Source organism: Sphingomonas sp. Y38-1Y, assembly GCF_032391395.1.
In the GTDB taxonomy this organism is placed as follows: domain Bacteria; phylum Pseudomonadota; class Alphaproteobacteria; order Sphingomonadales; family Sphingomonadaceae; genus Sphingomonas.
The window spans coordinates 3,234,921-3,460,302 of sequence record NZ_CP135916.1; the positions used below are offsets into that span (position 1 = coordinate 3,234,921).

Genomic DNA, 225,382 nt, shown 5'->3' on the forward strand with positions numbered 1-225,382 from the left:
AGAGCATCGCGATGAACATCAGCACCGAGCCGAGCAGCGTATAGAGGAAGAACTTGTACGACGCGTAGATGCGGTTCGCGCCGCCCCAGATGCCGATGATGAGGTACATCGGGATCAGGCCGGCTTCGAAGAACATGTAGAACAGGAACAGGTCCTGCGCCGCGAAGGTGCCGATCATCAGCACCTCGACCAGCAGGAACAGCGCCATGTATTCCGGCACGCGCTTCTCGATCGCTTCCCAGCTCGCGCCGATGCAGATCGGCATCAGGAAGACGCTGAGCATGATGAGCATCAGCGCGAAGCCGTCGATACCGAGCGCCCAGGCGAAGCGGCCGAACACCGGCGCATATTCGGTGAACTGCCACTGCGGCGCCGAGGCGCCCTGGTCGAAATTGGCCCAGAGCAGGCAGCCGAGCACGAAGTCGACCAATGTCGCGCCGAGCGCGATCAAGCGGGCGGTGCGCGCATCGACGAACAGGCACGCCACCGCCGCGACGAGCGGCACGGCGAGCATGAGCGAGAGAATGGGGAAGCCGTCCATGATCTCAGCGCCCCGCAATGGCCCAGGTGACCGCGGCGGTGAGCCCGATCAGCATGACGAAGGCATAGCTGTACACATATCCCGATTGGACGCGGCCCGCGACCCGGCTGCCCAGCGCCACCACCGCCGCCGACCCGTTGGGGCCGAAGCGGTCGATCGTGCCCTCGTCACCGGCCTTCCAGAACAGGCGGCCGAACGCGAAGGCGGGCTTGACGAAGAGGAGGTCGTAGAGCTCGTCGAAATACCATTTGTGGAGCAGGAACCGGTGCAGCACGCGGAACTGCTCCGCGAACCGCGCCGGGAAGCCCGGACGAATGAGGTAGGCGTAGATCGCCGTCAGCAGGCCCAGGATCATCACGATCGTCGCGGCGTACTTCACCAGCGTCGGCACCTCGTGCATCGCGTGCATCAGGTGCTGGTTGTAGAAGATCGCACCCTTCCAAAACCCGGCTTCCTCAAGGAAGGCATGGTGGAAGGCGAAGCCGGCGCCGACCGCGCCCAGCGTCAGGATCAAGAGCGGCGCGAGCATGACGAGCGGGCTCTCGTGCGGGTGATAGCCCGCGGTGCCGTCGTTCTCCGCATGGCCGTGCGCATCGTGCGCGTGCGCGGCATGAGCGGCAGGCGCGTGGCCCGCATCCTCGTCGGCCGGCGCGTCATGGTGATGGTCGCCATGCGCGGCGTGCTGGATATGCTCCGACCCCGACCAGCGCGGCTTGCCCCAGAAGGTCAGGAACATCAGCCGCCACGAATAGAAGCTCGTCAGCAGCGCGGCAAAGGTACCGACCCAGAACGCGCCCTGCCCGCTGCCCGAAGCCCATGCCGCCTCGAGGATCGCGTCCTTCGAGTGATAGCCCGCGAAGCCGACACCCGCAAAACCGACACCGGTGATCGCGAGCGTACCCGCCAGCATCGTCCAGAAGGTGATCGGGATGTGCCGGCGCAGGCCGCCATAGAAGCGCATGTCTTGCTCATGGTGCATCGCATGGATGACCGAGCCGGCGCCCAGGAACAGCAGCGCCTTGAAGAAGGCGTGGGTGAACAGGTGGAACATCGCCGCGCCGTACGCGCCGACGCCGGCGGCAAAGAACATGTAGCCGAGCTGCGAGCAGGTCGAATAGGCGATGACGCGCTTGATGTCGGTCTGCACCGTGCCGATCGTCGCGGCGAAGATGCAGGTTGCGGCGCCGATGCCGGTGACGACGGTGAGCGCGGTCGGCGACACCTCGAACATCGGCGACAGGCGGCACACCATGAACACGCCCGCGGTGACCATCGTCGCGGCGTGGATCAGCGCCGACACCGGGGTCGGGCCTTCCATCGCGTCAGGCAACCAGGTGTGGAGGCCGAGCTGCGCCGACTTGCCCATCGCGCCGACGAACAGCAGCAGGCAGAGCACCGTCATCGTGTCGAAGCGATAGCCGAGGAAGCCGATCGTCGAACCCGCGACCGACGGTGCCGCCTCCAGGATCGCCGGAATCGAGATCGTGCCGAACACGAGATAGGTGCCGAAGATGCCGAGCATGAAGCCCAGGTCGCCGACGCGATTGACGACGAACGCCTTGATCGCGGCAGCCTGTGCCGAGGGCTTCTTGTACCAGAAGCCGATCAGCAGATAGCTCGCGAGGCCGACGCCCTCCCAACCGAAGAACATCTGGATGAGGTTGTCGGCGGTCACCAGCATCAGCATCGCGAAGGTGAACAGCGACAGATAGGCGAAGAAGCGCGGCTGATCCGGGTCCTCCGCCATATAGCCCCAGCTATACAGGTGGACGAGCGCCGAGACGGTGGTGATGACCACCAGCATGATCGCGGTCAGCGTGTCGACGCGCAGCGCCCAGTCGGCGCGCATGCCGCCGGACTGGAGCCACAGCATCACCGGTTCGACATGCGCCTCGGCCGTGCCGCCCAAGAACCCGAGGAAGATCGGCCACGACAGGAGGCACGCGATGAGGAGCGCGCCGGTCGTCACCGACTTGGCGGCGACATTGCCGATGGCGCGGTTGCCGAGCCCAGCGACGATCGCCGCGAGCAGCGGCAGGAAGACGATTGCCTGGATCACCAGATGTTACCCCTTCATCCGGTTGGCATCATCGACCGCAATGCTGCCGCGGCCACGAAAATAGATGACGATGATGGCAAGGCCGATCGCCGACTCGCCGGCCGCGACGGTCAGCACGAACATCGCGAACACCTGTCCCACCAGGTCGCCCAGGAAGGCGGAGAAGGCCACGAGGTTGACGTTCACCGCGAGCAGGATGAGCTCGATCGACATCAGGATGACGATCAGGTTCTTGCGGTTGAGGAAGATCCCCATGACGCCGAGCGCGAACAGGACCGCGCCGACGGTGAGATAATGCTGAAGCCCGATCACAGCTCGACCCCCTGGCCCACCGGCTGATTGACCTTGCGGATCGCGTCCTTGGAACGGCGCGCGACCTGGCGGGCGATGTTCTGCTTGATAACGCCGGTGCGCTCCCGATGCGTCAGCACGATCGCGCCGATCATCGCGACGAGGAGGACGAGGCCCGCCCCTTCGAACACCAGCAGGTAGCGCGTGTAGAGGAGCCGCCCGACCGCCTCGATGTTGGGCACCGCCGCGTCGATCGGCGCGATGCGGGTCGAGAGCTCGATGCCGCCCGCGCTCCACGCGCCGACGCCGATCAGGATCTCCGACGCAAGCGCGACCGCGAGCACGATGCCGATCGGCAGGTACCGGACGAAGCCTGCGCGAAGCTCGGCGAAGTCGATGTCGAGCATCATGACGACGAACAGGAACAGCACCGCGACCGCGCCGACATAGACGATGACGAGCAGCATCGCGATGAACTCGGCACCGACGAGCACCATCAGGCCGGCGGCGTTGAAGAACGCCAGGATCAGCCACAGCACCGAATGGACGGGGTTGCGCGCGGTGATGACCATCGCCGCCGACAGGACGACGACGGCCGCGAAGAGGTAGAAGGCGACGGCCTGGATCAACGCGAGCACTCCCGCGCAGCAAACGTCACCCCAGCCGGAACTGGAGCGCTGCGATGATGAAGCGTGCCCTTGCGGCACGAGATCCCAGCCTTCGCTGGGATGACGGCGAGCGCGAATTGCATGGCTGACCCCTTATGCCCGCGCCGCTTAACGATACGGGGCGTCGGCGGCAAGGTTCGCGGCGATCGCGCGTTCCCAGCGGTCGCCGTTCGCGAGCAGCTTGTCCTTATGGTAGATCAGCTCCTCGCGCGTTTCGGTCGAGAACTCGAAGTTCGGCCCCTCGACCACGGCATCGACGGGGCACGCCTCCTGGCACAGCCCGCAATAGATGCACTTGGTCATGTCGATGTCGTAGCGCGTGGTGCGCCGCGACCCGTCCTCGCGCGGCTCCGCCTCGATCGTGATCGCCAGCGCCGGGCAAACCGCCTCGCACAGCTTGCACGCGATGCAGCGCTCTTCGCCATTGGGGTAGCGACGCAGCGCATGCTCGCCGCGGAAGCGGGGCGAGATCGGGTTCTTTTCGTACGGGTAGTTGATCGTCGCCTTGGGCTTGAAGAAATACTTCAGCGTCAGGAGGTGAGCCGAGACGAACTCGGCCAGCGCGAACGACCGGAGGGTCTGGGCGAAACTCATGCCGGAACTCCATATCGCGTCAGCATCAGGAAGCCCGACACGAGGAACACGAAGGTGAGGCTGAGCGGCAGGAACACCTTCCAGCCCAGCCGCATCAGCTGGTCATAGCGATAGCGCGGCACCGTCGCCTTTACCCAGCTGAACAGGAAGAAGAAGGCGAACGCCTTGACGAACAGCCAGATGATGCCGGGCACCAAGTACAGCGGTGCCCAGTCGAACGGCGGCAGATAGCCACCCCAGAACAGCAGCGCATTCAGCATGCACATCAGGATGACGTTGGCATATTCGCCGAGCCAGTAGAGCGCGAACGCCATCGACGAATATTCGGTCTGATATCCGGCGACGAGCTCCGACTCCGCCTCGGTCAGGTCGAACGGCGCGCGTGCCGTTTCGGCGAGGGCCGAGATGAAGAACACCACCGACATCGGGAACAGCAGCGGATGGAAGCCGAAACCGTTGATCGGGAAGAAGGCCAAGCCCCAGACATTCTTCTGCGCCTCGACGATCGTCGTCAGGTTGAAGCTGCCGGCCCAGAGCACGACGGAGACGAGCACGAAGCCGATCGCGACTTCATAGCTCACCATCTGCGCCGCCGCGCGGATCGCAGAATAGAAGGGGTATTTGGAGTTCGACGCCCAGCCGGCGAGGATCACGCCGTAGACGCCCAGCGACGAGGCCGCGAGGACATAGAGCAGGCCGACGTTGATGTCGGCCAGCACCACGCCGACGTCGAACGGCACCACCGCCCACACGATCAGCGCGACGGTGAAGGTGATGATCGGCGCGAGCAGGAACAGGCCCTTGTTCGCGCTGGTCGGGATGATCGTTTCCTGAAGGAAGACCTTCAGGCCGTCGGCGAACGACTGGAGCAGGCCGAACGGCCCGACGACGTTGGGGCCGCGGCGCAGCGCCATCGCCGCCCAGATCTTGCGGTCGGCATAGATGATCATCGCCACCGCCAGCATGACGGGCAGCGCGATCAAGAGGATGCCCGCGATCGTCGAGACGGTCCACGCCGCCTCGAACGGCATGCCCCAGGACTGGAAGAAGCTGGTCACTCCGCGGCCTCCGCAAATTCCTCGCCGTGGACCAGTTCGGCCGAGCAGCGCTGCATCGTCGGGCTGGCGCGGCAGATGGCGTTGGTGAGATAGAAGTCGGCGACCGGATAGGTCACCGATCCCTCGCCCTTGGCATCGATCGCCGGCGGATTCCAGTCATAGCCGGCCAGGCCTTCGCGCCCGAGCGCCGGCACTTCGGCCGCCATCGCGCGGCGAAGCTGGGCGAAGTCGTCGAACGGCAGCGGCCGGCCGAGCACGTCGGACAGCGCGCGCAGGATCGACCAGTCGTCGCGCGCGTCGCCGGGCGCGAACACCGCCCGCTCGCTGAACTGCACGCGGCCTTCCAGATTGACATAGGTGCCCGGCTTCTCGGCATAGCTTGCCGCCGGCAGGATCACGTCGGCGTGGTGCGCGCCCTTGTCGCCGTGATGACCGACGAACACCTTGAAGCTGTTCGCGAAGGCGGAGAAATCGACCTCGTCGGCGCCCAGGAAGAAGACGAGCTTCGGATCGGCGGCAACGATGTCGGCGATCCCGCCCGGCTGCGCATAGCCGAGCATCAGCGCGCCCATGCGCGCGGCGGCGGTGTGGACGACGTTGAAGCCGTTCCAGCCGTCGCGAACGACATTCAGCGACTTGGCGAGCGCTAGCGCCGCGCCGTGTCCGTTCTTGAGCGCGCCCGGTCCGACGACGATCATCGGTTTGGTGGCTGCCGCAAACGCGTCCGCCGCCGCATCGGGCAGCTTGGCGAGCAGCGACAGGTCGTCACCGAGCCAGGTCGCGCGGTAGGTCAGGTCCGTCTCCGGCCCGATCGCGAAGACCTTCGCGCCCTTCTTGATCGCCTTGCGCACGCGCGTGTTGATGAGCGGCGCTTCCCAGCGCAGGTTCGAGCCGACGAGCAGGATCGCGTCGGCCTCTTCGACCCCGGCGATCGTCGTGTTGAACGCGACCGCACCCAGGCTGGTCACGTCATAGGCCATGCCCGTCTGCCGCCCCTCGAGCAGCGACGAGCCGAAGCACTCGACCAGCTTCTTGGCAGCGAACATCGTCTCGCAGTCGACCAGGTCGCCCGCGATCGCGGCGACCGACGATCCGGCGGTGCGCGCGACGTCGGCGATCGCGGCGAAGGCCTCGCCCCAGCTCGCCGGCTGGAGCTTGCCGTCCTTGCGGATGTACGGCTTGTCGAGGCGCCGGCGGACGAGGCCATCGACATGGTGGCGCGTCTTGTCGTGCGCCCATTCCTCGTTCACGTCCTCGTTGACGCGTGGCAGCACGCGCAGCACCTGCCGCCCGCGCCCGTCGATGCGGATGTTGGTGCCGACCGCATCCATCACGTCGATGCCGAGCGTCTTCTTGAGCTCCCAAGGCCGCGCATTGAACGCATAGGGCTTCGACGTCAGCGCGCCCACCGGGCAAAGGTCGACGACGTTGCCGCTGAGTTCGCTCGTCACCGCCTTCTCAAGATAGGAGGTGATCTGCATGTTCTCGCCGCGATAGATCGCGCCGATCTCCTCGACGCCAGCCACTTCCTCGGCGAAGCGCACGCAGCGGGTGCACTGGATGCAGCGGGTCATGATCGTCTTGACGATCGGACCCATATATTTCTCGGTCACCGCGCGCTTGTTCTCGGTATAGCGCGTGGCGCCGCGACCATAGGCCATGGTCTGGTCCTGAAGGTCGCACTCGCCGCCCTGGTCGCAGATCGGGCAGTCGAGCGGGTGGTTGATGAGGAGGAACTCCATCACCCCCTCACGCGCGGCCTTTACCATCGCGCTGTCGGTGCGCACTTCCTGATTGTCGGCGGCGGGCAGCGCGCACGACGCCTGCGGCTTGGGCGGCCCGGGCTTCACCTCGACCAGGCACATGCGGCAATTGCCGGCGATCGACAGCCGCTCGTGATAGCAGAAGCGGGGAATCTCCTTCCCCGCCGCTTCGCACGCCTGGAGCACCGTGGCCCCCTGCGGCACCTCGACCTCGATCCCGTCGACTTTCAGTTTAGGCATTCTTGGCTTCCGTTCGGCTGCGCGCCACTCGATAGAGCGCGGCGGCGACGTGGTTGCGTATATCGGTGACGTTGGCGCGGTACGACGCGCGCTCGGGCATGCAGCGCTTCAGCGCTTCGCCATAGCCGAGAAAGGCCGAACGCTCGGTCGCGCTGCCGATCTCCGTCGAAACAAGGTCGGCCGAACGCGCGGGATCGCTGGCCACCAGGCAGTCGGCATAGGCGATGACAAACGCCCGTCCATCAATGTTCATCGGCGGACGCGCGGGACTGGCCGCGGACACACGGCGGACCACCGCCAGCATTGCTGGATCGCGCGCGAACAACGCTTCGGCAATCGCACCTCGCACGGCGCCGGTCTGAAGCGAAAGGCCGCGACGCCCCTTGAGGCACGGGAAGCCGCCGACTGACACGTCACGCGCAACCCGTGCTTCTTCGGCGCTGCCGGGCAACGTTTCCATCAGCCGCAGCGAGGACCGCTCCGAGTTGCGGACCAGGCACGCGGCATAATCAGCCACGACGCGCTGCTTGGGCACGAGCTGTCCCTGCGGCAGCCCGGCCGCAGCCAGCAAGATCGTGGCGGTAAGCAGCATTATTCCGCCGCTTCCTGATACGGCGCGCCCGCGTGCCCCTGCTTCTCGAGGATGCGGCGCTCCATCTCAGGGCGGAAATGCTTGATAAGACCCTGGATCGGCCACGCCGCCGCGTCGCCGAGCGCGCAGATGGTGTGGCCCTCGATCTGCTTGGTCACCTGGTGCAGCGTGTCGATCTCGCTGATGTCGGCGTCGCCGGTGCGCAGCCGCTCCATCACGCGCCACATCCAGCCGGTGCCCTCGCGGCACGGCGTGCACTGGCCGCAGCTCTCATGCTTGTAGAAATAGCTGATGCGGCTGATCGCGCGGACGATGTCGGTCGACTTGTCCATGACGATGATCGCCGCGGTGCCGAGGCCCGAGCCCAGTTCCTTGAGCCCGTCGAAATCCATCGGCGCGTCCATGATCTGCGCCGCCGGCACCAGCGGCACCGACGATCCGCCGGGGATCACCGCGAGGAGGTTGTCCCAGCCGCCGCGGATGCCGCCGCAATGCTTCTCGATCAGCTCGCGGAACGGGATCGACATCGATTCCTCGACCACGCACGGCTTTTCGACATGGCCCGAGATCTGGAAAAGCTTGGTGCCCCTGTTGTTCTCGCGCCCGAAGCTCGAGAACCACTCCGGACCGCGGCGAAGGATCGTCGGGGCGACCGCGATCGATTCGACGTTGTTGACCGTCGTCGGGCAGCCATAGAGGCCCGCGCCAGCCGGGAACGGCGGCTTCAGACGCGGCTGGCCCTTCTTGCCCTCCAGGCTTTCGAGCATCGCGGTTTCTTCGCCGCAGATGTACGCGCCCGCACCGCGATGACAGAACACGTCGAAGTCGTAGCCCGACCCGCACGCATTCTTGCCGATGAAGCCGCGATCATAGGCCTCGGCGATCGCCGCGAACATCGTCTCGGCCTCGCGGATATATTCGCCGCGGATGTAGATGTACGCCGCCCGTGCGCGCATCGCGAAGCCAGCGACCAGCGCGCCCTCGATCAGCTTGTGCGGATCGTGGCGGATGATCTCCCGGTCCTTGCACGACCCCGGCTCGGATTCGTCGGCGTTGATGACGAGGAAGCTTGGGCGCTCGGGCGTCGGTGCCTTGGGCATGAAGCTCCACTTCATGCCGGTCGGGAAGCCCGCGCCGCCGCGGCCGCGCAGGCCCGACGCCTTGATGCGATCGATGATCGTATCCTGGCCGAGCTCCAGCAGCGCCTTGGTGTTGTCCCAGTCGCCGCGGCCGATCGCGGCGTCGACGTTCCACGGCTGGAAACCGTAGACGTTGGTGAAGATGCGGTCCTTGTCAGCGAGCACGGCTCAGCGTCCCTGTCCAATAAGCTTTTCGGCGAGGAAATAGGCGGCGACCGCCAGGCCGACCCCGATCGCGACGACGATCAGGTTGAACGCCACCTTGAGCAGCGCAACCAGCACGACAATCGCGACGACGAAGACGGCGATGGCGATCAGCAGGTTCACGCCCACTCACCCCGGTAATCGTGATTGCCCTCGACCATCGCGGTCAGCGTCGTCGGGCCGCCTTCCGGCTCCGACGTATGCCGGCCGTTCTGCGACCCCGGCTTCGGCGTCTCGCCGGCTGCCAGCGCCGACAGGATCGCGACGGTCTTGTCGTAGTCGAGATCCTCGAAATTATCGTCGTTGATCTGGACCATCGGCGCATTGGCGCAATTGCCCATGCACTCGACCTCGGTCAGCGTGAACAGGCCGTCGGGCGTGGTGCGCCCCTTGACCAACCCCTGGTTCTTGCACGCCGCCAACACGTCGTCCGACCCGCGCAGCATGCACGGCGTCGTGCCGCAAACCTGGACGTGATAGCGGCCGACCGGCGCCAGATTGTACATGGTGTAGAAGGTCGCGACCTCAAACACGCGGATGTACGGCATGTCGAGGAAGCGCGCGACGAACTCGATCACCGGCACGGGCAGCCAGCCTTGCGTCTGCGTCTCCGCGCCCACCTGCCGCTGGGCAAGGTCGAGGAGCGGCAGCGCCGCCGACATCTGCCGGCCCGCGGGATAGCGGCCGACGATCTCGTTCGCCTTGGCGATGTTCGCTTCGTTCCAGGCGAAATTGCCCCAACGGGCGCGGGTCTCGCCCTCGTCGGGGATGGGTGCTGCGTCAGCCATTAGCGGTCACACTCCCCGAACACGATGTCCATCGCGCCCAGAATGGCGGTGGTGTCGGCGAGCATGTGCCCGCGGCTCATGAAGTCCATCGCCTGGAGGTGGCTGAACGCCGTCGGCCGGATCTTCACGCGATAGGGCTTGTTCGACCCGTCGGAGACGATGAACACGCCGAACTCGCCCTTGGGGCTCTCGGTCGCGACATAGACTTCGCCCGCGGGCACGTGGAAGCCCTCGGTATGAAGCTTGAAGTGGTGGATCAGCGCCTCCATCGAGCGCTTCATCTCCGCCCGGTGCGGCACCGCCACCTTGCGATCGAGCGACAGGACGGGGCCGTCCGGCATCTCGTTCAGGCACTGCTTCATGATGCGCGCCGACTGCCAGACTTCCTCGACGCGGACCATGAACCGGTCATAGCAGTCGCCGCGCGTGCCAACTGGCACGTCGAACTCCATGCGGTCATAGACGTCATAGGGCTGCGACTTGCGCAGGTCCCAGGGCAGCCCCGCCGCGCGGATCATCGGGCCGGAGAAGCCCCACTTCAGCGCGTCCTCTCGGCTGACGATCGCGATGTCGACGTTGCGCTGCTTGAAGATGCGGTTCTCGGCGACCAAGCTGATCGCATCGCCGAACAGCCGCGGCAGGCGCGTGTCGAGCCAGTCGGCGATATCGGTGAGCAGCTTGAGCGGCACGTCCTGACGCACGCCGCCGACGCGAAAATAGTTGGCGTGCATGCGAGCGCCCGACGCGCGCTCGTAGAAGTTCATCAGGTCTTCGCGAAGCTCGAACATCCACAGGTTGGGCGTCATCGCGCCCACGTCCATCACGTGGCTGCCGAGATTCAGCATGTGGTTCATGATGCGCGTCAGTTCGGCGAAGAACACGCGCAGATACTGGCCGCGAACCGGCACTTCCAGGTCGAGCAGCTTCTCGATGCCGAGCACGAAGCTGTGCTCCATGCACATCGGCGAGCAGTAGTCGAGCCGGTCGAAATAGGGGATCGCCTGCTGGTACGTCTTGTACTCGCACAGCTTCTCGGTGCCGCGGTGAAGCAGGCCGACATGCGGATCGATCCGCTCGATCACCTCGCCGTCCATCTCCATGACGAGGCGCAACACGCCGTGCGCCGCGGGATGCTGCGGACCGAAGTTGATCGTGTAGTTCTGGATCGCGACGTCGCCGGGGCTCTCGGGGCCCTGGCCGGCGGCGTGCATCAGTTCGGTGGTGGTGTCGGTCATTACTGGTTCTGCCCTTCCCCCTTTGAGGGAACGACGTCCGGATCGGCGGGCTTCTCGCCCGGCTGATTGCCCGGATGCGGTTGGCCGGCGCCGGTGTCAGCCGGCTTCTCGGTGACCTTGGTCTCGGTCGCCTGCGGGCCCGGAGCCTTCTCGGCATCGGCGCGGACGATCTGGTCGGCGGTGACGGGGCTCGGCGCGCCCTTGGCCTCGGGCAGCGCAGCCGGCGGCGCGGCGGGCGTGGGCGCAGCCGCCGCCTTCTCGTCGCCCGGCAGCACGTATTGCGCGCCCTCCCACGGGCTCATGAACTCGAAATTGCGGAAGTCCTGAGCCAGCTTCACCGGCTCGTACACCACGCGCTTGGCCTCTTCCGAATAACGCAGCTCGACGAAGCCGGTCAGCGGGAAGTCCTTGCGAAAGGGATGCCCGCGAAAGCCATAGTCGGTCAGGATGCGGCGCAGGTCCGGATGCCCGTCGAACAGCACGCCGTACATGTCATAAACTTCGCGCTCGAGCCAGTTGGCGACCGGCCACAGCCCCGTGACGCTGGGCACCGGCGTGTCCTCGCTCGCGGTCACGCGGACGCGCAGACGATGGTTCCGCGTGACGCTGAGCAGGTGATAGCAGACGTCGAAGCGCTCCTCGCGCTCCGGATAGTCAACGCCGGCGATCTCCATCAGCTGCTGATATTCGAGGCCGGGCGTGTCGCGCAGCGCGATCATCGCGCCGATCAGCCCGTCTCGGTCGATCGTCAGCGTGACCTCGCCGACCTTGTCCTGCGCGTCGAGCACCGCGCCGCCCAGCGTGGCGGTCGCGGTCTCGATCACGCCGTCATTCGCGGCATAGCGGGGAGCGGCCGACCTCACCGTTCCACCGTCCCGATGCGGCGAATCTTCCGCTGGAGCTGCATCACGCCATAGAGCAGCGCCTCGGCGGTCGGGGGACAGCCGGGGACATAGATGTCGACGGGCACGATCCGGTCACAGCCGCGAACGACGCTGTAGCTGTAATGGTAATAGCCGCCGCCATTGGCGCACGAGCCCATCGAGATGACGTATTTCGGCTCCGACATCTGATCGTACACGCGGCGGAGCGCCGGGGCCATCTTGTTGCAGAGCGTGCCCGCGACGATCATCACGTCCGACTGGCGCGGAGACGCGCGCGGCGCGGCGCCGAACCGCTCCATGTCGTAGCGGGGCATGTTGACGTGGATCATCTCGACCGCGCAGCAGGCGAGGCCGAACGTCATCCACCACAGCGAGCCGGTGCGCGCCCAGGTGAAGAGGTCCTCCGTCGAGGTGACGAGGAAACCCTTGTCCTGAAGCTCACCGTTCAGGTCGTTGTAAAAGCCGACGTCCGGCGCAGTGCCGGGGGCGGGCTGTACGAGGTTCACTCCCAATCGAGTGCTCCCTTCTTCCAGGCATAGACAAGGCCGAGCGCGAGTTCGGCGATGAAGATCATCATCGAGGTCCAGGCGACCCAACCGAGATCGAAAACGCTGACTGCCCAAGGATATAGGAACGCCGCCTCCAGATCGAAGACGATGAACAGGATCGCGACGAGATAAAAGCGCACGTCGAACTGGCTGCGCGAATCCTCGAACGCGGGGAAGCCGCATTCATATTCGGTCAGCTTCTCGGGCGTGGGCTTGTGCGCGCCGGTGAAGCGCGCGGCGATCATCGGCAGGAACACGAACGCCGAGGAAAGCACGAGCGCCACCCCCAGGAACATCAGGATCGGCAGATATTGCGACAGGTCGACCAAGGGCCATCTCGCGGTTGCAGCAGGGTTTGTGGGGCTTCTAGGCCGATGAACCGAGGGGGGCAAGGCGGCGTTCCGGTGAGAATGAATCGCAACTGACCGCCGGCACGCGGCGGCGTATTCGCCGCGCGACCCCTCGCGCCGGGAACCTGTTTTCAGATGGTTGTCGCCGCCGGCTCGCCTTAGCGAAGCGCGTTGGCGGCCAGCTTGTGCAGCTTGGAATGGAGGACGTCGTTCGCCGCCAGCACCTGGCGCCGTTCCAGCGCCTGGTCGGCGCCGCGATAGTCGGTGACGTAGCCGCCGGCTTCCTTGACGATCAGATAGCCCGCCGCGACGTCCCAGATGTTGAGCCCGCTTTCCCAGAATCCGTCGAACCGCCCCGCCGCGACCCAGGCGAGGTCGAGCGCCGCCGACCCCAGCCGGCGGATGCCCGCGACTTCGGGTGCGATCGCGCCGAAGATCCGCGTCCATTCGGGAAAATCGCCATGCCCCAGGAACGGGATGCCGGTGGCGATGATCGCATCATTGAGGTCACGCCGCGCCGACACGCGCAGCCGCTGCCCCGTCAGCCAGGCACCCCGCCCCTTTTCGGCCCAGAAGCTCTCGTCCGTCAGCGGCTGATAGATGAGGCCGTGGGTGATGCCCGAGCGCGAATCCTCGACCGCGATCGAGATCGCGAAGTGCGGGATGCCGTGGAGGAAGTTAGTCGTCCCATCGAGCGGATCGATGATCCAGCGCGGCTTGTCGGGATCACCCTCGATCATCCCGCCCTCTTCCATGACGAAGCCCCAGTCGGGCCGCGCCTTCAGAAGCTCGTCATAAAGCGTGCGCTCGGCGCGCTGGTCGGCCATCGACACGAAGTCGGCCGGACCCTTCTTCGACACCTGAAGGTGCTGGACCTCGTTGAAGTCGCGGCGAAGGCGCGGCGCCGCCTTGCGCGCGGCGCGCTCCATGACGGTAATGAGGCCGGATTGGGCGGTCATATCGATACCTTAAGCCCTCTCCCCTTCAGGGGAGAGGGTTGGGAGAGGGGAAGAGAGCGGGCCGACTGCCCCTCTCCCCGGCCCTCTCCCCTGAAGGGGAGAGGGTGAGATGCTCAGTCCGCGCGCTTCACATATTCGCGCTCGTACACGTCGACGACGATGCGCGTGCCGCTGGTGATGTGCGGCGGCACCATCACGCGGACGCCGTTGTCGAGGATCGCGGGCTTGTAGCTGGAAGAGGCGGTCTGCCCCTTCACCACCGCATCGGCCTCGACGATCGTCGCCTCGATCGTGTCGGGAAGCTGGACGCTGATCGGCCGCTCGTCATGAAGCTCCATGACGACGTCCATGCCGTCCTGAAGGAACTCGGCCGCGTCGCCCAGCACGCCCTTGTCGAGCGTGATCTGCTCGTAATTGTCCTTGTCCATGAAGGTGAGCGTATCACCCTCGGCGAACAGGAACTGGAAGTCCTTGGTATCCAGCCGCACGCGCTCAACCGTCTCGGCCGAACGGAAGCGGACGTTGGTCTTGCGCCCGTCGATCAGGTTCTTCATCTCGACCTGCATATAGGCGCCGCCCTTGCCGGGCTGGGTGTGCTGGATCTTGACCGCACGCCAGATGCCGCCTTCATACTCGATGATGTTGCCGGGACGGATGTCCACGCCGCTGATCTTCATGCGATTGACCTGTTGGAAAGAGCTGGTGGGCGGGCTTTAGCCGCGCCGCCGCCGCCGGGCAAGCCACGCGCTTGGGCACCGCCGCCCGCCGCGCTATGATGCGGTGGGGACTAAAGGGGCAAGGCATGGCGTTCGAGGTGTGGCTGCCGTTCGCGGCGGCGGCGTTGTTGCTGGCGGTGTTGCCTGGGCCGGGGGTGGCGAGCATCGTCGGCTTCGCCTTTTCTTCCGGGCGGCGCGCGGCGCTGGCGTCGGTCGCGGGGATGGCGACGGGCAATCTGCTGGCGGTCACCGCCTCGCTCGCGGGCGCGGGCGCGATCCTCGCGGCCTCGGCGCTCGCCTTTTCGATCTTCAAATGGGTGGGCGCGGGCTATCTGATCGTCATCGGCATCCTCGCGATCCTGCGCAGCGGCCGGGCCGGCACCGCCGAGCTCGAGCGGCGCCCCGTCAGTCCGCGCGCGGCGTTCATGACCAACGTCGCGGTGGGCGGCCTTCATCCCAAGACGATCCTGTTCTTCGTCGCCTTTGCCAGCCAGTTCGTCCGCCCCGACCGCCCCTATCTGCCTCAGGCGCTGGTGCTCGGCGCGACCTTCGTCCTGACGGCGGCGGTCACCGACACGCTCTACGCGCTCGCCGCCAGCCGCGCGGCGGGCATTGTCCGCCATCCGGCGACGCGGCGCTGGACCGAGCGGATCGGCGGCGGGGTGATCCTGTCGGCGGGGGTGGCGTTGGCGGCGACGTCGCGATAGCGCCCCCGTCCGTTCGTGCTGAGCTTGTCGAAGCCTGTCCTGAGCTTCGTCGAAGGGCACGTGCCTGGAACACGCCCTTCGACAAGCTCAGGGCGAACGGTAGGAGTTTTGCAGAACCTACCGCTTACCCGTCAGCAGCGGCGTGGGGTCCACCGCCCGGCCCTCCCACCAGCGCTGGCCCGGCGCCATCGCGCTCAGTCCGAAATGGAGGTGGGTGTTGCCGGGCCCCGCATTGCCGGTATCGCCCACCGCCGCGATCGGCTGGCCGGCGCGGACGCGCGTGCCCTCCTCGATCCCAGGCGCATAGGCGGCGAGATGCGCGTAATAATAGGTCCAACGCCCATCCGGCGAGCGGACGTAGAGCGTGTTGCCCCCGCCCCCCGCGCTCCAGAAGACTTTCTCGACCACGCCGTCCGCCGCCGCGAGCACGGGCGTGCCGCCGGGCGCCATGATGTCGTTGCCCCGGTGCAGCCGCGCGCCGCCGCCGCGCGGATCGCCCCAGCTCGACGCGATCGCCGATCGCTCGATCCCGGCGACGGGGACGGTCAGCAGCCCGCCTTCCCAGCGGATGCGCTCGCCCGCAGGCGGCGGCGCGAGCGCTTCGGGAACGGCCGCAACCGCGTGAACTGGTTCGGGCCGCGCGGCAGGTGGGCCGCCAAAGCGCAGCATCGACGCGAACACTCCGATCGCGACGACGATCAGCGCGAGGATGCGCCAACCCAACCGCGTCATCGCGCTATTTCCGGAAGATCGCCTTGGTCCCCGGCTTGACCATCAGCGCCAGCCGCGCCGCATCCCAGTTGGTCAGGCGGATGCAGCCATTGCTTTCGGTCTTGCCGATATTCTGCGGTTCGGGCGTGCCGTGAATGCCGTAATGCGGCTTGGACAGGTCCATCCACACGACGCCGACCGGGTTGTTGGGACCGGGCGGCACCACCGCTTCCTTGGCGCCGGGCTTCGATCCGGCGATCAGCTCGGGCTGGAACTTCCAGTCGGGATTGAACGCGGTGCCCTTGATCGTCCATTCGCCGATCGGCAGCGGAAACTCGGCCGATCCCATCGTCGCAGGGAATTGCGCGATCACGCGGTCCTCGGCGTTCATCACCTTGAGCACGCCCTCGCTCTCGTCGACGACGACGTGATCGGCGGTCGGCTGGCGCGCATCGACGTTGAGATAGGCGACGGTCCGCTTCCAGGTCGCATCATCGATGTCATAGTCGCGCGACGAGGGCAGTGCGTTCGGCACGACGATCTGCTGCCCGGCCTTGAGCGGCGTTTCCCGACTGTTGAGCGCCACCAGCACCTCGGGCGAGGTATGGAACATCTCGGCCAGCTTCTCGAGCGGCGAGCGATAGGCGAGGCCCGGGAGCTTGGCCTGCTCGCTGTAGTCCTTGGGGATCGGGTTGACGAACGGCCCGGCGATCATCTGCGGCGCGAGGGTGATCGTTTTGACCGGCTCGACCGCCTCGAACCGCGAGAGCGCCTGCACCGTCGGCGCGTCGAGCCGGCCTGTCAGGCCAAGGCCGCGGCTCTCCTGGAACCCGCGGATCGCGCCCTTGAACCCGACGCTGTTCTTGCCGTCGAGCAGGCCCGACGAGAAGCCGAGCTTGGACAGGATGACCTGCGCCTTCAGCGTGTTGAGGTCGACCGGCGATTTGGCCGGTGCCGCCGCCTGACCCCTGGTTTCGGGCGCCTGCGCCTCCGCGATCGGCGTGCCGGCAAAGCCCAGCGCTGCGGCGAAGACGGTCGCGAGCCCGACGGCGCCCATCAGCGCGCGATCGAAATGTCCAATGTGCCCCATGCTCGATGCCTCCTTGGCCGAAACGAACGAGCGGGACTCACCTTTGTTGCATGAACCTACGCCAACAGCGACGCGAACGCCTTGACCGCCGCTGCCTCGTCACCGCTCCAGACCGAGCCTGAAACCGCCAGGAAATCGGCGCCTGCCTCGACCAGCGGGCGGGCATTATCGGGAGTGATGCCGCCGATCGCGACGCAGGGCACCTCGAACAGCGCCGACCACCAGGACAGGATGACCGGCTCGGGCCGATGGCTCACCGCCTTGGTGCTGGTCTCGTAGAAGCTGCCGAACGCGACATAGTCGGCGCCCGCCTCCCCCGCCTCCATCGCCAGGTGGCGGCTGTCGTGACAGGTCACGCCGACCTGTGCCGCCGGGCCGAGCGCCGCGCGCGCCTCGCGGACGTCGCCATCGCCCTGCCCCAAATGGACGCCGTCGGCACCGAGCCGCTTGGCGAGGCCGATCGAGTCGTTGACGATGAACGCGACCTCGCGCGTCTCGCAAAGCCGCTGGAGCGGTTCGGCAAGCGCCGCGGCCTTGTGCTGGTCGATGCCCTTCACCCGGAACTGGAACGCCGCGACCGGCCCGGCATCGAGCGCGCGGGCCAGCCGATCGGGGAACTCGCCGCCGACGTCCAGCGGAGAGACGAGGTAGAGCTGGCATGGCGGCCGGCGATCGTCGCGTTTGAAGCGCGCGGCGAAATCGGGGTCAAGCGGGCCGAGGGGATCGTCTTCGAGATCGGTCATCGCCGCGGGTTAGTGCGATGGGGGCGGTTATGGAAGCACTCCCGTCATCCCGGCCCCGAGCCGGGATCCCGCTTCTTCTCTGACGCCCGAAGAAGCGGGACCCCGGATCAAGTCCGGGGTGGCGAAGAATGGACCCGTGCTCCCGTCTCAGCGGGAGCACGAGGCATCACGCCGCCAGCGCGACCTTCTTCGTCGACGCCGCGTGGATCTCGTCGATCGCGCCGCCCAGCGCGGCGTCGAACTCCGCCTCGCTCATCTGCGCGCGCAGATCCTCGAGCAGCGCGCGGCTGAAGCTGGCGATCATGCCGCGGTTCTTGGCAAGCTCGGCGCAGGCCTGCGGCCGGGCGAACCCGCCCGACAGCGCGACGACGCGCAGGACGCGCGGATGGTCGACCAGCGCGTCGAACAGACCCGCCTCGGCCGGAATCGACAGCTTCAGCATCACCTTGTCGTCGCCCGGCATCGCGTCCAGCGCCTTGAGGAGCTCGTCCTTCAGGATGCGGTCGGCCTGCGCGCGCTCGGGGCTCTTGATGTTGACCTCGGGCTCGATGATCGGGACGAGGCCGGCGGCGAGCACCTGGCGCGCCACCTCGAACTGCTGCGCGACCACCGCGGCGATGCCGGCGGGGTTGGCCAGGTTAATGACCGAGCGCTCCTTGGTCCCGAACACGCCAAGGTCGGCGGCGCGCGACAGCAGTCCGTCGAGGCCGTCGATCGGCTTCATCAGCTGGACGCCGTCGGCTTCCGCCTCCAGCCCTTTGTCGATCTTGATGAAGGGAACGACGCCGCGCTCGATCAGCGCCGTCGGAGTCGGCTTGCCGGCGACCTGGCCGTCCATCGTCCGCTCGAACAGGATCGCGCCCAGCACCTTGTCGCCGTTGAACGACGGCGCGGTGATGATCCGCGCGCGCATCCCGTGGATCAGCGCGAACATCGCGTCGTCGCCGTCCCAGGCGCCCTCCTCGATGCCATAGCCCTTGAGCGCCTTGGGCGTCGAACCACCCGACTGGTCGAGCGCGGCGATGAAGCCCTCGCCGCCTTCGATCCGCGCCGTCATCTGGGCCTTGTCCATCATCTCATCCCCGCTTTGCATACGTATGCCGCGCCGCTTAGCGGGTGCAGCAACGACGGGCAATGGCTCGTCCGGAGCGGACTATTGCCGCTGGCTGCGCCAGCGCTTGATCGTGCGCTGGAGCGAGGCTTCCTCGCCGCCGGACTGGCGCCAGAGCTGCGTGAAGGAGGGGTCGGCAGAGGCGGGGCGCAGCGCTTCCTCCAGGTCGTCGAACTGGACGCGGATCGGCGTCGCCACACCCTCGCCGCAGATGATACATTCGCGGTTGCGAAGCGCCGGAATCGAATCGAGGAAGCCGCGCGCGCCCTCGGGCATCGCCGCGCGGACGAACGCCTGGTCGCGATCGTTGTTGAGGCGCATCGTGATGATCGTACCGCACTGCGACAGCACGCCTTCGGCCAGGTCCGATGGCCGCTGGGTGATGAGGCCGAGGGACACGCCGTACTTTCGCCCTTCCTTGGCGATCCGGCTGAGGATGCGGCCGACCGACGATCCATCGGCGTTGCGCTCGTTGGGGACGTAGCGGTGCGCTTCCTCGCAGACGAGCAGGATCGGCCGCATCGCCTCGCCGCGCGACCAGATCGCATAGTCGAACACCATTCGACTCAGCACCGCGACGACCACCGAGGTGATCTCGCTCGGCACGCCCGACACGTCGATGATCGAGATCGGCTTGCCCTCGGCCGGCAGGCGGAACATCCGCGCCAGAAACGTCGCCATCGTGTCGGCGACGAGCATGCCGGAGAACATGAAGGTATAGCGCGGGTCGCCCTTCACCTCCTCGATCTTGGTCTTGAGCCGCAGATAGGGCGTGGTGTCGCCCGCGCGGTCCATCTTGCCCATTTCCTGCGTGATCTGGGTCGTCAGGTCGCTGAGCAGATAGGGGATGGGCGAATCGACCGTCAGCTTGACGTCGGCGGCCAGCCGGTTCTTGCCGCGCGCGGCGAGCAGGCACTTGGCGAGGATGTCGGCATCGAGCTGCCGTTGCGCGCCCTCGTTGGTCAGGAACACCTCGCAATGTTCCTCGAAGTTCATCAGCCAGTACGGCATCGCCAGATTGCCGACGTCGAAGATCGCCCCGCGCGACGCGAACGCCGCGGCATATTCGCCGTGCGGATCGATCATCACGATATGACCCTGTGGCGCCGCCTCGCAGATGCGGTGGAGGATCAGCGCGGCGCTGGTCGACTTGCCGGTACCGGTCGAGCCCAGGAGCGCGAAATGCTTGCCCAGCATCGCGTCGACATAGAGCGCCGCCTTGATGTCGCGCGTCGGATAGACGGTGCCGATCTTCACGTTGGGCCGGTCGTCGGTCTGATAGACCTGGCGAAGGTCGCTGGTCGACACCGGCAGCACCTCTGCCCCCGGCGTCGGATAGCGGGTGACGCCGCGGCGGAAGCGATAGAGCTTGCCGGTCAGCTTCTCTTCGTCGCCCTCGCCCAAAAAGTCGATCTGCGCGGCGACGTCGGCATGGCCGTCCTCGGTCAGGCGGAGCGTGCGGACGCTGGCGATCAGCCAGGTGGCGCCGCAACGGATCTTGACCAGGCTGCCGACCTGTCCCGCCGTCGCCAGCGTCTCGTCCTCATGGTCGCGCATCCCCTCGATCGCGGCGCGGTCGAAGGTGACGCGGCTGCCCGCGCCTGAAATCTCGGTGACGATGCCGATCGGCGGGGCTTGGACCGTGACGGCCACGGATCCGGCACCCGCACCGGCGGGCTCGGCCTGCTCGAAAGCATGGCGATGCTGCATGTCCGCCATGCGTAAAAGGCCCTCGCCGTCCATCTCACGCAAGGCCATACCAAAGCGGAGGTAAATTTTGCGTTGGTGAGGTTTCGGCGAACGCGATTCGTTCAGAACCGCCGCCAGAGCGCCCCCGCGCCCCAGCCGAAGCCGACCGACAGCAGCACCGCGACCAACCCATAGACGATCGCATGGTTCTGCGCCGCCGCCGCGACAAACCGCTCGAACCCCGACTTGCGGATGTCGATCTCACGCACCGCGGCGGCCAGCACGCGGCCGTCGCGGATCAGGAAGGTCTCGGCCGTGAACCGCCCGACCGGCACGCGCGCGGGGATTGCGATGCGCGCGCGATAGAGGACGCCGTCGGTGATCTCGACCGCGCCCGGCGCCTCCACGTACAGCCCGTTGCGCCGCCGCTGTTCGACCAGCCCGCGAACGAAGCGGTCCTGCACCAGTTGAGGCTCGCTGCCGATCGGCGAGAGCTGGAGGCTGTCGAGCCCCAATTCGTAGATCGCGCGCGTCCGCGTATCGACGATCGACTTGACCGGCCGGGACGAGGCGATCGCATAATAGGACGGCGCCGACCGATAGCGCATCGCCTCTGCATTGACCCAGATGCCGGCGACCTTCTGCTTTTCGCGCATCAGGATCGACTGGCTCGGCCCCTTCACCACTACGACGATGTCGGCGGGCCGCTCCGCCGCCGCGCGGTCGGGATAGAGGATCGCCCCGAACAGCAGCAGGTCGGCGCCGGTGAAGCTGTAGACGATCTCGATCTCGCGCTGCGACGCGTCGGGAACGAGCAGGGGCGCGTCCGCCTGACCCAGCAGCAGCGGCGCGAGCGCGAGCGCGGCCAGTCGCTTGAGGCGTCTCACGCGAGCTCGACCGAATAGAGCTCGCCCGGCCGCCAGCCGAGCCCCAGCGCCATCCGCAGCGCGACCGCGAGCACGATCAGCGCGAGCGCCAGGCGAAGCTGCTCGGGCTTCAGCCGCGACGCAAAGCGCGTACCGAGCTGCGCGCCCGCGACCGAACCGATCAGCAGCAGCACGGCGAGCACGATGTCGACCGCCCGCGTCGTCGTCGCATGCACCATCGTCGCCGCGGCGGTGGTGAACAGGATCTGGAACAGGCTCGTCCCCACCACCACCTGCGCGCCCATGCCCAGCAGATAGATCATCGCGGGGACGAGGAAGAAGCCGCCGCCGACGCCCAGCAGCATCGTCAGCACACCCGTCAAGAGACCCAGCAACAAGGGCGCGAGCGGCGAGATGTAGAGCCCCGAGCGATAGAAGCGCCAGCGCAGCGGCAGCGAGGCGATCAGCGGATGGTGCCGCCGCCGCGCCGCGCGCACCGACTCGCCGCGCCGCCCCGCCCGGATCGTGCCGAGCGACTCGCGCAGCATCAGCCCGCCGACCGATCCCAGCAGAATGACGTAGAGCAGGGAGATGATCGTATCGATCAACCCGGTCGCGCGCAGCAGTTCGAACAGCCAGGCGCCGATCAGCGAGCCGACCACGCCGCCCGCGACCATCACCCCGCCCATCTGGTAATCGACGCCCTTGCGCCGCGCATGTGCGAACACGCCGGAGACGCTGGCGCCGGTCACCTGGCTCGCGGCGGAAGCGGCCGCGACGGTGGGGGGGATGCCATAGAAGATCAGCAGCGGCGTCGTCAGGAAGCCGCCGCCGACGCCGAACATCCCCGACAGCCAGCCGACACCGAAGCCCAGTGCCACGATGACCAGCGCGTTGACCGACAGGTTCGCGATCGGGAGATAAAGGTCCATCGGCACCCACAAGGCTGGTGAGGCGGTGCTAGGCCAGCCATCGGCCAAAGGGAACCCGGCTTTCCCATCGTCCGCTTCGGTCCGATCGGCGTCTTGTTCGTGAAGAACGTCCCATAAGCAACTGATCCTTGCGTTTAATCCGGATCGGATAAATGCTGCGCAAGTCCGAATCGGTTTGGGGGCAGACCGCATGGAAGGCGATTGGCTGGTGTCGCTGCTAACGGCAGCGGTGCATGAAGCGATGTTGTTTGCCGCGATCGGGTTCGCGATCGGCGGCTTCGACGATCTTCTTGTCGACGCGCTCTATCTTCTTCGCCTTGCCGTCCGCCGTGTTCGCGGCGCCAAGTCGCTGGTCCTCGCCGACCTGCCGCCGACGCCGGTCGAGGGCGGACGCCTCGCGATCTTCGTGGCGGCGTGGGACGAGAGCGCGGTGATCGGCGCGATGCTGCGCACCGCCGCCGCCCGCTTCGACCATCCCGACTGGCGGCTCTATGTCGGTACCTATCCCAACGACCGCGCGACGATCGACGCGGTGGCGGAGGTCGCCGGGGTCGAGCCGCGCATCCGCCTGGTCGTCGGTGAGCGCGCCGGGCCCACGACCAAGGCCGACTGCCTCAACACGATCTGGCGCGCGATGCTCGCCGACGAGGCGGCCGAGGGCGCGGCGGTCCGCGCGATCGTGCTCCACGATGCCGAGGACGTCGTCCATCGCGGCGAGCTGGCGGTCTATGCCCATCACCTCGCGATGGGCGCAGAGGTGGTGCAGGTGCCCGTGCTGCCGCTGATCGACCAGCAATCGCGCTTTGTCGCCGGCCACTATGCCAACGAATTCGCCGAGAGCCACGCCAAGGGCATGCTCGTCCGCCAAGCGCTCGGGGCGGCGATGCCGCTCGCCGGCGTCGGCTGTGCGATCGACCGGGCGATGCTTGCACGCGTCGCGGCGATGCGCGGTGGTCTGCCGTTCGATCCCGCCTCGCTTACCGAGGATTACGAACTCGGCCTCGCGATCGGGCGGCTGGGCGGCCGGGCGGCGTTCGCGCGCGTGCTCGAGATGCCGGGCGGACAACCCGTCGCGGTGCGCGCCTTCTTCCCCGCGGGCCTCAACGCGTCGATCCGGCAGAAGGCGCGGTGGATGACGGGGATCGCGCTGGCAGGCTGGGACCGCACCGGGTGGGGGCGGACGCTGGCGCTTGGCGACCACTGGATGCGGATGCGCGACCGGCGCGCGATCCTGTCGGTGCTGGTGCTCGCCGCGGCCTATCTGGCGCTGGTCGGCTGGGGTGTCCTCGCGCTTGTCCACTGGTGGCGCGGCACCGATCCGGCGCCGGTCGATTCCGCGCTCGCCTGGCTGCTCGGCGTCAACGCGCTGCTGCTCGGCTGGCGCGCGGCGATGCGCATCGGCTTCGTCGGCGCGAGCTATGGGTGGCAGGAGGCCTTGTGGTCGATCCCGCGGCTGGTCGTCGCCAACTACATCGCCATCCTCGCCGCGCGAAAGGCGATGTGGCGCTATGTCGGGCTGCTGCGCGGGCAGACGCTGCAATGGGACAAGACCGCGCACCACTTTCCCGACCTGTCGCGCGAACCGGCATGACCCCCGCCGCCGGCCGCCCGCTCCGCTTCCTCATGCTGGTGCTGGGCGGCTGGACCGCGATGCGCGCGGCGGTGCTGCTGCCCGAAGCCGCCGAGCTGACCGGCCTGGTCGTCGCCGACGCCGCGCCCTCGCCCGCCGTGGTGATGCCGGCCGCGGCGATCAGGCTGAGGGCGGTGGCAGCCAGACCGCCCGAGCGTCCACGGGTGCCGGCGCGCCCTATCGAAGGCCCAGCCCCTGTTCCGCTCGCCTTCGAACAGGGTCCGCGCATCGAGCCAGCCGTGCCGCAGTCCGATCCGCCAGCGCTTAGCCTGGTCGCCCCCTATCTTCCCGCGCCGCGGCCGACGGCGCCCGCTAACCCGTTCCGCGCGCTGGCGGCTTCCCGGCTGTCGGGCAGCGGCTGGCTCGCCCTGCGGCCCGGTGGCGGCGAAAGCCTTGGCCCCGGTGGACAGCTCGGCGGATCGCAGGGCGGCGTGCGGCTCCGCTATGCACTCGGCGCCGGCCGCCGCTTCGCGCTCTCGGCACGCCTGTCCGCACCTGTCGAGGGTCTGGGCCGAGAGGCCGCGCTCGGACTCGAATGGCGGCCCCGCGGCGCGCCCGTCGCCCTCATCGCCGAGCATCGACTGGGGCTGGACGGCACGCCGAGCGGGCCGGCGCTACTCGCGGTCGGCGGACTCGCGCCGCGCCCGATCGCGGCCGGTTTCAGCCTCGAAGGCTATGCACAGGCGGGCGGCGTCCTTCGCGCGGGCCGGTCCGAGCCGTTCGCCGACGGCGCGCTCCGCCTCGCCGCCCCGGTCGCCAATGCCGGGCGGGCGGGCGAGGTGACGCTGGGGCTCGGTGCTTGGGGCGGCGCACAGCGTGATGCGCAGCGACTCGATCTCGGACCGTCCGCGGCGATCGCGCTGCCGGTCGGCGGGCGCAGCCTGCGCCTGACGCTCGACTATCGCCAGCGGATCGCCGGCGGCGCGCGGCCGAACTCGGGGCTGGCGCTCACCCTCGGCAGCGATTTCTGAAGGCCGCGAGAACCATTTCGGCATCGGCGCGTTTCGCGATCGGTCCCATCCCCTTTCGGGACCGGTGCCTGTCGCGCACCGGCCGCGTCGGCGCGTACTCGCCGACGCGGCCGATCGCGGTTCTCACACAAAATCAGTTCGGCTTCCGCACGTGAGCAAGCGCGTCGCACACGCAAACCCGGCCGGCGTCGCCGCCGACCGGGCCGCCCACCTGTTGGGGCGGGCGAGGCGCGGACCGGACGCCCGCGCCTCGAAGCGTTTAGAAGTAGAAGCCGCGGATCACGTCGACCACCACGCCGCGGCGATAGTCGATCAGCACCACGTCGTCGTAATGCCGGATCCAGCGCTGGTTGCGGCCGACCGCGGGCAGGCGATAGCGGTACGGGTCATTGATCCAATAGCGCTGGCCATAATAGGTCGGTGCGATGCGGACGCCCGGGCGCCACTGATTGTAACGGAACGGCGCGCGCCAGTTGCCGCGGGCATAGAGCGCGCGGTTGCGGCCGCGATAGTCGCGCCAGTCGTTGCGACCCCAGCGCTGGTCGCGGCGGAAGTCACGTCGATCCTCGCGAAGCTCGCGCTGCGCGTCGCGCAGGTCGCGGCGGGCCTCCCGCACATCGCGGCGGTCGCCGTTGCGATACGCGTCGCGAAGATCGCGGCGCTCCTCGCGCACGTCGCGGCGGCTGTCCTGGACCTCGCGCCACGACTGAGCACTGGCGACACCCGGCACCGCGAGCGACGGGATCGCGACCGCGGCCATCAGGGCGGTGGTGATGAGCTTACGCATCTTGTCGTCCTCCATGTTCTGCCCCCGGACGAGGCCGCTCGGGAAAGAGCGATTCGTCCGTGCTGAAGCGGATATGGAGCCCGGCCACTGAACCGGCCGGGAACGCACCTGTCAGCGAAACGACAGGATCAAAGGATCAGCGAGGGCCGCCGCCACCGCCGCCCGTGCCCGCCGCGCCGACGGTACCGATGTTGCCGAACAGCTCCTGGAAGAAGCTCTTCTCGCGGCCCAGCGTCGGCGTCTTCTTCGACGTGGGGCTGACCGACGCGATCTGCTCCAGGCCCATGCGGTCGATGCTGCGGACTGTGCCGTTGGGGTCGAAGCGGATGCGAATTGTCGTCTGCGCCTTGGCATCCGGGTTGTTGAAGGCGAGGTTGCGGCTGTCGCGCGACACGTAATACCACTCGCCCTGGTTGAACTGCGCGGTCAGCGTCGGCTGGCCGAGCGTGCGCAGCACCGATTCGCGATTGTCGACGCCCGGCTGAACCGAATTGACCAGGTCGGCGTCGATCACATAGCCCTGATGGCTCCGAAGCGGCGCACACGCGGCCACCGCGGCCGAAAGGGCCAGCAGCGACGCGATCGCACGGGGACCGGACAGCGCCATCGAAATCTCCTGAACTCAAAGCACGGGCAACGCCGCGTCCGGGCGATTGCATCGGACGCGATGCGCCTCAATATGCGGCACCGGCGCGCCGAACAAGGGCGCGCGCAACCAGGGATTGCGATGGGACTGCTGCAACGCCTTTTGGGCAAGCCGCGCGAGCGCGTGGGCGACCCTCTCTACAACGCCGTCGTCGCGCGGGCGCGCCAGCCGCACTGGTATGTCGAGGGGGGCGTCCCCGATACGATCGACGGTCGCTTCGACATGGTCGCCGCGGTGCTGGCGATGGTGCTGCTGCGGCTGGAGACGGAGGGGGAGCGCCAGGCGGTGCTGTCCGCGTCGCTCGCCGAATGCTTCATCGAGGACATGGACGTCCAGCTTCGCCAGCAGGGCGTCGGCGACATCATGGTCGGCAAGCATATCGGCAAGATGATGGGGATGCTGGGCGGACGGCTGGGCGTCTATCGCGAGGGGTTGGCGACCGGCGACCTCGAAGGCGCGCTGGTGCGCAATGTCTGGCGAGGGCAGGCACCGGCGCCCGCGGCGCTGGCGCATGTGCGCGAGAGCCTGACCGCGTTCCGCGCCGATCTCGACGGGATGGGCGGCGACCGATTGCGCGAAGGCGTGCTGCCGTGACTCCGGAATTTGCACGCCCGCTTCGCCTCGATCAGATCGGCGCCGGCGATCACCGGCTGCATATCGAGGCGGACGAGAGCGAGCGCGCGGCGCTCGCCAGGCGCTTCGACCTCCTGTCGCTGGATCGGCTGGAGGCGGACTATGCCGTGCGCCGCGACGCGGTGGGCGTGCTCGCGACCGGCCGGCTGACCGGCGCGGTGATGCAGGCGTGCGTCGTGACCGGCGTGCCCGTTCCCGCATCGGTCGACGAACCCTTCACGCTCCGCTTCCTCCCCGAACCGGGCGAGGACGCGCCCGAAGAGGTCGAGCTGGGCGAGTCGGACTGCGACACCATGTTCTACACCGGCAGCGCCATCGATCTCGGCGAAGCCGCGGCGGAGACGCTGGCGCTGGCGCTCGACCCCTTCCCGCGCGCGCCCGAGGCAGCGGCGGCGCTCCGCGAGGCAGGGGTGCTCGGTGAAGGCGAAGCGGGGCCGTTTGCGGGTCTGGCGGCGCTGAAGGACAAGCTGGGCAAGTGAGGCGTGCTCTCGCGGGGGCGTAGCGCACGAGTCACTTCACCAGCCTTCTTCGTTCCCCGGCGGAGGCCGGGGTCCAGTTGGGGGACGCGCGCTGAAGCCGAAACGCGCCCAATTAGAGCCTTCCCAGCTGGGCCCCGGCCTCCGCCGGGGCACGAGCGCTATCGCTCGCCCATCGACTCCGAGAGCGTGCGGGTGATCGGCTTGGTGAGGTAGCGGAACACCGTGTGCTCGCCCGTCTTGATCTCGGCGGTCGCGGTCATGCCGGGCTGAATCTCGATCCGCTCGCCGGCATTGGGCGCGCGCATCCGCCGCGTGTCGACCTTGAGGTGGACGCGGTAGAAGGTGAGGTCGCCGCCCTGCGCGCGCTGCTCGGTCAGGGTGTCGGGGCTGACGAACGTCACCGTCCCCTCCCCCGCGCCATAGATCGCGCTGTCATAGGCGTCGAACTTCACCGACGCGCCCTGCCCCACGCGGATGAAGGCGATGTCGGCGGGCGGCACCTTGGCCTCGACGATCAGCTCGTCGCCGGTGGGAACGATCTGCATCGCCTCGTCGCCGGGGCGCAGCACCCCGCCGACCGTCGTCAGCCGGACGTTCTTGACGATGCCGTCGACGGGGGAGCGCAGCTCGGTATCGCCGCGCACCGCCGTTCGCTGCGTGAACTGCTGCTGCGCGGTCACCAGCTCTTCCTTGGCCCGGGTATATTCGGCCTGGAGATCCTGGATGTACTTGTTGCGGATGTTGGTGATCTGCCCCTCGGTATCGCTGATCGCGCGCTCCATCCGGAGCACCTCCGACCGGGCGACGTCACCTGTCTTGACCAAAGGCAGGTTGAGCGCGAGCTCCTGGCGACCCAGGCTGGCGGTCTGGCCGAGCGCCGCGATCTGATCGGCGAGCGCGGCGCGGCGGCGCTGGAACAGCAACCGCTCGTTGGCGACGTAATCGGGGTAGCGCGCGGCCAGCGGCGGGAAGCGGAGCGGACGGCTGAACAGCTCCGCCTCGATCCGGGCGATCTGGGCCTGAAGGCTGGCGACGCGGGAGCTTGCTTCCTCCACCCCGGCATCGACGCGCGCGGTGGCAAGCTTCATCAGCATCTGGCCGCGCTTGACGTGGTCGCCCTCGCGCACCGCGATCTGCGCGATCTGGCCGCCGTCGGTGGACTGGATGACCTGGACGCGGCCCGCCGGAATGACCTGACCAGGCGCGCGCGTGATCTGGTCGAGGCGCGCCCAGAACGACCAGGCGACGAAGCCGATGATCGTCACCGTCGCCAGCGCGACGACCCACACCGCCGTGCGATTGCGCCCGCGCCGCGCCATCATGCCGCTCCCTTGAAGCCGGTGCCGCCCTGCGTGACGCCGCCGGGCTGGCTCACGCGGATCGCGCCGGGGCCGCCGGCGGGCTGCACCTGTGCGACGCCGCTCGCCTGAAGCCGCTTGAGCACCTCGTCACGTGGACCGTCCAGGCGCACCTGCCCATTCTCCATCACGATGACGCGCTCGGTCATGGAGAGGAGCGCGAGCTTGTGCGTGACCAGCACCAACGTCGTCTCGGCGGTCAGCTTCTCGGTGATCGCATTCATCACCGCACTTTCGGTGCCCTGGTCCAGATTGGCGGTCGGTTCGTCGAGCAGCACCAGCGACGGCTCTGCCAGCAACAGACGGGTGAGACCCGTCAGCGTCTTCTGTCCGCCCGACAGCCCGCGCCCACCCTCTGCGATCATGAGGTCGAGACCGAGCGGATGCGCGGCGATCAGCCCGGCCAGCCCCGTCCGCCGCGCCGCCGCCAGGATCGCCTGATCGCCCGGATCGGCGAGACCGAGCAGGAGGTTGTCGCGCAGCGTCCCGTTCACCAGCCGCACGTCCTGCGGAAGATAGCCGACCGCGCCGCGCAGCACGTCCTCGGCAACCTGCGCCATGTCGAGGCCACCGAGCTGCACCAACCCGCGCTGCGGGGCATAGAGGCCCGCCATCATCCGCAGCAGCGTCGTCTTGCCCGATCCGATCCCGCCAATCAGGCCGACGCGCTCACCCGGCTCGATGCGAAGCGCACCGATGTTGAGCGTCTCCTTCGTCCCGGCATAGGCGAACTCGACCCGGTCGAAGCGCAGCGACGGGATCAGCACGTCGGGGCGCAGGCCGCCCGCCCCCGCCGGATGGTCCTGCGGCGCGGCGAGGATGGCGTCGAGCTGCTTCAGCGAGGACCGCGCATAGCCCCACTGCACGATCATCGAGGGAAGCTGCGCGATCAGCGGGCCGTTCACCCGCCCCGCGATGATCGCGACCGCAACGAGGCCGCCGGTGGTCAGATCGCCCTCAGTCACGCGGACCGCGCCGAACGCGATCACGCCGACATAGGCCATCTGCTGGAGCATCGCGAAGACCGACATCGAGATCGCCTGCCAGCGGCGGACGGGCTCGTCGGCGGCGAGCACCGATTCGATCAGCTGGTTCCAGCGCGCCAGCATGTACCAGCCGCCGCGATTGGCCTTCACCGTCTCGGCCGCGTCGAAGCTTTCGACGAGCAGGCCGTTCTTGCGGTTGGAGCTCACCTGCGCGCGCTCGGTCGCATCGCGGATGCCCTTTGCCAACGCCCAGGCGATCGCGATCGAGACGGGGAACACCGCCAGCGGCACGAGCACGACGATGCCACCCAGCGCCCAGATGACGATGAGGAAGAGGATCGTGAACGGCAGGTCGGCGAGCAGGAACAAGGTTGCCGAGGAGTAGAGCGAGCGCACCTGCTCCAGCCCGCGAAGCTGCGCGGCCATGGTGCCGATGCCGCCGCCGCGCGCATCCAGCCGGATCGCCTGCGCGCGTGCGAAGAAATACTCGCCGACCTCCATGTCGATATCGGCAGCCTCGCGCTCCATCATCAGCGAACGCGTGGTGCGAAGGAGGAAGTCGAGCGCCAGCGCGACCAGCACCCCGACCGTCAGCACCCAGAGCGTCGAATAGCCCGCACGCGGGATGACGCGGTCATAGACCTGCATCGAGAAGAGCGACGTGGCGAGCGCGATCAGGTTGACCATCGCCGTCGCCAGCATCGCAGTGCCAATCGCGCCGCGCCGCTGGAGGATGGCGTTGCGGAAGACGCGGGCGGCGCTCGTCTCCGCACCCCCGCGCATCGCGTCGGGGAAGCGCAGGCGGAAGAAGCGCAGATCGTCGGACCAGGGCCGCGTCTCGACCGCATGGCCGGCGCGGACGCGGAGCAAGTCGGGACCTTCCCACGCCTCGGCGATCGCCCAGCCGCCATCCTCGCTGAACAGGACGGCGGGCAGCGCATGCGCGCGGGGGCGCCGGTCGAGCACCACCGGCGGCTGCCAGCCCAGCTCTCCGCAGAGGCGGGCGAGCGCCTCGCGGTCGTCGCCGATGCTGCCGCCCAGCCGGTCGCGCCATTGCGGGGCAAGCTGCACGCCCATCAGGCGCGCGAATTCGGCGACGATGTCGGTCAGTCGCTCGGCCATGCCGGTTCCCCTAGTAACCTGCCTTGCGGCTGCCAGGTGCAGGTTCGCAGCAGCAGGCGCGCGGACGAGGCCATCGCGGTGATCTCCGCGTCCGATTCGCCCAGCCGCGCCTGCGCCGCCTCGCGCACCGCGTTCATCACGTCGAGCCAGGTGCGCCGCCCGGCGACGAACTGGCGATAGAAGCTGGCCGTCACCTGGTCGGCGGTGTCGGCGGCGTCCTTGCTCGCATCGATGCGATCGCGCGCGGCGGCGTTCTCGACCAGGTCCGCGCTCACCTGCTCGATCGTCTCGCGCTCGGCGGTCTGGACGTCGATGCCGGCCGCGCTCGCCCGTTCGCGTGCGGCATCGGCGCGGCGAAGGTCGGAGAGCCCGCCTTGCGTCTGCGCCGTCACCGCCAGGCCGACGCGCGCGCCGACGATGTCGTTGTAGCTTGCCTGTGCCGACAATTGCGGCAGCAGCGATTTCCGCGCGATCCGCGCATCGGCCTGCGCGACCATCGCCTGCGCCGCGAGCCGGCCACGGGCGGGGCTGCACCGCCGCGCCGCCTCTATCGCGTCGGCGATCTGCGGATGGTGGATCGCGGGATCATAGGTCGGCACCGCCCCCGGATCGTAGCTGGCGTCGCCCAGGAACTGGCGGATGCGCGCCACCGCCGCCTGCTGCTGCGCGCGGGTCAGCGCCAGCTCCTGCTGCGTCTGCGATGCCCGCGACCGCGCGAGCGCCAGGTCGGTGGCCGGGCTCACCTCCGCATCGACACGGTTGCGGATCGAGCCGACCAGCGTGTCGAGGTTCTTGAGATTCGCCTCCAGGATCGACGCCCGCCGCGCCAGCCGGGCGATCGTGAAATAGGCGTCGGTGACGTCGAGCGCGAGGCGCAGCACGGTCTCGTCCACCTGCCCCGCCCGCGCCATCCGCTCGGCGCGCGCGCGGTCGACCTGCGCGCCGATCCGGCCAAAGGTATAGACGGGCTGGTCGGCGACGAGCTGGCTGCCCAGACCGTCGCCCGTTCCCAGCGCAACGCCCTGCACGCCGAATCGCGGAAGGGCGAGCTGCTTGGCGGCGCGGATCTCCTGGTCGGCGGCGCGGACCGATCCGCGCTGCGACTGAACCGCCGGATAGCTGTCGGTTGCGCGCTGCACGGCCTCGTACAGCGCCGGGCCGACCGCGGGCGGGCGGGGCGTCGCCTGCTCGGTCGCGGGCGCGCTGCGCGGATCGGGCGGGCCGAGCGTCTGCGCCGCCGCACCCGCATGCCCGACCAGCGCCGCCAGGAGGAGGCGGCGAGCCAGCCTCATTCGCGGAACGCGCGCTCGCTGAGGCGCGTGATCGGCGTGAAGACGTAGCTGAGCACCGAGCGCTTGTCGCCGAGCAGGCTGGCCTCGACGGTCATGCCCGGCCCCAGCGGCAGGTTCTCGCCGCGCGGACCCTTCATCGTCGCGCCATCGGCCTGCACCTTGACGATGTAATAGCTCTGACCCGTCCGCTCCTCGACCACCGCGTCGGGGGAGATCGTCACGACCTTGCCGTCCATCGAACCGTAGATCGCCGAGTCATAGGCGGAGATGTTGATGCGTGCGGGCTGGTTGAGGCGAACGAAGCCGATGTCCTTCGGATTGACCTGAACCTCGACCATCAACAGGTCCTCGCTCGGCACCAGCTCGACCAGCGGCGCGCCCGATCCGACGCTGCCGCCCACGGTCGAGACAAGCACGCGGTTGATGCGGCCGTCGAGCGGCGCGGTGACGGTGGCGCGGCGGACTGCGTCGGCAAGCGCGGGGGTCACGCGGCGCTTGGCGGTCATTTCCGCCTGCGCCGCCGCCAATTCGCTGGCCGCGGTGGCGCGCCAATCCTGGCGGACCTGGTTAAGCGACGAGCGCGCCTCCGCGACGCTCGCCTGTGCACGGGCGATCGCCGCCTGCGCCGCAGCCATGTCGCTGCGCGCGACCGCAGCGTTGTTCTCCAGCGTGACGAGCTGGAGCCGCGGCTCGATCCCGCGATCGACCAGCGGGCGGATCAGGCCGAGCTGCTGTTCCAGGCTGCGTAGCGCGCCGGCACGCGCCTCATAGGTCGCCTGCGCCTCCGCGACCGCGCGTTGCCACTGATTGACCCGCGCCTCGCCCGCGGCGGTGGCGGCGCCCAGATCGGCCATGCGGCTGGCGTGAAGCGAGCGCTCGATGCCGATTTGCTCGTTGACGGTGGGATCGGTCGAGGCGGCATAGCGCGGCTCGCGGCCCATCACCTCGGCCGACAGCCGCGCGATCTTGGCTTGGAGCGCGCCCACCGTCACTTCGTTGGTGCCGAGCTCCGCGCCGGTGCGCGTGGGATCCAGGCGGATCAGCGCCTGTCCCTTCTTCACCACGTCGCCCGCCTTGACCAGGATTGCCTCGACGATCCCGCCCTCCAGATTGGAGACGACCTGGAGCCGCGATCCGGGGACGATCCGCCCCGATCCGCGCACCGTCCGGTCGATCTGCGTCAGCGCCGCCCAAGCGACGAACAGCACGAAGAACGCCGCGATCGTCCAGAGGAGGATGTTCGACGCCGACTTCGGCCGGATCGCACCGACGCGGTCCTCCAGATGCACCACACCGCGATTCTCGACGGGGACGGGCAGCGAGCGTTCCATGTTCATGATGCCGGGTCCGGGTTCAGGCCGCCGCGCGCGGGCGGTTGAGCTGTTGCAGGATCGCGTCGCGCGGGCCGTCGGCGATCACCTTGCCCCCCTCGACGATGGCGATGCGGTCGGCGAGCTTGAGGAGCGCGGAACGGTGGGTAATCATCACCAGCGTCCGGCCCTTCATCTCTTCGCTCAGGCGGTCGATCAGCGCCGCTTCGGTCTGCGAATCCATCGCGCTGGTCGGCTCGTCGAAGATCAGGATCGGCGGCTTGCCGGCGAGCGCACGCGCCAGCGTGATCGACTGGCGCTGCCCACCCGACAGCCCCTCGCCGCGGTCGGCGAGGAGGAGGTCGTAGCCGTTGGTGATCTGGCCCATGAAGCTGTGCGCGCCCGACAGCTGCGACGCGCGCAGCATCTCGCCATCGTCGATATGCGGGCGGTCGAGCGAGATGTTCTCGCGCACCGTGCCCGACAGCAGCACCGTTTCCTGAAGCGCGGTGCCGATATTGGCGCGCAGGCCATCGGTATCGAACTGGCGGATATCGGTGCCGTCGATCAGCACCAGCCCTTCCTGCGGCTGATAGAGGCCGAGCATCAGCCGCGCGACCGTCGACTTGCCCGACCCGACCCGGCCGATCAGCGCGACGCGCTGCCCCGGCTCGACGGTGAAGGTGAAATTGTCGAGCGTCTTTTCCGAGGCGCCGGGATATTTGAAGCTGATGTTCTTGAGCTCGATCTTGCCCTCGAACCGGCCGGGATAGAGCGGCTGGCCGATCGGCCCCTCCGACGGGACAGACATCAACCCGTTGAGCTGGCGATAGGCGGTGCGCGTCGCGGAGATGCGGCTCATCAACTGCGCGATCTGCGCCAGCGGCTGCACCGCGCGGCCCGCCAGGATCGAGCAGGCGACGAGGCCGCCGGTGGTCAGCTCGCGCTCGGCGATCAGGAACACGCCCATCACGACCACGCCCATATAAGCGGCGCTGTTGGCGCTGGTCGCGATCGTCACCGCGATCGTCGAGATCAGCCGCTGCCGCATCGAGCTGTCGGCGTGATCGTCGATCGCCTTCATCCAGCGCTTCTCGAGCAGCTTCTGCGCGCCCGAGGTCTTGACCATCTCCAGCGAGCCGATTGATTCGACCAGCACCGACTGCTTGGAGAGGCCACCCGCCATCGACTTCGCCGAAAGACGGTCCAGTGCCGGATGCGTCAGGTATCCCGCGCCGATCACGATCGGCACCAGGATCAGCGGGATGAACACGATGGGTCCGCCGATGAAGCCGATGAAGATCAACGTCAGGATGATGAAGGGCACGTCGACGATTGCGGTCAGCGTGGCCGAGGCGAAGAAGTCGCGCAGCGTCTCCAGCTCGCGCATCAGTCCCGATAGCTGCCCGACCGATCCGCGCTTCATGTCCAGGCGGATGCGCATCATTCGGTCGAACACGTTGCCGCCGATTTCCCGGTCGATGTCGGCGCCAGCGATATCGACGAAATAGGCCCGCAGGATGCGCAGGATGAAGTCGAAGACGAGCACAATCGCAACGCCGATCGACAGCGCGGTCAGCGAGTCGAAGGCAAGGTTCGGGACGACACGGTCATAGACCGTCATCGTGAACAGCGAGATCACCAGCCCAAAGATGTTGAGCAGCACCGCCGCCAGCGCCACCTTCATGAACATGCCGCGGTTGCGAAGCATCGGCTCGGCAAGCCAGGCGGCGAACCGCGGGGGGCGAGCCTCGATCAGATTGGGGTCGCTCATTTCCTGTCCGTCGTGGCCGGCGCGATGCCGAAGGTGTCCAGCAGTCGCCCGGTGCGGGCGAGCAGCGTGTAGCGGGCGATATCGAGCTCCGTCACGGTCTCGATATAACGGGTGGCGACGTTGAAATAGTTGGTCTCGGCGGCGAGCACGTCGAACAGCGTGCCGCGCGCCACGCGGAACCGCTCGACCAGCACGTCGCGCGACTGGCGCGTCGCGAGATAATTGGCTTCGATCGCGCTAGATGATTCGCTGAGCGCGCCGACATCGGACCAGGCGATGGCGGCATCACGCGCCGCCTCCAGCTTGACTCGCTCGAACGACGCCTCGGCGCCGCGGGCACGCGCCGCATATTGATCGACGCGCTGGTCGGCGCCGCCGAGGATGCGGTGGCTGACCGTCACGCTGCCGCGCACGTCATAGTCGCCGGCATTCTCGAACAGGCCATAGCGCCCGGTGTCCAGGCCGAGCGCGACGCCGGGCAATGCATCCGCCTTGGCCGCGCGCAGGTCGTATCGTGCCGCCTCCGCCTGTCGCCGCGCGGCGATGACGGGCGGGGTGTTGGCCGAGTCCGCCTCGGCCCGGTCGCGGGTGACGTTGACGCCCTCCGCCGCCGGCGCGCGGCCGAGCGCCACTGGCGCGGGTGCTCCCGTCACCTGCTGGAACTGCGCCTCTGCCTGCGCCAGGTTGCGGCGAAAACCGGCAAGCTGCGTCTGGGCGGCGGCGATGTAGCTTTCGACCTGCGCCTTGTCGCCAGGCGCCGACACGCCCTGCTTGATGCGGTCGTCGATCGCGCCGCGCAGGTCGGTCTGGTTGGCGAGGAACGCCTCCGACAGACGCACCAGCGCGCGATAGCCGTAGACCTGGTACCAGGCCTGCACGCCCTGAAGCGCCAGCCGCGTCGACACGTCGTCGATCCCCGCGGTCGCGGCGCGCAGCCGCTGGTTGCCCGCGCCGATCCGCGCCTTGGCGGTGCCGAAGTCGAAGATCGGCCATTGCACGCGCAGGATCTGGTCGGTGCGCTCGCGCGGGCGCGACCGCTCCAGCACGTTCTGCGGATCGTCGGAGAATTGCCGGGTGAGCACGTTGAAATAGCTCATCGACATGTCGACGACGGGCAGTTCGAGCGTGCGTGCCTCGTTGCGGGCGGCGCGCGCCTCGTCCTGACGCGCGACTGCCTCGTCCACCGATGGATGCCGCTCGACCGCCGACTGGATCGCTCGGTCGAAGGCGGCGCGGTTGCCCGCCTCGCGCGCGATCGCCAGGATCGGGTCGTTGCGGGTGTCCATGCGCAGCGGGTCGCCGCTGGGCGCCGGCAGCACGTCGCCGCGGTTGCGGGCACCCTCCTGAAAGCGCGGCGGCTGGTCGGGGGTCTGGCCGCGTACCGGCTGAAGCGTGATCGGCGGCGTGGCCGACGTGGACGGCACCGACGCCGCGGTTACGGGCATCGTCGTGGCGGGCGGCGGTGGCAGTGTCTGCGGTGCAGGTAGCGGCGGCGTCGCGCCCGACTGCGGGTTGACGACGAGCGGCGATCCACCGATCGGCGGCGGCGCCACCTGACCCTCGCATGGCGCGGCGGAAAGGCAGCTTCCGGCAATCAAGAACGCGGCCAGCCGCCGTGGCTCAACACGCAAAACACCCGCTCCCACACGGGAAACCACCACGCGATCCTGGCCGCGTCGCCGCGTACCGGACCCTTGGGCGATATCCCCGCCGCATCGCTGCGGCCCCCACTTACGACTTGGCCGAGTCTCGCCCCCCGATCCCGTCCGTCGTCGCGCGGAATTAACGGTCCGCTAATTGGGTGTAAAGCACGTAGAATCGGCAGCGCGCCGAGCCGAAGTGGGCCGCACTTCTACTTGGTCGGTCAAGCAGTCGCTTCGCTGCGGGGAAACCGGTCCAGTTGCCGTGACTTTGGGCCGGCGCCAATGACTTGGCGTCCAAGTTGCGGTGCAACATTGGCGCCGATCCCGTGCAGGACACGGCGCCGATGCGCGCGCATGCTTACTCGAACTCTAGGATGGCGGTGTCGACGGCCAGGCTGTCGCCGGGCTGGTGATTGACGCGCGCGACGGTGCCGGCGCGTTCGGCGCGCAGGATGTTCTCCATCTTCATCGCCTCGACCACCGCCAGCGGCTGTCCCGCCTCGACCCGGTCGCCCTCGCCCACCTCCAGGCGGGTGAGCAGGCCGGGCATCGGGCAGAGCAGGAACTTGGAGGTGTCGGGCGGCAGCTTCTCGATCATGTGCCGCGCGAACGGCGCGACATGCGCGGGCAGCACGCGCACGACATGGCTGGCGCCGCGCGTCGTCAGCCGCCAGCCGGCGCGGACGGGCTGGACCTGTACCGACAGCGGCTCGCCATCGATCGTGGCGGTGACGAGGCGGGTGCCGGGACGGTAATCATGGTCGAGGTCGACGCGCTCGCCATCGATGGTCAAATGTTCGCCGAGCTCGACGTCGAAATCATCGCCGCCGATCCGCACCTGCCACGCGCTGGGCGCCGCCAGCGTATCGCCCAGCTGCCCGCCGATCGACCGCGCCCGCGCCGCGGTCCGCTCGGCAATCGCAGCGGCCAGCGCGGCAAGCTTGCGCTTGAGGCCGCCGCCGGTCTCGGCACCGGTGAAGCCCTCGGGATATTCCTCGGCGATGAATCCCGTCGTCAATGCGCCCGATCGGAAGCGCGGATGCTGCATCAGCGCCGACAGGAAATCGACATTGTTGCCCACGCCCTCGACCACGAACCGGTCGAGCGCCGCAACCTGAAGGTCGGCGGCTTCATCGCGCGTCGGCGCCCAGGTGACGAGCTTGGCGATCATGGGGTCATAGAACATGCTGACCTCGCCCCCCTCGGCGACGCCATCGTCGATGCGGATATAGCCGTCCTTCGATACGCGGCCTTCGCCTTCGCTCAGTCCGCTACTCAGGACGAACGGGGTCTCTTCCATCCGTTCGCCCTGAGTAGCCGCTGAGCTTGTCGAAGCGGCGTATCGAAGGGTCGTGTAGGGCGTGTCGCTCGCCGCCGGCGGTGCGTAGCGCACCAGCCGCCCGGTGCTCGGCAGGAAGCCGCGATACGGGTCCTCGGCGTACACCCGATTCTCGATCGCCCAGCCGTTCAGCTTCACGTCGTCCTGGCCGAACCCCAGCGGCTCGCCCGCGGCGACGCGGATCATCTGCTCGACAAGGTCGAGGCCCGTGATCGCCTCGGTCACCGGATGCTCGACCTGAAGCCGGGTGTTCATCTCGAGGAAGTAGAAGCCGTCGCCGGTGGTGTCCGCGCCCGACACGATCAGCTCGACCGTGCCCGCGCTATGATATTCGACCGCCCGTGCCAGCGCGACCGCCTGTTCGCCCATCTTGCGGCGCATGTCGGGCGTGACGAAGGGCGATGGCGCTTCCTCGACCACTTTCTGATGGCGGCGCTGGATCGAGCATTCGCGCTCGCCGAGATAGACGATGTTGCCGTGCTGGTCGCCCAGCACCTGAATCTCGATATGACGCGGCTGTTCGATGAACTTCTCGATGAACACGCGGTCGTCGCCGAAGCTCGCCAGCCCCTCGCGCTTGGTCGCCTCGAACCCCTCGCGCACGTCCTGCTCGGACCAGGCGAGACGCATCCCCTTGCCGCCGCCGCCGGCCGACGCCTTCATCATCACCGGATAGCCGATGTCCGATGCGATCCGCACCGCCTCGTCGGTATCGGCAATCTCCCCCAGGAAGCCGGGCACGACGTTGACGCCGGCGGCCTTGGCGAGCTTCTTCGACTCGATCTTGTCGCCCATCGCCGCGATCGCGTTCGGCGGCGGGCCGACAAAGGCGATCCCCGCCTCCGCGCACGCCCGGGCGAAGCTCTCACGCTCGGACAGGAAGCCATAGCCGGGATGGATGCAGTCGGCGCCGGTCTCCTTGGCGGCGAGCAGGATCAGCTCGGCCTTGAGATAGCTCTCCGCCGCCGGCGCAGGCCCGAGGCGGACGGCCTCGTCGGCCATCAGCACGTGCGGGCTGCGCGCATCGGCGTCCGAATAGACCGCGACGGTCTTCAGCCCCATCCGCTTGGCGGTGCGGAAAACCCGGCACGCGATTTCGCCGCGATTGGCGACGAGGATCTTGTTGAACATCCTACCCCTGCCTTGGTCGCCGGCCCTGAACATGCCGGTCGTTGAATTCGCTCTTAACGCCACAACCGTCATGCCGGACTTGTTCCGGCATCCACCGTGCCGCCGGACGGATCGCCAGCGTGGATCGGTGGACCCCGGAACAAGTCCGGGGTGACGAGGGCAGGGAGAAGCGTCACCGCTCCTCGATCAATTCTTTGAGCGCCATCGTCCGCGCCTCGGTCAGGCGTGCGAGGCAGCCTGATTGCAGCATCGGCTGCATCGATCCGCCGCGCGCTTCCTGAGACGCCAGCTTACACTCGGCGTCGCGATAGGCGAGCCAGGCGCGCTGCGACTTCAACAACAGCTCGGCGGTCGGCGGGCCGAAGCCATCGTCGCCATTCTCGCGGTCGTTGGCGCGCAGCTTGGCCAGCGTCACGCGCCACTGCGCGTTCATCGCCTTGTCCGCCTGCTGATAGTCGCTGGCGGCACAGGCGTTGAGCTCGGCCTGGTTGCCCGATGCGCCGCATTGCTGCGCGAGGGCAGCGGCGAGGAGCAGGCTCAGCATCCGCATTTCTCCTGTGTCGGCGCCGCCGCCATCGCGGTCAGCCCAAGCTTCGCGAACAGCGCTGCATCGGCATCGTCGCCGGCATTGCCCGTCGTCAGCAGCTTGTCGCCGGTGAAGATCGAGTTCGCGCCGGCCATGAAGCACAGGGCCTGTGTCGCCTCGCCCATGCTCTCGCGGCCCGCCGACAGGCGCACCATGCTCGACGGCATGGTGATGCGCGCGACCGCGACGGTGCGAACGAACTCGATATCGTCGATCTTCGCCATCGGCGTGTCGGCGAGCATGTCACCGAGCGGCGTGCCCTTGACCGGCACCAGCGCGTTCACCGGCACGCTTTCCGGCGGCGTGGGCAGGTTGGCGAGCGCGTGGATGAAGCCGACACGGTCGGCGCGCGTCTCGCCCAATCCGACGATGCCACCCGAACAGACGTTGATCCCGGCCGCACGCACCGATTCGAGCGTGTCCAGCCGGTCCTCGAACGTCCGGGTCGTGATGACCTTGGCATAATGCTCGGGCGAGGTGTCGATGTTGTGGTTGTAGTAGTCGAGCCCCGCCTCGGCGAGCTGGTCAGCCTGGGCCGGCGTCAGCATGCCGAGCGTCATGCAGGTTTCCATCCCCATCTGGCGCACGCCCTTCACCATCTGGACGATTGCGGGCATGTCGCGGTCCTTGGGATTGCGCCACGCGGCCCCCATGCAGAAGCGCGTCGAGCCATTGTCCTTGGCCTCAGCCGCCGCCTGCATCACCGCGCGCACGTCCATCAGCCTGGTGGCCTTGAGCCCCGTCTCCGCGCCCGCGGCCTGGTTGCAGTATCCGCAATCCTCCGGACAGCCGCCGGTCTTGATCGACAGGAGCGTCGATCGCTGGACCTGATTTGCCGGGTGATTGGCGCGATGGACCTCGGCCGCGCGGAACACGAGTTCGATAAAGGGCAGGTCGTAGAGCGCGGCGATGTCGTCGCGGCTCCACCGCTCGCTCACCGCCTGAATCGTGGTCATCTCGTTCATTCCGCCGTCTCCGAATGCGGCGCCATGTTATGGCCCAGCAGCCGCAGCACTTCCTCCGCTGCGGCGATCAGGTTGGTTCCCGGGCCGAAGATCGCCTGGACCCCGGCGTCGCGCAAATACTGGTAATCCTGCGCGGGGATCACCCCGCCCGCGATCACGCGGATGTCGGTGCGACCCGCGTCCTTCAGATGCCCGATCAGCTCGGGAATCAGCGTCTTGTGCCCGGCCGCCAGGCTGGACGCGCCGACGACGTCGACATCCTGCTCGATCGCGAGCCTGGCCGCCTCCTCCGGCGTCTGGAACAAGGGGCCGGGCACCACCTTGAACCCCAGATCGCCAAACATCGAGGAGACGAGATTGGCACCGCGGTCGTGCCCGTCCTGCCCCATCTTGGCGACGAGCATCCGCGGCTTGCGCCCAAGCCGCCGCTCGGTCGCGGCGACGCCGTCGGTCAGCCGCGACCAGCGTGCATCGCCCTGATAGGCGCCGCCATAGACGCCGCTGACCGGCGTCGGCTGCGTGCCGTATCGTCCGAACACGATCTCCATCGACGCCGAAATCTCGCCGAGCGTCGCGCGCGCCCGCGCCGCCTCGACCGCAAGCGCCAGCAGATTGGCATTGGCCACGGCGCCTTCGCGGAGTGCGGTGAGCGCCGACTGGCACGCCGCCTCGTCGCGGGTCTCGCGGACACGGTTGATGCGCGCGATCTGGCTCTGGCGGACGGCCTGGTTGTCGATGTCGAGGATCTCGACCGGGTCCTCGTCCTTCAGCCGATACTTGTTGACGCCGACGATCACGTCCTCGCCGCGGTCGACGCGCGCGGCGCGGGCGGCGGCGGCTTCCTCGATCATCGCCTTGGGCCAGCCGGCATCCACCGCCCTGGCCATCCCGCCCTCGGCATCGACGCGCTCGATGATCTCCCACGCGCGGTCGACCAGTTCCTTCGTCAGCGCCTCGACATAATAGCTACCGCCCAGGGGATCGACGACCTTGGTGATCCCGGTCTCTTCCTGCAGCACGATCTGCGTGTTGCGGGCGATCCGCGCGGAAAAGTCGGTGGGCAGCGCGATCGCCTCGTCCAGCGCATTGGTGTGGAGGCTCTGCGTGCCACCCAGTGCCGCCGCCATCGCCTCCACCGCGGTGCGGATGACGTTGTTGTAGGGGTCCTGCTCCTGGAGCGACACGCCGCTCGTCTGGCAGTGCGTGCGCAGCATCTTCGAGCGCTCGTCCTTCGCGCCGAGCTCGGTCATCACGCGGTGCCACAGCGTGCGTGCAGCGCGCAGCTTGGCAATCTCCATGAAGAAGTTCATGCCGATCGCGAAGAAGAACGACAGCCGCCCGGCGAACTTGTCGATGTCCAGCCCCGCCGCCATCGCGGCCCGCGCATATTCCTTGCCGTCGGCGATGGTGAAGGCAAGCTCCTGCACCTGCGTCGCCCCCGCCTCCTGCATGTGATAGCCGGAGATCGAGATCGAGTTGAACTTGGGCATGTGCTCGGACGTGTAGGCGATGATGTCCGAGATGATCCGCATCGATGGCGCGGGCGGATAGACGTACGTGTTGCGGACCATGAACTCCTTGAGGATGTCGTTCTGGATGGTTCCGTCGAGCAGCTTCTGCGGAACGCCCTGCTCTTCGCCCGCGACGATGAAGAAGGCGAGGATCGGGATCACCGCGCCGTTCATCGTCATGCTGACGCTCATCTGGTCGAGCGGGATGCCGTCGAACAGGATCTTCATGTCCTCGACGCTGTCGATCGCGACGCCCGCCTTGCCGACATCGCCGACCACGCGCGGATGGTCGCTGTCATAGCCGCGGTGGGTGGCAAGGTCGAAGGCGACGCTCAGCCCCTTTTGGCCCGCGGCCAGGTTGCGGCGGTAGAAGGCATTCGATTCCTCGGCGGTGGAGAAGCCGGCATATTGTCGAATCGTCCAGGGCCGGCCGGCATACATCGACGCCCGAACGCCGCGCGTGAACGGCGCGAAGCCGGGCAGGCCGGGATCGATCCCGGCCACGTCGTCGGCCGTGTAGAGCGGCTTCACCGCGATCGCCTCCGGCGTCTGCCAGGTCAGGTCGCGGCCTTTCACCTCCTTGTCGGCAAGCGCCTTCCAGTCGGCGGGGGTGGGTTTGTCATTGGTCATTGAAATAATCCGTTCGCTTCGAGCGCAGTCGAGAAGCCATTGCTTGCCACATCCGAGCGTTTCTCGACTTCGCTCGAAACGAACGCCGGTCAGGCGCCCTTGAACTCGGGCTTGCGCTTCTGGAGGAACGCCATCCCGCCCTCCAGCGAGTCAGCGGTGCCGCGCGCGGCGCGCTGCGCCTGCGCTTCGGCGTGCATCGCCGCGGCATAGTCGCTCTCCGCCGCCCGGTGCACCGCACGCCGCATCAGCCCCAGCGCCGCGGTCGGCCCCGCCGCCAGCCGCTCGGCCAGCGCGAACGCGGCCTCGTCCAGCGTTTCGTCGGCGACGACCTTGTGGATCATCCCCCAGTCGAGCGCGGTGTCGGCGCGCACCCGCTCGCCCAGCATCATCATCTCGGCGGCACGCGCGCGCCCGATCAATCGCGGCAGCATCCACGTCGCGCCGCCGTCGGGCACCAGGCCGATGTTGACGAACGCCTGGAGGAAATAGGCGGTGTCGCTCGCCACGCAGAAATCGGCGGCAAGCGCCAGGCTGCACCCGATGCCGGCGGCGGGGCCGCGCACCGCGCTGACCACGGGCACCGGCAGCTCGGCGATCGCCAGCAGCGCAGGGTTGTAGTGATTGGAGAGCGCCTCGAACGTCGCCTCGCCCGGATCGCCCGCGGCCTGCGCGACGTTCCCGACATCGGCGCCCGAGCAGAACGCCCGCCCCGCCCCCGCGATCAGCACCGCGCGCGCCCCGTCCAGCGCGCCGATCGCCGCGCGAAGCTCGTCGAACATCGCCGGCGGCGCGGCATTCAGCCGGTCCGGCCGGTTGAGTGTGACGACCAGCACGTCACCGCGCCGCTCGGCGAGGATGTGATGGAACGCAGCCATCAGATCGCCCCCTCCACCTGCGTTCGCTTCGAGCGAAGTCGAGAAGCCTGTTCCAGACCAACGTTTCTCGACTGCGCTCGAAACGAACGCGCAGATTTGAACGCGCTCAATGCCCGTCTCCCGGCGCTTCCATGATCTCGGTCAGCACGCCGCCTGTGCCCCGCGGATGGAGGAAGAAGATCGGCGTTCCGTGCGCGCCGATCCGCGGCTCGCCGAGGACACGCACGCCTTTCGCCTCGAACCACGCCTTGGCCGCGTGGATGTCCGGCACCTCGTAGCAGACATGATGCTGCCCGCCCGCCGGGCTCTTCTCGATGAACCCACGGATCGGAGAGGCATCGCCCAGCGGCTCGATCAGCTCGATCTGCGTTCCCCGTCCTGAGCCTGTCGAAGGAGGGGTGTCAACGAAACACACCCGGACGCCTTGTGCCGGCAGGTCGAACGGCTCGCCGATCGCGGTCGCCCCCATCACGTCGCGATAAAAGGCGATGCTGTCGTCGATCGACGGCGTCGCGACGCCGACATGGTTGAGGCGGCCGAGGATCATCTCAGTCCTCCGGCAATGCGCGACGGCTGCGGGCATCGGCGCGGGCTTCGTCGATGATCGTCTCGACCCGGACGAGCCGCTCGCGCAGCATAGACATGGCGTCGCGAAGGCCGGCGATATCGCGATCCTGCCGCTCGATCGTGCGCTCGAGCCGCTCGATGCTCGACTGCATCAGGACGACGTTCTTCAACGCGGCGGCAGCATCACTCAGAAAGCTCATTTGCGCACGCCCATTTCGCGCAGGAAAGCGTCGGTTTCGGCGTGATTCTTGTCGAGCGTTGCGATCATCCGCTCGATCGAAGCGCTGATCTTGGGCACCGCAAGATTCACCTCGCTGACCAGCGCGGCGAACGCCGCCTCGTCGTCGGGCGAAGGCTGACTGATGAATTCGCTTGTCGCCTCGCGCACGACATGACCGATCGACTTGCCCTGGCTCGCCGCAAACGCATCGAGCGCCGCCTTGTGGGCGGGCGTCGTAAGGAAAGTCACCCGTTCGGTCTGCATCACCGCCTCCTTGCCATTACAAGGACATTATAAGGATTGCGGATCTCGCTCACAACGGAATGTTGTCATGCTTCTTCCACGGGTTCTCGAGCTGCTTGCCGCGCAGCTTGCGCAGGCCCAGCGCGATCCGGCGGCGCGTGGAATGCGGCAGGATGACCTCGTCGATGAAGCCCTTCGAGGCCGCGACGAACGGGTTCGCGAAGCGGGCCTCGTATTCCGCGGTGCGCTCGGCGATTTCCTCAGGCGTGCGGCCGCGGAAGATGATCTCGACCGCGCCCTTGGCACCCATCACCGCGATCTCGGCGGTGGGCCAGGCATAGTTGAGGTCGCCGCGCAGATGCTTCGACGCCATCACGTCGTATGCGCCGCCATAGGCCTTGCGCGTGATGACGGTGATCTTGGGCACGGTCGCCTCGGCATAGGCGAAGAGCAGCTTGGCGCCGTGCTTGATGATGCCCGAGTGCTCCTGCCCGACGCCGGGCAGGAAGCCGGGCACGTCGACGAAGGTGACGATCGGGATCTCGAACGCGTCGCAGAAGCGCACGAACCGCGCCGCCTTCTTCGACGAATTGATGTCGAGCACGCCGGCCAGCACCATCGGCTGGTTGGCGACGATGCCGACCGTTCGCCCCTCGATCCGGCCGAAGCCGGTGAGGATGTTGGCGGCGTGCGCGGGCTGCACCTCGAAGAAGTCGCCCTCGTCGACGACCTTCCGGATCAGCTCGTGCATGTCATAGGGCATGTTGGCCGACGGCGGGATCAGCGTGTCGAGGCTGCCCTCGATCCGGTCCCACGGATCGTCCGACGGCCGTACCGGCGGCGCCTCACGATTCGAGGCAGGCAGGAAGTCCACGAAGTCGCGGGCCGCGAGCAGCGCCTCGATATCGTTGTCGAAGGCCACGTCGGCGACCCCCGACTTCGTGGTATGCGTCACCGCGCCGCCCAGTTCCTCCTGCGTGACGATCTCGTTCGTGACGGTCTTCACTACATCCGGGCCGGTGACGAACATGTACGACGAATCCTTCACCATGAAGATGAAGTCCGTCATCGAGGGGCTATACACGGCACCGCCCGCGCATGGCCCCATGATGAGCGACAATTGCGGCACGACGCCCGATGCCAGCACGTTGCGCTGGAACACCTCGGCATAGCCGCCCAGCGACGCGACACCCTCCTGGATGCGCGCGCCGCCGCTGTCATTGAGGCCGATCACGGGGGCGCCGACCTTCATCGCCATGTCCATGATCTTGCAGATCTTCTGCGCGTGCCGTTCCGACAGCGAGCCGCCGAACACGGTGAAGTCCTGGCTGAACACGAAAACGAGGCGGCCGTTGATCGTGCCCGACCCCGTGACGACGCCGTCGCCGGGCACCACCTGGTCCGGCATGCCGAAGTCGACGCAATTATGCTCGACATACATGTCGAGCTCCTCGAACGACCCCTGGTCGAGCAGCACGTCCAGCCGTTCGCGCGCGGCCAGCTTGCCCTTGGCATGCTGGGCGTCGATGCGCTTCTGGCCGCCACCCAGGCGGGCGGCGTCGCGGCGGCGTTCGAGTTCGGCGATCGTCGAGGACATGCGCACTCCCGCTATCTGCCCGCGCTTCATCGCGGGCGGGCAGGGAAAAGGCAAATGCGATGTTGCAAACCTTCTGAGATCATGTTTGCAAACACCGCCGTTCGTGTCGAGCGAAGTCGAGACACGTGTTCGAGCGAAGCGAGAAGTCGGCCTCGGCTCCGCTCGGCGGGTGTTCTCGACTTCGCTCGAACCGAACGGGTTTGTAGAAAGGTCTTGGAATGCCCCCGCCCCGTCGCCTGTTCGCCGGCCATCAGCTCCGCGCGCTGCGCCGCCGCCACGGCCTCAGCCAGGCGCTGGCGGCCCAGCGGCTCGGCATCTCGACCAGCTACCTGTCGCAGATCGAGAATGGCGACCGGCCGCTGACCGAACTCGTGCTCGCTGCGCTCGCCCGCGCCTTTCCGCAGGATTGGGGGAGGATCGGCGAGGACGCGACGCTCGCCGCCGCCGCCCTTGCCGCCGCCACCGACCCGCGGATCGAGGGGGTGGCAGAGCCCGACCCGGGCCTCACCCGCGCGCTTCGCCAGCAGCCGCAACTCGCGCGGCGACTGGTCGCGCTCCACGCCGCCTATGCCCGGGTCGAGGCGCAGGTGCGCGTGCTCGACGACCGCGTCGATTCGGGCGAGAATGCCGCGCGCCAGCCCTGGGAGAGCGTGCGCGACTGGTTCCACGACGCCGGAAACTATGTCGACACGATCGACCGCGGCGCGGAGGCGCTCGTCGCGCGCTTCCCCGGCGACGCGGCGCCTGCGCGTGCGATCGCCGAACGGCTGCGCTCACGCCACCGCGTGACGATCGAGCGCGGCGAAGCGGGCGGCGGGCTGCGTGCCTATGATCCCGCGCGCCGCACCCTCCGCCTCGACCGCGCGCTGCCGCCCGAAAGCGCGGGGTTCCAGCTCGCGCACCAGCTCGCCCGGCTGGAGCTGGCGGGGGAGATCGATGCGACGGTCGCGGGGTCGGGGCTCGGCGATCCGGCCGCGCGCGCGCTCTTGTCGGTCGGCCTCGCCAACTATGCCGCGGGGGCGCTGACCATGCCCTATGCCGCGTTCCGTGAGGCGGCGCGGGCCGAGCGCCACGACATCGACCGGCTTCGCGAGCGCTTCGGCGTCAGCTTCGAGCAGGCGTGCCATCGTCTGTCCACCCTTCAGCGGCCGGGGGCGGAGGGCGTGCCGATGTTCTTCTGCCGCGTCGACATGGCGGGCAACATCACCAAGCGGCATTCGGCGACGCCGCTCCAGTTCGCGCGGTTCGGCGGCGCCTGTCCGCTCTGGATCGTCCATGAGGCGGCGGCGATCCCCGACCGGATCCTCGTCCAGCGCGCCGAAACGCCCGACGGCGCCCGCTACGTCATCATGGCCAAGGGGCTCGTCAAACCCTCGGGCAGCTTCGCCCGCGCGCCGCGCCGCTATGCGGTGACCTTGGGGTGTGAGGCCGCGCATGGTGAGGCGTTCGTCTATGCCGACGCGCTGCCCCCCACGAGCGGCGTGACGCCGATCGGCAGTTCGTGCCGCATCTGCCCGCGCACGACCTGCGATCAGCGAGCGTTCCCACCCGCGGCGTCGGCGATCGCGATCGATCCCGACGCGCGCGGCGTGGTGCCGTATGGGTTCGAGTAGCACCGAGGAAGCGGGATTTCGGATCAAGTCCGGGATGACGATCTTGGTGCCCGCTCCCCGATCTCTCGTCACCCCGGCCTTGAGCCGGGGTCCCGCTTTGACTCTCTAAAGGCGTGACCGCTCTTCCTCCGGCGTCGGCCCGGTGCCGCTCTGGGTTGCCACGTCGCCGCCCAGCGCGCTGTCCTGGTCCTGCCCGTCGCCGACCGCGTCGACATCGCCCACCGGGCCGTCGGGCGGCGCGTTGTCGTCATCGGCACCGATCGCATCCGCGGCGGTGACGGGCTCCTCGTGCCGCTCGTGCCCGCGGCCGGGGTTCAGGCCGGGCGTGTCGCCCTCGTGCATCCTGCGATCGTCTTCAGCCATGTTCGCTCTCCTCTCAATGGCTTAACCGGCGAAACGCGAGCGAGTTGCCCCCGCCCCGCCGCCCGTGGCAGGATGCGCGGCAAACAGGACGAGGAGAGATGCGATGGCCACCGCGATCCGCGAGGCGAGCCCCGATCGAGAGCGTGAGGCGCGGCTGCAGCTCGCCGCCTGCTACCGCGTGTTCGACATGCTCGGCTGGTCCGAGATGATCTACAACCACATCACGCTGAAGGTACCGGGCGAGGAGGGCGCGTTCCTCATCAACCCGTTCGGGCTGCATTTCAGCGAGGTCACCGCCTCCAGCCTCGTCAAGATCGACATCGACGGCAACAAGCTGTGCGGATCGCCCCACCCGGTCAATCGCGCGGGGTTCGTCCAGCATGCGGTGTTCCACCGCCACCTTCCCGACGCGCACTGCATCATGCACACGCACACCACCGCGGGCATGGCGGTCAGCTCGCTGGAAGGCGGCCTTCGCCCCATCAACTTCTATGCGGCGAGCTTTACCGGCCAGATCGCCTATCATGATTTCGAGGGCGTGACCGTCCGCGACGAAGAGGGTGCGCGGCTCGTCGCCAATCTGGGCGACAAGCGGGCGATGCTGCTGCGCAATCACGGGATCGTCGCGATGGGCCGCACGCTGCCCGAGGCGTTCCTGCGTCACTGGTCGCTTCAGCGTGCCTGCGAGATCCAGCTCGCGACGATGAGCATGGGCACCCCGATCGAGGTGCCGGCCGAGGTGATCGCCGTCCACCAGCGCGACCTGTTCCAGGCGCAGGCCCCTGGCGGCCCCGGCGCCGCCGACTTCGCCGCGATGGTGCGAAAGGTCGACCGCATCGATCCGAGCTGGCGGGACTGATCGTTCACGTCACCCCGGATCAAGCCTGTCCTGAGCTTGTCGAAGGGTCCGGGGTGACGCGTCAGGGTGGACCTTGCGGTTGCGCGCGACTACCCGCCGCACCATGAAGGCGACGATCTGGCACAATCCGCGCTGCGGCACCTCGCGCAAGACGCTGGCGATCCTCGAGGAGACGCCGGGCGTCGAGGTGACCGTCATCGAGTATCTCAAGACTCCGCCGACTCGCGAGGAACTTCGTCGCCTCTACGAGCGCGCCGGCATGACCCCGCGCCAGGGCCTGCGCGCCAAGGAGCCGCTCGCGGCCGAGATGGGCCTGCTCAACGCCGACAATATGACGATCGTCGAGGCGATGATGGCGCACCCGATTCTGATCGAGCGCCCGCTGGTCGAAACCGACAAGGGTGCCGCGCTCTGCCGTCCGCAGGACAAGGTGCGGGACCTCCTTTGAGCGAATGGGATCGCATGGTCGCGGGCGAGCCTTACGACCCGCACGCCCCAGACATCGCCGCGAAGCTGGCGGCGGCGGGCGAGTGGATGGCGCGCTACGCCGGGAGCTACACCCTGCCCGCGGCCGAGCGGGAGGCGCTGCTGCGCGAGGGTCTCGGCGCGGTCGGCCCTCGCTGTGTCGTCCGGCCGCCCTTTTTCGTCGACTATGGCGTCAATGTGCGCCTGGGCGAGGGCGTGTTCCTCAACTTCGACTGCGTCATCCTCGACGTGTGCCGCGTCACCATCGGCGACCGCACGCAGATCGGGCCCAAGGTCCAGATCTATGCCGCCGACCACCCGCGCGATTGCGCCTCGCGCGCGGCGGGGATCGAGTTCGGCCGGCCGGTGACGATCGGCGCCGACGTCTGGATCGGCGGCGGCGCGATCCTGTGCCCGGGCGTGACCGTCGGCGACGGTGCGATCGTCGGCGCGGGCGCGGTCGTCACGCGCGACGTCCCCGCCGGCGCGACCGTCGTCGGCAATCCCGCGCGCGTGCGGGGATGACTCCTGCGGGGGATGACGAGGGCCGCGCACGCCGCTAGAGGCTGCGCGCATGACCCAGATCACGCCCGAGATCGTCGCCGAGCACGGCCTTTCCCCCGAGGAATATGAGCGCGTCCTGAAGGCGCTCGGCCGCGAGCCCAACCTCACCGAACTCGGCATCTTCTCGGTCATGTGGTCCGAGCATTGCAGCTATAAATCCAGCCGCATCCACCTGAAGAAGCTGCCGACCGAGGCGCCCTGGGTGATCTGCGGCCCGGGCGAAAATGCCGGCGTCATCGACATCGGCGACAATCAGGCCGCGATCTTCAAGATGGAGTCGCACAACCACCCCTCCTACATCGAACCCTATCAGGGCGCGGCGACGGGCGTGGGCGGCATCCTTCGCGACGTGTTCACCATGGGCGCGCGGCCGGTCGCCAACATGAACGCGCTACGCTTTGGCCGCCCCGATCATCCCAAGATGCGCCACCTGATCGCGGGCGTCGTCCACGGCATCGGCGGTTACGGCAACTGCGTCGGCGTGCCCACCGTAGGGGGCGAGGTCAATTTCCACCCCGCCTATGACGGCAACATCCTGGTCAACGCGATGACCGTCGGTATCGCGCAGCAGGACAAGATCTTCTATTCGGCCGCCGCGGGCATCGGCAATCCGGTGGTCTATGTCGGGTCCAAGACCGGCCGCGACGGCATTCACGGCGCGACGATGGCGTCGGCAGATTTCGACGACAAGTCGGACGAGAAGCGCCCGACCGTGCAGGTCGGCGACCCCTTCACCGAAAAGCTGCTGATCGAGGCGTGCCTCGAACTCATGGCCAGCGACGCGATCGTCGCGATCCAGGACATGGGCGCCGCCGGCCTCACCAGCTCGTCGGTCGAGATGGCGTCGAAGGGCGGCGTCGGCATCGAACTCGTGATGGACAACGTCCCCCAGCGCGAGACGGGGATGACCCCGTACGAGATGATGCTGTCGGAAAGCCAGGAGCGGATGCTGATGGTGCTGAAGCCTGGCCGCGAGGCCGAGGCGGAGGCGATCTTCCGCAAGTGGGAACTCGACTTCGCCGTCATCGGCACCGTCACCGATACCGGCCGCATGGTGCTCAAGTGGCAGGGCGAGACCGTCGCCGACATCCCGCTCGCCCCGCTGGCGGACGATGCCCCGCTCTATGACCGGCCGCACGTCCCCACCCCGCCCCGCCCCGAGCTGACCGACGCGCCCGAGAGCGAGGACATTGCCGCCGATCTCCTGCGGCTGATGGCCTCGCCCGACCTCGCCAGCCGGCGCTGGATCTGGGAGCAGTATGACCACATGGTCGGCGCCGACACCGTTCAGCGCCCCGGCGGCGACGCCGCGGTCGTGCGCGTCCACGGCACCGAAAAAGCGTTGGCGATCACCACCGACTGCACACCGCGCTACTGCTTCGCCGACCCGGTCGAGGGCGGCAAACAGGCGATCGCCGAGGCGTGGCGCAACCTGACCTGTGTCGGTGCGACGCCGCTTGCCGTCACCAACTGCCTCAACTTTGCCAATCCGCAACGGTCCGAGATCATGGGCCAGCTCGTCGGCTGTCTGGAGGGGATGGGCGAGGCGTGTCGCGCATTGGACTTCCCGATCGTCAGCGGCAACGTGTCGCTCTACAATGAATCGAAGGCGACCGGCGGCGGCTCGGCGATCCTGCCCACGCCCGCGATCGGCGGCGTCGGGTTGATGCCCGACTGGCAGAAGTCGGTCGGCATCGGCTTTCGCCGCACCGGCGACGCGATCATGCTGGTGGGCGAGCGGATGGGCCATCTCGGCCAGTCGGTGTGGCTGCGCGAGCTCCACGGGCGCGAGGACGGCCCGCCGCCGCCCGTCGACCTCAAGGCCGAGAAGCGCACCGGCGACTTCATCCGCGAACAGATCCGCAAGGGCGCGATCCGTGCGTGCCACGACGTCGCCGATGGCGGCATGGCGGTCGCCGTCGCGGAGATGGCGCTGGCAAGCGGCATCGGCGCGCTGGTTGACGCGGTGCAGCCGTTCGGGCTTGCCGAAAGCTTCTTCGGCGAGGACCAGGGCCTGTACGTCGTCACCGTCTGCGACCAGTGCATGGCCGACTTCATGGCCGATGCCGAGCGCGCCGACGTGCCCGCCGATCTGCTCGGTCGCACGATCAAGGACCGGCTGGTGTTCGAGACCGAAGCGGGCGACTTCACCGTCACGCTCGCCGACCTGCGCGCCGGCCATGAGGGCTTCTTCCCCCGGCTGATGCAGGGCGAGGTCGCCGCCTGACGCCGGACACCACGCCCCCACCCCGCGTCCTCGGCCTCGATGTCGCGCGGGGGGCGGCGGTGATGGGCATCCTGCTCCTCAACATCGTGTCGTTCGCGATGCCGAGCGACGCGTACACCAACCCGCTTGCGTGGGGGCCGGCGCGGCCGGCCGACCTTGGCGCATGGGCGATCAACCAGATGCTGTTCGAGGGGCGGATGCGCGGCCTGCTCGCGCTGCTGTTCGGCGCCGGCGTGCTGCTTGGGGCCGCTCGCGCCGAGCATCGGGCCCGCCGGCATTATGCCCGGATGGCCGTGCTCGCGCTGTTCGGGCTCGCCCACGGCTATCTCGTGTGGAACGGCGACATCCTGCTCCACTATGCGATCCTCGGCTGCCTGCTGCCGGTCGCGTGGGACTGGTCGGCGGGGCGGCTGGCGCGGGCGGCGATCGTCGTGCTTGCGCTGCACACGCTGTTGCTCAGCCTCCAGTTCGGCGCGGTTTTTGCCTTTCGCGCCGCGGCGCAGGCGCCGGATGCGTCCGCCAGCCTCGTCGCCGGGTACCGCGCGTTGTTCGCCAGCTTTCCGCAGGCGGGAAGCGCGTCGACGGCGGCAGAACTAGCCGCCTATCGTAGCGGCTGGCTCGAAGCGGTTGCCTTTCGCATGGGCCCGCGCGGCGACACGCCGATCCGCCTGCTCCAGTTCGCGGGCGGTGAGACGCTGGGCTACATGCTGCTCGGCATGGCGCTGTGCCGGGCGGGCGCGCTGACCGGCGGATGGTCGGACGCGGCGCTCCGGCGGACGATGGCGTGGGGCTATGGGATCGGCATGCCGGGTCTGGCGGCGCTGACGCTCTGGGGCTTTGCCTCGGACTTCGATCCCGCGGTGCTGATGGGCAATTTCATCGCCTGGTCGATCCCCTTTCGCGTCGCCACCGCGCTCGCGCATCTCGCGCTGCTGCTCTGGCTGGCGCGGCGCTTTGCCGGTGCGGCTTTCATCGAGCGGCTCGCAGCGGTCGGCCGGTTGGCCTTCACCAACTATCTCGCCACCAGTCTCGTGCTGACGACGATCTTCTACGGATACGGTCTGGCCCTTTTCGGCCGCATCGGCCGTGCCGAGCTTTACCTCGTCGTTGCGGCCACGATGGCGGGGATGCTGTGGGGATCGCGCTGGTGGCTGGCGCGCCATCGCGTCGGGCCGCTGGAAGGCGTGTGGCGAGCTGCATCGGCAAAACTTGCGAACGCGACGCATTAAGGCTTGTGGTCAAGCGATCAGACGGTTAGAACGATTCGCAATAGCGAGGGTGCTTATGGTCGTCTGCGTTTGCAATGCAATCCGTGAACGGGAAGTGCGCGAGGCCGCGCGCGGCGGTGCGATGAGCGCCTGCCAGGCGTATCGCGCGCTCGGATGCCAGGCCAAGTGCGGCCAGTGCGTGCCGTTTGCGCGAGCTATTATCGATGCAGAGCGCGCTGCTGCCTGACACTCGCAACAGCGAAAAACCGCAGATTTCCGCCATTCTTCGGGTATCGCGAGCCGCTTTTTCGCGCTAAATTACCGGCCTGTTTCCATTCCACGCAAAGGCCGCGCGCATGAAGGGCGATCCCCAGGTTCTCGAATATCTCAACACGGCGCTCAAGAACGAGCTGACCGCGATCAACCAATATTGGCTGCATTACCGCCTGCTCGACCATTGGGGCGTCTACAAGCTCGCCCAGTTCGAGCGGAAGGAGTCCATCGAGGAGATGGAGCACGCCGACTGGTTGGCGGAGCGCATCCTGTTCCTCGACGGACTGCCCAACTTCCAGCTGCTCGGCCGGCTGCGCATCGGCGAGACGGTCGAGGAAGTCCTGAAGGGCGACCTAGCGCTCGAGGAGGAAGCGATCCCGCTGCTCCGCGACGCGATCGAGCATTGCGAGAAGGTCCGCGACTATATCAGCCGCGACCTGTTCCGCCGCATCCTCGACAACGAGGAAGAGCATGTCGACACGCTGGAGCGCCAGTTCGACATGATCGAGCGGATGGGCATCCAGAACTACATCCAGCTCAACTCGCAGTCCGAGAACGACGCCAAGCGCGAGGGGTGATCGGCGGACGTTGAACCCGACCTGCCCGCTTCCCCGGCAAGGACCGGGGTCCAGTTGGGGGACGATTGTGGCGTAGCGCAACGCCCCTCATCGCGGCCTTCCCAACTGGACCCCGGCCTTCGCCGGGGAGGTCTTTTTGGGTGTCGTCATGCCACCAACATCGTCACTCCGGACTTGATCCGGGGTCCGGCTTTCTCATCGCTGCGGAGAAGAAGAAGCGGGATCCCGGCTCAAGACCGGGATGACAGGGTTGGCTAACCGCGTGCTCGCGCGAAGGCGAAAGTTCGACCACCCGATTTCCAATCACCGACCCTCAGTCCAAATGGCCGAATGAACACCCGCGGGGTTAAGGCGTTCGCACGCCGTCTTCCATTCCAAGGACCCTGCCATCCTCCAGCCAGCCGACACCGGGCATCCGGACACCCGCGCAGCCGAGCCCGGCGACGGCCTGCCGATGCCGCGCCGCGCAGTGGCGATCGCGGCGATCTCGTTCGGGACGGCGTTGTTCGTCATCGACGGCGCGATCGCCAACGTCGCGCTGCCGACGATCGCGCGCGATACCGGCGTCAGCGCCGGCGCGGTTGTGGCGGTTGTGACGCTCTATCAGCTCGTGCTCGTCATGGGGCTCCTTCCCTTCGCCAATCTCGGCGACCGACTGGGGCACCGGCGGTTGTACCAGCTCGGCCAGGTCATCTTCCTCGTGGCTTCCGCCGCCAGCCTGCTCGTCACCGGCTTCGCCTCCCTGCTCGCCGTGCGCGTGGGACAGGCGCTGGGCGCAGGCATGGCGCTCAGTGTGTCGGCGGGGATGCTGCGATCGATCTATCCGGCCAAGAGCCTGGGCTCGGGCCTCGGCATCAACAGCGTGACCGTGGCGTCGGCGAATGCACTCGCGCCGACTCTGGGCGGCTTCATCGTCGGCCATGCCGACTGGCGCTGGGTGTTCTGCGCCGCCGCGCCGTTCGCGATCCTGTCGATCCTGCTCGGCCGCTCGCTCCCCGAGCCGAAGCCCGTGCCCGGCCATTTCGACTGGCAAGGCGGCATCTGGAGCGCGCTGACGATCGGCGCGATCATCGGCGGGATCGAGCTTGCCGCGCATAGCGCCGAGCTGCGCATCCCCGGCGCCGCGATGATCGTCGGCGGCATCGTCTCGGCGATCCTGCTCGTCCGGCGCGAGCGCGCGAGAGCGCGGCCGGTACTGCCGGTCGACCTGATCGGCCGTCCGGTAATCGGCCTGTCGGTGCTCGGCGCGATCAGCGGATTTCTCGCCTCGGCCTCGCTCATCGTCCTGCTGCCGTTCCGTTTCGAACAGGGCATGGGCTATTCGCCGGAGGAGGTTGGCCTGTTGATCCTGCCGGTGCCGCTGACGCTGCTGGTCGTCGCGCCGCTTGCCGGCTGGCTGTCCGACCGGATCGCGCCGTCGCTGCTGGGCATTGCCGGCTGCACGCTCGCGATCATCGGATTTACGCTAATCGCAACGATGCCGGCCGAGCCCGGCTGGTGGCACATCGCCTGGCGGCTGTCGCTGACCGCCTGCGGCTTCGGGCTGTTCTTCGCACCCAATTCGCGGCTCATCATCGGCGGCGCGCCGCGCGATCGGGCGGCGGCGGCGGGCGGCCTGCTGTCGACCTCGCGCCTGCTCGGCCAGACGCTCGGCGCGTCGGTCGTCGGCGTGATGCTGGCGATGGGCCTGGGGCTCGGCCCGGTGCCGCTGATCGTCGCCGCCTGCTTCTCCGCGATCGCGCTCGTCTGCAGCGCGCTGCGGCTCAAGGCGTCCTGAAGACCGTAGCTGCAACCCTCACGCATCCGGGCCGTTGTCGGGACAGCCCATGTAGGAGAATGTCGATGCAGGTCGATCAGGAAGAAAACACCAAGGTCCGCCACCGCATGTGGAAGGAGCTGTCGAAGAGCCCGTTCGTCATGATCGGCCTGGTCGGCAGCCACGACCACCACGAACCGATGACCGCGCAGCTCGACCCCGATGCCGACAGCGAGTTCTGGTTCTACTGCAACAAGGACAACCGGGTCGCCAAGGGCGGCGAGGCGATGGCGCAGTTCGCGTCCAAGGGCCACGACATCTTTGCCTGCATCCACGGCACGCTGACGGAGGAAACGCGGCAGGAGATCTTCGACAAATACTGGAACAACCAGGTCGAGGCGTGGTTCGAGGGCGGCAAGGAAGACCCCAACGTCATGATGCTCCGCTTCGACCTGAAGGACGCGGAGATCTGGGAAGGCGACCAGTCGCTGACCGGCAAGTTCAAGATGCTCACCGGCCAGACGATCGATGCGCGCGAAGCCGGCAAGCACGCCGAAGTGACGCTTTAAGCCAGGTGGGCGGCGCGGGTCAGTCCGCTCCGCCCTCCATCTCTTCCTTGACCTGGCCGTGCGCGATCAGTGCGAACAGGCCGCTCCCACCGATGACGTTACCCAGGAACGCGGGCAGCACGAATCCGAATGCGACCCAGTCGAGCCCCGCGCGGCCCGCCAACCACAGCAGCCACGCCTCGGCCGATCCCACCACGACATGCGCGAAGCCGCCGGCCGCAACGAGCCAGGTGATCGCGACCACCACCCAGAAGCTGTTCTCGCGCGCATTGGGCAGCACCCAGGCGAGGCTGGCGATCAGGAAGCCCGCCGGAATGCCGAGCACCAGCGTGCGGCCGAAGTCGTTCGTCAGCAGGTGCGACGAGAATTCGAGTGCGCCGATCAGCGTCGCCTCGTCGACGATCCACCCTTGCGCCATCATCGCCGCGACGATCAGCGTGCCGACCAGATTGCCGATCAGGACGATGCCCCACAGCCGCGCTAGCCGCCCGAAATTGACAGCCCGGGGCTCGGCGACCACCGGCAGCACCGCGCTGACCGTCGCCTCGGTGAAGAGTTGCAGGTTGCCGAGGACGACGATGACGAAACCGATGGTGTAGCCGAGCGACGAGACGAGCTCGGCCCAGCGCGCGTCGGGAAGGCCTGCGCGCAGCGTCGCGACGCCGATCAGCGAGGCGCACACGCCGATCCCGGCGGCGAGCGCCGAGAAGAACAGGCCGGTCGCCGGCCGGGCGAGTTCGTCCGCCCCGGCCTTTCGGATCACTTCATAGATGACGACGGCGGAGCCCGTTTCGCGCTCTTCGACCGCCTCGCGCTCTTCCGCGTCGAGATGGTCGGGCTCGCCGCCCTCGTCGCTCATCCGGCGTGCGCCGTCATCCATTCCTCGACCACCGGGGCGATGCGCGTGCGCCACTTCGACCCGTTGAAGATGCCGTAATGGCCGACACCCTCCGCCATCAAATAGCGCTTGCGATCCTCGGCGAGCGAGGTGGCGATGGTCAGCGCCGCCTTGGTCTGGCCGATGCCAGAGATGTCGTCGCGCTCGCCCTCGATCGCGAGGATGCCGACGTCGGTGATCGCCCCGGCATCGACCGGACGCCCGCGATGCGTCATCGTCCCCATCGGCAGCGCATGCCGCTGGAACACGACGTCGATTGTCTGGAGATAGAATTCGGCGGTCATGTCGCAGACCGCGCGATATTCGTCATAGAAGCGCATCGTCGCGCCGGCGCTCTCGCCATCGCCCTGCACCAGATGCTTGAACATCTCCCAGTGCGAGACGAGGTGGTTGCCGAGGTTCATCGTCATGAATCCGGCGAGCTGTAGGAAGCCCGGATAGACCTTGCGTCCCGCGCCCGCATAGAGCGAGGGGACGGTCGCGATGACGTTCTGCGCGAACCAGGCGTGCGGCCGCTCGGTCGCGAGCGTGTTGACCGCGGTCGGCGCCTCGCGCGTGTCGATCGGCCCGCCCATCATGGTGAGCGTGCGCGGCAGGTTCGGGTGCTGGTCCGCGCTCATCAGCGCGACCGCGGCATAGCAGGGGACCGACGGCTGGCAGACCGCGAGCATGTGCGGGCGCGCATTGCCTTCAGCACCGATGGCCGCGCACCAGTCGATCACGTAATCGATATAATCGTCGAGGTCGAAGCGCCCCTCGCGCATCGACACGAGCTTCGCATCGCGCCAGTCGGTGATGTAGACGTCGGCGACCGGCAGCATCCGCTCGACCGTGCCGCGCAAGAGCGTGGCATAGTGGCCCGACATCGGCGCGACGATCAAGAGCTTGGGGCCGCCGGTCACGCCTTCGCGCACGAAATGCTTGAGCTGGCCGAACGGCTTGCGCGCGACGATCTCCTCGCGCACCGCGACGACGCGGCCGTCGACCGTCGTCTGGTCCAGCCCGAACGGCGGCTTGCCGCGCGGCGCGGAGGCGTGCGCGAAAACCTCGAGCGCGGAAGCGAGCACCGGGCCGCCGCCGAAATAGGCGAACGGGTTTGCCGGATTGTTCAGCAGTCCCGCACTGAAATTGGCCAGCGCACTGGCCCCCGCCAGCATCGAGCGCTGCATCTCATAGGCGTCGTAGAGCATCCGGTATCCTTCCTCGCCCGCACCCGCGCGGCGGGAAAGGGTTGGTTGATATAGCGATTGACCCCCTCCCCCCGCAACAATGGTGCGACGGTTCGCATTTTTCTCTTTCGTTCGAGTTCACGAACGCGCGGGAACCGCTTTCGGCTCAGCGGGGCGCCAGGCCGTGGCGAAGGAAGTCGGCCATCTCTGCCGCGATCGCCTCCGCGGGCCGCTCCTCTTCCCAGACGCCGAAGCGCAGGCCCAGGAAGACGTTCATGCCCATGATCGCCCAGGCATGCGCCGCACCGACATCGGCGCGAACCTCGCCGCGCGCGGCGGCGGCGGTGAGCCGCGCCTCGATCCGTTCGGCCGTGGTGGCATAATGGCTGCGGAAACTTTCGGCATCGACGAACTCGGCCTCGTCGATGATGCGATAGATCTCCTTGTGCGCGCGCACGAAGTCGATGAAGTGCCGGAGGCCCGCCTGCTCGGCCGCGATGCCGTCGGGCGCGGCGCGGACCGCGGGGGCGACATGGTCGCGCACCTGCGCCGACATGTCGCGCACCAGCGCGCGGAACACCGCGTCCTTGGAATCGAAATAGGTATAAAAGCTGCCGAGCGCGACGCCGGCGCGGCGGGTGATCCCGCTGATCGACCCATCGTGGAACCCCTTCTCGCCGAACTCCGCCGCCGCTGCATCCAGGATCGCGCGCAGCGTCCGTCGACCGCGCTCGGTCCGCGGCACCTTGCCCTCGCTTGCGGCTTGCGCCTCGCCCATCCGCTCTCCCCATTTCCCAAGTTGAAACCCGGTTCAGGTTTCAGTATAGCCAAAGCACACCATGCACAACCCGCGGCAAAGCGGGGTGCATCCATGAGGGAGGGGATCGGCCGATGGCTCGCCTGAACACGCGGTTCGTGCAGTTTCTGACGCTCACGGCGGCACCCGCCGCGCTTTTCGCCACGCCGGCGCACGCGCAGGACGTCCCTGCCGAGCCGGAGGCGCAGGCCGCCGACACCGCGCCCGCCTCGGCCGCGCTCGGCGACCAGGACATCGTCGTCACCGCCCAGCGCCGCTCCGAATCGCTGCTGCGCGTGCCGATCGCCGTCACCGCCTATTCGGGCGAGGCGCTCGCCGCGCAGGGCGCGATCGACCTGTCCGACATCGGCGACACCACGCCGAACGTCACGCTGGAGCCGTCGCGCGGCACCAATTCGACGCTCACCGCCTTCATCCGCGGCGTCGGCCAGCAGGACCCGGTCCCCGGCTTCGAGAGCGGCGTCGGCCTCTATCTCGACGACGTCTATCTCAACCGGCCGCAGGCGGCGTTGCTCGACATCTACGACGTCGAGCGGATCGAGGTGCTGCGCGGGCCGCAGGGCACGCTCTATGGTCGCAACACGATCGGCGGCGCGATCAAATATGTGACGCGGCGCCTGCCCAACGAGCTTTCGGTCAACGCCCGCGCGACCTTTGGCAGCTATGACCAGGCCGACGGCGTGCTCAGCATCTCCGCCCCGCTCACCGACGGCATCCGCGTGGGCGTGGCGGGTGCGCGCCTGTCGCGCGGCGGCTTCGGCGAGAACACCACGCTTGGCATCGAAAACTACAACAAGGACGTGTGGGCGGGCCGCGGCACGATCGAGTTCGAGACCCCCGACAACCGCCTGCTCGTCCGCCTGTCCGGCGATTACACCCATGACAAGTCGAACGCTCGCAACGGCCATCGCCTGCTCCCCGGCCTGCTGACCGGCGCGCCGGTGCTGGACGACGTGTTCAACACGCGCGCCGGCCTCGCCTTCCCGCTCAACGATATCGAGGCGGGCGGGCTTGCCATGAACATCAGCGCGGAGATCGCGACCGGCCTGACGCTCCGCAGCATCAGCGCGTGGCGCAAGGACCGCAGCCTGACGCCGATCGACTTCGACGCGCTGCCCACCGTCGATGTCGACGTGCCCGCCGTCTATCGCAACGAACAGATCAGCCAGGAATTCCAGCTCGCCTATGAAAGCGAGCGGCTGAAGGGGCTGGTCGGCTTCTACTATCTCGATGCCAGGGCCTCGACGCGGTTCGACGTGATCCTCGCGACGACGGGGCCGATCCTAGGGATCCCACTTGCCTCCGGGTTCGGTCAGCAGACCGCGGGCGACGTGCGGACGGATACCTGGTCGGGCTTCGCCGACTTCACCTTCGACGTGACCGACTGGCTCGCGCTGACCGGCGGCATCCGCTACACCAGCGACACGCGCAAATCGGCGATCTTCAAGGCCAATCGGCTGGGCGGCGCCGACGTCCAGTTCGGCGGCAACGGCGTCAACCTGGGCGCACCGATCACCAACTTCACCGGCGAGGCGACATTCGAGAAATGGACGCCGCGCGCGGTCGTGACGATCACGCCGAGCGACACTTTCCTCGCTTACGCCTCCTACTCGAAGGGGTTCAAGGGCGGCGGGTTCGACCCGCGCGGATCGGCCAACATCGCGCCCAACAACAATGGCGTGCCCGGCATCCAGTATGACGACATCTACAACTTCTTCCTGTTCGAACCCGAAGAGGTCGACAGCTATGAAGTGGGCTTCAAGGGTTCGTTGTTCGACCGCGCCTTCACCTATGCGGTGACGGGCTTCTGGGGCGACTACAAGGACGTGCAGGTGCCGGGCTCGGTCGGCGTCGACGCCAATGGCGACGGCATCTTCGAGGGGTTCGCCGGCGTCACCACCAACGCCGCCGCCGCGACGCTGAAGGGGATCGAGGCCGAGCTGTTCGCCCGCCTGCTCCGCGACTTCGCGGGTGCGGGCAGCCAGGTCAGTCTGTCGGGCACGCTCGGATATATCGACGCGAAGTATGACAGCTTCATCGGTCCGGCGGGCAACGAGGTCGCGGACTTCCGCCGGATCCAGAACACGCCCGACTGGACGCTGTCGGGGACGCTCGGCACGATCGTGCCGATGGGATCGGGCGAGTTCAACGCCTCGACCACCGTCAGCTATCGCAGCGACACGACGCAGTTCGAGGTGCCAAACCCGTTCCTCGACCAGCCGGGCTATGCACTATGGGATGCGAGCATCAACTACAGCTTCGGGCCCGAGCGTCGCTATTCGATCGGTCTGCACGGCAAGAACCTGACCGACGAGCGCTACATCACCTCGGGCTATCTGTTCGCGGTTGCTAATCCGCAGACCGGGCTGCCGATCATCACGCCGTCGGGCGGGATCACCCCGTCGCTGGGGCGCGAGGGCGTCGCCACCGCTTTCTACGGCAATCCGCGCCAATTCTATGTGACGCTCGGCCTGAAGTTCTAAAAGGGGGAATGGGCGGGTGCGGCGACGCATCCGCCCATCGTCACGGTTGCGCTTGGCACCGCCGCGCTTTCGCGTAAGCTGCGGCCATCGTTTCGAGGATCGGGTATGGCCAGCGGCGCAGCAGACGGGATCGAGCGGGCGGGCGGCAAGAGCGATGCTCATGGCCGTTTGACCGAAGTGACGCCCGGCTATCGCGCGCTGGTGCTGGCGATGCTGCTGGTCGTCTATACCTTCAACTTCCTCGACCGCCAGATCCTCGGCATTCTCGTCCAGCCGATCAAGGCCGAGCTCGGCCTCACCGACACGCAGCTCGGCGCGCTGGGCGGGATCGCCTTTGCGATGCTCTATTCGACGCTTGCCATCCCGCTCGCGCTGATCGCCGACCGGACGAGCCGGAGCTGGGTCATCACGATCTCGCTGGGCGTATGGAGCGCGTTCACCGCGCTGTGCGGCCTCGCCACCAGCTTCTGGCAGCTCTTCGCCTTCCGCATCGGCGTGGGCGTCGGCGAGGCGGGCGGCGTCGCGCCCTCCTATGCGATGATCTCAGACTATTTCCCGCCGCACAAGCGCGCCAAGGCGCTCGCCATCTATTCGCTCGGCATCCCGATCGGGCTTGCGGGCGGGTCGATCCTCGGCGGGTTCATCGCCGCGACCGTGGACTGGCGCACCGCGTTCATCGTCGTCGGCATCGCGGGCGTCGTCATAGCCCCGATCTTTCGCCTGGTCGTGCGCGAGCCGGCGCGCGGGATGAGCGATCCCGTGCCCCCCTCGCCCGCCAATCCTGTCGAGCGCGTGCCCGTCGGCCGCGTGTTCGCGATCCTGGCGAAGAAGCCGAGCTTCTGGCTGATGGGCTTTGCGGCCGGGTTCAGCTCGATGTGCGGCTATGGCCTCGCCTATTGGATGCCGTCGGTGCTGATCCGCAGCTTCGGGTTCGAGCTGTTCGACGCCGCGCTTTACATGGGCTCGGTGCTGCTCGTCGGCGGGAGCGCGGGGGTGCTGCTCGGCGGCGTGCTCGCCGACCGCCTGGGTGGGCGCGACAAGGGCGTCTATGCCAAGCTGCCGATGATCGCCTGGCTCATCACCGTGCCGCTCTTCGCCGGCGGCCTGATGGCGAGCGGATCGCCCTGGCTCGCCTGGGCACTGCTGCTCATCCCCAACGGCTTCAACATCCTGTGGCTGGGCCCGGTCACGACCGCGGTCCAGGGCCTCGTCCCCCCGCCGATGCGCGCGACCGCCAGCGCGTCGTTCCTGCTCATCAACAACCTCGTCGGTCTCGGACTCGGCTCATGGATCATGGGCGCGATGGCCGATTCGATGAAGGCATCGCTCGGCGACGACGCGCTGCGCTGGGCAGCGATCGCGGCGCTGGGGTTCTACCTGGTGGCGGCGGCGCTGATGTCGCTGGCGATCAAGCCGCTGCGGCGGGATTGGTGGGATCAGCGCGCCGCGTAGATCGCCGGCCGTTTGAAAAGCCCTACCGCTTCCCCCCACTCCACTTGCGCTGCGTCTTGCCGAACCGGTTCTTGCGCGTGCCTGGCTTGCCCTCGTTCGACCGCCCCATGATCGGCGCCTTGCGCTCGTGGTCGGGCAAACCGAGCTCCTCGGCCTCCAGCGAGCGAATCTCGTCGCGGATGCGGCCGGCTTCCTCGAACTCCAGGTCGGATGCGGCCTTGCGCATCTTCTTCTCGAGCTCCTCGATATAGGCGCGCAGATTGTGGCCGACCATGTGCGGGCGGTCGTCGCCGATCTCGACCGTGACCTGATCCTGCTGCGACACGTGCTTGATGATGTCGCCGATATCGCGGCGGATCGTCTGCGGCGTGATGCCGTGCGCGGCGTTGTACGCCTCCTGCTTCTCGCGCCGGCGGCCGGTTTCGTTGAGCGCGCGCTCCATCGATCCGGTGATGCGGTCGGCATAGAGGATCACGCGCCCGTCGACGTTGCGCGCCGCCCGGCCGATCGTCTGGATCAGCGACGTCTCCGATCGGAGGAAGCCTTCCTTGTCCGCGTCGAGGATCGCGACCAGCCCGCATTCGGGAATGTCGAGCCCCTCGCGCAGCAGGTTGATGCCGATCAGCACGTCGTACACGCCCATGCGCAGGTCGCGGATCAGCTCGATACGCTCCAGCGTCTCGACGTCGGAGTGCATGTAGCGGACCTTGATCCCCGCCTCGTGCATGTATTCGGTGAGGTCCTCGGCCATCCGCTTGGTCAGCGTCGTCACCAGCGTGCGATAGCCGGCCTCGGTCGTCTTCCTCGCCTCGACGATCAGGTCCTGCACCTGCTCCTCGACCGGCTTGATCTCGACCGGCGGGTCGATCAGGCCGGTGGGGCGGATGACCTGCTCGACGAAGACGCCGCCGGTCTGCTCCATCTCCCACCCACCCGGCGTCGCGGAGACGCAGACGGTCTGCGGGCGCATCGCGTCCCATTCGTTGAAGCGGAGCGGTCGGTTGTCGATGCAGCTCGGAAGCCGAAAGCCGTATTCGGCGAGCGTAATCTTCCGCCGGTGATCGCCCCGTGCCATCGCGCTGATCTGACCGATCGTCTGGTGGCTCTCGTCGACGAACAAGAGCGCGTTCTCAGGGAGGTACTCGAACAGCGTCGGCGGTGGCTCGCCGGGCAGGCGACCGGTCAGGAAGCGGCTGTAATTCTCGATGCCCGCGCAGGAGCCGGTGGCGGCGATCATCTCCAGGTCGAAATTGGTGCGCTGCTCCAGCCGCTGCGCCTCCAGCAATCGCCCTTCGGCCTGCAACTCCTTCAGCCGCTCCTCCAACTCGTGCCGGATCGCGTGCGTCGCCTGCTTCATCGTCGGCCCGGGCGTCACATAGTGGCTGTTGGCATAGATGCGGATCGTGTTGAGGCTCGCGACCTTCTGACCGGTCAGCGGATCGAATTCGGTGATCTCCTCGATCTCGTCGCCGAAGAAGCTGATTCGCCAGGCACTGTCCTCATAATGCGAGGGGAAGAGTTCGAGGCTGTCGCCGCGCACGCGGAACGCGCCGCGCTGGAAGGCGGCGTCGTTGCGCTTGTACTGGAGCGCGACCAGCTTGCGGATGATCTCGCGCTGGTCGTGCGTCTCGCCCTTCTTGAGGTCGAAGATCATCGCCGAATAGGTCTCGACCGAGCCGATGCCGTAGAGGCACGACACCGACGCGACGATCAGCACGTCATCGCGTTCGAGCAGCGATCGGGTGGCCGAGTGGCGCATCCGGTCGATTGCCTCGTTGATCGAGCTTTCCTTCTCGATGTACGTGTCCGACCGCGGCACATAGGCCTCGGGCTGGTAATAGTCGTAATAGCTGACGAAATACTCGACCGCGTTCTCGGGGAAGAACGACTTGAACTCGCCATAGAGCTGCGCGGCGAGGATCTTGTTGGGGGCCAGGATGAGCGCGGGACGCTGCACCGCCTCCACCACCTTGGCCATCGTGAAGGTCTTGCCCGAGCCGGTGACGCCGAGCAGCACCTGGTCGCGCTCGCCGGCTTCCGCGGCTTCGACCAGTTCCTTGATCGCGGTCGGCTGGTCGCCTGAGGGCGAATAGTCGCTGACGAGCTTGAAGCTTTTGCCCCCTTCCGCCTTGGGCGGCCGCGCGGGGCGATGGGGAACGAAGCTTTGCCCGGTCTCGGGCTCGGCCAGGCTGGTGCGGATCTGGATCGCCATGCGCCGAATATGCGAACGAAAGGGGGACGGGGCAATGGGCGGGTAAACGCTGCCTCGTTCCCGGCTAACGCGGCCCTGCCACTTGCACTCGCTAGCTCGGCCGCACCTCACCGTTCGTGCTGAGTAGAGACCGAGTAGCTGCACAAGCAGCGTATCGAGGGCTCGTATCGAAGTACGGTCCCGCGCCAACATCCTTCGATACGCGACCTCGATACGCCTCTACGAGGCTACTCGGCCGCTACTCAGGACGAGCGGAGAATAGGGGTTCCCGCGCACCGCTCACTAAAACTCCGTCCCCTCGAACTTCAGCGGCTCGCCTTGCGCCGTCCCCACCAGCGCGTCCTCCCACATCGCCGTCTGCCCGCGGATGATCGTGCCGATCGGCTTCCCCGTCAGCTCCCAACCCTCGAACGGCGACCAGCCGCAGCGTGAGGCGAGCCAGTCGCCCGTCACCGTCCAGCGGCGCTTTAGGTCGACGACGGTGAAGTCGGCATCATAGCCGATCGCGATCCGCCCCTTGCGGACGAGGCCGAAGATGCGCTGCGGACCCGCGCTGGTCAGGTCGATCAGCCGCTGGAGCGTCAGCCGCCCCTCCGCCACGTGGTTGAGCATCAGCGGCAGCAGCGTCTGCACGCCGGGCATCCCGCTGGGGCTGGCGGGATAGGCGCGCTCCTTCTCCTCGATCGTGTGCGGCGCGTGGTCGGAGCCGATGACGTCGGGCACGCCCTGCCCCATCCAGTGCCACAGCCCGTCGCGATGCGCGCCCGACCGGATCGGCGGGTTCATCTGCGCATAGGTGCCGATCTTGGCGTACGCCTCCTCGCCCGCCAGCGTCAGGTGCTGCGGCGTCACCTCGCAGGTGGCGATGTCCTTGTGCTGAGCGAGCAGTTCGAGCTCGGCAGGCGTCGAGATGTGGAGCACGTGAATGCGCCGCTTCGCCTCGCGCGCCAGCCGCAGAATGCGCCGGGTCGCGAGCATCGCGCTCTCGTCGTCGCGCCAGATCGGGTGCGACGAAGGGTTGCCGTTGATGCGATACTCGGCCGCGCGCTCGTTCATCCGCGCCTCGTCCTCGGCATGGATCGCGACGCGGCGGGTGCCCGACGACAGCACCCGCGACAGCGCCTCATCCTCGGCCACCAGCAAGTTGCCGGTCGAGGAGCCCATGAAGATCTTGACGCCCGCGGTGCCCGGCATCCGCTCCAGCGCACGCAGTTCCTCGGCATTCTGGCCGGTCGCACCGACGTAGAAGGCATGGTCGCACCACATGCGGTGATGCGCGCGGGCGAGCTTGTCGAGGATCGCGCCCTCGTTGTCGGTGTTGGGGTTGGTGTTCGGCATCTCGAACACCGCGGTCACGCCGCCCATGACGGCGGCGACGCTGCCGCTTTCCAGGTCTTCCTTGTGCTCGAGGCCGGGCTCGCGAAAATGGACTTGGCTGTCGATTACGCCGGGCAGCACGTCGAGGCCGGTGACGTCGATCGTCTCGCCCGCATCGCCGCTGCCGCCGATCGCCGCGATGCGGCCGCCGGAGACGAAGACGTCGACCTGTGCGGGGCCGCCGGGCAGATGGACGGTGCCGCCGGAAAGCTTCAGGTCGTAGGTCATGGCCGCCTCTTTCGCTGTCGAGGGCGAACCCTTACGTCCTCGCCATGAGCGATGCCACCCACCTTGCCGACCGCGCCCTCATCCGTCTGTCGGGGGAGGACGTGCGCGGCTTCCTCCAGGGGCTCGTCACGCAGGACCTGCGCGAGCTTGGCGAAGGCGCGCCGCTCTGGACCGCGCTGCTCAGTCCGCAGGGCAAGGCGCTGTTCGACTTCCTGCTCTGGGCGGATGGCGACGACGTGCTGGTCGATGCCGAGGCGGCGCGGGCGGAGGCGCTGGCCAAGCGGCTGACGCTCTATCGCCTGCGCCGGCCGATCACGATCGCGGCTGAGCCGGCGTTTCACGTCCACTGGTCGCCTGCGAGCTTCGACCAGCCCACCGACCCGCGCCTCGCCGCGCTCGGCCACCGCTGGCTGTCGACGAAGGACGGCGCGGACGCGAGCGACGCCTGGCGCGCACACCGGCTGTCGCTGGGCGTGACGGAGGGGGTGGGCGAACTCGGCGACGGCGAGACGCTGTGGCTCGAATGCAATGCGCGCGAGCTTGGCGGCGTCAGCTTCACCAAGGGGTGCTACGTAGGCCAGGAGAACACCGCGCGGATGCACCACCGCTCGAAGGTCAACCGCCGGCTGGTCGTGGCGCCGCTCGGCGAGCCGGGCCCGCGGACGCGCGTGACCTATCCCGAGCTCGGGCTGATGGTCGAGCATCGTCGGGTCGAGGATCTGGGGGAAGCGCTGATTCCCGATTGGCTGGCGACGGCGTTGGTCGAGGGCGTGGAGTAAGAAGAAGGAAGGCTGTTCACGCAAAGGCGCAAAGGCGCGAAGACGGGTTACCTGCTGCCGCGGAGCGGCCTTCGATCCCCTTCGCGCAAGTGGCAGCCTAACGATAAAGCCGCTACGCGGCAGCGTTCGCAACCCCTTCGCGCCTTTGCGCCTTTGCGTGAACCAACTGCCTTCTTTTAATTTCAGGCGACGACCACCGTCTGTTCGATCGCGCCGAAGATCGGGTGGTGGCGGTCGTCCTCGGCCCAGATGCGGACGGTGTCGCCCGCCTTCAGGAACGGCGTCGTCGCGGTGCCGCCCTTGATCGTCTCGACCGTGCGGATCTCGGCGATGCAGGAATAGCCGACGCCGCCGTCCGCGACCGGTCGACCCGGTCCGCCATCGGCATCGCGGTTGGAAACGGTGCCCGACCCGATGATCGTCCCCCCCCCCAGTGCCCGCGTCTTGGCCGCATGCGCGATCAGCGTGCCGAAGTCGAAGGTCATGTCCTCCCCAGCCTCGGCACGCCCGAACGGCTGGCCGTTGAGGTCGACGTTGAGCCGGCGGTGGAGCTTGCCGTCCTTCCACCAGTCGCCGAGCGAGGCGGGCGTCACGAATACCGGCGAGAACGCGCTGGCGGGCTTGGACTGGAAGAAGCCGAACCCCTTGGCGAGCTCGCCGGGAATGAGGCCGCGCAGCGAGACGTCGTTGGTCAGGCCGACCAGACGCACCGCCGCCAGCGCGTCCTCGCGGCTTGCGCCCATCGCCACGTCGCCGGTGACGACGACCACCTCTGCCTCCAGGTCGCAGCCCCAGCTTTCGTCCTTGAGCGGAATCGGGTCGCGCGCGCCCAGGAACCCGTCCGAGCCACCCTGATACATCAGCGGATCGTGCCAGAAGCTGTCGGGCATCTCCGCCCCGCGCGCCTGCCGCACGAGCGCGACATGGTTCACATAGGCGGAGCCGTCCGCCCATTGATAGGCCCGAGGCAGCGGCGCCGCCGCGTCGCGCTCGTGAAAGCGCGCACGCGGGATGACTTCGTGGTCGAGGTCGGTGGCGAGGTTCTCCAGATCGGGCGACACCCGGTCCCAGTCGTCGAGCGCGGCCTGGAGCGTCGGCGCGATGTGCGCGGCGTCGGCGTACCAGGCAAGGTCGGTCGACACCACGACCAGATGCCCATCGCGCCCCGCCTTCAGACTGGCCAGTTTCATGCGTCACCTCTCCTTTTCCGGTCCATCCTTAACCCCTGAAAGCACCATGTCGAGCCGGGCGGCATGAACGATTGACAACGCCCCGGAATGCCCCTCATCGCAGGGTCATGCAGTCGGGGCAGCGCTTTCTGGACCATCCGGGCGAGATGGCGGCGCGCATCCGCGAAAAGGACTGGCGCGGCCATCCGCTCGGCACGCCGGACCAGTGGCCGCAGGCGCTGCGCTTCAGCCTCAATCTCTGCCTCGCCTCCAGCTTCCCGATGGCGATCTATTGGGGGCCGGACTATTACCTCCTCTACAACGACGCCTGGTCGGCGATCCCGGCCGATCGCCACCCCTGGGCGCTGGGTCGGCCGGGCGCGGAAGTGTGGGCCGATATCTGGGACGTGGTCGGGCCCGAGTTCGACGCGGTGCTGCGCGATGGCAAGGGTTTCGCCAGCTTCGACCAGAAGCTGATGATGGAGCGCCGCGGCGTTCCCACCGAAACCTATTGGAACTACTCGGGCACGCCGATCCGCGACGAGTTCGGGCAAGTCGTCGGCATCCTCAACCAGGGCAACGAGACGACGCGCATCGTCCTTGCCGAGCGCCAGCAGCGCGCCGAGATCGAGCGGCTGACTGAATTGTTCCAGCAATCGCCCGGCGCCGTCGCGCTGCTGGAGGGGCCGGATCACCGCTTCGTGATGGCCAACGACAGCTATCTGGAGCTGGTCGGGCGGCGCGAGATCATCGGCCGCGGCGTGCGCGACGCGCTGCCTGAGGTCGTCGAGCAGGGTTTTGCCGAATTGCTCGACAATGTCCGCGCGACGGGCAAGACCTATCGCGCCTGGGGGGCGCGAGTAATGCTGGCGCGCGGCGGGCTGTCGGTTCTCGAGGAGCGGGTGATCGACTTCGTCTATCAGCCGATCCGCGACGCGTCCGGCGACGTCGCGCGCATCTTCGTCGAGGCGACCGACGTCACCGAACGCACCGCCGCCGAACGCGCGCTGGAGGAGAGCCAGGCACGGCTGAAGCTCGCGCTGGAGGCGGCGCAGGGTGTCGGCATCTGGGACTGGGATGTCGTCAACGACCGCGTCACCACCGACGCGCGCTTCGCCGGCATGTACGGCGCCAATGCCGCGGAGGCCGAGCGCGGCGCACCGATCGACGACTTCTTCGCCGCGATCCATCCCGACGATGCCGAGCGCGTCCGCATCGCGATCGACGAGACGCTGCTCCACGGTGCGCACTTCTCGGAGGAATATCGCCTAGTCCAGCCGGACGGCGAGGTCCGCTGGGTTATGGCACAGGGGCGGCCGATGCGCGGCGAGGGCGGCGCGATGGTCCGCTTCCCCGGCGTCACCTTCGACATCACCGCGCGCAAGGCGGCCGAGGAAGCCGCGCGCGCCACCACCGAGGAACTGCGCCAGACGACCGAGGCACAGGCGTTCATCTATTCGCTGGCGGAGCGGCAGCGTGGGCTCGACACGCCCGAGACGATCATGCGCTTCACCGCCGCGGCGCTCGGGCGGCGCATGGGCGCCGATCGCGTCGGCTTCTACCGCGTCGCCAGCGACGGCAGCGCCTGGTTCGGCCCGGGCTGGACCAGCGGTCGGCTGCCAATGATGCGCGGCATGCTGTCGGGCGAGGAGATGGGCGATCCGCTGACCGCACGATACCGCGCCGGCCGAACCGTCGTCACGCCCGACAGCGCGGCCGACCCGGTGCTCGGCGGCAGCGCGGTCAGCCGCTTCGCCCCCGCCGCGATTGGCGTGCCGCTGCTCCGCCAGGGTCGCTGGCTCGCCACCTTCTACGTCAATCAGGCCGAGCCGCGCGGCTGGACCGCCGAGGACGTCGCCTTTGTCGAGGCGGTGGCCGAAATCTCCTGGGACGCGGTCGAGCGCGCCAACGCCGTCGCCGCGCTTCGCCACAGCGAGGCGCAGTTCCGCGCGATCACCGATTCGATCGACCACATGGTCTGGGCGGCCAGTCCCGACGGGCGCGTCGATTACTATAATGCGCGCTGGTACGAATATACCGGCAGCGCGCCCGGGAGCACCGACGGCGATGCATGGGATCGCGTGCTGCATCCCGACGATCACGACGCGACCATCGCCGCATGGCAGGCGGCGATCGCCAGCGGCACCGGCTATCAGGCCGAATATCGCATCTGGCACGCGCCCACCGCGACCTATCGCTGGGCGATGGGCCGTGCGACCGCGGTCCGCGACAGCGACGGCCGCGTCACCCGCTGGTTCGGCACCACCACCGACATCCAGACCGTGGTCGAGGCGCGCGAAGTGCTCGCCCGCTCGCGCGAGGACCTGGAGCGCGCGGTCGAGGATCGCACGCGCCAGCTGATGGTGACCGAGGAACAGCTTCGCCAGGCGCAGAAGATGGAGGCGGTCGGCCAGCTGACCGGCGGCATCGCCCACGACTTCAACAACATGCTCGCGGTGGTGATCGGCGCGCTCGACCTGATGGAACGCCGCGTGGCGCAGGGGTCGGCGGATATCGGCCGATACCTGACCGCCGCGCGCGATGGCGCGACGCGCGCGGCGGGCCTCACCCAGCGATTGCTCGCCTTTGCGCGCCAGACGCCGCTCGCCCCTCGCGCGGTCGATATCGACACGATGGTGACGGGCATGATCGACCTGCTCGTCCGCACGATCGGCGAGGACATCCGCGTCGAGACCAAGCTAGCCGGCAATCTGCGCCCCGCGGTCGCCGATCCCAGCCAGCTCGAAAACGTGGTCCTCAACCTCGCGGTCAATGCTCGCGACGCGATGCCGGGCGGGGGCACGCTGTCGATCGAGACGAGCGCGCACCGGATCGAGGGTGAGGAGGCCGAGCGGTTCGGTGTCGCGCCCGGCGAGTTTCTCCGCCTCTGCGTCGCCGACACCGGCGCCGGGATGCCGCCCGAGATCGTCCGCCGCGCGTTCGAGCCCTTCTTCACGACCAAGGCGGTGGGCAAGGGCACGGGCCTGGGCCTCAGCCAGGTGTTCGGCTTCGTGCGCCAGTCGGGCGGCCATGTCCGCATCGATTCGCAACCGGACGAGGGCACGTCGGTCCACCTCTATCTGCCCTGCGCCGACGCAGGCGAGCCGCCGTCGCGCGAGCGCACGTTCCTGCGCCTGGGCGGCGAACCGCCGCGCGCGCGACCGGGCGAGGCGGTTCTGGTCGTCGAGGACGAGGAACGCGTCCGCAGCTTCTCGGTCGAGGCGCTGCGCGATCTCGGCTACACCGTCGCCGCCGCGCGCAGCGGGCCGGAGGCGCTGGCGATGATCGACGCGGGCGAGCGGCCGAGCCTTCTCTTCACCGACATGGTCATGCCCGACATGACGGGCCGCGAACTTGCCGACATCGCCGCCGTGCGGGTGCCGGGCCTGCGCGTGCTGTTCACCAGCGGCTACACCCGCGAACAGGGCGCCGACGTCGCGCCGGGCGGTCCCCCGCTCCTCCCCAAGCCGTTCAACCTGCGCCAATTGGGCGAGCATGTGCGCGAAGCACTGGACGGATAAGTTGCCGTCCTCCCGGGTGGACGAACCGCCACCCCCGCGATAGGGCGGCGCCTTCCTTCAAAAGCATCGGAACGAGCTCAGTGGCGAATGTGGCGGTGATCGGCGCCCAATGGGGTGACGAGGGCAAGGGCAAGATCGTCGACTGGCTGGCGGAGCGCGCCGACGTCGTCGTCCGCTTTCAGGGCGGGCACAATGCCGGCCACACGCTGGTCGTCGGCGACAAGACCTACAAGCTGTCGCTGCTCCCCTCCGGCATCGTGCGCGGCACGCCCAGCGTCATCGGCAACGGCGTCGTCCTCGACCCCTGGGCGCTCAAGGCAGAAGTCGAGCGGCTGCGCGAGCAGGGCGTCGATGCGACCCCCGACACGCTGATGATCGCCGAGACCTGCACGCTGATCCTGCCTTTCCACCGCGATCTCGACGGCTTGCGTGAGGATGCGTCGGGTGCGGGCAAGATCGGCACCACGCGCCGCGGCATCGGCCCCGCCTACGAGGACAAGGTCGGTCGCCGCGCGATCCGCGTTTGCGACCTTGCGCATCTCGACGACCTCGGCCCGCAGCTCGATCGCCTGACCGCGCACCACGATGCGCTCCGCGCCGGCTTCGGCGAGCCGCCGATCGACCGCGACGCGCTCGTCGCCGAGCTGCGCGAGATCGCCGACTTCGTCCTTCCCTTCGCCGCGCCCGTCTGGCGGATGCTGAACGACGCGCGGTCGCGCGGGCGGCGCATCCTGTTCGAGGGCGCGCAGGGCGTGCTGCTCGACATCGATCACGGCACCTATCCCTTCGTCACCTCGTCGAACACGATCGCCGGTACCGCTGCCGGCGGGTCGGGCGTCGGCCCCGGTGCGGTCGGCTTCGTGCTGGGCATCGCCAAGGCCTATACGACGCGCGTCGGTTCCGGCCCCTTCCCCACCGAGCTCGAGGACGAGACCGGCGAGCGGCTGGGCGTGCGCGGGCATGAGTTCGGCACCGTGACCGGGCGCAAGCGCCGTTGCGGCTGGTTCGACGCGGTACTGGTGCGCCAGTCGGCGGCCGTCAGCGGCATCACCGGCATCGCGCTCACCAAGCTCGACGTGCTCGACGGGTTCGAGGAAGTGCGGATCTGCACGGGCTATCGCCTGGGCGACGAGACGCTCGACCATTATCCCGCGCACGCCGCCGATCAGGCGCGCGTCGAGCCGATCTGGGAAACGATGGAGGGTTGGTCGCAGACCACCGCAGGCGCGCGCAGCTGGGCCGAGCTGCCGGCACAGGCGATCAAGTATATCCGCCGCATCGAGGAGCTGATCCACTGCCCGGTGGCGCTGGTGTCGACCAGCCCGGAGCGTGAGGACACGATCCTGGTTCGGGATCCCTTCGCGGACTGACACAAAACGGCCCCGCACCCTTGGGGTGCGAGGCCGCTTCGCCGTAGTGAGCCTAGCGCTTAACGCTGCGGCGGGGTTGTCCCGGCCGGCGGCGGATTGCCCGTGGTGCTCGGCGGAGTGCCGGCATCGGGGGCGGGGTTCGTCTCTGGCGCCGTGGGATCCGTCGGCTCGGTCGTCGTGGTCGAGTCAGCAGGAGCCGTCTCGTCCGCCGGCGGCGTGGTCGGCGTCTGTTGGCCGGGCATCGTCTGGCCCTGTGCCGGCGGCATCTGCTGCGGCGTGGTCTGCGCCAGCGCCGCGGTCGAGCCGCAAAGGATCAGCAGGCCAGCGAGTGCGTGCTTTTTCATGGTTTTACCTCTCTCTAAAACTGTCGAGGGGATAACCAACGCGATCGCCAAAAGAGCCTCGCCTGAACGCCGCGATGGCTCCACTTGCCCGATTTTCGCCTTATTCTCCGAAACTCAGCCGCATTGTGCGCGGTGGAGCAGCTTCTGGTCGGCCAGCACCAGCGCCAGCATCGCCTCCACCACCGGCACGCCGCGGATGCCGACGCACGGATCGTGGCGACCCTTGGTCATGATCTCCGTCGCCTCGCCCGCGCGATCGATCGTTGGCACAGGCGTCAGGATCGAGCTCGTCGGCTTGAATGCACAGCGCACGCGCACCGGCTGCCCGGTCGAGATGCCGCCCGCGATCCCGCCGGCATGGTTGGCGAGGAAGTCGGGACCGCTCGCCCCCGGCCGCATCGGGTCGGCGTTCTGCTCGCCGGTCAGGCGTGCCGCCTCGAACCCGTCTCCGATCTCGACGCCCTTGACCGCGTTGATCGACATCATCGCCGCAGCGAGCTCGCTGTCGAGCTTGGCGTAGAGCGGCGCGCCCCAGCCCGCGGGCACGCCCGTCGCCTCCGCCGTGACGACCGCGCCCAGCGACGAGCCCGCCTTGCGCGCGTCGTCCACCAGTCGCTCCCAGCGCTCGGCGGCGCGCGGGTCGGGACAGAAGAACGGGTTGCGACCGATCTCGGCGGCATCGAACGCGCCATAGTCGATCGCGTCACCGCCGATCGCCTCGACCCAGGCGGTGATCGTCACCTCCGGAATCACCGCGCGCGCGACCGCCCCCGCCGCCACGCGGCTCGCGGTCTCGCGCGCCGAGGAACGCCCGCCGCCGCGATAGTCGCGAAAGCCGTATTTGGCATCATAGGCATAATCGGCATGACCCGGACGATACGCCTTGGCGACCTCCGAATAATCCTTCGACCGCTGGTCGACATTCTCGATCATCAGGCTGATCGGCGTGCCGGTCGTCCGCCCCTCGAACACGCCCGACAGGATGCGGACTGCGTCGGGCTCGCGCCGCTGCGTCGTGAAGCGGCTGGTGCCGGGACGGCGCGCGTCGAGAAAGGGCTGGATATCGGCTTCGGTAAGGGCCAGCCCCGGCGGGCACCCGTCGACGACCGCGCCGATCGCCGGCCCGTGGCTCTCGCCCCAGGTCGTGAAGCGGAACACGCGGCCAAAGGTATTGAAGCTCATGCGTCCTCCCCGAGCGCGGCAAAGGCCGGCGCATGCGCCGCGCTGCCCCGCACCCCGCACGGCATCCCCGCCGACTGGAGCGCGCGCGCCATAAAATAATCGCCGGCATAGGGGCTGTCGAACCCGCGGGCGAGGTCGGCGGCATAGCCGAAGCGCCCGTAATAGGCAGGGTCGCCCAGCACGAAGCTCAGCATCCAGCCCGCCCGCGCCAGCGCGTCGTGCCCGGCGGCGACCAGCGCTTCGCCCACGCCCTGCCGCCGCCACGGCCCCGCGACCGCCAGCGGCGCGAGCGCGACGGCGGGCACGACCGCGCCGTTCACCTCGACCGCCACCCGGCTGAACACCGCCGCGCCGACCAGGTCGCGGTCCTGCGCCACCATCGTCAGGACCATGTCGCCATCGATGCAGAGCCGGCGCACGAGGTCCGCCTCCTGCGCGCTGGCGAAGTTCTGACGCAGGAAGGTGTCGAGCGCGGGCACGTCGGCCGGCTGGGCGGGGCGGATGTCCATCAGCCCCGCCCGCTCGCTCGCGTCAGCCTGACGATCTCCGCGCGGGGGCGGAAGCGGAGGGCGGACCAGTCGGCGTCGAGCGCGATCTGGGTGACGGCGAGGAAGTCGGCTTCGGCCAGCCTCTCCCAGCCCGCGTCGCGCGAGATGTCGCTGGCATGGGCACCCGACTTCTTCGGATAGCCGAACCACAGCCGCTTGCCCGGCGCGAACGCCGCAACCCCGCGCGCGATCGCGGCGGGAGCGGCAGCGCGGTCGGCAACGAACAGCAGCAGCGTATCAGCCGAGTCTAACGAGCCGGTCGACTCGAGCAGGCTAGCCAGCGACGCCGGCACGCCGTCGACGGCGAGCGTCATGCCCGGCTTGACGCCGAGCTTCTCGACCAGGCCCTTCCCGCTCATGACGCCGCCTCAGGAAAGCGCGATGTCGGGCGCGTCCTCGGCCTTCATGCCGATCACGTTGTAACCGGCGTCGACGTGATGGATCTCACCCGTCACGCCCGACGACAGGTCGGACAGAAGGTACACGCCGGCGCCGCCGACATCCTCGATCGTCACGTTGCGGCGGAGCGGCGCGTTGAGCTCGTTCCACTTGAGGATGTAGCGGAAGTCGCCGATCCCGCTCGCCGCCAGCGTGCGGATCGGGCCGGCCGAGATCGCGTTGACGCGGATATTTTCCGGCCCCAGGTCGACCGCGAGATACTTGACCGACGTGTCGAGCGCCGACTTGGCGACACCCATCACGTTGTAGTGCGGCACGACCTTCTCCGACCCGTAATAGGTCAGCGTCAGCAGCGAGCCGCCGCCCTTGCCCGTTTCCGGATCGAACGGCTTCATCATCGCGCGAGCGCGCTGCGCGACGGCGGTGAAGGAATAGACGCTGATGTTCATCGTCATCAGGAAATTGTCGAGGCTGGTGTCGTAATAGCGGCCGCGCAGCTCGTTCTTGTCGGAAAAGCCGATCGCGTGGACGACGAAGTCGATCGTCTCCCAGCGCGACTTCAGCGTCTCAAACCCGGCGTCGAGCGAGGCCATATCGGAGACGTCGCAATCGAAGATGAAGTCGGAGCCCAATTGCTCGGCCAGCGGCTTCACGCGCTTGCCCAGCGCATCGCCCTGATAGCTGAAGGCGAGTTCGGCGCCTTGCTCGGCGAGCTGCTTGGCAATGCCCCAGGCCAGCGAGCGATCATTGGCCAGCCCCATGATGAGCCCGCGCTTGCCCTGCATCAATCCCGTCACGACGCCTGTTCCTCCTTTTGGACGTCGGCGGGCTCTAGACCGTTTTCGGGCACTTCCGCCAGTGCGGCGTTGAGTTCGGCGCCGACGACCAGCCCCAGCCCGATGACGAAGAAGAAGATCAGCGCGATCATCACCCCCGCCAGGCTGCCATAGGTCAGGTCGTAATTGCCGAGGCTGCCGAGAATCGCAGGGAGCAGCGCGGTCGTCGCCATCCACCATAACGTCACCACCGCTGCCCCCGGCCATTTCGGACACTTTGAATAACGCCAGCGCGAGGGGGTTAGCGAATAGAAGAGCATGTAGAGCGCGCCGAACAGCGCGAACGCGGGGGCGATCCGCGTCAGCGATACGATCTGCGCCACGTCGCCCGCGAAAGGCAGCAGCCGGACGATGAACGCCTCCACGCCCGTCAGCACCACCTGAAAGCTGAACGCGACGAGGACGAGGATGACCGAGGCGATGATGAGCCCGATCGATCCCAGGCGATATTCCCAGAACGGCCGGGACATGGTGACGCCGTACGCCTCGCGCAGGACTCCGCGCACCGTCTCGATGAAGCTTGCCGTCGTCCACAGGCCGACGATGACGCCGAACCAGACGAGGTTGCCCGCACGCGCGGCAAGCACGTCGGTGATCGGCTGTTGCAGCACCGCGGCGACATTGTCGGGCACCGTCTGGAGAAATCCCTCGAGCGCGCGAAGGCCATCGCCGGTCCGCCCGAAGATCCGCGCGATCGAGGCGGCGACGATGAAGAAGGGGAACAGCGTCAGGATGGAGAGATAGGCAAGGTTGCCCGCATGGGTGAAGCCGCTGGTATAGGTGCCGACCGCGACCCGCTTCATGACCTCGATGGCGCGCGCGCCGATGCCCAGGCTGGCGAGCCTGCGGCGCATCGGCCCCTGCTTGGCGCGCCCCTCGGGCGTCAGGTCGAGCGGCTCCCCCGTCATCGCGTCTTCAGACGCCGAGGCGACCGCGGGGGTTCCCCTTGCGTCCGGCATCCCAGCTCTGGGCGAACTCGACCAGCGCGTCGTCGGGTGTCGGCAGGTCGACCATCAGCGTGACATAGAGGTCACCGCGGCCGCCGCCCGCCTTCTTGTGAAAGCCGCGCCCACGCACGCGCAGCGTCTTGCCCGACGAGGAGCCCTTCGGCACCTTGAGCATCACCGCGCCGTCTGGGGTGGGCACGCGAACCTCGGCCCCCAGCACCGCTTCGGCCAGGCTGACGGGCAGGTCCAGGCGGACATCGTCGCCGTCGCGCGTGAAGAAGGCGTGCGGCTGCACCTCGATCGAGACGATGGCGTCGCCATTGCCGCCGGGGCCGGGCTGGCCCTTGCCGCCAAGCCGCATCTGCGTTCCCGTCTCGACCCCCGCGGGCAGCTTGACCTCGATCGTCGAGCCGTCGGGCAGCGTCAGCCGTTGCGGCGCGAGCGTGACCGCATCGACGAACGGCACCGCCACGCGGTAGCTGACATTGGCACCCTTAGGCGAGGGGCGCCGGCCGAAGCCGCTGGCGAACCCGCCGCCGCCGCCGCGTCCGCCGTTGAACAGCCCCTCGAAGATGTCGCTGAAGTCGCCGCCCTCGCCGCCGAAATCCGGGCGGAAGCCGCCGGACTGCCCGCCGCCCGGTCCGCCGCGACCGAAGCCGAACGGCGCGGCGGGGTTGCCGTCGCCGTCGATCTCACCCCGGTCGAAGCGAGCGCGCTTGTCCTTGTCGCTGAGCAAATCATAGGCGTTGGTGACCTGGCTGAAGCGCTCGGCCGCCTTGGGATTGTCGCGGTTGCGATCGGGGTGCAGCTCCTTTGCGAGCTTGCGATACGCCTTCTTGATCTCGTCCTCGCCCGCACCACGCGCGACGCCCAGGATTGCGTAAGGATCGGCCACTCTTGTCCCCGTTGAAAAAGATCGCGCTTTAAATGGGCGTCGGCGCCGGGATTGGCAAATCCTCCTGCGGGGCGACGTCGACGGAGACGTGCATGTCCTGCGCGCCCGATCCCAGCACCACGCCGTCGATCGGCGCGATGTCGCCGTAATCGCGGCCGATCGCGACGATGACATGGTCGCGCGCCATCCAGATGCCGTTGGTCGGATCGACCCCGACCCAGCCGAGCGCCGGCCCCGCCCAGATCAGCACCCAGGCATGCGTCGCGTCGGCGCCCACCAGCCTTGCCTCGCCCGGCGGCGGCAGCGTGCGGAGGTAGCCCGAGGCATAGGCGGCAGGAAGCCCCGCGGCGCGCAGGCCGCACAGCATGATCTGTGCGAAATCCTGGCATACGCCGCCGCGCTTGGCGAAGGCGTCCGCGGGCGGCGTGTCGACCAGGGTCGCGGTGGGATCGAAGTCGAACTCGCGCTGGATGCGCTGGGCGAGCGCAATGCCGGCATCCAGCACGCCGCGGTCGGGGGACAGGTCCTCGGCACACCAGGCGGCGATCGCCTCGTTCATCGGGATGCGGGGGCTCGGGTAGAGATAGGCGGCGGGCGACAGTGGCGAGAGATCGCGGCTGTCGCGCGCCATCCGCCCTGCCTCGGCGATCGTCGGATCACTCGCGTCCGGCACCGGGATCGGACGATCGACGACCATGTCGGCGAGGCTCTCGATCGTCAGCTCGCGCGTGGGCTGGTCGAGGACGAGACGGGTGACATGCGCCAGACCCGCCTGTGCCCGCGCCGGTGCCGTGCGCCCGCCGGGGAGGATGTTGAGCTGATAGCGCTCGACCCACTGCCCCGGCCATTCGATCGGCTGGAGGCGCAGGTTGCAGCGCGCGAACGCGACGGGTTCGGCATAGTCGAACTGCGTGACGTGCCGGATCGCGTACCTCATGCGAGCGTAAGGCCGGCGGCGCGCAGCGGTTCCGCGCCTTGCAGGAAGTACCGGCGAGCGACGGCATCGGTCAGCGCCATCAGCCGCTCCTCGACCGCGAGCAGCGTGTCGGCGCCCAGCGTCGCCGCCTCGGCCGTGGCGAGCATTGCCGACAGTTCGGCCGCGACGCGCTGCTGCGGCTCGGCAAGCCCGTCGTCCTTGAGCACAGGGAGCGCCGCCAGATGCTCCGCGATCCGCGCGACCTGAAACGCGAGCGCGCGCGGATTGCCCGGATCGAGCGCGACGAGGTCGAGGACGGCGACCCGCGCGATCCCGGTCAGATAGCGCTGGCGATAGCTGATCTGGCTGTCGGCAAGGTCGAGAAGGACCGACAGGTCGTCGGCGCTCGACGCCTCGATCCCGAACGACAGCATCGCGCGGACGATCTTGAGCGCGCGCTCGATCCGGCGGCCGAGGTCATGGAAGCGCCAGCCGTCGGTGCGGCCCATATGCTCGGCGGAAAGACCGGCGAGCGCGGCATAGCGGCGCTGGATCGAACCCGCGCGGTCGAGCACGCCGCCGCGCGTGGGATGCGGCGCGTCGAGCAGCCGGATCATGTCGGCGGACAGCCGGTCGCGGCTGACCGCGCCCAGCCCGCGCGCCTGGCGATTGATCGCGCGGACCGAGTACCAGCCATTCTCGACGCTTTCCATTGCGGTGCGCGCGGTCGCAACCAGGTCGGCGCGGCGGTGGCTGGCGGGTGGCGGCGCGGCGCCGATGAAGGCGAGCGCGTCGGCGATCCGCGCCACCGTCGCCCGGTCGAGCGCGGCGCCGGCATCGGCAGTGATCGAGTGGCCGAGCAGCACGCGGATGAGGCCGAGCAGCGCCTCCCCCCGCTCCAGATACCGGCCGAGCCAGAACAGATTGTCGGCAGCACGGCTTGGCAAGGTGCCCGGATTGCGGCGCAGGTGGAGCGAGTCGACCGCGGGGAGCAGGGACACGGGCTCCACCGGGGCGGGTCCGTGGACGATGACGTCCGCGGACCATTCGCCCTCGCCGATCGCGGTGACGCGGGGGTCCGCCTGCTCGCCGATGCGTGCGAACCCGCCGGGCAGGACGCTCCACCCGCCCTGCCCGTCGCGGGCGGCGAACACGCGCAGGGTGAAGGGCCGCGGCACCAGCGCGCCGTCGATGATGACGGGCATGGTCGAGAGGTGGACGACCTCCTGCCCGACATAATCCTGCGGCCGCATCTCGATGTCTGCGAGCAGCGCGGCGCGCGCGGCGTCGGACAGCTCGGCGCCGATCACCGGCTTGGCATCGGGCAGCGCGCGGGTGGCGACGCCGAACGCCGGCGCGATGGTCATGCTGGCGAGCTCGTCGACGACCTGCGCCGCCTCTCCTGGCTGGCCGCACCACCAGGTGGCGATGTTGGGGAGCCGCAGCCCCTCCCCCGTCAGCCGTGTCGCAAGCGCGGGGAGGAATGCCGACAGCGCCGCCGACTCGATGACCGCGGCGCCGGGGGCGTTGGCGACGACGACATGGCCCGCCGCCATCGCGTCGATCAGCCCCGGCACGCCGATCGCCGAGGTCGAATCGAACGCCAGCGGATCGAGCAACGTCGGGTCTGTCCGCCGCCACAGCCCGTCGACACGCTTCAGCCCGGCGATGGTGCGGACGTACAGCCGATCCTCGATCACCGCGAGGTCGGCACCCTCGACCAGCAGGAAGCCGAGATAGCGCGCCAGATGCGCCTGCTCGGCATAGCTCTGGTTGAGGCGACCGGGGGTCATCAGCCCCAGCCGCGGTTCGGCGCGCCGGCATGCGGCGGCGATCCCGTCGCGCAGGCTGGCGAAGAAGGGCGCGTGCCGCTCGACGTTGAGCCGCGCCTGGAGCCCACCCAGCGTGCGCGCAATCGCCAGCCGGTTCTCCAGCGCGTAACCCGCCCCGACCGGTCCGCGGACATGGTCCGCGAGCACACGCCACTCGCCCGCCGGCCCGCGGCACAGGTCGACCGCGACGATGTTGAGGTGATTGCCGCCCGGCGGCACCAGCCCCTGCATCGGCCGCAGGAAATAGGGGCTGCCGGTCACGACCGCGGCGGGAAGCAGCCCCTGCGCGACCAGCCGGCCGGGGCCGTAAAGATCGGCGACGATCGTCTCGAGCAGTTCGGCGCGCTGGACGACGCCGCGGCGGATGCCGGCCCACTCGTCGCTGCCCAGCATCAGCGGCACGGGCGAGAGCGGCCAAGGCCGCTCGTCGCTGTCGCCGGCCACGCGGTAACCGGTGCCGATATCGTCGGCCTGCCGCTGTGCCCGTTCGCGCGCATCGTCCAGCGAGTCGCCCGCGCTTGCCGCCAGCTCCTCGAACACCACGCGCCACGGATGCTTGTCGGCGGCATCGACCATCACGTCGCCGCGCGTCCGCCCAGCGCCGTAAGCGGCGATCCAGCGGTCGGCGATCAGCCCCGCGTCGAACAAGCTGGCCGTGCGCGTCGCCATGCGATTTCCATTGTCCCCGTCGCGCGCCTCTTTCCCGAAAGCGGCGGGGTACGCAATGGGGCGGGCAGGACCAATGAGGCCTACTCGAACCCCGTTCGGGTCAGTTCCCGTCCGAAATCAGCGTGCCGCCATCGATCACCAGCGTGTGCCCGGTGACGAACCCACCCGCATCGCTCGCAAGGAACAGCGCCGCCGCGGCGACCTCCGCGGGCGTGCCGACGCGGCGAAGCGGCGTGAGGCCGAGCCGGCGCTCGCTGCGCTCCGGGCTCGACAGCACCGCGTCGGCCCAGTCGGTGGCGATCAGGCCCGGCGCGATCGCATTGGCGCGCACGCCGCGCGGCCCCCATTCGACCGCCAGGTTGCGGGCCAGCTGTGCCAGTGCCGCCTTGGTGATCCCATAGTGGCCGAGCGCGGCATTGCCGCGAAGCCCGGCGAGGCTGGAGAGCAGGACGATGCTGCCGCCTCCCCGCTCGGCCATCCGCGGGGCAAGGCGGCCGGTCAGGCGGATCGGGTGATCGAGATTGACGGCATAGAGCGCGGCGCGCGCGGCATCGCCCATCGCGTGCATCGGGCCGGGCGTGCCGGCGATGCCCGCGTTGCAGACGAGAATGTCGACCGTCCCGGCGGCGTCGACGAGCCGGTCGGTCGCGCGCGGATCGGCAAGGTCCCCGACGAACGCGGTGCCGTCCAGCGCCTCGGCGACCGCCCGCACGCCCGGATCGCGATCGGCCAGGATCAGCGATGCGCCCGCCCCGGCGAACAGCCGCGCGATGGCAAGCCCGATGCCGCTCGCCGCGCCGGTGACGAGGGCGCGCCGGGCGTCGAGGCGGAAGGCGGCAAGCGCGTCAGTCATAGGCCGCGGCGATCAATGCGGCGACCCCGGCATCCGCGCGGAACCCCAGTGCCTTGGCTCGCGGCGCCAGTAGCGTCGGATAGCTGCCGAACGCCGCACGCAGCCGCTCGTCTTCTTCGAAGGTGAAGTCGCCGCCCAGGGCGTCGGTCAACGTCCCGATCTCGACCCGAAGCGCCGGCAGCGTCACCGCGTCGCCTTCGCTGGCATCGCTCAGCAGTGCGTGGGCGAGATTGGCGGCGCACACCCGCGCCGACATCAGCCAGCTCGTCGCTTCCCGCGCGACGGGCACCGTGTACGCCTCGCCAGACCGCGCTGCGTGGAAGAGGTCGCTCAGGAACGCCGAGCCGAACCCGCCCGCTCCCCGCGGCCGCGCGACGATGCCGGGCAGACGCAGCGCCATGCCGCCGACCGCGCCGCGCCGGACCGCATCGGCAAAGGCGAGCTCGACCATCCTTTTGTGCGTGCCATAGACGCTGGCGGGCCGCGGCTCGGTCGCGTCGTCGACCGGGTCCGGCAGCACGCCGCCGAACACCGCGATCGAACTCGCCAGGATCAGCCGCCGACCGGCCATCCCCTCGATCAGCGCGAGCGGCAGGTCGAGATTGATCGTCCGCGACAGCGCCGGGTCGCGCTCGGCTGCGGCGCCGGGCAGCGCGGCGAGATGGATCAGCGCGTCGGCCTCGCACGCGCGCGCCAGTACGGCCGGGTCGGTCAGGTCGCCCGCGACGAACGGATGCGCGGGCGCCGCAGCAAAGGCGCGGTCGATAAGCAGCAACTCGCCCGCTTGCCGCGCGCCCAGCTCGCGCACTACCGCGCGGCCGACGAAGCCGTCCGCTCCGGTGACCGCGATCCGCATCAGCGGCGAAGGTCGGGCGCGTACTCGCCGTCGACAAGCACGAAGGCGACGCGGCAATTGGCGTCGGACCGGTTCGACCAGCCATGATTGGTCCCGCGCTGGACGACGATGTCGCCCGCGCGCACCACCGTCTCACCCTCGTCCATGATGAGGGTCAGTTCGCCTTCCAGGACGATGCCGTAATCGATGGTTTCGGTGCGGTGCATCAGTGCGTGGCGGGCAGGGCCGTCGCCATGCCCCGCCGCCTCGACCGCGCCGATCTCCGCGAAGTGCGCGCGCGCCGCCTCGGGCGACATCGTCCGGATCTCGTCACCCTCCGGCGGGATGTCGAGCACGCGCAGCCGCGTACCGCGCGGTGGGGGCGCAAGCGTCAGCGTGGTCTCGTCCGGCTCACTTGCCGCGTCGATCGGCGCGGGCGTGTCGTAGGTGCTCCATACCTCGTGGAACAGGGGGCCGATCGCACCGCCGACGCGCCGGACGAAGGCGACGGGCGCGTCGGACTGGATGATCGCGCGGCCGTCGGCGTCATGGCCGGTGACGATGCGGCGGACGGGGCGATGGTCCGTCATCAGATCGGCTTGGCCACGACGCCGAACATCTCGTGGGTCGCCCTGGCATTGTCGACCGCCGGCCCCTTGCCGATCTGGCCCATGCAGATGGCGAGGCTCTGGCGCACGATATAGGCGCAGCGATCGAAGCGCCGGTCGCGATAGGCGGTCAGCGCCGCCTCCAGATCGTCGCCCTTCGTCAGCTCGTCGGCGAGCACCAGGCTGTCCTCGATCGCCATCCCCGCGCCCTGCCCCAGATGCGGCGTCGTCGCATGGACCGCGTCGCCGATCAGCACGACGCGCCCCTTGTGCCACGGCCCTTCGAGCAGCAGCCCTTCGAGCGGGCGATAGACGACGGCGTCGTCGTCGGTGATGTGCTCGGCCAGGTCGCGGATCGCAGGCGCGCAATTCTGGAGCTTGCCGCGCATCGCCGCCGCCAGTCCCTCGCGCGGGTACCACGGGTTCCCCGGCTCGGGCGTGGTCGCGTACATGTACATGAGCTCGCGCGTCATCGGCACCAGCCCCACCCCGGTCGGCCCGTTATAGGCGTGCATCGCGTCGAGGTCCGCGGGCCGCGGCAGGTTGTAGCGCCACACCGACTGGCCGGTGAACTCAGGGCTCGGCGCATTGGGCAGGATCGCCGCGCGCGTCTGCGAATAGACGCCGTCGGCGCCGATGACGAGATCGAAGCGGCCGGTCGTCCCGTCCGAGAAGGTGACGTCGACGCCCTTCCCGTCGTCCTCGAACGCGTTCGCGGTCACGCCCAGCCGCACCTCGGCCCCGCTCGCGATCGTGCGGTCGCCCAGCACCTTGTGCAGCGCCGGGCGCGGCACGCCCATGCTGGCGGGATAGCCTTCGACCAGCCGCGGCACCGGCACGCGCGCGACGCGGGTGCCATCCGGCGTATAGATCTCGACCGCATCGAAGCCGACGCCGGCAGCGAGATACTCGTCGATCAGGTCGAGTTCGGCCATCGCGCGGATGACGTTCGACTGCTGGATGATCCCGACGCCGTACACCGACCAGTCCGGATCGCGCTCGATCACGGTGACGCGGTGGCCCTTGGCGCGCAGCGCGATGGCGGAGGTCAGCCCGCCAATGCCGCCGCCGATGACGAGGATGTTGAGGTCTTGCATGTTGGCCCTTCAGAACCGGTCGAGGTCGTTGGCGAGCGCGATCGTGCCGCCGAAGCGGGCGCGGATGCGCGCGGTATAGTCGGCGAGGCGGGCAGGATCGCTGCCGCCCGCGAAATGCGTGACCGTCACCGCTTTCACCCCCGCATCGGCGGCGAGCGCGCCGACCGCGTCGGGCGTCAGGTGGTGGGTCGAGAGATGCTGCGTCAGCTTGGCCCTGGCCGGTGCGGGCATGGCCGGCGAATTGCGCGCGACGGCCGCCAGCGTGAGGTCAAGGTCGATCATCTCGCTGACCAGCAGGTCGGCGCCCTTTGCCAGCGCCGCGACCGCGGGGCTCGGCCCGGTGTCGCCGGTATAGACGATCGAGCGCCCGGGCAGGTCAAAGCGATAGGAAAGCGACTTGAACGCGCGGTCGTCGGCGCTGCCGGGCGCGAAGTCGTAATGCGTGTTCTGCGCGGTGCGGACGGTCATGTCGCCGACGCGGAGGCTCGCCCCGCCCTTGATCTCGACGACGCGGACGATGCTTTCGGGCGCGGGCCAGCGCTGGCCGGGAATGCCGTAACCCGCAACCGCGGCAGGGCGCAGCGAGGCGGTGATGCCATCGACCAGCGCCTGGGTGCCCGGCGGGCCATAGACGGTCAGCACCTCGCGAACGTCGGTTTGGTCGCGCAGGCCGATCAGCGCGGCGAGCCCGCCGGTATGATCGACATGCAGGTGGCTGAGGAACACCGCCTTCACCTGCGGCAGCCGGTAGCCCGCCTTGGCGAGCTGCTGTGCCGCCCCGTCGCCGACGTCGACCAGATAGACGTCGCGCCCGCGCACCAGTGCGTTGGCCGGTTGCGCGCGCTCCGGCGCCGCCACCGGCCCGCCCATCGTGCCGAGCGTGATCCAGCCATCGGCGGGGGCGGCCTGCACCCCCGCGATCAGCGCCAGCGCGAGCGGGAGCATCAGAAGTCGAAACCCATGCGCACGCCATAGGTCCGCGGCGGGCGCAGCGTGCCGACGGGGAAGTCGAGGATCGGCCGCGCCCCCGCGCGCGCCAGCACCTCGGCATCCTCGATATTGTTGACGAATCCCGTCAGGCTCCAGCCCTCGGCGCGCAGCGTCAGGAACGCGTCGGACATCATGAAGCCGTCCTGGCGGAACTCGGGCCGGTAGTTGGCGTCGAGGAAGCGGCTCGTCTCGATGTTGGTGCGCACCCCGGCGACGAGGTCGAACTGGCCGCCCAGCGGGAAGGTCCGCTCATAGCCCAGGTTGAACGACCATTCGGGCGAGTTGACCGTCGGCCGGCCCGAACAGTCGATGTCATAGAACCGCGCGCCGTTGATCCCCGGATTGGCCGCGCGACTGCCGAGCGTGGTGCACCCCGTCGCCACCGGCGCGCCGGTGGGGGAGAAATTGGCGGTGGTCAGCTCGTCATAGCGGCCGTTCAGATACTGGGCGACGGCACTGAACAGGTCGTTGCGGCTGGGCGCGAAGCGCAGCTCGACCTCGCCGCCATAGATGCGCGACTTGCCCGCATTGACGGTGATCGACCCCTGCGCGATCAGCCCGTTGCCGGTCGGCACACCGCCGACATAGGTGATCTGCTGGTCCTTATAATCCCAGTAGAACGCCTCGACATTCAGTTGCAGCTTGTTGCCGAAGAAGCGGTTCTTGGCGCCGGCGGTGTACGCGGTCAGCGTTTCCGGCGCGAAGGTGTTGTTGGGCGGTTGCGCGACGAAGAAGCCGCCCGATTTGAAGCCGGTCGCGACGTTGGCGTAAAGGAGCGAGGCCGGGCCGGCGTCGAACTCGACCCCCGCCTTCCACGTGAACTTCTCGAAGGTGAGCGAGCCGGTGAACGGCGCGCTCAGCGGCGGCTCGATGGGCCCGGGCAGGCCGCCCGACGCGGTCGAGGTGCGCTGGCGCTTGTCCTCTCGCGTATATCGACCGCCCGCCACCAGGCGGAAGCCGTCGGCCACGTCGAAGGTGAGCTGGCCGAACCCGGCGATGCTCTCGGTTCGAAGGTTGGGCGTGAACCGGGTGGTCGAGATGTTGCCCTGGCGGAAGAAGTTCACCGCGCGCTGCTTCTCGTCGAAGAAGAAGGCCCCGACGACGTAGCGGAGGCGCTGGTCGTCGTTCGACGCCAGCCGCGCCTCGACCGACATCTGCTCGGAAAGGTCGGTGATGTCGCCGCGGAAGCCCGGCAGATAGGTGCGGAAATTGACGTCCGACTTGCGCCACGCCGGGATGACGGTGAGCTTGCCGAAGCCGAGATCGCCCTCGACCGTCGCCGACAGGCCATAGAACTGGTTGTCGAGGAAGCCGTCGCTCCCTGCCTGCGCGACGCAGCCCGACCGAACGAAGCCGCCCTGCCCGCCGCAGAAGGGTGGCGCGAAGATGCCGGCCGCGAACCCGGCGATCGCAGCCTGGGCGCGCGGGTCGGACACGCTGACGCGGTCCTCTAGCGGCGGCGCGTTGAGGCCGGCATAGGGAAGCAGGACCGCGCCCGCGCCCTTGCCATGCTGGTTGTAATAGTCGCCGACGATCGTCATCGACCACAAGTCCGACGGCCGGATCAGCAGCGACGCGCGCACCGCCTCGCCCCGCTCGTCGTCATAACCGTCGCTGATGTATCCGTCGCGGTCGACCACCTGCCCCGCGACGCGCAGCGCGATCGTATCGCCCAGCGGCAGGTTGATCGCGCCCGACGCCTTCTTGGCATCGTAGTTGCCGTATTCGAGCAGCCCCTCGACCCCGAACTTGCCGAGCTCGGGCTTGCGCGGCAGCACGTTGATCGCGCCGCCGGTGGCGTTGCGGCCATAGAGCGTGCCCTGCGGCCCCTTGACCACCTCGACCCGCTCCAGGTCGTAGAACACGCCTGCGGGGGCGGTCGGGCGGCCGACATAGACGCCGTTGAAGTTGAACGCGACCGCGTTCTCCGAGAAGGAGTTCTGCGAATTGGTGCCGACGCCGCGCAGGAAGAAGCTGGTCGTGCCGCCCGTCGGCTGGACGACGAGCGCGGGGACGAGCTTGCCGAGGTTCGCGGTCTCGGTGATGCCGGCATTGGCGAGCGCATCGCCGGTGACGGCGGTGACCGCGACAGCGGCGCGCTGGAGTGATTCCGATCGGCGCTGTGCAGTGACGATGATGTCGCCCAGCCCGTCTTCCTGCGGCGTGCCGTCCGCCGCTGCATCGGCGGGGTCGGCGGGCGCCGAGTTGGTGACTTCCTGCGCCAGCGCCGGCTGTGCGATCAGGGCCAGGGCCATCGCCGTACCGAGCGTGAGTGTTTTTCGCATCCTGTCCTCCCGTGTGCGACCACCCGATGCTTGCCGGGCGCGTTCAGGCATGGAGGATGGCGGAGCGTCAGCAATCGGTCTAACGCATTGTTCTGATCGCAACCCATAAGCGGGATCGATGGATCATGCGGCTAAACCAATTCGACCTCAACCTCCTCGTCGCGTTCGACGTGCTCGTCGAGGAGCGGAACGTGACGCGGGCGGCGCGGCGGATGAACGTCACGCAATCGGCGATGAGCGCGGCGCTCAAGCGCCTTCGCGAGGCGTTCGACGACGACATCCTTGTCCAGAACGGCCGCCGCATGCTGCCGACCTCCAACGCGCTGGTGCTGGCGCCGCAGGTCTCTGCCGCGATCCTGGAGCTGCGCAGCATCCTGTCGACGGGGATGGCATTCGAGCCCGGCCAGTCGAAGCGCGTGTTCCGGCTGATCGCGTCGGACTATATCACCACCGTGCTGATCTCGCCGCTGCTCCCCCGGCTGGAGGCGGAGGCACCGGGCATCCGCCTCGACATCACGCTCCCGCGCAGCAACATCGGCGCGATGCTGGAGCATGGCGAGATCGACCTCCTCATCTCGCCCGAGACGTTCCTGGAGGCGGACCATCCGCGCGAGCTGATGTTCGAGGAACGGCACGTCGTCGTCGGCTGCGCGCGCAACCCGGTGTTCGCGCGGGCGATGACGGAGGCGGACTTCTATGGCTGCGGCCATGTCGCGGTCAGCGTGTCGCGCGACGGCACCTTCATCGAGAACTGGATGCGTCAGCGCGGCGACGGGCGGCGGATCGAGGTGCTGTGCGCCTCCTTCATCCAGGCGCCGTGGATGCTGCCGGGCACGCAGCGGCTGGCGCTGATGCACGAGCGGCTGGCGCGGGTGATGGCGCCGGGTCTCGGCCTCGCCATCGCCGAGCCGCCGATCGAGCTGCCGGTGATGCGCGAGATGATGCAGCACCACCGCGCGCGCTCGACCGACCGGGGGCTGGCGTGGCTACGCCAGCGGATCGCCGAGCAGGCGCGGTTGGGTTCGTGATCCGGGAGTAGAAAGCGGGATCCCGGATCAAGTCCGAGATGACGTGACGGAGGACGGGCTACGCTCCGCCAATTTCGTCACCCCGGACTTGATCCGGGGTCCCGCTTCTTTCCTCTATCCCTGCACCACCCGCTGATCGATCTCCCCGAACGGCCCGGCGTGCATCCGCACCCGCGTGCCGAAGCGGAGGAACCCGGTCGTGGGCTTGCCGTCCGCGATCATCTCGATCGCGCGGCGCTCCGACAGGCAGGTCGATCCGACCTCGGCATGCTCGGGATTGGACACCGTCCCCGACCCGATGATCGTCCCCGCCGGAAGGTCGCGTGTCGCCGCGGCATGCGCGACCAGTTCGTGGAAGCCATACGCCATCGCCCGGCCGTTGGGGTGGCCGAACCACTCGCCATCGACCTCGACCGTCAGCGGCAGGCAGACGCGGCCGTCGGCCCACGCCTCGCCCAGTTCGTCGGGCGTCACCGCGAACGGCGCGGTGCTGCACGCGGGCTTGGCCTGTACCCAGCCGAAGCCCGTCTTCATCTCGACCGGCGCGATCGCGCGGAGCGACCAGTCGTTGATGAGGACGACCAGCCGGATGTGATCGAGCGCCGCGTCTGCCGATATCCCCATCGGCACGTCGCCGGTCACCACGCCGAATTCGCCCTCGAAATCGATCCCGTCCGCCTCGCTCGGCAGCGGCACGTCGTCGGTGGGGGCGATGAAGCGGTGGCTCATCCCCTGATACATCAACGGCTTGTCGGTCTCGATCGGCGGCAGGTGGAACGCCGTCTGCATGAGGTCGCCATGCGTCGGGAACGCCGACCCGTCGAGCCACTGCCACGCGCGCGGCAGTGGCGCGGCAAAGTCGTCGGCCGCAACCGTTTCACCCGCCTCCGCCGCGTCGGCCGCGGCGGCGAGCGCTTCCTGGGCCGCATCCCAGGTATCGAGCGCCGATTGCAGCGTCGGGAAGCCCGTCACCGGCGCGACCCGGCTGCCGTCGCGGCTGACCGCCACCAGCGTGCCGTCGCGGCCGCCGCGCTTCAATGTCGCGAGCCTCATGCGTCCGCTCCTTCGAAGATCGCGACTGCGCGCGTCCAGCCTGCCGACCCGCGCTTCACCTTGGCGGGAAAGCACGAGACCATGAAGCCCGAGGGCGGCAGCTGGTCGAGATTGGTGAGCTTCTCCATGTGGCAATAGCCGATCTCGAGGCCCGCCTTGTGCCCTTCCCAGATCAGCGACGTATCGCCCGTTTCGGCGACGCGCTTCGCCGTCGCGCCGAACGGCGCGTCCCAGCTCCAAGCATCGGTGCCTGTCACGCGCACGCCCCGCTCGGTCAGATAGAGCGTCGCCTCGCGCCCCATGCCGATCCCCTTGGCCAGGAAGTCGGGCCCGCCCAGCGCCGCGCCTGCGGCGGTGTTGACGAGCACGATCTCCAGCGGCTTCAGCTCGTGGCCGATCCGCGCGAGTTCCGCCTCGACCTCCGCCGCGGTGACGACATGGCCGTCGGGCAAATGGCGAAAGTCGAGCTTCACGCCAGGCTGGAAGCACCAGTCGAGCGGCACCTCGTCGATCGTCATCGCCGGCTTTCCGCCGTCCTGCGTCGGATGATAATGCCATGGCGCGTCGAGATGCGTGCCGTTGTGCGTCGTCAGCGTCAGCGTCTCCGACGCCGCGAACCCCTCGCCGCCGACGAACTGCTCCGCGGTCACGCCGGGGAAGAAGTTCTGCACTTCCGCCACCGTTTCGGCATGGGTCTGATACTCGATCTTCGGCCGCATGAACGGCGGATCGGTGATGACGTCTGGATCGAGCGTGATCGACAAGTCCAGGATCCGCCGCGTCATGCCGTCTGGCCCCCCAGCGTCTCGGCGAACCAGTCGGCGATATAGTCGCGGCCATAGCTCATATTGTCCGCGCCGACATGCTCCACGCCGCCCTCGCGCTTGGTGAAGAGCTTCAATTCGCGGCGCGGCGAATTGACGAGCTGGTCGTAGCAGTCGTGCGCGTACTGGACGCTGATCTGACGATCCTCGGCGCCGTGCGTGACGAGGAAGGGCACCTTCACGCCGTCCATATGGCCGTTGAGGTTCATCCCCTCCGCCTTGGCGAGGAAGTCGTCCATGTCGTCGGCGCCGAACGCCCACATCACGTGCGCCCAGTAATGCGGCACGGGGTTCTCGCCCTCGCGCTTCAGCCTTTTCTGCTGCACCTCGGCCCAATTATGGTTGGCGCCCCAGACCGCGCCGCTCGCGAAGCGCGGCTCATAGGCGACCGCGCGCGGCGCGAAATGACCGCCCAGCGAAATGCCGGTCATGCCGATGCGCTTGGGGTCGACGTCCGCCTGGCGCTCCAGCCAGTCGACCGCCTTCGACGCCCAGCTTTCGCTGTGCGGATCGACGGGCAGGTTCTGGAGGCGAAGCGCCTCACCCGACCCGGGCTGATCGACGCACAGGGTCGAGACGCCGCGGCGCGCCAGCGCCTCGGGCAGGCGCGACCAGTAGAGGAGCTCCTTGCAGCTATCGAGACCATTGCAATAGACGACCACCGGGTGCGGCCCCGGCCCCGCCGCGCGCGTGTAGAGCGCGGGCATGGTGCCGCTCTCCAGCGGGATTTCGACCCGCTCGCGGTTGATGCGGCCGAGCGCGGTCGACTTGTCGAACGTCTCGCGCGCCTTGCGGTACGTCTCCATCCGCCCCGGATGACCGTGGCCCTGCATCCGCTCTGCCGTGAAGAGATATAGCGACGCGCGCTCCAGCTTCTCCGACGCGGAGAAGGCACGGCCTTTCGCCTCGTCCTCGGCGGCAAGCTCGATCAGCTTGTCGCCCATCGCCGCCCATTGCTTCATGAAGGCGGGGGTGCCGGCATCGCCGCCGCCGGCCGCCGCGTCCTTGATCGGCTGGCACATGTCGACGATCTCGCCGATGCGCCCGCCGCTCTCCATCGCGATCGCGACGGACAGGTTCCAGATATAGTTCGGAAAGGCTTCGTAGAGCGCCATCGATCAGGCCTCCGCCGCCACGAACAGGCCCTTGTCGGCCTCCGGGTGCGGCATCGTCTGCGGACCGCCGACGCCGATGCCCCACTGGTCCATGACCTGCGGGCCGGGGACGTGGACCTGATGCTGGTGCGTGTCGAAATCCACGTCCTCCAACTCCGACGTATATTCGACCGCGAAGCCGTTCGGCGTCGTGAAATAGCTGAACGTGTTGTTGCCCGCGGTGTGGCGACCCGGGCCCCAGCGAAGGTCGGTCCCCTTCTTCTTCAGCCGGTTGATGCCGCGCATCATGTCGTCGACCGTCAGCATGTCATAGGCGACATGGTTGAGGCACGGCGGCCCCGGCAGGAAGGCGAAGCGGTGATGCGCCGAGTTGCAGCGCAGGAACGCCATGAAGTCGCCCAGCCAGTCGGACAGGCGGAAGCCCAGCACGTCCTGGAAGAACTGCACCGCCGCCTTGTGGTCGGGCGAGTGGAGGACGATGTGGCTGATCTTCTGCGGCACGCCGTCCCAGCGGACCATTTCGCGCGCCGTGCCGCGCTCGACCCCGGCCGACACTTCAAAGGGCAGGCCGTCGGGCGAGAAGAAGCGGAAGCCGTAGCCGCCGCCCAGCGTCGTCAGCTCGCGCGGTGCGAAGATCACCTTGCAGCCGGCCGCCACGACCTTGTCATGGAGCGCGTCGACATCGGCATCGCTGTCGGCGGCGAGCGCGATCACGTCGATGCGCTTCTCGTCCGACGCACGCAGGCGAACGACATAGAGCTCGTCATTGCCCTCGGCAGCGAAGTGCCACATGCCGTCCTTCTCGCCGACTTCCTTCAGGCCCCACACTTCGCGATAGAAAGTGCGCTCGGTCTCGAGGTCGGTGACGCCGTAGCCGACATAGCGGATTTCAGTAACGCGGCTCATGCTCGCTCTCCCATTCGATCTGATGGCGGCGGGATAGTCGCTTGGCGATCGATTGAAAAAATCTTTGTTTCAATCCATCCTCATTCACGGCGTGAATGGGAGGCAGCGTGCGCTTCAAGGGTCTCGATCTCAATCTGCTGGTCGCGCTCGATGCGCTGATCGACGAGCGCAGCGTGTCGCGCGCCGCGGACCGGCTCAACCTCAGCCAGCCGGCGATGAGCAACGCGCTCACCCGCCTGCGCCGCTTCTTCGCCGACGACCTGCTCGTCGCCCAGGGCAAGCGCATGTATCCCACCCCGCTTGCCCAGGCATTGGGACCGCAGGTGCGCGCGGCGCTCGGCACGATGGAGGGGCTGATCGCCGCGTCGCGCCACTTCGAGCCGGCGACGTCGGCGCGCAGTTTCCGGATCATGGCGTCGGACTATATCGCCACCGCCGTCCTCTTCCCGCTGATCGCGCGGCTGGCGTCGGAGGCGCCCAATGTCCGCGTCGAACTACTGCTGCCGAGCGAACGGCGCTTCGAGCTGCTCGAGAGCGGCGGCATCGACCTGCTCATCACGCTTGAGCCCTATCTGACGCCCGAACTCCCGTCCGACCCGCTGCTCGAGGATCATTATGTCGTCGTCGGGCGCCGCGGCCATCCCGCGCTCGACGGGCCGCTCAGCACCGAGGCGATGCTCGCCTGGCCGCATGTCCAGGTCGCGATCGGCGAGGGGCGACTGCCGAGCTTCGGCGACGCGTATTTGGAGCGGCTCGGCCTCACGCGCCGGGTGGCGGCGATCGCGCCGTCGTTTACGCCGCTGCCGTGGCTGCTGATCGAGACCGACTGGCTGACGCTCCTTCAGGCGCGCCTTGCCCGCCTGCTCGCCGAGCGGTTCGAGCTCGCGATCGCCGAGTCGCCGGTCGCGATCCCGCCGCTGGCCGAGATGGCGCAATACCACCTCACCCGCCGGAGCGACCCGGGTCTGCGCTGGCTGATCGAGCGGATCAGGGCGGCGGGATAGGCGTCGGCAGCGGCCGGCCCGCGAGGAACGCGTCGAGATTGTCGAGCACCAGCGCCGCCATCGCCGCGCGCGTCTCTACCGTCGCGCTGGCGATATGCGGGGTCAGCAGCGTGCGGTTGCTGTCGACCAGCGGTTGCGGGACGTGCGGTTCGTCGGCGAACACGTCGAGCGCGGCGCCGGCGATCTGGCGAGAGTCGATCGCGGCGACCAGCGCCGCCTCGTCGACCACCGACCCACGGGCGACGTTGACGAGCACGCCGCCGGGGCCGAGCGCCTTCAACACCACCGCGTCGATCAGATGGCGCGTCTCGGCCGACGCGGACACCGCGACGATCAGCACGTCGCTCGCGGCGGCAAGGCTGGCGGCGTCGGGGTGGAAGGGCAGATCGACGTCCTTCTTCGTGCGGCCGGTATAGGCGACGGGCCCGAACACCTTCAGCCGATCGGCGATCGCCCGACCGATCCGGCCCAGTCCAACGATCCCGAACCGGAGCCCCGTCACCTTGCGCGCGAGCGGCAATTCGCCCTTCGGCCACTGCCCGTCGCGGACGTGCCGGTCCGCGCCGACGAGGTTGCGCTGAAGGCCGATGACGAGCCCGACCGCCAAGTCCGCGACGTCGTCGGTCAGCACCCCCGGCGTGTTGGTGACCGTCACGCCCCGCGCCGCGGCGTGCGCGACATCGACCTTGTCATAGCCGACGCCGTTGATCGCGATCAGCCTGAGGTTGGGCAGCCGCTCGACCAGTTCGCGCGGCGCCCCGGTCCCGCCGCCGGTGACGATCGCGGTAACGTCCGCGGCGTGCTCTGCGAGCCAGGCTTCGCTAGGCGTGCGCGCGACTTCGCCTCGGGCGGCGAGCGCGGCTTCGAGGTCGGAGGACATCGGGGCGAGTTGGAGGATCGTGGGACGGTTCATCATCGCCTCCAACACCCGTCACCCCGGACTTGATCCGGGATCCCGCTTCTTGTGCGCGGAGTGAAAAAAGCGGGGCCTACGATCAAGGCGGGGATCACGAAGGTGAGCGCACATCGCCTTCTAGAGCGACCACCCCGGCGCAGGCCGGGGTCCAGTGTCAAGCAGCACAGCGCCCGCGGCCGTGGACCCCGGCCTGCGCCGGGGTGGTGTCGTGGTGTTGCACGGGCCGCGCCACCGTTGCAGGAACCCGTACCCGCACCGGCCAGTTGTCAGCACCAACCGCTTGGAAAGGAACGACATGGCCACGAATCGACCCAATTTCGCGCTCTATGCCGCGGCCGGCGGCGTGCTGGCGGGCGCCGTCGGCGTCGCCTTGTGGAGCGGCCTGTCGCGCCGCTCTCCGGCGGACGGCCATGCCGCCCCCGATCTCGCCGCCGACAAGCCGCATCCCGGCCCCGACGACCGCGCGCCCGAACATTTCCGCCCCAACCCGACCGCCACCGTCCCGCCCGAGGACCGCGAGGCGCTGCGTCCCGCGACCGGGCGTTCGCCGACGCTGGTGGAGGACCGCGGCGCGGTGCGCAGCCTGCCCTGATCGCGCGGCAGCGATTGGGGCACGCCCTTCGACAAGCTCAGGGCGAACGGTTGCTTCTACACATCCGTTCGTGCTGAGCTTGTCGAAGCACGTGCTCCACGCGCAGACCTGAGTCTCAGCCCTCCAGCAGCATCAGTGCATCCAGCGCCACCACCCCCTGCCCCTCGGGGTAGAGGATCACCGGATTGAGATCGAGCTCGGCGATCCGCGGCTCGGCGAGGAGCACCGCGCCGACCGTCCGGATCAGCCGCGCGAGCGCCTTCACGTCGAGCGCCGGCGACCCGCGATAGCCCGCCAGCAACGCTGCGCTCTTGAGCTTCATCAACTCGGCGGCGATCGCCGCCTCCGACAGGTCCGGCGTCAGCAGCCGCACGTCCTGAAGGATCTCGGCGGTCACCCCGCCAAAGCCGGCGAGCACGACCGGCCCCCATTCGGGATCGTTGCGCGCGCCGACGATCATCTCGGTCCCGCGCGCGCCCATCTTCTCGATGAGCACGCCGTCGAGGACGATCGACGCGTCATAGGCGGCGACGCTGTCGAACATCGTCGACCATGCCGCCCGCACCGCATCGGCATCGGCAAGGTTGAGCGCGACGCCGCCGGCATCGCTCTTGTGACCCAGCGCGGCCGCCTGCGCTTTCATCGCGACCGGCCAGCCGAGCGCCTCGGCCGCGGCCACCGCCTCGTCCGGGCTGGCGGCGAAGCGAGCATCCGGGAACGGCAGGCCGAGCGGGCCGAGCAGCGCCTTGCCCCGATACTCCGGCACCACGCCCGACAGCTCGGCGAGCTGCGGCACCGCCGCAGGTGCCGGGCTGTCGTCGGTCAGGTCGAGCGACGCCGCCGCGGTCAGCGCGGCAAGGGCGCGGAAGGCGCGCTCCGGACTCGGGAAATAGGGCACGCCATGCTCGCGCAGGCTCGCGACGTAATGCGCGGGCATCTCGGCACCCTCGTCCAGGCCGGCGAAGATCAGCGGCTTGGCAGCCGCGCCTGCCTCGATCGCCTTGAGGATCGCGGGCACCTTGATGCCGGCGGTCACCGGGTCGCCCTGGATGATCCCGGCGACCACCGCGCCCACCCGGTCGTCGGCGGCAAGCGCCGCCAGCGTGTCGGTGTAGATCGACGGCTGCGACAGCCCCTGAGCGGTGATGTCGAGCGGGTTGCTGACCGGCACGAACGGCGGCAATGCGGCGCGAAGGGCGGGCGAGTCCTCGTCGCCCAGCGGCGCCAGCGGCAGCTCAATTGCTTCGGCCAGGTCGAGCGTCAGCGCCTTGAACGCGCCGGATTCGCCCAGCACCGCGACACTCGGGCGGGTCACCGCCGGACAGCGCAGCACGATCTCGGCCGCGTCGCCCAGTGCCTCCAGCGTGTCGACCATGACGACGCCCGCGCGCTCGACCTTGGCGCGCATCAGCTTGTAGTCGCCGGCCATCGCGCCGGTGTGCGTCGCGGCGGACTCGCGTGCCGCACTCGACTTGCCGGGATGGAGGAGGACGATCGGCTTGCCCGCGGCGCGCGCACGCGCGGCGGCGGCGAGGAAGCGGGCGGGCGCGCGGAACTGCTCGACCACCATCGCGATCACATGGGTGTGCGGGTCGTCGACCAGGAAGTCGACATAATCCTCGACACCGCTCGCCGCCTCGTTGCCGGTCGATACCGAATAGCTGACGGCGACATCGCGGGCGAGGAGGACGGTCGACAGGACCGCGGCGATCGCGCCCGATTGCGAGACGACGCCGACCGCGCGGCGCCCCTCGGGCTTGCGGCCGGGCGTCTCGACGAAGGTCAGCGGGATGCCGTCGACATAGTTGACGAGGCCGAGGCAATTCGGCCCCTCGATCACCATGCCGCTTGTCTCGGCGATGCGGCCGATCTCGGCCTGTTCGGCCAGGCCCTCGGCGCCCCCCTCGGCAAAGCCCGCGGAGAAGATGATCGCGCCGCCGACCTTGCGCGCGGCGAGACCGCGGACGGTGTCGAGCACGAAGTCGCGCGGGATCGCCAGCACCGCGACATCGACGCCCTCGGGCAGCGCGTCGACGCTCGGCAGGCATGGCCGCGCGCCGATCGCCTCGCGCTTGGGATTGATCGGATAGACCGGGCCGGCAAAGCCGTGGCGGTCGAGATTGCCGAGCACCGACGCACCCAAGGCGCCGGGCTTGTCGCTGGCGCCCACCACCGCGACGGATTGCGGGCGCAGCAGGCGCTGGATGCGCGCGGGATCGATCCGGCTCATCGCGTCACTCCCCTGATAGGTTGGCCTGATGTTGGCGGTTCAGTCGCGCTTCTTGTCGAGGTCGTAGGCGCCGAGGCCCGGCTTGAACGTCTTGTCGTCGATGAACTGGCGGGTCGCTTCCTTGCGCCCCTCGCTATCGAAATAGTTCGCCGCCTCCTGCGCGCGGATCAGATAGTCTTCGGCATTGTCATAGGTCATCTCGCGGACCCGGCGGACCGCCCACTTGGTGGCGCGCAGCGCGTGCGCGTTCTTGCCCAGCAGGACGGTGGCGATCTCGGTCACGCGGTCCTTCAGCCGGTCGGCGGGGACCGCCTCGTTGACCAGGCCCCATTCGGCGGCCTTCTTGCCGTCGACATTCTCGCCCATCATCGCGTGGTACATGGCGTTGCGGAAGCCGGTGAGCTCGGCGATCACCTTGCTCGCGCCGCCGCCGGGCAGGATGCCCCAGTTGATCTCGGACAGGCCGAATTGCGCGTCCTCCGCCGCGACCGCCAGGTCACAGCCGAACAGCGGGCCATAGGCGCCGCCGAAGCACCAGCCGTTGATCGCCGCGATCGTCGGCTTCTCGAACCAGCGCAGCCGCTCCCACCAGCTATAGGCCTCGCGCTGCGCCTTGCGCGTCGCCCACAGGCCCTTTTCCTCGTTCTCGCGGAAATATTCCTTCAGATCCATGCCCGCCGACCAGGCGGTGCCCTCGCCGGTCAGCACGACTACGCCGACATCCTCGCGGAACTCGAGATCGGTCAGCACCTCGAGCATCCGCCGGTTGAGATTGGGCGACATGCAGTTGCGCTTCTCGGGCCGGTTGAAACGCACCCAGGCGATGCGGTTCTCGACGGTGACGGCAACGGTATCTTCGGGCGCGCGCTCTGACATGGCCAATCCTGCTCCTCGGCTTTATTGCTATACCGCATAACAGGATTGTAGGGGCCGTCAACTCCTCGCGCGCGGCGGCTCCCCCAGCGCGATCACGTCGGCGAGCACGCTCATCCGCCCGGTCTCGAAGCGATCGGCGGCGGGGCCGTCGTGGAGGATGAGCATCCGCCGGCCGGTCGCGCCGGGCAGCCACTCGATCGCCTCGGGCCGGTCGACGCCGTGCCGCACCGGCAGGTCGAACAGTCGCTCGGGCCGGTGGACGACGGCGTCGCCCGTGTCGCGCGCGGGATCTGTGCGCCACCCCGCCCAGCGCCACACGGCCACGCGTCCGTCGATCGCCTGTGTCGGACCGCCAAGGATGAAGAGGTCGTCCCCGCTCGCCAGCAGGTCGCGCACGCCCATGCCGTCCAGGTCGAGCAGCCGGATCGCAAGCTCCGGCCCCAGGTTCAGCCGCCCGCGCTTCTTCGGCACGATCAGCGGCTCGGCGATCAGCGCGTGACAGGCGATCACCGGCCCGCGCAGCCCCAGCGCCACGCGCGCCCCGGCAACGGCGATCCCCTCGATATCCAGCCCGCCCTCCTTGGCGGCGATGCGGGTGAACGGGCCGGTGAGCGGATGCTCGGCGAACAGCCGGGCAAGCTTGCTGCCATGCCGGTCGGTCAGCCGGACATGGCCCGCCCGGCGCTTACCGTCGCGCGCCACGGGCTCGACGCGCCCGTCCGTACCAACCGCGAGCGGTAGCCGCGCGAGGATGCAGCGAGCGCGCGTGTCCTTCAGGTTGGCCATCCGCGACACGTCGATGCGCGGCGCCCCGCCCTCTTCCTGCCGCTTGGGCTTGGGGCGGGTGCGCGCGTGGCTGCCCGTTACCCACAGCCAGTCGTCCTCGGCATAGGCGAGGCCCTCGACGTCGATCTCGCCCTCGTCCTCGAGGCCCAGCAGCGCCTTGAGGTCGAAGGGGCGGTGCTCGCCCCACACACCCTCACCGGCCGGCACCAGACGTTCGATCCGCGCCCCCTCGTCCCCGGCAACGAACAGCGTCGTGCCGACGAACGCCGCGCCCGACAGGTCATGCATGGGATGATCGTCGTCATGCGCCGATCCGGCGAAGTCGAGGCGCACATGCCCGACCGCGGCGCGCGGCGCCGGCAGGCGATCGGCAGTGAAGCTGCGGCGGGGAAGCATCGGCGTCCTCCTCTTTGAATTGCGGCGAGCGTCGCACGGCGGGGCCGAAGCTGCTAGGGGGCTCGGCATGAAGAACGGCACGATACGCGTCGGCATCGGCGGCTGGACCTATGAGCCCTGGCGCGGCGGCGTTTTCTATCCCGAGAAGCTGCCGCACAAGCGCGAGCTGGAGCACGCCGCGGGCGTGATGACCGCGATCGAGATCAACGGCACCTATTATTCGCGCTTCAAGCCCGAGAGCTTCGAGAACTGGGCCAGGGCGGTGCCCGACGGCTTCGTCTTTGCGGTGAAGGCCTCGCGCTACGTCACCAACCGCAAGGTGCTGGCCGACGCGGGCGAATCAATGGCCAAGTTCTTCGAGCAGGGCGTGACCGCGCTGGGCGACCGGCTGGGGCCGATCCTGTGGCAGTTCATGGCGACCAAGAAGTTCGATGCCGACGATTTCGGCGCCTTTCTCAAGCTGCTGCCGGCGACCCACGAGGGAACGCCGCTGCGCCACGCGGTGCAGGTCCGGCACGAGAGCTTTCGCGATCCCGCCTTCATCGACATGGCGCGGGCGGCCGGGGTGGCGATCGTCAATGCCTGGTCGGACGATTATCCCGGCATCGGCGACGTGACCGGCGACTTCGTCTATGCGCGGTTCGAGAACGCGGTCGCGGAAGAGGCTCAGGGCTTTCCGAAGGCGACGCTTGACCGGTTCGCGGATTGGGCCGGCGACTGGGCGGCAGGCAAGCCGGCGGGCGACCTGCCGGTGGTGGGCGACGCACCGGCGAAGCAGCCGCGCGACGTCTTCGCCTTCATGATCAACGGCGCCAAGGAACGCGCCCCCGCTGCCGCCCAGGCACTGATCGAGCGCGTGGGGCGGCCGGGATAATCTCACGCGGAGGCGCGGAGGCGCGGAGAAGAAGGGACTGCCGCAAAGCGGCTTGGATTAGAGGACGAGGTGGCTGTGCCGCGCAGCCGCGCTAAAGCCCCTCCGCGCCTCCGCGCCTCCGCGTGAACCACAATTCTCGGCAACGCTCACTTGCACAACCGTCATCCCGGCCTTGAGCCGGGATCCCGCTCCTTCTCGCCGGCCCGAGAAGGAAGAAGCGGGACCCCGGATCAAGTCCGGGGTGACAGTGCTTGAAGCCCCGCCCCCTTTCGCGTTCGCAGCAAATAAGCTAAGCGCGCGCCCGATGCCTGCGTAACGGGCGCGGCCAAACCCAACGGAACACGTATGAACCTCCGCAACGTGGCGATCATCGCCCACGTCGACCACGGCAAGACCACGCTCGTCGACCAGCTCTTCCGCCAGTCGGGCACCTTCCGCGATAACCAGCGCGTCGAAGAGCGCGCGATGGACTCGAACGACCTCGAAAAGGAGCGCGGGATCACCATCCTCGCCAAGCCCACCTCGATCGAGTGGGAAGGCACGCGCATCAACATCGTCGACACGCCCGGCCACGCCGATTTCGGCGGCGAGGTGGAGCGCATCCTGTCGATGGTCGACGGCGTCGTCCTCCTGGTCGACTCGTCCGAAGGCGCGATGCCGCAGACCAAGTTCGTCACCGGCAAGGCGCTGGCGCTCGGCCTGAAGCCGATCGTCGTCGTCAACAAGGTCGACCGTCCCGACCAGCGCATCCAGGAAGTGCTGGACGAGGTCTTCGACCTGTTCGTGTCGCTGGACGCCAATGACGAGCAGCTCGACTTCCCCGTCCTCTACGCCTCGGGCCGCAACGGCTATGCCAGCGAGGATCCGGATCGCCGCGAGGGCACGCTGACGCCCTTGTTCCAGAAGATCGTCGACCATGTCCCGCCGCCGGCGCTGGATGCAGAGGCGCCCTTCACCTTCCTCGTCACGCTGCTCGACCGCGACAATTTCCTCGGCCGCGTGCTGACGGGCCGCGTGACCAGCGGCAAGGTCAAGGTCAACCAGCCGATCCACGCGCTGGACGCACAGGGCAACGTCATCGAGACGGGCCGCGCGTCGAAGATCATGACCTTCCGCGGGCTGGAGCGCGTGCCGACCGAAGAGGCGCAGGCGGGCGACATCATCAGCCTTGCCGGCCTGACCGTCGCGACGGTGTCGAACACGATCGCCGACACCAGCGTCAGCGTCCCGATCCAGGCGCAGCCGATCGACCCGCCGACGCTGTCGATGCGCTTCGCGGTGAACGATTCGCCGATGGCGGGCCGCGAGGGCAGCAAGGTGACGTCGCGCATGATCCGCGACCGCCTGTTCCGCGAGGCCGAATCGAACGTCGCGATCAAGGTGACCGAGAGCGCCGACAAGGACAGCTTCGAGGTTGCCGGTCGCGGCGAGCTCCAGCTCGGCGTGCTGATCGAGACGATGCGCCGCGAGGGCTTCGAGCTCGGCATCAGCCGCCCGCGCGTGCTGTTCGGCGAGGACGAGACCGGCGGCCGCACCGAGCCGTACGAGACGGTCATCATCGACGTCGACGAGGAGTTTTCGGGTTCGGTCGTCGAGAAGATGAACATCCGCAAGGCCGAGATGACCGACATGCGTCCCTCGGGCGGTGGCAAGACCCGCATCACCTTCTCCGCGCCCAGCCGCGGCATGATCGGCTATCACGGCGAGTTCCTGTCGGACACGCGCGGCACCGGCATCATGAACCGGCTGTTCGAGAAGTACGGCCCGTACAAGGGCCCGATCGAGGGTCGCAAGAACGGCGTCCTCATCTCGAACGGCGCGGGCGAGGCGAATGCCTATGCGCTCGGCCCGCTCGAGGAGCGCGGCGTGCTGATGGTCGGCGTGGGCGAGGCGCTCTACGAAGGCATGATCATCGGTGAGAATGCCAAGCCGGAAGACCTCGAGGTCAATCCGATGAAGTCGAAGCAGCTCACCAACTTCCGCGCGTCGGGCAAGGACGATTCGATCCGCCTGACCCCGCCGTGGAAGATGACGCTGGAGCAGGCGATCGCGTACATCGACGACGACGAGATGGTCGAGGTGACGCCCAAGACCATCCGGCTTCGCAAGCGCTTCCTCGACCCGCACGAGCGCAAGCGCGCCAGCCGCGCCAAGGCGGCGTGAGACGAGGGCCGTCGCTTCCGCTTCTGGCTGAGGCGACGGCCACTCTCGATCGACGCGTCACCCCGGACCTGTTCCGGGGTCCACCGTCCCCCAGGAGCAGCCATCGGAGTGCCTGCGGCACGGTGGATGCCGGAACCAGTCCGGCATGACGATTGGGGTGACGGCTCGCGCCGACCACACCCGTCATCCCGGACTTGATCCGGGATCCCGCTTACTTCCTCTTCCGCCGCGTAGAAGAAGTAGCGGGACCCCGGATCAGGTCCGGGGTGACGTTTGCTCGAGGCTGATGGTGCGATCCCGTTGCAGCCCCCGAATGCCGCTGCTAATCGCCGGCCCATGATCGCGCCGCCCGAACTCGTCCGCACCAGCCATGCCCGTGTCGCCTGCGACGGCGCCGGCGACATCGAGCCCGCGCTCGGCCACCCGCGCGTGTGGCTCCAGATCGACGAGACAGGCTATGTCGACTGCGGCTATTGCGACCGCCGCTTCGTGCTGATCGGCGGCCCGGCCGACGGCGCGGACCACTCGAAGCTTCCCGACCACGGCGACGGCGCGGGTCGGTAATCGGCCGCGCGTATGAAGGCGCGCGCCGGCTGATCTAGAATCCGTCGGGCTCCGCGAAGGCGGGAGCCCGGAGCCACAAACGTAACGCTCGCCGCCCTGGGCTCCCGCCTGCGTGGGAGCACGGCCTTCCATTCAAAACGCACCTCCCCGGCGAAGGCCGGGGTCCAACTGGGACGTCGCTGCTGATGAAGCGCAACGTGCTTCCACATCGGCCTTCCCAACTGGACCCCGGCCTTCGCCGGGGAAGTAACTAAGAAGGTGCCGCACCGGCGAGGTGCGCCCCCACCCCTTCGACATCGCACACCGCCCGCCTATATCGGCCACATGACCCCAGCCGATCCCCGCGCCTTCCTCTATGGCGATGCCCTCGATCCCGACGCCGCGCTTCGCCTGACCCGCGATGCGCTGACCCGTGCGGAGGATGGCGAACTCTACCTACAATATTCGCATAGCGAGGCGTTCGGGTTCGACGACGGCCGGCTGAAGACCGCGTCGTACAACAACCATTCGGGCTTCGGCCTTCGCGCCGTCTCGGGCGAGCAGACCGCGTTCGCGCAAGGCAACGCGCTGTCCGCCGACGCGATCGCGCGGGCCGCCTCGACGATGGCGCTGATCGATCCCGCGCGGCAAGCCAAGGCCGCCCCGCCCCGCGGCAACAACCGACACCTTTATACCGCCGCCGATCCGCTCGACCTCGTGCCCTTCGCCGACAAGGTCGCGCTGTGCCAGACGATCGACGCCGCCGCGCGCGCCCGCGACCCGCGCGTCGCACAGGTCAGCGTCGGCCTGACCGGATCGTGGAACGTCGTCGAGATCGTCCGCCCCGACGGCTTCACCGCCACCGACGTCCGGCCGCTCGTCCGCCTCAACGTCTCGATCGTGGTCGAGGCGAACGGCCGGCGCGAATCGGGATCGTTCGGGATCGGCGGGCGCGAGCTCTACGACCGGATCATGGCGCCCGAGACGTGGAACCGCGCGGTGGACGAGGCGCTGCGCCAGGCGCTCGTCAACCTGGAGGCGGTCGCCGCTCCCGCGGGCGAGATGCCCGTGCTGCTCGGCCCCGGCTGGTGCGGCGTCATGCTGCACGAGGCGGTCGGGCACGGCCTGGAGGGCGACTTCAACCGCAAGGGCAGCTCCGTCTATGCCGGCCGCATCGGCGAACAGGTCGCGGCCCGGGGCGTCACCGTCGTCGACGACGGATCGATCCTGAACAAGCGCGGATCGCTGTCGATCGACGACGAAGGGACGCCGACCCAGGAGAACGTCCTGATCGAGGACGGCGTGCTCAAGGGCTATATCCACGATCGCCTCAATGCGCGGCTGATGGGCGTGCAGCCGACCGGCAACGGACGGCGCGAAAGCTTTCAGCACGCGCCGATGCCGCGCATGACCAACACCTTCATGCGCGCCGGCCGCGACGATCCGGCCGAGCTCCTTTCGCGCATCAAGCGCGGCATCTATGCCACCAGCTTCGGCGGCGGCCAGGTCGACATCGTCTCGGGCAAGTTCGTCTTCTCCTGCACGGAGGCGTACATGGTCGAGAACGGCAAGCTCGGCGCGCCGATCAAGGGTGCGATGCTGATCGGCGACGGCCCGACCGCGCTGACCAAGGTCGAGGGGATCGGCAACGACTTCGCGCTCGACGAGGGCGTCGGCATGTGCGGCAAGGGCGGTCAGGCGGTGCCGGCGGGCGTGGGCCAGCCGACGCTGCTGATCGGCGGGCTGACGGTCGGCGGCACGGCGCTGAACTGAGGCGTCGATCGTCGTCACCCCGGACTTGTTCCGGGGTCCACTTGGCCGCGGGCAGAAGCCGCTGAAATGGAAGCGTCGCAAGTTGCCACGCCGCACACCCAACTAGCCGCTAAGTAGGCTGTCAGGTGGACCCCGGAACAAGTCCGGGGTGACGATTGAAGAGCTACCGCCTCGCCGCGATCAGCTCCCGCACCATCATCGTTCCGCGCACGCGCGCGAGGCTGTCGCGGACGTCGCCGTCGCGGTCGGTCTGCGCGAGATCGGCGAACCCCTTCTCCGCCCCGGCATGATCGCCGCGCGCCTCGGCACACAGTGCGCGGTTGAACAGCGTCGACGGATGGTCCGGCATCGCCGCGAACTCGGCGCAGGCGGCGGGCAGGTCGCGCTGGGTCAGTCGGATCGCCACCTTGAACCGCTCGCCCGTCGCCTTGTCCATACCCCTGCGGCCCTCGCGAAAGCGGACATTGTCGTTCGAGTCGCGCGGCGCCAGTTCGCCCGCGACCTCGTCCGCCATCGATCCGAGCAGGCGTGCGACGACCTGCTCGACGCCGGCCGGGCGGCTGTCGCCCGGACACCAGCTCGTCTGGTCGCTCCGTTGCTTGCGCTCGCTCCAGGCGACCCGCCCCGCCTCGCCGTCGACGACGCGCAAGTCGCCGACGACGTTGATGGTGCGGCTCGTGCAGTCGAGCTCGACCTCGCCGCGCTTCGCGCACTTGTCGTCGGTACCCTCGATGCAGCGCTGACGCTTCAGCTTGATGCGCCCCTCGTCGACATCGGTTTCGGCGACGCCGTCGAGGATCATGTCGGCGCGATCCTCGCCGCGGCGGCCGGCCAGCACATCGAACCAGGGTTGTCCGCCGATCCCTGCGCCGGACAATGCGCGCTCCAGCGCGAGGCCGAGCTGCGCCCCGTCACGACCGCCGATCCGCCCGATCGCCAGGCTGCGCGCCATCGCCACCTCGCGAGAGGCGGGCGCGCGGAGCGCCGCGATCCGCACCGCTTCCGCCGCGGCGCCGCTTGCCACGCACGCGAGCGCCATCGCCGCCGCGAATCGTTTTCCACCCATCTCGATCACCCCCGATTTCCCCTGCGATCGACGATAGTCGCACTGCGGATGGAGGCAAGCGCGCCGCCCCCCACGACTTGCACCCGCGCGATTAAGTTGCTAGCCGCGCGCCTGTCCCGACCGGGCCGCCTTTGTCGCGGCTCTGTTCGCGCACCCGGCGCGATGGGATACCCAAGGTTCGCGAAAAGGAACGCGCGTGGAGACTTCCGGCGGTATTCAGGCCAGCCTAAGCGGACGCTATGCGACCGCGCTCTTCGATCTCGCGCGTGAGCAGCAGTCGCTTTCCGCGGTCGAGACGAGCCTGGCGACCGTTCGCCAGGCGCTGACCGAATCGCCTGATTTCAAGGCGCTGACGCAAAGCCCGCTGATCGGCCGCGTCGAAGCCGGCCGCGCCGTCGCGGCGGTGGCGGAGACGCTGGGCCTCGATCCGGTCACCACCAAGTTCCTGGGCGTGCTCGCGGCGAACGGCCGCCTGCGCGACCTCAACGCCATCATCAAGACGTTCCGCACGCTCGCCGCGCGCCATCGCGGCGAGACGACGGCAGAGGTCGTGTCGGCGCATCCGCTTGCCGACGATCAGGTCGACGCATTGAAGCAGCAGCTTCGCGCCCGCGTCGGCCGTGACGTCAATGTCGAGCTGTCGGTCGACCCCAGCCTGCTCGGCGGGCTGGTCGTGCGCATCGGCAGCCAGATGATCGACAGCTCGATCAAGACCCGCCTCAACTCCCTCGCACATGCCATGAAGGGCTGAAAATGGACATCCGCGCCGCAGAAATCTCGAAGGTCATCAAGGACCAGATCGCCAATTTCGGCACCGAAGCGCAGGTGTCGGAGACGGGCCAGGTGCTGTCGGTCGGCGACGGCATCGCGCGCGTCCACGGCCTCGACAACGTCCAGGCGGGCGAGATGGTCGAGTTCGCCAACGGCGCGCAGGGCATGGCGCTCAACCTCGAGGCCGACAATGTCGGCGTCGTGATCTTCGGCTCGGACGCCGAGATCCGCGAGGGTGACACGGTCAAGCGTACCGGCACGATCGTCGACGTCCCCGTCGGCCGCGGCCTGCTCGGCCGCGTCGTCGACGCGCTCGGCAACCCGATCGACGGCAAGGGCCCGATCGTCGCCGAAAAGCGCAGCCGCGTCGAGGTGAAGGCGCCGGGCATCATCCCGCGCAAGTCGGTGCACGAGCCGATGCAGACCGGCCTCAAGGCGCTTGACGCGCTCGTTCCCGTCGGCCGTGGCCAGCGCGAGCTCATCATCGGCGACCGCCAGACCGGCAAGACCGCCGTCGCGATCGACACCTTCATCAACCAGAAGGAAGCCAATCAGGGCAGCGACGAGAGCAAGAAGCTCTATTGCATCTATGTCGCGGTCGGCCAGAAGCGCTCGACCGTCGCGCAGATCGTCCGCCAGCTCGAAGAGAATGGCGCGATGGAGTATTCGATCGTCGTCGCCGCGACCGCCTCGGAGCCCGCGCCGCTTCAGTTCCTCGCGCCCTATACCGGCACCGCGATGGGCGAGTATTTCCGCGACAACGGCATGCACGCCGTGATCGTCCATGACGACCTGTCCAAGCAGGCGGTCGCCTATCGTCAGATGTCGCTGCTGCTGCGCCGTCCGCCGGGCCGCGAAGCCTATCCGGGCGACGTCTTCTATCTCCACTCGCGCCTGCTCGAGCGTGCGGCGAAGATGAACGACGAGAATGGCAACGGCTCGCTGACCGCGCTGCCGATCATCGAGACGCAGGCGGGCGACGTGTCGGCGTACATTCCGACCAACGTGATCTCGATCACCGACGGCCAGATCTTCCTCGAGACCGACCTGTTCTTCGCGGGCATCCGCCCGGCGATCAACGTCGGCCTGTCGGTCAGCCGCGTCGGCTCGGCCGCACAGACTAAGGCGATGAAGAAGGTCGCCGGCTCGATCAAGCTCGAGCTCGCCCAGTATCGCGAGATGGCGGCGTTCGCGCAGTTCGGTTCGGACCTCGACGCCTCGACGCAGAAGCTGCTCAACCGCGGCGCGCGCCTGACCGAGCTGCTGAAGCAGGCGCAGTTCTCGCCGATGCCGTTCGAGGAGCAGGTGGTGTCGATCTTCGCGGGCACCAACGGCTATCTCGATGCCGTCGCGGTGACCGACGTCGTCCGTTACGAGCAGGCGCTGCTGGCCGAGATGCGCTCGAAGCACGCCGACGTGCTGACCGCGATCCGCGACAGCAAGGACCTGTCGGACGACACCAAGGGCAAGCTCAAGGGCGCGCTCGACGGCTTCGCCAAGACGTTCGCGTGACATATAGCCCTTTCCCCTTCAGGGGAGAGGGTTGGGAGAGGGGCCTGGCCCCGGACGCTCCCGCTCGTGACTGCCCCTCTCCCCGGCCAGTTTGGTCGAGGTGGGGGGTCGATCATGCCCCCGGCATGATCTAGAGACTGCCGGGGGCAGTCTCGACCACCACCTCGCCCAAACTCCCCTGAAGGGGAGAGGGAGAAGGACAATAGAATGGCCTCGCTCAAGGCGCTCAAACTCCGGATCAACTCGGTCAAGTCGACCCAGAAGATCACCAAGGCGATGAAGATGGTCGCCGCCGCCAAGCTGCGCCGCGCGCAGGAAGCGGCGGAGGCCGGGCGCCCCTATGCCCAGCGGCTGGAGGGCGTCGTCGCGCGCTTGGCGGCCAAGGTCGGCGGCGCGGACAACGCGCCCCTGCTGCTCTCGGGCACCGGCAAGGACCAGGTCCACCTGATCGTCGTCGCGACCAGCGACAAGGGGCTGGCGGGTGCGTTCAACACCAATATCGCCCGCGCCGCCCGCCGCCGCGCCGACGCGCTGATCGCCGAGGGCAAGACGGTCAAATTCTACACGATCGGCAAGAAGGGCCGCGGCGTGCTCGCGCGGCTTTATCGCGACCGGATCGTGCATTCGGACGAGCCCGGCGACTTAGGCAAGCTGACCTTCGATAGCGCCCGGGCCTATGCCGACGACCTGATCGCGCGCTTCCAGGCGGGCGAGTTCGACGTCGCGCACCTGTTCTATGCCACGTTCAAGTCGGTGCTGACGCAGGAGCCGACCGAGCAGCAGATCCTGCCGGTCAAGGTGCCCGCCACGGCCGCCAACGACACCGATGGCGGCGCGGTGATGGAATATGAGCCCGACGAGGAATCGATCCTCGCCGACCTGCTCCCGCGCGCGATCGCGATCCAGATCTTCCGAGCGCTGCGCGAGAATGCGGCGTCGGAGCAGGGGTCGAAGATGACCGCGATGGACAACGCCACGCGCAACGCCGGCGACCTTATCAAGCGACTCCAGATCGAATACAACCGCAGCCGTCAGGCCGCGATCACCACCGAGCTGGTCGAGATCATCTCGGGCGCCGAGGCGCTCTGATCCCGATGCGCGCGGCCCTCGCCCTCCTGCCCGTCGTCCTGCTCGCCGCCTGCGGCGAGAGCGGGCCGACCGTGCTCGAGAACGAGGCCAGGCAAGCGCAGACCGCCGCGACGATGCAGGGTTGGGACCGCGCGTTCGGCGCGCCCAAGGAAGCGATCGGCCGCGCCAACCAGTTCGGGTTCCGCGCCGGCGACTATGCCGCGGACGGCGCGACCTTCCTGTCGAAGGGCAACCCGATCACGTTGTCGCAATCGGCCGCGAAGACGCCGAACACCGGCACTTTCGAGGCGGCGGGTGCGGATGCCGACCACATCGATCGGCTCGTCTTCACGCTGTCGATCACCGATCCCGCCAATGCCGACACCGCCAAGCAGCGCTTCGTCGACGTGCTGAAGGGCTTCATGGGCCAGTATGCGCTGGCCGACGACAAGGCGCTCCAGCCGATCCTCGACGAGCGGGCCTCCGACGACCGCATCGCCGGCGCACCCGCATCGATCGCCGTCGACAAGGCCGGCGAGAACCGCACCATTACCGTGACTTTCAATCGCCCGACCGGTACGACGCCGGTATTCCCAGACCAAGGACAAGCAGATGGCAACCGCGCCTGAACTCATCCGCCCTGCCGGCGGTACCAACAATGTCGGCCGTATCTCGCAGGTGATCGGCGCCGTCGTCGACGTGTCGTTCGAGGCGCATCTGCCGGCGATCCTGTCGGCGCTGGAGACCGAGAACAACGGCAACCGGCTGGTGCTCGAAGTCGCGCAGCATCTGGGCGAGAACACCGTCCGCACGATCGCGATGGACTCGACCGAGGGTCTGACCCGCGGCCAGACCGTGACCGACACCGGCGCGCAGATCACCGTCCCCGTCGGCCCCAAGACGCTGGGCCGCATCATGAACGTCATCGGCGAGCCGATCGACGAGCGCGGCCCCATCGGTGCCGAGGGCAGCGCGCCGATCCATGCCAAGGCCCCCGAGTTCGTCGACCAGTCGACCGAAGCGGGCATCCTCGTCACGGGCATCAAGGTCATCGACCTGCTCGCCCCTTATGCGCGCGGCGGCAAGATCGGCCTGTTCGGCGGCGCCGGCGTCGGCAAGACCGTGCTCATCCAGGAGCTCATCAACAACATCGCCAAGGGTCACGGCGGCGTGTCGGTGTTCGCCGGCGTCGGTGAGCGCACCCGCGAGGGCAACGACCTCTATCACGAGTTCCTGGACGCGGGCGTCATCGCCAAGGACGAGGCGGGCAACGCCGTGTCCGAGGGTTCGAAGGTTGCGCTCGTCTATGGCCAGATGAACGAGCCGCCGGGCGCCCGCGCGCGCGTCGCGCTGTCGGGCCTGACGATGGCGGAATATTTCCGCGACGTCGAAGGCCAGGACGTGCTGTTCTTCGTCGACAACATCTTTCGCTTCACCCAGGCGGGTTCCGAAGTGTCGGCGCTGCTCGGCCGCATCCCCTCGGCCGTGGGCTATCAGCCGACGCTGTCGACCGACATGGGCGCGCTGCAGGAGCGCATCACCTCGACCAACAAGGGCTCGATCACCTCGGTGCAGGCGATCTACGTGCCCGCCGACGACTTGACCGACCCGGCGCCGGCGACGTCGTTCGCGCACTTGGACGCGACGACCAACCTCAATCGCGCGATTTCGGAGCTCGGCATCTATCCGGCCGTCGACCCGCTCGACTCGGTCAGCCGCGTGCTCGAGCCGCGCATCGTCGGCCAGGAGCATTACGACACCGCGCGTGCGGTCCAGCAGACGCTTCAGAAGTACAAGTCGCTGCAGGACATCATCGCCATTCTCGGCATGGACGAGCTGTCCGAAGAGGATAAGCTGACCGTGTCGCGTGCGCGCAAGATCCAGCGCTTCCTCAGTCAGCCGTTCCACGTCGCCGAGGTCTTCACCGGCATCCCCGGCAAGTTCGTGCAGATCGAGGACACGGTCCGCTCGTTCAAGGCGGTGGTCGAGGGCGAGTACGACCACCTGCCCGAGGCTGCCTTCTACATGGTCGGCGGCATCGACGAGGCGGTCGAGAAGGCCAAGAAGCTGGCCGAGAACGCGTAACCGTCTAGCCCTCTCCCCTCCAGGGGAGAGGGTTGGGAGAGGGGCATGCCCCACACGCTCCCGTCACTGACTGCCCCTCTCCCCTGCCCTCTCCCCTGAAGGGGAGAGGGGGAAGGTTTTGGAAATGCCCCTCCACTTCGAACTCGTGACTCCCGAAAAGCTCCTCCGCTCGGAGGAGGTGCACATGGTCGTCGTCCCCGGCAGCGAGGGCGACTTCGGCGTGCTCGAGGGGCACGCACCCTTCATGTCGACGATCCGCGACGGCGAGATCATGGTCCACAAGACCGCCGGCGGCACCCCCGAAGCGATCCGCGTCGAGGGCGGCCTGGCCGAGGTGACGACCAAGGGCCTGACGGTCCTGGCGGAAAAGGCGGGCTGATCGGGCGGGTTGCGCTAAGCAGCCTCACCTCGACCCCAGCGTTCGTTTCGAGCGAAGTCGAGAAACGCTGGGGGAGCACTAGACCCGGTTTCCAGACTGCGCTCGAAACAAACGCGGCGCAGGGGGCACTTCCGCTCCCCCCCGTTCGTCCTGAGCCTGTCGAAGGACGTGCCGCATAGCGCACCGCCCAAAACACGTGCTTCGACAGGCCTGTCCTGAGCTTGTCGAAGGGCTCAGCACGAACGGATGATCTGGGTCCTACTCCGACTCCGGCACCACCCGCGGCCGCTGGCTCCGCCACAGCCACAGGCCGCTCGCCACCACCATCGCGGCGCCGCCCAGCGCCACCGGATCCGGCCGGTCGCCAAACAACAGCCATCCCAGCGTCAGCGCGGTCAGCAGCTGGACGTAGAGTGTCGGCGCCACCACCGCCGCCGAACTGCGCATCGTTGCGAGATAGACGAGCAGGTGCGCCGTGCTCGCACTCGCCGCGACGAGGGCGCAGCGTGCGACGACGGTCCAGTCCGGCCAGGAAAGCTGCATCGCTCCGACGCCGCTCCAATGGCCTGCGAACGCGACCGCGGTCAGCATCGGCGCCGCGAACAGTGCGATGGTGTACTGCATCGCCAGCGCCGATCCCGTGCCGACCGCGCGCCGGTTGAGGATCATCAGGCTCGCCATGCCGAGCGCCGCCAGCAGCGGCCACCCGGCTGCCCAGCCCAGTCGCGCAACGTCGGGCCGAAGGACGATCAGCACGCCCGCAAACGCCAGCGCGGTTGCACCCCAGACCGCCCGCGGCGCGCGTTCGCCGAGCAGCAGCGCCGACAGGATGGCGGTCAGCGCGGGGCTGGTGAACTGGATCGCCGTCGCGTTGGCGAGCGGCATCGAGCGGATTGCCATGAAGAAGGCGAAGCTCGCGACCGACACGGCGAGCGCTCGCCCGGCCTGGAGCCAGGGACGCGGCACCGAAAGGCCGCGCGGCCCCTCGACCAACCGCACCGCGATCGTTAGCCCGATGACGCCGAACAGATAGCGGAGCGCCGCGACCCCGCTCGCCGGCCACTCGTCGACCGTCGTCTTGATGACCGCGTCGCCGCACGACAGCAGCGCGAATCCCGCCATCCCGAACAACAGCCCGGTCGAGGCGCCGGCCCCGTCCTGATCCCCGTTTGACGCCATGCCGAGCCGCTTCGGACGTGGTTAGGCAATTGTCAAACCTTGCTCCCTACACCGACACGCCAAGGAAAAGTGGGCGGGACAAGGGCTTCAGCATGAGTGCATTCGGGCGGCGAAGCGGAGTGGGAGGCGGCGGTGGCGGTGGGCGGCCGTCGTTCGGCGTCGCACGGCCGATGCATGGCCCCGGCCGGGTCGAGCCCGATCACGGCGACCAGTTCCCCGCGATCGAGACGCTGCCGCTCCCGGGCGCCAGCCTCATCCCGGACGAGCCCGATCTGTCGACGTCCAGCGTCGCCGGCGACGCGATGCAGCGCCTCGCCGATCGCCAGGCCTCGTCGGGCGATGCCGCGCAGAGCCGCAACGAGGGGTTCGAAAGCTCGATCCACCGGATCAAGGAACAGGTGCTGCCGCGCCTGCTCGAACGCGTCGATCCGGAGGCGGCGGCGACGCTGTCGAAGGACGAGCTCGCCGAGGAATTCCGGCCGATCATCCATGAGGTGCTCGCCGAGCTGAAGCTGACACTCAACCGGCGCGAGCAGTTCGCGCTCGAGAAGGTGCTGGTCGACGAGCTGCTCGGCCTGGGTCCGCTCGAGGAGCTGCTGTCCGACCCGGCGATCAGCGACATCATGGTCAACGGCCCCGAGCAGACCTTCGTCGAGCGCAAGGGCAAGCTCGAGCTCGCCAACATCCAGTTCCGCGACGAGGAGCATCTGTTCCAGATCGCCCAGCGCATCTGCAATTCCGTCGGCCGGCGCGTCGACCAGACCACGCCGCTCGCCGATGCCCGCCTCAAGGACGGCAGCCGTGTCAACGTGATCGTCCCGCCGCTGAGCCTCAAGGGCACGGCGATCTCGATCCGTAAGTTCTCGGCCAAGCCGATCACGCTCGACATGTATGTCGGCTTCGGCTCGATGTCGCAGAAGATGGCGACCGCGTTGAAGGTCGCGGGCGCGTGCCGGTTCAACATCGTAATCTCGGGCGGCACGGGCTCGGGCAAGACGACGATGCTCAACGCCTTGTCCAAGATGATCGACCCGGGCGAACGCGTGCTGACGATCGAGGACGCAGCCGAGCTTCGCCTCCAGCAGCCGCACTGGCTGCCGCTCGAAACGCGCCCCCCGAACCTGGAGGGCGTTGGTGAGATCACGATCCGCGACCTCGTCAAGAACGCGCTGCGTATGCGCCCGGACCGGATCATCCTGGGCGAAATCCGTGGCAGCGAGTGCTTCGACCTCCTGTCCGCGATGAACACCGGCCATGACGGCTCGATGGCGACGCTTCACTCCAACTCCCCGCGCGAATGCCTGGCGCGTATGGAGAACATGGTGATGATGTCGGACATCAAGGTGCCCAAGGAAGCGATCAGCCGGCAGATCGCCGACTCGGTCGACCTCATCATCCAGGTCAAGCGCCTGCGCGACGGCTCGCGCCGCGTCACCAACATCACCGAGGTGATCGGCATGGAAGGCCCGGTGATCGTGACGCAGGAATTGTTCAAGTTCGAGTATCTGGACGAGAGCGCCGATGGCAAGATCCTGGGCGAATATCGCTCGATGGGCCTGCGCCCCTATACGCTGGAAAAGGCAAAGCAGTTCGGGTTCGACCAGGCGTTGTTGGAGGCGTGCCTCTAACCACTCCTCCGTTCGTGCTGAGCTTGTCGAAGCACGTGTCCGGGACGGTGGCGTTTGCGGCACGTCCTTCGACAGGCTCAGGACGAACGGCGAAACAGGTTTGGCACCCTTCCTCCAGCGTTCGTTTCGAGCGTAGTCGAGAAACGCGGATCGAGCGCCAACCCCCGTTTCTCGACTTCGCTCGAAACGAACGCTGATGTGTATGGGCCGGAACCTAGCTCAGCGCCCGGCGAACACCGTCGCCGCCGTAAACCCCTTGCCGATCAGTTCCACCCGGTACCGCTCGCCCGCCTTCAGCGCCGGCGGGGCGTCCGCACTGAACCCCTCCGGATTCGCCGCCAGCCGCACCTCGCGCACGCACGGCGTGTTGGCCATTCCGCGGGTCGCGTACCAGAGCTGCCGCGGCTTCTCGCCCTCGGCATAGAGGTATGCGCGGTCGATGCACGCGTCGAACCCCGCCTTGGCCGGCGCGGTCGCAAAGCTGGTTCCCGCCGCCCCCTGCCGCACCTCGACCTCGACCCCTTCGCTGCACGCGGCGAGCGCCAGGAACAGCGCCAGCGCGATCATGCGGCGCCCTCCCCGGTCCGCTCGCCTACAAACCATAGATGCCGGTACCCTCCAGTCGCCGCTCCAGATCGGCGATCTTGGCCTGATCGGCGGGATTGGTCGAGTGGCGGATTTCGGCATAGTCGCCGACCATCTGCGCCTGTCCCTCCAGCGTCTCGGTATCGAACACGGTGTCGCGGGAGGCATAGTCGTACAGCTTGTCGGCATCGCCGCCGGCCTGCGCGAACTCCTTGCCATAGCGCGCGCCGAACCCGCCGAAGCCGAGCTCCTCGTACTGGACGACGTGCGTCAGTTCGTGGTTGAGGAGGTTCCGGCCCGCCGCGGTGTCGGTGAAGTCCTTCGAGAAATGGCCGGGCTTGAAATAGACGGTGTCGCCAATGGTGATCGCCGGATTGCCGTTGGCGAACGCCGCCCGCGCGATCGGCGAGTTGCCGGGCCCGTCGACGAAGCGCACGTCGTCGAGGTTCACGCGGCCCCCGAACGCTTCCTGGACGAACGCCTTCTCATCGGCGGTCAGCTCTCGCGCCTTGTCGCCGCGCATCGAGTCCGCGACCTTGTCGGCGACTTCGTGCGGCAGATCGGCCAGCTTGTCGCGCACCGCCTCCGCCCCGCGCTTGAGGATGTCGAGCGGATTGGGGATGTCGGGAAGACCCGGAAGGTCGGGGAAGGACGGTAGTCCCGGAAAGGAGGGCAGGCCGGGCAGCGAGGGAAGCCCGGGCAAGCCCGGCAGGTCCGGGAAGTTGCGCGGCAGGCCGGGCAGCGATGGCAGGTCGGGAAGGTCCGGCAGTCCCGGAATGCCGGGAATGTCGAAGTCGAACGCGGCGAACGACGCAGCGGTCGGCGCGGTACGCGCGAGCACCCCCTGCTCGACCGGCGACAGCGACGATTGCGCCGTGCGATAGGCGGCGGCGGCACCCGCCGGATCGACCATCGCCTGCGTCTGGAGCGCGCTTCCCAGCGTCATCGCCTCGGGCGGCGGCGCAGCGGCCTCGGGCGCGGTCGTGACGGCGGACGTCGTGCGGGTGATCTCCGAAGCCAACATGCTACTCTCCTCGTCGGATCGGGGAAGAATAGCGGGTGCGGCGCCCGGACGGCATAATCGCATCGATTAGGGCGCTGCGTCTGCCGACCAGGAGGTGCGCGGATCGATCACCGCGCCTTGCGGCAGCGGTCGGAGCAGAACTTGACCTCGTCCCAGTTGCGCGCCCACTTCTTGCGCCAAGCAAAAGGTCGCCCGCACGCCTGGCAGATCTTGGTCGGAAGGGACAGCTTCTTGTGCGCCACGCCGCGACAACGTCATCCGATCGACTGGGTTGCCTGCATGTGATTGTCCCAGCGGCATTTGTGCGGCATATCGGCGCCAACCAGCCGGAGTTTCCCGATGCTCACCGCCCTGCTCCTCGTCGCCGCCCTGCCCCAGACTCAGCCCGCCCCAGCCCCGGTAACAAAGGCCGAACCGGCCAAGAAGATCTGCAAGGGCCGGGCAAACACCGGCTCGCGGCTTCGCTCGAAGCCGGTCTGCAAGACGCAGGCGGAATGGGATAGCGACGCGGCGCTCAACGCCGACCAGACGCGCGGCATGAGCCAGATGCAGGGCCAGCGCTGACCACGCCTTGACTTCGCGGCTCGCGCACGCTAGCCGCGCCACCTTCGCAATAGGCCCCGCACCCCGGTGAAGCGGCGGCCCTGGCGCATGCGCTGGGCGATGACCGGGACCGCGATCATGATCGGTACGCCTTTCGGGCTTCCCGCTCAGGGTCAACGTTGTTGGCAATTTGCAAGGATATCACGATGTCGAAGCGCTCCAGCGCCAAGTACAAGCTCGACCGCCGGATGGGCGAGAACATCTGGGGTCGTCCCAAGAGCCCGGTCAACAAGCGCGAGTACGGCCCGGGCCAGCATGGTCAGCGCCGCAAGGGCAAGGTGTCGGACTTCGGCATCCAGCTGCGCGCCAAGCAGAAGCTCAAGGGCTATTACGGCGACGTCACCGAGAAGCAGTTCAAGGCGGCCTATACCGAGGCGTCGCGCATGAAGGGCGACACCAGCCAGAACCTGATCGGCCTGCTCGAGCAGCGCCTGGACGCGATCGTCTATCGCGCCAAGTTCGCGCCGACCATCTGGGCCGCGCGTCAGATCGTCAACCACGGCCACATCCGCGTCAACGGCGTGAAGTGCAACATCGCCTCGCGCCGCGTGAAGCCGGGCGAGGTGATCTCGCTGGGCGACAAGGCCAAGGAGATGGCGCTGGTGCTCGAGGCGCAGAGCCTGTCCGAGCGCGACATCCCCGATTATGTCACGCCCGACGGCAACGCGGCAGTCACCTTCACGCGCGTGCCCACGCTGGACGAGGTCCCTTATCCGGTGAAGATGGAACCGAACTTGGTCGTCGAGTTCTACTCGCGCTGATCCGACGGCGCAGCGAAGCTGCGCCGCGATAGCAGCGCGAGCGGCCGGCGGTGCCGAAAGGCACCGTCCGACGACGCGGCTCCGCCGCGGCGCTCACGAAAAAAGGGGTGGCTTCCCTCGCGGAAGCCGCCCCTTTTCGCGTCTACTTCGCCGGCATCGCCGCGCTCAGGAAGGCGCTCGCCTTCGCCAACATCGACGCGCGGATCGAGCCGTCCTCCAGATAATGGTCGAGCCCGTCATAGACGACGAGCTCGCTCTTCTTGCCCGCGCCGACCAGCTTGGACTGCATCAGCTTCGCCTGCGCGACGCCCACATTGCGGTCGAGGTCGCCGTGGAACATCAGCACCGGCGCCTTGAATCGCTCCGGATGACGCGCCGGCGATCCTTCGACCAGGTGCGCGCCCGTACCGATGAACTCGCGCATGATCTTGTAGTTGGAGAACATCTCGCCCTCGCCGCGCAGACGATCGAGATCGGTGACGGGCGCGACCGCGACGACCGCCTTGAACAGGTCGGGATCGACGACCTGCGACTGAAGCGCGGCATAACCGCCATAGGACCAGCCGAACACGCCCAGCCGCCCGGCATCGGCGCCTTCCTTGACGAGCCAGCGCCCGGCGTCGCCGACATCGCCGATCGCGACACGCCAGCCCTGGAACCCGTTCTTCTGGAACCAGGTATCGCCATAACCGGTCGAACCGCGGAAGTTGGGCTGGAGCACGGCATAGCCCTGGCTCGAGAAATATTGCGCCAGCCAGTCGAAGCCCCACTCGTCGCGCGCGCCTGGCCCGCCATGCGGCATCACCAGCGCCGGCAGTCCGCGCGCGCTGTCCTTGCCCGGCGGCAGCGTGAGGTAGCCGGGGATCCTGGTGCCGTCGGCCGCGGGATAGGTGACGTGCCGCATCGTCGCGAGCTTGATACCGTCCAAGTGCGGACGGTCGTCGAGCAAGCCGTCCAGCTTCCGCGCCTTGCGGTCGAACAGGTAATAGCGGCCGGGGCTGTTGTCGGCACCTGCCCACAACAGCATCAGGTTCTCGTCCTCGCTCGAATCGATGAAGCGGATCAGCGGCGTCTGCGGCAGCGCCTTTGCCAGGCTGGCCCCCAGCTTCTCGAGTTCGGGATCGAAATACTTCACCTGCTGCCGGTCGGTGACATAGGTCACGCCGACGATGCGTCCCTTGCGGCCGATCCGGGCAAAGCCGGCGACGTCGACTTCCGGATGCGCGAAGACGAGCGTTTCCTTGCCCGTTCCGTCCAGCGCCATGCTGTAGGCGGCAAGCCGGCCATTGGCCCGCTTTAGGCCGTAGGCGACGTTGGTGGCCGCATCGACGCCATATGGATCGAAGCCGAGCCCATCGGGCATTACGATGCTGAGCGGCTGCCACGCCTTGGCGTCGGCGGTGCGATAGAAATAGCGGCGGCCTGGCTTGTCATAGCCGCTCGCATTGTCGACGTCGGAGCGGCCGATGACGCGGATGTGCCCCTGCCCGTCGCTCAGATACTCGCGCACCTTGGCATCGGCGCGTTCGACCATCGTGGTCTTCAACGTCACGGTGTCGACCCGATCGATACGAAAGCCGCTCTGGCTGTCGCCGATCCAGGTGCCCGTCTCTGCCGAGGCAAGCTGCTGCCGCATCATCAGGACGCTGTTCTCGACGCCCGGGTTCCAGTCGACGATCGACCCGCTGGACAGCGCCACGCCGAAGCCGCGCGGCATCGGCATGCCCTTCACCCGCTTGCCATCGGCATCCAGTGCGATGATCCGCGAGCTGTACGCGATTTCGCCATCCACCCGCACGATGCCATAGATGGTGCACATCAGCCGCGACGCGCCGACCCAGCGGCATCCCGACAACCGTTCGGGCTTGCCGTCGACGACCCCGATCCCGACCGGCTGCGCATCGGGCTTTGTCAGGTCGAGGGTCATGATCGCAGCGCCCTGCCCGCCGGTCGGACGAATGAAGGCAAGCTTCGTCCCGTCAGGCGACAGACTCGCCTGCTCGACATCCTCCCGCGCGCCGAATGCGGCCGCGAGCTTATCGGCCTGTGCGTGCGCGGCGCCCGTGCTCACCGCCAGCGCAGCCATTGCCGCGCCGGCCAACATCGTCTTACGCATCCAAGCTACCCCCCAAACTGTTCCCCATCAGCAGGTTGGCGCAGCGCGGGAACCAAGACAAGCCGCGTTGCTTGCCGTTCATCGTCGGGGGTGCAAAGCTCCTGCCATTCTCTTTGCGTTGAAAGGCCGATGATGCGCCGCTTTGCCCTCCCCCTGCTCGCCCTTGTCCTGGCGAGCCCCGCCGCCGCGCAGACGGTGCCGATCGAACCCTTTCGCGAGGCGGTGAAGACGCTGTCGTCGGACGCGTTCGAAGGCCGGGCGCCGGGCACCGCGGGCGAGGAGAAGACGCTTGCCTATCTGACCGAGCAATTCGCCGCCGCGGGGCTCCAGCCCGGCAACAAGGGGTCCTGGTTCCAGGACGTGCCGATGGTCGAACTGACCGCGAAGAACGTGACCCCGCTCACCTTCACCGGCGGCACGGGCGCGACCCAGTCCCTCGCCTATGGCCCGCAGATGGTCGTCGGCAGCTATCGCGTGACGCCGCGCGTCGACGTCCGGAACTCGGACGTCGTGTTCGTCGGCTATGGCATCAACGCGCCGGAGCGCGGGTGGAACGACTATGCCGGGCTTGACGTGAAGGGGAAGACGGTCGTCATCCTTGTCAACGATCCCGACTGGGAGGCGACGGACCTGAACGGCCCGTTCGGCGGGCGGGCGATGACCTATTACGGCCGCTGGACCTACAAGTTCGAGGAGGCCGCGCGCCAGGGTGCCGCCGCCGCGCTGATCGTCCATCAGACCGCTCCCGCCGCCTATGGCTGGAACGTCGTCCAGTCGAGCTGGACCGGCGCACAGCAGGTCGCGGCCTCCAAGAATGACGGCGCCGACCAGAGCGGTGCGATCGGCTGGATCCAGCTTGATCAGGCCAAAGCGCTGTTCGCGCGCGCGGGCCAGGACTTCGATCGCCTTGCCGCCGCGGCCAAGGTGAAGGGGTTCAAGGCGGTGCCGCTGACCGGCGTGAAGGCCAATGTCGGCTTCGACATGCAGGTCCGCCGCCACCAGTCGAAGAATGTCGTCGGCATCCTTCCCGGCACGCGCGCGCCCGACGAGGTCGTGCTCTACACCGCGCATTGGGACCATCTGGGACGGTGCGAGGCGGCGCCCGACGGCGACGACATCTGCAACGGTGCGATCGACAACGCGACCGGCACCGCCGCGCTGATCGCGATCGCCCGCGCCCAAGTAAAGCAGGGCGCGACCCCGCGCAGCCAGGTGTTCCTGGCGGTGACGGGCGAGGAATCGGGCCTGCTCGGCAGCGACTATTACGGCAAGAACCCGATCTTCCCGCACGCCAAGACGGTGGGCGGCGTCAACATGGATGCGCTGTCGATGGCGGGGCCGGCCAGGAACGTCGTCGTCGTCGGCTATGGCAAGTCGGACCTCGACGACGTCCTTACCCGCGCGCTCGCCGCGCAGGGCCGCGTCGCTAGCCCCGAACCGACGCCGGAAAAGGGCTTCTACTATCGCTCGGACCATTTCAGCCTGGCCAAGCACGGCGTGCCGATGCTCTATTTCGACGGTGGCGACGACCTGGTCGAGGGCGGCAAGGCAGCGGGCAAGGCCTATGCCGAGGCGTATGAGAAGAACGCGTATCACGGGCCGAAGGACGAGTTCGACCCGAACTGGAACTACGACGGCGTGCAGCGCGACCTGGACCTCTATGCCGCGGTCGGGCGGGCACTGGCGAGCAGCACCGACTGGCCGAACTGGAAGTCGGGCGACGAGTTCAGGGCGATCCGCGACAAGAGCCGGGCGGGGGCGAAGTAGGATCTACTCGCCTGCCGCGGCCCTCCCTCACCGTTCGTGCTGAGTAGAGACCGAGTAGCTCCGCTAGGAGCGTATCGAGGGCTCGTATCGAAGCACGGTTCCGCTCGCCAACGTCCTTCGATACGCGCTCTCGCTACGCCGCCGCGCGGCTACTCGATCGCTACTCAGGACGAACGGCAAGGGGGGGCGATGACAGCCGCCGCCTCAATCCCCCCAGTACAGCCGCATCGGATTGTCCACCAGCATCGCCTGCTGCAGCTCCGCCGTCGGCGCGATCCGCGGGATCATGTCGACCAGCGCGCCGTCGTCCGGCACCGCGTCCTGCATGTTGGGGTGCGGCCAGTCCGTCCCCCACAGCACGCGCGTCGGATAGTCCGCCACCAGCGGCGCCACCGCCTCCGCGAAGGCGTCCCAGGGCGGCCCTGCCGGATCGAGCCGGTCGGGACAGGTTGCCTTGAACCAGATGTCCTCGCGCGCATCGAGCAGTCCGCGGAAGGCGCGCAGGTCGGCACCGTCCGGTCCCAGGCGCACGTCTGGCCGGCCCATGTGGTCGACGACGATCAGCGTCGGGATCGCGTCGAGGAACGGGCGTAGTTCCGCCAGGATATCCGCTTCGAAATAGATGACGACGTGCCAGCCGAGCGGCTGGATGCGGCGTGCCACCTCCAGGAACTTGTCCTTGGGCGCGTCGTCGACTAGCCGCTTCAGGAAGTTGAAGCGGACGCCGCGGATGCCGCCCGCGTGCAGCGCCTCGAGCTCTGCATCGGTGATCGCCGGATCGACCACCGCCACGCCACGCGCCCGCCCGTTCGAGGCGGCGATCGCGTTCAGCGTCGCGGCATTGTCGGTGCCGTGGCAGCTCGCTTGGACGATGACGTTGCGCTCGAAGCCGAGCCGGTCGCGCAAGGCGAACAGCATGTCCGGCCCCGCATCGGCTGGCAGATACTTGGCCTTGGCCGAGAAGGGGAAGCGGTCGGCCGGCCCAAACACGTGGCAATGCGCGTCGACCGCGCCCGGGGGCGGTGTGAAGCGCGGCACGGAGGGGTCTGGATGCCAGCTGACGATGCGCTCTTGGGTCACGCGAACACCTCTCCGTCCATCAATTTGCGCGCGGTGCGGAGCAGCGCGGCGGTCGCGACCTGCCCGTCGCCGTCCAGCTCGATCACGACGCTCATCTCGCCGGTCGGATGCTCGACCGACAGCGTGCGGCGATCGCCCTCGCCCGCCTGCGCCACTTCGGCGGCGGGGGTGCCGGGCAGCAGGCAGGCGGTCGCCACGCTGACGGCGCCGAGCACGCCGATCGTCGCGTGCGCGCGGTGCGGGATGAAGCTGCGCACCGTCACCGCGCCGCCATTCTTCGGCGGGGCGACGAGCATCATCTTGGGCACCGACTTGTCGGTTACGTCGCCCAGGTTCATCCGCTCGCCGACCGCCAGCCGGATCTTCTCGATCCGCGCCTTCAGCGCCTCGTCGGCGTCGAGCGTGTCGCGATCCTCGTATCCGGTGACGCCGACATCCTCGGCCTTCATCACCACGCACGGCATGCCGTTATCAATCAGCGTCACGCGGACGCCCTCGACCTCGTCGACCGCATTGCCGCTCGGCAGCAGCGCGCCACAGGTCGATCCGGCGGTGTCGCGAAACTCGAGCGGCACCGGCGCTGCGGTCCCCGGCACGCCGTCGATCGCCGCCTCGCCGGCATAGGTGACGCGGCCGCCCGGCGTCTGCACCGTGGCGACGGCGATCTGGCCGGTATTCTCCATGAAGATGCCGACGCGCGTCTCACCATCCACCGCCTCGACCAGCCCGCGCTCGATCGCGAAGGGGCCGATGCCGGCGAGGATGTTGCCGCAATTCTGCTGATCAGTGACGACCGCCTTGTCGACGAAGACCTGAAGGAACAGGTAATCGACGTCGACGCCCTTACGCGCCGATTTCGACACCACCGCGACCTTCGAAGTCAGCGGATCGGCGCCGCCCATCCCGTCGATCTGCCGCGGATCGGGCGAGCCCATAATGCGGAGCAGGAATGTGTCGCGCCCGGCGATATCGGAGGGGAGGTCGTCCTTGAGGAAATACCCACCCTTCGACGTGCCCCCGCGCATCCACATGCAGCGAATGCCGTTAGACATATTTCAGCCCCATCGCCTCGAGCTTGCCGCGCATGTCGTAGATGTCGAGGCCGAGTTCGCCCGCGGCCAGCCGCACGCGCTTGGCTTCCTCGGCCGCTTCCCGCGCCTGCGCCTTTTCCAGCACCGAAGCCGCATCGGCGCGGGGGACGATGCACACGCCGTCGTCGTCGGCGACGATCACGTCGCCCGGATTGACCAGCGCGTTCGCCGCCACGACCGGCACGTTGACCGATCCGAGCACAGCCTTGACCGTCCCCTGCGCATGCACCGCCTTCGACCAGACGGGAAAGCCCATCGCGGTCAGGTCGCGCACGTCGCGAACGCCGGCGTCGATCACCAGCCCCCGGCACCCCCGCGCCATCGCCGAGGTCGCGAGCAGGTCGCCGAAATAGCCGTCGGTGCACGGACTGGTCGGGCTGAGCACCAGGATGTCGCCCTCGCGCAATTGCTCGATCGCGACATGCACCATCCAATTGTCGCCCGGCGGCGCCGAGATCGTCACCGCGGAACCGGCGATCCGTGCGCCCGAATAGATCGGGCGTATGTGCGGCGCCATCAGCCCGGTGCGGCCCTGCGCCTCGTGCACCGTCGCCACGCCCGCCGCGGCCAGGCCGTCGATCACCGACAGATCCGCGCGCTCGATATTCTGCACGACGACGCCCATCCGATCCGCTCCTTGTTCGTTCGATGTCCCGCTGTGGCCGATCCGTGGCAAACGCCACAATTCTGAATTGCCATCGCGGCATAAGTTTCTTTTATGTCCGATCATGAGCGGCCACGTCCACGACCTCAATCTACGCCATCTGCGGGCCGCCCTGGCGGTGATCGAGACGGGCACGGTGATCGCCGCGGCGCAGGCGGTCAGCCTGTCGCAGCCCGCGCTGACGCAGGGGATCGCGCGGCTGGAGGCGGCGCTGCGCACCTCGCTGTTCACGCGCCGCCCCGACGGGATGACGCCGACCCCCGCCGGCCTCGCGCTCGGCCGCCGGGTCGAGGCGGTGCAGCGGCTGCTTGCCGAAGCGATGAAGGGCCTTCGCCGCGGCACTCGCGGCTTTGCGCGCGCCGACCTGCTCCTCACCATGGCCCAGCTTCGCGCGCTCGTCGCGATGGCGCGGGGCGGCAGCTATGTCGCCGCCGCCGCCACGACCGGCGTGTCGCAGCCCGCCATCCATCGTGCGATCCGCGATATCGAGCGGATCTGCGGCACGACCCTGGTGGAGCGGCGCGGGCGCGGCGTCGCCCTGACCGCGGCGGGCGTCCGCCTCGCCCGCGCCTGCCGCCTCGCGCTCAATGAACTTCGCGCCGCAATCGAGGAGATCGCCGCGATCGAGGGACGGGACGAGGGCCGCATCGCGATCGGCGCGATGCCGCTCGCCCGCGCCTGGCTGCTCCCGACCGCGATCGCCCGCTTTCACGCGGCCGAGCCCGGTGTCGCCTTCGACGTGGCGGAGGGATCGCATGCCGAGCTGCTGGAGCCGCTGCGCGATGGCGAGTTCGACCTGCTCGTCGGCGCGATCCGCGATCCCGTGCCCGGCCCCGACATCGCGCAGGAAGCTTTGCTCGTCGACCGGCTCGCGATCTTCGGCCGTACCGGGCATCCCCTCGCCGGCACTGCGCCCGACGCCGCAGCACTCGCGCGCCAGCCGTGGCTGGTCCCGCGCGCGGGCACGCCGCTGCGCTCGCTGTGGGAGGGGCTGTTCGCCAACCACCCCCTTCCCCCCGTCGCGATCGAGTGCGGGTCGGTGATGATGCTCCGCAATTTGATGCTCGAGGGCGATTACCTCACCCTCCTCTCGCCCGAGCAATTGTGGGTCGAGGTGCAGGCGGGCGTGCTCACGCGCATCGCCGATGTGCCGGACAGCACCCGCGTGATCGGCGTGACGACGCGCGCCGCCTGGCACCCGACCGGCGCACAGGCGCGCTTCATCGCGCTGCTGCGCGACCTTGCGCAATCGCGCACGCTTTCGCCAAACCAATAGAGCGGCGGCGCAACCGATTGGCGGGTCGAGGCCACGCGGGGCAGAGGCGGACCGTCCAAAAAGGAGAGGTTCGCGTGACGCTCGTCATCGATTGCCACGGCCACTACACGACGGCGCCCGAGCCGCATAATCAATGGCGCGAGGCGCAGAAGGCGGCGTTCAAGTCGGGCGAGGCTCCGCCCCCCTATCCGACGATCAGCGACGACGAGATCCGCGAGACGATCGAGCAGAACCAGCTTCGCCTGATCCGCGAGCGCGGCGCCGACATGACGATCTTCAGCCCGCGCGCATCGGCGATGGCGCACCATGTCGGCGACGAGGGCGTTTCGGTCGCCTGGAGCCGCGCCTGCAACGACCTGATCGCGCGCGTCGTCGGCCTCTATCCGGAGGTGTTCGCCGGCGTCTGCATGCTGCCTCAATCGCCGGAGGCCGGCCTCGAGGGCTCGATCGCCGAGCTCAGGCGCTGCGTGAACGAACTCGGCTTCATCGGCTGCAACCTCAATCCCGATCCCGGCGGCGGTCACTTCCGCCATCCGCCGCTGACCGACCGCGCCTGGTATCCCTTCTACGAAGCGATGGTCGAACTGGACGTGCCGGCGATGATCCACGTGTCGGGCAGCTGCAATCCCGCGATGCACGCGACCGGCGCCTTCTACATCGCCGCCGACACGATCGCGTTCATGCAGCTGATCGAGGGCGACCTGTTCAAGGACTTCCCCACCCTCCGCTTCATCATCCCGCATGGCGGCGGCGCGGTGCCCTATCACTGGGGTCGCTATCGTGGCCTGGCCGACATGCTCAAGAAGCCGGCGCTCGCCGATCACGTCATGAACAACGTGTTCTTCGACACCTGCGTCTATCACCAGCCGGGCGTCGACCTGCTCGCCAAGGTGATCGATTCGAAGAACATCCTGTTCGGGTCCGAGATGGTGGGCGCGGTGCGCGGAATCGACCCGGAGACGGGCCAGTATTTCGACGACACCAAACGCTATGTCGACGCGCTCGACGTCAGCAACGAGACACGCCACGCGATCTTCGAGGGCAATGCCCGCCGCGTCTTCCCGCGCCTCGACGCGATCCTGAAGGGTCGCGGGCTGTGAAGACAGAAATCGCGATCGTCGGCGCCGGTCCCGCCGGGCTGCTGCTCGGCCATCTGCTCCGCGCCGAGGGCATCGCCGTCACCATCGTCGAGCGGGCGAGCCCCGACTATGTCCTCGGCCGCATCCGCGCCGGCGTGCTCGAGCGGACCACGACAGACCTGCTCCACCGGCTGGGCCTGGACGAGCGGCTGAATGCCGAGGGGCTGCCGCATGACGGCTTCGCGCTGGCCGATGGCGAGCGGCTGATCCGCATCGACGTCAAGGGCCTGACCGGCCACAACGTCACCGTCTATGGCCAGACCGAAGTGACGCGCGACCTGATGGCCGCCGCCGCCGACCGCGGGGTCGAGGTGATCTACGAGGCCGGCGACGTCGCGCTGCACGAGATCGAGAGCGACGCGCCTTACCTGACCTTCACCAAGGACGGCGCCGAGCAGCGGCTGGACGCGCGCTTCGTCGTCGGCTGCGACGGCTTCCACGGCCCCTCGCGAAAGGCGATCCCGGCCAGCGTCGCGCGCGCGTATGAAAAGGTCTATCCGTTCGGCTGGCTGGGCGTGCTCGCCGACGTGCCGCCCTGCGACCACGAGCTCATCTACGCCAACCACGACCGCGGCTTTGCGCTCGCCTCGATGCGGTCGGAGACGCGCAGCCGATACTATGTCCAGGTCGCGCTCGACGAGAAGGTCGAGGACTGGTCGGACGAACGCTTCTGGGACGAGCTGATCGTCCGGCTGGGGCCGGAGGCGGGCGGGCGCGTGACCCGCGGCCCCTCGATCGAGAAGTCGATCGCGCCGCTCCGCTCCTTCGTGTTCGAGCCGATGCGCCACGGTTCGCTGTTCCTCGCCGGCGACAGCGCGCACATCGTCCCGCCGACGGGGGCAAAGGGTCTCAACCTCGCCGCCTCGGACGTCGCCTATCTCGCGGAGGCGCTGACGGGCTATTTCAAGCGCGCCGACAACGATGCCGTCGCCGGCTATTCCGACCGCGCGCTCGCTCGCGTGTGGAAGGCGGAGCGGTTCAGCTGGCAGCTGACGACGCTGATGCACCGCTTCCCCGGCCAGACCGACTTCGACCGCCGCATCCAGGTGGCGGAACTCGACTATATCGCCCGGTCGGAAGCCGCGCGAACGGCGATCGCGGAGAATTACATCGGGTTGCCGCTTTGAAATATCGTCACCCCGGACATGATCCGGGGTCCCGCTTCTTCTGGCGGCGAAATGCAGCGGAATCCCGGGTCAAGCCCGGGATGACGTTCCGGCGGCACGCAACTCCCCACTATCGTCACCCCGGACTTGTTCCGGGGTCCACCGTTGGGCTTGACCAGCCGCCACTATGTGCGCGGGACAGTGGACCCCGGAACTAGTCCGGGGTGACGCTTGGTTGGCTTCACTCTGAAGCCTCGTGTAAGCCGCCACACATGCCCACCCGCTCGCTCTTCGCCACCCAATTCTACGAAAGCCGCATCGACGACGACGCGCTTGTCGCCGACATCGAGGCCAGCGTCCGCTCCCTCGCCGAGGACGACCGCGCCGGCCGCGGCTGGTCAAAGGCGAACGGCTACCGCGGCTATACGAGCTATGCCTCGCTCAACGACCTGCCGCTGCGCGATCCGGTGTTCGCCGACCTCAAGCGCGTGCTCGACAGGCATGTGGCGGCATTCGCGCGCGACTGTGCCTTCGATCTGGGCGGGCGAAAGCTCAAGCTCGACAGCCTGTGGGTCAACGTCTTGAAGCCGGGCGGCACACATTCGGGGCACATCCACCCGCACAGCGTCGTCTCCGGCACCGCCTATGTCGCGGTGCCGCCGGGTTCGGGCGCGCTCAAGCTGGAGGACCCGCGCCTGCCGATGCTGATGGCGGCGCCCGGCCGGAGCGACGATGCGCCCGAGATGCTGCGGCCGTTCGTCTATGCCGAGCCCGCGGTCGGCAGCGTCTTCCTGTGGGAAAGCTGGCTGCGGCACGAGGTCATGCCGAGCGCGGCCAAGAGCGACCGCATCAGCGTGAGTTTCAACTACCGGATGTGAGCGCCGGCGGACCACCCACGATCGTCATTCCAGCGAAGTCTGGGATCTCGTGCCGCAGGGTTCCGGCTTCGATCGCGAGAGACCCCAGCCTTCGCTGGGGTGACGAATAGAGGAAGACCGTTTGTGGGTAATCGCAGCGACCCCACGATCCATCACCGCCGAAGCCCCCCGCTCCCCAACCCAGCCGATCGCTGCGCCCACCACCACGTCGCTGACGAAATGCTTGCACCGCGGCAGCTGCACCAGCGCCACCGCCAGCGCGAGCAGCCGCACCGGCGTCGCTGCCGCCGGCACCTCGCGCGCGATCGCCTCGGCCACCGCGACCGCGCCGGCGGTGTGGCCCGAGGGAAAGGACGACAGCTCGTGCCGCGCGCTGCCGCCCGCCTCCGCCCGATAGCCATTCTCGATCGCATGGTCGGGCCGCGTGCGATCGATCGAGCGCTTGATCGCGGTCTTGATCCCCGTCGCCAGCGCATGCGCCGCCAGCATCCGGAGCCCGGTGCGCGCGACTGCCGGCTGCCGCGCCGCCAGCCCTGCCACCAGCACCGCCGCCGACAGCGCGATCAGCGGCGGCTGGTCCGCCACCTCGCTCGCCTTGCCCGCCGCCTTCACCTCGGGCCTGTGCCGCTGGTGCGCGAGCGCGCGCGTGACCTTCAGGTCGAGCGCCTCGACCGCCACCACCGCTTCGCGCACGCCATCGACGATCTTCATCGCCGCCCAACGTCCCGGCGGGCGCTGGCGTTGCACGCCGCTTGGCGCTAACGGAGCGGCCAATCCCCTTTCACATCATCGAGACGGCATCATGGGTTTTCGCTGCGGCATCGTCGGCCTTCCGAACGTCGGCAAGTCGACGCTTTTCAACGCGCTCACCGAAACCGCGGCGGCGCAGGCGGCCAATTATCCCTTCTGCACGATCGAGCCGAACGTCGGCAACGTCGCGGTGCCCGACGACCGTCTGTCGAAGCTCGCCGACATCGCCAAGTCGGCCAAGGTGATCGAGACGCAATTGGGCTTCGTCGACATCGCCGGCCTCGTCCGCGGCGCGTCCAAGGGCGAGGGGCTGGGCAACCAGTTCCTGGGCAATATCCGCGAGGTCGACGCGATCGTCCATGTGCTGCGCTGCTTCGAGAATGACGACATCCAGCATGTCGACAACAAGGTCGATCCGATCGCCGATGCCGAGACAGTCGAGACCGAGCTGATGCTCGCCGACCTCGACAGCCTGGAAAAGCGCGTCCCCAACCTCGTCAAGAAGGGGCAGCAGGGCGACAAGGAGGCCAAGGCGGCGGCCGTGATCCTCGGCCGCGCGCTGGACCTCCTTCGCGACGGCAAGCCGGCGCGGCTGGCGGTGCCCGGCGATCCGGACGAGGCGCGGCACCTGGAGCAGGCGCAGCTCCTGACCGGCAAGCCCGTCCTTTACGTCTGCAACGTCAACGAAGAGGATGCGGCGAACGGCAACGAGTACAGTGCGCGCGTCTTCGAGAAGGCCAAGGCCGAAGGCGCCGAGGCCGTCGTCGTCTCCGCCGCCATCGAGGCGGAGATCGCGACGATGCCGGCCGAGGATCGCGCCGAGTTCCTTGCCGAGCTCGGCCTGACCGAGACCGGCCTCGCCCGTGTCATCCGCGCCGGCTACAAGCTCCTCAACCTCCAGACCTTCTTCACCGTCGGCCCCAAGGAGGCGCGCGCCTGGACCGTCGAGGTCGGCGCCAAGGCACCGCAGGCGGCGGGCGAGATCCATTCGGATTTCGAGCGCGGCTTCATCCGGGCTGAGACGATCGCGTTTGACGACTATGTCCGTCTGAACGGCGAAGCCGGCGCGCGCGAGGCCGGCAAGCTTCGTCAGGAGGGCAAGGAATATGTCGTCCAGGACGGCGACGTGATGCTGTTCCGCTTCAACGTCTAGCATTCTCGTCACCCCGGCCTTGAGCCGGGGTCCCGCTGTCTTGGAAGAAGGGAGAAGCGGGACCCCGGATCAAGTCCGGGGTGACGGATATCGGGATGTCATCATCCCGCCATGCTCGGACGGCAATCGGCTGGGCCATGAAGCTCCTCCCCCGCCTCCTCGCCTTTGCCGGCCTCGCCGCGCTCCAGGCGTGCATGACGCCGCCCGTTCAGGCGCCCTCCGCTCAGGCCGTCGCCGAGGTCCGCGCGCCCGTCACTTTGCTCGTCTCGATCGACGGGTTCCGCCCCGACTACCTCGATCGCGGCGACACCCCCGTCCTGTCGCGCCTCGCGGCCGAGGGCGTGCGCGGGTCGATGCAGGCGTCTTTCCCGACCAAGACCTTTCCCAACCACTATGCGATCGTCACCGGGCTCCACCCCGATCGCAACGGCATCGTCGGCAACGTCATTGAGGACGTCCGCCGCCCCGGCGAGACTTTCACCATGGCGACCACCGATCGCTTCTGGTGGGATCAGGCCGAACCGATCTGGGTGACGGCGGAGCGCGCGGGCATCCGGACCGCGACCATGTTCTGGCCGGGATCGAACGTGCCCGTCCACGGCACCTATCCCAGCGACTGGCAGCAATTCACGATCGCGATGCCGGAGGCGAACCGCATCGCCGCAATCACCGACTGGCTGCGCCGGCCCGCTGCGACCCGGCCGCGGCTGCTGACGCTCTATTTCGACAGCGTCGACACCGCGGGCCACCGCTTCGGCCCCGATTCGGCCGAAGTGCGCGAAGCGATGCGCGGCGTCGATGCGCGCATCGGCGAGCTCCTGGCCGAGCTCCAGGCGGGGGGCCAACCCGTCAACCTGATCGTCGCGGCCGATCATGGCATGGCGCCGGTGGATGCCAGCCGCACGATCGACCTTGCGCGCAGCTTCGCACCCGGCACGATCCGCGTGATCGAGCACGGCCCCTATGCCTCGTTCGAGGCGATGCCCGGCAAGGAGGCGGCGGTGCGCGCCGCGCTCGCCAAACCCGTGCCGCACATGCGCTGCTGGGACAAGGCCGACCTGCCCGCCCGCCTCGCCTATGGTCGCAACCCGCGCGTGCCGCGCTTCATCTGCATCGCCGAAAGCGGCTGGATGATTATCGGCAAGCCGGCCGAGCATCCGGTGCGCGGCGGCGCGCACGGCTACGACAATGCCGATCCGCTGATGCGCGCCGGCCTCGTCGCCTGGGGTCCGGCATTCGGCACCGGCCGCATCGAAGGGCGCAACGTCGACATCTACCCCCTTGTCCGCCAGCTGATCGGCCTGCCGCCGGCGGCCGAGATCGACGGATCGATCGCGCCGTTCACCCCCGTCCTCAAATAGCGCTTGCGCCGATCGGGTTTCGATCGGAAACCGATGTCATGCGCTATTATGAAGACCTGACGGTCGGTGAGACCGCGTCGTTCGGACACTATCCGGTGACGCGCGAGGAAGTTCTCGACTTCGCGCGGCGTTACGACCCACAGCCCTTCCACCTCTCCGATGAAGGCGCGGCGGGCACGCATTTCGGCAAGCTGGCGGCGAGCGGCTGGCACAGCTGCGCGATGACGATGGCGATGCTGGTGGAGCATATGAAGGACGTCCCGACCGCGGGCATGGGCGCGGGCGGCATCGACGAGCTGCGCTGGATGAAGCCCGTCTATCCGGGCGACACGCTGCGTTGCCAGACCGAGCTGCTGGAAAAGCGCATCTCGGCATCCAAGCCCGATCGTGGCTTCACCCGCTCGCGCATGACGGTGTTCAACCAGCATGAAGAGCCGGTGATGAGCTTCATCGCCAACGCGCTGATCCGCGTGCGGGGCGACGGGGACCGGGCCCCCGCCGCCTGATCGCATCAACGCGGCCGGACGACCCCGCCACGATTGCCGCGAAAGCCTTCGCGACCGCCACCGCTGCGTGCGCCGCGGAAGCCTTCTCGACGTGCGCCCCAATTGCCGCGGTCGATGCGGTTCTCGCGGCGGACGTTGCGCAGGTCGCGGCGATATTCCTGGCGATAGGCGCGGCGATCGGCCCGCCGCTCGGCGCGGAACTCGGGCCGCGTCACCTCCCCGCGGCGGAAGGCCTGACGATCGCCGCGGCGATCCTGGCGGAAGGCGCGGTTGTCATAGCGGCGATCCCGCCTGAAATCGCGCCAGTTGTCGCGCACGTCGCGATTGCCGCCGCGCCATGCATAGCGGCGGCCTTCCCAGTAACGCTGCTGCGCGCCGTTCCAGCGATAGGGCCGACGATAGCTGTCATAGACGTAATAGCCGGTGCCGGGATAATAGAAGCCGTTGTTCCAGCCCCAATAGGGATCGCCGAACCCGCCGCCATAGCCCGCATAATAAGGATCGTCGTAGAACCCGCCGGCACCATAGCCGACGTTGAGCCCGCCATAGCCATAGCCATAATCCGAACATGCCGACAGTCCGAGCGCCGCGGCGATCGCAAGACCGGCGATCTTCACTTGCCTTCCAAACATCCTGAGCCTCCTCGATACGCAGGAGTGACAGTTCAGCGTGCGTTGAACGTGTTGAATGCCGGGTGAACCGTCGCCAAGCATTTGGAAGCGCAGATCGGGCGGGTTGGTTCCGTCATGGTCTCAACCTCGCTCCGTTCAGGTCGAGTCTGGCGAGGCAGCACGCTTGTCTTGCGGGGTCAGGCCGCCGGAACGGCTCAATGCCCCTCGAAGGTGGTGAGCGCGTGCACGGCGATCCCGTCGCTCGCCAGCGCCGCGGCGCCGCCCAGGTCGGGAAGGTCGACGACGAACGCGGCTTGCTCGACCACGCCGCCCGCCTTGCGGATCAGCCGCACCGCCGCGCGCGCGGTGCCGCCGGTGGCGATCAGGTCGTCGACGAGCAGCACGCGGGCGCCGGGGGTGCAGGCGTCGGCGTGCATGGCGATGCGATCGGTGCCGTACTCGAGCGCGTAATCCTCGGCGATGGTCGCGCCGGGCAGCTTCCCGTCCTTTCGGATCAGCAACACACCGGCGTTGAGGTGCAGCGCGAGCGCCGGCGCGAACACGAAGCCGCGCGCCTCGATCCCGGCGACCAGGTCGACCGGCCCGGTGATCTGCGCCGCCATCGTCTCGACCGCCAGCCGCAGCCCTTCAGGGTTCAGCAGCAACGTCGTGATGTCGCGGAACTGGATGCCGGGCTTGGGAAAGTCGGGGATCGTGCGGATCAGCGCGGCGATGCGGGCGGCGGGATCGTCGGTCATGGACAGTCTTCCAAAAAGAAAAGGCCCCGGAGTCGGCGGGCGACTCCGGGGCCGGATCAGGCCGGTCGGGGACCGATCAATGCTTCACGTTGCGCCAGACGCTCTTGTAGGCGCCGATCGTCAGCCCGATGAAGATCAGGAGGAAGATCACCGACGCCAGACCCGCCTGATGACGCGCCTCGAGCTTGGGCTCGGCAGTCCAGACGAGGAACGCGGTCACGTCCTTGGCCATCTGGTCGACCGTCGACTGGGTCCCGTCGGCATAGGTCACCTGGCCGTCGCTGACGATCGGCTGCGGCATGGCGAGGTTCAGCGTCGGGAAATAGGGGTTGAAGTGCAGCCCCTCCGGCGTCGTGAACTTCGGGAATTCCTTCATCAGCTCGGCCGAAGGCTGCTGATAGCCGGTGAGGAGCGAGTGGACATAGGCGGCGCCGTTCGGACGCGCCTTGGTCATCAGCGACAGGTCGGGCGGGATCGCGTTATTGTTCGCGGCACGCGCGGCGACCTCGTTGGCATAGACGTGCGGGAACTTGTCCGAAGCCAGGTTCTTGCGCGTCGCCGCCTCGCCCGTCTCCGGGTTAACGCTCGGCTGCTCGATCACCCACTGATTGGCGATCGCCTTCACCTCGGCCTCCGAATAGCCGAGCTGGGCGAGGTCGCGGAACGCGACCAGGCTGATCGAGTGGCAGGCGGCGCAGACTTCCTTGTAGACCTGGAAGCCGCGCTGGAGCTGCTGGCGGTCGAACTTGCCGAACACGCCGTTGGAGGCGAGCTCGAGCGGCTTAGGCTTTAGGTGGAACTCGTGCTCGGCGGTTGCCGGCTCCGACGCGGTCGTGATCGTGCCGAACAGGCCGAGCACGAGGACGAAGGCGAAGCCCAGCCCGATAAGCGGTGCGATGATGCGGGTCATGTGGTCTCTCGCGTCCTTATTCGGCCGGCATCGGGTTGGGGCTGCCCTCGATCGCGCTGTGGCTCGGGGCGGTGCCGCCCTTGCCCTTCAGCACCGCCTCGGTGATCGAATTGGCGACGGGCTTGGGACGCTCGGTCGCCGACACGATCGGCAGGATGACGAGGAAGTGGAGGAAGTAATAGGCGGTGGTGATCTGGCCGATCAGCACGTTGGTCTTGTTGGCCTCCGCGCCGCCGACATAGCCCAGGATCAGCACGTCGACGAGCAGCACCATCAGGAACACGCGATAGCGCGGACGATGGTTGGCGGTGCGCGCCGGGCTGGTGTCGAGCCAGGGCAGGAAGAACAAGAGCAGGATCGAGCCGAACATCGCCAGCACGCCCCACAGCTTCGCCGGGATGATGAAGTCGACGGTGAACGACTTCAGGATCGCGTAGAAGGGCAGGAAGTACCATTCGGGCACGATGTGCGCCGGGGTCGAGAGCGGGTTGGCCGGGATGTAGTTGTCGGGGTGGCCGAGCAGGTTCGGCTGGAAGAACAGGAACAGCGCGAACACCAGGAGGAACACGCCCACGCCCACGCCGTCCTTGGCGGTGTAATAGGGGTGGAACGGCACCGTGTCCTGCTCGCCCTTCACCTCGACGCCCGCCGGGTTCGACGAACCCGGGATGTGCAGCGCCCAGATGTGGAGGATGATGACGCCCGCGATCACGAACGGCAGCAGATAGTGAAGCGAGAAGAAGCGGTTCAACGCCGCCGCGTCCGGGGCATAGCCGCCGAGCAGCCACACGCGGATCGTCTCGCCGACCAGCGGAATGGCCGAGAAGAAGCCGGTGATGACCTGCGCGCCCCAGAAGCTCATCTGCCCCCAGGGAAGCACATACCCCATGAACGCGGTCGCCATCATCAGGAGGAAGATGACGACGCCGAGCAGCCACACCATCTCGCGCGGCGCCTTGTACGATCCGTAATAGAGGCCGCGGGCAATGTGGATATAGACGACGATGAAGAACATCGACGCGCCGTTGGCGTGCGCATAGCGCAGGAACCAGCCGGCGTTGACGTCGCGCATGATCGCCTCGACCGAGGTGAACGCGGTGTTCGCGTCGGTCGAATAATGCATCGCCAGCACGATGCCGGTGATGATCTGGATCGCGAGCGCGGCGCCCGCGAGAACGCCGAAGTTCCAGAAATAGTTGAGATTGCGCGGCACCGGGTAACCGGCGCCCACCGCATTGTAGACGAGGCGCGGGAGCGGCAGACGGTCGTCCAGCCACTTCATGACCGGCGCCTTCGGCTCATACTGCTTGGCCCAGGGGAAGCTCATCTTGCCAGTCCTCAGCCGACCACGATCGTGGTGTCGTTGGAGAATACGTACTCGGGCACCGCCAGGTTGAGCGGTGCCGGACCCGACCGGATACGGCCGGCAGTGTCATAGGCCGAACCGTGGCACGGGCAGAAATAGCCGCCGAACGGCCCCTTGTTCTCGCCCTCGCCCGCGCCCAGCGGCACGCAGCCCAGGTGCGTGCAGACGCCCAGCGTCACCAGCCAGTTGTTCTTGCCTTCCTTGGTCCGCTCGGCGAGCGTCTGCGGGTCGCGCAGATCGGAGACGTTGACCGCGTTGGCCTGGTTGATCTCGTCAGGGGTCAGGTTGCGGATGAACAGCGGCTGCTTGCGGAAGCTCGCCTTGACCGCCTGCCCTGGCTGGATCGCCGAGACGTCGACCTCGGTCGTCGACAGCGCGAGCACGTCGGCCGACGGGCTCATCGAATTGATGAGCGGCAGCGCGATCACGCCGGCGCCCACGCCGGCGAACGCGACGGCACCGATCGCCATATAGTCGCGGCGACGCGGGTCGGCGACCGTCTCCTCGAATGCCTGGGGCGATTCGCCCGGCGGAACCGTGTTGTCAGCGCTTGCCATGCCTCAGCCCTTGAAATCTTTCATCGTCGCGACCCATTTCCGCATCGAACCCCGGTGCTCCGGCATCGACGGGAAACGGACGCGCGCACGGCTCGGCTCCGAAACCGGGCGCGTGGCCTGATAGACATGGGGGGCGCCATTTGCCAACACCCCATTTCGACCCAGCGGCGGCATCCGGAGCCTAAACCCCTTGCGCATCGCGCTCTTTCAGCCGGATATCGCCGGCAATGTCGGCACGATCCTGCGAACCGCGGCGTGCCTTGGGCTCAGCGTCGACCTGATCGAACCGATGGGCTTTCCCTTCGGCGCCCGTGCGCTGGCGCGGTCCGGCATGGACTATGCCGCGGCGGCCGAGGTGCGGCGGCATGCGGACTGGGCGGCGTTCCTCAGTGCCAGTGTCGGCCGGATCGTGCTCGCCACCACCAGGGGCGCGATCCCGCTCCCCGCTGCACGGTTCGAGCCCGACGACATCCTCCTGTTCGGCAGCGAAGGCGCCGGCGTTCCGGCGGAGGTCCACGACCGCGCCGACCTTCGCGTGTTCATCCCGATGCGGCCCGGCATGCGCTCGCTCAACGTCGCCGTCAGCACCGGCATCGTCGCGGCCGAGGCATTGCGGCAAACGGGCAGCTGGCCCGCATTAGCAATGCGTTAGCCGTCCGCGTGGCAAGCGGCCGCGATGGACCTGCTGACCCTTTCGTTCCAGGCGCTTCAACGCGGCGCCTTTGGCTGGATCGTCGTCGCGGCGCTGCTGACCGCGTTCGAACTCACGAATCCACGCGCGCCGACGACGCTTCGTGACCGAGCGAGCGGCCTTGCCTTCTGGGCATTGTCGATCCCGCTCTCGGCCTTGCTCGTGACGCTCATGTCGATGACGATGGATGCGCTTGGCATCGAGCCGTTGATCGAGCTTCCGATCTCGGCCGCCACCGCATGGATGGGGCCTCTATCGGCGATCATCGCCGTGCTGCTGGCTGCGATCGTCCATGATTTCTTCTTCTACTGGTTCCACCGGATCCAGCATCGCTTCCTTTGGCGCTTCCACGCGGTGCATCACTCGATCCGCGACCTTAGCGCCGTAAACTCCTATCATCACGCGACCGAGGCGCTGATGTCGCTCGTGCTGCTGACGATCCCGACCACGCTGATCGTCGCCGATGCGGGAAGCGCGTTGCCGTACGTCAATCTGGCGCTTTGGCTTCACATCGTCTGGATCCATTCGCCCACGCGGATCACGTTCGGACCGCTCCGCGCGCTGCTCGTCGACAACCGCTTCCACCGGATCCACCATTCGCTCCAGCCCGAGCATTTCGACCATAATTTCGGTGCGTTCACGACGATCTGGGATCGGCTGTTCGGCACCGCCTGGTTCCCGCGACCCGACGAATGGCCCGATGTCGGACTTGCCGAGGTCGATCAACCGCGCACCGTCGGCGAGTGGCTCGACCTTCCCGACCGATACCGCGATGCCGTGGCTGCAAAGTCGTTGTCGCAGCCGAGCCTGGGTGACGGGCTTCGCTTGCCTTCCTGACCGGCAAGTGGTTGAAATATCCGGCGTTGATCGGGGAGCAGGCGCGATGAAGACGGCACTCGTGGCAGCGACGCTGCTGCTCGCGACCACGGGCGTGAGCCGCGCACAGGACTCCGCGACCGAGACCGTCGCCGAGAACGGCCTACAGCTCTTCATCTTCGACCGCGCCGCCTGGATCGCGAGCGATGCCGTCATGGCGGCGGGTAAGAAGGCGGCGATGCCGCCTGTCGCCGGCTGGGTGACCGAACGCGGCTCGGGCGACACGATAACCGTCACCTTCTTCACCGGCGAGGGTGACACGCGCCAGGCGGTCTATGCCGTGCGGCTGGATCGCAACCGGCTGGTCGGCGAAGATCGCTTCGACGCGCCGCGTCCATTGACCGCGGCGCAGCGCAGCCTCAACGACGCGGTGAAGACCGCCTCGGCGGAGGCGGTCCGCCGCGGCTGGCGACCCTGCGGCGCGCAGCCGTTCAACGCGATCGCGCTGCCGCCGGCGAAGCCGGGCGCGCCGACCGCCGTCTATCTGCTGACACCCCAGACCCGGACCGACAGCTTCCCGCTCGGCGGGCATTACCGCGTCGCCGTCGATGCCGCCGGGCAGGTCACGGAGGCCCGCGCCTTCACCAAGAGCTGCCTCGAAATGGGGCGTCCTTCGGAAACCGCGGACAAGAAGCTGGCCATGCTGGCGACCAACCACCTGCTCGATCCGCAACCTACCGAAATCCACGTATTCACCAGCCTGGCCGCACGACTGCCCGTCGCCGTCAAGACCGGCGAGAAGCTGTGGGTCGTTCAGGGCGCGTCGATCCGCCAGGTTCCGCGCTGATAGGACAATCCGCCCGCTTGCGCGCCCCTGCCGCGATGCCCCAAGAAGCGCGCATGGACCCGCTCGACGAACAGCAAGCCGCCGCCCGCCACTGGTTCGAGGCCTTGCGCGACCGCATCTGCGCCGCATTCGAGGCGATCGAGCGCGAGGCGGGGTCCGATGCGGCGTTCGACTATATCGCCTGGGATCGCACCGACCCCTCGGGAGAGCCGGGCGGCGGCGGTGTCCGCGGCGTGATGAAGGGCCGGGTCTTCGAAAAGGTCGGCGTCAACGTCTCGACCGTCGGCGGCACCTTCGAGGGCGACTTCGCCAAGTCGATCCACGGCGCGGGCGAGGATCCGCGCTTCTTCGCCACCGGCATCAGCCTGGTCGCGCACATGGCCAATCCGCACGTCCCCGCGGTCCACATGAACACGCGCTTCCTCAACACGACCAAGCGCTGGTTCGGCGGCGGCGCCGACCTCAACCCGCCGATCCCGTACGAGGAGGACACGGCCGACTTCCATGCGGCGCTGAAGGCAGCATGCGACGCGCATGCGCCGGTCGGCGACTATCCGCGCTTCAAGAAATGGGCCGACGATTATTTCTGGCTGCCGCATCGCCAGGTGCATCGCGGCGTCGGCGGCATCTTCTACGATCATCTGGATGGTGCGTTCGACCCCGCCTTCGCCTTTACACGCGCGGTGGGCGAGGCGTTCCTCGACAGCTATCCCGCGATCGTGCGGCGGCGGATGGGAATGCCGTTCGACGATGCCGATCGCGCACGCCAGCTCGAATGGCGGGGGCGCTATGCCGAATTCAACCTCGTCTACGACCGCGGCACGCTGTTCGGATTGAAGACCGGCGGCAACATCGACGCGATCCTGATGAGCCTGCCCCCGCTCGCCACCTGGAGCTGATCGCATGGGGTTGATCCCCGTGCCGCCGGGTCATGTCGCGGCGGTGGTGACGACGCTGGAGATGCGCGAGCGACCGCGGGCGCGGCCGATGCCGCCCTCCCCGCTCCGCCTGATCCGCTGGTCCGCGCCCGAGCCGGCCAAGTACCGCGCGCTGTTCGAACGTGTGGGCGGGCCGTGGCTCTGGTATTCGCGACTGGCGATGGACGATGCGCGATTGATCGAGCTGACCCATCGGGCCGAGACGCAGCTTCACGTCGTCCAGGATCGCCAGGGGATCGAGGTGGGGATGCTGGAACTCAGCCATCCGGCCGCCGATTGGTGCTCGATCGACTATTTCGGGCTGGTCCCCGCGCTGACCAGCGCGGGGCACGGCCGCTGGCTGATGGCGATGGCGATGGCCCTCGCCTGGCGGCCGGGGGTAGAGGTGGTGCGGGTCAACACCTGCTCGCTCGACCATCCCCGCGCGCTCGGCTTCTACCGCGCGCAGGGGTTTGAGGCGGTATCGCGGTCGGTCGAGACCTTCCCCGACCCGCGGCTGATCGGCGTGCTACCCGCCGACGCAGCGCCTCACGTTCCCTTGGTCAGCGCGCGATAGACCGTCACCTTGACGAGCATCGTCAGGATCCAGCTGGCGGTGCCGGCCAGCGCGGCGAGCGCGTCGAAGACGAGGTGAAGCGGCGCGCCGCCGCCGGCGACCGTCACCGCCCGGTCGAGCCCACCCGCCACCGACATCGCCGCCTGTCCCGCAAAGAACGGAATGGCGGTCGCGACGAAGCACCACCAGCCGCGCCCCCGCGTCAGCGCCCAGGAGCGGGCGATCGCCTCGACCGGCCCCGCCCCCGGATTGGCGGCAAGCGCCGAGGTGACGAGGAAGAAGCGACCGAGCAGATAGAGCGCCGGCAGGATCAGCAGCGCGCCCGCCATCAACCCCGCCCACATGAGCAGGCCCGCGGCAAGGAAGCTCAGCATTCGCCCCGCGCTGAGCTTGAGCGCCTCCCCCAGCAGCGGCCGGCCAGGCGCCAGGAACAGCATCAGCAGCACCGCGGTGCCGACCAACTGCGCGAAATTGACCGCCAGGATCGCGCCGGCATGCTCGCGCGCATAGCCGAGCAGCGCCTGGAGCGCGGCATCGTCGCCGCCGTTGCGGTCGACCGGCTGCATCTCCGGCAGCAACAGCAGCAGCGCCAGCGTCGGCACGAAATAGAAGAGGCCGGCCACCGGCACGATCAGCCCGCGCTCCTGCCGCCAGGCGGCACCCGCCGCGGCGAAGACATGGCCGATGTTCAGTTTCACGCGAAGGTTTCCTCAAGGTCGCTGGCAGGGGCAAGCGCCACATAGAGCTTCGCGGCGAACGCACTCTGAACGACCGTCAGCAGCGAGGAGACGCCGGCCATGGCAACCGCGGGGATTACCCGGCCGATGTTGAAGCCCGTCTGCCCGCCGCCAGCGATCGCGCCGATCGCCCCGGCTGCCGCGCCGATCGCGGCGGACAGGATGCCGGCGACGAGGAGATAGAGGAGGAACACGCCGACGATGCGCCAGCCATGTCCGCGCGTCAGCCGCCACGAACGCCCGATCGCGCCCAGCCCGCGCCGCTCCGCGACGATCACGGGCGCGAGCACCGCCAGCCGCGCGCCGACCCAGAGGAGCACGGCGAACAGGACCAGGCCATAGCCGGCCAGCGCCGCCGCGGTGCCTCCGCTCAGCGCGGGCAACGACGCCTGCACGCTCGCCGCGCTGAAATCCACGCCGCCCGCGACGGCGATGCCGATGAACGGGATCATGAGGACCAGGAACGCGAGCAACAGCACGATCATCACGGCGATGAAGGGCAGCAGACGCCGCACGCCCTGACCCACCGCCTCGCTCCGCCGCGCCGGCGCGATCGCCAGCGCGGTGAGCGCCAGCGTGCCGACCAGGCTGACGATCGTCAGGACGAAGCCAAGGAGCTGGAACACGAAGGTCATCGGCGTCACGACGCCGGGCGTCACCGCCGCTTCGAGCAGGCCGGAGACGAGCGACGGCGCGAAGACGAGCGCCAGGGTGATCCCGGCGACCGCGCCGCCATGCTCGTTGAGGAAGTCGCTGGTCGCCTCCCAGACGCGCGTCATCTTGACCATCGGACCCTGCCCCCTCACTTGGAGGGCGTCCTGCCCATCCGATCGAGCCCCTAGCCCAAGCCGCATGGCGATACCATTACCCCTGTCAGCCGCGCGTCCCGACGAGGTCGAATGGCGCGTCGAGCCCTTGCCGGTGCCCTATCCCGACGCGCTGGAGGCGATGGCGGCGCGGGCCGCGGCGATCCGCGCGGGCGAAGCGCGCGAGCTCGTCTGGCTGCTCGAGCACCCGCCGCTCTATACCGCCGGGACCAGCGCCGACCCGGCCGAGCTGATCGATCCGCGCTTTCCCGTGTACAAGTCGGGGCGCGGCGGCCGCTATACCTATCACGGGCCGGGACAGCGGATCGGCTATGTCATGCTCGACCTGGCGAAGCGCGGCCGCGACGTGCGCTGCTATGTCCACGCGCTCGAGCAATGGGTGATCGGGGCGCTTCGCACCTGCGGGATCGAGAGCTATGCCGTCGAAGGGCGCGTCGGCATCTGGACGCGCGAGGGCGGGCCGGAGGCCAAGATCGGGGCGATTGGCGTGCGGGTCCGGCAATGGGTGACGCTTCACGGCTTTTCCGTAAACCTGTCCCCGGACCTTTCGCATTTTGGCGGAATCGTACCGTGCGGGCTTGCCGAATTCCCGGTCACGAGCGCTAACCAGCTTGCAAAGAAGGTTAAACTCGCAACCTTTGACGAAGCGCTGACGTTGTCGTTCCCGGCGTTCCTGCGGGCGCTCGGCGGTGCCGAGCCCATTTGTAGGGTTGAGGGGCGTCCGCATAGCGATTAATGTCCACGCCGGTTTGGGTATTAACGGCCGGAAAGGCCAGCCAAATCCATTATTATCTAGGGAGCTCTACATGCGTTCACTCATCTCCAAGGTCGTTACCGGTTCGATGATCGCCGGTGCGGCGCTGCTCGTGTCGGCCTGCGGCGGCAACACCGAGAACACCACCGAGAACACCGTCGTCACTGACCTGAACACCACCGATCCGATGATGGACGGCACGATGACCGACAACATGACCGCGGTCGACGGCGCCGGCACGATGGGCAACGACGCGATGATGATGAACGACACCATGATGTCGAACGACATGATGATGTCGAACGAGGCGACGACCACGAACGCGATGTAATCGCGTTCGGCCGCGCCATCGAGCGCGCGCCGGGAGTTCGGACGGGGGCTGCGACGCGATGGCGTTGCGGCCCCTTTCTTGTTGCGGGTTGCTGCACCCCGCCGTCGCAGCAATCGTTGCGCCTCCGGCCCGAAATAACCCTCTTCTTCGTCGCGGTAAAAAGCCTTAACGCTGTCCCCGCCCGGGACGGGCCTGTCGAGAGTGCCGAGGGGACGAAATGAAGCGGTTGCGAATGATCGGGGGGGCCGCGCTGGCGGCTTTTGTCAGTGTGGCGGCAGCAACGCCCGCCAATGCGCAGTTCTGGTTCAAGCCCAAGGACCTGAGCGGTCCGCGGGTCACGGGCGAGGAGCCGGGCGTGCTGGGCCAGGCGTTGCCGGGCGCGACCCGCGACGAGCTCGAGGCGGCGATGGTCTGGAACCTTCGCGCCGCGCTCAACGTGGCGGCGCTGCAATGTCAGTTCGAGCCGACGCTGCTGACGCTGCGCAACTACAACGCGCTGCTCAAGGATCACGAGGGCGAGCTCGCCGCCAGCTTCGCGACGCTCGGCAAGTATTTCCGCCGCGTCAACAAGACGCCGAAGGAAGGCCAGACCGCGCTCGACCAATATGGCACGCGCGTCTATTCGGGCTATTCGACGGTGTCGGCGCAGCGCATCTTCTGCCAGACCGCCGATGCGGTGGGCGAGGACGCGATCCACGCGCCGCGCGGCCAGCTTCACGAAGTCGCCGCGACCCGGCTGCAACAGCTCCGCAATTCGCTGACCTCATGGGGGGAGCAGCAATTCCCCTATGGCGGCTGGAGCTACACGCTGGCGAGCTATCAGCCGCGCCTGCCCGATTTCGCCAATGCGCAATGCTGGCGCAAGGACGAGTGGCAGGTTCGCCGCTGCGGCATGCTGGGCGAGGGCATCATGGTGTCGGCACGCCGCCCCGACCCGTCGGCGGTCGCCAACAACTGACCGGTCAGCCTGGGCGGCGGAGCACCGCTTCCCAGGCATAGCCGCGATGGAGCGGCGTGAAGGAAAGGTCGAGGCCGATGCCCCGCGCTGCGACCTCCAGCCACTCGCGAAGATCGCCGCGCGGGCTGACGTCGAACCGCGCCAGCCACGTGAACAGGGCCGCGCGAAACGCGGCGGGCAGCCGCTCCTGCTGGCCGAAATCGACGATGTGGAGCGCGCCGCCCGGCGCCAGCGCGTCGCACGCCGCGCCGATCGCCCCCTGCCAATCGGGGATCATTGACAGCGTGTAGCTCATGAAGATGCGGTCGACGCCGTCCAGCCCGAACAGCGTCGGCGCCCAGTCGGTCGCGTCACCCTCGACCAGCGCGATGCGGCTCGACAGCCCGGCCCGGGCCACCTTGGCCCGCGCCGTTTCCAGCATCGCCGCCGAAATGTCGAAGCCGTGGCAACGGACGTCCGGCCAGCGGCGCGCGGCGAGGATCAGGTTGCGACCCGTGCCGCACCCCACCTCGACCACGCTGCCGCCCGGCGGCGGCGCCAGCCGGTCGATCAGCCGATCGCGCCCGAGTAGGTAATATTTGCGCGTCAGGTCATAGATATGGCGCTGCCCGGCATAGATCGCGTCCATCCGCGCACCATGGCCGGTGTCGCTCATCCCTTCAGCACATAGAGGTGGACGCCGCCATAGATCGCCGACCGATCGCGGCGGGTGTAGTCGAGCGACGCTTCCTCGCGATAATCCCAGCGGTCGAGGATCGCGCCTGGCACGCGGCCGGGCAGCAAGGTGGGCGCGGCGGCGGTGCGGAACAGGACACGCGCGCCCGGCTTCGCCGTCCGGGTGATCGCGGTCCACAGCCGCGTCAGCACCGCATGGGTCATCCAGTCCTGCGCATCGAGAAGGATGTACCGGTCGAGCGACGCGTCCAGCATCCCGTCCAGATAGTCGCACATATTGACGTGCCGCACCTCGACCCGATCGACGCGGTCGCGCACGGCCTCATAATTCTCGGCGAGCAGATACGGCGGCAGCGGCGCCGCGGGCCCCTTGCCATAGCCGCGCCCGAACGCCTGCCACGCGAAATAATTGTCGGTGAGCGCGAAGTCGCAGGCGAGCTTCTCCAGCCGATGGCGCAGCACCGCCGCGATCCCCTGCGGATCGTCGCCGGCCAGCGCCTCATATTGCGCGGGCGGGATGCCCAGCCCGAACAGCGAAGCGGGCTGGTCGCAGAGCCAGCGCACGAACTTGCGGTCGAACATGGGGGCGAGGCGCGCGTCGAAGATCGCCCGCTGCTCCTCGATCGAGCGCGCCTCCAGCATCTCGCGCGGATCGACGCCGTGCAGCTTGGCGACGAGGTGCGCCGCGCCGATGAACCCGCCGAGCAGTCCCTTGCGATAGAAGCCCTTGCGGAACCCGCCGATCCGCCGCCGCCCGATCAGGTCGCGCCCCTCCCAGTAACGGCGTGTCGGCTCGTCGAGGTGCGGACGGACATAAGTCTCGTACGCCGCGACATTCTCGGGCCGGTTGGCCTCGCCGAAGAAGCGGTGGAAGGCGGCGTGATCCGGCAGGTGCCGTGCCGCGGCGAGCTTCAGCTTGTTGAGGGCGATATGCGCGGTGTTGAGGTCGACCGCGGTGATCCGCGCCGGGTTCGCGGTCAGGTACGACAGGACGTTGCAGCCGCCGCTCGCGATCGTGACGACATGGGCATCCGGCGTGATCGCCAGCGCCTCCAGGTCGACCTCCGGGTCTTCCCAGATCTGCGCATAGACGAGGCCGCGGAACGCGAACGTGAAGGCACGTTCGAGCAGGCCCTGCTTGCTCAGATGCTCATGACGGTGGACCGCGCCGCGAACGGCGCGATTGGCGGGCGCTTTGGACTGGGGCAGCATGGACGCGCCCTAAGCCCGCGATGTGACAGGCGCGCGGCGCGGCGATGACCGCGCCGCGACGGTTCCGTGTCAGTCCCGGCAATAGCCCTCGCTCGGCTTGACGACGAGGCAGTCCTTCTTCTCGGCCAGCCACTTGAGACCCGTCGCTTCGCCATTGCCCGCGCGCAGCACCTGATCGCCGTCGGGCCGCTTGAAGGCGATTCCTTCCTCGGTCGCGGTGCCGACGAACTTGCCCTTGTCGTCGAGCGAATATTGCATGTCGAGATCGTAGCGGCCCGGCGCGTCGCCCTTGGCGATGACGAGGTTCAGCCCCTCGACCCCGCGCCAGCGGCCGACCCAGCCATCGGCGCGGGCGATCGCCGCGGGCGACGGCGCGACCGCGGGGACGGACGCGGCCATGTTGGCCTCCTCCGCCTCGACACCCTCGCCCTCGCCCTCGCCCTCGCCGCTCGGCAGCTCGACGACGTCGCCGCCGAGGCCCGCCTTGTTCTCCGCCGCCAGCGCCTCGTTCTCCGCAGGGGTGGTCGATGCGCCGCCGCAACCGGCAAGCGTCAGCATCAGGGCGGGGATCAGGGCGGGGATCAGGGCGGCGTGCTTCATCATCGTCTCCGTCGGCTCGGCTGCCAAAGCTAGGCAATCGGAACGCCCGGCGCTAGGGCGGCTTCATCCCGATCCCAACCGCCGGACGCCGCCATGCCCCGCATCATCTACCTTGCCTCCGACCATGCCGCGGTCGAGCTGAAGGCGGCGCTCGCCGACTGGCTGCGCGGCGAGGGGCACGACGTGCGCGATCTGGGTCCGGAAACGGCGGACCGGGTCGACTATCCTGACTATGGCTACAAGCTGGCCGAGGCGCTGGCGGCGGACGCCCAGGCGACCGGGATCGCGCTGTGCGGATCGGGGATCGGTATCTCGATCGCAGCCAACCGCGTGGCCGGATGCCGCTGCGCGCTGGTCAACGAACCCGTCTCGGCCGCGCTCGCGCGCGAGCACAATGATGCGAACGCGATCGCGATGGGCGCGCGGCTGGTCGGTCTCGACATGGCAAAGGCGTGCGTCGAGGCGTTCCTGGCGACGCCGTTCGCGGGCGGCCGTCATGCGGGCCGGGTCGAGAAGCTGACCAACCCGCCGGGCTAAGATCCGCCGTTCGTGCTGAGCCTGTCGAAGCACGTGCCGCAAACGTTGCGCCCGAAACACGTCCTTCGACAAGCTCAGGACGAACGGGGTTGCCGATCGCATCGTGCTCCCGCCGCCCGCGGGAGCACGATTACGCCGCGATCCCCGCCACCAGCGTCAACGCGCCCAGCCCGAGCGACAGCGGCACCCTGAGCGACATCCACCAACCCGGCGCCACGCCCTCGCGCACCAACCGGCGATCGACGATCAGGCTCGCCCAGATCGCCACCGCCAGCGCAATCAGCGACGGCCCCGGCCACGCCGCCCCGACCGCCCACGGTACCGTCGTCGCCAGTGCGAACAGGCTCGGCACCACCGCCGCGACATAGATCCATCCGCCCGCTCCACGCGCCGCGGCAAGGCCCCACCAGAGCCCGCCGAGGAAGCTGAGGATCAACGCCGCATAGGCAAAGGCGAGCGCCAGCGCCGAAAAGCGCAGGTCGAGCGGCCCTGCGACGACCAGCAACGCCGCGGCCGCCTGGGGCAGCAACCCCGCCAGCCCCAGCATCCGCGCCGCGGGCGGCACCGATCGCAAACCGCCCTTCGTCATACCGCCGTCATATCTAGTGGCGCTTCGGCCAACCCGCCTGTAGATGGGCGCCGATCGCGAGCCGGCCAAGCCCTTGCGAGAGTCGAAGAAAGGTCCGCGCCATGAGCACCAATCCCCGCACGCTGGGCGACGTCCAGCCCGACGGCTTCTTCACCCGCACGCTCGCCGATGCGGACGCAGAGGTCTTTGCCGGCGTCGAGAGCGAGCTCGACCGCGAGCGGCACCAGATCGAGCTGATCGCCAGCGAGAACATCGTGTCCAAGGCGGTGCTCGAGGCGCAGGGATCGGTCTTCACCAACAAGTACGCCGAGGGTTATCCCGGCAAGCGCTATTACCAGGGTTGCGCCCCGTCCGACGCGGTCGAGACGCTGGCGATCGAGCGCGCCAAGGCGCTGTTCGGCTGCGGCTTCGCCAACGTCCAGCCGCATTCGGGCGCGCAGGCGAACGGCGCGGTGATGCTGGCGCTGACCAAGCCCGGCGACACGATCATGGGCATGAGCCTGGATGCCGGCGGCCACCTGACGCACGGCGCCAAGGCGGCGATGTCGGGCAAGTGGTTCAACGCGGTCCAGTACGGCGTTCGTCGCGAGGATCACCTCGTCGACTTCGACCAGGTCGAGGCGCTGGCCAAGGAGCACAAGCCGACGCTGCTGATCGCGGGTGGCTCCGCCTATCCGCGCACGCTCGACTTCGCGCGCTTCCGTGCGATCGCCGATGAAGTAGGCGCGCTGTTCATGGTCGACATGGCGCATTTCGCAGGCATCGTGGCTGGCGGGCTCCACCCCTCGCCGTTCGAGCACGCGCATGTCGTGACGACGACCACGCACAAGACGCTGCGTGGCCCCCGCGGCGGCATGGTGATGACCAATGATGAGGCGATCGCCAAGAAGATCAACTCGGCGGTGTTCCCCGGCCTTCAGGGCGGCCCGCTGATGCACGTCATCGCAGCCAAGGCGGTGGCGTTCGGCGAGGCGCTGCGTCCCGACTACAAGAGCTACATCGCCGCGGTGGTCGAGAATGCCAAGGTGCTGGCCGCGACGCTGGGCGAGCGCGGCGCGAACCTGGTCGCCGGAGGCACCGATACGCATCTGGCGCTGGTCGACCTGACCCCGCTGGGCGTCACCGGCCGCGACGCTGACGAGGCGCTGGAGCGCGCGGGCATCACCTGCAACAAGAACGGCATCCCCTTCGACCCGCTGCCGCCGGTCAAGACCAGCGGCATCCGCGTCGGCTCGCCCGCCGGCACCACCCGCGGCTTCGGCACGGGCGAGTTCCGCGAGATCGGCAACATGATCGCCGACGTTCTCGACGGGCTCAAGGCCAAGGGCGAGCATGGGGACCCTTCGGTCGAGGCGGACGTTCGGGGCCGGGTGCGCGCCTTGTGCGAGCGCTTCCCGATCTATTGAAGGAGCCCCAGATGAGCCTTGAGGACAAGATCAACGAAATCCCGTCGACCGTGAAGAACACCCCCGGCCTCGGCAAGTCGATGGCCAAGTGGGCGGCGCTGGGCGCCGTCGTCGCCATCCCGCTGCCGTTCACCATGCCGCTCGGCGCGGTGGCGGGCGCGACCTATGCCTATTTCAAGGGCAAGAAGAAGACGCCGGGGATCTGAATGCGCTGCCCATTCTGCGGCCATGACGACAGCCAGGTAAAGGATAGCCGCCCGTCGGAAGACGGGTCGGCGATCCGGCGGCGGCGCCAGTGCAGCGCCTGCGCCGCGCGCTTCACGACGTTCGAGCGCATCCAGCTCCGCGATCTCGTCGTCGTCAAGTCGGGCGAGGAGCATGTCCGGCGCGAACCGTTCGACCGCGACAAGCTCCTCCGCTCGGTCTCGATCGCCTGCCGCAAGCGGCCGATCGACCAGGTGCGGATCGAACAGCTCGTCTCCGGCATCCAGCGCCAATTGGAGACCGCGGGCGAGAGCGAAGTCTCCTCGACCCGCATCGGCGAGATGGTGATGGAGGGGCTGAAGGGCCTCGATTCGGTCGCGTATATCCGCTTTGCGAGCGTCTATAAGGACTTCCGCGAGGCACGCGATTTCGAGGCGTTCGCGGGGAGCGTGAGCGAGGTGGCGCGGGGGTGAGGTGTGGCGCGATGCTTCGATACGCGCCTTCGCCTGCGCTCAGTCGCTACTCAGCACGAACGGTGGTGTGTTGCTTCGCCGCCCACGCGGTATGCCTTTAAGCCTTATTCGGCATCAATCGTGCAGCTTGCATCCGCCGTCACCCCTTCCCTCCCCCGTTCGTCCTGAGTAGCGACTGAGCGAAGGCGAAGGCGCGTATCGAAGGACCGTGATGGCATTCCACGTCTACATGCTGCGTCTGGCGGACGGGCATTTCTATGTCGGCCACACCGACAATCTCGAGCACCGCATCGCTCAGCATGAAGCGGGTACGCTCCCCGGATACACCCAGACACGGAGGCCAATTGAACTCGTGTGGTCCGAAGCCGTCGTCACCCGGGAGGAAGCCCTTGCCGCCGAGGCGCAGATCAAGGGTTGGCGACGCGAGAAGAAAGAGGCGCTGATCGCTGGTGATTGGGCGCAAGTGTCCGGCCTCGCGCGCAAGTCCTTCGATACGGGTCTTCGTCAGGCTCAGCCCCTACTCAGGACGAACGGGGAGGAGAAGCCCGCCCCGCCCCCCGTCATCATCCTCGTACGCCCGCAGCTCGGCGAGAATATCGGCAAGGCGGCGCGTGCGATGCTCAATTTCGGGCTGGTCGAGATGCGGCTGGTCGCCCCCCGGGACGGATGGCCCAATCCCGCGGCAGGCCCCGCCGCCAGCGGCGCGGACGTCGTGCTCGCGCAGGCACAGGTTTTCGACAGCGTCCACGACGCCGTCGCCGATTGCGCGCACGTCTATGCCACCACCGTCCGCAAGCGCGGTGTCACCAAGCCCGTCGTCACGCCCGAGCAGGCCGCACTCGGCATCCATGGCCGCACGGGCCGGTCGGCGATCCTGTTCGGGCCCGAGCGGTCGGGGCTCGAGACTGACGACGTCGCGATCGCGCGTGAGATCCTGACGGTGCCGATCAATCCGGAGTTCGGATCGCTCAACCTGGCGCAGGCGGTGATCCTCGTCGCCTATGAATGGTCGAAGCATGTCGACCTGGTGCAGCCGACCGATACCGAGCTCGACTCACCCGCGCCGCAGACCGAGCTCGACGGCATGATCGACCAGTTTGAGACGATGCTGGAAGGCGCCGGCTATTTCTTCCCGCCGGACAAGGTGCCGACGACCAAGCGGATGATCCGCACGCTGCTGACCAAGCCGGCCTGGACCACGCCCGAGGTGCGGACGGTGCGGGGGATGCTTTCGGCGCTCGCACGGCCGCGGGATCGGTAACGTTTGTGCCCCGGCGCAGGCCGGGGCCCAGTTGGTAGACGTTAGTGAGTCCCACTACGGCTTTCCCACCTGGGCCCCGGCCTTCGCCGGGGTACAAGAAGGCACGTGCTCCCGCGAAGGCGGGAGCCCAGGGCCGCGCAGCACAACGCCTACGACTCTGGACCCTCGCCTTCGCGGAGGGTACGATTACGCCCCCTGCTTCGTGCGCCAGCCCTCGGCGTAATTGTCGCGCGCGACTTCCGAATACGGGACCGAGCTGACGATCGCCTTGATCTCCGTCTGGACGTGGCGCTCGACCGTCGGCTTGCGCGTGCCGCCATCGGGTTCGCCCCACAGCAGCGACACCTCGGTGCCCGGCTCGGCGAAATCGGCCTCGACCATCGCCAGCGTCAGCATCTTGCCCTCATTCGCGGAGTAGCCGATCCAGGTGGAGATCCCGATCGTCTTCCCGTCCTTCAGCACCGCGTCATAGGGGTGCATCGAATAGACCGCGCTCGGGAACTCCATATACTTGGCGCGGTCGCCCTTCTGGAGCGCGGAGCTGACCACGCGCATCACGTCGGCATTGTCGAGCGCCAGCGTCACCTTCTTGCGCTGCGGCTGGCCGGCCATCCGCTCCAGCGCCTCGCGGCCAATGAAGTCGTGGTCGAACTTGACGAATGGGCCATAACCCAGGTCCCACGGCGTCAGGTAATAGCCCTCGACGCTGTCGGGAACGAAGCTGCCGCCGATCGACGCCTTGGCCTCATAGCTGTTGGCCTTCAGCCACTCGCGATAGGGCTTCAGCGCCTCGCCGGTATAGACGGCGGGCAGCGGCGACGGGATCCAGCCGCTTTCCAGCGTGTTCGACGAATAGGTGCGACCGCCCACCAGCGTGAGGCCATGATCCTTGCCCGCCTCGATCAGCGCATTGCGGACGGTGTCGTAATCCTGCCACGGCCCGAACAGCTCATAACCCGGCTGGCCCGCCATGCCGTGGCGAAGCGCACGCACCTCGACCCCCGCGATCGTGATGCGCGCCATGTGGAAGAACTTCAGGTCAGGCGGCGTCTCGCCCATCGCCTCGCCCAGCACCGCCATCGCGTTCGGCCCCTGAAGCTGGAAGCGATAATTCTTGCGGTTCTCGGGGTCGGGACGGACGGCGGTGCGCTCGTCGCGCTCGACCGTGACGTTCCAGTCGCCGGTCGCCGCGTGATACTCGACCCACTCAATCGTCGGCGCGCGCCCGACCAGGTTGAAGCGGTTCTCCTCCAGATAGAAGAGGATCACGTCGCCGATGACATAGCCGTCGGGGGTGACGGGCACGAACTGCTTGGCGCGATCGGGGACGAAGCCCTTGAAGCTGTTGATGCCCAGATAGTTGAGCATCGCGAAGGCGTCGGGGCCGCTGACTTCAAGGTCGACCATGTGGAACGACTGATTGAACAGGACGGCCTTGGTCGCCCAGGCCTGCTGTTCGGTGCGCCAGTTCGAATATTCGGCGGGGACGCCCGGATAGACGTTGGGGCCGACCTGCTGGTTGCGCAGCAGGTCGACGATGTCGCCGCCCTGGTCGAGGACGGATTGCAGGCTCTGGTCGGTCATCAGGCGTCTCCTGTGGAAGAGGGGGCCGCGAGCCAGTCGCGGATCGCGGCGTTGAAGGGACCGGGCGCTTCGACGGGCAGCATGTGCCCGGCGCCGGGGATGATGGTGAGGGTCGCGCCCGGGATGCGCGCGGCAAAGGCGGCGTGCTGCTCGGGCGTCGCCCAGCCGTCATGCTCACCGACCGCAACGAGCACCGGCACTCCGATGGCGGGAAGCAGCGAGTCGATCTCGGGACGGGTCAGCAGCGCGGCGATCTGCGCCGCATAGGCATCGACGCCCTGTTCGACGCACATCGTGCGGATCGGATTGACGAGCGCGGCATCGCCCCGGTGCGCGGGCGCGAACATTGGCGGCAGCCACGCATCGACCAGTGCCCCCGCCCCTTCGCATCGACCGAGGTCGAGCAGCTCGTGACGCTTCGCCGCCTCGCCCTCGCGCGGCAGGTGCGTGCCCGTGCTGACCAGCGCCAGCCGGTCGATCCGCTCGGGCGCCCGGCGCCAGATCTCCATCGCGACGCGCGCGCCCATCGAGTGCCCGAGCAGCGCGAAGCGCGGCGGCGAGTCGGCCAGGATCGCGTCGGCCATCTCGCCCAGGCTGTCGCGCGTCCCATGACCCGCCAGCGCGATCACGTTGGCGAGAGAGGCAGACTGCGGCTCGAACACGCGCGCGTCGCACAGCAGGCCCGGCACCATCAGCAGGGGCAGCGCGTCGTGCACGTTCGATCTGTCTCCGTTTTCGCGTTTCTGAAACTTTCGTCTATACGAATGAAAGAAGCTCGGCTAGAGGCTTTGCAAGCAAAGTCCCGGATCGGGGACGAGACGAACGGGAGACGGTCGATGGTCGATGCCAGCGAGGCGCTGCACCCCAATTGGGCAACGATGCCGGCGGTGGTGACCGACGGTTACTCGCTGGAGATGACCGCCAAGGATTTCGGCGCGCTCCACGACGCCGCCCCCGGCATCGCCGCCGAGACGCCGGTGGCGATCACCTTCCTGCCCGGCGAGACGATCGACGCGCGCGTTGCCGCCGCCGCCGCCGTCCGTCGGCTGGGCTTCGAGCCGATGCCGCACCTGTCGGCCCGGCGCATCGCCACGCACGAGGAGCTCGACACGATGCTCGCGCGCGCGGTGGATGAGGCGGGCGCCAGGCGCGCCTTCATCGTCGCGGGCGATCCGCCGGAGCCCGCCGGGCCGTTTGCCGACACGCTGTCGATCATCCGAACCGGCCTTCTCGAAAAGCACGGTTTCCGCGCGATCGGCGTGGCCGGCCATCCGGAGGGGCATCCCAACATGGACGGCGACGGGCTATGGGAAGCGCTCGAGACCAAGCTGGCGGCGCTGGAGGAACGCGGGCTCGGCGCGCTGATCGTCACACAGTTCGGGTTCGACGCCGATCCGTTCATCGACTGGCTGGAAGCGCTGCGCGCCCGCGGGATCACCGCGCCCGTCCGCATCGGCGTGCCGGGACCGGCGGGCATCAAGACGCTGCTCCGCTTCGCGGCGCGCTGCGGCGTCGGCGCGTCGGCGGCGGTGATGACGAAGTACGGCGTCTCGATCACCAAGCTGCTCGGCACCGCGGGTCCGGACAAGCTGGTCGACACGCTCGCGCGTCGGCTGACGCCCGCGCATGGCCCGGTGCGGCTGCATTTCTATCCGTTCGGCGGGCTTGTTAACACCGTCGATTGGATCAACGACTATCAGGCGCGCCAGCGCTGAAGGGGGAGAGGCAAGTGACGACAATCTGCACGCTGAGCCTGTCGTGTGACGACAAGCCAGGCCTGGTCGCGACCGTGGCCGGTTTTCTGGCGGGCAATGGCGGCAACATCGTCGACGCGCAGCAGTTCGACGACCGCCTCAACCACCGCTTCTTTATGCGCGTCGTGTTCGAGCTGGCGGACGGCGATGTCGATCGGATGCGCGACGCGTTTGGCGCGATCGCTGCCGAGCACGGCATGGACTGGAAGCTGCGCGCCGCGGGCGAGCAGCAGCGCGTCATCCTGATGGTGTCGAAGTTCGACCATTGCCTGGGCGACCTTCTCTATCGCCGCCGCATCGGCGAGCTCGACATGGACGTGGTCGCGATCATTTCGAACCACCCGCAATCGGCGCTCAACGTGTCGATGGTGGGGAGCATCCCCTATCACCACCTGCCGATCACGCCCGAGACCAAGCCGCAGCAGGAAGCGCGGATCAAGGCGATCGTGGACGAGACCGGCGCCGACCTGGTCGTGCTCGCCCGCTACATGCAGATCCTGTCGGACGACCTGTCGGCGTTCCTGTCGGGCCGCTGCATCAACATCCATCACAGCTTCCTGCCCGGCTTCAAGGGCGCCAAGCCCTATCACCAGGCGCACAAGCGCGGAGTGAAGATGATCGGCGCAACCGCCCATTATGTGACCGAGGATCTCGACGAGGGGCCGATCATCACCCAGGACGTCGAGGCGGTCAGCCATGCCGACACGCCCGAAGATCTGGTGCGCAAGGGGCGCGACATCGAGCGCCGCGTGCTCGCCGCCGCGGTCGCCTATCACCTCGAGGATCGCGTGCTCCTCAACGGCAACCGCACCGTCGTGTTCAGGAACTGATGGCCGCGATCATCGACGGCAAGGCGATCGCCGCGTCGCTGTCGGGCGAGACGGCGGCGCGCGTCGCCGCGCTGCCCGCCGCGCCGGGCCTCGCCGTGGTGCTCGTCGGCCATGATCCGGCAAGCGAGGTCTATGTCGGACGCAAGCTGGTCGCCGCCAAGGCAGCCGGCATCCGCTCGATCGAGCATCGCCTGCCCGCCGACACCGATCAGGCGACGCTGCTCGCGCTGATCGCCGACCTCAATGCCGATACGGGCGTCCACGGTATCCTCGTCCAGCTGCCGCTGCCGGCGCAGATCGATGCGGGCGCCGTGCTCGACGCGATCGCGCCCGAAAAGGACGTCGATGGCTTCCACCCGGTCAATGTCGGGCGGCTGTCGAGCGGTACCGGCGGTCTCGTCCCCTGCACGCCGCTCGGCTGCATGAAGCTGCTCGACACCGTCATCGACGATTATCGCGGGCTGGACGTCGTCGTGATCGGCAAGTCGAACATCGTCGGCAAGCCCGTGGCGATGCTGCTCCTCGAACGCGAGGCGACGGTGACCGTGACGCATATCGCGACGCAGGGCCTCCCCGCGATCTGCGCCCGCGCCGACATCGTCGTCGCGGCCGCGGGCAGCCCGCGGCTGGTGAAGGGCGACTGGGTCAAGCCCGGTGCGGTCGTGATCGACGTCGGCATCACACGCGTCATGGGCGAGGACGGCCGTACCCGGCTGGTCGGCGACGTCGCCTTCGACGAGGTGCAGCACGCCCGCGCGGTCACGCCGGTGCCGGGCGGCGTCGGCCCCATGACGATCGCCTGCCTGCTCCAGAACACCGTCCGCGCCGCGGAGATCGCCCATGGCAGAGCTTAGGCTCGCCGCCGCCGCGGATCGCATCCGCCGCACCACGCGCGTCGCGGTGCGCAACCTGACGATCGTCGCCGATATCGGCATCCATGCGCACGAGATGAACCGTCGCCAGCCGCTTGTGATCGCGGTCGAGCTCGAAACCGTGGGCGCCGACGAGGACGCGATCGACGCCACCATCGACTATCGCGCGATCGCCGCCGCGGCGGAGGCGCTGGGCGACACGCGGATCGCGCTGATCGAGACCTTTGCCGAGCGGCTGGCGGCGCAGTGCCTGGCGATGCCAGGCGTGCTCGCCGCCGCAGTGACCGTCGACAAACCCAACGCGCTGCCCCCCGCGCTCGCCAGCGCCACGGTCGAGCTGCGGCGAGAGCGATGAGCGCCCCTGCCCCCGCCGACGATCCCGTCGCCCGCGCACTCGCCGATCGGCCGATGCACCGGGTCCAGGTCGTCGCAGTGGTGATCGCGATCCTCCTCAATGCGATCGACGGCTTCGACGTGCTGGCGATCACCTTTGCCGCGCCAGGCATCGCCGCCGATTGGGGCATTGGCCCCGCTCGCCTCGGGCTTGCCCTGTCGGCGGGGATGGTCGGCATGACGATCGGTTCGCTGATCCTCGCGCCGCTGGGCGACCGGTACGGGCGGCGTCCGCTCGCGCTTGTCTGCCTGATGCTGATGGGCGGCGGCATGGCGCTGACCGCGACCGCCAGCGACCTTACGACCCTGTGCCTGTGGCGCGTTGTCACCGGCATCGGCATTGGCGGCATGGTGGCCGCCGCCAACGCGATCGCCGCCGAGTTCGCCAACGAGCGGCGCCGCGACTTCTGCGTTGCGGCGATGGCGGTCGGATATCCGGCGGGCGGGCTGGTCGGCGGGTTCGCCGTCGCCGACCTCGCCGTCACGCATGGCTGGCAGGCGATCTTCGTCGCGGGCGGGCTCGTCACGCTGGCGCTGGTGCCCGTCGTCGCGATCGCGCTTCCCGAATCGCTCGCCTTCCTCGCCCGCGCCCCCGACGACAAGGCGCGCGAGCGGCTCGAAGCGCTGAGCGCCCGCATCGGCATCCATCCGCCGGCGTCCTCGCCCGCCACCCGGGCCAGGAGCGGCAGCATCGCCGCGCTGTTCGATGCGCGCCATCGCCGGCTGACGTTGCTGCTCGTTGCCGCCTATTTCCTCCACATTCTCGCTTTCTATTTTTTCAGCGGCTGGCTGCCCAAGGCGATGACCGACCTCGGCCACGCCGCGCCCGACGCGATCCGCACCTCCGCGCTAATGAGCCTGGGCGGCGTGCTCGGCGGCGGGCTGCTCGGCTGGATGGCGCCGCGGCTGGGGCTCGACCGGCTGCTCATCGCGGCGATGCTGCTGACCAGCGTCAGCTTCGCGGCGTTCGCGGGGTTCAGCGGCCTCCAGGCGCTCCAGCCGATCGCGTTCGTCGCGGGCGTCGGCATCTTCGGCGGGATCGTCGGCCTCTATGCCCTGCTCGCGCGCGGCTTCCCGCCGGAACTACGCGTCACCGGCACCGGCTTCGCGGTCGGCGTGGGACGCGGCGCGGCGGTGCTCGGCCCGGTGATCGGCGGGCTGCTGATTCAGGAAGGGCTGTCCGCCTCGATCGCGATCGCCATCGTCGGCGCGGCCTCGCTGATCGCCGCCGGCTGCGTCGCGACCCTGGCGCGTCGGTAACCGCCGAAACCGCTTGCGCGCGCGCGCCGCCCGCGCAATTTTCCCGGCCATCAACGGGAGGACCCAACCAGATGCTTCGCCATGCCCTTGCGCTGCTGCTCGCCGGCGCCGCGCTCCCCGCGCTCGCTCAAGATGCGCCCAGTCGCACCTTCACCGGCAACGACCTGTTCAGCCTGGAGCAGGCGTCCGACCCGCAGATCAGTCCTGACGGCAGCCGCATCGCCTATGTCCGCCGCAGCGGCGACGTGATGAACGACCGGATGGCCAGCGCGATCTGGCTGATCGACACGCGCACCGGCGCGCAGACGCCGCTCGCCGGCAGCGGCTCCAGCCCGCGCTGGTCGCCCGACGGCACGCGCATCGCCTATGTCTCGGCCGAGCCCGGCCAGTCGCCGCAGCTCCACGTCCGCTGGGTCTCGACGGGCGCGACCGCACGCATCACCGGCCTGCCCGACAGCCCGGAGGCGATGAGCTGGTCGCCCGACGGCCGCCAGATCGCCTATACGATGCGCGTGCCCGGTGAGAGGCTGAAGCTCGGCAAGGCACCAGCGAAGCCCGACGGCGCGAAATGGGCCGAGCCGCTGGAGATCATCGACCGCGTGACGTACCGCGCGGACGGTGCCGGCTATCTCAAGCCCGGCTACGACCATGTCTTCGTCGTCTCTGCCGACGGCGGTGCGCCGCGCCAGCTCACCTTCGGCAATTTCTACGACAATGGACCGCTCAGCTGGTCGCGCGACGGCCGGAGCCTCGTCTTTTCCAGCGTCCGCCGTCCCGATTGGGAGCGAGAGCCCAACGACAGCAACGTCTATCGCCTCGACGTCGCGACGGGCGGGCTGACGCAGCTCACCAAGCGCTACGGCCCCGACCAAGCGCCGGTGATCTCCCCCGACGGCGCCAAGATCGCCTATCTCGGCTTCGACGACAAATATCGCAGCAACGAGCCGGCGCAGCTCTATGTCATGGACGCGGACGGCTCGAACCCGCGCTCGCTGACCGCCAGCCTGGATCGCGAGATCGACACCGCCGTTTGGGCGCGCGACGGCCGCAGCCTTTACGTCTCCTATGACGACAATGCCGTGAAGAAGGTCGCGCGCGTCGGGCTCGACGGGCGCATGACGCCGGTGGTCGAGGGGCTGGCGGGCGGCGGGCTCGACCGGCCCTATACCGGCGGCACCTTCACCGTCGCGGACGACGGGCGCGTCGCCTATACGAGCGGCGACTGGCGCAAGCCCGCGGATGTGTACCTGAACGGCAAGCAGCTCACGCGCCTCAACGAGACGTGGATGGCGGGCAAGACGATGGGCGAGTTGAAGCCCGTTCCGGTGACGTCGAAGGACGGGCGCAAGATCGACGCCTGGATCGTGCTGCCGCCCAGCTATCAGCCGGGCACGCGCGTGCCGACGATCCTAGAGATCCATGGCGGCCCGCACACCGCCTATGCCCCCGTGTTCGCGTCGGATTATCAACTCTATGCCGCGGCGGGCTATGCCGTCGTTTATGCCAATCCGCGCGGATCGACCTCCTACGGCGCCGAGTTCGCCAACTTAATCGACAAGAATTATCCCAGCGAAGACTATGACGACCTAATGGCGACCGTCGATGCGGCGATCGCGCAGGGCTATTCGGACCCCAACAACCTGTTCGTCACCGGCGGGTCGGGTGGCGGCGTGCTGACCAGCTGGATCGTCGGCAAGACCGACCGCTTCAAGGCGGCGGCGACGCAGAAGCCCGTCATCAACTGGATCAGCGAGGCGCTGACCATGGACGGCACCGGCTTCACCTCCCGCTATTGGTTCAAGAAGCAACCCTGGGAAGATCCCATGAGCTACTGGACGCGCTCGCCATTGAGCCTGGTCGGCAACGTCAAGACGCCGACCCTGGTCGTCGTCGGCAGCGAGGATTACCGGACCCCGGTGAGCGAGAGCGAGCAATATTACGCCGCGCTCCAGATCCGCGGCGTCCCCACCGCGCTCGTCAAGGTGACCGGCGCCAGCCACGGCGGCTTCACCGCCCGCCCCAGCCAGTCCGCGGCAAAGGCGAGCGCGATTCTGGCGTGGTTCGACAAGTACCGGACGGGGGCTGGCGCGGCGGCACCTGCGCCGGCGGCGACCGCTACGACCGGCAACTGACACCCCGTCACCCCGGACTTGATCCGGGGTCGCGCTTCTTCTGCGAGTACGGAGAGTAGCAGGCCCCCGGCTCAAGGCCGGGGTGACGAATCAGGGCCGTGTTCCCGCGAAGGCGGGAGGCCAAGGCGGCAAACGCAACGCTGGCGCTAAGCAACCCTGGGCTCCCGCCTACGCGAAAGCACAAGAATCCCTCTCCGTTCGTCCTGAGCTTGTCGAAGGACGTGTCACGAGCGCCCCGCCCGACGCACATGCTTCGACAGGCTCAGCTCGAACGGTTCTTGGATAGCGGCGTTACCCCTTCAACATCCGGATGATCCCCGAAAAGTCCGTCGCCGCGTTGCCGTCGTCGACGAACCGCTGGTAAAGCTCCGCCGCCCGCGCGCCCATCGGCGTGTCGGCCGACGCCCCCGCCGCCGCGTCCATCGCCAGCCGCAGGTCCTTCAGCATCAGCGCTGCGGCGAACCCGCCCTGGTAATCGCGGTCCGCGGGCGTCTCCGGTCCGACGCCGGGCACTGGGCAATAGCTCGTCATCGACCAGCTCTGGCCCGACGCCTTGCTGGCTATGTCGTAATAGGTGGCAAGATCGAGGCCCAGCTTCTCGGCCAGCGCAAAGCTTTCGCACGTCGCGATCATCGTCGCGCCGAGCAGCATGTTGTTGCAGATCTTGGCCGCCTGGCCCGCCCCCGCGCCGCCGGCATGGATCACCGCCTTGCCCATCGCGTCCAGGAACGGCTCGGCGCGGCCGAACCCGTCGGCGCTGCCGCCGACCATGAAGGTGAGGCTGCCCGCATTCGCCGCGGCGATCCCGCCGGACACGGGCGCGTCGACCATCGTAAAGCCCGCCTCCCCCGCGCGCTGCGCGACGTCGCGCGCGGTCGCGACGGGGATCGTCGAACAGTCGATCAGGATCGCGGTTCGCGGCGCCGCGGCGAACACCGCCTCGCCATAGACGCTTTCGACATGGCTTCCGGCCGGCAGCATCGTCACCACCGCCTCGGCATCCTCGCACGCCGCAGCGGCGCTCTCGGCGGGCAGGCAGCCGGCGTCCTTCGCGCGCGCCAGCGCCTCCGCGGAAAGGTCGAAGGCGCGCACGTCATGCCCCGCCTTCGCCAGGTTCGCGGCCATCCCGCCGCCCATGTTGCCGAGCCCGATGAATGCGATGCGTGCCATTTGCTTGTCCTGTCTTCACCCGTTCGTGCTGAGCCTGTCGAAGCACGTGCGGCAAACGCCGCGCTCGTGACACGTCCTTCGACAAGCTCAGGACGACGGGATAACTTATCCTGCGTTCGTTTCGAGCGAAGTCGAGAAAACGGGGATCAGGAACCGGCTTCTCGACTTCGCTCGAAGCGAACGCTGTTTGTTGGTCCGCTCGAGGCGAACGCTGTTCGATCAACGCCCCGTCCAGTTCCCCGGCCGCTTCTCGACGAAGGCGGCCATGCCTTCCTTCTGGTCCTCGGTCCCGAACAGGCCGTTGAACAGCCGCCGCTCGAACTGGACGCCCTGCGCCAGCGGCATCTCGAACGCGGCGTTGACCATCTCCTTGTTGGCGAGGACCGCGAGCGGCGCCATCGACGCGATCGTGGCCGCGGTCTTCACCGCTTCCTCGACCAGCCCGGCGGCGGGGACGATGCGCGCGACCAGGCCGGCGCGCTCGGCTTCCTCGGCATCGATCATGCGGCCGGTCAGCACCATCTCCATCGCCTTGGCCTTGCCGACTGCATGGGCGAGCCGCTGCGATCCGCCCATGCCGGGGGTGACGCCCAGCTTGATCTCCGGCTGGCCGAACTTGGCCGTGTCGGCCGCGAGGATGAAATCGCACATCATCGCCAGCTCGCACCCGCCACCCAGCGCATAGCCCGCCACCGCGGCGATGACGGGCTTGCGCGTCCGCCCGAACGCTTCCCAGCCGGCGAAATGGTTGGTGCCGTACATCTCGGCAAAGCCCATCGCCGACATCTCCTTGATGTCGGCGCCCGCGGCGAACGCCTTCTCGCTGCCGGTGATGACCGCGCAGCCTTGGGCCCCGTCGGCGTCGAAGGCGGCGAGCGCCGCAAGCAGGTCGGCGAGCACCTGTGCGTTGAGCGCATTCAGCGCCTTGGGCCGGTTGAGCGTGATGAGCGTCACCCGCTCGCGCTTTTCGACGATCAGAGTTTCGTAGGTCACTTTATCTTCCTTTCGTCACCCCGGCCTTGAGCCGGGGTCCCGCTGCCTTGGCAACAGCGGGAAGAAGCGGGACCCCGGATCCAGTCCGGGGTGACGCCGAGAAAACTAGGCCGGATTCCATTCGTCGTCGGGCGAGAGCGGGGCGAAGATGCGGTCGATCAGGTGGTCGCTGACCGCCTCCGGCGTGGCGGGGTCCCAGCGTGGCGCGTGATCCTTGTCGACGATCACCGCGCGCACGCCCTCGACGATGTCGGGACGCTGGACGACGTGGCAGGCGACGGCGAATTCCTGGCGCATCTCGTCCTCGAACGTCGGCATCGCGCGGCCGTCGAGCAGCAGCTTGAGGCTGACCTTCATCGCCTGCGGCGACTTGGTCGCGAGCAGCTTGCGCTGTTCGCGGGCGAAGTCGCTGTCGTCGTTTTCGAGCGCATCGAGGATCTCCTCCAGCTTGTCGCTCGCGAACAGGCGATCGATCGCCTCGCGGTGCGCCAGGATCGCCGCCTCGGGCGCAGGCACGGCAAGGTCGGCCAGCACCGCCTCGATCGCCTGCGGCGCCTCGCCGATGCGGCGCTTCGCCTCGGGCAGCGCCGCGGCAGGCAGATAATGGGTGGCCAAGCCGAGCGCGAGGCACTCGGCCCCGTCCAGCCGGTGCCCGGTCAGCGCCAGGAACTGCCCCATCCGCCCCGTCAGCCGCGACAGGTACCAGCCGCCGCCCACATCGGGGAACAGTCCGATCGAGGTCTCGGGCATGGCAAAGCGCGTGTTCTCGGTCGCGATCCGGAAATTGGCCGGCTGCGAGAGGCCTACCCCGCCGCCCATCGTGATCCCGTCCATGAACGCGGCGATCGGCTTGGCGAAAGTGAACAGCCGGTGGTTCATCCCATACTCGACGCGAAAGAAGTCGCGCGCCGCCGCGCCGTCCCCTGCGCTCGACTCGGCGATCAGGCGGATGTCCCCGCCCGCACAGAAGCCGCGGCCGTCGGCATGGTCGATCGTCACCGCCTCCAGCGTCGGATCGCCCGCCCACTCGCCCAGCGCATCCAGGATCGCGCGGCACATGTCGGCGGTCAGCGCATGGATCGCCTTCGGCCGGTTGAGCCGGATGCGGCCCATCGCGCCCTCGCGTTCGATCAGCACGTCTTCGGTCATCATGATCCTTCGATACGCCGCTTCGATTTCGCTCAGCGGCTACTCAGGACGAACGGATTGTTTTGCACCCCTACCGTTCGTCCTGAGTAGGGGTTGAGCGCAGGCGAAGACCCGTATCGAAGGATCAGCCCTGCCGCAGCAGGTCCCGCCCGACGATCATCCGCATCACCTGGTTCGTCCCCTCCAGGATCGAATGGACGCGCAGGTCGCGCCAGAAGCGCTCGACCGGATAATCCTGCAGGTACCCGTACCCGCCATGCAGTTGCAGCGCGCGGTCCACCACCGACGATCCGCTGTCGGTCGCCAGCCGCTTCGCCATCGCCGCGAACCGGGTCTTGTCGGGCGCGTTCGCGGTCACCTTGGCGGCGGCGACGTAGAGGAGCGCGCGCGCCGCCTCCAGCTCGGTCGCCATGTCGGCAAGCGTGAACTGCGTGTTCTGGAAGTCGGCGATGGGCTTGCCGAACTGCTTGCGATCCTTGGTATAGGCGACCGCCTCGTCCAGGCAGCGCTGCGCCCCGCCCAGCGAGCACGCGCCGATGTTGAGCCGCCCGCCGTCCAGGCCCATCATCGCGATGCGAAACCCCTCGCCCTCCGCCCCGACCAGGTTGGCGGCGGGGACGCGCACCTCCTCCAGGATGACGGCCCGCGTCGGCTGCGAATGCCAGCCGAGCTTCTTCTCGTTCGCGCCGAAGCTGACGCCCGGCATGTCGCGCTCGATCGCCAGGCAGGAGATGCCCTTCGGCCCCTCGTCGCCGGTTCGGCACATGACGAGGTAGAGCTCGTTCTCGCCCGCGCCGGAGATGAACTGCTTGGTGCCGGTCACGATGTAATCGTCGCCGTCGCGCACCGCGCGCGTCTTGAGCGCCGCGGCGTCGGAGCCCGACGACGGCTCGGTCAGGCAATAGCTCGCCAGCCAGTCGGCGGTGACGAGGCGGGGCAGGTAGCGCGCCTTGAGCTCGGCCGAACCGAACCGGTCGAGCATCCACGACGCCATGTTGTGAATGGAGATGAACGCGCTGGTCGACGGACAGCCATAGGCCATCGCCTCCATGATGAGCGCCGCTTCCAGCCGGCCAAGGCCGATCCCGCCCGATTCCTCGCCGACATAGATGGCGCCGAAGCCGAGCTCGGCCGCTGCCTTGACGACGTCGCGCGGGAAGATGTGCTTCTCGTCCCACTCGGCCGCAATCGGCGTGATGCGGTCGGCGGTGAAGCGGCGTGCCAGCTCCTGGATCTCGCGCTGGTCGTCGGTGAGGTCGAACTGATCGGTCATTCTTGAACTTGCTCCGTCGAGGCGGTGGCGACGGCGGCAAGCGACGTCCCGATCACCGCCGCCATCCATAGATAATAGCCTTCATCATAGCTCATGATCGCCACCCGCCCCGTCGTGTCGGGGATCGTGCGCCACAACAACGCCGCGATCGCGCAGGCCATCAGCGCGATGCCGAGGATGTTGAGCAGGCGCGGGTTGCTCTGCCGCTGCGGGATCAGCAGCAGCGCCGGGAGCAGGAACAGGTTGGCGAGCCAGGCGGGCTGCCCCAGCGGCACCTCGGTCCAGCCGAGGATCAGGATCGAGAAGCCGGCGAACGGCTTCCCGTTCGCCATCGTCGCCGCGTTGGCGCCCAGCGAGCAGAACCAGAGCAGCGCCAGACCCACCATCACCCAGCGCCGCGCGCGCACCGTCCAGAACGACAGCCTCATGCGACCGGTCCCGACCACATCGCCGTCGATCCGCGCTGCCGGGCCACCGCGGTCATGGCGATCGTGAATATCGCCGTCCCCAGGCTGGCCGCCAACCAGAGCCAGCCACCGGCCAGCAACACGGGATTGCCATGAAACGCGGGACGCAGCACCAGATCGATCATCGTCGCCACCGATACCAGGATGACGATCGCCGCCCATTGCGCCACGCGATCGCCGATCGACCATGAGGTCAGCGCGACCAGCGCGACCGGCAGCGCCAGGTTGGCAAGCCACGCCAACTGGCCATAGACGATCGCGATCCAGCCCGAGCTCAAGATCTGGAAACCGAACATCGTCACGGGGCCCTGCGAGCGATCGAAGGTCTGAGACCAGCTCGGCAGGACGAGCGTCGCGCACCAGATCGCCGCCAGGATCAGCGCGCCCCGCCGACGCAGGACGGCATCTCGCTGTCCGGCGCCGCTCATACGGCGCATCGCGTATAGGTGACCGGGTCCATCCCCGCCTCGGTCCGTGTCAGCCGCTCGCCATCCTCGGACAGCGCCAGCACCGCGCGGCGGGTCCAATCCTCGCCTTCGCCCGACATGGCGAGCTTGAGCGCGATCTCGCGCGGGGCGCGGCGCTCGATCTCGCTCGCGACGCCCTCGCTTTCGTAGAACATCAGCCGGTCGGCGGCGACTCGGACGCGCATCGTCGATGATCGCGCACAGCCGTCGCGCCCGGCCCAGGTGCCGCGCCACTCGACCGGGATCGCCTCGATAGGCCCGGCGGGCACCTCCGGCACCGTCGCCGCCTCGGCGGTCTCGTTCGCCTCGGGGGTAGGCGTCGCGCTCGGCTCGGGTTCGGGGGTGGGCGCCGGCGACGCGGCGGGCACCGCGACCGACACGTTGCTCTCGCTGTCCTCACCCGCGCTGCCGCAGCCGGCGAGGAAAAGGACGGGAACTAGCGCAAGGCGCTTCATGGCACGGGGCTCTCCTTCAGCACCCGCGCGTCGTACCAGCGGTCGAGCAACTTGGTATCGTTGCCCCGGTACCAGCGCGGCGCGGGCAGTCCCCTTGCCCAAGCCACAGCCTCGACAAGCGTTCCCTGCGCGCTCGGCACGTCGATGCGCGCCGCCTCCGCCGCCAGCGGATCGGCAAAGGCGGCATCGGCACTGACGAACCGCCAACCGCGGCGCTTCAGCTCGGCGATCAGGTCGGGCAGGAAGCGCGCGGCAAGGTCGGTCTCGTGCATCAGCATGACCTGGATCGGCGAGCGCCCCGTCGCCTTGACCGCCAGCGCGTCGTAGTAATCCGCGGCATCCGCCTGGGTCTCGACATAGAGCGCGCGAAGGCCGTCGAGGTCGATCGGCTTGCCCGCTCGCACGGCATCGGTCGTCCGCGCCTCCAGATGCCAGTCGACACCGTCCGCGGTCGCATAGCCGTTGGCCAGCCGCCGCTCGGCCAGCGCCGCCCGGATCGCATCGCGCTTCGCCTTGTCCTGCCGCCCCTCGTCCAGATACGGAAAACGGTACCAGGGCCGGAACCCCGCCCGTCCGCGCAGCCAGCGATCGGCGCGATCGATGTCGGCGATATAGGTCGCGGCCGGGGTGTCGCTCAGTTGCAGGTGCGAGAAGCCGTGATTGGCGATGACATGGCCGGCCCGCGCATAGGCGGCGATCCGCCGCTCGCCGCCCTTCCCCTCCGGCTTGGCGAGCGAGCCGGGATTGACGAAGAACGCCGCGCCGCGAACCTCGCCCTGGTCGAGCGCCGCGATGATCCGGCGGGTGCGCTCATCGGGCGAATACCAGGCGCCGGGGGCGCGTGGCACGTCGTCGAAGGTGAGCGCGATCAGCTTCTCGGCATGCGCCGGCACGGCGATGAACAGCGCCAGGAGGAACAACGCGCATGCGCGTGCCCGGGTCGGGCGGCCGGTCATGGCGCTGGTGATCCGCATCGCATCCTCTCCCGTCCTGCTCGTGCCGGTATCCGGTTACATCTGCAACTAGCCGCGCGGGATGGCGCCCGCAACGTCCTGTAGCGCGGCAAGGTCGCCCGCGGTGTTGATGTTGGCAAGCGGCGGCGCTTCGACGAACGCAGCGCCGCATGCCGCCGCCCAGCCGCGCATCGACCGCCGCGGATCGGTGGCGACGAACGCGTCGAGCTGCGCCGAGAGCCCGGCGGGCCAGATGCCGATGATCGGCAGCGTCTCGACCAGCGTGGGGCCCGGGCGGGCCGCAAGATCGGCGAGCAGCGCGGCCGGGATCGCGGGCGTGTCGCAGCCGACCGACAGCACCGCACGCGCGCCGATCGCCTGCGCATGATGAAGCGCACCGGCCAGCCCACCGAGCGGTCCGAGATCCGGCAATGGCCGATCCGGAACCGAGGCAACGCCCGGCCACTCGCGCCCGACGACGACCAACGCGCCGCAATGCGGCGTCAGCGCGGCGAGTGCATGGTCGATCAGTGCGCGCCCTTCGAACAGCGCCGCGCCCTTGTCGCCGCCGAACCGGCTCGACCGACCGCCAGCGAGCACCGCACCCAGGATCACGCCGTCACCTCCAGCATCGCATCGGCGCGCGCGAGCACGACGAGGCGCAGCCCCGCCGCCCGCGCCCGCTCGATCGCAAGCGCCGTCGGAGCGGAAACGGTGACGAGCAGCGGACAATCCGCCAGCGCCGCCTTCTCGACCAGCTCGTACGAGCAGCGCGAGGACAAGAGCGCGAAGCCGCCGTCCCAGCCCAGCCCTTCGCGCGCCATCGCGCCGATCAGCTTGTCGAACGCATTGTGCCGCCCGACATCCTCGCGGGCGAGGCGGATCGTGCCGTCGGCGGCAACCAGCGCCGCGGCATGGACCCCGCCAGTCGCAGCATTCAGCGGCTGATGGTCGCGAAGCGCGCCGAGCGCCGCAAAGATCGCGGCGTCGCTCGCCGCGCTTCTGGTCGTCACTCGCGGCAGCGGGCGAAGCGCCTGTTCGAGATTCTCGATCCCGCACAGTCCGCACGAACTCTCGGACACACGGTGGCGAACGCGATCGGCGACGCGAGCGGCGCGATCGGGTGCGAGCGCCGCACGAACGATGATCCCGCGCTCGGTCGGATGCACGTCGATGTCGAGCAATTCGCTCGCGGCCTCCACCAATCGCTCGGCAAGCGCGAAGCCGGTGACAAGGTCGGACAGGTCGGCGGGCGTCGCCATCAGGACGGCATAGCCGATGCCGTTGAACTCGATCGCGACCGGTGTCTCCTCGGCCACGACCCGCTCGATCGGTTCACGCATATCGGCGGCGGCGATTCGATCGAACGAGAAAATACCGGCTCCAGCCATCGCCCACCCTGTCCCGGTTCGAGGCCGAGAGACAAGTCATTTGGCACCCGCTCACGATGAGCCCCGGATCGTTACGCCCAAAGTCCACAATATTGGGTAGGCGCCATGCCAGCGCGCGACAAAATCGTCGACGATCGCTGCTTAACACCGCATTCGTCACGTTGCTTTATGTAAGAACCGTGCGTAAGATCCGAATCGGAGGAGATAAATCCTCCGATCGTCGCCAGCTTGTACGCTCGTCACGACGGCGATCCCTACAGCGTTTGCCGCACCGGCCTGTCGCGTTTTCGTTCAACCTGTACGTGAAGGCGTGGCCGGGATGCTGTCCGGTTCCACGACGCTCAAGTTGCGCCTTTGCCGAGTACATCGAGTTGAGGCAGAATGACGAGGAAGACTGCGCTCATTACTGGCATCACCGGCCAGGACGGATCCTATCTGGCGGAACTGTTGCTCGAAAAGGGCTACACGGTTCATGGCGTCATGCGGCGGGCATCGTCGTTCAACACCGAACGCATCGATCACATCTATCAGGACCCGCACGATCCCGATCCGCGTCTGCACCTCCATTATGGCGACCTGACCGACGCGACCAACCTGATCCGCATCGTCCAGGAAACGCAGCCCGACGAGATCTACAATCTCGCCGCGCAAAGCCATGTGCATGTCAGCTTCGACAAGCCCGAATACACCGCCAACGCCGACGGAATCGGGCCCGTCCGCCTGCTGGAGGCGATCCGCATCCTGGGGCTTGAGAAGACGACGCGCTTCTATCAGGCATCGACCTCCGAATTGTTCGGCCTCGTCCAGGAAGTGCCGCAGCGCGAGAAGACACCCTTCTATCCCCGCTCGCCCTATGCCTGTGCCAAGGCGTACGCCTTTCATGCGGTTCGCAACTACCGCGAATTCCGCGGCATGCATGCCTCGAACGGCATCCTGTTCAATCACGAGAGCCCCCGGCGCGGCCGGAACTTCCTGACGCGGAAGGTCAGCCACGCCGCCGCCTCGATCAAGGCGGGGCATCAGGACAAATTGTGGCTCGGCAATCTCGATGCCCAGCGCGATTGGGGCCATGCGCGCGAATATGTCGAGGGCATGTGGCGGATGCTGCAACAGGATCAGCCCGACGATTATGTGCTCGCCACCGGCACGACGACGCAGGTGCGCACCTTCGTCGAATGGGCGTTCCAGGACGCGGGCATCCGCTTGCGCTGGGAGGGCGAAGGCGTCGACGAGAAGGGCTATTGCATCCTCACCGGTCGCTGCCTGGTCGAGGTGCATCCCCGATATTTCCGCCCGACCGAAGTCGACCTGCTGATCGGCGACGCGAGCAAGGCCCGGCAAAAGCTCGGCTGGGAGCCGCGCATCACCACGCGTGAGCTGGCGCGGGAAATGGTCCTGGCCGATCTGGACGGCAAGGCATTCACGCCGCCAGCCGCGGTCGCCTGACCATCGCGTTTCGCCTGCCCTACGACCTTGCCGGCAAGCGCGTGTTCGTCGCGGGGCACCGCGGCATGGTCGGCTCGGCGATCATCCGCCGGCTGGCGGGCGAGCGCTGCGAGGTGCTCACCGCCGGCCGGGCCGAACTCGACCTCAGGGATCAGGCGGCGGTGCGCGCCTGGTTCGCCGACCGGCGTCCCAACGCGGTGTTCCTCGCCGCGGCAAGGGTCGGCGGCATCCTCGCCAACGACCGCTTTCCCGCCGACTTCCTCTACGACAATCTCCTGATCGAGGCGAACGTCATCGAGGGGTCGCATGCCAGCGGCGTCGAGAAGCTCCTTTTTCTCGGCTCGTCCTGCATCTACCCCAAGGCCGCCGCGCAGCCGATTGGCGAGGACGCGCTGCTCACCGGCGCGCTCGAGCCGACCAACGAGTGGTATGCGATCGCCAAGATCGCCGGGATCAAGCTTGCCCAGGCCTATCGCCGCCAGCATGGCCGCGACTTCATCTCGGTGATGCCGACCAACCTCTACGGCCCCGGCGATAATTTCGACCTCCAGAGCAGTCACGTGCTCCCCGCCCTGATCCGCAAGGCGCATGAGGCGAAGCTGGCGGGCGCCGACAGCATCGAGATCTGGGGCACGGGCACGCCGCGGCGCGAGTTCCTGCACGTCGACGACCTGGCCGACGCATGCGTGTTCCTGATGGAGACCTATTCGGACGAGAGCCATGTCAATGCGGGCGCCGGCGAGGACATCACGATCGCCGAACTGGCAGCGCTCGTCTGCGACGTAGTGGGCTTCAACGGGACGATCCGCCGCGACCTGTCCAAACCCGACGGCACGCCGCGCAAGCTGATGTCGGGCGACAGGCTCGCGGCGATGGGCTGGCGGCCGCGCATCGGCCTTCGCGATGGCGTCGCCGGCGTCTATCGCGACTTCGCTCAAGCCCGTGGGTGAGCGTTCCGATAGACGTCGAGCAGGTGCGCGGCATCCACCGCGGTATAGATTTGCGTCGAGCTGAGGCTCGCATGCCCGAGCAGTTCCTGGAGCGCGCGCAGGTCGGCGCCGCGCCCCAGCAGATGCGTCGCAAAGCTGTGGCGCAGCGCGTGCGGCGTCGTCCGGTCTGACAGTCCCAGCCGCCCGCGAGCCGCCCGCACCGACCGGCGGATCACCGCCGGCGACAGCGGCCCGCCCTTTGCGCCGCGGAACAACGGCCCCTCGGCGGTGAGGCGATAAGGACAGGCGTCGGCATAGGCGGCGACCGCCTGCGCAACCTGGGGGAGCAGCGGCACGATCCGCGTCTTGGCGCGCTTGCCGGTGACGCGCAGCGTCTCGCCCATTGGCAGCACCCCGCCGGTCAGCGCCAGCGCCTCGCCGATGCGCAGTCCCGCGCCATAGAGCAGCATCAGCACCGCCCAGTCACGCGCGGCGATCCATGGCTCGCTCGCATCCTCGGCCACTTCCTCGGCCAGTGCGATCGCCTCGGCCGGCGCGATCGGACGCGGCACGCCCTTCTTGACGCGCGGTCCGGCCAGCCGCGGCGCCGGCGCGCCCGTGAAGGCGAGTAGCGCGCGCACCGCCGACAATTCGCGCGCGGCCGAAGCGTTCGACAGCCCCTCTCCCCGCCGCGCCGCCAGGAAGGCACGCAGATCGGCCGGCGTCAGCCGCGACAGGTCCGCCGCCTCAACCGGCCCGCCCCAATGCACGCGCAGGAACGCGAGCAGCCGTTCCGCCGCCCCCTGATAGGCGCGCACCGTATGCGCCGACCGCCGTCGGTCGCGGGCCAGATGCCGGGCAAAGGCGAGGGGCAAGGGCTCTGCCATCCCGACCTGATAGAACAACCCGCCACGCCGCGCCATCAACCGCCCCTACCGGCAACGCATTGACGAAGCTGCCGCCCAACGCCGATGATAACGATAACGTGGGTAGATGAGGGGCGGATAGGATGCAGTGGCGGTTCTGGTTGGCGATCGCCTGTCTCTCGCCGCTCGCGGCGCCGCCGACGATCGCGCAGACCGCCCCCATGTCGAAGCAGCGGCTGTTCGTCCTGACCGACATCGAGAACGAACCCGATGACACGCAATCGCTGATCCGCCTGCTGCTCTATTCGAACGAGATCGAGATCGAGGGCCTGGTCGCGACCACCTCGGTCCACATGAAGCAACGGATCGCGCCAGAGACGATCCGGCGGATCATCGGCGACTATGCAAAGGTTCAGCCGAACCTGTCGAAGCACGCCCCCGGCTATCCGACGGCGGCGGCGTTGGAGCGGCTGGTCGCGACGGGCCAGACGGCCTACGGCATGGGCGGTGTCGGCACCGGCCAGGAGAGCGAGGGCGCCCGGCGCCTGATCGCCGCGCTCGACCGCCCCGATCCGCGGCCCTTGTGGGTCACCGCCTGGGGCGGACCCAACACGCTGGCACAGGCGCTCCACACCCTGCGCACGACGCGGCCCGCGGCGGAAGTGCGGCGGCTGGTCGCCAAGCTGCGCGTCTATACCATCTCCGACCAGGACGATTCCGGGCCGTGGATGCGGCGCGAATTCCCCGGGCTGTTCTACATCGTCAGTCCCGGCGGCTATGGCGCGGCGACCTGGACGGGGATCATGACCGCGATCGAGGGCGCCGACAACGCGACGATCTCGAACCCGTGGCTCGCCGCCAATATCCAACAGGGCCACGGACCGCTCGGCACCGCCTATCCCGACGTCGCTTATGGGATGGAGGGCGATACGCCGTCGTTCCTCGCGCTCATCCCCAACGGCCTCAGCGTGCCCGATCGCCCGGACTGGGGCGGGTGGGGCGGCCGCTATGCGCTGCGCATCCCGCCGCTGGACGAGCTTGATCCCAAGGGGTTCAACGGCGGCGTGCCGATCACCGCAGAGACGCGGCCGATCTGGACCAACGCGGTCGACAAGGTGACACCGCCCGCCCCCCGCCCTTACGGCGCGACGATCAAGCCGGGCGAGCGAAGCTTCGAGGGCTTTCGCGAGACGATCTGGCGCTGGCGCAACGATATCCAGAACGACTTCGCCGCGCGCATGGACTGGACGGTGCGCGCGCCGGGTGAGGCGAATCATCCGCCGCTCGTCCGCCTCGGCCATCCCGACCGGCTATCGGCAAAGGCGGGCGAGCGCGTGACGCTCAGCGCCGCCGGAACCAGCGATCCCGATGGAGACAGCCTCAGCTATCACTGGTTCGCCTATCCCGAGGCGGGCAGCTGCGCCGTGCCGATCAAGCTGTCGGGCGCCGAGAGCCTGTACGAGCGCCACTTCGAGGCGCCCAAGGTCGATCGCGCCTGCGACGCGCATTTCATCCTGCGCGTCACCGACAAGGGATCGCCGCCACTGACCCGCTACGCCCGCGTCATCGTGACGCTGCGCCCCTGATCCTTGGGTCTGTACTCAATCAGCACAGGGATCGTGATCGCCCTTGGAAGACCATCGACAAGGAGCGCAGCGCAGTCAGGTAGCTGCGCTACCTGCAAGCGAGCGACGATGTTCGATGGTCTTCCAAGGGCGACCGCTTCGCGGCGGGCGGCTTTTGGCGCAGGGCGGCGTCGCGCGTCGGTCACGATGCTTCGACATCGCTCCCTCCTTGCTCCTGGCCCTGCGCCAAAACCCGCTCCGTCACGACCCTGTGCTGATTGAGTACAGACCCTAATCCGCGAACAGCAGCACCGGCGTCTCGAGCAGCTTGCGCACCGCCTGGACATAGCTGGCCGCATCCCAGCCATCGACGACGCGGTGGTCGCAGCTGATCGACAGGTTCATCAGCTTGGCACGGCGGATGTCGTCGCCATCGAAGACAGGTCGCTCGACGATCTTGTTCGGGCCGATGATCGCGACTTCCGGCCGATTGATGACCGGCGTGGTCGCGATGCCACCCAGTGGCCCGAGCGAGGTGACCGTGATCGTCGATCCCGACAGCTCTTCCGACTTCGCCTTGCCCGTCCGCGCCGCCTCGGCCAGGCGCCCGATCTCGGTCGCGAGCTGCCAGACATTCTTGTCCTGCGCATCGCGGATCACAGGGACCATCAGGCCGGCGTCGGTCTGCGTCGCCATGCCCATGTGAACGCGGCCGCTCCGCGTCACCACGCCCGCCTCGTCGTCGTAGCGCGCGTTGAGCATGGGAAAGTCGGGCAGCGTCCGACAGATCGCGACGATCAGGAACGGCAGCATGGTGAGCTTGGGCCGCGTGCCCCGATTGGCGTTGAGGTCGCCGCGCATCGCCTCCAGCGCGGTGACGTCAATCTCGTCGACATAGGTGAAGTGCGGGATCGCGCGCTTCGACGCCGCCATGTTCTCGGCGATGCGGCGACGCATGCCGATGACGCGGACGGTCTCGTCCTCCCGCGCGCGGCTCGCGTGCGGCGCATGATAGCCCTGGCCGCCGCTATAGCGGAGATAGGCGTCCAGATCGGCATGGCGGACATGCGCACCGTCATGGCGAACATCGGCCAGATCGATGCCGAGATCCTTCGCGCGCGCGCGAACGGCGGGCGAGGCGAGGACTTTCTCGCCCTTGCCGGGAACGGGTGCGCTTTCCTCCGTTCGTGCTGAGCTTGTCGAAGCACGCGCCTCGGGCGCTGCGCTTTCGGCAGGCTCGCGACGAGCGGCAGGAGCGGTCTCGGCCGGCATCGGTGCAGGCGCGGCAACTTCCTCCACGCCCGGATTCTCCGCCTCGACCTGGTCCTCGTCGACCGGGACTGGCGCATCTGCCTCGCCAGCGCCCTCGGTCTCGATCACCACCAGGGTGGAGCCGATCGGCACCTGGTCGCCGACCTCGCCTGCCAGCTCGACGACGACCCCGGCGACGGGCGATTCCATCTCCACCGTCGCCTTGTCGGTCATCATGTCGGCAAGGCTCTGGTCCTCCTCGACGCGGTCGCCGACCTTGACGTGCCAGGCGACGATCTCGGCCTCGGAAATGCCTTCGCCGATGTCGGGCAGGCGGAACTTGAACAGCGCCATCTTGTCTTCCGTTCGTTTCGAGCAATGTGAACGCGGGTGGAGCGCAGCCGCGTCAGTCCTTCATGATCTTTCTGAGCGCCTGGCCGATCCGCACCGGCCCCGGGAAATACGCCCATTCCAGGCTGTGCGGATACGGCGTGTCGAAGCCCGTCACCCGCTCGACCGGCGCCTCCAGATGGTGGAAGCAGCGCTCGGTCACCAGCGCCGACAGCTCGGCGCCGAAACCGCCCGTCCGCGTCGCCTCATGGATGATCATGCAACGCCCGGTCTTGCGCACCGACGCCTCGATCGCCTCAATGTCGAGCGGCACCAGCGTGCGCAGGTCGAGGATCTCGGCATCGATGCCCATCTCCTCGACCACCGCCTGCGCGACATGCACCATCGTGCCATAGGCGATGATGGTGAGGTCCTGGCCCGCACGCACCGTCGCCGCCTTGCCCAGCTCGATCCGGTAATAGCCCGTCGGCACCTCGCCGCCCGGATGCCCCGACCAGTTCTTGGTCGGGCGATCCCAATGACCGTCAAACGGGCCGTTGTAGATGCGCTTGGGCTCGAAGAAGATGACGGGATCGTTGTCCTCGATCGAGGCGATCAGCAGCCCCTTGGCGTCATAGGGCGTCGCCGGGATCACGGTCTTGAGGCCCGACACGTGGGTGAAGATGCCCTCGGGGCTCTGGCTGTGCGTCTGCCCGCCGAAGATACCGCCGCCGAACGGCGATCGCACGGTAATGGGCGCGGTGAAGTCGCCGCCCGAGCGATAGCGTAGCCGCGCCGCCTCGCTGACCAGCTGGTCGAGCGCGGGATAGATATAGTCGGCAAACTGGATCTCGGGGACGGGGCGCAGACCATATGCGCCCATGCCGATCGCGACGCCGATGATGCCGATCTCGGTAATCGGCGTGTCGAACACGCGCGTCTTGCCGTATTTCTTCTGGAGCCCCGCGGTCGCGCGGAACACGCCGCCGAAATAGCCGACATCCTCGCCCATCACGAGCACGTCGGGATCGCGCGCCATCATCACGTCCATCGCCGAATTGATCGCCTGGATCATGTTCATGCGCTGGGTGTCGGTAGGTGCTTCGTTTTCGGTGTCGGTCATGATGGCACTCATCTGCCCTCGCCCCTGCTTGCAGGGGAGAGGGTTGCGCAGACTTGGCGGCTCTGCCGCCTAGTCGAAGCTGGGTGAGGGGTCGGCGCTTGCCCCGCAAGCGCGCGGCGCGGGGCGCCGCTCCACCCCTCACCAACCTTCGCTAGCCCCGGCTCGCGCCGGGCCAAGCTTCGGTATCCTCTCCCCTGTCCAGGGGAGAGGATGACGGGGATCACTTCCTTGCCCATGGCCGGCCGCTCGCCTCTTCCTCGGCGATCATCTGCGCCTGCTGCTCGCGAAGATGCCAAGGCATCTCCTCGAACACGCCGTCGAACAGCGTGTCGAGCGGCTGGTGGAGGCCATGGCCCAGGATGCCGTTCGCCTCGGCCTCCTTCTGCGCCTTCTTGACCGTTTCGGCGAGCTCCAGGTCCTGCGCCGCGTGCCGCTCCAGATCCCACTCGCCGATCGCGATCAGATGGTCGCGCAGCCGCCGCACGGGATCGCCCAGCGGCCACTCGCTCGCTTCCTCCGCCGACCGGTATTGCGTGGGATCGTCGGAGGTCGAGTGCCCCTCGGCGCGATAGGTGAAATGCTCGATCAGCGTCGGCCCGGCATTGGTGCGCGCGCGCTCCGCCGCCCATTCGGTCGCGGCATAGACGGCCAGCGCATCGTTGCCGTCGACGCGCAGGCCCGCGATGCCATAGCCGACCGCCCGCGCCGCGAACGTCGTCGCCTCAGCCCCCGCAAAGCCCGAAAAGCTCGAGATCGCCCACTGGTTGTTGACGACGTTCATGATGACCGGCGCGCGATAGACCGTCGCGAAGGTCAGCGCCGAATGGAAGTCGCCCTCCGCCGTCGACCCTTCCCCGCACCAGGTCGCGGCGATGCGGCTGTCGCCCTTGGCCGCGCTTGCCATCGCCCAGCCCACCGCCTGCGGATATTGCGTGGTGAGGTTGCCGGAGATCGAGAAGAAGCCGTGATCCTTGGCCGAATACATGATCGGCAACTGCTTGCCCTGAAGCTTGTCGCCGCGGTTCGAGTAGATCTGGTTCATCATCTCGACGAGGGGGTAACCGCGCGTGATGAGGATGCCCTGCTGGCGATAGCTGGGGAAGCACATGTCGTCGCGCTGCATCGCCATCGCGGCGGCGACCGACACCGCCTCCTCGCCCGTCGACTTCATGTAGAAGCTGGTCTTGCCCTGCCGCTGGGCGCGGAACATACGCTCGTCGAACGCGCGCACCAGCGCCATGTTGCGCAGCATCGTGCGCAGCACATCTGGTGAAAGCCGCGGCGCCCAGGGGCCGACCGCCTGCCCCTCGTCATCGAGAACGCGCACCAGCCCGAACGAAAGCTCGTGGAACGAGGCAGCCGGTTCGCCCGGCTCCGGACGGCGGGCGCTGCCCGCGGGGGGCACCTCGACATGGCTGTAGTCGACCGCATCGCCGGGCCGGAAGCGCGGCTCCGGCACGTGCAGCGTCAGCGGCGGGCGATTGGCGGGAACGTCGCCTGGCAAGTCACACTCTCCGATCTACGTGCACGAGAACCCATGTCGGCACCGCCCGATCCTTCGGGTCAGAACGCTATTATAAAATTACAACACGCCCGGCGGCGCTTGTAAATGGGTCAGCATCTCTGCCCTGTAAATTTTGCGACGATTGGCGGATTGACTCCCACACGGGTTGGAACAGAATAGGAACATTCTGGTTCAACCGAGTCGCCATGTCCGCCAGCCTAGCCGAATTGCGCCAAGCGCTGAACGCCATCGAGGGCGCCGGTTTCCGCCGGCGTCCCGCGCTGCCGTTCGGCATCGGTACGATCGACGAGCGGCTGGCGGGGGGTGGCCTGCGACTCGATGCGTTGCACGAGGTGGCGGGCGACACGCCCGATCTGGCCGACGATGCCGCCGCGACCCTGTTCCTGACGGGGATCGCCGCACGCGCCTGGGGCACTGTGCTGTGGATCGTGCGCCGCCGCGACCTGTTCGCCCCCGGCCTCGCGCAAGCGGGCCTCGCGCCCGAGCGCGTCCTCTATGCCGAGGCGGCCGACGATGCCGAGGTGCTGGCGCTGATGGAGGAGGGGCTGCGCCACCGCGGTCTAGGCGCGGTCATCGGCGAGGTGAAGCGCGTCGGCCTGCCCGCGACGCGGCGGCTGCAACTGGCGGCAGAGGGCGGGCGCACGATCGCGCTGATGCTCAAGCGGCATGGCCGCGCCGACGTCGATCCGCTGGGCGCCCCCTCCGCCGCGGTCACGCGCTGGCGGATCGGCTGCGCGCCCTCGGCGCCGCTCGGCGTGGCGGGGGTGGGCCGCGCGCGCTGGAACGCGGTGCTGGTGCGCCAGCGCGGTGGTGAGACGGGATCCTGGATGCTGGAGGCTTGCGATGCGACGGGTCGCTGCGCTCTGCCTGCCCGACTGGTCGATCGACCGGCTGCGGCGGGCGGGCGCGATTCCCGCGCCGCCGCCTGAGCGCGGCGCCGCGGACACCAGCGCGCTGGCGGCCAAGGTCGCCGACGAGCGTGCGAATGAATGCTCGGTGCCGAAGACACCGGGCTGGCGCCCCGGCGCGCGCTGGGCACGCCGCGATGTCGAGGTGGTGGATGCGGAGATCGCGGCGCTGCCGCTCCACCAGCGCCCGCCGATGCGCGAGCTCGGCCGTCGCAGCGAAGCCGCCGACCACCCCTTCCGCGCGCTCCGACCCGACGAAGCGCGCGGCGCGGTGCCGTTCTCGCTGAAGGACGCCCAGTCCACTCCATCCGTTCGTGCTGAGCTTGCCGAAGCACGTGCCAAACAAGCCCGGCCTGGCGAACCGAACGCCACCCCCGCCCCAGTTCGTGCTGAGCCTGTCGAAGCACGTGCCCAACCAACCAAAGCCGACGAACCGCACGCACCTCCCGTCGTCACCAGCCTGCGCGTGGGCAGCCGCGTGGTCGTCCAGGCCGCCTGCCCACTCGCCCGGTCGCGCGGACTGAAGCGCAGCATGGCGCTCACCGCCGCGCGCGCGATGGTGCCGGGGCTGATCGTCCACCCTGCCGACCCCGCTGCCGATGCCGAGGGCCTACGCCGCCTCGCCGTCGCGCTCGCGCGCAAGTGGAGCCCCGGCGTCGCGCTGGCGGGCGAGGATCTGATCTTCCTCGACCTGACCGGCGTCGCCCACCTGTTCGGCGGCGAAGCGGCGATGGCCGCACGCATCGTCGCGGTGCTCGCCCGCGCAGGGCACGCCGCGCGCATCGCCGTCGCCGGATCGCCCGGCGCCGCCGCCGCGCTCGTCCGCCATGCGACCGCCGGTAGCGCCCCCGGCTTCGCCGCCCCGCGTCCGCGCCATGCCGGCATCCGCCAAGCCGCCGACATGCGCATCCGCCACCCGCGCGACGACGGCAATCCCTATGCCCCCCGGCTTCACGCGCCGGATCGGCCCGGCTCCGCCACGCAAGCCACAGCGGTCCTCGTCTGCCCGCCCGGCGCCGAGTCCGACTGGCTCGCCCCCCTCCCCGTCGCCGCGCTCCGCCTGGACGAGGCCGATGTCGAACTGCTCCGCCGCTTCGGCATCGAGCGGATCGGCCAGCTCGCCGCGCTGCCCCGCGGCCCCCTCGCGCGCCGCTTCGCCCGCTCGCTGGAACGGCTCGACCAGGCATACGGCCGCCTGCCGGAGCCGCTCGACCCCGTCATCCCCCGCCCCGCCATCGCCTGTCGCCAGGGCTTCCTCGAACCGATCGCCACGGCCGAGGGGATCGCGCACTGGCTGGGCGTGCTCGTCCCCCGCCTCGTCGCCGAGCTGACCGCCGCCGGCCTCGGCGCGCGCGCGATTGAGCTCGTCGCCGAGCGCGTCGACCATGTGCCACAGCGCCTGCGTATCGGCCTCGCCCGCGCCAGTCGCGATCCCGTCCACATCCTCCGCCTGATCGCGCGCCGGATCGAGGAGATCGAGCCCGGCTATGGCATCGACGCGATGACGCTCCACGTCCGCCGCGCCGAACCGCTCGCCCCGGCCCCCTTCGACGAGCGGCTGGATGCGGAGGCGGCGCCCGACCTTGCCCCCCTGGTCGATGCGATCGCCAATCGCATCGGCACTGCCCGCCTGTGGCGCACGCGCGCGGTCGAAAGCGACGCGCCCGAACGCTCCTGGCCGCTCTTTGCCTCGCCGTTCGCCTCGATGCTGGTCCTGCCTACGCTTGGCTGCCGACGCGATGTCCGGCGCCCCGGCGAGATACCGGCATCCCCGCCTGCAAATCCCGCTTAAGCCGCGCCCCTGCCTGCCTCAGGCAATCCGAAAGCGGTTTCGACCCACGTTTCAGGTCGCTGAACTGCCCGATTGCGCCTATTCAAGGCTTCATACCTGGCGCGGCGTCAGCCACAGCGTCGTCCGCGCCGACGGGCCCGAGCGCATCCACGGCGAATGGTGGCGCCGCATGGGCGAAGCGCACGCCGTCCGCGACTATTTCCGCGTCGAGGACGAAGGCGGCCGCCGCTACTGGCTCTACCGCCGCGGCGACGGCACGCGCACGGTGACCGGCGACCTCAGCTGGTGGCTGCACGGGCTGTTCGGGTGATGGCGCGAGAGCTCAGCCACGACTTTCATATTCTCGGCGAAGGCCAGTCCAAAGGAGGCGCCGAGCGTAATGGCACGCAGCGCTTAACCGAGAAGCCTTCCCAGCTGGACCCCGGCCTCCGCCGGGGTACGAGGCTGAGGAAACTCGAAATTACGAATGTACTCCCGCGCAGGCGGGAGCCTGGTGTACAAGTGCACGCTGCACCCGCGTTCGCCACCCCACATGCCCCCGCCGACTCTATGCCGAGCTCCAGGTCACGACGCATTTCTCGTTCCTGCGCGGGGCTTCGTCAGCCGAGGAGCTGTTCGCGACCGCCAGCGAGATGGGGCATGGCGTGCTCGGCATCACCGACCGCAACTCGGTCGCCGGCATCGTCCGCGCGATGGACGCGGCCGAGAAGGTATCGGCACAAGCGCGGCCGGTCCGCATGGTCGCCGGCTGCCGCCTCGACCTTGTCGACGGCCGCTCGCTGCTCGTCTGGCCGCAGGATCGCGCCGGCTGGAGCTACCTCACCCGGCTCCTCACCCTCGGCAAGGGACGCGCCGATCGCCGCCGCGGCGAAAAGGGGCAGTGCTTCCTCCATTGGGAGGACATCGCCGCGCATGCCGGCGGCCTCGTCGCCGCGCTCGTCCCGCGCGCTGCCGAGTTCGCCGACGAGACGGGGATGCGCTGGGTCGCCGACCTGTTCGGGCGCGATGGCCATGTCGCGCTCACCTGGCACCGCCGCCCCGACGATGTCCGCCGGCTGGACGCGCTGGCGAGCGCCGCCGCCGCACACGGCCTCGCCCCGCTTGCGACCGGCGACGTGCGTTATCACCACCCCGACCGGCGGCTGCTCCACGACGTCGTCACCGCGATCCGCGAAAAGACGACGATCGACGCGCTCGGCGCTCGCCGCACCCGCATCGGCGACGGCCACCTCATGCCCCCTGAGGAGATGGCGCGCCGCTTCGCGCACCTGCCCCAGGCGCTCGCCGCCGGCCACACCATCGCCGAACGCTGCACCTTTTCCCCGCGCGAGCTCAGCTACCAATATCCCGACGAGGTCGTGATGTCGGGCAAGAGCCCGCAGGAGGCGCTGTCGCTGATGGCGCGCCGCGCGCTGGACGACCGCTTCGACGGCACCCCGCCCGAGGCCTATACCAGTCTGCTCGAGCACGAGCTCCGCCTGGTCGAGCGCATGGGCTATGCCCGCTATTTCCTCACCGTCCACTCGATTGTCCAGTTCGCGCGCAGCCAGGACATCCTCTGTCAGGGCCGCGGTTCCGCCGCCAATTCGGTAATCTGCTTCGTCCTCGGCATTACCTCGATCGATCCGGTCAAACACAAGCTCCTGTTCGAGCGCTTCATCTCGGAGAACCGCGGCGAGCCGCCCGACATCGACGTCGATTTCGAGCATGAGCGGCGCGAGGAAGTGATCCAGTGGATCTACGAAACCTATGGCCACGACCATGCCGCGCTCACCGCCGTCGTCAGCCGCTTCCGCGCGCGCGGTGCGGTGCGGGAGGTGGGCAAGGCGCTCGGCCTGCCCGAGGATCTGACCGGCGCGCTGGCGGGTCAGGTCTGGGGCTGGTCGGCCGAGGGCGTGGGGGAGCAGCATGCAGAGGCGCTCAACCTCGACGCCGCCGACCCGCGCATCGCCATGACGCTGTCGCTTGCGCGCGAGCTGATCGGCACGCCCCGGCATTTGTCGCAGCATCCCGGCGGCTTCGTCCTCACCCGCGACCGGCTCGACGACCTCGTGCCCATCGAACCCGCGGCGATGGTCGACCGCCGCGCCGTCGAATGGGAAAAGGAGGATATCGAGGCGCTCGGCTTCATGAAGGTCGACATTCTCGGCCTCGGCATGCTCGGCTGCATGCGCCGCGCCTTCGACCTCCTCGCCGACCACAAGGACACGCACCTCACGCTCGCCTCGCCCGATCTCCAGGACGAGGACGGGCCGACCTTCGAGATGATCCGCCGCGCCGACACATTGGGCGTGTTCCAGATCGAGAGCCGCGCGCAGATGGCGATGCTGCCGCGGATGAAGCCCACCAACTTCTACGACATCGCGATCCAGGTGGCGATCGTCCGCCCCGGCCCGATCCAGGGCGACATGGTCCACCCCTACCTCAAGCGCCGCGAGTTGAAGCGCCGCGACCCCCACGCCGACATCGAATACCCCAGCCCGGCGCTCCGCGAGGTCCTCGAAAAGACGCTCGGCGTCCCCCTCTTCCAGGAACAGGCGATGCAGGTCGCGATCAAGGGCGCGGGCTTTACCCCGGACGAGGCCGATCGCCTCCGCCGCGCAATGGCGACCTTCAAATTCACCGGCGGCGTCGGCGAGTTTCGTGACAAGCTCATCGCCGGCATGCAGGCCAACGGCATCGCGCTCGACTTCGCCGACCGGCTGGTCAAGCAGATCGAGGGGTTCGGCAGCTATGGCTTCCCCGAAAGCCACGCCGCCTCCTTTGCCAAGATCGCCTACGCCTCGTCTTGGATGAAGTGCCATCATCCCGACATCTTCTGCGCCGCGCTGATGAACGCGCAGCCGATGGGCTTCTACGCCCCCGCTCAGATCGTTCGCGACGCGCGCGAGCATGGGGTCGAAGTGCGCCCCGTCTGCATCAACGACAGCCGCTGGGACACGCGAATGGTGGGGCACGGTCAGGGCCAGCTGCCGCTCCGCCTGGGCCTGCGCGTCGTCGCCGGCCTCTCCAACGATCACGGCGCGCGGATCGTCGCGGCCCGCGGCGATCGCCCCTTCGTCTCGATCGAGGATGCCTGGCGCCGCTCCGGCGTTCCGCTCGCCGCGCTCGAGCGGATCGCACGCGCCGACGGCTTCCATGCGCTCGGCCTCGACCGGCGACAGGCGCTCTGGACGATCAAGGGCCTCGGCGCCGAGCCGCTCCCCCTCTTCGCCGCCGCCGACGCTCGCGCCGACCAGCCCCAGCCCGAGCTAGAGGAGGTCGCCGTCGCGCTCGACCCGCTGACCGCGGGGCGGGAGGTGGTGGAGGATTACCGCTCGACCCAGCTGTCGCTGCGCGCGCATCCGCTGTCGTTCCTCCGCGACGAGCTCACCCGCGCGCGCGTCACCCGCTGCGGCGACCTCAAGCAGCTGAAGGACGGCACGCATCTCGACCTCGCCGGCATCGTGCTCGTCCGGCAAAAGCCCGGCAGCGCCAAGGGCGTCCTCTTCATCACGATCGAGGACGAGACCGGCATCGGCAACATCATCCTCTGGCCCGACCGGTTCGAGGCCAATCGCCGCACCGTCATGTCGTCGGCGATGCTCGGCGTGCGCGGACGCATGCAGCGCGAGGGCGAAGTGATCCACGTCATCGCCGACACGCTCACCGACCTCACCCCGATGCTCCACACGATCGGAGAGATCGACATGCCGCGGCTTGCCCGGCCCGTCGGCGGCGGCTCGCCCGATCGCGGGGATCCCGAATGGCGTCCCAAGGGGCGCAGCCTCTACCACCCCGCCTTCCGTACCGGCTGCGATCCGGAAGACGCGATCCGCCAGAAGACCCGCGACTTTCACTAAAGCCTTCAGCCGGGCGACGCCGCCGATCCCGCCAGCAACCCGCCGTCGATATTGAACTCGGCCCCGGTGATGTACGCCGCCTCGTCCGACGCCAGCATCGCCGCGACCGCCGCCACTTCCTCGACCGTACCGAACCGCTTGAGCGGCGTGTCGGCGACCAGTGCCCCCATCCGCGCCTCACGATCCTCTCCGCTGCCGATCATCGCCTCCCACATCGGCGTCAGGATCGCGGCCGGATGGATCGAGTTGCAGCGGATCGCCCACCCCTGCTGCGCGCAGTAGAGCGCGACCGACTTGCTGTGGTTGCGCACCGCCGCCTTGGACGAGGCATAGGCGGCCGCCAGCGGGATCCCGACCAGGCCCGACCGCGACGAGATGTTGATGATCGATCCCGCCCCGCCCGCCTTCATCGCACCGATCGCATAGCGACAGCCAAGGAACGTGCCGTCCAGATTGACGCGGTGCACCGCCCGCCAGTCGGCCAGCGTCGCCCGCTCGGGATCATGCGCGACCGCCCCCGCCTCGAAGCCGGTGATGCCGGCATTGTTCACCACCACGTCGACCTGCGGCACGATCATGGCCAGCCGGTGCCAATCGCCTTCTTCCGCGACATCGAGCCGTTCGAAACGGCAACCCAGCGTCGCTGCCGCGACACGCCCGGCCGCCTCGTCGATGTCGGTCAGGACGACATCGGCGCCCTCGTCACGGAACCGCTCGGCGATGCCGCGACCGATCCCGCGGCCGCCCCGGTGACGACGCACGTCTTTCCCGCCAGCCGCTGCATGAACCTGCTCCAATCACGAAAAAGGGGAGGCCGGTTGCCCGGCCTCCCCCAATTTCCAGTCCCATCGGGACCGGCGCGATTACATGCCCGCGCCGGGACCGTAGGTGACTTCCACGCGGCGGTTCTGCAGCTCGCGCACACCGTCGGCGGTGTCGACGCGCGGGCGGCTCTCACCGAACGCTTCGGTCGAGATGTTGCCATCGGGGATGCCGCGACCCGACATGTACGAACGGACCGAGTCCGCACGACGCTGCGAGAGGCCGACGTTGTACGAAGCCGAACCCGACTTGTCGGCGTGGCCGGCCAGCATGACCTGCGCGTTGCCGCAATTCTGGTACGCCGAGATGGCGTTGTCGAGAATGCTCGCAGCCTCAGGCGTGATGTCCGAGCGATCCCACTCGAAGAACACGATGTACGGCCCCGGGGTGCAGACGACCCCTGCCATGGCGGCGGAGGCGGCGGCGGCTGGGAGGCGGCGGGGGCGGCGGCGGCGGCGGCGGCGGCGGGTCGGCTCGCCGAAGTTGAAGATCAGACCACCGAGGATGCCGTGCGAGCGTGGAAGCGCGAGTCCAGCGTCACGCCGTTGTTCGCCACCGTGGTGACGTCGTCGGCGTTGAAGAAGCGGTACTTGACCGAGACGTCGACGTTCTCGCTGAGCGGCGCGCGGACACCCGCAATCGCCTGCCACGCGAACACGGTGTCGCTGTCGTCCAGCAGCGCAGCCGCCGGCGCGATGCCGTAGTTCTCGTACTTGACGCGAGCCACACCGGCACCGCCGCCGACGAAGCCCTGCAGGCCGTCGTCAGCACCGAAGTCGATAAGGCCGTTCAGCATGAAGCTGAGCGCCGAGGCGCGGCCATAGGCGCGGTCGTCGCCATAGATGCCGGCCGGGATGCCGCCGAGCGCGACCGAGGTCTGGTGCTCTTCGGCGTTGGCGCGACGATAGCCGACTTCGGCCTCGAGGCGGAACGCACCGAAGTCATAGCCGACGATGCCGTCGACGTCCCAACCATAGTTGGAATCGGTGCTGAGAACCTGGGTATTGGTGTCAGCGAGCGTGAAGTCGATATCCTCGACAATCATCGCGCCGCCCTCGATGCCCACATACCACGCGCCGTCGCGGGCAAGGGCGGGCGTGCTGAGTGCCGTGGTCGCAAGCGCCACAGCTACGGCAAGCTTCCGCATCTGGATATTCCCCTTTCTAGGTTGTCACTACGGACAGCGCAAACTCACTACATTTGGCTTGGTTTCCACGCAAGCGAAACAAATCCGCGACTGTTGCAGGAACGCAACATCACGCCGGGGCGACCAGGCCGTGGGTCCGGAGCGCCGCCAGGATCGCCGCGAGCGTGGCCCTCGCCTCCGCATCGACGGTGCCCCCGCCCGCCGGGTCGGCGATCGCGGGCTGTTGCGCGCCAACCACTTGCGTCCCGTCGACCGACAGCGAGCGCGCGTGCGCCGCGCCGATCCGCCATGCCCCGCCCTGCCACGCGGCGGTGCATCCCGCTGCCGCCAGCCACACCGAAAGCCCCTCGCGCGGAACCACGAAGCGCCATCCGCTTTCGGTCCATCCGGCCAGCGCATCCGCCTGCCCGGTCCAGGCGCCGACCGGCGTCGCCCCCACGATCCAGCACTGACCGGGCTCGGGCGCCGATGGCGGCACCTCGGCCACCGCCTCGGCCGCGGCGCCCGCGATCAGGTCGAGCAGCACCAATGCCTCGTTGTGCGTCATCTCCTTTTGCGCCTGCCCCGCCTGCAATAGCGGCAGCGCGTGGCGATCAGTCCGTTCCTCGGCCATGGCCTACTCCTCAGATGATGATGGTGGCGGGCGCGGAGGCGCCATGGGTGCCGATCTGCACCAGTTCCGCGGCAATCGTGCCCGCGGGCAGCGACAGCGCCGCCACATCGGTCTCGGCGACCCCCGGAACTAGCGCGCCGCCGTCGATGCGGATGCGATAGCGCTCGCGCTCCTCGACGAGCGCCGCATCGACCGCGTCCTCCCATCGCCAGCCCGCCCGGCTCCGCCGCACCCAGGTCAGCCGGTGCCCGCCGCCCTCGACCGGTGCCGCGCGCAGGTGGACGGGTGACGGCGGCACCACCGACGCGCCGGTGATCGCCGCCTCGCTCACGACCAGCGGCCCAGTATCGCCGACGCTCGACGGCGCGAGCTTCAGCACCGCGCCGATCGCGCCCGCCGTACCGGCAGCACTGTCACGCTGTCGGCCGCAGCAGCGCGAACGGTTCCCGCCAGATGCGCCTTGATCGCCGCCTCCGTCCCCTGCCGCCTGCGCCATAGCCGCGTCAGCGCCGCCAGCGCCGCGATGCCGATTTGCTCGGCCCCACCGAACTGGATCAGTTCCCGCCCGACAGCGCCAGATTGTCGCCTGCATCGACCTGCGCCGTCGCAGCGCTCCCGCCAGCGTCATGTCGGCATGCGCCAGATCGACAACGATCGCCGACCGCCGATCCTCGATCGACGCCAGTCCCACGCTCGGCGGCACCGCCACCTCGCCCACCACGCCCGGCGCCCGCAACTGCGCCGCCGCCTGCCAGCTCACCCCGCCATCCTCGCTCAGCATCAGCGTCGCGCCGCGCCAGCCCGGTTCCGTCCCGCCCGCGACGATTGTCAGCTGCGGCCGCGTCGGCAGCTCGCCCGACAGGGGCGGCAGTTCCGCCGCGACCAGCACCGTCCGCCCGCGCGGCAGATCGGGGGGCCGCGCCACCGTTCCCGGATCGGCCGCCGCACTCGCCGTCGCCAGCGCGATCGGCGCGAGTTCCAGCTCGACCGCCATCGCCTCCAGGCTCCAGCCGGTCACCCGCCACAAGGTCGCGTCGCCCTCGACCCGCACCCGCGCACCCGGCGCGATGGCAAGGCCTTCCCACCCGCACGCCACGCGCCGCCGCAGCCGATCGGCGTCCGCCCGCGCCAGGATCGCCGCCGCCACCTGCTTGGCGGTGTGCGCGGGCAGCACCGCGGGCAGCTCCTCGTGCCGCTCGCGCCATCCCGCCCCCGGTCGGCCCGCGCGCTGGAGCCCCGCCTGATAATCGCGCGCCGCATCGTAATGCCCGACCGTCACGGACTTGGGCGCCTGGTCCGCCGGCGCCACCGCGCGCACGCCCCGCGCGCCGCCCAGCCCCTGATCCTCGACCACAATCGCCGACCCGCTCCCGCCGCGCATCCCACGCCGCCGCCCTCGGCCGCGAACCAGCCGCCGCTCGCCGCCGCCAGCGTCTCCAGCACCGCCGCCCGCGACCCGCCATAGGCGGAGAACCCGCCCAGCGGCGGCCCCAGCGGCCCCTCGCCCGAAACCCGGCCTTCGCCCATCGCCGCGGCGATGTCGGCCGGATCGACCCAGCCTTCGTCCGCCACCACCTCGAACGTCAGTGACGGAATGCGGTTGGCGAAGTCGGCCAGCTGCAACCCCTCGAACACGGCATAGGCCTGTCCGCGCATCGCCGTTGCCCGCCCCGGCCCCACCGCGCTCGCGATCAGCGGATCGGGCGCTTGGGTCTCGCTGCCCAGGTACAGCCGGAACCCCGTTGCCGCCTTGAAGTCGCCGCCCGCGCCGCGCAGCAGCTTGCCGTCCGCCCAGATCCGCCGCACCTCGCGGATCGGCCGCGCCGACAACAGCACCGCCAGCGACGCCGAATAGGTATAGCGCACCGTGTCGGGCGCGCCCTTCCCGCCATCGTCGGTGCTGCGCGTCTCAATGAGGTCGGTCGCCCAGATCACCGTCCCCGCAACGCGCATCGTCCCGAACAGATGCGGGATCTCGCTGCCATAGGAGGAGGTCTGGACGGCGAGCTCGGTCAGCCCCGGATGCGCCGCCAGCGCCTCGGCGATCGCGGCGTGCAATCGCGCCGCGCTCATGCCCGCACCCCCGCCAGCCGCAGCCGCCGCCACGGCCGCCACAACGCCGCTACCGCCGCCGGCGGCGCCGCATCGCCGCCCCGCGCCTCGAAGCGATGCGCCGCCAGCCGCACGATCCCGCCCGCGATCGCCCCCGGCAGCCCCGCCCAGTCGCTCGCCAGCCCGGCATTCAGCCGCACCACCACGACCCGCGACGCCCCGCTCACCCGCACCCAGCCATCGCCGTCGCCGTCGATATCAACGCCGTAAGTCCCCGCCGCCAGCGCCCCGCCTGCCTCGTCGACCCTCGCGACCACGGCCCGATCCCCGACGCATCGATCGCGCCGACGACCGACAGGATCAGCGCCTCCACGTCCGGTCAGGCCGCCCTGCGCATCAGCGCAGCTCGACCGTCGTCTTGCCCACCGTGATCCGCTCGATCCGCATCTCCGGCGTCCCGTCGCGCCGCCCATAGCCGGTCAGCGTCACCCGCTGCCCCTTGTTGATCGACTCGGCGTTCAGCCCGCGCGCGGTCATCCGGCTGGTCGGCGCGAGCACCACGTCCCAGTCCTTCTTCTGATAGGTCATGCGGGCGGTGCCGTGCGGATTGCCCCACACCACCGACTTGAGCGGCCCGGTCACGGTGATCGGCCTGGTCTCGTCATACGAGCTCCAGCCATGGTGCGCGACGGCGGCGACGGGGATCGCGGCCAGCGCCGCGGCGACGACGAACGGACGGAACATGGGTTCTCTCCTCGGTCTGGTCTGCGGCGCACTCTATACGCTTTCGCCGCGATGTGCGCCCCTCAAACCCCGCTCACCGCCACGCGCCCGCGCCGCGCCAGCATCAGCTCGGTCAAGGCCCAGACGCACGCGTCCGCCCGGTCGGGCGAGCGGCCCGGCCCCTCATATCCGCCGCCCGCCACCAGCCCGCACAGCTCGTCCTCCAGCGCCGGGAACGCGCCGACGTGGCGAACCCGCCCCTGCTCGTACAAAGCCGCCACCGGTTCCGCCCGCGCCGCCTTGCCCCGCGTCGCGTGGACCCCGCGCACCGGCAACGTCGCCTCGACCGCGCGCAGCACGCTCGCCACCATCGCGCCGCCCTGGTTCACTTCCGCCACCACCCGCTCCGCCGAGTGCCTCGAAGCGCACGCCACCACCGCGCGCGCCCAGCCCTCGGGCGAGGCACCCGCGACGCTCGCATCCTCGATCACATAGCCGCGCCCGTCCGCGCCCAGCCCCGCCGCGACGATCCCGCACGCATCGCCTTCCGTACCCGCCGGCGGATCCACCCCCACGACCACGCGCACCAACTCAGGCGTCGCCCGCGCCCGGCACCCCTCGATCAGGGCCCGCGTCCACAGCGCCCCCGCGACATCCTCGACCAGTTCGCCGTCCAGCTCCTGCCGCCCCAGCCGCGTGCCGCCATAATCGGCGACCATCGCCGCGACGAAGCTGCCCGGCAGATGCGGGTTGTCCCGCGTCCGCCCCAAGGTCTGCACCAGCCCGTCCAGCCGCATCACCCGGCGCATCAGCGCGGTCGGCCGCGGCGTCGTCGTCACCAGCATCCGCGGCGCCTCGCCCAGCCGGAGCCCCAGCCGCAGATTGTCCCACGCCGCCGCGCCCGCCCGCGCCCGCCATTTGCCCAGCTCGTCCGCCCAGGCGAAATGGTGTTCCGGCCCGCGCAGCCCCTCGGGCGAGGCCGCCGAATAGACATGAGCCGTCGCCTTGTTGGCGAACCGCAGCACCCCGTTCTTGAACGTCGTCCCCGCCCGCTCGCCCGCATGCGCGACGGCGAGCAGCCCGCTCGGCCCCTCGATCATCACGCGCCGCACTTCCTCGATCGAGCCGCCGACCAGCGCGATCCGGCACCCCTGGTTGGCCCGCGCCACCGCGCTCACCCATTCGGCCCCCGCCCGCGTCTTGCCGAACCCGCGCCCGGCGCGGATCAGCCAGATCGCCCAGTCGCCCGGCGGCGCCAGCTGCCCGTCATGCGCCCAGGCCTCCCACGCCTCGTCGAGCACGTCGAGCTCGCGCTCCTTGAGGATGTCGAATACCAGCCGCCGGTCGTCGGCATCCAGCGCGCTCAGTTCGGCATAGAGATCGCGGCCCTCTGCCCGCCGCGTCACCGCTTGCGCCGCTTGGCAAGCATGTCCAGCTTGTGGGCGATCTTCGCCTCGACCGTTGCGCGAGTCGGGGCGGGACCCTGCACGCCGCCAGCGACCCGCCCGCCGCGCCTGTCCTGCCGATCGAGCAGCCACATCGCCAGCTTCACGTCCATTTCGACCTGCCCGTCGTTGATCGTCGCCGGCGGCGGCGCATGGACGTCTCCATCCAGCTCGCCGGTCAGGGTCAGTCCGACCGCTAGTCCGTCGATCGCGATTGCGTTGGCGCCCCCGCGCGCCCGCTCGATCAACGCCTGTTCGATCGTCTCATATCCCAGTGCCATCGCCTCGGCCCAGAGCGCGGCGAATGTCTTGTCCCGTGCGCGAAGCCGGTAGGCACCTCCCGGGTCGATGCCCAGGCTGCGCGCCGCCAGCCGCACATTGGCCGACGCGGCGAGCACGCCAAGAAAGGCCTCGCGCCGCTTTGCCGTCCAGCCTCGCTCGGCACGCCGAACTTGCGGCGGCCTGCACGGGCCGCCGGTGATGAATTCATCCGCCATGTCAAAAGGCCCCCGCCCCAACGAAAACGGGCCGGAAAGCGTCCCCGCCCCGGCCCGATTCGCAATTCTCCAGCGTGGCTGCATGTGCCACAACAGCGTCACGCTGTCAAGCAAAATGTGCCATATGGGTTATACCCGCCGCGGTATTGTTTCCGAGAACGAGAAGTTGCTTGCCGTGCAAAGGCATATAAGGAAAAAGAATTTTGCTGAATACTGCAAGGGGGCGATCGAATGGCGGCAGATGAGATTATCGATCAAGAGCGGGAATCCGGGAATCTGGTTATTCCACTTGCAAAGATGCCGATAGCGGCTTTCCAAGCGATTTATCATCAGATCACGCGTCGCACAGATACGCTGCAGAAAGTCTACAAGACACAAGTCTCATTGAGTGCAAACTCTATTCAAGATCTTCATCATCTTATATTTCAGACTGTTTCCCAATATTCTATAAAGGGACAGAGTTCGAAAGCTAATCTGAGCCTTGACAATGGAGAAACCATAGAGTTTTCGGACGTTGAGAAATTTCTAGTATCAAACAACAGGGTTCTTTCTGCTCGGTCTACCAATCTGGTGTTGAGCTACGACTTCCTGATCGTTCGCCCAGTTGAGATTAATGATGCAGACAATATTGCCCAAAGACTGAAAATTAGCGTTACTGTCGAATCAAGGTCTTACAAGAAGACCCTCGAAATATATGACGAGGATTTTATCTATATTGGAAGTACTTTTGGACCGTCTGTGAAAGTTGTTCGACCAAATTGCCGAAGTTCAATAGAGTACTCTGACATATCGATTGCAAGAAGCGTGCAATCCGTTCTAGACGAATGGGTTAGACGAATGACGATTGTAGATGACGAAGCGTTAGATGAAAAAGCTGTGACAATCTGCACAAAAGCAGTTAACTATTCTATACCGATCACCGCTGTTGCTATGCTTGTAGCAAGCATATTCCTCGAGGTAAAACAATATAACAATTTAATTACTCCTATCCGCTATATACTAATCGTAGCTTCTTTGACAATTGGGATTGCAATAATAGCCGCAATCGCCGCAGATCGGATCAACACTCTATTTCGCGTGTTGCAGCCGGCGGGCCGATTAGACCTGACTGATGGTGACGCAAAATCGATAAAGGAGCTATCAAAGTCGCGGCGAAAAGCAAAAACCTCAATTAGCTTAGTAGTTGTAGGTGTCGTTTTAAGCTTTATAATAGGACTACTCGTAAATTATGTTTCAACGATAGTATTGCCCAACAATCCTTGACGATACTAAGATTGCTCCGATATCTGTTCAAGTTGTGATCGTCGCGCCTAAAAGCCCCCTCACCGCACCAGATACAACCCCGTCTGCCGCCCATTCAGCCACCGAACGTGGCGCCCGTCAAAGAACGCGTCCTCCTCCTGCCGGAACTCGACTACCTGCCCGCCCCATTCGGGCACCGGCACCTTGGCCATCAGCTCGATCGACCAGCACGTGTTCGCCCGCACCGGCCCCGCCCCCCGCGGGTCCGCCGCCTGATTGTCCCAGAAACCGATCGCACTCCCCGCCGCGTGCCCGTGAAAGCCGACCGGGTGCGAATAGATGCTGGGGGTAATGCCCGCCGCGATCGCCGCGGCGCGGGCGCGCGCCAGGATCGCGTTGCCGCTGTCGCCCGCGCGGAACGATGCCATCGTGATGTCCTGCAACCGGTTGGCCGCGGCAAGGCCGGCGCGCAGCCCCGCCGGCGCCGCCCGCTCGCCCGGCTTCAGGACATAGGCAAGGTGCTGCGTATCGGTCGCCAGCCGCTCCGACACGATCCCGAAATCGACCCAGAGCAGATCGCCCGGCCGGATCACGGTATCGCCCTCCAGCATCCCCCTGGCCCCCTGTCGCTGGATCCCGACGGAGGGCTGGAACCACGTTTCCAGCTTCAGCCCCGCGATCCGCTCGCGATACCACCAGACCAGGTCCGCGCTGGTCGTGCGGCCGGGCACGATCGCCTTGTTGGAGAACCCCTCGGCGATGATCGCCTGCGCCATGCCGACGATCCGCGGATAGGCGGCAAGCTCGGCCGCCGACCGGCTCTCCAGCCAGCGGATCGCCAGGGTATCGTCGCGCACCACCCGCGCGCGATCGGCAGGCGCCAGCGCTTCGTTGAGCTCGTCCCACGCGGACAAGGTCATCCCGTCGGCATAGGCGGAGGCTCGCGAGCTGTTGACCGCGATCCGCTTCGGCGCCCGCGCGCGCACGATCGCGGCCAGCGCCTTCCACTGGTCGGGCTGCTTGGCCGGGTCCCAGGCAGGCTCGAACAACCCGCCCATCCCATACCGGCTGACCGTCAGCCGCTCGACCGGCCTGCCCCGACCCGGGTCGTAAAAGACGAGAATAGTCCTGCGCCGCGCCGAAAACGCCTCCGAGTCCAGCATCGTCGCGACGACCGGCTCCTCAAAATTCTCCCGCGCGACCAGCACCCACATATCCATGCCACGCTCGCGCATGATCGCTGGGATCACCGTCTCCAGCCGCTCCTTCAGCGAGGCATCGATCGTCCGCGCCTGTTCGCGGAGAGTCGGCATCGCGGGGACTTGAGGCCGCGCATCCTCCCCCAGTTGCCCCGCGTTGGGCGCCGCCACCATCATCGCCAAAGCCGCCGCCAATGCCATCAATCGTTCCCCTTTGCCGCCAGCTTCGCAAGCCGCGCGGCGATTGCCAAGCCGCTCGGCGGGCCCCATGCTTCGCGCCGGAACAGGGGAAAAAGCGTTTGGCCGACATCGTCTTCTATCTCGCGCGCGCCGACAACGGCGTGATCGGCGCCGACGGGCGCCTGCCCTGGCACCTCCCCGCCGACCTGAAGCGTTTCAAGGCGATGACGATGGGCAAGCCCCTCGTGATGGGCCGCAAGACCTTTGAGAGCTTTCCCGGCCCCCTCCCCGGCCGCCGCCACATCGTCCTCACGCGTGACACTAGCTGGCAGGCAGCCGGCGCAGAGGTCGCCGCCGCCCCCGATGCCGCCCTGACCCTCGCCGGTGACGCACCCGAGATCGCGGTGATCGGCGGCGCCGAAATCTTCGCCCTCTACCGCTCCCAAGCCACCCGCATCGAACTCACCGAGGTCCACGCCGAGCCGGAGGGCGACGCGACCGTGCCCCCCTTCACCGACTGGCGAGAGATCGCACGCGAAGACCACCCCACCCACAGCTTCGTGACGCTTGTCCGATGAAGCGCGCCGCCCTCGTCATCGCCGCCCTCGTCGCCCTGGCCGCCACCAGCTCTCTTCTTGCAATTTCTGGGCCCCGGCATCGCTCAGAGAGCGATCGATGAACCGGATCGCCTCAATTCTGCCCCGCCGTCACCCCCGCCAACAAAACCCTCTTACGACAAGCTTCGACGATCGCAGACCTCCACGCAGATTCGCTGTTGTGGAAACGCGACATCTCAAAGCCTTCCGACCAGGGCCAGGTCGACGTCCCCCGCCTCCTCGCCGGCAACGTCGCGATCCAGGTCTTCTCGTCCGTCACCAAGACGCCCGCGGGCCAGAACTACGACGCCAACGGCGCCGACACCGACCAGATCCGCTGGCTCGCCATCGGCCAGCTCCAGCCGGTCAAGACCTGGACCTCGCTCCTCGAACGCTCGCTCTGGCACGCGACCAAGCTCGAACGGGCCGAGGCACGCTCCAAAGGCGCGCTGCGCATCATCAACGACCCGGGCGAGCTCGACGCCCTCCTCGCCGACCGCGCCCGCGGCCAAAAGGTCGTCGGCGCGATCCTCTCGGTCGAGGGCCTCCAGAACCTGGAGGGCAAGCTCGCCAACCTCGATCGCCTGTACGCTGCCGGCTTCCGCATGGCCGGCCTCGCCCATTTCTTTGACAACGAAGTCGCCGGATCGATGCACGGCCTCAAGAAGGGTGGCCTCACCCCACTCGGTCGCCAGGTCGTGCGCCGGATGGAGGCGCTCGGCATGATCGTCGACGTCGCGCATGCCAGCCACCAATCGGTCGCCGAAACGCTCGCCATGGCCCGCCGCCCCGTCGTCTCCAGCCATGGCGGCGTCCAGGCGACGTGCCGCGTCAACCGCAACCTCACCGACGACGAGATCCGCGGCATCGCGCGGACCGGCGGGGTGATCGGCATCGGCTATTGGGACGCTGCCGTCTGCTCGACCGCGCCAAACGCGATTGTCGACGCCATCGACCATGTCCGCCGCGTCGCTGGCATCGACCATGTCGGCCTCGGCTCAGACTTCGACGGCAGCGTGACGACGGGGTTCGACACCTCGCGCCTCGCCGTCATCACTCAGACGCTGCGCGAGCGCGGCTATTCGGACGCCGACATCGCCAAGGTGATGGGCGGCAACACGGTCCGCCTGCTCCGCGCGGGGATGCGGCCCTTTGGTCCCCCTTCCCCGCCGCCGGCCCGATCCCTATAGGCGCGCCGATGGAGCGGCTGGACGGCGGCTCGCCGGTCCCTTCGCCCTTGCGCGGCGGGATCGTCGCGCTCGGCAATTTCGACGGCTTTCACCTCGGCCACCAGGCGGTGATCGGCCGGGCGATCGAGCGCGCGCATGGCGAGGGACGCCCGGCGATCGTCGCCACCTTCGACCCGCACCCGATGCGCTACTTCAGGCCCGACACGCCCGCCTTTCGCCTGACGACCCTCGACCAGCGCGCGGAGCTGTTCGCCGCCGCCAGCGCTGATGCGATGCTGATCTTCCCGTTCGACGCAGTGCTCGCCGGCATGACCGCCGACGCGTTCGCCCGCCACCTCGCCGGCTCGATCGGTGCAGGCGGCGTGGTCACCGGCACCGACTTCACCTTCGGCAAGGGGCGCGAGGGTGACGTGGCGATGCTCGCCGCGCTCGGCCGCGACCACGGCTTCGGCGTCGATACCGTCGCCCCCGTGACGCTGGACGGCGAACCCGTCTCCTCCAGCCGCATCCGCCGGCACCTGATCGCCGGCGAACCGCGCGAGGCAGCGCGCCTCCTCACCCGCCCCTTCGCGATCCGCGGCACGGTGGAGCACGGCGCCAAGCTCGGCCGCCAGCTCGGCTACCCCACCGCAAACCTCGATCTGGCGAGCTATCTGCGCCCCCGCTACGGCATCTACGCCGTCCGCGGCACGCTCCCCGACGGCACCGTCCTGATGGGCGCCGCCAATCTCGGCGTCCGCCCGACGATCGAGGGCGCGCCGGTCGAGCTCCTCGAGCCCTTTTTCTTCGACTTCTCCGGCGACCTCTATGGCCAGGTGATCGAGGTCGCGCTGATCGACTTCCTCCGCCCCGAAGCGAAGTTCGACGACCTCGACGCGCTCAAGGCTGAGATGGCCAAGGACGTCGCACGAGCCCGCGAGATCCTGACAAGCTGACCCCTTGTGCCCCGGCGAAGGCCGGGGCCCAGTTGGGAAGGCCGAAGTGGAAGCCGCCCAGGATACCGCAACTGGACCCCGGCCTCCGCCAGGGTACAAGCCCCCCTCGACCGTGCTCCCGCGCAGGCGGGAGCCCAGAGCCAAGCAGCGTAACGATCGTGGCCCTAGGCTCCCGCCTTTGCGGGAGCACGGCGCCACCCCCAACATCCCATTTGTCGCCCCGCTCGCCATTCGCTAAGGCCGCGCGCACCCATGACCGACACGCCCCCACCCGCCCGCGACTGGCGCGACACCGTCTTCCTTCCCAAGACCGACTTCCCGATGAAGGCGGGCCTTGCGCAAAAGGAGCCCGCGATCCTCGACCGCTGGGCGCGGATCGGCATCTACGACCGCCTGCGCGAGCAGCGCGAAGGGCGCGAGCGCTTCATCCTCCACGACGGCCCGCCCTACGCCAATGGCGACATCCATATGGGCCATGCGATGAACAAGGTGCTGAAGGACATCATCGTCCGCAGCCAGTCGCTGTTGGGCAAGGACGCGCCCTACGTCCCCGGCTGGGACTGCCACGGCCTGCCGATCGAGTGGAAGATCGAGGAAGCCTATCGCGCCAAGAAGAAGTCGAAGGACGAGGTCCCCGCGGCCGAGTTCCGCGCGGAATGCCGTGAATACGCCGCCAAATGGGTCGGCGTGCAGCGCGGGCAATTCGAGCGGCTCGGCATCATGGGCGATTGGGCGGACCCGTACCTCACGATGAACTATGCGAGCGAAGCGGCGATCGCCGGCGAGCTCCTCAAGTTCGCGATGTCCGGCCAGCTCTATCGCGGTGCCAAGCCCGTGATGTGGTCCCCCGTCGAAAAAACCGCTCTCGCCGAGGCCGAGGTCGAGTATGAAGACGTCACCTCGACCCAGATCGACGTCGCCTTCGAGATCGTCGAGGCCCCGAACGCCCCCGAACTGGTCGGCGCACACGCGGTCATCTGGACGACCACGCCGTGGACGATCCCGGTCAACCAGGCTTTGGCGTATGGGGAGGAGATCGAGTACACCGCTATTCGCGTTGCTGGTCGGGTGTTGCTGTTCGCAAGTGACCTGATTGTTGACTCGCTAGCTCGCCAAGGCTCATCCAGTTCACCTTGGCTCTCTGAAGGTAGTGGTTGGACAGTCGTTTGGTCTGGCAAAGGCACCGCCCTCGCCGGCGCCGTCGCCCGCCACCCGATGCACCATCTCGGCGGCTTCTTTGCGAAGCCCCGCCCGTTCCTCGCCGGCGACTTCGTCACCACCGACGCGGGTACCGGCCTTGTCCACATGGCGCCCGATCACGGCGAGGACGACTTCGCTTTGTGCAAGGCGAACGGCATCGACCCCGTCTTCGCCGTCACCGACGACGGCAAGTACCGCGACGACTGGGCTTGGCTCGGCGGCCAGGGCAGCGTCATCAACCAGAAGTTCACCGGCCCGGACGGCCCGATCTGCACCGACCTGCGCGAAGCCGGCGCGCTCCTCTCGGCCGCGCCGTTCCAGCACAGCTACCCGCACAGCTGGCGGTCCAAGGCACGCGTGATCTTCCGCTGCACGCCGCAATGGTTCATCCCGATGGATCGTAGCGCGAATAGCGACCTGCCGGGGGCAGGTCGCAGCGCGGAGATCGGCGAGCAGAGCGAGCCGTGGGAGCCCAAAGAGCCCTCTCCCCTTCAGGGGAGAGGGTTGGGTGAGGGGGATGTCTCACAGAGCTCAGCGCTCGCGACTGCCCCTCTCCCCAACCCTCTCCCCGCAAGCGGGGAGAGGGAGCAGGCCTCCAACAACCCCACTCTCCGCGGCCTCGCGCTCGACGCGATCGAGCGCACGCGCTGGATCCCCGCCCGGTCGCAGAACCGCATCCGCTCGATGGTCGAGGGGCGCCCCGACTGGGTCATCAGCCGCCAGCGCGCCTGGGGCGTGCCGATCCCGCTCTACGTGAAGAGCAAGACCGGCGACTATCTCCGCGACCCGGCGGTCAACGCCCGCATCCTCGACGCCTTCACGGCCGGCGGCGCCGACGCCTGGTTCGCCGCCGACCATCAGGCGCTGCTCGGCACGAGCCATGACCTCGCCGATTACGAGGTCGTCTCCGACATCCTCGACGTCTGGTTCGACTCGGGCTCGACCCACGTCTTCACGGTTGAGGCGCGCTATGGCGAGGGCGTCCGCGCCGACCTCTATCTCGAAGGGTCGGACCAGCATCGCGGCTGGTTCCAGTCGTCGCTATTGGAAAGCTGCGGCACCCGCGGCCGCGCGCCCTATGACGCGGTCCTGACCCACGGCTTCGCGCTCGACGGCAATGGGCGAAAGATGTCGAAGAGCCTCGGCAACGTCGTCGATCCCCTGAAGATCATCGGCGAGAGCGGGGCCGACATTCTCCGCCTCTGGGTCGCGCAGACCGACTATTTCGAGGATGTGCGCATCGGCAAGGAAGTGCTGGCGGGCACCGGCGATACCTATCGCAAGCTGCGCAACACGTTCCGCTACCTGCTCGGCGCACTCGACGGCTTCACCGATGCCGAGCGGGTCGAGGTCGCTGACATGCCCGCGCTCGAGCGCTACGTGCTGTCGGAACTCGGCCGCCTCGACCGCGAGCTGCGCGCCGCCGCCGAGGCGTTCGAGTTTAATCGCTACACCCGCGCGCTTGCGGACTTCGCCAACGACGACCTGTCCGCCTTCTTCTTCGATATCCGCAAGGATTCGCTCTACTGCGACGCCGCGGACAGCGTGAAGCGCCGGTCGTACCGCACCGTCCTCGACGTGCTGTTCCACGCGCTCGTCCGCTACGCCGCGCCCGTCCTCGCCTTCACGGCCGAAGAAGTCTGGCAGGCGCGCTATCCGTCGGAGGACGGCTCGGTCCATTTCCTCGAATGGCCCGAACTGCCCGCGCTGCCCGGCGACATGCCGATGGGCACCGAATGGGCGGACCTGCGCCGCCTTCGCGAGGCGGTGACAGAGGCAATCGAGCCCTATCGCCGCGAAAAGACCGTGCGCTCCAGCCTCGAGGCCGAGGTGACGCTTCCCGAGCTGCCTTTGCCCGCCGACGACCTTGCCGAGCTGTTCATCACCTCGACCGTCCACCAGGGCGGCGACGGCATCGCGATTGCCCGCAGCGAGCATCACAAGTGCGGTCGCTGCTGGCGCCTGCTGCCCGAGGTTGCCGAGGACGGCGCGCTGTGCCACCGCTGCGAAGAGGTGACGGCGTGAACGGCAGGAACATGGCTTGGGGCTGGCGGATCGCGGGACTGGTGTTCCTCGTCGACCAGCTCACCAAATGGCTGGTGACCGGCCCGCTCGGCGTCGACAGGATCGGCGCGGTCAAGCCGCTGATCCCGATCTTTGACCTGCGCTTCGTCCCCAATGTCGGCGTGTCGCTGGGGCTCCTGCCTGCCGATTCGACGTGGATGCGCTGGGCGCTCGTTCTGCTGACGGGCGTGATCGCGCTCGGCGTCGCGATCTGGATGCGGCGAGAGGCCAACCCGCGGGACAAGGCGGCGCTGGCGCTCGTCCTGGGCGGTGCGCTGGGCAACATCCTCGATCGCATCCGCTTCGGTTACGTCGTCGACTTCGCCGATCTGCATTTCGGCGAGTGGCGGCCATTTCTCGTCTTCAACGTGGCCGATGCCGCGATTACCATTGGCGTCGTCATCCTCTTGCTCCGCGCGCTGTTCGTGCGTGAGGGCAAGCCGGGCGGCGCCGCCCCCGTGGAGAAACCCAATGCGTAAGATGTTCGCGCTCGGCCTCGTGGCCCTTTCCCTCGCCGGCTGCGGCAAGAGCGGCCTCGACCGCAACCGCCCCGACGAATTCGCCACCGCCCGTCAGGCCCCGCTGGTGATCCCGCCCGACTTCGCGCTGGTCCCGCCCCAGCCCGGCGCGCCGCGCCCGCAGGATGTCGGCCCCGCCAGCCAGGCCGCCGACGCGCTGTTCGGCGGCACCGCGCCGCGCAGCGCCGGTGAGACCGCGGCGATCCGTGCCGCGGGTGGCACCGCCGCCGATCCGGGCGTCCGCTCGGCCGTGGGCGATCCTTCGACCAACGTCGTCGACAAGGGCAGCACGACTCGTGACATCGTCGCCGCGCCGCAGGGTGATGGTCAGGACGCGCGCGCCGTTGCCGGTGCCGCCGCGCCTGCCCCTGCTCAGACGCCGCCGCCGCAGAACTGATCGACGCTCATGAAAAAAGGGCCGCGCCTCGATGGAGGCGCGGCCCTTTTTCTGTGCCTTCAGCCGATCAGAATGCCGCGGTCAGCGACACCACCACCGCACCATCGGCAATCGGATCGGTCCCGCCCTTCGAGAAGTTGGGCAGCAGATACGCGCCGTCCGACCTGCTGATGTCGGTATCGACATAGGACACGCCGAGCGTCAGGTTCTTGTAGGTGAAGTCCGCGCCCAGCGTCCAATCCCAATAGGTTCCGGTCGGCGCCACGCTGGTGCCGTTCGGCCCCAGGCCCGGATTGCCGTCCGAATAACCGATATGCGCACGCAGGCTCACCGGCGTGTTCGGGATCGCCGCGACCGCATCGCCCGACAGGTAGAGGTTGTCCTCCTTGTCGCCCGGATCGTTGGGAATGCCCGCCGCCGCATCCGCGCCGGTGAAGTACCAGCGACCCAGCGCCTCCTGTTGCGGCGCATAGAACACGCCCGCGGTCAGCGTGACCGGACCAGTGGTGCCCGACAGCTTGATATAGGGCTCGGCAAAGTCGGTGATGTCCGCACCGCCCGGATACATGTACCAGGTGACGCCGACGTCCAGCGTGCCGCCGCCGCCGATCGGCGTCTTGAACCCGCCGATCAGGTCGAGCTCCATGTTGGCACCGCCGAACGTGCCCCAGCCGGCCAGGTTCGAGCCCCAGGTGCCGACATAGAAGCCGCTTTCATGCGCGATGGTGATGCCGCCCTGGATCGCCATTTCCTTGTCGGTCTGGGAGACCCCGCGGAAGCGATAGTCGGAGGCGAGCGAAACGCTGCCGCTGACGGTTATCGGCTCGGGCGGAGCCGTTTCCTCCTGCGCGAGGGCAGGGGTAGCACAAACGAGAAACAGGGCCGAAAGCCCGAGATTAGAGAACCGCATCGTTGGCCCTTTCGATAAGAGGCGATGGTTCTCTCCTGCTGTCGGGATGCCGCGTCTTTTGTGCTGGAAGCACGCGCAGTCGTTCACCGACCCGGCTTGTGTGCCGGATCATGTCGCAGCGCACAAGAAGCTAGACTTTCGAGTCTATCCGATGAGCGGAGCCCTGTGGCTACCGTGCCACAAAGGTTGCAGAGGTTACCGCTCAGGCGAGCGCGATGATCGCATCGATCTCCACCACCGCACCCAGCGGCAGCACCGCGACGCCGACGGCGCTGCGCGCGTGGCGGCCGGCGTCGCCCATCACTTCGCCCAGCAGCTCGGACGCGCCATTGGCGACCTTGGCCTGGTCGGTGAAGGCGGGGGCGGAGTTCACGAACACGCCCAGCTTCACGATCCGCTCGATCTTCGACAGGTCGCCGCCCAGCGCCGCCTTGGCCTGTGCCAGCACCATCAGCGCACAGCGCTTGGCCGCTTCCTGCGCATAGTCGAGCTCGCGATCCTCCCCGACACGGCCCTTCATCAGCCCGCCCGCCTCGTCGAAGGGCAGCTGACCCGACAGGTGCAGCAGCCCACCATGGATCACCGCGGGGACATAGGCGGCGACGGGCGCCGCCGCGTCGGGAAGCGAGAGGCCCATGTCGGCCAGGCGGGTTTCGATGCGCGTGCTCATGCCATCGCTCTGCCCGTGGCCGCTCCGGCGGGCAAGCCCGAAGCGAAGCGCGCCTCGATCCAGTCCGCCGCCTCTCGCCAGTCGTCGATCCGGACGTGCGCATCGGGTGCCGGCGGCACCATCGGGGCGAGCTCGGGCTCGGACACCATGTGCAGCCGGTGGACGCCCGGCGCTGCCTCGGCTACGCTGGCATGATGCACCGCCAGGTCGTCGACGAACACCGTCACCGGCGATCCATGCTCCTCGACCAGCCGCGCCACCGCCGCACCCTTGCCGCCCTGGTTGCACTCGACGCGGTGCGCGATGCCATGCGTCGCAAGCTGATCGACACGATGCGTCTGGCAGTGATCCTCCAGATTGGTCAGGATCACGATTTCGGCGGTCTTCGCCAGCCGCGCCAACGCCTCGGCGGCATGGGGCACGATCGTCTGCCGCGCCATCTCGCCCGGGAAGAAGCCGCCGAGCAGCGCCCACATCTCCTCGCGCGAGGGCGCGCTGCCATCGGCGCGGCGCATCGCGTTGGCGAAGTCCTGCGTGAAGGTGAACTCGATCTCGTGCCGCTCGCCCAGCCAGGTCCGGAAGTGCCGCACCATGTGCAGCAGCACCTCGTCGCAGTCGCAGATCAGCAGCGGCTTCATTCGGCTTCCAATGTCATTCGAGCCCGCACCAGCAGCGCGGGGTCGACGCCCAGCGCATCGGCGCAGGCGATCAGGTCGGGCTCGTGCGCCTCGATAAACTGCAGCACCGCCGCCAGCACCACGGGCTCGGCAGCGCGAGCGCGCAACTCGCCGCCCTCCAGCCCCGTCGTCGCCAGCAGCCGGTCGGCACGCGCGCCGTCGCTCACCGCCCAGCCGAGCGCCGCCAGCGCAAGCGCCTGAGCGTCCGGTTCGGGGTTTGTCTCGCGGATCGGCATGGCATAGGGCTTTGCGCGGATGGACGACGAAGCCGCCTTGCCCCGCCCGGTGCTGGTTGTCGAGGACAACGAGCTAAACCTCAAGCTGTTCTGCGACTTGCTTCGCGCACACGGCTTCGCGCCGACCCCGGTGCGCGACGGGCGCGAAGCGGTCGCGCGCGCCCGCGAAACCTCGCCGGTGCTGATCGTCACCGACATCCAGCTGCCGCACGTCACCGGGCTGGAGCTCATCCAGCGCTTCCGCGCCGATCCGCGGCTGCGCGACGTCCCGATCATGGCCGTCACCGCCTATGCGGGGCACGACGACGAGGCGCGCATCCGCGCCGCCGGCGCCACTGCCTATGTCTCCAAGCCTATCTCGGTGATGCGCTTCATCGAGGAGGTGCGCGGGCTGCTCGCCTGATCGCGCTCGATCGCCGTCAGGCGGTGCGCAAGCTCCTCGATCCGCTCGCCCAGCCGGGCGATCGCCCGCGCCCGGTCCTCCCGCGCCAGCGCCTCGCCGAACGCCTCCGCCATCGGCGTCGACAGCTCGCTCAGCAGCGCGCGCACGCCGCCCGGCAGCGGCGACCCGTCCGGCCGCGCTCCGAGTGCAAGGACCGCCTCGCCGCCGACCACCTCGACGTCCGGTCCGCCCTGCATCTCGCCGCGCTCGGCGGCCAAGGACGAGCGCCCGTCCCGCAAGATCATCAGCGTACCGCCCGTCGCCGCAGCGCCATCGGTCGCCGCTGCCACCACCGCTTCGGCAAGCTGCGCGACGCTGGATCGCCCCGCCATCGCGGAAAGCAGATCGGGCAAAGTCCGCAGCCGCTCCAGCCGCGGCTCCAGCCGTTTCTCCGTCCAGCGCTCGACCCGCGACTGCACCGGCGGGAACAGGATCGCGATGAGCGCGGTCGAGATCGCGGCGATGACGCCCGGATCGAAATCGGGATCGAGCTGCGACACGCCGATCTTGGCCAGTTCCTGCGCGCCGGCCCAAACGCCGCCCAGCGTCAGCGTGACGATGCCGACCATGCTCGACCGCCCGATCGCGCGATCCGCGTCCCACAACCGGAACCGCAGCAGCGACACCAGCACCCCCGCCGGCAGGATCAGGAAGGCGAGGCTGAAGATCGCCAGCGCCGCCCACCCGACCCACGCACCCGCCGGGCCGCCCGGGCGCAGGACCGCCAACAGCATCGCGATGCTCTGGACGACGAAGGCACCCGCAAAGCCGAGCCCCGCCCATTTGAGCTGCTGCCGCTCGATCCCCGGCGGCGTCCGGCGAAAGCGCAGCACCGGGATCGACGCCGCCACCAACGCCGCGACCATCGTGATTCCGGCCACTAGCTCCAGTGGCAGCAGGTTGATCGCGATCATCACGAACAGCAGCGGCGCCGCGAGCGCCAGCCAGAACCCCGCACGTGGCACGAAGCGCCCGTCGGGAAATGCCGGCAACACGACGAGCAACAACGCAAAGAAACCCGCCGTCGTCAGGTCGGTGACGCTCCCCCACCCCAGCCAGTCGCCCACCACCGCCGTCAGCGGCAGCGCCATCGATCCCAGCACGAACGCAAAGGCGAGCAGCACCGACACCGGGTCCTCCGGCCGCCGCTCGATCAGCATCAGCCCGCCCGCGATCAGCCCCAACGCGGCGATGAACTCGAACGCATAGAAGCCGACGAACTGCCAGACGAGATGGTTCGGCCCCTGCTCCAGCCGCGAGGCGAGCGCCTGGCTGCGCATGACCGCGACGCTGCGGCGCGCACCGTCCTCGGTTTCGATCGTCAGGACAACGCGGCCATCCGGCCCGCGCATCGCCGCCGCCGCGCCCTCGATGCCCATCGCCGGCGTGATCGCCCGTCCGTCGATCGCGACCAGCCGGGCTTCATCGGGCAGCCCGGCCGCGCTCGCCTCGTCGGCGATCGGCTCGACGAGGATGCCGCCATCGCCCTCGACACCCAGCCGTACGCCGACTGCATCGGTGGCGGGAACGATCCGCGTCTGCTCGATCCAGCCACGCCACAGCCCGGTCACCGAGACGATCAGCGCCAGCACCGCCAGCGCGCGCCAGGCAAAGCCGATCGCCCGAGCCGCCCGCGACCCGATCGCCGGCAGCGCCCGCACAAAACCCGTTGATTGCCCGCCTTCAGCCATCACCCCCGTCTCCCCGGGGGCACGCTATCAGGCGGCGGCGCGCATCTCCAGCCGGCCCCAGATCTCGACCAGCGCCTCGGTCAGCTCGCGCATCATCGCCTCGTCATGCGACGGGCCGGGGGTGAAGCGCAGCCGCTCGGTCCCGCGCGGCACCGTCGGATAATTGATCGGCTGCACATAGACGCCATATTCGGCGAGCAGGATGTCGCTGATCCGCTTGGCGCGGACCGGATCGCCGACCATCAGCGGCACGATGTGCGTCGTCGACGGCATTACCGGCAGACCCGCCTCGGCGAACATCGCCTTCAGCCGCGCCGCCGCCGCCTGCTGCCCCTCGCGCTCGGCGCTGGAGCCCTTCAGGTGCCGCACGCTCGCCAGCACGCCCGCGACCAGCACGGGCGACAGACTGGTGGTGAAGATGAAGCCCGGCGCATAGCTCCGGATCACGTCGACGATCGTCTGGTCGGCGGCGATATAGCCGCCCATGACGCCGAACGCCTTGCCCAGCGTCCCCTCGATGATCGTCAGCCGGTGCGCCGCCTCGTCCCGCTCGGAAATGCCGCCGCCGCGCGCGCCGTACATGCCGACCGCATGGACCTCGTCCAGATAGGTGAGCGCGTTGTACTTGTCGGCCAGGTCACAGATCGCATGGATCGGCGCGACATCGCCATCCATCGAATAGACACTCTCGAACGCGATCAGCTTGGGCACCGACGCATCCTCGGCGGCCAGCAGTTCCTCAAGATGCGCCAGATCGTTGTGCCGGAACACGCGCTTCTCGCAGCCCGAATTGCGGATGCCCGCGATCATCGAGGCGTGGTTGAGCTCGTCGGAAAAGACGATGCACCCGGGCAACACCTTTCCCAGCGTCGACAACGTCGCCTCGTTCGAGACATAGCCGGAGGTGAAGAGGAGCGCCGCTTCTTTGCCGTGCAGATCGGCGAGCTCGCTCTCCAGATCGACATGGTAATGCGTGTTGCCGCCGATGTTGCGCGTGCCGCCCGATCCTGCGCCGACGTCGTGCAGCGCTGCTTCCATCGCCGCGATCACCTTGGGATGCTGGCCCATCGCGAGGTAATCGTTCGAGCACCAGACGGTGATCGGCTTCGGCCCGTTATGCCCGGCAAAGCAGCGCGCGTTGGGAAAGGCACCCTTGTTGCGCAGAATGTCGATGAACACCCGATATCGACCTTCGGCGTGGAGCCTGTCGATGGCTTGGGAGAACACACGGCCATAGTCGACCGCAGGGGGCTGCTTACACGCCTCGATCATGGGCCGCGCCATAATGACATTTCGGCGTCGATGCCAGCGCGAACGGCTCGCATATTCGGCCGCAAACCTGCGATTTTGATCGTTCCGGCGGACCAGCACGGCATTTGGCCGAGAACTTGCTCTGGATCATGTCGGCGGATCGATCAATCTGATAGAGAAATCCCATCGTCGACGCCGAGTCACGTGCCGAGCATGTCGACGACTGAGAGACCCACCGCGCTCCCGCTTGGACGAGGAGCCATGTCATGGAACCGCAAGACCGCAACTATTTCCTGAGTCGCGCTTCTCAGGAGCAGGCGTTTGCCGAACGCTGCGAGGATGTAACCGCACGCCGCGTGCATCAGGAACTCGCCGACCGTTATCGCACGCTGGCCGATCAGGCGCCGATGATGGCCGCCCCGCCTCGCGCCGCCTGACCGGAACGAAAAAGGCCGCGCTTCCACCCGGAAGCGCGGCCTTTCATGCTTAAGTCGGGACGGCCTCAGCCGTCGTAGTCGCCGCCCGCATTCTGGTTACGCGGCGGCGCGGCGGCGGTCAGGCGCAGCGCCTCGGCCGACGCCGACAGCGAACCGATCTCGTCCGGCGCTTCCTCGTCGTCGATCTGGACGCGCTGCAGGCTTGACACCAGCGCCTCGTGCATCGCGTCGGGACGGACCGTCTCCTCGGCGATCTCGCGCAGCGCGACGACCGGGTTCTTGTCGCGATCGCGGTCCAGCGTCAGTTCGGCACCGCCCGAAATCTGGCGCGCACGCTGCGCGGCGAGCAGCACCAGGTCGAACCGGTTGGGGATCTTGTCGACGCAATCCTCGACGGTGACGCGCGCCATGAACGCTTCCTTCGCTTGAATACCGATGGGTTCGGGAAAGCGTGCCAGCTAGAGCGGCTGGCCGCCAAAGTCAAGATTTTGCGTGCCCACGTTGCGCCCTGCCCCGCCGCGCGCCATGGGAAGTGCCATGGCCGAACCGCCCGAACAGCCGCTTTTTCAGGTCGCGGACAACGCGATCCGGCTGCTCGACACGGGACCGCGGCGCATGTCGGCGCTGCTCGACCTGATCGCCTCCGCGCAAGCGCGGCTGCGCGTTCTCTACTACATCTACGAGGATGACGAGGCGGGCCGCGCGGTCGGTGCCGCGCTGATCGCCGCTGCCGCCCGCGGCGTTCGCGTCACGCTGATCGTCGATGGCCTCGGCAGCGAGCCCGCCGCTCGCGCGCGCTTCTTCGACCCGCTGGAGTCTGCGGGGGTCGAGGTCTGCCGCTTCATCCCCCGCTTCGGTCGCAAATATCTGCTTCGCAATCACCAGAAGCTTGCGCTTGCCGACGAAGCGCGGATCATCATCGGCGGCTTCAACATCAAGGCCGATTATTTCGGCGTGCCGGGCGAGGACGGCGAAGCCTGGCGCGACCTGGGCCTCTGGATGGAAGGTCCCGCCGCCGCCCGCCTCGCCCCCTATTTCGACGCGCTCGCGCGGTGGAGCCGCGACGAGAACGCCTCGGTCCGCGCGCTCGCCCGCGTGCTCCGCCGCTACAGCGAGCATGAGGGGGAGGTACGCTGGCTGCTCGGCGGTCCCACCCGCCATCTGTCTCCCTGGGCGCGAGCGATCCGCCGCGAGATGAAGGTGGCGGCGCAGGGCGGCGAGCGCATCGACCTGATCGCCGCCTATTTCGCACCCGGCCCCTCGATGCTCCGCCGGCTGAAGCGTGCCGCGCGCCGCGGCACCGTCAACGTCGTGCTGCCTGCCATCACCGACAACTATATGGCGATCTGGGCGTCGCGCTTCACCTATGCGGGGCTGCTGCGCCGCGGCGTGCGGGTGTGGGAATATCAGGCGACCAAACTCCATACCAAGCTGGTCGCGGTGGACGGCGCGGTTCATGTCGGATCGGCCAATTTCGACATCCGCAGCCTGTTTCTCAACCTGGAGCTCATGCTCCGGATCGAGGACCCTGCCTTCTCCGCCCATGTCCGCGGCTATGTCGATGGCGAGATCGCCAACTCACGCCGCATCACGCGCGAGGATCATCGCGCCGCGATGACCCCCTGGACGCGCCTCAAGCAAGCCGTCGCCTATGCAGTGATGGCGGTGCTCGACCCGCAGATCAGCCGCCGGCTGATCGCCTGGGGCGAGCGCGACCGCCCGCCTCAGCGCTCGGACAAGTAGTAGCGGTCGGTCGCCGTCAGCGCGTCGTCCAGTTCATAGACGATCGGCTGCCCCGTCGGAATCTCCAGGCTCGCGATATCGTCGTCCGAGATGCCCGACAGATGCTTGACCAGCGCGCGCAGCGAATTGCCGTGCGCCGACACCAGCACGCGCTTGCCCGCCTTCAGTTCGGGCGCGATCCGCGCCTCCCAATAGGGAAGCACGCGCGCGATCGTGTCCTTCAGGCTCTCCGTCTGCGGAATGGCGATCCCGGCATAGCGGCGGTCGGCCGACAGGTCCCATGCCGATCCCGCCTCGGGCAGCGGCGGCGGGATGTCGAAGCTGCGGCGCCAGATCTTGACCTGATCGTCGCCATGCTTGGCCGCGGTCTCCGCCTTGTCGAGCCCGGTCAGCCCGCCATAATGCCGCTCGTTCAGCCGCCAGTCCTTCTCGACCGGCAGCCACAGCCGTCCCATCGCCTCCAGCGCCAGGTTGAGCGTCTTGATCGCCCGCGTCTGAAAGCTCGTGAAGCACTGGTCGAAGTCTAGGCCCTTGGCCGCCAGCGCTTCGCCCGCGGCCCAGGCTTCGCGCGTTCCCTGCTCGGTCAGGTCGACGTCCCACCAGCCGGTGAAGCGGTTCTCGAGATTCCAGGCCGACTGGCCATGGCGAATGAGGACGAGTGTCGGCATAGCTGCTCTCCCGGAAGGTCGCCGCCGTCCATAACGGCTGCGGCGCGGCTGGCAACGGAAGGACGAGCGATGGCGATCGAGCGGCGTACCCTGGTCTATGATGGTCCCGGCGGTCCCTTCGAGGGGGTGGTCGCCTTCGACTCGGATGCGGAGGGCCCACGCCCCGGCGTGCTGATCGTCCCGAACGTCCTGGGACAGAAGGAAGCCGACAACCGCGTCGCCGAACGGCTCGCCGGACTCGGCTATGTCGCGCTCGCCGGCGACGTGTTCGGCCAGGGCAAGCGGACGACGCGCGACTCGGCCGATCCCGCGCTCTACATGAACCAGCTCAATGCCGACCGCGCGCTGCTCCGCGATCGCCTCCACGCCAGCGTCGCCGCGCTGAAGGCCCTGCCCGAGGTCGACGACGCGCGCACCGCCGCGATCGGTTACTGCTTCGGCGGCAAGTGCGTGCTCGACCTCGCCCGCTCGGACGCCGACCTTTTGGCAGTTGTGTCGTTCCACGGCATCTTCGACCGCCCGGACTATGCCACCGTCACGCCGATCACCCCGCGCGTCCTCGTCTGCCACGGCTGGGCCGATCCGCTCGCCCCGCCCGATACCGTCACCGCGCTGGCCGCCGAGCTGACCGAAGCGGACGCACGCTGGCAGCTCCACGCCTACGGCCATGCCGGCCACGGCTTCACCGACGAGTCGATGAAGGCATCGTCCCGTCCCGGGTTCGGCTACGACGCCGACGCCGCGACCTCGAGCTGGGCGGCCATGGAGCGCCTGTTCGCCGAGGTGTTCGCATGAGCGAACGCGCGGTTCGCAGCGCCTTCCTCGCGCAACAGGGCTTTTGCGACGCGATGGATGCGCCGCTGACCGGCCGCGTCAGCGGCGCGTTGGCCGAGGCGCTCGACGACACGACCGAGACCGGCCGCCGCGTGCTCGCCTGGCCGGGCGAGGCGATCGAGGATGCGCTGCCGCTCCGCCTCGTCGGCGGCCTTCGCGCGCTGGCGCTCCGCGGCGACGCACCCGAGCTGGCGGCGCTGTTCGCGGGCGAGGGCGATGCCGTCCCCGTCCTCGCCGCGGCGCTTCGCGACCACGATGCGGCGCTGCTCCCCTGGCTCGACGGCCCGCCCCAGACCAACGAACCCGGCCGCTCGGCCGCGCTGATGCTCGGCCTCATCCACGCCGCGCGCACCTTCGGCCAGCCGCTCGACCTTCTCGAGATCGGGTCGAGCGCGGGCCTCAACCTCCTCATCGATCGCTACGCTTTCGACCTTGGCGGCTTGCGGATCGGCCCCGACGGCTCGCCCGTCACGCTGACGCCCGAGTGGCGCGGCCCGCCGCCCGAGCCCGTCGCCATCGACATCGCATCGGTCCGCGGTGTCGACATCGCCCCGCTCGACCTCACCGTCCCGGCCGATGCCGATCGGCTGCGCGCCTATGTCTGGGCCGACCATCCCGACCGCTTCGCCCGCCTCGACGCCGCAATCGCGATGTTCGCCGCCGATCCCCCGCGCCTCGACCAGGGCGACGCCGCCGACTGGGTCGAGGCACGGCTCGCCGAGCCCCAGCCCGCCGGCCACACCCGCGTGCTGATGCACTCGGTCGTCTGGCAATATCTCGGCGCCGATCGCCAGGCCCGCATCCGGGCCGCCCTCGACCGCGCAGGCGCTGCCGCCACCCCCGACCGCCCGCTCGCCTGGGTCCGGCTGGAGCCCAATCGCGATCTCGCCCGGCACGAGGTTCGCGCGACGCTCTGGCCCGGCGACGCGGAAACGCTGCTCGCGCGCAGCCACCCGCACGGCCGCTGGATCGAGCCGATCACGATCGGTAGCGCTTGACGTCGGCAACACACCCCGGCACGTCCGACGCATGGCCCGCCGCACCCGCGCATCGACCCGCCCCAAGCGCCCCGAGTGGCAGGAAACGCTGATCTTCCTCGTCAAGCTGGTGGCGATCGTCTTCGTCGTGCGCAGCTTCCTGATCTCGCCCTTCGTCATCCCCTCGGGCTCGATGCTGCCGCGCACGCTGATCGGCGACTATCTGTTCGTCACCAAGTGGAACTACGGCTATTCGCGCCACTCGCTGCCGTTCAGCCTGCCGCTGATCCCCGGGCGCCTGTTCCCCTCCACCCCCGCGCGCGGCGACGTCGTCGTGTTCAAGGCGCCGCCGGGGAACAACGAGGACTGGATCAAGCGCGTCATCGGCCTGCCCGGCGACACCGTCCAGATGCGCGGCGGCACGCTCTTCCTCAATGGCAAGGCGGTGCCCAAGCAGCGCGTCGCCGACTTCGTCCTGCCGCTCAGCCCCAACAGCCCCTGCGACCCCTATTTCCGCGACGATGGCCCCGATGGCACCCCCGTCTGCCGCTATCCGCAGTTCGAGGAAACGCTGCCCGGCGGCGTCCGCTATCGCATCCTCGATCAGGGGTTCAGCGTCGGCGACGACACCGGCATCTACCGCGTGCCCGCTGGCCACGTGTTCATGATGGGCGACAATCGCGACGATTCGAAGGACAGCCGCTTCCCCGACTCGATCGGCTACGTCCCGCTCGAAAATCTGGAGGGCAAGGCGGTGGTCAATTTCTGGTCGACCGACGGCAGCGCCTCCTGGCTGCTCCCCTGGACCTGGCCCGGCGCGACCCGCTGGAACCGCATCGGCGAGCTCTACTAAGGCGATGGCTGCGCTCGACGACTGGCTGGACGCAACCTTCGGCGGCGTCGCCGCGCCCGAACGCTTCGCCCGCGCGCTGACGCATGGCAGCCAGGCGGCGGACAATTACGAGCGGCTCGAATTCCTCGGCGACCGCGTCCTCGGCCTCACCATCGCCGAATGGCTCTACTCGCGCTACCCGGCCGAGCCCGAGGGCAAGCTGTCGCGCCGGCTCAACGCGCTCGTCACCGGACCCGTCTGCGCCGACGTCGCGCGCTCGCTCGGCATCCGCGATCAGCTCCGCCTCGGCAAGCAGGCGCGCGACGACGGCGCCGCCGACAGCGACAATGTCCTTGGCGACGTGATGGAGGCGCTGATCGGCGCGCTGTTCCTCGAGCGCGGCTTCGACCGCACCGCCGCTTTCGTTCGGGAGGCATGGGGCGACCGCATCGACGCCCAGGGCGCCGCCCCGCGTCACCCCAAGTCCGCGCTTCAGGAATGGGCCGCCGCCAACCAGCGCCGCGCCCCCGAATACGCCATCGTCGACCGCTCCGGCCCCCATCACGCGCCGCGCTTCAAGGTGTCGGTCAGCCTCGGAAACTATGCGAGCGCCGAGGGCGAAGGCGCGTCGAAGCAGGAGGCGGAGACGGCCGCCGCGACGGCGCTGCTGAAGGTGGTGGAGAAGCGATAAGCTCTACCTGCCGCGTCCCGGGCACGTCCTTCGACAAGCTCATGACGAACGGATTAAGCTGATCCACTCAACCCGTTCGTGCTGAGCCTGTCGAAGCACGTGCCCCAGACGCCGCGCCTCAGGCCGAAAGCGCCGCCACCCCGGGCAGATCCTTTCCCTCCATCCACTCCAGGAACGCGCCGCCCGCGGTCGAGACGAAGGTCATCTCGTCCGCCACGCCCGCCTGGTTGAGCGCCGCGACGGTATCCCCGCCGCCCGCCACCGACACCAGCGATCCCTCGCGGGTCAACGCCGCGGCGGTGCGCGCCAGCGACATCGTCGCGGTGTCGAACGGCGGCGTCTCGAACGCGCCCAGCGGCCCGTTCCACACGAGCGTGCGGCACGTCTTGAGCACATCGCCCAGCGCCTCGGTCGCGGCCGGACCGACATCCAGAATCATCTCGTCGCTCGCCACCTCATGCACGTTGCACGTGCGCAGCGACGGCGGATTGGCCGCGAACTCCTTCGACACGACGACGTCGTACGGCAGGTGGATGGTGCAGCCCGCCTTCTCCGCCGCGTCGAAGATCGCGTCGGCGGTGGGGACCAGGTCGTGCTCGGCCAGGCTCTTGCCGACATCGACGCCGCGCGCCGCCAGGAACGTATTGGCCATGCCGCCGCCGATGATGAGGTGATCGACGCGGCCGACCAGATGCTTGAGCACGTCGAGCTTGGTCGACACCTTGGCGCCGCCGACGACCGCCGCGACCGGATGCTCCGGCGCCCCCAGCGCCTTGTCCAGCGCGTCGAGCTCGGCCTCCATCTGCCGGCCCGCAAACGCCGGCAGCTTGTGCGCCAGTCCCTCGGTCGAGGCATGCGCACGGTGCGCCGCGGAGAAGGCATCGTTGACGTAGAGCTCGCCCAGCGCCGCGATCATGTCGACCACACCGCCGTCGTTCGTCTCCTCGCCAGCATGGAAGCGCGTGTTTTCCAGGAGCGCGACGTCGCCAGGCTGGAGCATCGTCACCGCTTCCGGCGCCGAATCCCAGTCGATGAACCGCACTTCGCGGCCCAGCACGTGCGACAGCGGCTGCGTCACCAGCGACAGCGACATCGTCGGATCGGACTTGCCCTTGGGCCGACCGAAATGCGCCAGGATCAGCACGACCGCGCCCTTGTCCGACAGCTCGCTGACCGTCGGCACCGCCGCGCGCAGCCGCGTGTCGTCGCCGACCTTGCCGTCCGCCATCGGCACGTTGAGGTCCTCGCGCACCAGCACGCGCTTGCCCGTGAGGTCGCCCATGTCGTCGAGCGTCTTGAAGCTGCGTGGCATACCCGTCTCTCCCAAAACCGTTCGTCCTGAGTAGCCGCTGAGCGAAGTCGAAGCGGCGTATCGAAGGATGCTTCGATACGGGTCTTCGTCAGGCTCAGCCCCTACTCAGCACGAACGGGAAGTTCCAAAACCTCGATCGCATCGCCGACCGCGATGTCGCCGCCCTCGATCACCTTGGCCAGCGCGCCGCCGCGCCAGTCGGGCGTCAGCGCCGCCTTCAGCCCCTCGGCGATCTCTTCCATGCGGCTGCACGGGTCGCATTCCTGCGTGATCTCGAGCAGCACGGTACCGATGCGCAGCCGCGCACCCGGCACCTGCGGCAGGTCGATCCCGTCGACCAGCAGATTGGCGCGCCGGTGCCACCATTCGAGGCTGTGGCCCGTCGCCGCCATCGCGACCGCCCAGTCCTTCGCCTCGATCAGCGACACCTGTCGCCGTCCCCGGCCGCCCGGCTTCACCGCGCCGCGAAAGTCGCCGGTCAGGCCGCCGGCGACGCTCACCTCGACATGGTCGATCACCTCGATCGGCCCGCGCGGAAACGCATGCCGGGCGATCCCGGCAAGGCGGCCGGTCATGCGCCCTCCCGTTCGTGTCGAGCGAAGTCGAGACACGTTATCGAGCGAAGCGAGATCACCTCGACTTCGCCCGGCAGGCGTTCTCGACTGCGCTCGAACCGAACGGCATCCCTCAGATCAGCCGAGCTTGGCCATCGCCGCGGCCGTGTCGACCATGCGGTTCGAGAAACCCCACTCATTGTCGTACCAGCTGACCACGCGGACCAGCTTGCCGTCGATCACCGCGGTCTCCAGGCTGTCGACCGTCGAGCTGAACGGCGTGTGGACGATGTCGATCGACACCAAAGGCTCGTCGGTAAAGGCGAGCACGCCCTTCAGCGGACCTTCTTCCGACGCCGCCTTCAGGATCGCGTTGACCTCTTCCTTGGTCGTGTCGCGCTTCGGCGTGAAGGTCAGGTCGATCAGCGAGCCGTCCGGCACCGGCACGCGCACCGACGAACCATCCAGCTTGCCCTTCAGTTCGGGCAGCACCTCGCCCACCGCGCGCGCCGCGCCCGTCGTCGTCGGGATCATCGACATCGCCGCCGCCCGCGCCCGGCGCAGGTCGGGATGGATCTGGTCCAGGATCTTCTGGTCGTTGGTATAGGCGTGGATCGTCGTCATCAGCCCGCGCTCGATGCCGATCGCGTCGTTCAGCACCTTGGCGACGGGCGCCAGGCAGTTGGTCGTGCACGACGCGTTGGACACGATCGTGTGCCCCGCCTCCAGCTTGTCGTGGTTGACGCCGAACACGACGGTCAGGTCGACATTCTTGCCGGGGGCGGAGATCAGCACCTTCTTGGCGCCGGCCGCGATGTGCTTCTCGCACGCCGCGCGGTCGGTGAAGAAGCCGGTGCACTCCAGCACCAGCTCGACGCCGTTCTCGGCATGCGGCAGGTTGGCGGGATCGCGCTCGGCGGTCACCTTGATGCGCTTGCCGTCGACGATCAGGTCGTTGCCCTCGGCCGACACTTCGCCCGGATAGCGGCCATGCACCGAATCGCGGCTGAACAGCCAGGCGTTCGACTTGGCGTCGGCCAGGTCGTTGATCGTGACGAGCTCCAGCCCGCTGTCCGGCCGCTCGAGGATGGCGCGCGCGACGAGGCGGCCGATGCGCCCGAAGCCATTGATCGCAACCTTGGTCATGCGCTTACTTCTCCTGAGCCTGCAGCCGATCTCGGACGGCTTGCGTGATCTTGGGCACGGTCAGCCCGAACTTGTCATAGACGGCGTCGATCGGGCCCGATGCGCCCCAGCCGTCGATGCCGAAGCGAAGGCCGTGCACCATCGTGTAGCGTTCCCAGCCGAGCGTCGTGCCCGCCTCGATCGACACGCGCAGGATCTGCGACGGGTCGACGTCCGGCAGCACGTCGGCGCGGTAGTCGGCGGGCTGCGCGTCGAAACGCTCCCACGATGGCATCGACACGACGTCGGCGCCAATCCCCTCGGCCTCCAGCGCCTCGCGCACGCCCGCGGCGATCTCGACCTCCGATCCCGTCGCGATCAGGATGACACGGCGTTCCGCCTCGGCGGCGAACAGGCGATAGGCGCCGCGCGCCGACTTCATCTCGTTGTCGGTGCGAAGCTGCGGCAGGTTCTGCCGGCTCAGCGCCAGCACCGCAGGCCCGTCCTGCTTGGCGAGCGCCAGCGCCCAGCACTCGGCCGTCTCGACCGTATCGCACGGACGGAAGACGTCGAGGTTGGGGATCAGGCGAAGGCTGGTCAGATGCTCGATCGGCTGGTGCGTCGGCCCGTCCTCGCCCAGCCCGATCGAATCGTGCGTGAGGACATAGATGACGCGCGTGTTCTGGAGCGCCGACAGCCGGATCGCGCCGCGCGCATAGTCGGAAAAGACCAGGAACGTGCCGCCATAGGGGATGACGCCGCCATGCAGCGCCAGCCCGTTCATCGCCGCGGCCATGCCAAACTCGCGAATGCCGTAGGAGACATAGCGGCCGGCATAGTCGTCGGCCGTCAGCGGCCCTGTCGCCTTGGTGCGCGTGTTGTTCGATCCCGTCAGGTCGGCCGATCCGCCGACCATTTCGGGGATCGCCGCGGTCAGCGCCTCGAGCGCCATCTCCGACGCCTTGCGGGTCGCGACCTTCTTGGGGTCGGCCAGCAGCGTGTCGATATAGTCGCCAATCGGGTTGCCGGCGGGCAGCTCGCCCTGCATCCGGCGCGTGAACTCGGCCGCATCGGCATGGCCGGCAAGGCGGGCGTTCCACGCCTCATGCTCGCCATTGCCGCGCTTGCCCGCGGCGAGCCAGGTCTCGCGGATATCGTCGGGGATGACGAAGGCCGGGTGGTTCCAGCCCAGCGCCTCGCGCGCGCCCTCGATCTCCTTGGCACCCAGCGGCGATCCGTGGCTGCCCGACGTGCCCGCCTTGGTCGGCGCACCCTTGCCGATGACGGTGCGGCAGCGGATCAGCGTCGGCAGGTCGCTCGCCAGCGCCTCGTCCATCGCGCGGGCGATGTCGGCATGGTCATGCCCGTCGCACTCGACGACATGCCAGCCGGTCGCGCGATAGCGGGCCGGGATGTCCTCGATCGACGACTTCGACACTGCGCCGTCGATGGTGATGCGGTTGTCGTCCCACAGCACCTTGAGCCGGCCGAGCTTCAGATGACCGGCCAGGCCGATCGCCTCGTGGTTGATGCCTTCCATCAGGCAGCCGTCGCCCGCGATCACCCAGGTATTGTGATCGACCAGCCCGTCGCCGAACTGCGCGTTCAGGTGCCGCTCGGCCAGCGCGAAGCCGACTGCCATCGCCAGGCCCTGGCCCAGCGGCCCGGTGGTCGCCTCGATCCCGGCGAGCTCGAAATTCTCGGGGTGCCCCGCGCACGGGCTGCCGAGCTGGCGGAACGCCTTCAGATCCTCGAGCGTCGGCCGCGCAAACCCGGTCAGGTGGAGCAGCGCATAGATCAGCATCGAGCCGTGACCGGCCGACAGGATGAAGCGGTCGCGATCGGGCCAGTGCGGATCGGCCGCATCGAACTTCAGGTAACGCTGCCACAGCACCGTCGCGACGTCGGCCATGCCCATCGGCATGCCGGGATGGCCCGAATTGGCTGCCTCGACGGCGTCCATCGCCAGCGCGCGGATCGCGTTGGCGCAATCCTGATCCGAAACGGTCATCGACACTCCCCTCGCGCGCGTCTGGATCGGTCGGGTAGGCGCGCGGCTCGGGCGTGCCTTTGCGGCGCTCGCCCGCCCACGTCAACCGGCCCGGCGCATGGCGGCCCGATGACGCTTGCCCGCCCCACCCCCGATGCTATTGATTCGCCATGGAGGCTTCCGAACATCATCCCGCCATCGATCGGATCGAGGCTGCGATCGCCCGGATCGAGCGTGCGTCGGCCAGCCGCGCCTATGCCGGCGATTCGCTGGCGCGCCGCCACGCCGCGCTGCGTGCCCGGATGGAGGAGGCCGTGGCGGCGCTGGACGCGCTGATCGCGCGCGAGGGACAGGACTGATGGCGCAGGTCAGCTTCGAGATCGCCGGGCGCCCCTATGCCGTCGGCTGCCGCGAGGGGGAGGAGCCGCACCTGCGCGCGCTGGCCAAGCGGCTCGACACGCTCGCCCCCGCCGCGACCCGCGCCTCGGGCGGGCTCAACCACGAACGCACGCTGCTCTACATCGCGCTGATGCTGGCCGATCAGGTCGCCGACCTGGAGCGGTCGCCGGCGCAGGGCGTACCGACCCACCTGCTCGACCGACTTGCCGAGCGGCTGGAAGCGGTCGCCGCGGCCCTTGAGGAAGCGCCGGAGAGCGACTAAATAGGTTCCCGGCGGGCACTGCCCGGTACGAGCTTTAGCGAACATCCCTGAGGCGATAATTTCATCCAAGGGGACTGTCCCTGCCCGGACCCTGGTCCGACGTACATGGTTCCCACCTGACGTTTGGGCGTCAGAGGATATTCCAGCAAACGGCCACGGCGGTCCCGCCACCTTGAACCCCGCCCCAGCCCCTTCCATCGACAAACCCGCGCTCAGGGCACGGCTGCGCGGCCTGCGCGACGCGTTCGTCATCGACGGCGCGCCGCCGATCGCGCCGCCCGCCGCCTACCTGGCACGACTCCGGCGGAGCCTCTGCGTTGCCGCCTATGTCCCGCTCGGTTCGGAGGCGGATCCCGCGCCGCTGGTCGAGGCCGCGCTCGCCGCCGGCTGCACGCTCGCACTCCCGCGCACGCTCAGCCGCGCTCGGCCGATCGCCTTCCACGCCTTCGCGCCCGGCGATCCGCTGGAGGTCGCCGCCTTCGGCCTACGCCAGCCGCTGGCCGACGCACCGGTCGCGACGCCCGACATCGTCCTCGTGCCGCTCGTCGGCTTCGACGGCGCGTGCAACCGGCTGGGTCAGGGCGCTGGCCACTATGATCGCGCGCTCGTGGGCTTGCCCGGGGTGTACGCACTCGGCATCGCCTATTCAGTGCAGCAGGTGCCGGCGCTGCCCGTCGACCCGTGGGATCGCGTGCTCGACGCCATCGTCACCGAAACCCGCCTCATCGAAAGGAATACCGCGTCGTGACTCCCTCCTGGCGAAAGCCCGCCGGCGCGCTCCTGATCGTCGTGCTGATCGTCCTCTGGGCGGTGCTGATCGCCAGCTTCTCGGGCGCGATCGGGCAGTTGCATCCGCTCGCCCAGGCGCTGGTCTATGTCATCACCGGCATCGTCTGGATCGCGCCGCTGAAGCCGCTTCTCCGCTGGATGGAAACCGGCCGCTGGCGCGCATAGCGCCTGAACGCAGCGAAGCCCGGCCGCTTGACGCGACCGGGCTTCGTTGTTTCTCCACAAGGGGTGGCGCGAGTGACGGGGCTCGAACCCGCGACCTCCGGCGTGACAGGCCGGCGCTCTAACCAACTGAGCTACACCCGCATTGCCCTTGCGAGGACGCGGCCTCTAGACGGCGCCCCTACCCCTGTCAACTCGGCTCGTCGCGCTTTTCTTTGAACGCCGGATGGCGCGGCGCGGGCCGGCTGGCGAGCGTGCCGTGCTCGAACAGGAAGCCGGCGATATCGGGCTTGCCCGCGGCGTTCAGCACCGTCTGGATGATGATGAGCAGCGGCACCGCCAAAAGCGCGCCCGGCGTCCCCCAGACCCATCCCCAAAAGCTCAGCGACACGAGGATCAGGATCGGGCTGATCGTCAGCCGGTGCCCGACCACCAGCGGCGTGATCGCATTGGCTTCGATCAGGTGCGCGCCGACCATGATGACCGCAGGCAGCATCGCCCACCACAAATCGCTGAACGTCATCAACCCGCCCAGCGCCAGGAGTGCTGCGGCGATCACCGGCCCGAAATAGGGGATGTAGTTGAGGAGCGCGACGATCCCGCCCCACATCAAGGGGGTGGGCATGTCGACCAGGTACAGCGCCCCCGCGACGATCAGCCCCAGCGAGATGTTGATGACCGTGATCGTGCCCAGATAGGCCGAGGTGTCGTCGACGACGTCCTGGATCACGCGCGCCGTCGCCAGCGCCCCGCCGAAGCTCGTGCGGCTGGTGATCGCCGCGCGCCTCAGCCGCGTCCAGCCCGACAGGAAGAAGTAGATGACGAGGATCGCGAAGAACATCTCGATCAGCGCCGACGGCGCCGACGTACCGACCAGGTCGAGCAGGCCCGTCGGCGGCGGCGCGGCGACCGCGGCCGGCGCCTCCCGTGCGGGGACGCTCGCGAAATTCTCGATCGTCCGGTTCACGAACCGCTCGGCGTTTGAATAGAAGTCGATCAGCGGCTTCACGTTCGACTGAATCTGCTGGATCCGCTCGGGCAGCAGCCGCACCCATTGCCATGCCGGCACGACGATCGAGGCGAGCGCAGCATTGGCCACCGCTAGGAACACGATCACGCAGGTCAGCGAGGCCAGCGGCGCGGGCAGCCGCCGCCGCTCCAGCCATTCGAGCGCGGGAACCAGCGCGATGGCGATGACGATCGCCGCGGTCAGCGGCAGGAAGAATTCCGACCCCGCCTTCAGCGCGAACGGCAGCGCCAGGAACAGCCCCGCCCCGGCCATCAGCGTCAGCGCCGCAAGCAGCCGGTCGCGGCGCAACTCCTCCACCGCTTCTTCGGGCTCGGGCATCGGCGGCAACGGCGGATGCCGTTCTTCTAGGGTGGGATTGTCGCTCACGCCGATCTTCTATCCCGATCCGCGGCAATAAGCGACGCCCTGATCCGCCCTCTGGCGATCGAGCCACGGTCGCTTTACGCTCCCCCGCATGGCCGATTTCATCCTCGTGCTCGACGAAGGCACCACCTCGACGCGGGCGATGCTGTTTGACCGCGACGGTACCTGCCACGACAGCGAGAGCCGGCCGCTCGACCAGCATTACCCCCGCGCCGGCTGGGTCGAGCATGACGCGGCGCAGATCTGGAAACGCACGCTCGAATGCGGCCGCACCGTCGTCGACCGCGCCGGCGGGGCGGATCGGATCGCCGCGATCGGCATCGCCAACCAGCGCGAAACCGTCGTCTTCTGGTCGCGCCGCACCGGCGAACCGCTGGCCCCCGCGATCGTCTGGCAGGATCGCCGCTCCGCCGATCTCTGCCGGCGGCTGCGCGACCGCGGCGAGGAAGCGGGCGTCCAGGCGCGTACCGGCCTCCTCCTCGATCCTTATTTCTCGGGCACCAAGATCGCCTGGGCGCTCGAACACTGGCCCGAGCTCAAGGCGGCCGGCGACGACCTCGCGATCGGCACTGTCGAGAGCTGGCTCGTCTGGAAGCTGACCGGCGGCGAGCATCTGACCGACGCCAGCAACGCCGCTCGCACGCTGCTGATGGGGCTCGGCACCGGCCAGTGGGACGACGGCCTGGTCGACCTGTTCGGCGTGCCCCGCGCCGCGCTCCCGCGCATCACCGACAATGCCGGCGACTTCGGCACGACCGATGCGTTCGGCGGCTCGATCCCGATTACGGGTCTTGCCGGCGATCAACAGGCAGCGACGATCGGTCAGGCCTGTCTCGACCGCGGCACCGTCAAGGCGACCTATGGCACCGGCGCCTTCGTCCTCGCCAATTGCGGCGCGGTGCCGCCCACCTCGCGCCATCGGCTCCTTTCGACAGTGCTGTGGCAGCTGGGCGGCAGACGCACCTATGCACTGGAGGGGTCGGTGTTCGTCGCCGGCAGCCTGATGCAATGGCTGCGCGATTCGCTGAAGCTGATCGAGCGCGCGGACGAGAGCGAAGGCCTGGCGCGATCGGTCGAGGACAATGGCGGCGTCTATTGCGTCCCCGCGCTCGCCGGTATCGGCGCACCCTGGTGGGAGGCGGAGGCGCGCGCCGCGCTTACCGGCATGAGCTTCTCGACCACGCGCGCGCATGTCGTTCGCGCCTGCCTCGAATCGATGGCGCACCAGACCCACGATCTCCAGACCGCCTTCGCCGCCGATGGCGCGCGCTGGTCGTGCCTGCGCATCGACGGCGGCATGGTCGCCAACGACTGGATGGCGCAGGACCTCGCCGATATGCTCGACCTGGAAGTCGAGCGGCCGGGCTTTGCCGAGACGACCGCGCTTGGCGCGGCGATGCTCGCGGGGCTCGGCTGCGGCTGGTTCAAGGACCTCAGCGAGGCGGCGGCGATGCGCGGGGCCGCGGATCGCTTCAAGCCGGCGATCGATGCCGACGATCGCGACCGGCGACTGGCGGGCTGGTCGGCGGCGGTCGCCGCAGTCGTCTCGGCGGCGGCGAGGTAAGGTTTCGCTTACCCCTTTGGGACTAGGATGCGCCGAAAGGGATCGAAAGCCGCCTATGTCCGCCCAGCCGCTCGATGAAGAACAGCGTGCCAGCCTGCGCCTGACGCTCCATGCCGAGGGTCGGCTGTCCGAGCCCTATGCCGGTGGCCACGGAATCGAGCTGCTCGACATTTCGGCGACGGGCGCGCGCATCGCCACCTATCGCCGCTTCCAGCCCGGCCAGGTCGTCTACCTGACCGTCGACCAGCTCCGCTCGATCAAGTGCCATGTCCGCTGGGCGCGCCCCGGCGAGGTCGGCGTCGCGTTCGATCGCCCGCTCCACGTCGCGATCCTCGAACATCTGGCGGCGACCCACCGCGGCTGACGCGCCTCAGATCAACGCCTCGATCAGCCCGATCAGCGGCTTGTCCGCTGGCGGCATCTCCAACCGGTGAAGTTCGACCGGCCGCACCCACTTCAAGGCCTCGGCATGCCGCGCTTCGGGCAGGCCCCGCCATTTGCGGCAGGCATAGAGCAGAAGCAGCAGGTGCTTTTCCCCCAGCGGTTCGCTCGCGAACACCGCCGGCGCCAGGCACGCCGCCTCGACATCGATGCCCAGTTCCTCGTCCAGCTCGCGGATCAGCGCCGCCTCCGGCGTCTCGCCCGGCTCGACCTTCCCGCCCGGAAACTCCCACAGCCCCGCCATTGGCCCGCCCGCGGGGCGCCGCTGGACCAGCACGCGTCCGTCGCCGTCGACCAGCGCCGCCGCTGCGACCAGCAGCATCGGCAACGGACCATCCGCTCGCATTTCGTTAACCCCTTCTAACTAGGACCGGACCGACGACCGACGGGGGATATCATGGCGCGACTGGCACGATTGGCGCAACGCCTGCTTCGCGAACGGCGGGCCGCCACGGCGGTCGAGTACGGCCTGATCCTCGCGCTCGTCGTCATCGCCATCATTGCCGCGATCATGGCCGTCGCCAACGTCACGACCGGCATGTGGAACAACGTCAACACGCGCGTCGACGAGGTCATGTGAGGCCAGCTTCAA

At 68.5% G+C, this 225,382-nt stretch carries 221 protein-coding genes, 1 tRNA gene and 2 pseudogenes (1 of these 224 running past the window's edge); 91 read left to right on the forward strand and 133 right to left on the reverse strand.

The genetic code is table 11. The annotated features are described in order from the left end of the window. From RS883_RS15330 to efp, 17 genes are all read right to left on the reverse strand, one after another. Positions 1-541, reverse strand: the 5' portion of a protein-coding gene (locus RS883_RS15330; RefSeq protein ID WP_315761049.1) for an NADH-quinone oxidoreductase subunit M. 1,067 nt of this gene lie to the left of the window's left edge; only the first 541 of its 1,608 coding nucleotides appear in the window; its start codon is at positions 539-541; the stop codon falls past the left edge of the window. 4 nt (positions 542-545) lie between these two features. Then, positions 546-2,600, reverse strand: a complete 2,055-nt coding sequence (gene nuoL / locus RS883_RS15335; RefSeq protein ID WP_315761050.1) for an NADH-quinone oxidoreductase subunit L — start codon at positions 2,598-2,600, stop codon at positions 546-548. Positions 2,601-2,606: 6 nt separating this feature from the next. Next, complete coding sequence (gene nuoK / locus RS883_RS15340; protein ID WP_315761051.1) at positions 2,607-2,912, reverse strand: NADH-quinone oxidoreductase subunit NuoK; 306 nt, start codon at positions 2,910-2,912, stop codon at positions 2,607-2,609. After that, on the reverse strand, positions 2,909-3,520 hold the full coding sequence (locus RS883_RS15345) for an NADH-quinone oxidoreductase subunit J (RefSeq protein WP_315761052.1): 612 nt from the start codon (positions 3,518-3,520) through the stop codon (positions 2,909-2,911). The genes nuoK and RS883_RS15345 overlap by 4 nt, the downstream gene beginning before the upstream one ends. Before the next feature lie 147 nt (positions 3,521-3,667). After that, a complete protein-coding gene (gene nuoI, locus RS883_RS15350; protein ID WP_315761053.1) occupies positions 3,668-4,153 on the reverse strand; it encodes an NADH-quinone oxidoreductase subunit NuoI in 486 nt (161 codons plus the stop codon). Further along, on the reverse strand, positions 4,150-5,211 hold the full coding sequence (gene nuoH / locus RS883_RS15355) for an NADH-quinone oxidoreductase subunit NuoH (protein ID WP_315761054.1): 1,062 nt from the start codon (positions 5,209-5,211) through the stop codon (positions 4,150-4,152). The genes nuoI and nuoH overlap by 4 nt, the downstream gene beginning before the upstream one ends. Next, positions 5,208-7,214 carry an NADH-quinone oxidoreductase subunit NuoG gene (gene nuoG / locus RS883_RS15360; RefSeq protein WP_315761055.1) on the reverse strand — a complete coding sequence of 669 codons (2,007 nt, stop codon included), beginning with the start codon at positions 7,212-7,214 and terminating at the stop codon, positions 5,208-5,210. The genes nuoH and nuoG overlap by 4 nt, the downstream gene beginning before the upstream one ends. After that, positions 7,207-7,806 carry a hypothetical protein gene (locus RS883_RS15365; RefSeq protein ID WP_315761056.1) on the reverse strand — a complete coding sequence of 200 codons (600 nt, stop codon included), beginning with the start codon at positions 7,804-7,806 and terminating at the stop codon, positions 7,207-7,209. The genes nuoG and RS883_RS15365 overlap by 8 nt, the downstream gene beginning before the upstream one ends. Continuing rightward, complete coding sequence (gene nuoF, locus RS883_RS15370) at positions 7,806-9,110, reverse strand: NADH-quinone oxidoreductase subunit NuoF (protein WP_315761057.1); 1,305 nt, start codon at positions 9,108-9,110, stop codon at positions 7,806-7,808. The genes RS883_RS15365 and nuoF overlap by 1 nt, the downstream gene beginning before the upstream one ends. 3 nt (positions 9,111-9,113) lie before the next feature. Next, a complete protein-coding gene (locus RS883_RS15375; RefSeq protein WP_315761058.1) occupies positions 9,114-9,272 on the reverse strand; it encodes a hypothetical protein in 159 nt (52 codons plus the stop codon). Next, the gene (locus RS883_RS15380; RefSeq protein WP_315761059.1) at positions 9,269-9,937 is read right to left on the reverse strand and encodes an NAD(P)H-dependent oxidoreductase subunit E; all 669 of its coding nucleotides are present in this window, start codon (positions 9,935-9,937) and stop codon (positions 9,269-9,271) included. The genes RS883_RS15375 and RS883_RS15380 overlap by 4 nt, the downstream gene beginning before the upstream one ends. After that, positions 9,937-11,172, reverse strand: a complete 1,236-nt coding sequence (locus RS883_RS15385) for an NADH-quinone oxidoreductase subunit D (RefSeq protein WP_409977357.1) — start codon at positions 11,170-11,172, stop codon at positions 9,937-9,939. The genes RS883_RS15380 and RS883_RS15385 overlap by 1 nt, the downstream gene beginning before the upstream one ends. Further along, complete coding sequence (locus RS883_RS15390; RefSeq protein ID WP_315761060.1) at positions 11,172-12,035, reverse strand: NADH-quinone oxidoreductase subunit C; 864 nt, start codon at positions 12,033-12,035, stop codon at positions 11,172-11,174. The genes RS883_RS15385 and RS883_RS15390 overlap by 1 nt, the downstream gene beginning before the upstream one ends. Further along, positions 12,032-12,568, reverse strand: a complete 537-nt coding sequence (locus RS883_RS15395) for an NADH-quinone oxidoreductase subunit B family protein (RefSeq protein WP_315761061.1) — start codon at positions 12,566-12,568, stop codon at positions 12,032-12,034. The genes RS883_RS15390 and RS883_RS15395 overlap by 4 nt, the downstream gene beginning before the upstream one ends. Beyond that, positions 12,559-12,933: an NADH-quinone oxidoreductase subunit A gene (locus RS883_RS15400; RefSeq protein WP_315761062.1), complete on the reverse strand. Its 375-nt coding sequence runs from the start codon at positions 12,931-12,933 to the stop codon at positions 12,559-12,561. Before RS883_RS15400 ends, RS883_RS15395 begins: the two co-directional genes overlap by 10 nt. A gap of 179 nt (positions 12,934-13,112) precedes the next feature. After that, positions 13,113-13,913 carry an inositol monophosphatase family protein gene (locus RS883_RS15405; RefSeq protein WP_315761063.1) on the reverse strand — a complete coding sequence of 267 codons (801 nt, stop codon included), beginning with the start codon at positions 13,911-13,913 and terminating at the stop codon, positions 13,113-13,115. Positions 13,914-14,026: 113 nt separating this feature from the next. Beyond that, complete coding sequence (efp, locus tag RS883_RS15410) at positions 14,027-14,590, reverse strand: elongation factor P (RefSeq protein ID WP_315761064.1); 564 nt, start codon at positions 14,588-14,590, stop codon at positions 14,027-14,029. 125 nt (positions 14,591-14,715) lie between these two features. Here efp and RS883_RS15415 point away from each other — a divergent pair, with 125 nt between their 5' ends. Next, complete coding sequence (locus tag RS883_RS15415) at positions 14,716-15,336, forward strand: LysE family translocator (RefSeq protein ID WP_315761065.1); 621 nt, start codon at positions 14,716-14,718, stop codon at positions 15,334-15,336. Between the two features lie 117 nt (positions 15,337-15,453). Here RS883_RS15415 and RS883_RS15420 read toward each other — a convergent pair whose 3' ends face one another. From RS883_RS15420 to RS883_RS15450, 7 genes are all read right to left on the reverse strand, one after another. Next, positions 15,454-16,068 (reverse strand): M23 family metallopeptidase, encoded by a 615-nt coding sequence (locus tag RS883_RS15420; RefSeq protein WP_315761066.1) that lies wholly within the window; start codon positions 16,066-16,068, stop codon positions 15,454-15,456. Positions 16,069-16,072: 4 nt separating this feature from the next. Then, positions 16,073-17,137, reverse strand: coding sequence for a L,D-transpeptidase (locus tag RS883_RS15425; RefSeq protein WP_315761067.1), 1,065 nt, complete (start codon positions 17,135-17,137; stop codon positions 16,073-16,075). Positions 17,138-17,193: 56 nt separating this feature from the next. Continuing rightward, positions 17,194-17,880: a thiamine phosphate synthase gene (gene thiE / locus RS883_RS15430; RefSeq protein ID WP_315761068.1), complete on the reverse strand. Its 687-nt coding sequence runs from the start codon at positions 17,878-17,880 to the stop codon at positions 17,194-17,196. 166 nt (positions 17,881-18,046) lie between these two features. Continuing rightward, the gene (locus tag RS883_RS15435) at positions 18,047-18,952 is read right to left on the reverse strand and encodes a fructose bisphosphate aldolase (protein ID WP_409977358.1); all 906 of its coding nucleotides are present in this window, start codon (positions 18,950-18,952) and stop codon (positions 18,047-18,049) included. Between the two features lie 81 nt (positions 18,953-19,033). Further along, positions 19,034-20,710, reverse strand: coding sequence for an ATP-binding protein (locus RS883_RS15440; protein ID WP_409977421.1), 1,677 nt, complete (start codon positions 20,708-20,710; stop codon positions 19,034-19,036). Positions 20,711-20,802: 92 nt separating this feature from the next. Then, positions 20,803-21,567: a TIGR02186 family protein gene (locus tag RS883_RS15445; RefSeq protein ID WP_315761071.1), complete on the reverse strand. Its 765-nt coding sequence runs from the start codon at positions 21,565-21,567 to the stop codon at positions 20,803-20,805. Beyond that, positions 21,564-22,478: a sulfite exporter TauE/SafE family protein gene (locus tag RS883_RS15450; protein WP_315761072.1), complete on the reverse strand. Its 915-nt coding sequence runs from the start codon at positions 22,476-22,478 to the stop codon at positions 21,564-21,566. Before RS883_RS15450 ends, RS883_RS15445 begins: the two co-directional genes overlap by 4 nt. 208 nt (positions 22,479-22,686) lie before the next feature. Between RS883_RS15450 and RS883_RS15455 the strand changes: the two genes are divergently transcribed. Continuing rightward, positions 22,687-24,069 carry a glycosyl transferase family protein gene (locus RS883_RS15455; RefSeq protein WP_315761073.1) on the forward strand — a complete coding sequence of 461 codons (1,383 nt, stop codon included), beginning with the start codon at positions 22,687-22,689 and terminating at the stop codon, positions 24,067-24,069. Then, the gene (locus tag RS883_RS15460; RefSeq protein WP_315761074.1) at positions 24,066-25,079 is read left to right on the forward strand and encodes a hypothetical protein; all 1,014 of its coding nucleotides are present in this window, start codon (positions 24,066-24,068) and stop codon (positions 25,077-25,079) included. Before RS883_RS15455 ends, RS883_RS15460 begins: the two co-directional genes overlap by 4 nt. Before the next feature lie 259 nt (positions 25,080-25,338). Here the strand turns inward: RS883_RS15460 and RS883_RS15465 are convergent, their stop codons facing one another. Then, the gene (locus RS883_RS15465; RefSeq protein ID WP_315761075.1) at positions 25,339-25,866 is read right to left on the reverse strand and encodes an RcnB family protein; all 528 of its coding nucleotides are present in this window, start codon (positions 25,864-25,866) and stop codon (positions 25,339-25,341) included. A 136-nt stretch (positions 25,867-26,002) separates the two neighbouring features. Beyond that, entirely contained in the window at positions 26,003-26,473 is a 471-nt protein-coding gene (locus RS883_RS15470; RefSeq protein WP_315761076.1) for an outer membrane protein assembly factor BamE, read from the reverse strand. A 120-nt stretch (positions 26,474-26,593) separates the two neighbouring features. Between RS883_RS15470 and RS883_RS15475 the strand changes: the two genes are divergently transcribed. Both RS883_RS15475 and RS883_RS15480 read left to right on the forward strand, forming a co-directional pair. Next, positions 26,594-27,106 (forward strand): ubiquinol-cytochrome C chaperone family protein, encoded by a 513-nt coding sequence (locus tag RS883_RS15475; RefSeq protein WP_315761077.1) that lies wholly within the window; start codon positions 26,594-26,596, stop codon positions 27,104-27,106. Further along, on the forward strand, positions 27,103-27,624 hold the full coding sequence (locus RS883_RS15480) for a YceD family protein (protein ID WP_315761078.1): 522 nt from the start codon (positions 27,103-27,105) through the stop codon (positions 27,622-27,624). The genes RS883_RS15475 and RS883_RS15480 overlap by 4 nt, the downstream gene beginning before the upstream one ends. A 158-nt stretch (positions 27,625-27,782) precedes the next feature. Here RS883_RS15480 and RS883_RS15485 read toward each other — a convergent pair whose 3' ends face one another. From RS883_RS15485 to RS883_RS15555, 15 genes are all read right to left on the reverse strand, one after another. Further along, on the reverse strand, positions 27,783-28,943 hold the full coding sequence (locus RS883_RS15485; RefSeq protein ID WP_315761079.1) for an HlyD family type I secretion periplasmic adaptor subunit: 1,161 nt from the start codon (positions 28,941-28,943) through the stop codon (positions 27,783-27,785). Further along, complete coding sequence (locus RS883_RS15490; RefSeq protein ID WP_315761080.1) at positions 28,943-31,090, reverse strand: ATP-binding cassette domain-containing protein; 2,148 nt, start codon at positions 31,088-31,090, stop codon at positions 28,943-28,945. Before RS883_RS15490 ends, RS883_RS15485 begins: the two co-directional genes overlap by 1 nt. After that, positions 31,075-32,382 carry a TolC family protein gene (locus RS883_RS15495; RefSeq protein ID WP_315761081.1) on the reverse strand — a complete coding sequence of 436 codons (1,308 nt, stop codon included), beginning with the start codon at positions 32,380-32,382 and terminating at the stop codon, positions 31,075-31,077. Before RS883_RS15495 ends, RS883_RS15490 begins: the two co-directional genes overlap by 16 nt. After that, on the reverse strand, positions 32,379-33,719 hold the full coding sequence (locus tag RS883_RS15500; RefSeq protein ID WP_315761082.1) for an HlyD family type I secretion periplasmic adaptor subunit: 1,341 nt from the start codon (positions 33,717-33,719) through the stop codon (positions 32,379-32,381). The genes RS883_RS15495 and RS883_RS15500 overlap by 4 nt, the downstream gene beginning before the upstream one ends. Before the next feature lie 16 nt (positions 33,720-33,735). Further along, positions 33,736-35,466, reverse strand: coding sequence for a type I secretion system permease/ATPase (locus RS883_RS15505; RefSeq protein WP_315761083.1), 1,731 nt, complete (start codon positions 35,464-35,466; stop codon positions 33,736-33,738). After that, positions 35,463-37,019, reverse strand: coding sequence for a TolC family protein (locus tag RS883_RS15510; RefSeq protein ID WP_315761084.1), 1,557 nt, complete (start codon positions 37,017-37,019; stop codon positions 35,463-35,465). The genes RS883_RS15505 and RS883_RS15510 overlap by 4 nt, the downstream gene beginning before the upstream one ends. 448 nt (positions 37,020-37,467) lie before the next feature. After that, on the reverse strand, positions 37,468-39,579 hold the full coding sequence (locus RS883_RS15515; RefSeq protein WP_315761085.1) for an acetyl/propionyl/methylcrotonyl-CoA carboxylase subunit alpha: 2,112 nt from the start codon (positions 39,577-39,579) through the stop codon (positions 37,468-37,470). Positions 39,580-39,751: 172 nt separating this feature from the next. Continuing rightward, complete coding sequence (locus RS883_RS15520; protein WP_315761086.1) at positions 39,752-40,123, reverse strand: lysozyme inhibitor LprI family protein; 372 nt, start codon at positions 40,121-40,123, stop codon at positions 39,752-39,754. After that, positions 40,117-41,130: a biotin synthase BioB gene (bioB, locus tag RS883_RS15525; protein WP_315761087.1), complete on the reverse strand. Its 1,014-nt coding sequence runs from the start codon at positions 41,128-41,130 to the stop codon at positions 40,117-40,119. Before bioB ends, RS883_RS15520 begins: the two co-directional genes overlap by 7 nt. Beyond that, positions 41,127-43,271, reverse strand: a complete 2,145-nt coding sequence (scpA, locus tag RS883_RS15530) for a methylmalonyl-CoA mutase (RefSeq protein ID WP_315761088.1) — start codon at positions 43,269-43,271, stop codon at positions 41,127-41,129. Before scpA ends, bioB begins: the two co-directional genes overlap by 4 nt. Positions 43,272-43,360: 89 nt before the next feature. Next, positions 43,361-44,146 carry an enoyl-CoA hydratase-related protein gene (locus tag RS883_RS15535; protein WP_315761089.1) on the reverse strand — a complete coding sequence of 262 codons (786 nt, stop codon included), beginning with the start codon at positions 44,144-44,146 and terminating at the stop codon, positions 43,361-43,363. Positions 44,147-44,252: 106 nt separating this feature from the next. Continuing rightward, the gene (gene mce, locus RS883_RS15540; protein WP_315761090.1) at positions 44,253-44,693 is read right to left on the reverse strand and encodes a methylmalonyl-CoA epimerase; all 441 of its coding nucleotides are present in this window, start codon (positions 44,691-44,693) and stop codon (positions 44,253-44,255) included. Position 44,694: 1 nt separating this feature from the next. Next, positions 44,695-44,913: a hypothetical protein gene (locus RS883_RS15545; protein WP_315761091.1), complete on the reverse strand. Its 219-nt coding sequence runs from the start codon at positions 44,911-44,913 to the stop codon at positions 44,695-44,697. Next, a complete protein-coding gene (locus RS883_RS15550; protein ID WP_315761092.1) occupies positions 44,910-45,197 on the reverse strand; it encodes a hypothetical protein in 288 nt (95 codons plus the stop codon). Before RS883_RS15550 ends, RS883_RS15545 begins: the two co-directional genes overlap by 4 nt. A 49-nt stretch (positions 45,198-45,246) precedes the next feature. Next, positions 45,247-46,773, reverse strand: coding sequence for an acyl-CoA carboxylase subunit beta (locus tag RS883_RS15555; RefSeq protein WP_315761093.1), 1,527 nt, complete (start codon positions 46,771-46,773; stop codon positions 45,247-45,249). A 218-nt stretch (positions 46,774-46,991) separates the two neighbouring features. On the opposite strand from RS883_RS15555, the gene RS883_RS15560 reads away from it, so the two are divergent. Next, positions 46,992-48,386 (forward strand): helix-turn-helix domain-containing protein, encoded by a 1,395-nt coding sequence (locus RS883_RS15560; RefSeq protein ID WP_315761094.1) that lies wholly within the window; start codon positions 46,992-46,994, stop codon positions 48,384-48,386. Between the two features lie 105 nt (positions 48,387-48,491). On the opposite strand, the gene RS883_RS15565 is transcribed toward RS883_RS15560, so the two are convergent. Further along, entirely contained in the window at positions 48,492-48,749 is a 258-nt protein-coding gene (locus RS883_RS15565) for a hypothetical protein (RefSeq protein WP_315761095.1), read from the reverse strand. Between the two features lie 103 nt (positions 48,750-48,852). On the opposite strand from RS883_RS15565, the gene RS883_RS15570 reads away from it, so the two are divergent. The 9 genes from RS883_RS15570 (at position 48,853) to RS883_RS15610 (ending at position 57,248) form a co-directional block, all read left to right on the forward strand. After that, positions 48,853-49,608, forward strand: a complete 756-nt coding sequence (locus RS883_RS15570; protein ID WP_315761096.1) for a class II aldolase/adducin family protein — start codon at positions 48,853-48,855, stop codon at positions 49,606-49,608. A gap of 103 nt (positions 49,609-49,711) precedes the next feature. Beyond that, positions 49,712-50,056, forward strand: a complete 345-nt coding sequence (arsC, locus tag RS883_RS15575) for an arsenate reductase (glutaredoxin) (protein WP_315761097.1) — start codon at positions 49,712-49,714, stop codon at positions 50,054-50,056. Further along, a complete protein-coding gene (locus RS883_RS15580) occupies positions 50,053-50,598 on the forward strand; it encodes a sugar O-acetyltransferase (protein ID WP_315761098.1) in 546 nt (181 codons plus the stop codon). Before arsC ends, RS883_RS15580 begins: the two co-directional genes overlap by 4 nt. 49 nt (positions 50,599-50,647) lie before the next feature. Then, positions 50,648-52,864, forward strand: a complete 2,217-nt coding sequence (gene purL / locus RS883_RS15585; protein WP_315761099.1) for a phosphoribosylformylglycinamidine synthase subunit PurL — start codon at positions 50,648-50,650, stop codon at positions 52,862-52,864. A gap of 62 nt (positions 52,865-52,926) precedes the next feature. Next, a complete protein-coding gene (locus RS883_RS15590; RefSeq protein WP_315761100.1) occupies positions 52,927-54,093 on the forward strand; it encodes a DUF418 domain-containing protein in 1,167 nt (388 codons plus the stop codon). 55 nt (positions 54,094-54,148) lie between these two features. Continuing rightward, entirely contained in the window at positions 54,149-54,319 is a 171-nt protein-coding gene (locus RS883_RS15595; protein ID WP_315765168.1) for a (2Fe-2S)-binding protein, read from the forward strand. A gap of 109 nt (positions 54,320-54,428) precedes the next feature. Beyond that, on the forward strand, positions 54,429-54,923 hold the full coding sequence (gene bfr, locus RS883_RS15600) for a bacterioferritin (protein ID WP_315761101.1): 495 nt from the start codon (positions 54,429-54,431) through the stop codon (positions 54,921-54,923). A 454-nt stretch (positions 54,924-55,377) separates the two neighbouring features. Beyond that, positions 55,378-56,700: an MFS transporter gene (locus RS883_RS15605; protein WP_315761102.1), complete on the forward strand. Its 1,323-nt coding sequence runs from the start codon at positions 55,378-55,380 to the stop codon at positions 56,698-56,700. Positions 56,701-56,765: 65 nt separating this feature from the next. Continuing rightward, complete coding sequence (locus tag RS883_RS15610) at positions 56,766-57,248, forward strand: pyridoxamine 5'-phosphate oxidase family protein (RefSeq protein ID WP_315761103.1); 483 nt, start codon at positions 56,766-56,768, stop codon at positions 57,246-57,248. Between the two features lie 19 nt (positions 57,249-57,267). Here RS883_RS15610 and RS883_RS15615 read toward each other — a convergent pair whose 3' ends face one another. The 3 genes from RS883_RS15615 to RS883_RS15625 form a co-directional block, all read right to left on the reverse strand. Next, entirely contained in the window at positions 57,268-58,107 is an 840-nt protein-coding gene (locus RS883_RS15615; protein WP_315761104.1) for a formate/nitrite transporter family protein, read from the reverse strand. Further along, positions 58,104-59,336, reverse strand: a complete 1,233-nt coding sequence (locus RS883_RS15620; protein WP_315761105.1) for a polyhydroxyalkanoate depolymerase — start codon at positions 59,334-59,336, stop codon at positions 58,104-58,106. Before RS883_RS15620 ends, RS883_RS15615 begins: the two co-directional genes overlap by 4 nt. Before the next feature lie 145 nt (positions 59,337-59,481). Continuing rightward, a complete protein-coding gene (locus RS883_RS15625; protein WP_315761106.1) occupies positions 59,482-60,093 on the reverse strand; it encodes a TetR/AcrR family transcriptional regulator in 612 nt (203 codons plus the stop codon). A 113-nt stretch (positions 60,094-60,206) separates the two neighbouring features. Here RS883_RS15625 and RS883_RS15630 point away from each other — a divergent pair, with 113 nt between their 5' ends. Further along, positions 60,207-62,615, forward strand: a complete 2,409-nt coding sequence (locus tag RS883_RS15630) for a TonB-dependent receptor (protein WP_315761107.1) — start codon at positions 60,207-60,209, stop codon at positions 62,613-62,615. A 210-nt stretch (positions 62,616-62,825) separates the two neighbouring features. After that, a complete protein-coding gene (locus RS883_RS15635) occupies positions 62,826-64,067 on the forward strand; it encodes an MFS transporter (protein ID WP_315765171.1) in 1,242 nt (413 codons plus the stop codon). 22 nt (positions 64,068-64,089) lie between these two features. Here the strand turns inward: RS883_RS15635 and uvrB are convergent, their stop codons facing one another. Together uvrB and RS883_RS15645 are read right to left on the reverse strand one after the other, a co-directional pair. Continuing rightward, complete coding sequence (gene uvrB, locus RS883_RS15640) at positions 64,090-66,279, reverse strand: excinuclease ABC subunit UvrB (protein WP_315761108.1); 2,190 nt, start codon at positions 66,277-66,279, stop codon at positions 64,090-64,092. A gap of 282 nt (positions 66,280-66,561) precedes the next feature. Next, complete coding sequence (locus RS883_RS15645) at positions 66,562-67,884, reverse strand: dihydroorotase (RefSeq protein ID WP_315761109.1); 1,323 nt, start codon at positions 67,882-67,884, stop codon at positions 66,562-66,564. A 44-nt stretch (positions 67,885-67,928) separates the two neighbouring features. On the opposite strand from RS883_RS15645, the gene RS883_RS15650 reads away from it, so the two are divergent. Beyond that, positions 67,929-68,663, forward strand: a complete 735-nt coding sequence (locus tag RS883_RS15650; protein WP_315761110.1) for a folate-binding protein — start codon at positions 67,929-67,931, stop codon at positions 68,661-68,663. A gap of 182 nt (positions 68,664-68,845) precedes the next feature. Here RS883_RS15650 and RS883_RS15655 read toward each other — a convergent pair whose 3' ends face one another. Further along, a complete protein-coding gene (locus tag RS883_RS15655; protein ID WP_315761111.1) occupies positions 68,846-69,853 on the reverse strand; it encodes a fumarylacetoacetate hydrolase family protein in 1,008 nt (335 codons plus the stop codon). Positions 69,854-69,960: 107 nt separating this feature from the next. Here RS883_RS15655 and RS883_RS15660 point away from each other — a divergent pair, with 107 nt between their 5' ends. Both RS883_RS15660 and RS883_RS15665 read left to right on the forward strand, forming a co-directional pair. After that, positions 69,961-73,353, forward strand: a complete 3,393-nt coding sequence (locus tag RS883_RS15660) for a PAS domain-containing protein (protein WP_315761112.1) — start codon at positions 69,961-69,963, stop codon at positions 73,351-73,353. 80 nt (positions 73,354-73,433) lie between these two features. Then, positions 73,434-74,723: an adenylosuccinate synthase gene (locus tag RS883_RS15665; protein WP_315761113.1), complete on the forward strand. Its 1,290-nt coding sequence runs from the start codon at positions 73,434-73,436 to the stop codon at positions 74,721-74,723. Between the two features lie 59 nt (positions 74,724-74,782). Here RS883_RS15665 and RS883_RS15670 read toward each other — a convergent pair whose 3' ends face one another. The 15 genes from RS883_RS15670 to RS883_RS15740 form a co-directional block, all read right to left on the reverse strand. Continuing rightward, complete coding sequence (locus RS883_RS15670; protein ID WP_315761114.1) at positions 74,783-75,067, reverse strand: hypothetical protein; 285 nt, start codon at positions 75,065-75,067, stop codon at positions 74,783-74,785. Positions 75,068-75,181: 114 nt separating this feature from the next. Further along, positions 75,182-76,249 carry a chorismate synthase gene (gene aroC / locus RS883_RS15675; RefSeq protein WP_315761115.1) on the reverse strand — a complete coding sequence of 356 codons (1,068 nt, stop codon included), beginning with the start codon at positions 76,247-76,249 and terminating at the stop codon, positions 75,182-75,184. Then, positions 76,246-76,758 carry an N-acetyltransferase gene (locus RS883_RS15680; protein WP_315761116.1) on the reverse strand — a complete coding sequence of 171 codons (513 nt, stop codon included), beginning with the start codon at positions 76,756-76,758 and terminating at the stop codon, positions 76,246-76,248. Before RS883_RS15680 ends, aroC begins: the two co-directional genes overlap by 4 nt. Further along, positions 76,758-77,156, reverse strand: a complete 399-nt coding sequence (locus tag RS883_RS15685) for a hypothetical protein (protein WP_315761117.1) — start codon at positions 77,154-77,156, stop codon at positions 76,758-76,760. Before RS883_RS15685 ends, RS883_RS15680 begins: the two co-directional genes overlap by 1 nt. Before the next feature lie 9 nt (positions 77,157-77,165). Further along, positions 77,166-77,993, reverse strand: a complete 828-nt coding sequence (fabI, locus tag RS883_RS15690; RefSeq protein ID WP_315761118.1) for an enoyl-ACP reductase FabI — start codon at positions 77,991-77,993, stop codon at positions 77,166-77,168. Next, the gene (locus RS883_RS15695) at positions 77,990-78,940 is read right to left on the reverse strand and encodes a YihY/virulence factor BrkB family protein (RefSeq protein ID WP_315761119.1); all 951 of its coding nucleotides are present in this window, start codon (positions 78,938-78,940) and stop codon (positions 77,990-77,992) included. Before RS883_RS15695 ends, fabI begins: the two co-directional genes overlap by 4 nt. 7 nt (positions 78,941-78,947) lie before the next feature. After that, positions 78,948-79,874 carry a DnaJ C-terminal domain-containing protein gene (locus tag RS883_RS15700; RefSeq protein ID WP_315761120.1) on the reverse strand — a complete coding sequence of 309 codons (927 nt, stop codon included), beginning with the start codon at positions 79,872-79,874 and terminating at the stop codon, positions 78,948-78,950. Positions 79,875-79,902: 28 nt separating this feature from the next. After that, on the reverse strand, positions 79,903-80,811 hold the full coding sequence (locus RS883_RS15705) for a transglutaminase family protein (RefSeq protein WP_315761121.1): 909 nt from the start codon (positions 80,809-80,811) through the stop codon (positions 79,903-79,905). Further along, entirely contained in the window at positions 80,808-83,291 is a 2,484-nt protein-coding gene (locus tag RS883_RS15710; protein WP_315761122.1) for a circularly permuted type 2 ATP-grasp protein, read from the reverse strand. Before RS883_RS15710 ends, RS883_RS15705 begins: the two co-directional genes overlap by 4 nt. Positions 83,292-83,391: 100 nt before the next feature. Beyond that, the gene (locus tag RS883_RS15715) at positions 83,392-84,144 is read right to left on the reverse strand and encodes an SDR family NAD(P)-dependent oxidoreductase (RefSeq protein WP_315761123.1); all 753 of its coding nucleotides are present in this window, start codon (positions 84,142-84,144) and stop codon (positions 83,392-83,394) included. Further along, positions 84,137-85,000: an NAD-dependent epimerase/dehydratase family protein gene (locus RS883_RS15720; protein WP_315761124.1), complete on the reverse strand. Its 864-nt coding sequence runs from the start codon at positions 84,998-85,000 to the stop codon at positions 84,137-84,139. Before RS883_RS15720 ends, RS883_RS15715 begins: the two co-directional genes overlap by 8 nt. Beyond that, positions 85,000-85,569, reverse strand: coding sequence for a cupin domain-containing protein (locus RS883_RS15725; RefSeq protein ID WP_315761125.1), 570 nt, complete (start codon positions 85,567-85,569; stop codon positions 85,000-85,002). The genes RS883_RS15720 and RS883_RS15725 overlap by 1 nt, the downstream gene beginning before the upstream one ends. Beyond that, positions 85,569-86,684, reverse strand: a complete 1,116-nt coding sequence (locus RS883_RS15730; RefSeq protein ID WP_315761126.1) for an FAD-dependent oxidoreductase — start codon at positions 86,682-86,684, stop codon at positions 85,569-85,571. Before RS883_RS15730 ends, RS883_RS15725 begins: the two co-directional genes overlap by 1 nt. A 9-nt stretch (positions 86,685-86,693) precedes the next feature. Then, complete coding sequence (locus RS883_RS15735) at positions 86,694-87,629, reverse strand: MBL fold metallo-hydrolase (protein WP_315761127.1); 936 nt, start codon at positions 87,627-87,629, stop codon at positions 86,694-86,696. Next, positions 87,629-89,959, reverse strand: a complete 2,331-nt coding sequence (locus RS883_RS15740; RefSeq protein WP_315761128.1) for a TonB-dependent receptor — start codon at positions 89,957-89,959, stop codon at positions 87,629-87,631. The genes RS883_RS15735 and RS883_RS15740 overlap by 1 nt, the downstream gene beginning before the upstream one ends. A gap of 125 nt (positions 89,960-90,084) precedes the next feature. Between RS883_RS15740 and RS883_RS15745 the strand changes: the two genes are divergently transcribed. After that, positions 90,085-90,987 (forward strand): LysR family transcriptional regulator, encoded by a 903-nt coding sequence (locus tag RS883_RS15745; protein ID WP_315761129.1) that lies wholly within the window; start codon positions 90,085-90,087, stop codon positions 90,985-90,987. A gap of 114 nt (positions 90,988-91,101) precedes the next feature. Here RS883_RS15745 and RS883_RS15750 read toward each other — a convergent pair whose 3' ends face one another. The 4 genes from RS883_RS15750 to RS883_RS15765 are packed head-to-tail and all read right to left on the reverse strand — an operon-like array spanning position 91,102 to position 94,885. After that, complete coding sequence (locus RS883_RS15750; protein ID WP_315761130.1) at positions 91,102-92,040, reverse strand: fumarylacetoacetate hydrolase family protein; 939 nt, start codon at positions 92,038-92,040, stop codon at positions 91,102-91,104. Next, positions 92,037-92,825, reverse strand: a complete 789-nt coding sequence (locus RS883_RS15755) for a cyclase family protein (RefSeq protein ID WP_315761131.1) — start codon at positions 92,823-92,825, stop codon at positions 92,037-92,039. The genes RS883_RS15750 and RS883_RS15755 overlap by 4 nt, the downstream gene beginning before the upstream one ends. After that, complete coding sequence (locus tag RS883_RS15760; protein WP_315761132.1) at positions 92,822-93,979, reverse strand: alpha/beta hydrolase family protein; 1,158 nt, start codon at positions 93,977-93,979, stop codon at positions 92,822-92,824. The genes RS883_RS15755 and RS883_RS15760 overlap by 4 nt, the downstream gene beginning before the upstream one ends. Positions 93,980-93,982: 3 nt before the next feature. After that, a complete protein-coding gene (locus RS883_RS15765; protein WP_315761133.1) occupies positions 93,983-94,885 on the reverse strand; it encodes a VOC family protein in 903 nt (300 codons plus the stop codon). A gap of 107 nt (positions 94,886-94,992) precedes the next feature. On the opposite strand from RS883_RS15765, the gene RS883_RS15770 reads away from it, so the two are divergent. Then, complete coding sequence (locus RS883_RS15770; RefSeq protein WP_315761134.1) at positions 94,993-95,889, forward strand: LysR family transcriptional regulator; 897 nt, start codon at positions 94,993-94,995, stop codon at positions 95,887-95,889. Here the strand turns inward: RS883_RS15770 and RS883_RS15775 are convergent. Continuing rightward, entirely contained in the window at positions 95,873-96,802 is a 930-nt protein-coding gene (locus RS883_RS15775) for a 2-hydroxyacid dehydrogenase (protein WP_315761135.1), read from the reverse strand. The genes RS883_RS15770 and RS883_RS15775 overlap by 17 nt on opposite strands. Positions 96,803-97,100: 298 nt before the next feature. Between RS883_RS15775 and RS883_RS15780 the strand changes: the two genes are divergently transcribed. After that, a complete protein-coding gene (locus tag RS883_RS15780; protein ID WP_315761136.1) occupies positions 97,101-97,397 on the forward strand; it encodes a hypothetical protein in 297 nt (98 codons plus the stop codon). Positions 97,398-97,512: 115 nt separating this feature from the next. Here RS883_RS15780 and RS883_RS15785 read toward each other — a convergent pair whose 3' ends face one another. The 3 genes from RS883_RS15785 to RS883_RS15795 are packed head-to-tail and all read right to left on the reverse strand — an operon-like array spanning position 97,513 to position 101,685. After that, positions 97,513-99,627 carry an acetate--CoA ligase family protein gene (locus RS883_RS15785; RefSeq protein WP_315761137.1) on the reverse strand — a complete coding sequence of 705 codons (2,115 nt, stop codon included), beginning with the start codon at positions 99,625-99,627 and terminating at the stop codon, positions 97,513-97,515. A 39-nt stretch (positions 99,628-99,666) separates the two neighbouring features. Next, entirely contained in the window at positions 99,667-100,503 is an 837-nt protein-coding gene (locus RS883_RS15790; RefSeq protein WP_315761138.1) for a p-hydroxycinnamoyl CoA hydratase/lyase, read from the reverse strand. Positions 100,504-100,560: 57 nt separating this feature from the next. Then, entirely contained in the window at positions 100,561-101,685 is a 1,125-nt protein-coding gene (locus RS883_RS15795; RefSeq protein ID WP_315761139.1) for a DUF3616 domain-containing protein, read from the reverse strand. A gap of 67 nt (positions 101,686-101,752) precedes the next feature. Here RS883_RS15795 and RS883_RS15800 point away from each other — a divergent pair, with 67 nt between their 5' ends. The 4 genes from RS883_RS15800 (at position 101,753) to tldD (ending at position 107,038) form a co-directional block, all read left to right on the forward strand. Then, the gene (locus RS883_RS15800) at positions 101,753-102,559 is read left to right on the forward strand and encodes a DUF72 domain-containing protein (RefSeq protein WP_315761140.1); all 807 of its coding nucleotides are present in this window, start codon (positions 101,753-101,755) and stop codon (positions 102,557-102,559) included. Positions 102,560-102,904: 345 nt separating this feature from the next. Further along, positions 102,905-104,722 (forward strand): translational GTPase TypA, encoded by a 1,818-nt coding sequence (typA, locus tag RS883_RS15805; RefSeq protein WP_315761141.1) that lies wholly within the window; start codon positions 102,905-102,907, stop codon positions 104,720-104,722. Between the two features lie 336 nt (positions 104,723-105,058). Next, positions 105,059-105,286 carry a zinc-finger domain-containing protein gene (locus RS883_RS15810; RefSeq protein ID WP_315761142.1) on the forward strand — a complete coding sequence of 76 codons (228 nt, stop codon included), beginning with the start codon at positions 105,059-105,061 and terminating at the stop codon, positions 105,284-105,286. Positions 105,287-105,610: 324 nt separating this feature from the next. Continuing rightward, positions 105,611-107,038 (forward strand): metalloprotease TldD, encoded by a 1,428-nt coding sequence (tldD, locus tag RS883_RS15815; protein ID WP_315761143.1) that lies wholly within the window; start codon positions 105,611-105,613, stop codon positions 107,036-107,038. 163 nt (positions 107,039-107,201) lie between these two features. Here the strand turns inward: tldD and RS883_RS15820 are convergent, their stop codons facing one another. Continuing rightward, the gene (locus RS883_RS15820; protein ID WP_315761144.1) at positions 107,202-108,104 is read right to left on the reverse strand and encodes a hypothetical protein; all 903 of its coding nucleotides are present in this window, start codon (positions 108,102-108,104) and stop codon (positions 107,202-107,204) included. Positions 108,105-108,300: 196 nt separating this feature from the next. Here RS883_RS15820 and RS883_RS15825 point away from each other — a divergent pair, with 196 nt between their 5' ends. The 6 genes from RS883_RS15825 (at position 108,301) to RS883_RS15850 (ending at position 113,919) form a co-directional block, all read left to right on the forward strand. Beyond that, positions 108,301-108,855: a F0F1 ATP synthase subunit delta gene (locus tag RS883_RS15825; protein ID WP_315761145.1), complete on the forward strand. Its 555-nt coding sequence runs from the start codon at positions 108,301-108,303 to the stop codon at positions 108,853-108,855. Positions 108,856-108,857: 2 nt separating this feature from the next. Then, positions 108,858-110,387 carry a F0F1 ATP synthase subunit alpha gene (gene atpA / locus RS883_RS15830; protein WP_315761146.1) on the forward strand — a complete coding sequence of 510 codons (1,530 nt, stop codon included), beginning with the start codon at positions 108,858-108,860 and terminating at the stop codon, positions 110,385-110,387. 207 nt (positions 110,388-110,594) lie between these two features. After that, positions 110,595-111,476, forward strand: a complete 882-nt coding sequence (locus RS883_RS15835; protein WP_315761147.1) for a F0F1 ATP synthase subunit gamma — start codon at positions 110,595-110,597, stop codon at positions 111,474-111,476. Positions 111,477-111,481: 5 nt separating this feature from the next. Beyond that, the gene (locus RS883_RS15840; protein ID WP_315761148.1) at positions 111,482-112,084 is read left to right on the forward strand and encodes a hypothetical protein; all 603 of its coding nucleotides are present in this window, start codon (positions 111,482-111,484) and stop codon (positions 112,082-112,084) included. Beyond that, positions 112,068-113,540, forward strand: a complete 1,473-nt coding sequence (gene atpD / locus RS883_RS15845; protein ID WP_315761149.1) for a F0F1 ATP synthase subunit beta — start codon at positions 112,068-112,070, stop codon at positions 113,538-113,540. The genes RS883_RS15840 and atpD overlap by 17 nt, the downstream gene beginning before the upstream one ends. 124 nt (positions 113,541-113,664) lie before the next feature. Then, positions 113,665-113,919: an ATP synthase F1 subunit epsilon gene (locus RS883_RS15850; RefSeq protein ID WP_184026315.1), complete on the forward strand. Its 255-nt coding sequence runs from the start codon at positions 113,665-113,667 to the stop codon at positions 113,917-113,919. A gap of 258 nt (positions 113,920-114,177) precedes the next feature. On the opposite strand, the gene RS883_RS15855 is transcribed toward RS883_RS15850, so the two are convergent. After that, positions 114,178-115,098: a DMT family transporter gene (locus RS883_RS15855; RefSeq protein WP_315761150.1), complete on the reverse strand. Its 921-nt coding sequence runs from the start codon at positions 115,096-115,098 to the stop codon at positions 114,178-114,180. A gap of 92 nt (positions 115,099-115,190) precedes the next feature. On the opposite strand from RS883_RS15855, the gene RS883_RS15860 reads away from it, so the two are divergent. Beyond that, a complete protein-coding gene (locus tag RS883_RS15860; RefSeq protein ID WP_315761151.1) occupies positions 115,191-116,726 on the forward strand; it encodes a CpaF family protein in 1,536 nt (511 codons plus the stop codon). A gap of 219 nt (positions 116,727-116,945) precedes the next feature. Here RS883_RS15860 and RS883_RS15865 read toward each other — a convergent pair whose 3' ends face one another. From RS883_RS15865 to RS883_RS15875, 3 genes are all read right to left on the reverse strand, one after another. Further along, a complete protein-coding gene (locus tag RS883_RS15865; protein ID WP_315761152.1) occupies positions 116,946-117,293 on the reverse strand; it encodes a hypothetical protein in 348 nt (115 codons plus the stop codon). Positions 117,294-117,318: 25 nt separating this feature from the next. After that, entirely contained in the window at positions 117,319-118,335 is a 1,017-nt protein-coding gene (locus RS883_RS15870) for an eCIS core domain-containing protein (protein WP_315761153.1), read from the reverse strand. A gap of 107 nt (positions 118,336-118,442) precedes the next feature. Continuing rightward, positions 118,443-118,577, reverse strand: coding sequence for a DUF2256 domain-containing protein (locus RS883_RS15875; RefSeq protein ID WP_315761154.1), 135 nt, complete (start codon positions 118,575-118,577; stop codon positions 118,443-118,445). 97 nt (positions 118,578-118,674) lie between these two features. Between RS883_RS15875 and RS883_RS15880 the strand changes: the two genes are divergently transcribed. Together RS883_RS15880 and rpsD are read left to right on the forward strand one after the other, a co-directional pair. Then, entirely contained in the window at positions 118,675-118,899 is a 225-nt protein-coding gene (locus RS883_RS15880) for a hypothetical protein (protein WP_315761155.1), read from the forward strand. 185 nt (positions 118,900-119,084) lie between these two features. After that, a complete protein-coding gene (gene rpsD, locus RS883_RS15885) occupies positions 119,085-119,699 on the forward strand; it encodes a 30S ribosomal protein S4 (RefSeq protein WP_315761156.1) in 615 nt (204 codons plus the stop codon). Between the two features lie 142 nt (positions 119,700-119,841). Here the strand turns inward: rpsD and RS883_RS15890 are convergent, their stop codons facing one another. Next, positions 119,842-121,815 (reverse strand): S9 family peptidase, encoded by a 1,974-nt coding sequence (locus tag RS883_RS15890; protein ID WP_315761157.1) that lies wholly within the window; start codon positions 121,813-121,815, stop codon positions 119,842-119,844. 129 nt (positions 121,816-121,944) lie between these two features. On the opposite strand from RS883_RS15890, the gene RS883_RS15895 reads away from it, so the two are divergent. Further along, positions 121,945-123,582 (forward strand): M28 family metallopeptidase, encoded by a 1,638-nt coding sequence (locus RS883_RS15895; RefSeq protein ID WP_409977359.1) that lies wholly within the window; start codon positions 121,945-121,947, stop codon positions 123,580-123,582. Between the two features lie 204 nt (positions 123,583-123,786). Here RS883_RS15895 and RS883_RS15900 read toward each other — a convergent pair whose 3' ends face one another. The 3 genes from RS883_RS15900 to ligK are packed head-to-tail and all read right to left on the reverse strand — an operon-like array spanning position 123,787 to position 126,378. Beyond that, positions 123,787-124,662 carry an amidohydrolase family protein gene (locus RS883_RS15900; RefSeq protein WP_315761159.1) on the reverse strand — a complete coding sequence of 292 codons (876 nt, stop codon included), beginning with the start codon at positions 124,660-124,662 and terminating at the stop codon, positions 123,787-123,789. Further along, positions 124,659-125,714: a 4-oxalomesaconate tautomerase gene (locus tag RS883_RS15905; protein ID WP_315761160.1), complete on the reverse strand. Its 1,056-nt coding sequence runs from the start codon at positions 125,712-125,714 to the stop codon at positions 124,659-124,661. The genes RS883_RS15900 and RS883_RS15905 overlap by 4 nt, the downstream gene beginning before the upstream one ends. Next, positions 125,707-126,378 carry a 4-carboxy-4-hydroxy-2-oxoadipate aldolase/oxaloacetate decarboxylase gene (ligK, locus tag RS883_RS15910; RefSeq protein WP_315761161.1) on the reverse strand — a complete coding sequence of 224 codons (672 nt, stop codon included), beginning with the start codon at positions 126,376-126,378 and terminating at the stop codon, positions 125,707-125,709. The genes RS883_RS15905 and ligK overlap by 8 nt, the downstream gene beginning before the upstream one ends. 103 nt (positions 126,379-126,481) lie before the next feature. Between ligK and RS883_RS15915 the strand changes: the two genes are divergently transcribed. From RS883_RS15915 to RS883_RS15930, 4 genes are all read left to right on the forward strand, one after another. Next, positions 126,482-127,693 carry a LysR family transcriptional regulator gene (locus RS883_RS15915; RefSeq protein WP_315761162.1) on the forward strand — a complete coding sequence of 404 codons (1,212 nt, stop codon included), beginning with the start codon at positions 126,482-126,484 and terminating at the stop codon, positions 127,691-127,693. A 74-nt stretch (positions 127,694-127,767) separates the two neighbouring features. Beyond that, positions 127,768-128,793 (forward strand): amidohydrolase family protein, encoded by a 1,026-nt coding sequence (locus RS883_RS15920; protein WP_315761163.1) that lies wholly within the window; start codon positions 127,768-127,770, stop codon positions 128,791-128,793. Then, positions 128,790-129,959, forward strand: a complete 1,170-nt coding sequence (gene pobA / locus RS883_RS15925; RefSeq protein WP_315761164.1) for a 4-hydroxybenzoate 3-monooxygenase — start codon at positions 128,790-128,792, stop codon at positions 129,957-129,959. Before RS883_RS15920 ends, pobA begins: the two co-directional genes overlap by 4 nt. Before the next feature lie 251 nt (positions 129,960-130,210). Beyond that, positions 130,211-130,816 (forward strand): TIGR02466 family protein, encoded by a 606-nt coding sequence (locus tag RS883_RS15930; protein ID WP_315761165.1) that lies wholly within the window; start codon positions 130,211-130,213, stop codon positions 130,814-130,816. A gap of 24 nt (positions 130,817-130,840) precedes the next feature. On the opposite strand, the gene RS883_RS15935 is transcribed toward RS883_RS15930, so the two are convergent. Then, positions 130,841-131,527 carry a phosphatase PAP2 family protein gene (locus RS883_RS15935; protein ID WP_315761166.1) on the reverse strand — a complete coding sequence of 229 codons (687 nt, stop codon included), beginning with the start codon at positions 131,525-131,527 and terminating at the stop codon, positions 130,841-130,843. Between the two features lie 91 nt (positions 131,528-131,618). Between RS883_RS15935 and ychF the strand changes: the two genes are divergently transcribed. From ychF to RS883_RS15950, 3 genes are all read left to right on the forward strand, one after another. Beyond that, the gene (gene ychF / locus RS883_RS15940) at positions 131,619-132,719 is read left to right on the forward strand and encodes a redox-regulated ATPase YchF (RefSeq protein WP_315761167.1); all 1,101 of its coding nucleotides are present in this window, start codon (positions 131,619-131,621) and stop codon (positions 132,717-132,719) included. Positions 132,720-132,856: 137 nt separating this feature from the next. Then, on the forward strand, positions 132,857-134,080 hold the full coding sequence (locus RS883_RS15945; RefSeq protein WP_315761168.1) for an alkaline phosphatase family protein: 1,224 nt from the start codon (positions 132,857-132,859) through the stop codon (positions 134,078-134,080). A 38-nt stretch (positions 134,081-134,118) separates the two neighbouring features. Next, a complete protein-coding gene (locus RS883_RS15950; protein WP_315761169.1) occupies positions 134,119-134,586 on the forward strand; it encodes a MaoC family dehydratase in 468 nt (155 codons plus the stop codon). A gap of 5 nt (positions 134,587-134,591) precedes the next feature. Here RS883_RS15950 and RS883_RS15955 read toward each other — a convergent pair whose 3' ends face one another. The 5 genes from RS883_RS15955 to petA all read right to left on the reverse strand — a co-directional run bounded on the left by RS883_RS15955 (position 134,592) and on the right by petA (position 138,788). Beyond that, on the reverse strand, positions 134,592-135,203 hold the full coding sequence (locus tag RS883_RS15955) for a hypothetical protein (protein WP_315761170.1): 612 nt from the start codon (positions 135,201-135,203) through the stop codon (positions 134,592-134,594). Positions 135,204-135,412: 209 nt separating this feature from the next. Beyond that, positions 135,413-135,955: an adenine phosphoribosyltransferase gene (locus RS883_RS15960; RefSeq protein ID WP_315761171.1), complete on the reverse strand. Its 543-nt coding sequence runs from the start codon at positions 135,953-135,955 to the stop codon at positions 135,413-135,415. 76 nt (positions 135,956-136,031) lie between these two features. Further along, a complete protein-coding gene (locus tag RS883_RS15965) occupies positions 136,032-136,865 on the reverse strand; it encodes a cytochrome c1 (RefSeq protein WP_315761172.1) in 834 nt (277 codons plus the stop codon). 16 nt (positions 136,866-136,881) lie between these two features. Then, the gene (locus RS883_RS15970; protein WP_315761173.1) at positions 136,882-138,192 is read right to left on the reverse strand and encodes a cytochrome b; all 1,311 of its coding nucleotides are present in this window, start codon (positions 138,190-138,192) and stop codon (positions 136,882-136,884) included. A gap of 11 nt (positions 138,193-138,203) precedes the next feature. Beyond that, a complete protein-coding gene (gene petA, locus RS883_RS15975; protein ID WP_315761174.1) occupies positions 138,204-138,788 on the reverse strand; it encodes a ubiquinol-cytochrome c reductase iron-sulfur subunit in 585 nt (194 codons plus the stop codon). A 190-nt stretch (positions 138,789-138,978) separates the two neighbouring features. Here petA and RS883_RS15980 point away from each other — a divergent pair, with 190 nt between their 5' ends. Genes RS883_RS15980 through RS883_RS16000 form a run of 5 tightly spaced genes read left to right on the forward strand, consistent with a single transcriptional unit; the run spans position 138,979 to position 142,636 of the window. Continuing rightward, positions 138,979-139,440: a tRNA (cytidine(34)-2'-O)-methyltransferase gene (locus RS883_RS15980; protein WP_315761175.1), complete on the forward strand. Its 462-nt coding sequence runs from the start codon at positions 138,979-138,981 to the stop codon at positions 139,438-139,440. A gap of 24 nt (positions 139,441-139,464) precedes the next feature. After that, positions 139,465-140,316 carry a sterol desaturase family protein gene (locus RS883_RS15985; protein WP_315761176.1) on the forward strand — a complete coding sequence of 284 codons (852 nt, stop codon included), beginning with the start codon at positions 139,465-139,467 and terminating at the stop codon, positions 140,314-140,316. 46 nt (positions 140,317-140,362) lie between these two features. After that, positions 140,363-141,142 (forward strand): hypothetical protein, encoded by a 780-nt coding sequence (locus RS883_RS15990; protein WP_315761177.1) that lies wholly within the window; start codon positions 140,363-140,365, stop codon positions 141,140-141,142. 53 nt (positions 141,143-141,195) lie between these two features. Continuing rightward, entirely contained in the window at positions 141,196-142,041 is an 846-nt protein-coding gene (gene hemF, locus RS883_RS15995) for an oxygen-dependent coproporphyrinogen oxidase (protein ID WP_315761178.1), read from the forward strand. 4 nt (positions 142,042-142,045) lie between these two features. Next, positions 142,046-142,636, forward strand: a complete 591-nt coding sequence (locus RS883_RS16000) for a GNAT family N-acetyltransferase (RefSeq protein WP_315761179.1) — start codon at positions 142,046-142,048, stop codon at positions 142,634-142,636. On the opposite strand, the gene RS883_RS16005 is transcribed toward RS883_RS16000, so the two are convergent. Then, entirely contained in the window at positions 142,609-143,334 is a 726-nt protein-coding gene (locus RS883_RS16005; RefSeq protein ID WP_315761180.1) for a hypothetical protein, read from the reverse strand. The two genes, RS883_RS16000 and RS883_RS16005, sit on opposite strands and share 28 nt — an antisense overlap. Further along, on the reverse strand, positions 143,331-144,161 hold the full coding sequence (locus tag RS883_RS16010; RefSeq protein ID WP_315761181.1) for a glycerophosphoryl diester phosphodiesterase membrane domain-containing protein: 831 nt from the start codon (positions 144,159-144,161) through the stop codon (positions 143,331-143,333). Before RS883_RS16010 ends, RS883_RS16005 begins: the two co-directional genes overlap by 4 nt. 64 nt (positions 144,162-144,225) lie before the next feature. Between RS883_RS16010 and lipB the strand changes: the two genes are divergently transcribed. The 3 genes from lipB (at position 144,226) to RS883_RS16025 (ending at position 146,243) form a co-directional block, all read left to right on the forward strand. Further along, the gene (lipB, locus tag RS883_RS16015) at positions 144,226-144,936 is read left to right on the forward strand and encodes a lipoyl(octanoyl) transferase LipB (RefSeq protein ID WP_315761182.1); all 711 of its coding nucleotides are present in this window, start codon (positions 144,226-144,228) and stop codon (positions 144,934-144,936) included. Positions 144,937-145,006: 70 nt separating this feature from the next. Next, entirely contained in the window at positions 145,007-145,285 is a 279-nt protein-coding gene (locus tag RS883_RS16020; RefSeq protein ID WP_315761183.1) for a hypothetical protein, read from the forward strand. Positions 145,286-145,517: 232 nt separating this feature from the next. Further along, positions 145,518-146,243: a hypothetical protein gene (locus tag RS883_RS16025; protein ID WP_315761184.1), complete on the forward strand. Its 726-nt coding sequence runs from the start codon at positions 145,518-145,520 to the stop codon at positions 146,241-146,243. A 4-nt stretch (positions 146,244-146,247) separates the two neighbouring features. Here the strand turns inward: RS883_RS16025 and RS883_RS16030 are convergent, their stop codons facing one another. From RS883_RS16030 to RS883_RS16040, 3 genes are all read right to left on the reverse strand, one after another. After that, complete coding sequence (locus RS883_RS16030; RefSeq protein WP_315761185.1) at positions 146,248-146,898, reverse strand: class I SAM-dependent methyltransferase; 651 nt, start codon at positions 146,896-146,898, stop codon at positions 146,248-146,250. Then, positions 146,895-148,130 carry a DUF3419 family protein gene (locus tag RS883_RS16035; RefSeq protein WP_315761186.1) on the reverse strand — a complete coding sequence of 412 codons (1,236 nt, stop codon included), beginning with the start codon at positions 148,128-148,130 and terminating at the stop codon, positions 146,895-146,897. Before RS883_RS16035 ends, RS883_RS16030 begins: the two co-directional genes overlap by 4 nt. A 69-nt stretch (positions 148,131-148,199) precedes the next feature. Beyond that, positions 148,200-148,730 (reverse strand): hypothetical protein, encoded by a 531-nt coding sequence (locus RS883_RS16040; protein WP_315761187.1) that lies wholly within the window; start codon positions 148,728-148,730, stop codon positions 148,200-148,202. Between the two features lie 93 nt (positions 148,731-148,823). On the opposite strand from RS883_RS16040, the gene rpiB reads away from it, so the two are divergent. Further along, on the forward strand, positions 148,824-149,267 hold the full coding sequence (rpiB, locus tag RS883_RS16045) for a ribose 5-phosphate isomerase B (RefSeq protein ID WP_315761188.1): 444 nt from the start codon (positions 148,824-148,826) through the stop codon (positions 149,265-149,267). Between the two features lie 130 nt (positions 149,268-149,397). Here rpiB and RS883_RS16050 read toward each other — a convergent pair whose 3' ends face one another. Further along, a complete protein-coding gene (locus tag RS883_RS16050) occupies positions 149,398-149,856 on the reverse strand; it encodes a DUF3429 family protein (protein ID WP_315761189.1) in 459 nt (152 codons plus the stop codon). Positions 149,857-149,957: 101 nt separating this feature from the next. On the opposite strand from RS883_RS16050, the gene glyA reads away from it, so the two are divergent. The 4 genes from glyA (at position 149,958) to RS883_RS16070 (ending at position 153,200) form a co-directional block, all read left to right on the forward strand. Continuing rightward, on the forward strand, positions 149,958-151,262 hold the full coding sequence (gene glyA / locus RS883_RS16055; RefSeq protein ID WP_315761190.1) for a serine hydroxymethyltransferase: 1,305 nt from the start codon (positions 149,958-149,960) through the stop codon (positions 151,260-151,262). An 11-nt stretch (positions 151,263-151,273) separates the two neighbouring features. Further along, positions 151,274-151,468: a hypothetical protein gene (locus tag RS883_RS16060; RefSeq protein WP_315761191.1), complete on the forward strand. Its 195-nt coding sequence runs from the start codon at positions 151,274-151,276 to the stop codon at positions 151,466-151,468. Then, a complete protein-coding gene (nrdR, locus tag RS883_RS16065; RefSeq protein WP_315761192.1) occupies positions 151,469-151,939 on the forward strand; it encodes a transcriptional regulator NrdR in 471 nt (156 codons plus the stop codon). It begins immediately after the preceding gene. Between the two features lie 211 nt (positions 151,940-152,150). Next, entirely contained in the window at positions 152,151-153,200 is a 1,050-nt protein-coding gene (locus tag RS883_RS16070) for a TrmH family RNA methyltransferase (RefSeq protein ID WP_315761193.1), read from the forward strand. 186 nt (positions 153,201-153,386) lie between these two features. Here the strand turns inward: RS883_RS16070 and desA are convergent, their stop codons facing one another. Both desA and RS883_RS16080 read right to left on the reverse strand, forming a co-directional pair. Further along, positions 153,387-154,784 (reverse strand): syringate O-demethylase, encoded by a 1,398-nt coding sequence (gene desA, locus RS883_RS16075; protein ID WP_315761194.1) that lies wholly within the window; start codon positions 154,782-154,784, stop codon positions 153,387-153,389. Continuing rightward, on the reverse strand, positions 154,784-155,500 hold the full coding sequence (locus tag RS883_RS16080) for an alpha/beta fold hydrolase (RefSeq protein ID WP_315761195.1): 717 nt from the start codon (positions 155,498-155,500) through the stop codon (positions 154,784-154,786). Before RS883_RS16080 ends, desA begins: the two co-directional genes overlap by 1 nt. Positions 155,501-155,620: 120 nt before the next feature. Here RS883_RS16080 and RS883_RS16085 point away from each other — a divergent pair, with 120 nt between their 5' ends. From RS883_RS16085 to RS883_RS16110, 6 genes are all read left to right on the forward strand, one after another. Further along, positions 155,621-156,499 (forward strand): methylenetetrahydrofolate reductase, encoded by an 879-nt coding sequence (locus RS883_RS16085; RefSeq protein WP_315761196.1) that lies wholly within the window; start codon positions 155,621-155,623, stop codon positions 156,497-156,499. A 14-nt stretch (positions 156,500-156,513) separates the two neighbouring features. After that, positions 156,514-157,368: a formyltetrahydrofolate deformylase gene (gene purU / locus RS883_RS16090; protein WP_315761197.1), complete on the forward strand. Its 855-nt coding sequence runs from the start codon at positions 156,514-156,516 to the stop codon at positions 157,366-157,368. After that, on the forward strand, positions 157,368-158,222 hold the full coding sequence (locus RS883_RS16095) for a bifunctional methylenetetrahydrofolate dehydrogenase/methenyltetrahydrofolate cyclohydrolase FolD (protein ID WP_315761198.1): 855 nt from the start codon (positions 157,368-157,370) through the stop codon (positions 158,220-158,222). The genes purU and RS883_RS16095 overlap by 1 nt, the downstream gene beginning before the upstream one ends. Further along, entirely contained in the window at positions 158,209-158,595 is a 387-nt protein-coding gene (locus RS883_RS16100; RefSeq protein ID WP_315761199.1) for a dihydroneopterin aldolase, read from the forward strand. Before RS883_RS16095 ends, RS883_RS16100 begins: the two co-directional genes overlap by 14 nt. Beyond that, the gene (locus tag RS883_RS16105) at positions 158,592-159,893 is read left to right on the forward strand and encodes an MFS transporter (RefSeq protein WP_315761200.1); all 1,302 of its coding nucleotides are present in this window, start codon (positions 158,592-158,594) and stop codon (positions 159,891-159,893) included. Before RS883_RS16100 ends, RS883_RS16105 begins: the two co-directional genes overlap by 4 nt. Before the next feature lie 71 nt (positions 159,894-159,964). After that, positions 159,965-162,025, forward strand: coding sequence for a S9 family peptidase (locus RS883_RS16110; RefSeq protein ID WP_315761201.1), 2,061 nt, complete (start codon positions 159,965-159,967; stop codon positions 162,023-162,025). 291 nt (positions 162,026-162,316) lie between these two features. Here the strand turns inward: RS883_RS16110 and mmsB are convergent, their stop codons facing one another. The 10 genes from mmsB to fdhD form a co-directional block, all read right to left on the reverse strand. Then, positions 162,317-163,195, reverse strand: a complete 879-nt coding sequence (mmsB, locus tag RS883_RS16115; protein WP_315761202.1) for a 3-hydroxyisobutyrate dehydrogenase — start codon at positions 163,193-163,195, stop codon at positions 162,317-162,319. Positions 163,196-163,414: 219 nt separating this feature from the next. Beyond that, the gene (locus RS883_RS16120; RefSeq protein WP_315761203.1) at positions 163,415-164,188 is read right to left on the reverse strand and encodes an enoyl-CoA hydratase; all 774 of its coding nucleotides are present in this window, start codon (positions 164,186-164,188) and stop codon (positions 163,415-163,417) included. Positions 164,189-164,293: 105 nt separating this feature from the next. Next, entirely contained in the window at positions 164,294-165,337 is a 1,044-nt protein-coding gene (locus RS883_RS16125; RefSeq protein ID WP_315761204.1) for an enoyl-CoA hydratase/isomerase family protein, read from the reverse strand. A gap of 124 nt (positions 165,338-165,461) precedes the next feature. Continuing rightward, on the reverse strand, positions 165,462-166,610 hold the full coding sequence (locus RS883_RS16130) for an acyl-CoA dehydrogenase family protein (protein WP_315761205.1): 1,149 nt from the start codon (positions 166,608-166,610) through the stop codon (positions 165,462-165,464). Continuing rightward, the gene (locus RS883_RS16135) at positions 166,607-167,038 is read right to left on the reverse strand and encodes a hypothetical protein (RefSeq protein WP_315761206.1); all 432 of its coding nucleotides are present in this window, start codon (positions 167,036-167,038) and stop codon (positions 166,607-166,609) included. Before RS883_RS16135 ends, RS883_RS16130 begins: the two co-directional genes overlap by 4 nt. Further along, the gene (locus RS883_RS16140; protein WP_315761207.1) at positions 167,035-167,505 is read right to left on the reverse strand and encodes a hypothetical protein; all 471 of its coding nucleotides are present in this window, start codon (positions 167,503-167,505) and stop codon (positions 167,035-167,037) included. The genes RS883_RS16135 and RS883_RS16140 overlap by 4 nt, the downstream gene beginning before the upstream one ends. After that, positions 167,502-167,999: a hypothetical protein gene (locus RS883_RS16145; protein ID WP_315761208.1), complete on the reverse strand. Its 498-nt coding sequence runs from the start codon at positions 167,997-167,999 to the stop codon at positions 167,502-167,504. The genes RS883_RS16140 and RS883_RS16145 overlap by 4 nt, the downstream gene beginning before the upstream one ends. Next, on the reverse strand, positions 167,996-168,973 hold the full coding sequence (locus RS883_RS16150) for a polysaccharide deacetylase family protein (protein ID WP_315761209.1): 978 nt from the start codon (positions 168,971-168,973) through the stop codon (positions 167,996-167,998). Before RS883_RS16150 ends, RS883_RS16145 begins: the two co-directional genes overlap by 4 nt. A gap of 48 nt (positions 168,974-169,021) precedes the next feature. Further along, entirely contained in the window at positions 169,022-169,567 is a 546-nt protein-coding gene (gene mobA / locus RS883_RS16155) for a molybdenum cofactor guanylyltransferase (RefSeq protein WP_315761210.1), read from the reverse strand. Beyond that, positions 169,564-170,295 carry a formate dehydrogenase accessory sulfurtransferase FdhD gene (gene fdhD, locus RS883_RS16160; RefSeq protein WP_315761211.1) on the reverse strand — a complete coding sequence of 244 codons (732 nt, stop codon included), beginning with the start codon at positions 170,293-170,295 and terminating at the stop codon, positions 169,564-169,566. Before fdhD ends, mobA begins: the two co-directional genes overlap by 4 nt. 429 nt (positions 170,296-170,724) lie before the next feature. On the opposite strand from fdhD, the gene gmd reads away from it, so the two are divergent. Together gmd and fcl are read left to right on the forward strand one after the other, a co-directional pair. Next, positions 170,725-171,789, forward strand: coding sequence for a GDP-mannose 4,6-dehydratase (gmd, locus tag RS883_RS16165; RefSeq protein ID WP_315761212.1), 1,065 nt, complete (start codon positions 170,725-170,727; stop codon positions 171,787-171,789). A 65-nt stretch (positions 171,790-171,854) separates the two neighbouring features. Beyond that, positions 171,855-172,739: a GDP-L-fucose synthase gene (gene fcl / locus RS883_RS16170; protein WP_315765173.1), complete on the forward strand. Its 885-nt coding sequence runs from the start codon at positions 171,855-171,857 to the stop codon at positions 172,737-172,739. Here the strand turns inward: fcl and RS883_RS16175 are convergent. Continuing rightward, positions 172,724-173,641, reverse strand: a complete 918-nt coding sequence (locus tag RS883_RS16175; RefSeq protein ID WP_409977360.1) for a tyrosine recombinase XerC — start codon at positions 173,639-173,641, stop codon at positions 172,724-172,726. The genes fcl and RS883_RS16175 overlap by 16 nt on opposite strands. Positions 173,642-173,727: 86 nt before the next feature. Between RS883_RS16175 and RS883_RS16180 the strand changes: the two genes are divergently transcribed. After that, the gene (locus tag RS883_RS16180) at positions 173,728-175,170 is read left to right on the forward strand and encodes a DUF1593 domain-containing protein (RefSeq protein WP_315761213.1); all 1,443 of its coding nucleotides are present in this window, start codon (positions 173,728-173,730) and stop codon (positions 175,168-175,170) included. 270 nt (positions 175,171-175,440) lie between these two features. Here RS883_RS16180 and RS883_RS16185 read toward each other — a convergent pair whose 3' ends face one another. The 3 genes from RS883_RS16185 to RS883_RS16195 form a co-directional block, all read right to left on the reverse strand. Beyond that, positions 175,441-176,754, reverse strand: coding sequence for a dihydrolipoamide acetyltransferase family protein (locus RS883_RS16185; protein ID WP_315761214.1), 1,314 nt, complete (start codon positions 176,752-176,754; stop codon positions 175,441-175,443). Positions 176,755-176,806: 52 nt separating this feature from the next. Continuing rightward, the gene (locus tag RS883_RS16190; protein WP_315765177.1) at positions 176,807-177,811 is read right to left on the reverse strand and encodes an alpha-ketoacid dehydrogenase subunit beta; all 1,005 of its coding nucleotides are present in this window, start codon (positions 177,809-177,811) and stop codon (positions 176,807-176,809) included. A gap of 262 nt (positions 177,812-178,073) precedes the next feature. Further along, positions 178,074-179,357: a 3-methyl-2-oxobutanoate dehydrogenase (2-methylpropanoyl-transferring) subunit alpha gene (locus RS883_RS16195; RefSeq protein WP_315761215.1), complete on the reverse strand. Its 1,284-nt coding sequence runs from the start codon at positions 179,355-179,357 to the stop codon at positions 178,074-178,076. A gap of 206 nt (positions 179,358-179,563) precedes the next feature. Here RS883_RS16195 and RS883_RS16200 point away from each other — a divergent pair, with 206 nt between their 5' ends. From RS883_RS16200 to RS883_RS16215, 4 genes are all read left to right on the forward strand, one after another. Further along, entirely contained in the window at positions 179,564-180,307 is a 744-nt protein-coding gene (locus tag RS883_RS16200) for a protein ImuA (RefSeq protein WP_315761216.1), read from the forward strand. Then, the gene (locus RS883_RS16205; protein ID WP_315761217.1) at positions 180,222-182,078 is read left to right on the forward strand and encodes a DNA polymerase Y family protein; all 1,857 of its coding nucleotides are present in this window, start codon (positions 180,222-180,224) and stop codon (positions 182,076-182,078) included. The genes RS883_RS16200 and RS883_RS16205 overlap by 86 nt, the downstream gene beginning before the upstream one ends. A 169-nt stretch (positions 182,079-182,247) precedes the next feature. Beyond that, positions 182,248-182,388, forward strand: a complete 141-nt coding sequence (locus RS883_RS16210) for a hypothetical protein (protein ID WP_409977361.1) — start codon at positions 182,248-182,250, stop codon at positions 182,386-182,388. Positions 182,389-182,662: 274 nt separating this feature from the next. Beyond that, positions 182,663-185,920: an error-prone DNA polymerase gene (locus RS883_RS16215; protein WP_315765179.1), complete on the forward strand. Its 3,258-nt coding sequence runs from the start codon at positions 182,663-182,665 to the stop codon at positions 185,918-185,920. 5 nt (positions 185,921-185,925) lie between these two features. On the opposite strand, the pseudogene RS883_RS16220 reads toward RS883_RS16215, so the two are convergent. The 9 genes and pseudogenes from RS883_RS16220 to RS883_RS16260 form a co-directional block, all read right to left on the reverse strand. Then, positions 185,926-186,704 (reverse strand): annotated as a pseudogene (locus RS883_RS16220) (SDR family oxidoreductase). A gap of 79 nt (positions 186,705-186,783) precedes the next feature. Further along, positions 186,784-187,889: pseudogene (locus RS883_RS16225) on the reverse strand (OmpA family protein). Positions 187,890-187,998: 109 nt separating this feature from the next. Further along, positions 187,999-188,502: a DUF2793 domain-containing protein gene (locus RS883_RS16230; RefSeq protein ID WP_315761218.1), complete on the reverse strand. Its 504-nt coding sequence runs from the start codon at positions 188,500-188,502 to the stop codon at positions 187,999-188,001. 10 nt (positions 188,503-188,512) lie between these two features. Further along, positions 188,513-189,883: a phage tail protein gene (locus tag RS883_RS16235; RefSeq protein WP_315761219.1), complete on the reverse strand. Its 1,371-nt coding sequence runs from the start codon at positions 189,881-189,883 to the stop codon at positions 188,513-188,515. Beyond that, positions 189,778-190,575 carry a hypothetical protein gene (locus RS883_RS16240; protein WP_315761220.1) on the reverse strand — a complete coding sequence of 266 codons (798 nt, stop codon included), beginning with the start codon at positions 190,573-190,575 and terminating at the stop codon, positions 189,778-189,780. The genes RS883_RS16235 and RS883_RS16240 overlap by 106 nt, the downstream gene beginning before the upstream one ends. After that, positions 190,572-190,871, reverse strand: a complete 300-nt coding sequence (locus RS883_RS16245) for a hypothetical protein (RefSeq protein ID WP_315761221.1) — start codon at positions 190,869-190,871, stop codon at positions 190,572-190,574. The genes RS883_RS16240 and RS883_RS16245 overlap by 4 nt, the downstream gene beginning before the upstream one ends. Before the next feature lie 79 nt (positions 190,872-190,950). Beyond that, on the reverse strand, positions 190,951-191,298 hold the full coding sequence (locus RS883_RS16250; protein WP_315761222.1) for a DUF6152 family protein: 348 nt from the start codon (positions 191,296-191,298) through the stop codon (positions 190,951-190,953). A gap of 62 nt (positions 191,299-191,360) precedes the next feature. Continuing rightward, positions 191,361-192,683 carry a DNA-packaging protein gene (locus RS883_RS16255; RefSeq protein ID WP_409977362.1) on the reverse strand — a complete coding sequence of 441 codons (1,323 nt, stop codon included), beginning with the start codon at positions 192,681-192,683 and terminating at the stop codon, positions 191,361-191,363. After that, positions 192,680-193,219 carry a hypothetical protein gene (locus RS883_RS16260; RefSeq protein ID WP_315761223.1) on the reverse strand — a complete coding sequence of 180 codons (540 nt, stop codon included), beginning with the start codon at positions 193,217-193,219 and terminating at the stop codon, positions 192,680-192,682. Before RS883_RS16260 ends, RS883_RS16255 begins: the two co-directional genes overlap by 4 nt. 231 nt (positions 193,220-193,450) lie before the next feature. Here RS883_RS16260 and RS883_RS16265 point away from each other — a divergent pair, with 231 nt between their 5' ends. Then, complete coding sequence (locus RS883_RS16265; protein WP_315761224.1) at positions 193,451-194,482, forward strand: hypothetical protein; 1,032 nt, start codon at positions 193,451-193,453, stop codon at positions 194,480-194,482. A 59-nt stretch (positions 194,483-194,541) separates the two neighbouring features. Here the strand turns inward: RS883_RS16265 and RS883_RS16270 are convergent, their stop codons facing one another. Beyond that, positions 194,542-195,861: a M24 family metallopeptidase gene (locus tag RS883_RS16270; RefSeq protein WP_315761225.1), complete on the reverse strand. Its 1,320-nt coding sequence runs from the start codon at positions 195,859-195,861 to the stop codon at positions 194,542-194,544. A gap of 98 nt (positions 195,862-195,959) precedes the next feature. Here RS883_RS16270 and RS883_RS16275 point away from each other — a divergent pair, with 98 nt between their 5' ends. From RS883_RS16275 to RS883_RS16300, 6 genes are all read left to right on the forward strand, one after another. After that, a complete protein-coding gene (locus tag RS883_RS16275) occupies positions 195,960-196,418 on the forward strand; it encodes a dihydrofolate reductase (protein ID WP_315761226.1) in 459 nt (152 codons plus the stop codon). 197 nt (positions 196,419-196,615) lie between these two features. Further along, positions 196,616-197,626 carry a dipeptidase gene (locus RS883_RS16280; protein WP_315761227.1) on the forward strand — a complete coding sequence of 337 codons (1,011 nt, stop codon included), beginning with the start codon at positions 196,616-196,618 and terminating at the stop codon, positions 197,624-197,626. 8 nt (positions 197,627-197,634) lie between these two features. After that, a complete protein-coding gene (locus RS883_RS16285; protein WP_315761228.1) occupies positions 197,635-198,561 on the forward strand; it encodes a bifunctional riboflavin kinase/FAD synthetase in 927 nt (308 codons plus the stop codon). Between the two features lie 252 nt (positions 198,562-198,813). Continuing rightward, positions 198,814-201,786: an isoleucine--tRNA ligase gene (locus tag RS883_RS16290; RefSeq protein WP_315761229.1), complete on the forward strand. Its 2,973-nt coding sequence runs from the start codon at positions 198,814-198,816 to the stop codon at positions 201,784-201,786. Between the two features lie 11 nt (positions 201,787-201,797). Continuing rightward, the gene (gene lspA, locus RS883_RS16295) at positions 201,798-202,304 is read left to right on the forward strand and encodes a signal peptidase II (protein WP_315765184.1); all 507 of its coding nucleotides are present in this window, start codon (positions 201,798-201,800) and stop codon (positions 202,302-202,304) included. Next, entirely contained in the window at positions 202,297-202,740 is a 444-nt protein-coding gene (locus RS883_RS16300) for a DUF3035 domain-containing protein (protein ID WP_315761230.1), read from the forward strand. The genes lspA and RS883_RS16300 overlap by 8 nt, the downstream gene beginning before the upstream one ends. A 67-nt stretch (positions 202,741-202,807) precedes the next feature. Here RS883_RS16300 and RS883_RS16305 read toward each other — a convergent pair whose 3' ends face one another. From RS883_RS16305 to RS883_RS16320, 4 genes are all read right to left on the reverse strand, one after another. Further along, a complete protein-coding gene (locus tag RS883_RS16305; protein ID WP_315761231.1) occupies positions 202,808-203,650 on the reverse strand; it encodes a TorF family putative porin in 843 nt (280 codons plus the stop codon). Positions 203,651-203,852: 202 nt separating this feature from the next. Continuing rightward, positions 203,853-204,320: a RidA family protein gene (locus RS883_RS16310; protein ID WP_315761232.1), complete on the reverse strand. Its 468-nt coding sequence runs from the start codon at positions 204,318-204,320 to the stop codon at positions 203,853-203,855. Next, positions 204,317-204,958, reverse strand: a complete 642-nt coding sequence (locus RS883_RS16315; protein ID WP_315761234.1) for an HAD family hydrolase — start codon at positions 204,956-204,958, stop codon at positions 204,317-204,319. Before RS883_RS16315 ends, RS883_RS16310 begins: the two co-directional genes overlap by 4 nt. Then, a complete protein-coding gene (locus tag RS883_RS16320; RefSeq protein ID WP_315761235.1) occupies positions 204,955-205,233 on the reverse strand; it encodes a DUF3572 family protein in 279 nt (92 codons plus the stop codon). The genes RS883_RS16315 and RS883_RS16320 overlap by 4 nt, the downstream gene beginning before the upstream one ends. A 37-nt stretch (positions 205,234-205,270) precedes the next feature. Here RS883_RS16320 and RS883_RS16325 point away from each other — a divergent pair, with 37 nt between their 5' ends. Further along, complete coding sequence (locus tag RS883_RS16325; protein WP_315765186.1) at positions 205,271-205,636, forward strand: response regulator; 366 nt, start codon at positions 205,271-205,273, stop codon at positions 205,634-205,636. Here RS883_RS16325 and RS883_RS16330 read toward each other — a convergent pair. Next, complete coding sequence (locus tag RS883_RS16330) at positions 205,573-207,366, reverse strand: hypothetical protein (RefSeq protein WP_315761236.1); 1,794 nt, start codon at positions 207,364-207,366, stop codon at positions 205,573-205,575. The two genes, RS883_RS16325 and RS883_RS16330, sit on opposite strands and share 64 nt — an antisense overlap. 27 nt (positions 207,367-207,393) lie before the next feature. Next, entirely contained in the window at positions 207,394-208,650 is a 1,257-nt protein-coding gene (gene hemA, locus RS883_RS16335) for a 5-aminolevulinate synthase (RefSeq protein WP_315761237.1), read from the reverse strand. Between the two features lie 233 nt (positions 208,651-208,883). On the opposite strand from hemA, the gene RS883_RS16340 reads away from it, so the two are divergent. Further along, positions 208,884-209,054, forward strand: coding sequence for a hypothetical protein (locus RS883_RS16340; protein WP_315761238.1), 171 nt, complete (start codon positions 208,884-208,886; stop codon positions 209,052-209,054). 65 nt (positions 209,055-209,119) lie between these two features. Here RS883_RS16340 and rpoZ read toward each other — a convergent pair whose 3' ends face one another. Beyond that, positions 209,120-209,464 (reverse strand): DNA-directed RNA polymerase subunit omega, encoded by a 345-nt coding sequence (rpoZ, locus tag RS883_RS16345; RefSeq protein ID WP_096343321.1) that lies wholly within the window; start codon positions 209,462-209,464, stop codon positions 209,120-209,122. 127 nt (positions 209,465-209,591) lie between these two features. Here rpoZ and RS883_RS16350 point away from each other — a divergent pair, with 127 nt between their 5' ends. Then, positions 209,592-210,797, forward strand: a complete 1,206-nt coding sequence (locus RS883_RS16350) for a phosphatidylserine/phosphatidylglycerophosphate/cardiolipin synthase family protein (RefSeq protein ID WP_315761239.1) — start codon at positions 209,592-209,594, stop codon at positions 210,795-210,797. On the opposite strand, the gene gpmA is transcribed toward RS883_RS16350, so the two are convergent. Beyond that, positions 210,779-211,465, reverse strand: a complete 687-nt coding sequence (gpmA, locus tag RS883_RS16355; RefSeq protein WP_315761240.1) for a 2,3-diphosphoglycerate-dependent phosphoglycerate mutase — start codon at positions 211,463-211,465, stop codon at positions 210,779-210,781. The two genes, RS883_RS16350 and gpmA, sit on opposite strands and share 19 nt — an antisense overlap. 69 nt (positions 211,466-211,534) lie before the next feature. On the opposite strand from gpmA, the gene RS883_RS16360 reads away from it, so the two are divergent. The 4 genes from RS883_RS16360 to rnc are packed head-to-tail and all read left to right on the forward strand — an operon-like array spanning position 211,535 to position 214,799. Beyond that, positions 211,535-212,260, forward strand: a complete 726-nt coding sequence (locus tag RS883_RS16360; protein ID WP_315761241.1) for a dienelactone hydrolase family protein — start codon at positions 211,535-211,537, stop codon at positions 212,258-212,260. After that, positions 212,257-213,297: a DUF2332 domain-containing protein gene (locus RS883_RS16365; protein WP_315761242.1), complete on the forward strand. Its 1,041-nt coding sequence runs from the start codon at positions 212,257-212,259 to the stop codon at positions 213,295-213,297. The genes RS883_RS16360 and RS883_RS16365 overlap by 4 nt, the downstream gene beginning before the upstream one ends. A gap of 31 nt (positions 213,298-213,328) precedes the next feature. Beyond that, positions 213,329-214,129 carry a signal peptidase I gene (gene lepB / locus RS883_RS16370; RefSeq protein ID WP_315761243.1) on the forward strand — a complete coding sequence of 267 codons (801 nt, stop codon included), beginning with the start codon at positions 213,329-213,331 and terminating at the stop codon, positions 214,127-214,129. Between the two features lie 4 nt (positions 214,130-214,133). Beyond that, positions 214,134-214,799 (forward strand): ribonuclease III, encoded by a 666-nt coding sequence (gene rnc, locus RS883_RS16375; RefSeq protein WP_315761244.1) that lies wholly within the window; start codon positions 214,134-214,136, stop codon positions 214,797-214,799. 118 nt (positions 214,800-214,917) lie between these two features. Here rnc and RS883_RS16380 read toward each other — a convergent pair whose 3' ends face one another. The 4 genes from RS883_RS16380 to tkt all read right to left on the reverse strand — a co-directional run bounded on the left by RS883_RS16380 (position 214,918) and on the right by tkt (position 219,801). Next, positions 214,918-216,111, reverse strand: coding sequence for a phosphoglycerate kinase (locus RS883_RS16380; protein ID WP_315761245.1), 1,194 nt, complete (start codon positions 216,109-216,111; stop codon positions 214,918-214,920). 101 nt (positions 216,112-216,212) lie between these two features. Further along, on the reverse strand, positions 216,213-216,686 hold the full coding sequence (locus RS883_RS16385) for an MOSC domain-containing protein (RefSeq protein WP_315761246.1): 474 nt from the start codon (positions 216,684-216,686) through the stop codon (positions 216,213-216,215). 117 nt (positions 216,687-216,803) lie between these two features. Further along, the gene (gene gap / locus RS883_RS16390) at positions 216,804-217,811 is read right to left on the reverse strand and encodes a type I glyceraldehyde-3-phosphate dehydrogenase (protein ID WP_315761247.1); all 1,008 of its coding nucleotides are present in this window, start codon (positions 217,809-217,811) and stop codon (positions 216,804-216,806) included. Between the two features lie 4 nt (positions 217,812-217,815). Beyond that, entirely contained in the window at positions 217,816-219,801 is a 1,986-nt protein-coding gene (tkt, locus tag RS883_RS16395) for a transketolase (RefSeq protein WP_315761248.1), read from the reverse strand. A 149-nt stretch (positions 219,802-219,950) separates the two neighbouring features. Between tkt and RS883_RS16400 the strand changes: the two genes are divergently transcribed. From RS883_RS16400 to RS883_RS16415, 4 genes are all read left to right on the forward strand, one after another. Further along, positions 219,951-220,139 (forward strand): hypothetical protein, encoded by a 189-nt coding sequence (locus tag RS883_RS16400; RefSeq protein WP_315761249.1) that lies wholly within the window; start codon positions 219,951-219,953, stop codon positions 220,137-220,139. Beyond that, the gene (locus tag RS883_RS16405) at positions 220,139-220,441 is read left to right on the forward strand and encodes a cell division protein ZapA (RefSeq protein ID WP_315761250.1); all 303 of its coding nucleotides are present in this window, start codon (positions 220,139-220,141) and stop codon (positions 220,439-220,441) included. The genes RS883_RS16400 and RS883_RS16405 overlap by 1 nt, the downstream gene beginning before the upstream one ends. A 172-nt stretch (positions 220,442-220,613) precedes the next feature. Further along, positions 220,614-221,189 (forward strand): 5-formyltetrahydrofolate cyclo-ligase, encoded by a 576-nt coding sequence (locus RS883_RS16410; protein ID WP_315761251.1) that lies wholly within the window; start codon positions 220,614-220,616, stop codon positions 221,187-221,189. After that, on the forward strand, positions 221,186-221,395 hold the full coding sequence (locus tag RS883_RS16415) for a DUF2842 domain-containing protein (RefSeq protein WP_315761252.1): 210 nt from the start codon (positions 221,186-221,188) through the stop codon (positions 221,393-221,395). Before RS883_RS16410 ends, RS883_RS16415 begins: the two co-directional genes overlap by 4 nt. 64 nt (positions 221,396-221,459) lie before the next feature. On the opposite strand, the gene RS883_RS16420 is transcribed toward RS883_RS16415, so the two are convergent. After that, positions 221,460-221,536 (reverse strand) — tRNA-Asp (locus RS883_RS16420). A gap of 46 nt (positions 221,537-221,582) precedes the next feature. Further along, a complete protein-coding gene (locus tag RS883_RS16425; RefSeq protein ID WP_315761253.1) occupies positions 221,583-222,740 on the reverse strand; it encodes an AI-2E family transporter in 1,158 nt (385 codons plus the stop codon). Between the two features lie 136 nt (positions 222,741-222,876). Here RS883_RS16425 and RS883_RS16430 point away from each other — a divergent pair, with 136 nt between their 5' ends. Together RS883_RS16430 and RS883_RS16435 are read left to right on the forward strand one after the other, a co-directional pair. Continuing rightward, positions 222,877-224,349: a glycerol kinase gene (locus RS883_RS16430; RefSeq protein ID WP_315761254.1), complete on the forward strand. Its 1,473-nt coding sequence runs from the start codon at positions 222,877-222,879 to the stop codon at positions 224,347-224,349. A 55-nt stretch (positions 224,350-224,404) separates the two neighbouring features. Beyond that, positions 224,405-224,713: a PilZ domain-containing protein gene (locus RS883_RS16435; protein WP_315761255.1), complete on the forward strand. Its 309-nt coding sequence runs from the start codon at positions 224,405-224,407 to the stop codon at positions 224,711-224,713. Between the two features lie 6 nt (positions 224,714-224,719). On the opposite strand, the gene RS883_RS16440 is transcribed toward RS883_RS16435, so the two are convergent. Further along, complete coding sequence (locus tag RS883_RS16440; protein ID WP_315761256.1) at positions 224,720-225,136, reverse strand: (deoxy)nucleoside triphosphate pyrophosphohydrolase; 417 nt, start codon at positions 225,134-225,136, stop codon at positions 224,720-224,722. Between the two features lie 51 nt (positions 225,137-225,187). Between RS883_RS16440 and RS883_RS16445 the strand changes: the two genes are divergently transcribed. Next, positions 225,188-225,370, forward strand: a complete 183-nt coding sequence (locus tag RS883_RS16445) for a Flp family type IVb pilin (protein ID WP_315761257.1) — start codon at positions 225,188-225,190, stop codon at positions 225,368-225,370. The last annotated feature ends 12 nt before the right edge of the window (positions 225,371-225,382 follow it).

Bases quoted from the DNA above. Each gene is read 5' to 3' on its own strand.
- nuoI (WP_315761053.1), bottom strand. From the start codon at position 4,153: ATGAGTTTCGCCCAGACCCTCCGGTCGTTCGCGCTGGCCGAGTTCGTC.
- nuoG (WP_315761055.1), bottom strand. From the start codon at position 7,214: ATGCCTAAACTGAAAGTCGACGGGATCGAGGTCGAGGTGCCGCAGGGG.
- RS883_RS15365 (WP_315761056.1), bottom strand. From the start codon at position 7,806: ATGCTGCTTACCGCCACGATCTTGCTGGCTGCGGCCGGGCTGCCGCAG.
- RS883_RS15380 (WP_315761059.1), bottom strand. From the start codon at position 9,937: ATGGCTGACGCAGCACCCATCCCCGACGAGGGCGAGACCCGCGCCCGT.
- RS883_RS15385 (WP_409977357.1), bottom strand. From the start codon at position 11,172: ATGACCGACACCACCACCGAACTGATGCACGCCGCCGGCCAGGGCCCC.
- RS883_RS15405 (WP_315761063.1), bottom strand. From the start codon at position 13,913: ATGACCGCCCAATCCGGCCTCATTACCGTCATGGAGCGCGCCGCGCGC.
- efp (WP_315761064.1), bottom strand. From the start codon at position 14,590: ATGAAGATCAGCGGCGTGGACATCCGTCCCGGCAACATCATCGAGTAT.
- RS883_RS15415 (WP_315761065.1), top strand. From the start codon at position 14,716: ATGGCGTTCGAGGTGTGGCTGCCGTTCGCGGCGGCGGCGTTGTTGCTG.
- RS883_RS15420 (WP_315761066.1), bottom strand. From the start codon at position 16,068: ATGACGCGGTTGGGTTGGCGCATCCTCGCGCTGATCGTCGTCGCGATC.
- RS883_RS15425 (WP_315761067.1), bottom strand. From the start codon at position 17,137: ATGGGGCACATTGGACATTTCGATCGCGCGCTGATGGGCGCCGTCGGG.
- thiE (WP_315761068.1), bottom strand. From the start codon at position 17,880: ATGACCGATCTCGAAGACGATCCCCTCGGCCCGCTTGACCCCGATTTC.
- RS883_RS15435 (WP_409977358.1), bottom strand. From the start codon at position 18,952: ATGGACAAGGCCCAGATGACGGCGCGGATCGAAGGCGGCGAGGGCTTC.
- RS883_RS15440 (WP_409977421.1), bottom strand. From the start codon at position 20,710: ATGGCGGACATGCAGCATCGCCATGCTTTCGAGCAGGCCGAGCCCGCC.
- RS883_RS15450 (WP_315761072.1), bottom strand. From the start codon at position 22,478: ATGGACCTTTATCTCCCGATCGCGAACCTGTCGGTCAACGCGCTGGTC.
- RS883_RS15460 (WP_315761074.1), top strand. From the start codon at position 24,066: ATGACCCCCGCCGCCGGCCGCCCGCTCCGCTTCCTCATGCTGGTGCTG.
- RS883_RS15465 (WP_315761075.1), bottom strand. From the start codon at position 25,866: ATGCGTAAGCTCATCACCACCGCCCTGATGGCCGCGGTCGCGATCCCG.
- RS883_RS15470 (WP_315761076.1), bottom strand. From the start codon at position 26,473: ATGGCGCTGTCCGGTCCCCGTGCGATCGCGTCGCTGCTGGCCCTTTCG.
- RS883_RS15475 (WP_315761077.1), top strand. From the start codon at position 26,594: ATGGGACTGCTGCAACGCCTTTTGGGCAAGCCGCGCGAGCGCGTGGGC.
- RS883_RS15485 (WP_315761079.1), bottom strand. From the start codon at position 28,943: ATGGCGCGGCGCGGGCGCAATCGCACGGCGGTGTGGGTCGTCGCGCTG.
- RS883_RS15490 (WP_315761080.1), bottom strand. From the start codon at position 31,090: ATGGCCGAGCGACTGACCGACATCGTCGCCGAATTCGCGCGCCTGATG.
- RS883_RS15495 (WP_315761081.1), bottom strand. From the start codon at position 32,382: ATGAGGCTGGCTCGCCGCCTCCTCCTGGCGGCGCTGGTCGGGCATGCG.
- RS883_RS15500 (WP_315761082.1), bottom strand. From the start codon at position 33,719: ATGAACATGGAACGCTCGCTGCCCGTCCCCGTCGAGAATCGCGGTGTG.
- RS883_RS15505 (WP_315761083.1), bottom strand. From the start codon at position 35,466: ATGAGCGACCCCAATCTGATCGAGGCTCGCCCCCCGCGGTTCGCCGCC.
- RS883_RS15515 (WP_315761085.1), bottom strand. From the start codon at position 39,579: ATGTTCAACAAGATCCTCGTCGCCAATCGCGGCGAAATCGCGTGCCGG.
- RS883_RS15520 (WP_315761086.1), bottom strand. From the start codon at position 40,123: ATGCTGAGCCTGCTCCTCGCCGCTGCCCTCGCGCAGCAATGCGGCGCA.
- bioB (WP_315761087.1), bottom strand. From the start codon at position 41,130: ATGAACGAGATGACCACGATTCAGGCGGTGAGCGAGCGGTGGAGCCGC.
- scpA (WP_315761088.1), bottom strand. From the start codon at position 43,271: ATGACCAATGACAAACCCACCCCCGCCGACTGGAAGGCGCTTGCCGAC.
- RS883_RS15535 (WP_315761089.1), bottom strand. From the start codon at position 44,146: ATGGCTGCGTTCCATCACATCCTCGCCGAGCGGCGCGGTGACGTGCTG.
- mce (WP_315761090.1), bottom strand. From the start codon at position 44,693: ATGATCCTCGGCCGCCTCAACCATGTCGGCGTCGCGACGCCGTCGATC.
- RS883_RS15545 (WP_315761091.1), bottom strand. From the start codon at position 44,913: ATGAGCTTTCTGAGTGATGCTGCCGCCGCGTTGAAGAACGTCGTCCTG.
- RS883_RS15550 (WP_315761092.1), bottom strand. From the start codon at position 45,197: ATGCAGACCGAACGGGTGACTTTCCTTACGACGCCCGCCCACAAGGCG.
- RS883_RS15555 (WP_315761093.1), bottom strand. From the start codon at position 46,773: ATGTCCTCGACGATCGCCGAACTCGAACGCCGCCGCGACGCCGCCCGC.
- RS883_RS15560 (WP_315761094.1), top strand. From the start codon at position 46,992: ATGCCCCCGCCCCGTCGCCTGTTCGCCGGCCATCAGCTCCGCGCGCTG.
- RS883_RS15565 (WP_315761095.1), bottom strand. From the start codon at position 48,749: ATGGCTGAAGACGATCGCAGGATGCACGAGGGCGACACGCCCGGCCTG.
- RS883_RS15570 (WP_315761096.1), top strand. From the start codon at position 48,853: ATGGCCACCGCGATCCGCGAGGCGAGCCCCGATCGAGAGCGTGAGGCG.
- arsC (WP_315761097.1), top strand. From the start codon at position 49,712: ATGAAGGCGACGATCTGGCACAATCCGCGCTGCGGCACCTCGCGCAAG.
- purL (WP_315761099.1), top strand. From the start codon at position 50,648: ATGACCCAGATCACGCCCGAGATCGTCGCCGAGCACGGCCTTTCCCCC.
- RS883_RS15590 (WP_315761100.1), top strand. From the start codon at position 52,927: ATGGGCATCCTGCTCCTCAACATCGTGTCGTTCGCGATGCCGAGCGAC.
- RS883_RS15595 (WP_315765168.1), top strand. From the start codon at position 54,149: ATGGTCGTCTGCGTTTGCAATGCAATCCGTGAACGGGAAGTGCGCGAG.
- bfr (WP_315761101.1), top strand. From the start codon at position 54,429: ATGAAGGGCGATCCCCAGGTTCTCGAATATCTCAACACGGCGCTCAAG.
- RS883_RS15605 (WP_315761102.1), top strand. From the start codon at position 55,378: ATGCCGCGCCGCGCAGTGGCGATCGCGGCGATCTCGTTCGGGACGGCG.
- RS883_RS15610 (WP_315761103.1), top strand. From the start codon at position 56,766: ATGCAGGTCGATCAGGAAGAAAACACCAAGGTCCGCCACCGCATGTGG.
- RS883_RS15615 (WP_315761104.1), bottom strand. From the start codon at position 58,107: ATGAGCGACGAGGGCGGCGAGCCCGACCATCTCGACGCGGAAGAGCGC.
- RS883_RS15620 (WP_315761105.1), bottom strand. From the start codon at position 59,336: ATGCTCTACGACGCCTATGAGATGCAGCGCTCGATGCTGGCGGGGGCC.
- RS883_RS15625 (WP_315761106.1), bottom strand. From the start codon at position 60,093: ATGGGCGAGGCGCAAGCCGCAAGCGAGGGCAAGGTGCCGCGGACCGAG.
- RS883_RS15630 (WP_315761107.1), top strand. From the start codon at position 60,207: ATGGCTCGCCTGAACACGCGGTTCGTGCAGTTTCTGACGCTCACGGCG.
- RS883_RS15635 (WP_315765171.1), top strand. From the start codon at position 62,826: ATGCTGCTGGTCGTCTATACCTTCAACTTCCTCGACCGCCAGATCCTC.
- uvrB (WP_315761108.1), bottom strand. From the start codon at position 66,279: ATGGCGATCCAGATCCGCACCAGCCTGGCCGAGCCCGAGACCGGGCAA.
- RS883_RS15645 (WP_315761109.1), bottom strand. From the start codon at position 67,884: ATGACCTACGACCTGAAGCTTTCCGGCGGCACCGTCCATCTGCCCGGC.
- RS883_RS15650 (WP_315761110.1), top strand. From the start codon at position 67,929: ATGAGCGATGCCACCCACCTTGCCGACCGCGCCCTCATCCGTCTGTCG.
- RS883_RS15655 (WP_315761111.1), bottom strand. From the start codon at position 69,853: ATGAAACTGGCCAGTCTGAAGGCGGGGCGCGATGGGCATCTGGTCGTG.
- RS883_RS15660 (WP_315761112.1), top strand. From the start codon at position 69,961: ATGCAGTCGGGGCAGCGCTTTCTGGACCATCCGGGCGAGATGGCGGCG.
- RS883_RS15670 (WP_315761114.1), bottom strand. From the start codon at position 75,067: ATGAAAAAGCACGCACTCGCTGGCCTGCTGATCCTTTGCGGCTCGACC.
- aroC (WP_315761115.1), bottom strand. From the start codon at position 76,249: ATGAGCTTCAATACCTTTGGCCGCGTGTTCCGCTTCACGACCTGGGGC.
- RS883_RS15680 (WP_315761116.1), bottom strand. From the start codon at position 76,758: ATGGACATCCGCCCCGCCCAGCCGGCCGACGTGCCCGCGCTCGACACC.
- RS883_RS15685 (WP_315761117.1), bottom strand. From the start codon at position 77,156: ATGAGCGGGAAGGGCCTGGTCGAGAAGCTCGGCGTCAAGCCGGGCATG.
- RS883_RS15695 (WP_315761119.1), bottom strand. From the start codon at position 78,940: ATGACGGGGGAGCCGCTCGACCTGACGCCCGAGGGGCGCGCCAAGCAG.
- RS883_RS15705 (WP_315761121.1), bottom strand. From the start codon at position 80,811: ATGAGGTACGCGATCCGGCACGTCACGCAGTTCGACTATGCCGAACCC.
- RS883_RS15710 (WP_315761122.1), bottom strand. From the start codon at position 83,291: ATGGCGACGCGCACGGCCAGCTTGTTCGACGCGGGGCTGATCGCCGAC.
- RS883_RS15715 (WP_315761123.1), bottom strand. From the start codon at position 84,144: ATGACTGACGCGCTTGCCGCCTTCCGCCTCGACGCCCGGCGCGCCCTC.
- RS883_RS15720 (WP_315761124.1), bottom strand. From the start codon at position 85,000: ATGCGGATCGCGGTCACCGGAGCGGACGGCTTCGTCGGCCGCGCGGTA.
- RS883_RS15725 (WP_315761125.1), bottom strand. From the start codon at position 85,569: ATGACGGACCATCGCCCCGTCCGCCGCATCGTCACCGGCCATGACGCC.
- RS883_RS15730 (WP_315761126.1), bottom strand. From the start codon at position 86,684: ATGCAAGACCTCAACATCCTCGTCATCGGCGGCGGCATTGGCGGGCTG.
- RS883_RS15735 (WP_315761127.1), bottom strand. From the start codon at position 87,629: ATGCTCCCGCTCGCGCTGGCGCTGATCGCGGGGGTGCAGGCCGCCCCC.
- RS883_RS15740 (WP_315761128.1), bottom strand. From the start codon at position 89,959: ATGCGAAAAACACTCACGCTCGGTACGGCGATGGCCCTGGCCCTGATC.
- RS883_RS15745 (WP_315761129.1), top strand. From the start codon at position 90,085: ATGCGGCTAAACCAATTCGACCTCAACCTCCTCGTCGCGTTCGACGTG.
- RS883_RS15750 (WP_315761130.1), bottom strand. From the start codon at position 92,040: ATGAGGCTCGCGACATTGAAGCGCGGCGGCCGCGACGGCACGCTGGTG.
- RS883_RS15755 (WP_315761131.1), bottom strand. From the start codon at position 92,825: ATGACGCGGCGGATCCTGGACTTGTCGATCACGCTCGATCCAGACGTC.
- RS883_RS15760 (WP_315761132.1), bottom strand. From the start codon at position 93,979: ATGGCGCTCTACGAAGCCTTTCCGAACTATATCTGGAACCTGTCCGTC.
- RS883_RS15765 (WP_315761133.1), bottom strand. From the start codon at position 94,885: ATGAGCCGCGTTACTGAAATCCGCTATGTCGGCTACGGCGTCACCGAC.
- RS883_RS15775 (WP_315761135.1), bottom strand. From the start codon at position 96,802: ATGAACCGTCCCACGATCCTCCAACTCGCCCCGATGTCCTCCGACCTC.
- RS883_RS15780 (WP_315761136.1), top strand. From the start codon at position 97,101: ATGGCCACGAATCGACCCAATTTCGCGCTCTATGCCGCGGCCGGCGGC.
- RS883_RS15785 (WP_315761137.1), bottom strand. From the start codon at position 99,627: ATGAGCCGGATCGATCCCGCGCGCATCCAGCGCCTGCTGCGCCCGCAA.
- RS883_RS15790 (WP_315761138.1), bottom strand. From the start codon at position 100,503: ATGTCAGAGCGCGCGCCCGAAGATACCGTTGCCGTCACCGTCGAGAAC.
- RS883_RS15795 (WP_315761139.1), bottom strand. From the start codon at position 101,685: ATGCTTCCCCGCCGCAGCTTCACTGCCGATCGCCTGCCGGCGCCGCGC.
- RS883_RS15800 (WP_315761140.1), top strand. From the start codon at position 101,753: ATGAAGAACGGCACGATACGCGTCGGCATCGGCGGCTGGACCTATGAG.
- typA (WP_315761141.1), top strand. From the start codon at position 102,905: ATGAACCTCCGCAACGTGGCGATCATCGCCCACGTCGACCACGGCAAG.
- RS883_RS15810 (WP_315761142.1), top strand. From the start codon at position 105,059: ATGATCGCGCCGCCCGAACTCGTCCGCACCAGCCATGCCCGTGTCGCC.
- tldD (WP_315761143.1), top strand. From the start codon at position 105,611: ATGACCCCAGCCGATCCCCGCGCCTTCCTCTATGGCGATGCCCTCGAT.
- RS883_RS15820 (WP_315761144.1), bottom strand. From the start codon at position 108,104: ATGGGTGGAAAACGATTCGCGGCGGCGATGGCGCTCGCGTGCGTGGCA.
- atpA (WP_315761146.1), top strand. From the start codon at position 108,858: ATGGACATCCGCGCCGCAGAAATCTCGAAGGTCATCAAGGACCAGATC.
- RS883_RS15835 (WP_315761147.1), top strand. From the start codon at position 110,595: ATGGCCTCGCTCAAGGCGCTCAAACTCCGGATCAACTCGGTCAAGTCG.
- RS883_RS15840 (WP_315761148.1), top strand. From the start codon at position 111,482: ATGCGCGCGGCCCTCGCCCTCCTGCCCGTCGTCCTGCTCGCCGCCTGC.
- atpD (WP_315761149.1), top strand. From the start codon at position 112,068: ATGGCAACCGCGCCTGAACTCATCCGCCCTGCCGGCGGTACCAACAAT.
- RS883_RS15850 (WP_184026315.1), top strand. From the start codon at position 113,665: ATGCCCCTCCACTTCGAACTCGTGACTCCCGAAAAGCTCCTCCGCTCG.
- RS883_RS15855 (WP_315761150.1), bottom strand. From the start codon at position 115,098: ATGGCGTCAAACGGGGATCAGGACGGGGCCGGCGCCTCGACCGGGCTG.
- RS883_RS15860 (WP_315761151.1), top strand. From the start codon at position 115,191: ATGAGTGCATTCGGGCGGCGAAGCGGAGTGGGAGGCGGCGGTGGCGGT.
- RS883_RS15865 (WP_315761152.1), bottom strand. From the start codon at position 117,293: ATGATCGCGCTGGCGCTGTTCCTGGCGCTCGCCGCGTGCAGCGAAGGG.
- RS883_RS15870 (WP_315761153.1), bottom strand. From the start codon at position 118,335: ATGTTGGCTTCGGAGATCACCCGCACGACGTCCGCCGTCACGACCGCG.
- RS883_RS15880 (WP_315761155.1), top strand. From the start codon at position 118,675: ATGCTCACCGCCCTGCTCCTCGTCGCCGCCCTGCCCCAGACTCAGCCC.
- rpsD (WP_315761156.1), top strand. From the start codon at position 119,085: ATGTCGAAGCGCTCCAGCGCCAAGTACAAGCTCGACCGCCGGATGGGC.
- RS883_RS15890 (WP_315761157.1), bottom strand. From the start codon at position 121,815: ATGCGTAAGACGATGTTGGCCGGCGCGGCAATGGCTGCGCTGGCGGTG.
- RS883_RS15895 (WP_409977359.1), top strand. From the start codon at position 121,945: ATGATGCGCCGCTTTGCCCTCCCCCTGCTCGCCCTTGTCCTGGCGAGC.
- RS883_RS15905 (WP_315761160.1), bottom strand. From the start codon at position 125,714: ATGTCTAACGGCATTCGCTGCATGTGGATGCGCGGGGGCACGTCGAAG.
- ligK (WP_315761161.1), bottom strand. From the start codon at position 126,378: ATGGGCGTCGTCGTGCAGAATATCGAGCGCGCGGATCTGTCGGTGATC.
- RS883_RS15915 (WP_315761162.1), top strand. From the start codon at position 126,482: ATGAGCGGCCACGTCCACGACCTCAATCTACGCCATCTGCGGGCCGCC.
- RS883_RS15930 (WP_315761165.1), top strand. From the start codon at position 130,211: ATGCCCACCCGCTCGCTCTTCGCCACCCAATTCTACGAAAGCCGCATC.
- RS883_RS15935 (WP_315761166.1), bottom strand. From the start codon at position 131,527: ATGAAGATCGTCGATGGCGTGCGCGAAGCGGTGGTGGCGGTCGAGGCG.
- ychF (WP_315761167.1), top strand. From the start codon at position 131,619: ATGGGTTTTCGCTGCGGCATCGTCGGCCTTCCGAACGTCGGCAAGTCG.
- RS883_RS15945 (WP_315761168.1), top strand. From the start codon at position 132,857: ATGAAGCTCCTCCCCCGCCTCCTCGCCTTTGCCGGCCTCGCCGCGCTC.
- RS883_RS15950 (WP_315761169.1), top strand. From the start codon at position 134,119: ATGCGCTATTATGAAGACCTGACGGTCGGTGAGACCGCGTCGTTCGGA.
- RS883_RS15960 (WP_315761171.1), bottom strand. From the start codon at position 135,955: ATGACCGACGATCCCGCCGCCCGCATCGCCGCGCTGATCCGCACGATC.
- RS883_RS15965 (WP_315761172.1), bottom strand. From the start codon at position 136,865: ATGACCCGCATCATCGCACCGCTTATCGGGCTGGGCTTCGCCTTCGTC.
- RS883_RS15970 (WP_315761173.1), bottom strand. From the start codon at position 138,192: ATGAGCTTCCCCTGGGCCAAGCAGTATGAGCCGAAGGCGCCGGTCATG.
- petA (WP_315761174.1), bottom strand. From the start codon at position 138,788: ATGGCAAGCGCTGACAACACGGTTCCGCCGGGCGAATCGCCCCAGGCA.
- RS883_RS15985 (WP_315761176.1), top strand. From the start codon at position 139,465: ATGGACCTGCTGACCCTTTCGTTCCAGGCGCTTCAACGCGGCGCCTTT.
- RS883_RS15990 (WP_315761177.1), top strand. From the start codon at position 140,363: ATGAAGACGGCACTCGTGGCAGCGACGCTGCTGCTCGCGACCACGGGC.
- hemF (WP_315761178.1), top strand. From the start codon at position 141,196: ATGGACCCGCTCGACGAACAGCAAGCCGCCGCCCGCCACTGGTTCGAG.
- RS883_RS16000 (WP_315761179.1), top strand. From the start codon at position 142,046: ATGGGGTTGATCCCCGTGCCGCCGGGTCATGTCGCGGCGGTGGTGACG.
- RS883_RS16010 (WP_315761181.1), bottom strand. From the start codon at position 144,161: ATGGTCAAGATGACGCGCGTCTGGGAGGCGACCAGCGACTTCCTCAAC.
- lipB (WP_315761182.1), top strand. From the start codon at position 144,226: ATGGCGATACCATTACCCCTGTCAGCCGCGCGTCCCGACGAGGTCGAA.
- RS883_RS16020 (WP_315761183.1), top strand. From the start codon at position 145,007: ATGCGTTCACTCATCTCCAAGGTCGTTACCGGTTCGATGATCGCCGGT.
- RS883_RS16025 (WP_315761184.1), top strand. From the start codon at position 145,518: ATGATCGGGGGGGCCGCGCTGGCGGCTTTTGTCAGTGTGGCGGCAGCA.
- RS883_RS16030 (WP_315761185.1), bottom strand. From the start codon at position 146,898: ATGAGCGACACCGGCCATGGTGCGCGGATGGACGCGATCTATGCCGGG.
- RS883_RS16035 (WP_315761186.1), bottom strand. From the start codon at position 148,130: ATGCTGCCCCAGTCCAAAGCGCCCGCCAATCGCGCCGTTCGCGGCGCG.
- RS883_RS16040 (WP_315761187.1), bottom strand. From the start codon at position 148,730: ATGAAGCACGCCGCCCTGATCCCCGCCCTGATCCCCGCCCTGATGCTG.
- rpiB (WP_315761188.1), top strand. From the start codon at position 148,824: ATGCCCCGCATCATCTACCTTGCCTCCGACCATGCCGCGGTCGAGCTG.
- RS883_RS16050 (WP_315761189.1), bottom strand. From the start codon at position 149,856: ATGACGAAGGGCGGTTTGCGATCGGTGCCGCCCGCGGCGCGGATGCTG.
- glyA (WP_315761190.1), top strand. From the start codon at position 149,958: ATGAGCACCAATCCCCGCACGCTGGGCGACGTCCAGCCCGACGGCTTC.
- RS883_RS16060 (WP_315761191.1), top strand. From the start codon at position 151,274: ATGAGCCTTGAGGACAAGATCAACGAAATCCCGTCGACCGTGAAGAAC.
- nrdR (WP_315761192.1), top strand. From the start codon at position 151,469: ATGCGCTGCCCATTCTGCGGCCATGACGACAGCCAGGTAAAGGATAGC.
- RS883_RS16070 (WP_315761193.1), top strand. From the start codon at position 152,151: ATGGCATTCCACGTCTACATGCTGCGTCTGGCGGACGGGCATTTCTAT.
- desA (WP_315761194.1), bottom strand. From the start codon at position 154,784: ATGACCGACCAGAGCCTGCAATCCGTCCTCGACCAGGGCGGCGACATC.
- RS883_RS16085 (WP_315761196.1), top strand. From the start codon at position 155,621: ATGGTCGATGCCAGCGAGGCGCTGCACCCCAATTGGGCAACGATGCCG.
- RS883_RS16095 (WP_315761198.1), top strand. From the start codon at position 157,368: ATGGCCGCGATCATCGACGGCAAGGCGATCGCCGCGTCGCTGTCGGGC.
- RS883_RS16100 (WP_315761199.1), top strand. From the start codon at position 158,209: ATGGCAGAGCTTAGGCTCGCCGCCGCCGCGGATCGCATCCGCCGCACC.
- RS883_RS16105 (WP_315761200.1), top strand. From the start codon at position 158,592: ATGAGCGCCCCTGCCCCCGCCGACGATCCCGTCGCCCGCGCACTCGCC.
- RS883_RS16110 (WP_315761201.1), top strand. From the start codon at position 159,965: ATGCTTCGCCATGCCCTTGCGCTGCTGCTCGCCGGCGCCGCGCTCCCC.
- mmsB (WP_315761202.1), bottom strand. From the start codon at position 163,195: ATGGCACGCATCGCATTCATCGGGCTCGGCAACATGGGCGGCGGGATG.
- RS883_RS16125 (WP_315761204.1), bottom strand. From the start codon at position 165,337: ATGACCGAAGACGTGCTGATCGAACGCGAGGGCGCGATGGGCCGCATC.
- RS883_RS16130 (WP_315761205.1), bottom strand. From the start codon at position 166,610: ATGACCGATCAGTTCGACCTCACCGACGACCAGCGCGAGATCCAGGAG.
- RS883_RS16135 (WP_315761206.1), bottom strand. From the start codon at position 167,038: ATGAGGCTGTCGTTCTGGACGGTGCGCGCGCGGCGCTGGGTGATGGTG.
- RS883_RS16140 (WP_315761207.1), bottom strand. From the start codon at position 167,505: ATGAGCGGCGCCGGACAGCGAGATGCCGTCCTGCGTCGGCGGGGCGCG.
- RS883_RS16145 (WP_315761208.1), bottom strand. From the start codon at position 167,999: ATGAAGCGCCTTGCGCTAGTTCCCGTCCTTTTCCTCGCCGGCTGCGGC.
- RS883_RS16150 (WP_315761209.1), bottom strand. From the start codon at position 168,973: ATGCGGATCACCAGCGCCATGACCGGCCGCCCGACCCGGGCACGCGCA.
- fdhD (WP_315761211.1), bottom strand. From the start codon at position 170,295: ATGCGTGAACCGATCGAGCGGGTCGTGGCCGAGGAGACACCGGTCGCG.
- gmd (WP_315761212.1), top strand. From the start codon at position 170,725: ATGACGAGGAAGACTGCGCTCATTACTGGCATCACCGGCCAGGACGGA.
- fcl (WP_315765173.1), top strand. From the start codon at position 171,855: ATGGTCGGCTCGGCGATCATCCGCCGGCTGGCGGGCGAGCGCTGCGAG.
- RS883_RS16175 (WP_409977360.1), bottom strand. From the start codon at position 173,641: ATGGCGCGGCGTGGCGGGTTGTTCTATCAGGTCGGGATGGCAGAGCCC.
- RS883_RS16180 (WP_315761213.1), top strand. From the start codon at position 173,728: ATGCAGTGGCGGTTCTGGTTGGCGATCGCCTGTCTCTCGCCGCTCGCG.
- RS883_RS16185 (WP_315761214.1), bottom strand. From the start codon at position 176,754: ATGGCGCTGTTCAAGTTCCGCCTGCCCGACATCGGCGAAGGCATTTCC.
- RS883_RS16190 (WP_315765177.1), bottom strand. From the start codon at position 177,811: ATGAACATGATCCAGGCGATCAATTCGGCGATGGACGTGATGATGGCG.
- RS883_RS16200 (WP_315761216.1), top strand. From the start codon at position 179,564: ATGTCCGCCAGCCTAGCCGAATTGCGCCAAGCGCTGAACGCCATCGAG.
- RS883_RS16205 (WP_315761217.1), top strand. From the start codon at position 180,222: ATGCGACGGGTCGCTGCGCTCTGCCTGCCCGACTGGTCGATCGACCGG.
- RS883_RS16210 (WP_409977361.1), top strand. From the start codon at position 182,248: ATGGGCGAAGCGCACGCCGTCCGCGACTATTTCCGCGTCGAGGACGAA.
- RS883_RS16230 (WP_315761218.1), bottom strand. From the start codon at position 188,502: ATGGCCGAGGAACGGACTGATCGCCACGCGCTGCCGCTATTGCAGGCG.
- RS883_RS16235 (WP_315761219.1), bottom strand. From the start codon at position 189,883: ATGCGCGGCGGGAGCGGGTCGGCGATTGTGGTCGAGGATCAGGGGCTG.
- RS883_RS16240 (WP_315761220.1), bottom strand. From the start codon at position 190,575: ATGAGCGCGGCGCGATTGCACGCCGCGATCGCCGAGGCGCTGGCGGCG.
- RS883_RS16250 (WP_315761222.1), bottom strand. From the start codon at position 191,298: ATGTTCCGTCCGTTCGTCGTCGCCGCGGCGCTGGCCGCGATCCCCGTC.
- RS883_RS16260 (WP_315761223.1), bottom strand. From the start codon at position 193,219: ATGGCGGATGAATTCATCACCGGCGGCCCGTGCAGGCCGCCGCAAGTT.
- RS883_RS16265 (WP_315761224.1), top strand. From the start codon at position 193,451: ATGGCGGCAGATGAGATTATCGATCAAGAGCGGGAATCCGGGAATCTG.
- RS883_RS16270 (WP_315761225.1), bottom strand. From the start codon at position 195,861: ATGGCATTGGCGGCGGCTTTGGCGATGATGGTGGCGGCGCCCAACGCG.
- RS883_RS16285 (WP_315761228.1), top strand. From the start codon at position 197,635: ATGGAGCGGCTGGACGGCGGCTCGCCGGTCCCTTCGCCCTTGCGCGGC.
- RS883_RS16290 (WP_315761229.1), top strand. From the start codon at position 198,814: ATGACCGACACGCCCCCACCCGCCCGCGACTGGCGCGACACCGTCTTC.
- lspA (WP_315765184.1), top strand. From the start codon at position 201,798: ATGGCTTGGGGCTGGCGGATCGCGGGACTGGTGTTCCTCGTCGACCAG.
- RS883_RS16300 (WP_315761230.1), top strand. From the start codon at position 202,297: ATGCGTAAGATGTTCGCGCTCGGCCTCGTGGCCCTTTCCCTCGCCGGC.
- RS883_RS16305 (WP_315761231.1), bottom strand. From the start codon at position 203,650: ATGCGGTTCTCTAATCTCGGGCTTTCGGCCCTGTTTCTCGTTTGTGCT.
- RS883_RS16310 (WP_315761232.1), bottom strand. From the start codon at position 204,320: ATGAGCACGCGCATCGAAACCCGCCTGGCCGACATGGGCCTCTCGCTT.
- RS883_RS16315 (WP_315761234.1), bottom strand. From the start codon at position 204,958: ATGAAGCCGCTGCTGATCTGCGACTGCGACGAGGTGCTGCTGCACATG.
- RS883_RS16320 (WP_315761235.1), bottom strand. From the start codon at position 205,233: ATGCCGATCCGCGAGACAAACCCCGAACCGGACGCTCAGGCGCTTGCG.
- RS883_RS16330 (WP_315761236.1), bottom strand. From the start codon at position 207,366: ATGGCTGAAGGCGGGCAATCAACGGGTTTTGTGCGGGCGCTGCCGGCG.
- hemA (WP_315761237.1), bottom strand. From the start codon at position 208,650: ATGGCGCGGCCCATGATCGAGGCGTGTAAGCAGCCCCCTGCGGTCGAC.
- RS883_RS16340 (WP_315761238.1), top strand. From the start codon at position 208,884: ATGGAACCGCAAGACCGCAACTATTTCCTGAGTCGCGCTTCTCAGGAG.
- rpoZ (WP_096343321.1), bottom strand. From the start codon at position 209,464: ATGGCGCGCGTCACCGTCGAGGATTGCGTCGACAAGATCCCCAACCGG.
- RS883_RS16350 (WP_315761239.1), top strand. From the start codon at position 209,592: ATGGCCGAACCGCCCGAACAGCCGCTTTTTCAGGTCGCGGACAACGCG.
- gpmA (WP_315761240.1), bottom strand. From the start codon at position 211,465: ATGCCGACACTCGTCCTCATTCGCCATGGCCAGTCGGCCTGGAATCTC.
- RS883_RS16360 (WP_315761241.1), top strand. From the start codon at position 211,535: ATGGCGATCGAGCGGCGTACCCTGGTCTATGATGGTCCCGGCGGTCCC.
- RS883_RS16365 (WP_315761242.1), top strand. From the start codon at position 212,257: ATGAGCGAACGCGCGGTTCGCAGCGCCTTCCTCGCGCAACAGGGCTTT.
- lepB (WP_315761243.1), top strand. From the start codon at position 213,329: ATGGCCCGCCGCACCCGCGCATCGACCCGCCCCAAGCGCCCCGAGTGG.
- rnc (WP_315761244.1), top strand. From the start codon at position 214,134: ATGGCTGCGCTCGACGACTGGCTGGACGCAACCTTCGGCGGCGTCGCC.
- RS883_RS16380 (WP_315761245.1), bottom strand. From the start codon at position 216,111: ATGCCACGCAGCTTCAAGACGCTCGACGACATGGGCGACCTCACGGGC.
- RS883_RS16385 (WP_315761246.1), bottom strand. From the start codon at position 216,686: ATGACCGGCCGCCTTGCCGGGATCGCCCGGCATGCGTTTCCGCGCGGG.
- gap (WP_315761247.1), bottom strand. From the start codon at position 217,811: ATGACCAAGGTTGCGATCAATGGCTTCGGGCGCATCGGCCGCCTCGTC.
- tkt (WP_315761248.1), bottom strand. From the start codon at position 219,801: ATGACCGTTTCGGATCAGGATTGCGCCAACGCGATCCGCGCGCTGGCG.
- RS883_RS16400 (WP_315761249.1), top strand. From the start codon at position 219,951: ATGGAGGCTTCCGAACATCATCCCGCCATCGATCGGATCGAGGCTGCG.
- RS883_RS16405 (WP_315761250.1), top strand. From the start codon at position 220,139: ATGGCGCAGGTCAGCTTCGAGATCGCCGGGCGCCCCTATGCCGTCGGC.
- RS883_RS16425 (WP_315761253.1), bottom strand. From the start codon at position 222,740: ATGCCCGAGCCCGAAGAAGCGGTGGAGGAGTTGCGCCGCGACCGGCTG.
- RS883_RS16430 (WP_315761254.1), top strand. From the start codon at position 222,877: ATGGCCGATTTCATCCTCGTGCTCGACGAAGGCACCACCTCGACGCGG.
- RS883_RS16435 (WP_315761255.1), top strand. From the start codon at position 224,405: ATGTCCGCCCAGCCGCTCGATGAAGAACAGCGTGCCAGCCTGCGCCTG.
- RS883_RS16440 (WP_315761256.1), bottom strand. From the start codon at position 225,136: ATGCGAGCGGATGGTCCGTTGCCGATGCTGCTGGTCGCAGCGGCGGCG.
- RS883_RS16445 (WP_315761257.1), top strand. From the start codon at position 225,188: ATGGCGCGACTGGCACGATTGGCGCAACGCCTGCTTCGCGAACGGCGG.